This window comes from Rugosimonospora africana (assembly GCF_016862975.1).
In the GTDB taxonomy this organism is placed as follows: domain Bacteria; phylum Actinomycetota; class Actinomycetes; order Mycobacteriales; family Micromonosporaceae; genus Rugosimonospora; species Rugosimonospora africana.
This window is the reverse complement of sequence record NZ_BONZ01000015.1, coordinates 57,672-288,357: the sequence shown is the minus strand read 5'-3', so window position 1 is coordinate 288,357 and position 230,686 is coordinate 57,672. Positions and strand designations below refer to the sequence as shown.

Sequence of the window (230,686 nt, the reverse complement as noted above, 5' to 3'; positions counted from 1 at the left end):
CGAACGCCGGAGGTCAGCCGGAGCAGTTAGGTACCGGCACGGGGCTGCCGGCGCAGTTGGTGGGCCGGTTCCGCACGATGGTCGAGGCGTTGTCCACGGTCACCGGCGTGGTGGTGAAGACGCCACCGGGCGCGGTCGTCGAGACGTTGTCGGTGATCCGCGTCGAGTTCACCACGAGCGTGCCGTCGCGGTTGCCGATGCCGCCGGCCACCCCGCCCGCATCGGAGACGGTATTGCCGCTGACCTCGCTGCGGCGTATCACGGCCTGGGCGTTCGCGGTGCCGTTGTCGATCCCGCCGCCGAAGGTCGTCGCCGTGTTCCCGGTGATCCTGCTGTCTTCGACCGTCAGATCCTGCAGGTTGAAGATCCCGCCGCCCACCTGCCCCGCGGTGTTCCCGTCGACCGTGCTGTGACGCACGTAGGTCTCACCGGTGGTCGAGATCGCGCCGCCGCTTCGTGAGGCGCTGTTCCCGCTGATCGTGCTCTGGTCGATGGTCAGCGAGATCGGGCCGATCCGGGTATCGATCGCGCCACCGCCGGTCGCGTGATTCCCGGCAAGCGTGCTGTTCCTGATCGTGACCTTGCCTTCGGCGGTGAGCGCTCCTCCATTGGTGGATGAGTTGCCCTCCAGCCTGGAGCGGTCGACGGTCAGCGAGTCGGTGTTGAAGACGGCCCCACCGTCCAGCCCGCTGGCGTTGCCGCGCAGGACGCATTCGACGAGGCTGAGACTGCCCGCGTTGAAGACCGCTCCACCCTGCGACTGGGCGTTGTTCCCGGAGAACGTGACATCGGTGAACGTGCCGGCCCCGCCCTGCTCGATGCGGATCGCGCCGCCGCTCGATGCCGCGGCCGCGGCCGATCCGCCAGCCACCGTCAGGCCGCGCAGCGTGAGGTCCCCGCCGGCGCGCACGTTGAAGACGCGGAACGGTGCCGCGGTCGCCTCGCGGACGAGCCGGGCGTCGTTGCCCAGGATGTTGACCGCCTGGGTGATCGGTGGCAGGCCGTTGCCGTCCTGGTTGACCGTCAGGGTGTACGTGCATTGGCGAGCCAGCGACAGCGTGCCGCCGGAGCCCGCGTTCGCCAGCAGCAGCGCCTCGATCAGGGCGTCCGAGTCGCAGGCCACCGACCGCACGACCGGCGCACCCGCACCGGCGCCCACCGCGGGCAGCCCGGGCACGAGTGCGACCGCCCCGGCCAGCCCGGCCGCCACGGTACCGGCGAGGAGGCCCCGAACCAGCCCCGGCCGTGCCCGGACGGTCAGGTCAGGAACCGGAGACCGAGCGGCCCGCCCGGCCGTGTCCTCCGTCATCTGAGCCACCCGCCTCTCTTTTTCGACTGGTCCGGCTCGGCGCGTCAGGTGCCGCGCCCAGGACCCAGACCAGTCGTCGACCAGTCCGGCCCGGCGCGTCAGGCACCGCACCGCACCGCGCGGCGCCCCAGACCAGTCGGGGCCCGACGCCAAGCTGCTGATACGACCATAGGTTTGATGAAGGGATCTCAGGTATTAATCGCCAGAAAAGCCCCACATGGTGGAGGTGCGGACCGCTACTAATCTCGGGGACATGCCGAGCTATCGCTGGATGACGCTGACCACCGACTACGGCCTCACCGACGGGTTCGTCGCCGCCGTGCACGGAGTGATCGCCAGACGCGCGGACTGGGTACGGGTCATCGACATCACCCACCAGATCCCGCCCGGCGATGTCGCCCGGGGCTCGGCCGTGCTCGCGCAAGCGGTGACGCACATGCCGATCGCTGTGCACGTCGCGGTGGTGGACCCGGGAGTCGGCACGGCCCGCCGCCCGATCGCCATCCAGGCGCCCAACGCCATCCTGGTCGGGCCGGACAACGGCCTGCTTCCGGCCGCCGCCGACGCGCTCGGCGGCGTGGAGCTGGCGGTACACCTGGACGATCCGGGCTGGTTCCTGCCCGAGGTCTCCCGCACCTTCCACGGCCGGGATGTGTTCGCCCCGGTGGGGGCGCGGCTGGCCGGAGGGACACCGGTCAAGTCGGCCGGCACCCCGCTCGACCCGGCCACCCTGGTACGGCTGCCCGACCCGGTGGTCACCATCGGCGACGGGTACATCGAGGCCGAGGTGCTGACCGTGGACCGGTTCGGCAACGTCCAGTTGGCCGCGCCCGGTCAGGCGCTGGACGACCTCGGCGACCAGTTGATCGCCGGCGGCCTTCGCGCGGTCAAGGGCGGCACGTTCGGCGACGCGCCCCCGGGCGACCTGGTCGTCTACGTGGACTCGGCCGACCGGGTGGCGCTGGCCATCAACGGTGGGCGTGCCGTGGTCGCGCTCGCGGTGTCGGCCGGCGACGTGCTGCGCGTGGCCACGCGCTGAGCGGAGGCGAGCACGGCCCACGCCCGCTGGTGGAGCGCAGCCGGAGCCGGGTCTTGGCGGAGGCGAGCACCGCCCACGCCGGCCAGCATGTCAGCGGACCGCGTCGACCCCCGACTCCAGGCTCAGCGACCGGGGCGTGAAGCCATGCCGCCGGTAGAACGCGATCGCGCGTTCATTGGCCGCGTACGCGGTCACCGCCAGCCGTTGCGCACCCGAGTCCGCCGCCCATCGCGCGAACGCCGCCACCAGGCCGGTGCCCACACCCTGGCCTCGGTAGTCGGGCTCGACGAAGACGTTCTCCAGTTCGCCCACCTTGATCGGCCGGGTGGGGTACGGCCCGTTCACCCGCGCGACCAGGTACCCGACCGTGCGCCCGTCCAGTACCGCGACCCAGCACGCCGCGTGCTGCGTGGTGATTACCGCGCCGTAGTAGCGGCGACCCTCCCGGTTCGGCCAGTCCACGTCGAGGTATTCGTCGCGCAGCCCGCCGTCTTCGGCGAACAGCCCAGCGGACAGTGCGACCACCGCCGGAAGGTCCTCGACGGACGCCAGACGGATTTCCATCCGACAGACGGTACGCGCCGGGACGGTCCAGGAGGGGGCAACCGGGCCGGGGCCGGAGGCCGGCAGCCAGGTTGACGCGTGGCCGCCACTCGGGTCGGATCACCGGGTCAGCAGCAGGGCGCCGACCGCTCCGGCCAGCCCGACCACCGCGAGGCACGCACCGGTCCAGCTCAACCGGCCCAGCGACACGGTGACCCCCTCCGAACGGCAGCGCTCGTACCAGATCAGGGTCGCCAGCGACGCCCACGGCGTGATGATCGGTGCCACGTTCGTACCGATGAGCAGGGCCAGCACCTGGTCGTGGTGGGCGACCGACACCACCGCCTCGCCCGCCAGGTACGCCGGCAGATTGTTGAGTACGTTCGACAGCCCGGCGCCCACGCCCGCCGCCCGCAGCAGTCCCGCGGTGCCGTCCGAGGTCCCGATCAGTGTCCGGAGCACGCCGTCCAGCCCGTGCCGGCCGATCGTCTGCATCACCAGGAACAGCCCGGTGACGAACACCAGCAGCCGCACCGGGATGAGCCCCCAGCGCAGATCGCGCCGGTCGAAGGCCAGGAAGCCGGCGACCGCGATGGCCGCCGCGGCACTCGACGCCAGTGCCAGCGGTACCTCCACCAGAATGCCCACCACGAACAGCAGGCAGGCGGCGACACAGACGGCGAACAGCACCGGACGCCTCGGCCGCAGCCGATCGGGCGGCGGGTACCGGTCCGCGCCGCGCACCCCGCGCCGCCAGTAGAAGAGCCAGAGGAACAGCATCGTCGCGAGGATGGCGGCCAGTTGCGGGAGCGCCATCCGGTGCGCGAACACCACCGGCGGCAGCCCGATCCGCCCGGCGGCGAGCACATTGGTCAGGTTGGACACCGGCAACAGCAGGCTCGCGGTGTTGGCCAGCCAGACCGTGGTCATCGCCAGCGGCAGCGGGCGACCCCCGATCCTCGCCGCCAGCGCCAGCATGACCGGCGTCAGCAGGACCGCGGTCGTGTCCAGGTTGAGGGTGATGGTGGTGAATGAGGCCAGCGCGACGCAGAGCACGAACAGCGCCGGATAGCTGCCGCGGGCCGTCCGCGCGATCCAGGCCGCGATGACGTCGAACACCTCGGCCGCCGCGGTCAGCTCGGCGAGCGGGATCACCGTGAACAGGAACACCAGGATCGGCAGGACGCGCCGCATCGTGGTGTCCGTTTCGGACAGCGGCAGCAGGCCGCTGGCCACGAACCCGATCCCGGTGGCGAGTAGGGCGATCGCGACCCAGTCCAGCGTGTGGAGGCCCAACCAGCCGGCACGGGGCCGGGCCGGCTGCGCGTTCCCGTCCTCGCTCATCGGGCGGGATGCTATCCGCGTACCGGGACCGGCGCCCGGGAACAGAGCCCGCTGCGATCCCCGTCACGGGTCGTCGCCGGGTCGCGGGTACGGCAGGATGGTGGGATGCCGGAGGGGGATACCGTCTGGAACACCGCGCGGGTGTTGCATCGCGCGCTCGCGGGTCGGCGGCTGACCGCCTCGGATTTCCGGGTACCGCAGCTTGCCACCGTCGATCTGACCGGCGCGATGGTCACCGAGTCGGTCAGCCGAGGCAAGCACCTGTTCCTCCGGGTCACCCTGCCGGACGGCGACCGTCGCCTGAGCCTGCACTCGCACCTGCGCATGGACGGCGCCTGGCGCGTCTACCAGCCGGGTGCCCGCTGGGCGGCCCGCCCCGCGCACCTGATCCGGGTGGTGGTGCGCACCGCCGACCAGGTCGCGGTCGGATACCACCTGCACGATCTCGCGCTCATCCCGACCGGGCAGGAGGAGAGCCTGGTCGGGCACCTCGGGCCCGACCTGCTCGGACCGGACTGGGACCCGGACGAAGCGGTCCGGCGGCTGTCCACCCACCCGGACACCACGATCGCCGAGGCGCTGCTGGATCAGTCCAACCTCGCCGGCATCGGCAATCTCTACAAGTCCGAGCTGCTCTACCTGCGCGGCGTCTGGCCGTGGACCCCGGTCCGGGAGGTGGACGACCTCGGCGCGCTCGTCGCGCTGGCCAAGAAGCTGCTCACCGCGAACCAGGGGCGCTGGACCCAGAGCACCACCGGGTCGCTGCGGAAGGGCCAGACCACCTACGTGTACGGGCGCCACGCGGTGCCCTGCGGGCGCTGCGGGACCCTGATCGAGAAGGCGGAGCAGGGCGAGCGGGTCACCTACTGGTGCCCGTCCTGCCAACCGGGCCCGGGCTGACCCCGCTGAGGCTGATCCTGAAGGCTGGCCCGACTGGCCGGGCTCAGCCGATCGTGCGCAGCTCGGCCAGGCCGGCCGCGATTCCGCGCAGCAGGTCCGTGGCCTCCCGCAGGCGCCCGATCGAAGTCCCGTCGACGGCCATCCGGCCATCTTGCGCGACATAGCCGGCTGCCGCACCGACCAGCTTCTCGTACGCGTCGACGCCCTCGGTGAAGTGTGCGAGCAGTTCGGCGTGAGCCTGCTCCAGCTCGGTGTCGCCCGGTGTGACCGCCAGTGCCCGCTCCACCGCGGCGGTTCGCTCACCCAGGTCACGCAGGGTCCGCTCGGCCTGCGCCGCCTCCCGCGCCACCGGCTGTGCCGAACCGTCCAACCGTCCGGCCAGCCCGTCGAAGGTCTGCGAGGCGCGATCCAGCCGGGTCCAGGCCGGTACGACCGAGGATCCGCGCAGCCGCGCCCGGGTCCGTACCCGCTGCAGCTCGGCGACCGCGCTGCGACCGGCCGGCAGCCGCGAGACCAGCCCCTCGATCCGGGTCCAGTTGCGGGCACCGGCACGGGCCGGCTCCGGCTCCGGGGCCGGTTGGGCGGCCAGCTCGCGCAGGTCGCTCCACCGCCACCAGGTCAGCACCGCCGAGCCGCCGGTCAACCCGGCCCAGACCGCATCGAGCCAACCCACCCCGTGGTACGGCACCAGAACCGCGGTCGCGCCGGCGAACGTCCCGGCCAGTACGCTCCACAGGCGGGCGGAGCGGCGTAGCCGGCGGAGCTGCCGGAAATACCGTGCTCGTTGATCAGCCATTGCCGCTCCCCCCGTACCGCCGTCAGGCTCAGCCGGTGGCTTGGTCCCCACTCGCCTTGTCGCGCGCCATGCTCGCCCGGATCTCATCCAGCCGCGACACGCTCGCGTCCTTCTGCGCGTTTGCCGTCGCCGCCGGACCGGCCTCCACGGCGGGCTGCGCCGGCGCCGCGGCCAGCTGCTCGCCGGCCATGCTCGCCCGGATCTGCTCCAGCCGCGAGGCACCGGCCATGTCCAGCGTGGACTTCTGCACCTCGAGCATGCGCCCCTCGACCGAGTTCGATGCGAGCTCGGCCCGGCCCATGGCCGTCGCGTACCGGCGCTCGATCTTCTCCCGGACCTCGTCCAGCGAGGGCGTGTTGCCCGGCGCGGCGAGCGACGACATCGACTCCAGCGACCTCGCCACGGTCTCCTGCATCTTGGCCTGCTCCAGCTGGCTCATCAGCTGAGTGCGCTCGGCGAGCTTCTGCTGAAGGATCTGCGCGTTGTTCTCCACCGCCCGGCGTGCCTGGGTGGCGGCCGACAGCGCCTGGTCGTGCAGGGTCTTCAGGTCCTCCATCGACTGCTCGCTGGAGACCAGCTGGGTGGCGAAGGTCTGCGCGGTGTTCTCGTACTTGACCGCCTCGTCCTCGTTGCCCCCGGAACGGGCCTTGTCGGCGAGTACCAGGGCCTGGCGCGCGGAGGACTGAAGCTTCTGTACCTCGTCCATGGTCCGGGACAGCTTCATCTCCAGCTGGCGCTGGTTACCGATCACCGCCGCGGCCTGCTGGACAAGGGCCTGGTGCTGGCGCTGAGCGTCCTCGATCGCCTGCTGGATCTGCACCTTCGGATCGGCGTACTCGTCGATCTTGGCGCCGAACAGCGCCATCAAGTAGCGCCAGCCCTTGACGAACGGATTCGCCATATCTGTCGGTTCCTCTCTGCGGCCGTTGTGATGTGCATCGCCTGTGTCGTCTTCCCCATCGTCGCAGGAGGATGCGAACCCGTCACGCCGGCTACGGGGCAACTCAGGGTTGGTCCGGAGAATACGCTTGTCCGGGCCGGCCCCAGGTACCTAGTGTGCCCGCTTATGCCACCGCCCGGCCAGTTCGCCGGCTGTCTGGCGAACGACCCTCGCCTTGATCGAATGGCGATCTCGGCCGGTGATCGGGTGGATTCGAGCTGATCACGATGCGCCCTTGATCGACGGGCGTGGCGATCGATGGCCATGGCGGCCCGACTGGTCTGGGTCGTGGCGCAGCGCCAGACACGCCGAGCCAAACTGGTCGGCGACTGGTCTGGGTCGTGGCGCGGCGCCAGACACGCCGAGCCAGACTGGTCGACAGAGAGCCCGGTCACACTCCGGAGAGCACGTCTCGCCGGAACGTCCGGGTGCGCAGCGTGGTGGACAGTGGCGTGTCCCGCCGGATGGTCACCGACACGTGGCCGTCCATGGTCGTCGACACGCTGGTCTGGGCGACCGGCGCCACCCGCCTGTTCTTGGCGTTTCCGAGCGCGGCGGACTTCGCCGAGCCCCGCCCGCGGCTGACCGCCAGCGCGGGGCGCGCCGGTGCGGCCACGCCGGCCAGCGCGGGCTCCACCGGCCCCCGGGCCTCGGCCGCGCCCGCCATCGCCGGCTGCGCCTCGCCGCCCTCGGCCGCGCCGGCCAGCGCCGGCTCCGCCGAATCCTGACCCTTGGGATCGGTCCCGGTCGTGTCGCGCTCGCCGATCAGTGCCGCGCTGCCCTGCTCGGGCACGCCCCGCCGCTCGGACCCGCCGACCCCCACCTCGCCCCGCTCGCTGCTGGCGACCGTGGAGCTGACCTCGTGCAGAAGCTCGGAAAGCCGCGCGCCTAGCGCGTCGCAGACAGCGGCCAACAGCTCGCTGGAGGCTTCCTTCTGACCCCGCTCGATTTCGGACAGATAGCCCAAACTGACGTTCGCCGCGGTGGAAACCTCGCGCAGGGTCCGGTGCTGTGCCTGGCGGCGGGCTCGCAGTGCGTCGCCGATCACCCGACGTAACAGGATCATCGCACCCCCCTCGCGGTTTCCCGCCACGGTACCCGCTTCTGCCGACAACGACACCACTGCCCCGCCAGCCCATTGGCCGCAACACCGGCCGGCCGCGCCGGCTTCCCGGTCCCGCACGGCCCCATCGGAGTAAGCCTGGACTTATAGACGGTACGCCCGTGAGCCGGGGCGCGCGGGCAGTTGATCTTCGATCGGCCGGGCTTCCGCCCCGATCCGGAGCGAGATCTAGATCCCGACCGCGCCGGCCAGCAGGGCGAGCGCGGCCGTCACGACGTTGCGGCGGATCGCCGACCGGTCGCCGTCCAGGGCGAGGCGCCGTACCGCGTCCGCGCCGCCGGGGCCGTGGAGTCCAATGTAGACAGTGCCGGCCGCGACCCCGTCCTGCGGGCCCGGCCCGGCGACACCGGTGGTGGACAGGCCCCAGTCGGTACCGCAGCGCTCGCTCACGCCGAGCGCGAGGGCCGCGGCGACATCCGGATCGACCGGCCCGCGCTCGGCGAGCAGCGCCGCGTCCACCCCGGCCAGCGTCGCCTTCAGGTCGGTGGCGTAGACCACCAGGCCGCCCCGGAAGACGGTGCTCGCTCCGGGTACGTCGACGATCGTCGCGGCCAGCAGGCCGCCAGTCAGCGACTCGGCGACCGAGAGGGTCTGCCGCCGGCCGCGCAACGCGTCCAGTACGCGGGTGATCGAGACAGGCGCGGCGGCGCCCGGCCCGCCGCCCGAAGTACCGGATCCGCTCATGCCGCCTGCCATGCCTCGTGTGCCGCGCAGACCCGGCGCCACAGCGCTTCCCGCTCGTACGCGCCCACGTCGCTCAGGGCGAGCCCGAACACGTCGGCGAGCGCCTCGTACCACTCCGCCTGGCTGGTCAACTCGCGCTGCCCACCGGCCGGCGACCGGGACAGCACCTGGCCGCGCAGCAGGTCGGCACCAGTCGAGTCGCGTCGCTGCACGACGACCGTGCGCGCGTACGGCGACTCCGGCGCCGTGGACTTCCACTCGTGCGGCCGCTCGAAGTCGCCCTGCACGGCGGTGTCCGCCCGCATGTCGAACCCGGTGATGCTGGCAGCCGGATCGTGGTTGAACCGCCAGCCGAGGAACTCCACGCCGGACGGCTCCAGCCGGTACCGGAACGGGCCGTCGATGATCTCGCCGGTGCGCAACGGCAGCGGCTCGTACGGCCCGTCCCCGAGCCCGACGTCGACCAGCCACATGCCGTCCGGGTTGCCCCGGGTGGGCAGCCCGTGCACGGACAGCGCCAGGTGATTGCCGTTCGCGCCGACCGGCTTCGGCTCATTCCTGCTCTGTACGCCGGCGCGATGCCAGCGCACCGAGTATCCGAGCGCGGACAGCAGCAGCGAGAAGGCCCCGTTGAGGTGGTAGCAGTACCCGCCCCGGCCGGCCAGGATCCGGGCGGCCGAGTCGTACGGGTTGATCGTGGTGGGGGTACCGAGATGGATGTGCAGATTCTCGTACGGCACCCGCTCGACGTGCGCCCGCTGCAGGGCGGCGAGCCCGTCCGCGCTCGGCGGGCCGGGATCGACGATGCCGAGCCGGTTCAGGTATCCGGTGACGTCGAGCTCCAGCACGTCATGCCCTCCCCGATCGGCGCAGCCGGACGGCCCGTACCACGTAATCCACGCCGGTGATCACGGTAACCACCACCGCCGCCGCCATGATCGCTGCCCCCACCCGCTCCACGGCCGCCGAGAACGGCCACAGGTACCAGGCGATCGCGAGGATCTGGAGAGTTGTCTTGATCTTCCCGCCCCGGCTGGCCGGGATCACCCCGTGCCGGATGACCCAGAACCGCAGCCCGGTCACGCCCAGTTCCCTGGCCAGGATCACCACGGTCACCCACCAGGGCAGGTGGCCGTACCAGGACAGGAGCACCAGCGCGGTACCGGTCAGCAACTTGTCCGCGATCGGGTCGGCGACCTTGCCGAATGCGGTGATCAGATTCCAGGTACGGGCGATCCAACCGTCCACGAAGTCGGTGAGCGAGGCGACGACGAACGCAACGCAGGCCAGCATCCGCAGCCCGGAGTGGGCCATGCCGGAACCCACGGTCAGCGCGGCGAACGCCGGGACGAGCACGAGCCGCAGCGCGGTCAGGGCATTTGCCGGGTTTGCGATCGAGACGTCGCGCCGCGCCGCTCCCACCGCAGGCTCCGGCGTCTCGCTCATGCCGAATCCTCGCTCCGCTGCGGTCCGGCATGAGGCACCGACGTGCTGTAACTCTGACTCCTGATCCTCACGGGAGGAGCGGCTCCGCCGCGCTCGCCCATCCGGCGCTCGCTCATGCCGGCCCGGCCCCCGCGACGGGGGACGCGATCAAGTCGACCCCCACGCTGCCGGTGACCACCGCGGTGACCAGATCGCCGGGCCGCAGCCCGGCCACGTCGCCGACCAGCGTGGTGCTGCCGTCGATCTCCGGCGCCTGGTGCGCGCCCCGGCCCTCGACACCTTCCGCGTCGACCTGCTCGACCAGCACCTCGACCGTCGAGCCGATCCGCTCCTCGGCCCGCTGGGCGCACAGCTCGTCGACCAGTGCGGACAGCCGCTCGTACCGGCGCTTGATCGTCGCCCGGGCGACCTTGCCGGGCAGCCCGGCCGCCTCGGTGCCCTCCTCGTCGCTGTAGTCGAACACCCCGATCGCGTCCAGCCGGGCGGCGGTCAGGAACCGCTCCAGCTCGGCGACGTCGGCCCGGGTCTCGCCGGGGAAGCCCACGATCACGTTGCTGCGCGCTCCGGCCTCGGGTTCCAGCGCACGGGCCGAGTCCAGCAACTCCAGGAACCGCTCGGTCGACCCGAACCGGCGCATCCGGCGGAGCACCGGCTCGGACGAGTGCTGGAAGGACAGGTCGAAGTAGGGCGCGACGCCCGGCGTGGTGGCAATCACCTCGACCAGGCCCGGACGGGTCTCGGCGGGCTGGAGGTAGGACACCCGTACCCGGACAATGCCGTCCACCCCGGCGAGCTGCGGCAACAGCTTCTCCAGCAGCCGGGGGTCGCCGAGATCCTTGCCGTACGAGGTGGAGTTCTCGCTCACCAGCACCAGCTCACGGACCCCGTCGCGGGCCAGGAACTCGGCCTCGGCGAGCAGTTCGTCCGGGGTACGGGAGACAAACGCGCCGCGGAACGTCGGGATGGCACAGAACGCGCACCGGCGGTCACAGCCGCTGGCCAGCTTGAGCGAGGCGACCGGCCCCTTGGTCAACCGCTGGCGCAGCACGGGCCGCAGATGCGCGGGCGTGTGCCGGTCCACGGTCGCGTGGCCGGGCTGCACGACCGTGGCGGTGTGCCGCTCGACCGGAGTCAGGGGCAGCAGCGTGCGGCGGTCACGCGGGGTGTGGGACTCCACGGTCTCGCCGGCCGCGATCGCGGACAGTCGGGCCGAGATGTCCGGGTAGTGGTCGAAACCGAGGACCGCGGCGGCCTCCGGCAGGCTGTCGGCCAGCTCACGCCCGTACCGCTCGGCCATGCAGCCGGTCGCCACCACCTTGGCGCCGGTGTCCGCGGCGGCCAGCAGCGTCTCGATCGAGTCCTGCTTGGCCTTCTCCACGAAGCCACAGGTGTTCACGAGCACGACGTCGGCGGCGGACCCGTCGGTGGTCACCTGCCAACCGTCGCCGGACAGCCGGGCCGCCAGCTCCTCGGAATCGACCTCATTGCGCGCGCAGCCGAGCGTGAGCAGCGCGACGCGGCGGCCTTCGGGGGCGGGTACGGGCATCCTCCGAGGTTACCGGGCCGGTCGGAGGGGATCGCGGTCCGCCCGTGCGCAGACCGTGGGGCGACGCCGAAAGGCGGTACTGGGCCTGTCCCGCGGGGACTCACGTCAGATCCGGCGAGGCCGCCCGTGCGCCTCCACCGACAGCAGGACGGTCAGCACGGCGGTGACCGCGGCCAGCTGCCAGATGCCCAGTACCCAGCCGACCGGCACGGTGAGCAGCGCACCGGCCACGCAGGCCAGCCGGTACCAGGGCCGGCCGATCCGCATGATCCGCCGGAAGATCAGGTCGCCGGCCAGGAACACCGCGACGCCGCCTCCCAGGGTCAGGGCGGCCGGGGTGCCCAGCGGCTGGAATGTGTGCCCGATCACGCTCTTGACGCCGGCGGCCACCAGCACGATGCCCAGCAGGATCGGGTAGTGCGCGTACCCGTAGGCACGGATCGCGGTCCTGGCCCGCCGCTTGGCGTCCTCGATGCGGTCCATGGCGTGCTCCGCGCGCTCGTCATCGCCACCGAAGTACGCCCACCACAGGTAGTACGACAGGACGAGGCCGAGCACCGCTGCCAGGATCAGCCGCCAGCTCAGCGGCGTGCCACGGGCACCGGCGCCGATCGCGACCACCGACTCGCCCAGCGCGATGATGACGACCAGGCCGTGCCGCTCGACGAAGTGCGCCGCGGAGATCGTGAACCCGCCGATCGGGTGCAGGTACGGCGACACGATCTGCACCAGGAGCGCCGCACCCCAGGCCAGGTCCCGCCAGGCGCCCGGCAGGAACCCGCCGGCCAGTACCAGGCCAGCACTCGTCAGGTTCAACGGGAAGAGACCGGCCACGGCCCGTGCCGCGTTCGCGCCGGCGGAGTACCGGAACAGTCCACTGTGGACGAGGTTGACCGCGAAGTACCCGACCCCGAATGCCCAGCCGGTGCTGCCGAACGCGTGCGGGATGGCCAGCGCCATGGCGAGGAAGCCGGCCATTCCGGTGATCATCATGGCGCGGCGGTACGAGCTGACCGGCGCGACGGCATTGGTGAGCCAGGCGTAGCCGCCGTACATCCACCAGATCAGCCCGAGCAGCAGCATGACGCGAAGGACCGCGGGGACCGTCATGTCGTCGGCGAAGACGCCTGTCAGCTGCGTCACCGTGAACACGAAGACAAGGTCGAAGAAGAGCTCAAGCGTGCTTACCCGCACCGCCGGCTCGGTCGCCCTCTCCGCCTCCACCACGTCGCGAGACTACCCATGCGGCCTCGAGCCCGACCTGGACGCGTGGGTGCCGCCACAACCCGGCTCCGCCGGGAGAGCGCCTCAGCCCGCCGCCGCCCCGCGCAACTCGGCCATCACGCCGCCCAACTCATCGGGCTTGATGAGTACCTCACGGGCCTTCGACCCCTCCGACGGCCCGACGATGCCCCTGGTCTCCATCAGGTCCATCAGCCGGCCCGCCTTGGCAAAGCCCACCCGCAGCTTGCGCTGCAACATCGAGGTGGAGCCGAACTGGCTGGTCACCACGAGTTCGATCGCCTGCACCAGCAGGTCGAGGTCGTCGCCGATGTCCTCGTCGACCTTCTTCTTCTCCTGGACCGGCGTCAGCACGTCCGGCCGGAACTCCGGCTCCCGCTGGTCCTTGCAGAACCTCACCACGTCCTGGATCTCGGACTCGGTGACCCAGGCGCCCTGGATCCGGATCGGCTTCGACGCCCCCATCGGCAGGAACAGGCCGTCGCCCCGGCCGATCAGCTTCTCCGCACCGGGCTGGTCGAGGATCACCCGGGAGTCGGCCAGCGAGCTGGTGGCGAACGCGAGGCGGGAGGGCACGTTGGCCTTGATGAGGCCGGTCACCACGTCGACCGACGGCCGCTGGGTCGCCAGTACGAGGTGGATGCCCGCCGCACGGGCCAACTGTGTGATCCGAACCACCGCGTCCTCGACGTCACGCGGCGCGACCATCATCAGGTCGGCCAGCTCGTCGACGACCACCAGCAGGTACGGGTACGGGCGGATGACCCGCTCGCTGCCCGGCGGGGGCTTGATCTGCCCGGCGCGCACCTTCTTGTTGTAGTCGTCGATGTGCCGGACGCCGCTGGCCGCCAGGTCGTCGTAGCGCATGTCCATCTCGCGGACGACCCAGTCCAGCGCGTCGGCGGCCTTCTTCGGGTTCGTCACGATGGGCGTGACCAGGTGCGGTACACCTTCGTACGAGGTCAGCTCGACGCGCTTCGGGTCGACCAGCAGCAGCCGTACCTCGTCCGGGGTGGACCGGGTCAGCAGCGAGACCAGCAGCGAATTCAGGCACGAACTCTTACCGGCGCCGGTCGCGCCGGCGATCAGGATGTGCGGCATCTTGGCCAGGTTGGCCACGACGTACCCGCCCTCGATGTCCTTGCCGAGCGCGGCGACCAGCGGATGGTGGTCGCCGGTCGCGACCCGGGAACGCAGCACGTCGCCGAGCGCCACGGTCTCCCGGTCGACGTTGGGGATCTCCACTCCGACCGCGCTCTTGCCCGGAATGGGGCTGATGATGCGCACGTCCGGAGACTTCACCGCGTACGCGACGTTGCGCGACAGCTGGGTGATCCGCTCGACCTTCACACCCGGCCCGAGTTCGACCTCGTACCGAGTGACCGTCGGGCCGCGGGTGAAACCGGTGACCGCGGCGTCCACGTCGAACTGCTCGAAGACCCCCTGCAGTGCGCTGATCATCTCGTCGTTGGCCTTGCTGCGCGCCTTCGGCGTGTCGCCGACAGCGAGCAGGTGCGGCGGGGGCAGCTTGTACCCGCCTCCGTCGGTGAGGGTCAGCTGCTCCGCCCTGCTCGGTAGCGGCGAGTGCTCCGGAGGCGTCTGCGGCTTCCGGGAAACCTTCCGGGCTCGGGGCGGCGGCGCCTCCTCAGCCTCTTCGGGCTCCTCGTCGTGCGGTTCGTCGTCGGGCTCCTCGGCGAACGTCGCCTGCCGCCTGCGGGACGGCCGGCGACGGCGCACCGGTGCCGGCTCCGGCTCGACCTCCTCGTCGTCGAGCGCCTCCTCGGCCTCCTCGGCCTCCGACTCCTCGGCGGTGCGGCCGAGAGCGAGGTCGCGCAGCTGCGCCAACCGCTGCGGAATGCGGTTGATCGGTGTCGAAGTGACCACGAGCAGCCCGAACGCGGAGAGCATCAGCAGCAGCGGTACCGCCACCCAGGCGGTGACAGCGCCGGCCAGCAGTCCACCGGCGGCCCGGCCGAGGAGGCCGCCGGCGCTCTGCATGCCGTGCAGGTCGGTCGGCTCACTCGCGGCGACGTGGAGCAGTCCCGCGGTGCCCACGAACAGCGCCGTCCAGCCGACCATCCCGCGACCGGGACGCGGCTCCTCGTCCCGCGCCCGCATCAGCCGGATCGCGCTGATCAGCAGCAGAATCGGCAGCGTGACCGCGATGCTGCCGATGAGCAGCCGGGTCAGCTGGGCGATGTAGTCGCCGAACGGGCCGCCGGCCCGGAACCACACGGCGGCGGCCGTCAGCAGGGCCAGCGCGAGGACCAGCAGTCCGGCCCCGTCGCGGCGGTGCTCCGGGTCGAGCTCACGGGCATCGGCGGCGCGCCGGCCGACGGCCCGGACCAGCCAGCCGACGCCGTGCGCGACGCCCATCCAGAGCAGGACGAGGAGCCTTCCGAGGACGTCGAGAGGACCGACGCCGCGGGTACGCGCATATCCGCTCCGACGCCGTGCCGACGTACCGCGGCGCCGGCTCGCCTGAGAGGTGCGGCCCGCCATGCTGCAACGGTAGCGGCGGCGTGCCGCTATTCGTGCCAGGCTCGCCGGCCGCCCGGCCCGGTCAGCCGCTCACACCGAGCAACTGGCCGATGGTGTTCAGGATGTCGCCGTAGAACGTGCCGCTCAAGTGGCGGAACAGGCCGAATGGCTGGCCCGGGTCGCCGAAGAACGGTCGCAGCGTCCAGCCGAGCTGGGTGCCGACGAAGCCGAACAGCAGGATCCAGATGTACAGCAGCCCCATGCTCGCCTGGCGCGGCTGAGCATGCGGCGGCGGTACCGGACGCGGGAACGGCTGCTGGCCGAACGGTACGGCGGCCAGCGCCGGCGGCACCATCGGCGGCTGCGCCGGCATGGGCACCGCCGACACGACCGGAGCCGGCTGCGCCACCGCCGCGGCGACGACCTCGGGCGGGGCGTGCTCGGTGCCCACCGGCACGGCGCCGTTGACCCCGACCGGGACCGGGACCAGTGCGGGTGCGGGCGCGGCCTCGACGGGTGTCTGCTTCGTCGCCGCCGTGAAGCTCTTCATCTCCTGGTACTCGTTGAGAGCGCGCATGCCCGCGATCAGGAAGCGGAGCCCGACGATGGCGGAGAGCATCAGGATCGCGACGTTGAGCAGCTTGAAGAACGCGTAGCTCTGCGCGGTGACCAGGAAGAACAGGCTGATCGGCGCGAACGCGAGAGTGAGCACCGCGGTGACCGTGATAGCCACCAAGATCAGTGCGACCGCCTGCACCACCGACAGCCGGGCGCCGAAGACGAGATTGAACAGGTACAGCGTGGGCAGGCAGATGCACAGGGTGACGAGGAAGAGCAGCGGCAGCTTGACGAACGACGACAGCGCCTGCTGCCAGCCGTAGGACGCGCCGAGCACGGCACCGTACAGCGCGAGGCTGATACCGGAGCTGACCAGCATCTGCACGATCAGCTCGCGGAGCCCGCGCTCCTCGATGATCTGGCTCCAGATCCCGGCGCGGTCACGCAGGATCCGTTCGATGACGAGCAGGCCGCCGCCCGGCGATCGTTCCTGCATGAGGACCACCCCCAGCAAATCCATGAGATTGAGTGGGGCCACGTTACCGTCGGGCGTCCCGCCCGCGCTGCCCCCACGGGCCTACCCTGTCAGGCATGGACGGATCGCAGCAGCGGGCGTCGGACGACGACCGGCGGCAGGTCGTGCACGCGCTGGAGCGGCACACCGCGGCCGGACGGCTGAACCTCGACGAGTACGCCGAACGGGTCGACCGCACGCTCGCCGCCCGTACCCACGGTGAACTGGCCGAAGTGACCAGCGACCTGCCAGCGGATCCGCGGCCCGATCCCGAGGCGACCGCGGCGCGCTCCCGCGCCGGCCAGCTCGGCATCGCCTTCGCGCTGGCGTTCCTCGCCCTGATCGTGGTCGCCGGCCTGGCCGCGCTGCGCTGAGCGGGCGCCGCCAGACAACGCGGCCGGCGGCGCCCACGCGAGACGCCCGCGCTAGACCTCGACCACGTTCGGGAAGATCATCGGACGGCGCCGGTAGGTGTCGTTGACCCACCGCCCGACCGTGCGGCGCACGATCTGCTGGAGCTGGTGCGGATCCGTGATGCCCTCTTGCGCGGCCCGGTCCAGCGCCTCCGTCACCAGCGGAAGCATCGCCTCGAACACCGCCGGGTCGTCGGAGAAGCCCTTCGCCGAGACCGTGGGACCGCCGACGACCTTGCCGGTCACCGAGTCCACCACCACCGTCGCCGCGATGAACCCGCCGTCGCCGAGGATGCGCCGCTCGGTGAGCAGCGACTCCCCCACGTCGCCGACGGCCAGGCCGTCCACGTACACGTACCGGCTCTTCACGTGGCCGACCAGGCGGGCCTGGCCGTCGACCAGGTCGACGACGTCCCCGTCCTCGCAGAGCACCACGTGTTCCGGCGCGACTCCGGACTCCACCGCCAGCCGGGCGTGCGCCCGCAGGTGCCTCCACTCGCCGTGTACCGGCAGGAAGTTACTCGGCTTGACGAGGTTGAGCAGGTACAGCAGCTCGCCGGCCGGCGAGTGGCCGGACACGTGCACCTTGGCGACGTCCTTGTGCACCACGAACGCGCCGGCCCGGGACAGCTGGTTGATCTCACCCGGTAGACCGCGGTCTCGTTGCCGGGTACCAGCGAGGACGCCAGCACCACGGTGTCGCCGGGCGCGATGACGATGTGCCGGTGGTCGCCGGTCGCCATCCGGCCCAGCGCGCTCATCGGCTCGCCCTGCGACCCGGTCGACATCAGCACGATCTGCTCCGGCGGCAGGGTGGTCGCCTCGTCGAGCCCAACCACCAGGCCACCCGGGATGCGCAGCAGGCCCAGGTCGCGGGCGATGCCCATGTTGCGGACCATGGACCGCCCGATGAACGCCACCTTCCGGTTGTGAGCCGCGGCCGAGTCGAGTACCTGCTGGACCCGGTGTACGTGCGAGGCGAACGAGGCCACGATGATCCGGCCCTTGGCGGCGCGGAAGATGCTGTCCAGTACCGGGCCGATCTCGCGCTCGGGCGCGACGAAGCCGGGTACCTCCGCGTTGGTCGAGTCGGCGAGCAGGAGGTCCACTCCGTCCGCGCCGAGCCGGGCGAACCCGGGCAGGTCGGTGAGCCGGCCGTCCAGCGGCAACTGGTCCATCTTGAAGTCGCCGGTGTGCAGCACGACTCCGGCCGACGTGCGGATCGCGACCGCGAGCGCGTCCGGGATGGAGTGGTTGACCGCGAAGAACTCGCACCGGAACGGGCCGAGCATCTCGGTCTGGCCCTCACGGACGGTCAGCGTGTACGGCTCGATCCGCCGCTCCGCGAGCTTCGCCTCGACCAGCGCCAGGGTGAACTGGGAGCCGACCAGCGGGATGTCGGGCTTGTGCGCGAGCAGGTACGGCACCGCGCCGATGTGGTCCTCGTGCCCGTGGGTGAGCACGATCGCCTGGACGTCGTCGAGCCGGTCCAGGATGGCCGAGAAGTCCGGCAGGATCAGGTCGACACCGGGCTGGTCGACATCCGGGAACAGCACCCCGCAGTCGACGATCAGCAGCCGGCCGTCGTACTCGAAGACGGTCATGTTGCGGCCGATCGCCCCGAGGCCGCCCAGCGGGGTGACCCGCAGGGCACCGGCCGCCAGCGGAGGCGGTGGAACATCCGCGGTTTCGAAGTTCGGATTCATGACGCCACCTGTACGGTCGATCCGGCGCCGGCCCGGGTCACCATGCGGAGGTCCCCGCATCCGCCCGGGGCGACGACTCGGGCAGGACGATCCCGGCCTCGGCGGAGTCCGCACGCAGGACGTCGATCTCCGCGTCGGTCGCGTTGACCATCGGCGGCCGGACCGGCCCGCTGGGCAGACCGAGCAGCGACAACGCCGCCTTCACCAGGATCACCCCCTGGGTGCGGAAGATGCCGGTGAACAACGGCAGCAGCTCGCGGTGCAGGGCCAGCGCCCCGGCGACATCCCCCGCCTCGTGCGCCAGGATCAGCCGCTTGGCCCTGGCGCCGGTGAGGTGGGTGCTCGTGCCCACCAGTCCGACGCCACCGACCGACAGCACCGGCAGCGTCATCGCGTCGTCCCCGCTGTAGAAGGCCAGGTCGCTGCGGCTGGTCACCCAGGACGTCGCGGTCAGGTCGCCCTTGGCGTCCTTGACCGCCACGATGCGCTCGTGCTCGGCGAGCCGGACCAGCGTCTCTGTCGCGATAGCCGTGCCGGCCCGGGCCGGGATGTCGTACAGCATCAGCGGCAGCGCCGACGCGTCGGCCACGGCCGTGAAGTGCGCGATGAGGCCGGGCTGCGGCGGCTTGTTGTAGTACGGCGTGACCACGAGAACCCCATGGGCGCCGGCCTTCTCGGCGGCCCGGGTCAGCTCCACCGTGTGGTGGGTGTCGTTGGTACCGACCCCGGCCACCACACTCGCCCGGTCGCCGACCGCCTCGACCACCGCGCGCAGGAGCGCTTCCTTCTCCGCGTCGCTGGTGGTGGGCGCCTCGCCGGTGGTACCGCTGATCACGAGGCCGTCGTTGCCCTGCTCGTCCACGAGGTGGGCGGCCAGCTGGGCGGCGCCGTCGAGGTCCACCGAGCCATCCGAACGAAACGGCGTGACCATCGCGGTCAACAGCCGGCCGAAGGGCCGGCGCGGATCGGTAACCCTGCTCGTCATGCTCTCAACCTAACCGACTGAAGTGGTGTAACGGATGGCGACGGCGTCCGGCTGGGCCCGTCACCACCGGAGCTCGCCCGTCTGTCCGGGGCGCGTCGCCGGAGCCGGGCTGTGGCGGAGGCCGGCACCCCTCGTCTCGTGTGCGCCGGTCACGACTCCCACGCGTACGGGCTCGCCGCGATCTCCGTACCGTCGTCCAGCGACGAGATGACGAAGTCGGCGAATACGTTGGGCGCCACGCCCTTGAGCTGGCGCAGGCACTCCACGGCGAGTTCGCGGATCTCCACGTCGGCGTGCTCGGAGGCGCGCATCGCGATGAAATGGCGCCAGGCGCGGTAGTTGCCGGTGACGACGATCCTCGTCTCGGTCGCGTTCGGCAGCACCGAGCGGGCCGCCTGCCGGGCCTGCTTGCGGCGCAGGGTCGCGTTGGGGATGTCGGCGAACCGCTTCTCCAGCCCCTCCAGCAACTCCGTGTACGCCCGTACCGCCGCCTCCGACGCCTCGACGAACTTCTTGTGCAGTTCCGGATCCTCGGCGATCACGTCCGGCTCCACCACGGCGGCGTCGCGCTCCGGCACGTAGCGCTGAGACAGCTGGCTGTACGAGAAGTGCCGGTGGCGGATCAGCTCATGCGTGAAGGAACGGGAGACTCCGGTGAAGTAGAAGGTCACCGTGCCGTGCTCCAGTACCGACAGGTGCCCGACATCGAGGATGTGGGCCAGGTAGCCGGCGTTGGTGGCGGTGGCCGGGTTCGGCTTGTTCCACGACTGGTAGCAGGCCCGGCCGGCAAACTCGGCGAGCGCCTGACCGCCGTCCGCGTCGGTGGACCAGGGCACGTCCCCTGGCACCTCGAAGTGCGTCCAGGCGATGAGCTTGACCTGGGGCTCAACGATCTCCGGCACGGCGGCTCCTCTCCTCTGACTTCCCGAGCCTAACGGTCGACCGGGTGAGTGCGGCCGCTGGAGCGTCTGCCCGGCCCGTCACCCGACTGGTCCGGGTCGTGGCGCGGCGCCACACCCGCCGAGCCAGATTGGTCGACCGACTGGTCTGGGTCGTGGCGCGGCGCCAGACGCGCCGAGCCAGACTGGTCGACATCGCGACATCAGAGTGACGATTGACTGACGTCGCGACTGGTGTCATAGTGACGTCATGGACCTGACCCCGTACCTCGAATCCCTCCGCCGGGACCTCGCCGCCAGTGCCGCCCCCGGCGGCCCGGACGTCCGCAGCGCCGCCGACCTGCTCACTGGCTCGCTGGACGCCTCGGCCCGGCTGACCATGTTGGAGTTGCTCTCCGACGCGGCCGCCGAGATCACCGCACGGCTCGGCTCGGCCAGCATCGAGGTGCGCCTGCGCGGCCGCGACGCCGAACTCGTGGTCACCGAGGTGGCCATGGTCGACGAGACGGCACCGCCGGTGACGCCAGCGCCGGAGACCGGTGACGTCGCCCGGATCACGCTGCGCCTGCCCGAACAGATCAAGGACCAGGTGGAGCACGCCGCATCGGCCGAGGGTGTCTCGGTCAACGCCTGGCTGGTCAAGGCGGTCGCCGCCGCCCTGCGCCGGAATCCGGAACAGCCCGGTCAACCCAATCAGCCGCGCACCTTCGGCCGGCGGCTGACCGGATACGCCCAGGCGTGACCGGTGCCCGGTTCACCGCCGCCGCGCCGTTAGGCCGGAGGCCACCGGCAATCACGCGACCAGCCGAAGACGTCCTCGACAGAATCAACCACGCCCGGAAAGGACAGCCGATCATGCCTGAGTTCCCCTGCCCCACACCCGTCACCGTCGACGCCCACGTCGCCGCGGGCGGCCTGGATATCACCGCCGAGCCACGCGACACCGCGGCCGTCACCGTCACGCCGTGGGACGACAGCGACGCCTCCCAGGACACCGCCGCCCGCACCACCGTGCAGCTGGTCGGCGACCGGCTGGTCATCGAGACGCCCGACGCCAGCGGCTGGCTGCTACGCCGCCACGCGCGGGTACGCGTGGACGTCCGGGTACCGCTGGACTGCACGCTGGAGGTCAGGGTGGCCTCGGCGGACGCGCGGTGCCGCGGCCGGTTCGCCGACGCCCGGTTGAAGAGCGCGTCCGGGGACGTCGCGGTCGAGCACGTGACGGGCGACGCATCGGTGAAGACGGCCAGCGGGCACATCCTGGTCGATCGGGTCGATGGCCGCGCCGCAGCCGACGCCGCCTCCGGTGACGTCACACTGACGCTAGTCGGCGGTGACGTGACGGCACACATCACCAGTGGTGACCTGACCATCGATGAGGCGGGTGGATCGGTCCAGGGGACCGCCGCATCCGGCACGATCAACATCGGCCGCGTCCGGCGTGGCGCGGTCAAGCTGAAGACCGCCTCCGGAGGCGTGAACGTCGGCGTCGCGCAGGGCACCAGCGTCTGGCTCGACGTCATCACGGCTTCCGGCCGTACCCACAGCGACCTGGACATGTCCGGCGGCCCGGCGGGTGGCGGTCAGCCGGACCTCGCGCTCACCCTGCGCACCGCGAGCGGCGACATCGACATCCACCGGGTGGTCGTCCCGACGTCGGCGTGAGCCACCGGGCGACTCGGAGCGGGCCAGGAACTGGCCCGCTCCCGGCCGTGAGCGCTCCCTAGACGAAGAACCAGTTGAAGGGGGCCCAGGGCAGGTTGCGGGCGATGGTGAAGATCCCCCACGCGGACAGGAAGATCGAGATGGCCTTCGGGGTCAGGCGCAGCGGAGGCAGCTTCCACTTGAACGCCGTGTCGGCCAACCAGGCGACATACCAGTAGACCAGGAACGGCGCGGCGAACACGGCCAGCAGGTGCGACCGGGCGGCGGCCGGGATGTTGCCGTGCAACAGGAACCAGAACGCACGGGTGCCACCGCAGCCCGGACAGTCGAACCCGGTGGTGAGCCGGATCAGGCACGTGGGGCTGGAGAACGCGTCGGCGTCGGTCGGGTTGGTGGCCACCACATAACTGACTCCGCCGAGGAAGCACACCAGCACCGCGAGCGGAGTGGCCCACGCCGGTACCTTGGCGAAGACGCGGATGAACAGCCTGGTCACCGGGCCGGTGGGCCGCGCCGGAGCCAGCACGTAGACCTGCGGTTGGTGCGGGTGATCGTGACCGTGGTCGGACAGTATCGCCGGCTGCGGTACAACCTCGCTGCTCATGCCAGATCCTCGTTCCGACTCCATCCGACCGGGCTCCCTCAACCTACACCGGCATCGCTCGCCGGTTCCTCAGCCAGTTCGGCCCAGAGTGGCCCGGCCAGGTCGCCGCGTTCCGGCGCGGCCACCTCGCTCAACCCCAGCCAGCCGGCCAGCCGGTGCAACTCCGCGGCCAGCGCCGCGGCGGTTTCCGGCGGGGCCTTCGGCTCGGCCCAGGCCGCGGGCACCCGCAGCACGGACGCGACCCGGTCGGCCTTGAGGTCGACCCGCGCCACCAGCCGGTCACCCAGCAGGAACGGCAGCACGTAATAGCCGTAGACGCGCTGGGCGGCCGGTGTGTAGATCTCGATCCGGTATGTGAAGTCGAACAGCCTCTCGGTGCGGTCGCGCTTCCACACCACGGGGTCAAACGGACTGACCAGCGTGCTGGCCCGGATCCAACGCGGCAGGCGGGCGTCCCGGTGCAGGTAAGCCGGCACCTTCCAACCGGCCACCGAGACCGGAATCAGCTCACCCGCCTCCACCAGATCGGCGACAGCGACCCGGGCGGGCAGCAGCGGCAACCGGAAGTAGTCGCGCAGATCCGTCTCGGCCGCCACGCCCAGCGAGATCGCCGAACGCCGGACCAACTCGCGGTAGGCGTCGGCCGGCTCCGGGGTGGGCGCGTCGAGAACGGCACGCGGCAGGATCCGCTCCGGGATGTCGTAGACCCTGGCGAACGAGGTGTTGCGGCGGCTGACCAGTACCTCGCCGCGCCAGAACAGCCACTCCAGGGCGGTTTTCGCATCCGACCAGTTCCAGCCCCACTGGTCTGTGCGCCGGGGTACGTCGGCCTCGATCTCCGCCGCGGTCAGCGGCCCCCGCTCGGTCACCTCGTCACGCACCCAGTCGATCAGCCCCGGCCGGTCGCGGGCCAGCCGGGTGACCCCGCCCCAGGAGTGTTGCTCGGCCATCCGCCACCGCAGATAGGGGTGCAGGTCGACCGGGAGCAGCGAGGCTTCGTGACCCCAGTATTCGAACAACTCCCGATCGCGCTGATAGGCGGCACGGTCGAGCAGGGCCGTCGAGTAGGGCCCGAGCCGGCTGTAGAGCGGCAGGTAGTGCGCGCGCTGGAGCACGTTGACCGAGTCCATCTGCAACAGCCCGAGCCGGCCCAGCACCCGGCGCAGGTGCCGGCGATCGACCGCGCCGCCCGGCGCGGGGTCGAGGAAACCCTGCGCGGCCAGCGAAATGCGGCGCGCCTGGGCGACGGACAACGAGTCGATCACTTCCGCAGACTAGCCCGCGAGTACGACGTTTACGGCCGGTCGCGCTCGCCGCCGGCGGCTGGGCCCGCCGCGGGCCGGCAACGATCGGCAGGACAGGGCCCGGGGCGGAGCCGCTATCCTCGCCGCCATGCTGACGCTACGTGCCGCGACGCCACCCGACGCACAGGACATCGTGCGGATCAACGTGGAGTGCTGGCAGCGGGCCTATGCCGGAATCGTGCCCGATGAGGTGCTGTCGGCCATGGACGTCCCGACCCGCTCGGCCCGGTACCAGCAGCGGATGTCCGAGCCGAGCCTGCACGAGATCCTGCTCGCGGTCGACGGCGAGACCACGGTCGGGTACGTGCACTTCGGCCCCTACCGGGACGGTCAGGCACTCGACGAGACCGCCGGCGAGATCGTCGCGATCTACGTGGACCCGCCCGCCTGGGGCACCGGAGCGGGCCGATCTCTGATGACCGCCGCCCTGCGACGGCTCGCCGAGCGGGGCTGGGACGAGGTGCGGCTATGGGTACTGGAGGCGAACGCCTCCGCCCGCGGGTTCTACGCGCGTCTGGGTTTCCGCCCCGACGGTGCGACCGCCACCTACCCGATGCGGGGCGTCGGCGGCGGCGTCATCGAGCTTCCCGAGGTCCGTTACACCTACCGTGCGGGCTGACCCCGCCCGCTCCGGCTCCGGTACGTCCGACTCGGCGCGCCCCTCCGCCGCGAGGGTCGCGTCGGCGACCGCCGGTCGCGTGGTCTCCGACAGCGGCAGGCACACCAGCAGCACGACGGTGGCCAGCACGTACGCGTTGCTGAACAGCATGCCCCAGCCGGTGAAGTGGTTGTCGTACGGCCAGACCAGCTTGCTGGACAGCAGCACGTACAGAGCCAGCGTGAAGATCGACAACCGGATCCGGCGGCGGCCGGTGGCCAGCAGCGCCCGGCCGGCCAGCAACAGCATCGCCGGCAGCAGCCAGACCAGGTGATGTACCCAGGTCACCGGACTGACCAGGCAGCCCATCGCTCCGGTCAGCGCCAGCCCGGCCAGGTCGTCGCCGAGTCGCAGGGTCCGGCGCAGCTGCCACCCCCAGACCGCCAGCGCCGCCAGCACCAGCACGGCCCACACCACCGAGTTGGGGTGGGCCGGGTTCAGCCGGGCGGTGAAGCCCTTCAGCGACTGGTTGGAGATGTACGCCAGCGAGCCGACCCGGTCGGTGTCGAAGACCGCGTCGGTCCAGAAGATCCGCGAGGCGTGCGGGGCGACCAGACCGGCCGCGATCGTTGCCGCCGCCGTGGTGGCGATCGACACGGCCGCCGCCCGGAACTTGCGGGCCAGCAGCAGGTACAGGATGAACACGCCCGGAGTCAGCTTGATCGCGGTGGCCAGGCCGATGCCCACCCCACCCCAGGCACGGCTCGGGCTGCCCGGCGACGCCGCCGGCCGGTCGTAAACCAGCACGATCAGGTCCGCGACCACCAGGAACACCAGGATCATGTTGACCTGGCCGAAGTTGACCGTCTCGCGCAGCGGCTCGAAGACCGCGGCGAACACCGCCACCACGGCGACCGTGAACCACGGGGTCCACCGGTACCGGTCGATCACCGGCCGCATGAACCACTTGATGATCACCAGGGTCACCACCACGGTGGCCGCCACGCTGATCACGATCGTGGCCACCCACGGCAGTACCGCCATGGGCAGCATGGTCAGCGCGGCGAACGGCGGGTACGTGTAGCCGTACTTGCTGAGCGGCTTCAGGTAGTCGTAGATCTCACCGTGCCCGTGCGCCCAGTAGTTGGTCGCGCCGTAGTAGACCTTCAGGTCGAAGAAGCCGTGCCGGGTCGCGAAGACGGCCAGGAAGGCAAAGGCCACGGCGGCCAGACCCACGACGATGGCGACCTTGCGACCCACTCTGTCCCTCCAGATCCGCACGCCGCCAGCCCACGGCGTGCTACCTCCCCCCGAGCCGCCCGACCCCGGCCCACGGAAACCATCCGCCGGCAGCCCGGTGACCCGGCCCCGACGGCCCGGGCGATCTCCGCCCGTACGTCCCCGTAGGCTAAGCCCATGGCGCTCGGGTACGTCCGACCGGCCCGTCCCGAGGACGCCGGCGAGATCGCACGGATTCAGCTGTCGACCTGGCGCACCGCATACCGGCGGCTGCTACCCAGGCACGTTCTCGACCAGCTCGACGAGGACTGGATGGCGCAGCAGTGGCGGGAGGCCGTGGTGAGCCCGCCGTCCGACCGGCATCGCCTCCTGGTGGCCGTGGAGCAAGCTGATGAATCTTACCTGGTGGGGTTCCTGGCGGCCGGGCCACCGGACGAAGTTGCCCTGGCTCCCAGTGAGGAACCCGGCACGCTGGGCGACAATGTCGCGGCGATCACCGACCTGCTGGTGGAGCCGAGGTGGGGTCGGCGCGGGCACGGCAGCCGGCTGCTGTCCGCCGCGGTGGACCTCTGGCGCCCGGACGGCTTCGACACCGCCGTGGCCTGGGCGTACCAGCAGGACAAAGCGACCATCAACTTCCTGACCAGCGCCGGCTGGCAGCCCGACGGCGCGACCCGGTCGCTCGATGTCGAGGATCTGCTGGTACCGCAGGCGCGCCTGCACGTCTCCCTAATCGAGGAGAGCACCGAGCCCGACGGTGAGGCCGGGGCGCTGGACGGCTGACCGGATCGCCAGCAGCACACCGGGCATGAAGGACGCCCGGTCGTACGAGTCGTGCCGGATGGTCAGCGTCTCACCGACCGTACCGAACAGCACCTCCTGGTGCGCCACCAGTCCACTGGCCCGGACGGAGTGCACGTGGATCCCGTTGACCCGGGTGCCACGGGCGCCGTCCATCTCGTCCGTCGTGGCGTCCGGTACGTCGCCCAGGCCGGCCTCGACGCGGGCCGCCGCGATCACGGACGCGGTGTTCAGCGCCGTCCCGCTCGGTGCGTCCACCTTCTTCGGGTGGTGCTGCTCGATGATCTCGACGGACTCGAAGAACCGCGCGGCACGCGCCGCGAACTCCATCATGAGCACGGCGCCGACCGCGAAGTTGGGCGCGATGACGACGCCGACCTGCGGCTTGTGCGACAGCCAGGTGCGTACCCGGTCGAGCCGGTGCTCGGTGAACCCGCTGGTCCCGACGACCACGTTGATCCCCTGGTCGATGCACCAGTGCAGGTTGTCCATCACCGCATCGGGCGTGGTGAAGTCCACGACCACCTGGGCGGCGGCGTCCGACGCGCTGAACAGGCCGTCGCCCTGGTCGATCATCGCCACCAGTTCCATGTCGTCGGCCGCGTCGACGGCGCGGCAGGCTTCGGTGCCCATCCGCCCCCGGGCGCCCAGCACACCTACACGGATCGGTTCGCGCTCATCAGTCACGCGATCAACTTATCGGAATCCGCCGCAGCGGACACCGGGGCAACCGACACCGGAGCAGCGGACACCGGAGCGACCGACAGCGGAGCGCGCACACCCGCGGGGTGCCGGTGCTTCGGGCAGCCGATCTCGGTCGGCGGGTTGAGTGTGACCAGTTTGAGCAGCTCCCGGGCCTGGTCGTCGACCGGCGTGTAGACCACCATCCGCGCCTCCGGGGTGGCGGAGACCGCGAAGCTGGTGGAGACGGTCGACAGGGTCCTGCCCAGCACGTTCTGGAACGCCTTCAGCTGATTACCCGGGCCGGCGACGTCGTGGTTCGCCCACATCCGCGCGAACTCGGGGCTGGCCGCGCACAGCCGGCGAACGAACCCGGTCCACGACGGCTCCCCCAGATGCCGGGCGAACGCGGCCCGGAACGTCGCGACCAGCCGGGGCAGCTCGACCTCCCGGCGGGCCATCGCCGAGCAGCAGCCCGGCACAGTGAACATCTGCCAGAGGACGTTGCGCTCCTGGGGCGCGGCGTCGACCGCCCCCGGCAGCAGGGCGGCGTAGGTGCGGTTCCAGGCGAGCAGGTCGTACCGGCCGCTGTAGACCACGGCGGGCAGCGGCTCGAGGCTGTCGAGCACCGTCTGTACCTCGCGGCTCAGCTCCTCGTGGGTGTCCTCGGCGACGACCGCGGGAACCTCGGCGAGCCGGTACAGGTGCGCCCGCTCGGCGTAGTCGAGCCGCAGGGTACGGGCGATGGCGTCGAGAATCTGCACGCTCGCGTTGATCGGCCGGCCCTGCTCCAGCCACGTGTACCAGGTCACACCGACCCCGGCGAGCTGAGCGACCTCCTCCCGGCGCAGCCCGGGAGTGCGGCGGCGCAGTCCGGTCGGGATGCCGACGTCGTCCGGCCTGATCCGGGCCCGGCGGCTGCGCAGGAACTGCGCCAGCTCGACCCGGCGTACCCCCGCCTGTGGCATGGTCATCCCCCCATAGTCCGCACCGGCGGTACCAGTTGCCAGGTGGCGCCAGTACCAGGATCAACGGCAACTCCCACAGCACCGGGAACCTGTGGACTCTTGGTGTCATGGAACAAACGACCGTGAGATCACCTGCCCCGGCGGCAACCCACCGGCGATCCGCGGCGGTGCCGGCGCACCGTCCAGGCGCACTACTAACGATCCTGCTGGTCGGCCAGTTCATGGCCATCCTGGACGTACAGGTGACCAACGTCGCAGCCCCGACCATCCGGCATGACCTGCACGCCAGCGGCGGCGGGCTCCAGATGATCATTACCGGCTACACCATCGCCTACGCCATGCTCCTGATCACCGGCGCCCGGCTCGGCGACCGGCTGGGCCACCGGCGTCTCTTCCTCGGCGGCCTCGCCCTGTTCACGGTCGCCTCGCTGGCCTGCGGGCTGTCCGCCTCGTCCGGGATGCTGATCGCCTTCCGGCTGATCCAGGGCACCGGCGCGGCGCTCATGATCCCGCAGGTGTTCAGCCTGATCCAGCGCCAGTTCACCGGGCGCGAGCGGATGCGGGCGTTGAGCATGTACGCCGCGGTGATCGCCGCCGGTGCGATCGCCGGTCAGGTGGTCGGTGGCGTCCTGGTCAGCGCGGACCTGTGGGGCACCGGATGGCGCCCGGTCTTCCTGATCAACGTGCCGATCGGCGTGGTGCTGGTGCTCGCCGGCCTGCGTTCCCTGCCCCGCGACCACGGCGAGCCGGGCCGAGGACTCGACCTGCCCGGCCTGATCGTGCTGTCGCTGGCGGTCCTGGGCCTCGTGGTACCGCTGGTGTTCGGTCACGAAGAGGGGTGGCCGCTGTGGGGTTGGCTGTGCCTCGCCGGTTCGGCGGTGCTGCTGGCCGTGTTCGTGGCCGTCGAGCGGCGGGCCAGTTCCCCGCTGATCCCGGCCCGGGTGGTGCGCTCCCCCGGCATGGTGGTCGCGATGATCACGATCTTCGCGCTGATGAGCTCGTACGGCGGATTCCTGTTCACGCTGGCCCTGCACCTGCAGTCCGGCCTGGGCTTCAGTCCGCTGCGTGCCGGCCTGACCTTCGTACCCGGTGCCGTCTGCTTCGCGATCGCGAGCCTCAACTGGCGCCGGCTGCCCGGCCACACGTACCGGCGGATGGTCCCGGCCGGCCTGATCGTCGGTACGGCGAGCCTGGTCCTGCTGCTCCTGGCGATCCGGAACGGCGACGCCCCCGGCACGCTGTTCTACGTCTCGCAGGTGCTCTTCGGGTTCGGCTTCGGGTCGGCGTTCTCCCCGCTGCTGACGGTGGCGCTCAGCCACGTGGCGCCGGCCGACGCGGCCGACGCGAGCGGCCTGCTCACCACCGTGACCCAGCTGGGCAACGTCGTCGGGGTCGCCACGTTCGGCACCCTGTACCTGACCCAGGCGGCCACCTCGCCCTCCGGCCACTCGGAGGCGGTGACCAGCGGGATCGAGGCGCTGCTGACACTGGCGGCCGGGTGCCTCGCGCTGTTCCTGCCTCGGCCGGCCGCGCCGGCGCCGCAGGTAACCGAGGTAGGTTCACGTTCAGCCACGCTGAGTCACTAAGGGCCCGTAAAATGTAACTCTGTGTCGACTAGCAGGATTGTCGAGGAGACTCCTCCCGGGCCACCGGACGACGAGCCGCACGAGTCACCGTCACCGCCGCGCACCGCCGTACCGGGGTGGGTGCCGTTCGTCGCCGGATCGGCCGGGATGCTGGCGGTGGGCTCGTACCGGATCACCGCGGTGTCGATGGACTGGGACGAGGGCGCCACGATCTCCGCGGCCGGCCGTTCGGTGGGGCAGATCCTCGGGCTGGCCGGCCACGTGGATGGCGTGATCACCCCGTACTACCTGCTCATCCACTTCTGGACCGGGATCTTCGGCACCTCCGACCTGGCCCTGCGGGCGCCGTCGCTGATCGCCATGGCGCTCGGCGTGGGCCTGGTCGGGGAGCTGGGCCGGCGGCTGATCGGGCCGGCGACCGGACTGGTCGCGGCGCTGATCTGCGTCGCGATCCCGGCGCTTTCCTACTACAGCGCCCAGGCCCGGCCGTACGCCCTGGCGTTCGCTCTGGCCACGCTGAGCACCCTGGCGCTGTACCGCGCCGTGGACCGGCCGTCCTGGGGCCGCTGGTCGGGGTACGCGGGCTGCCTGCTGCTCACCGGCGTGGTGCACATCCTCGCCGGTACGGTCCTCGTCGCGCACCTGATCATCGTCGGGATCCGCTGGTACCCGCGGCGGGACCGGGCACTGCTGCGGATGCTGCCGGTCGCCGGGGCGGCGGTCGTCGCGCTCGGGCCGCTGGTCGTCCTCGGCAGCCGGCAGCAGCAGATCCAACTCGCCTGGGTGACGACGCCGACCTGGCGTGACGTGGCCGCCGTACCGGAGCGGATCATGCTCAGTCCCCAGGTGGCCTTCCTGCTCGGTGCCCTGGCGCTGGTGGCCGCCGCGGTGCGCCGCCGCCGTACCGCGGCCGAGCTGGCCGCCCTGGCCCTGGTACCCGTGGGGCTGATGTTGCTCGTGTCGCTCGCGGTACCGGTCTGGGTCCCCCGGTACGGCACCTTCGCGCTCGGGCCACTGGCCATCCTGGCCGCCTCGGCGGTCACCGCGCCGGCCCGGCCCCCGGTGGCCCTGCGCGCGGCGGTGGTGCTGGGACTGCTCGCCGTCGAGGCGCTGCCGGCGCAGATCGTGACGCGTCAGACCCACACGTCGCCGGACGCACGCGGCATGGCGGGCGTGATCGAGGCCCGCGCTGTCCCCGGCGACGGGCTGGTCTACGGCGATTTCGCCTGGTCCCTGCGCCCGACCATGGAGCACTACCTGGGCAGGCACGCCTGGTCACCGCCGGCCCGGGCGCCCCGTGACCTGCTGCTGACCGACGACGCCGCCCGGCTCGACTCGCTCGACGCCCGGGAGTGCGTCGACACCGCCGCCTGCCTGCGAGACACCCGGCGGATCTGGCTGGTCACACCGCTGCATCCGGGCCACCCGTTGGACAACGGGACCCCGAAGATGGTCGCGCTGCGTGCCCGGTACACGATTGCCGGCACCTGGACCAGGGACCAGGGAATGATCAGCCTGCTGGTGCGGCGCGGGTAAATCGCTGTCTGTGCTCGCCTCCGCCACAGACCGGCTCCGGCTGCGCTCAGACGGGACGAAATCAGATCGTGAAGTGGTCCCCGTCGAACGGACCCACCACCGCCAGCGACATCGGCTTGGTCAGCACGTCCGCGGCGACCTCCCGGACCTGCTCGGTGGTGACCGCGTCGACCCGGGCCAGCAGGTCGTCGACGGACAGCAGCTCGGGGTAGAGCAGTTCGCCCTTGCCCAGCCTGCTCATCCGCGACCCGGTGTCCTCCAGGCCGAGAACCAGGGAGCCCTTGACCATGCCCCGGCCACGGGCGATCTCGTTGTCGCCCAGCCCATCGGCGGCGACCTTGGCAAGCTCCGCCCGGGCCAGCGCGAGAACCTCGTCGACCTTGCCGGGAGCGCACCCGGCGTAGACCGCGAAGACTCCGGCGTCCGCATACTGCGAGGTGTACGAGTACACCGAGTACGCCAGCCCGCGCTTCTCCCGGATCTCCTGGAACAGCCGGCTGGACATCCCGCCGCCGAGCACGTTGTTCAGAACGCCGAGCGCGAAGCGCCGATCGTCGGTGCGGGCGATAGCCGGCCCGCCCAGGACCAGGTGGGCCTGTTCCGTCTCCTTGTCGCGCACCACCACCGTCGCCGGCTTCGCCGGTACGAGCTTGGGCGCCGAGCGGTACGGCGTCGGCTCGGCCGCCTCGCCGCTACCCAGCGGAGTGTTGCGCAGCATCTTCACGACTGCGGCATGGTCCAGGTTGCCGGCCGCGGCGATCACCATGTTCGCCGGCACGTACCGGCGACGGTAGAAGCTCTGGATCTGCCGCCGGGTCATCGCGCTGACCGTCTCGGCGGTACCCGAGATCAACCGGCCGAGCGGGTGGGTGCCGTAGACCGCCGAGGTGAGCAGGTCGTGCACCTCGTCGTCGGGCTCGTCGTCGTGCATGGCGATCTCTTCGAGGATCACGCCACGCTCGGTCTCCACGTCCGGCTCGGCCAGCACCGACGAGGCGACCAGGTCGCACATGACGTCGACGGCTAGCGGCAGGTCAGCGTCGAGTACCCGCGCGTAGTAGCAGGTGTACTCCTTCGTGGTGAACGCGTTAGTCTCCCCGCCGACCGCCTCGATCTGGGCGGCGATCTCCAACGCGCTGCGCTTCCCGGTGCCCTTGAACAGCAGGTGCTCCAGGAAGTGCGAGACGCCGGACAGGCCGGGCGACTCGTCCCGCGAGCCGACCGCGACCCAGATGCCGAACGAGACGCTGCGCATCGCGGGGATCGCCTCGGTCAGTACGCGCAGCCCGTTGGGCAGCACGGTACGGCGTACCGTGCCGCCCAGCGGGTCAGCGTCGAGCGTCGTGGTGACGGCCTTGCCGGACCGCGCCGCCGCGTCGCGACGTGGCACGTTCGCGGTCAGCGCTGGCGCCGACGGCGACGGCGGGCCTCATCGTCCCCGCCGGCCTCACCGGTGTCGTCGCCGGAGCCCTCCTCGCCGGCCGGCCCGCGCTCGGCGGACGGCCCGCGGTCGAGGCCCCGACCCGGCCCGCGGTCGCGCTCTCCCCGGTCCGAGCCGCGGTCGCGCGGACCACGGTCGCCCCGGTCACGGCCGGCCGGGCGGTCGCCACCGGCCTCGGCGGCCGGCGCCTCCTCGCCCTCCGGGCGCACCTTGTCCAGGTAGATCTTGCCGCGCTGGTCGATGTCGGCGATCTGAACCTCGACCTTGTCGCCGACGTTGAGGAAGTCCTCGACCCGGTCGATGCGCTTGCCGTTGCCCACCTTGGAGATGTGCAGCAGGCCGTCGCGGCCGGGCAGCAGCGAGATGAAGGCGCCGAACGCGGCCGTCTTCACCACGGTGCCGAGGAACTTGTCGCCGATCTTCGGCAGGGTCGGGTTGGCGATCGCGTTGATCCGCTCCACCGCCGCGTCGGCCGACGGGCCGTCGGTGGCGCCGACGTAGATCGTGCCGTCGTCCTCGATGGTGATGTCGGCGCCGGTCTCGTCCTGGATCGCGTTGATCATCTGGCCCTTCGGGCCGATCACCGCGCCGATCTTGTCGACCGGGATCTTGATCGTGGTGACCCGCGGCGCGAACTGCGACATGCCGGCCGGCGAGGTGATCGCGTCGGCCATCACGGCGAGGATCGTGTGCCGGGCGTCGTGCGCCTGCTGGAGGGCACCGGCGAGCACGTCGGACGGGATGCCGTCGAGCTTGGTGTCCAGCTGCAGGGCCGTGACGAACTCGCTGGTACCGGCGACCTTGAAGTCCATGTCGCCGTACGCGTCCTCGGCACCGAGGATGTCGGTCAGCGTCACGTACGCGGTCTTGCCGTCGACCTCATCGGAGATCAGGCCCATCGCGATGCCGGCCACCGGCGCCTTGAGCGGCACACCAGCGGACAGCAGCGACATCGTGCTCGCGCACACCGAGCCCATCGAGGTGGAACCGTTCGAGCCGAGGGCCTCGGACACCTGCCGGATCGCGTACGGGAACTCCTCGCGCGAGGGCAGCACCGGGATCAGGGCCCGCTCGGCCAGCGCACCGTGCCCGATCTCCCGGCGCTTCGGCGCGCCCACCCGGCCGGTCTCACCGGTCGAGTACGGCGGGAAGTTGTAGTTGTGCATGTAGCGCTTGGTCTTCTGCGGCGACAGGGTGTCCAGCGCCTGCTCCATGCGCAGCATGTTCAGCGTGGTGACGCCGAGGATCTGGGTCTCGCCGCGCTCGAACAGCGCCGACCCGTGTACCCGCGGCAGCACCTGCACCTCGGCGGTCAGCGGCCGGATGTCGCGCAGCCCGCGCCCGTCGATGCGGACCTGGTCGCGCAGGACCCGGGACCGCACCTCCTTCTTGGTCACCGACCGGAAGGCGGCGCTGATCTCCTTCTCGCGGCCCTCGAACTGCCCGTCGAGCTGCTCGTGCGCCGCGTCCTTGATCCGGTCCAGGGCGTCCTCGCGCTCCGCCTTGCCGGCGATGCGCAGCGCCTCGGCCACCTGCTCGCCGACCGCCTGCTGGACGGCGGTGAGCGCGTCGTCCTGGTAGTCCAGGAACACCGGGAACTCCACGGTCGGCTTGGCGGCCACCGCGGCCAGCGCCTCCTGGGCCCGGCACAGCTCACGGATGGTCGGCTTGGCGGCCTCCAGGCCACCGGCCACAATCTCCTCGGTGGGTGCCGTGGCGCCACCGGCGACCAGGGTCACGGTCTGCTCGGTCGCCTCGGCCTCGACCATCATGATCGCGACCTCGCCGTCGGGCAGCGCCCGGCCGGCGACGACCATGTCGAAGGTGGCCCGCTCCAACTCCTCGTGAGTCGGGAAGGACACCCACACCCCGTCGATGTGCGCCACCCGGGTCGCCCCGATCGGGCCGGAGAACGGCAGGCCGGAGAGCTTGGTGGACATCGACGCGGCGTTGATCGCCACGACGTCGTACGGGTGCTTCGGGTCGAGCGCCAGAACGGTCTCGACGACCTGGACCTCGTTGCGGAGGCCCTTGACGAAGCTGGGACGCAGCGGGCGGTCGATGAGGCGGCAGGTGAGGATCGCGTCCTCGGTGGGACGGCCCTCGCGGCGGAAGAACGAGCCGGGGATCCGGCCCGCCGCGTACATGCGCTCCTCGACGTCGACCGTCAGCGGGAAGAAGTCGAACTGGTCCTTCGGCGACTTACCGGCGGTGGTCGTGGACAGCACGACGGTGTCGCCGAGCTGGGCGATCACGGAACCGGCGGCCTGACGGGCCAGCCGGCCGGTGGAGAAGGTCACCTCGCGGGTCCCGAACGACCCGTTGTCGATGACGGCCTTGCTGTGTTGGGTGCCTAGTGTGTCTTGATCGGACATCGGTACCGAGTACTCCTTCGGTCGTGGGTACGACCTCGGGGAGCGTCCAGGCGGCCGGTCTTCGATCGAAGTCCACGGGCGAGATCTCGTCCCGAGGACCACTACCGAGGACCGGTGCACTTGGCGGCCGACCGCAGCGTATGGCGTCCGCGCCGACCTGGCTCCCGATCGTCGAGGTCGATGCCCTAGGTGGTTATGGCTCGGGGGAAGCGACAGCCGGTCGCTTCCCCCGAGAAGGTCCTATCGGCGCAAGCCGAGTCGCTCGATGAGCGAACGGTAGCGCTGAATGTCGGTCTTCTGCAGGTAGTTCAGCAGTCGGCGGCGGCGGCCGACCAGCAGCAGCAGGCCACGACGGCTGTGGTGGTCGTGCTTGTGCGTGCGCAGGTGCTCGGTCAGGTCCGAGATCCGCCTGCTCAGGACCGCGACCTGCACCTCCGGCGAACCGGTGTCGCCCTCGACGGTCGCGTACTCCTGCATGATCTTTGTCTTGAGTTCAGCGGCGAGCGCCATGATCTCCCTATCGATGGGTGTCAGCGGCCCCGCACCCACGGCGTCGAGCAGGCACGCGGAGCCACGCCGGTAACCCGGCGTCCGGTCAACATTACCAGTAGGTCTCCGGGCGTCCCAGCAGGTGTCCTGCACCTCGGCGGGTCGGCGGATCAGGATAGGACGTCCCGCGCGTCCGCTACGTCCTGTTCGATCTGGGCGATCAGCGGCGGGAGGCTGTCATAGGTGCGCTGCTCACGCAGGTGATCAACGAAGTCGATGGCCAGCCGTTCCCCGTACAGGTCGCCGTCGAAATCAAGGACGTATGCCTCAACCCGGCGTTCCTGGCCGGAGAAGGTCGGGTTGGTACCGATCGACACCGCCGTCCGGTGCCGCTGGTCCCGGCGGATCAACCAGCCCGCGTACACGCCGTCGGCCGGGACGGCGGTGCGGGGCGGGCACAGCAGGTTGGCGGTCGGGAAGCCCAGCTCGCGACCGCGCTGGTCGCCGCGCACCACGATCCCCTCGATCCGGTGCGGCCGGCCCAGTGCCGCCGCGGCGGCCCGCACGTCACCCGCGTCGACACAGGACCGGATGTACGTCGAGGAGAAGACCAGCCCGTCGACGGCGACCATCGGCGCGCCCTCGACCGCGTACCCGAACGTGCGACCCAGCTGCCGCAACTGCTCGATGTCGCCCGCGGCCCGGTGGCCGAAACGGAAGTTCTCCCCCACCACGACCAGCGCGGCGTGCAGGTGCTCGACGAGCACGTCGTGCACGAACTCCTCGGGCGAGCGGTGGGAGAAGTCCGGGGTGAACGGGATCACGCACAGCACGTCGGCCCCGAGTGCCTCGATCAGCTCGGCCTTGCGGGCCGGCTGGGTCAGCACGGCCGGGTGCGAACCGGGGCGCACGACCTCGGCCGGGTGCGGGTCGAAGCTGACCACGACGGACTGGATGCCCAGGTCACGGGCCCGCTTCACGGTGTACCCGATGATCTCCTGATGCCCGCGGTGCACACCGTCGAAGACGCCGATCGTCACCACCGAGCGGCCCCACCCGCCGGGTGCCGCCTCAAACCCCCGCCAACGCTGCACGGCTCAAGAATATCCGTCGGTGCCGACCGGCCTGGGCTCAGGCCAGGAACGCCGCGAGGCCGGCTGCCAGCCCCTCGGCCATCCGCTGGCGGTAGGTCTGGCTGGTCATCATCGCGGCGTCACCGGCGTTGCGCATGTTGCCGCACTCCACCAGCACCTTCGGTACCACCGACAGGTTCAGGCCGCCCATATCGCCGCGGGTGTTGATGCCGTCGGTACCGATGTAGTTCGCCGGCGGGATGCCGGTCCGCGCCCGGTAGTTGTCCCGGATTTTGAGCGCCAGCTGGTGGGAGGGCGCGATGATCGCGTTGGACGGCGCTCCCACCCGCTTCGGTTCCAGCACGTGGAACCCGTGATCCTTGGCCGGCGCGCCGTCGCCGTGGATCGAGATGGCGACCGCCGCGTGGTTGTCGTTGCCGATGGCCGCCCGTTCGTCGACACACGGCCCGACACCGGTGTTGTTGTTCCGGGTCATGATCACTTTTGCCCCGGCCGAGCGCAGGAGCGCGGCCAGCCGGACGGAGACGTCCCAGGTGAACGCCGCCTCCTGGTACCCGGAGTTGGTCTCGGTACCGGTGGTGTCGCATGCCTTCGTACCGGTGCCCATCGGCACCGGACTGGCCATGAGCTTGGGCTGCGTGACGTTGCCGCCGTTGTGCCCCGGGTCGATGACGATCACCTTGCCGGCGACCGAGGCCAGCGACAACCGGCCGGAGATCGGCGAGCCGGTCGGTCCGGACGCCGCCGGTCCGGCCGGGGCGGACACCTTCGCGGAACCGGGCACCGCGGAGCCGGACGCCGCCGGTGCCGCCCAGATGGCGCCCGCGGCGTGGTTGCCGCAGCCGGCGACGAATGCGGTCAGTCCGACGGCCGCGCACGCGACCGCCAGTGTCACGAGCCGAGGGCGGACCCTCATACGCTCATCCCCTCACCGGACGTGGTCCTCGGGCCGCGCCGGCTTGACTCGCCACCGGGCGCGGGCACCGGGTCATGCTACGTGCCGTCACGCCCCGGCGGGTGCGAGAACCACCTCCGGCCGCGCCCGGCCGTCCCGCTCCGCGACGATCGCCAGCACCTCGCCGTCCGCTGCGAACACGGCGTACGGGCTGGTCAGGCCGATCGGGGCCAGCGAGCCGCCGTGGCGCAGCACCCGCTCCTCGTCCGGGTTCGCCTCGCGCCTCGGGAAGAACCGCCCCGCCGCTTCGGCCAAACTCAGCGTCACCGGATCGTCCCGCTCGGCCAGATCGTCGAGGGTGGCCGCCTCGGCCAGGGTGAATCCGGCCGCGCCGGCGTGGCTGGCCGCCGCGACCAGGGTGCGACGCAGCGCGGTGAGGTGGCCGCCGACGCCGAGTGCGGCGCCGAGGTCGCGGGCGAGCGCCCGGACATAGGTACCCGACGAGCACGCCACCTCGACGTCGAGGTCGACGAGCCCGGGCAGCCGCCGCTGCGCCAGCAGGTCGAACCGCGCCACGGTGACCTCCCGTGGCTTCAGTGCCACGTCCTCACCGGCCCGTACCCGGGCGTACGAGCGCTGGCCGTTGACCTTGATGGCGCTGACCGCGCTCGGTACCTGCGAGATGCGCCCGGTCAGCGCGGCGATACCGGCCCGGATCCCCTCGTCGGTGATGTCGTCGGCGGGTACGGCCGAGACCACGTCGCCCTCGGCGTCGTCGGTGACGGTCGACTGCCCGAGCCGGATCGTCGCGCGGTACACCTTGTCCGACCCGATCACGTAGGTGAGCAGGCGGGTCGCGCGCCCGACGCCGATCACGAGCACCCCTGTGGCCATCGGGTCCAGGGTGCCGCCATGCCCGACGCGCCGCGTTCTGGCGAGTCGGCGTACCCGGGACACCACGTCATGCGAGGTCATCCCGCCGGGCTTGTCCACCACGATGAGGCCGGTCGGTTCCACCGGCACACCCTTTCATGCCCGGCCGGGCCCGCCGTGTTCGACGTGACCTGACACAATCGACGGCCGTTGACCCCCAAGTTCAGGACGGCCACTCGTGTTCCCGGATCCGAACGCATCGTCTCCACAGCCTGACCCGACGCCTGCGGTGCCGCCGCCACCGGGTGTGCCGGCGGCGCCCACGCAGCCGGGCTATCCGCCGACGCAGCCGTTGCCGCCGCAGGGCATGCCGCCCCAGGCCATGCCGCCCCAGGGTCCGCCATCCCAGCGTGTGCCGACTCAGGGCATGCCGGCTCAGGGTATGCCGGCTCAGGGCATGCCGGCCCAGGGTGTGCCGCCCCAGGGCGCGCCGACCCAGGGCACGCCGCCGGGGTGGACTCCCCCCGCGACCGGTACGCCTCAGGACACGCCGGCCTGGGGTGCCGCGCAGCAGCAGCCCGGCTGGGGAGCGCCGCAGCAGTCCGGGTGGGGCACCGCCCAGCAGCCGCCCGGCTGGGGGCAGTACGTCCCGCCGCCACCACCGCAGCCCAAGGGCCTGGCCCGGGTCGGGAAGATCATTCTCATCAGGGTCGGCGTCGCCGCAGTGGCCATCGCGGTCGTGGTGACCGTCGGCGTCATCCACGGCATGAACGACGACAACAGCGGCGGCGCGCACGCGTACGCGACGATCAGCCCGCCCCACGGCGACTCCGCCACGAGCACTGCGCACGCCAACCCGAACGCGCCGTTCGAGGGGACGCCCGCGGCCAACTACCCCGAGGGTGCCGACGGGATCACCATGCCCGCCGCCGCCGCGGTCAGCGGCTTCAGCACCGCCCAGGTCAAGGCCGCGCTGAACCAGGTGCACAACGCCCTGGTCGCGGCGCGGCTGGACTCGAAGATGGTGGTCAACCGCGACCCGTCCGCGTTCCTCGCGCTGGTCTCCGGCGGAGAGCGTGACGACCTGAGGAAGGACTTCAGCTCCGACCAGTTCAGCACGTACGCGACCCAGGTCGCGCCCGGTCACAAGCTGTCCAAGTTCTCGCCGAGGGTGCAGGGCCGGACCACGTTCCGCGCGGCCACGAACAGCAACGACGTACGCGAGATCGAGATCATCACCAACTACGTGTGGGTGTACGCGTTCGACGAGCCGGCTTCCGAGCCGGGCGACAACCTCGTGGTCATCCACGACACCGTGACCTGGGACGTGCCGAGCACGTCGGACGTCGAGAAGAGCGACCAGGGCCTGTGGGTGGACGAGTCGGAGTCGTACGGGTCCAACGTGGACTGCGACGAGTTCGACAAGGGACTGATTGCACCCGGCCAACCGCAGATGGACCTCGGTGGCGGCGGCAGCAGCACGGAGGACCCGGACTCGATGTTCGACCCGGACCGCAGCCTGGACATCTCCAACACCTGCTGAGACCGGTTGAGCCGGACCGGTACCGGCCGCGTCAGCGGACGGTACCGGTCACCAGCCAGCGCTCGGTGGTCAGCCGGTACAGCAGCAACGCCAGCCGGATCACGATGAACAGGGTCAGGCCGGCCCAGACTCCGCCCAGGCCCAACCGCAGCCCGTAGGCCAGCCAGATCATCGGCAGGAAACCGCCCAGCGCCGCGACGATGGTCAGGTTCCGCAGGTACCCGACGTCTCCCGCTCCGATGAACACACCGTCCAGCGCGAACACCACGCCGGCCAGCGGCTGCATCCCGACGAACCAGGGCCACGCGATCATCGCCTGGTGATGCACCTCGGGGTCAGAGCTGAACAGTCGCGGCAGCACCGGCGCCCCGGCCAGGATCACCAACCCGAACGCCGTGCCACAGACCAGCCCGATCGCGGCGATCCGCCGGCCCAGCCAGCGTGCCTCGGCGACCCGGCCGCCACCGAGTGCGGCGCCGACCAACGACTGGGCCGCGATGGCCACCGCGTCGAGCGCGAGCGCGCAGAAGTTCCACAGTTGCAACGCGACCTGGTGCGCGGCCACCGACGCGGCACCGAACCGGGCGGCCACCGCGGTGGCGGACAGGAAGCACGCCTGGAACGCCAACCCGCGCACGGCGAGATCCCGGCCGAAGCGCAGCTGAGCCCGGATCATCGCCGGCTGTGGCCGGAGCGGTACCCGCTCGGCCACCAGGGCACGGACGAACAGCGTGCCGGAAACGATCTGCGCGGTGGCGTTGGCGATCGCCGACCCGACGAGCCCGAACCGCAGCCCGTACACGAGGATCGGGGACAGCACGGCGGACAGCAGGTTGGCGCCGAGCACGTAGCGCAGCGGGCGCTTGGTGTCCTGGATCCCTCGCATCCAGCCGTTGCCCGCCGTGGCGACCAGCAGGCCCGGTACGCCCAGCGCGGCGACCCGTAACCAGACGGCGGCCGAGCGGGCCACCTCCGGGTTGCCGGCGAGGGTACGCGTGACCGGCCCGGCCAGCGCCTGGGCCGCGAGCAGGATGACCAGCCCGAGTGCCAGCGCCAGCCAGGAAGCCTGGACGCCCTCGGAGACCGCGGACGCGCGGGATCCTGCCCCGAACTGGCGCGCGGAGCGGCCGGTGGTGCCGTAGGCGATGACGGTGCCGAACCAGGCGGCGAACGTGAGCACCACTCCGCCGACCGCGAGAGCCGCCAGCGGTACCCGGCCGAGGTGCCCGACGACAGCGGTGTCAACCAGCAGGTACAGCGGCTCGGCCGCGAGGACGACAAGCGCCGGTATCGCCAATTGCGCGATCCGGCGCGGCGTCGAGGGGTCTGCCGTCGCCGTCACGCCGACCATGATGGCACGGCTCCGGTAAGGACCGGAAGACGCGGCAGCCGCTACAACCTCAGGTTTGGCTACTGACGGGTGTCCATGGAGGTCTGCAGGGCGCGACGAGCCTGCTCACGCTCGTCCTCGGACGGCTGCGGCTTGGTCTGCGCCTGGGACTCGGTCCGCGTCACGGTCGACGTCGGCATGATGGGTTCCTTCCGGGAAAAACGGTAACTACGCGAACGTCCGCCGCTCACAGCGGCGCTGTCCGTCGCGATCGCCCGCCACCCGGTCCGGGGTTGCCGGAGGGGGGCCGCCGGCGCTGGTGCGGGCCGGTAGACCCTGCTCGTTCTCGAAACCCAAGTTATCGTTCAGGTCCCACGCAATGCACATCGATCCCGAATTCTGGAACGCTCGTTAAGGTGACGATCCGTCGCATTGGCGATTCCCGAGTGTGATCACCTCGCGAAGAGGTGCCATCCCAGCCAGCACCAGACCGCGTACCCGGCGATCCGCCCGACCGGCAGGCCACCCGCCCGGAACCGCAGCCCGGCCCGGAACCGCAGCCCGATTCGGAGCCGCAGCAGGGACTCGCACAGCCGGCCTAGCGTGGGCAGCCTCGACCCGGTGCGGCGGGCCAGCAGCTCCAGCGCGACGACGGTGAGCGCGGCGGCGAGGTACCCGCCGATCGCCAGCTCCCGGGTCAGGCTCATCGGCGTACCAGCCACCAGAACGCCGCCAGCCAGCCGAAGTACGCCGCCGCCCGGACCGGGTAGTGGTCCAGGACGGGATCCAGAAGGTTCGACAGGGTCGGGTGCGGGTAGGTCGAGCCGAGCGCGAGATCGGTCAATTCGACGACGCCCAGCAGCAATACGGGCACCAGCCACCAGGCGGCCGCCGGTGACAGCCGGCTGGAAGCCTCCCGGGCCGCGGGGCCGGGGCCGGCCGCGACCGGGGTGGTCGGGGTGGTCGGGGTGAACATCGGGGCCTCAACGGGCACCGGCGCCTCGACAGGCAGCGGGGCCTCGACGAGAACCGGGGCGGGAGTCGTCGCCGGCAGCGGGCCGGCGAGCGCACGACGGGCCAGCCGGCCGGACAGCGCGAGCCAGGCCAGCGTGCCGCCGACCACCAGCACGTACAGGTTCGCGGCCGGCGAGAACGACGGGAACAGGGCCCCGACCAGCGCCAGTAGCGCCAGAACCAGCACCCGTACCATCGCTCAATTGTTCACCCGCGACGGCGGCTGGCGGCAGAGCCGTTCACCCGCGACGGCGGCCGGCGGCAGAGCCGTTTCACCCGCGACCGGAGCCGCCCGAAGAGCCCGCGACGGGAGCCGGCGTCAGAGCGCGGCACGCACCAGGTCGACCACCTCGGTCAACGATCCGTACCCGGTGAACCCGGCCGCCAGCCGGTGCCCGCCACCGCCCAGCCCGACCGCTACCCGGGCCACGTCCACCGCACCCTTGCTGCGCAGCGACACCGACCACTCCTGCGCGCCAACCTGCTTCAGGACGCAGGTGACGTCCGCCTCCTCGGCTACCCGTACGGCGTCGATGAGTCCCTCGAGCACGTGCCTACGCTGACCGTGGCGCTCCAGGTCGTCCAGCGTCGCGTAGGACCACACCATGCCGGCCCCACCGGCGGCCGCCGGCTCCAGGCTCGCTCGCGCCAGCACGTCGCCGTACAGCTTCATCGCGCCGAACGGCCGGCTGTCGAACAGCCGCCGGGAGATGTCCGCCGGCTTGATCCCGGTCGCCAGCAGCCGCGCGGCCAGCTCGTGCACGGACGGCGTGGTCAGGTCGAACTTGAACGATCCAGTATCGGTGGACAGCGCGACGTACAGGCACTCCGCGATCTGGGCGTCGAGCGCCACTCCGAGCCGGGTCAGCAGGGCCTCCGCGACGACCGCGGTGGCCGCCGCCGTGGGCTCCACGATCGGTACGTCGCCGAACCGCGAGTTGGACGCGTGATGGTCGAGCACGACGCTGGTGCCCGCGGTCTCCAGCCGGTCGGCCAGCTCCCCCAGCCGGCCCACACTCGCGGCGTCGAAGCAGATCAGCAGGTCGGGCGCTGCCGGCGCGTCGGCCGGGTCGATGAGCAGGTCCAGACCGGGCAGCTCGTCGAACGGCGGAACCAGCTCGTACGGGGCCGGAAACGTGGCCAGCGGAGCACGGCCGAGCCGACGCAGGCCCAGCCCGAAGCCGAGCATGCTGCCCAACGCGTCACCGTCCGGATTGACGTGGCAGACCAGCAGGATGGTGCCGTCGGCCGGCAGTCCGCGGATGGCCGCGACGGCACTCGCCCACTCGTCCTCGGTACTCGCGCGCAACGGCGCCGCGGGTGCGGCCGCGGTCACCGGGATTCCTCGTCCGGCGTGCCGGCTGCCGGCTGCGTGTCCGGGTCGGACTCCTCCGCCTCTTCCTGCTCGTCCTCCAGTCGGTACGGCTGGGGGTCCCCGGCGTAATGCGCGCCGGCCGCCTGCCGCTCCACCTCGGCGTCGGACTCGCGGGCGGCGGCGAGCAGCTCGTCGATGTGCTTGACGTGATCCTGGACGTTGTCCAGGACGAAGGTCAGGGTCGGCGAATGGCGAAGCGCCAGTGCCTTGCCGACGGTGCTGCGCAGCATGCCCTTCGCGCTCTCCAGCGCCGCCGCGGTGGCGGCTTCCTCGGCCGCGTCCCCGAGCACGGTGTAGAACACCGTGGCGTCTCGCAGGTCGGCGGTGATCCGGGCGTCGGTGATCGTGATCATGCCCAGCCGAGGATCTTTGATCTGGGTACGCACGACGGAGGCCACCAATTCCCGGACCCGCTCCGCATGCCGACGTACCCGCGCTGGATCCGTCATCTCACACCTCCGCTGGACTAGCCGCTGAACACTCAGACATTACCTAAGTCAAACTCACTCGTCGTCACCGTGCAGGCGGCGCCTGACGGACAGCAGATCGACCTCGGGACGGCCGGCGACGAGCCGCTCACACGCGTCGAGAACCTCCGTCACGTGACCCGCGTCGGGCGCGACGACGGCCACTCCGATCTCGGTTCGCCCATGCCGATCCAGTGCCCCGACTTCGGCCACGGACACCTCGAACTTCCGCAGGGCGGCGATGATCGGCCGGACATATGACCGTTTCGTCTTCAACGACCGCGAATCACCGGGCAACATGAGATCAAAAAGCGCGGTACCGGTATACACGCTGAGTGAGGCTAGCGCTTCGTCGCCCGTCGCGCTGCCTGGTATTGCTCGCCGCGCCAGGGGCCCGACCGGCTCCGGTCGCAGCGTGGCGCGCCGCGCTCAGGGATGGTTTGCGCGGCGCCAGACGCACCCAGGGAGGTCTGCACGGCGCCAGGCGCGCCGAGCCCAGGCCGGTGGCCTCAGCCGAGCGCTGCGATGATCACCGGGTCCGGCTCGCGGGGCAGTTCGGCCGCACCCGCCCCCGACCTCGGCTTCGGCCGGCGCCGGTCGGCGGTGCTGGAGCTGCCACCCCGGCCCTGGTAGATCATCAGGCCGTTCACCGGGTCCGGTACCGCGTCCAGCGCCGCCGTCACGGCCGGCAGGATCCGGAATCCGGCCCAGGCATCGGAATCCCGGAACGCGATCTCGAAAACCGTCCCCCAGGAGTGGCGCTCCCAGTTCCAGTCGACAGCGCCGCGGGTCACCGCCGCCTCGATGAGCGAGTTGCCGTGCGCGCCGCGCCACAGCTCGGCGGAGAATCCGCCGTCGAGAACCTCGATCGACCACCAGTACTCGGACATCGTCTTCCCCGATCTCCGCCTGCTCGACCGCGCTGCACGCCCCGTGATCGCGGTCCCCGGCATGGTCGCGCCGGCGACGGATCGCGTCAGATATCGATGGACGCCGAACGCATCTCACACCGTAGCTCGATCATTTCCGGGCGACCAGTACGTCCCTGATGATCGCCTGATCGACCCGGTGCTCCAGGTCGTCGTATCCGGACCCGTCCAGCACCGTCAGTCCGTTCTTGGCGAAGATGTCCGCGACGTCCTGACGGCCGGCCAGGTACGTGTTCCAGGCCAGCCCGATCGCGCCGCCCGGCCGCAGCAGTTCGGCCCAGACCGGTACGGCGGCGTGCAGCAGGTCCGCCACGCCCCGGCTGCGGCCGCTCGAACCCGGGACGTGCGCCACCCCATACGGCGCGTCCGCGACCAGCACGTCCGCGCACCCGGCCCGGAGGAACTCCCGGGCCCTCGTGGTGTCCGCGCTGAACACGGTCAGCTTCTGCGCGCCGCCGATGGTCACCTCGAACCGCCGGGCCACCAGCTTGCGATCCCGGCGCACCGGGTTGTTCTCCGCGTGATGCTTGACCCGTTTGCGCTTGAGCCAGGTACGCAGGAACGCCGAGTACGCGTCGACGTCCTTGCCGTCCACCTCGATGCCGATGCCGTGGTACCCGTACATCAGCGCCTGGTTGAGCGTGGTGCCCCGGCCGCACAACGGATCCAGCACGGTCAGCTGCCGCTCCAGCATGGCCGGGCCGGCGTCGCTACCCAGCACGGTCGCGTTGAGCAGCAGCTTGGTGAACTGCTCGTTGGTCTTGCCGGCGTACTTCGGGATGGTGATCAGGTCGTCGTCGTACCGGTCGAGAGGGCGCAGCTCGACCGGGCGCAGCAGGTCGTCGCCCGTGAGCGCGAAGAGCGCGTAGATCGAGGACAGGTTGGCCAGGTACGCCACGTCGCCATCGGTCAGCTCGGCCTCGAACCCGACGTAGCGCACCCCGCCGAGACGCAGCTCCCGGACATCGGTCGGCGGCGTGGACAGTCGGGGGGCGAAGATGGCCAACTCGGCCTGGGTGAGACGGATCGAGGCGTCCGCGTACACCCGGTTCGACGACGGCGCGATGAGCAGCGCGTACCTGGTCACAACATCCTCTCTGGGTTTCTCGACCGGTCAGAGGCGACGAAGCCCGGACCCCGTCGACGGGGTCCGGGCTTCGTTCAGGCCGGCGTCACGCGCGCGGCTTTTCCCGCATCTCGTACGTCTCGATGAGGTCGCCCACCTTGACGTCGTTGTAGTTGCCCAGAGTCAGACCGCACTCGAAGCCCTCGCGGACCTCGGTCGCGTCCTCCTTGAACCGCTTGAGCGACGAGATGGTGAGGTTCTCCGCCACCACCGAACCGTCGCGCAGCAGCCGGGCCTTGGCGTTGCGCCGGATGAGCCCGGACCGGACGATGCAACCGGAGATGTTGCCGACCTTGGACGACCGGAAGATCTCGCGGATCTCCGCCGAACCCAGCTCGGCCTCTTCGTACTCCGGCTTGAGCATGCCCTTGAGCGCCGACTCCACCTCTTCGATGGCCTGGTAGATCACGGTGTAGTACCGGATCTCCACGCCCTCGCGGTCGGCGTAGTCGCGGACCTTGCCCTCGGCGCGCACGTTGAACCCGATGATGATCGCGTCCGACGCGCTGGCCAGGTTGACGTCGTCCTGAGTGACCGAACCGACACCCCGGTGGATGATCCGGAGCTGCACCTCGTCCGAGATCTCGATCTTGACGAGTGCGTCCTCCAGGGCTTCCACCGAACCGGAGACGTCGCCCTTGAGGATCAGGTTGAGCGTGGTCTTCTCGCCCTCCTTGATCCGGTCGAGCAGGTTCTCCAGGGTCACCCGACCGCCGCGGTTGGCGATCTGGGCGGCGCGGTCGCGGGCCTGCCGCTGCTCGGCGATCTGCCGGGCGGTGCGGTCCTCGGCCACGGCCAGGAACGTGTCGCCGGCTCCCGGTACCGCGGTCAGACCGAGTACCAGCACCGGACGGGCCGGACCGGCCTCGGGGACCTGCTTGCCGTTCTCGTCGAGCATGGCCCGGACGCGACCGTGCGCGTCACCGGCCACGATCGCGTCACCGACGCGCAGCGTGCCCTTCTGCACCAGCACCGTGGCGACCGGGCCGCGACCGCGGTCCAGGTGCGCCTCGATCGCGATGCCCTGCGCCTGCCCGTCGATCGGAGCCCGCAGGTCGAGCGCCGCGTCGGCGGTGAGCAGGACCGCTTCCAGCAGGCCGTCGATGTTCAGCCGGCTCTTCGCCGAGATGTTGACGAACATCGTGTCGCCGCCATACTCCTCGGCGACCAGGCCGTACTCGGTCAGCTGCTGGCGTACCTTGTCGGGGTTCGCCTCCGGCTTGTCGATCTTGTTTACCGCCACCACGATCGGCACCTCGGCCGCCTTGGCGTGGTTGAGCGCCTCGATGGTCTGCGGCATGACACCGTCGTCCGCCGCCACCACCAGCACCACGATGTCGGTGGCCTGGGCACCACGGGCACGCATGGCGGTGAACGCCTCGTGACCCGGGGTGTCGATGAACGTGATCGCCCGGTCCCGGTCGTCGTGTTCGACGTGGACCTGGTAGGCACCGATGTGCTGGGTGATGCCGCCGGCCTCGCCCTCGACCACGTTGCTCGAGCGGATCGCGTCGAGCAGCTTGGTCTTACCGTGGTCGACGTGACCCATCACGGTCACCACCGGCGGCCGGGTGACCAGCCGGTCCTCGGCGATGTCGGCGTCGAGGTCGATGTCGAACCGGGCCAACAGCTCCCGGTCCTCCTCCTCCTTGGTGACGATCTGCACGTCGAAGCCCAGGTGCTCGCCGAGCAGCAGCAGCGTCTCGTCGGTGCACGACTGGGTCGCGGTGACCATCTCGCCCAGGTTGAACATCTCCTGGACCAGCGAACCGGGGTTGGCGTTGATCCGCTCGGCGAAGTCGGACAGCGAAGCACCGCGCGGCAACCGGACAGCCTGGCCCTGCCCCCGCGGGGCACCCGAACTCATCGTCGGGGCGGACAGGTTGTCAAACTCTTGCCTGCGCTGCTTCTTCGACTTGCGACCACGGGCCGGCTTGCCACCCGGGCGCCCGAAGGCACCCGCGGCGCCGCCGCCACGGCCACGGCCACCGGCACCCGGACGGCCAGCACCAGCGGTACCCGTGCCGGTACCGCCGCCGCCACCACCGGGACCGCCGCGGTAGCCACCGCCACCGCCGCCGCCACCGCCGGGGCCACCGCGGTAGCCACCGCCACCGCCGCCGCCACCACCGGGGCCACCGCGGTAGCCACCGCCACCGCCGCCACCACCACCGGGACCGCCGCGGAAGCCACCGCCACCGCCCGGACGACCGGCACCGGCGGGACCGCCACCCGGACGACCCGGACGCTCTCGGTCAGCCGGGCGACCGGGGCGCTGGCTGGGCATCTGCGAAGGACTCGGCCGCGGCCCACCCATCGAAGCCGGGTTGGGCCGGGGTGGCATGGAAGCCGGGTTGGGCCGGGGCATGCCGGCCGGAGTCGGCCGGGCGCCGCCGCCACTGATGCCGAACGGGTTGTTCCCGCCCGGTCGTGGAGGACGGTTGCCACCGGGACGAGGTGCCCCCGAAGCGGGAGCGCTCGGAGCGCCACCGGCCGGACCGGTCGTGCGCGGGGGTACCGCACCCGGACCGGGCTTCGGCGCGGTCGCGGTGCCGCCCTCGCCCGCCGGGCGCTGCCGGGCGGCCTGCTGTGCCTTGACGGCGGCCGCCTGCTCTGCCTTGAGTGCCGCGGCGCGAGCTTCGGCCGCCGCGACCTCGATGTCATGGGCGCTCGCCGGCTTGACGACCGGCGGCGCGCTGGGAACCGGGGTTGCCTTCTTCGCCGGCGGCGCCATCTTCCGTGGCGGAGCCGGCCTCGCCGAGATCCTGGGTTCGGCGACACCCGCCGCCGGCGCCGGGGCTGCCGCCGCAACGGGCGGCGATGGCGCGGCGGCCGGCACCACACCGGAAGCCTCCAGCGACGCGCGCAACCGACGCGCGACGGGAGCCTCCACCGTGCTCGATGCCGACTTTACGTACTCACCCATTTCCTGAAGCTTGGCCAGTACGGTCTTGCTTTCGACCCCGAGCTCCTTAGCCAGCTCGTGTACGCGGGCCTTACCTGCCACTGCACTCCTCACTCCGAGGTCGCGCGGGCAGCACCCGCGGCGACCTCACTCCCGCACTTGAAGCCTGGTCATTTCAGCGACTTCATCGTGTGCTCATGTCGGTCGTCCTACCTTGCTAGTCGGGCGGGGCGGCGCCCCGCCTTCGGAGGTTCCGAGAAGCTTCCACAACGCACCGGCGTCGGTGACCCCGGTGACGCGTAACGCGCGCCCGAAGGCGCGACGCCGTTCCGCGAGCGCGAGACAGGTCGGCTCGGGATGCAGATGAGCACCTCGACCCGGCCTCACGCGTGCCGGATCGGGTTCGAGGACAAAGACACCGTCCTCGGACTCGGTCGCGACAACTCGCAACAACTCGGAGGTCGAGGCCCGCTTCCGGCAACCTACACAGGTCCGAACCGGTCGAAAAGCCCGGTCCGGCGGATTCGCCGGACGCGCGCCACGTACCACTCGTAAAGTCTACCCCGTTGGCTGTGCGGCGGCTCCGCCCGCCTCGACGGCGTGATCGCCAGCCGGCTGGGCGGAGACCCGACTCGAGTCGAGAACCTGATCACCGGCCGGCTGCGGAGCGACCCCGCCCGCCTCCACGACCTGATCACCGCCGCTCGGCTCGGTGTCCGGGCGGATGTCGATCCGCCACCCGGTCAGCCGCGCGGCGAGCCGGGCGTTCTGTCCCTCCCGCCCGATCGCGAGCGAGAGCTGGTAGTCGGGCACGGTGACCCGGGCGGTACGGGCGGACGCGTCCACCACGTCGACCCGCAGGGCCTTGGCCGGGGACAGAGCGTTGCCGACAAACGTCGCCGGGTCGTCGGACCAGTCGATGATGTCGATCTTCTCACCGTGCAGCTCGCTCATGACCGAACGCACCCGCTGGCCCATCGGGCCGATGCAGGCGCCCTTCGCGTTCACGCCGGGCTGGGTCGAGCGTACCGCGATCTTGGTGCGGTGACCTGCCTCACGTGCGATCGCCGCGATCTCCACGGTGCCGTCGGCGATCTCCGGTACCTCGAGCGCGAACAGCTTCTTGACCAGCCCCGGGTGCGACCGGGACAGGGTGATCTGCGGCCCGCGGAAGCCCTTGGCGACGTGTACCACGACCGCCTTGATCCGCAGACCGTGCTCGTACGCCTCGCCCGGCACCTGCTCGGCGGCCGGCAGGACCGCCTCCAGCTTGCCGAGGTCGATCGTGACGATGCCCTTCTCGGCCCGTGCCTCGTGAGCCTGGATCACACCGGTGACCAGGTCGCCGTCCCGGCCGACATACTCGCCGAAGTGCACCTCGTCGGTGGCCTCCCGCAGCCGCTGGAGGATCACCTGCTTGGCGGTCATGGCGGCGATCCGGCCGAAGTCGTGCGGTGTGTCGTCGTACTCCCGGATGATCGACCCGTCGTCGGGGTCCACTTCCTGGGCGAAGACGGTGGCCGCGCCGGTACGGCGGTCGATCTCCACTCGGGCGTGCGTGTTCGCGCCGTCAGTGTGCCGGTACGCGGTCAGTAGGGCGGTCTCGATCGCCGCGAGAATCGTCTCGAACGGGATCTCCCGCTCGCGCTCCAGTGCACGGAGGGCCGCGAGGTCGATGTTCACTCCTCGTCCTCCTCTCGCTCCTCGTCAAAGTCGGCCAGCTCGTCGTTCGGGTCGTCCGGTTCGTCGTCGACACCATCGTCGCCGATGTCGTCCAGCCGGCCGAATTCGATCTGTACCCGGCCGGGCCCCAGTTCCCCGTACCCGAAGTCCTGCTTCCGGCCGTCAACGTCCACGGTGACCCGCTCGTCGTCGGCGGCGGTGACCCGGCCGGTCAACTGCCGGTCACCCGCCTTCACCGCGACCAGCCGGCCGATGTTGCGCCGCCAGTGCCTGGGCAGGGTCAGCGGCCGGTCCACCCCGGGCGAGCTGACCTCCAGCACGTACTCCCCGGCGGTGAACGCACCACCGGTCTCCTCGGCGCTGTCGAGCGCGGCGGAGATGTCCCTGGACAGGTCGGCGACCTCGTCCAGGCTCACGCCACCGTCCCCGTCCACAATGATCCGCAACAGGTGCCGCCGACCGGCCCGGGAGACGGTCAGCTCCTCCAGGTCGTACCCGGCGGACTCGACCACGGGTCCGATCACGGTCCGCAGCCGGGCCCGGTGCGCGGCCAGCTCGCTGCCGCCCGGCCGGGTGGCCGTCCGCCCAGCCGAGTCGGCCGGCCGGGATCCCCGACCGGATGCGCCCGGAAGATCGCGAGGGCTGCTCGCCTCCGCCGCAAGCCGGTTCCGGCCACGCTCCCCCGGGGCACGGCCGCCGGACCGTCCGGAGGCGCGGTTGCGCTGAACCACCCCACACCTCCTGATCCTCGCTAAACAGACACGCCAACACGCCGCCCGGCCGGGCGTACCCGGCGGCGGCTGCGCTGAGCGTAACGCGCGGTAACCCGGGATGGGCCAGCGCCGCTCCGGAACGTACCTGCCGATCCCATAGACTGCCTATTCGCGCCGATGGTGTCCGCTTACTACGATGCGGCCGGTGCGGGGGCGAAACGGTCGGCGGGGGGCGATGCGATGACCCGGAACGGTCGGACCCGCAGGGCTGTCCTGGGCACCGTGGTCGGTGGCGCGACGCTCGCCGCGGCGGCCGGATGCGGTTGGCTCGGCGGGGGCGGCGGATCGGACGCCGGGGCGCGATCGAAACCGAGCCCGCTGGCGCCGGCGCTCGCCGCCACGCTCACGTTGATCGACCTCTACACCGCCACCATGGCGGGCCAGCCTTCACTGACCGGCAAGCTCGATCCCCTGCTCGCCGACCACCGGGCACACGTCACCGCGCTGAACGCGGCGATGGCACCGGCGTCCGCGGCGCCGACCGGGCCGGCCACCGGCTCGCCCAGCGCCGGGGCCGGCGTCCCGCCGGACCCCGCCGAGGCGCTGGCCGCCGTCCGGGCCGCCGAGCAGGCCGCCCGGGACAGCGCGGTCCGCGACTGCCTGGCCGCCCAGCCGCGGTACGCGTCGCTGCTCGGCTCGATCGCCGCGTGCCGGTCGTGCCACCTGGAGGTGCTGGTATGACCAGCCTGGCCGACGCGCTGGCCGGTGAGCACGCGGCGATCTACGGGTACGGGGTGCTCGGCGCGCACCTCACCGGCCAGGCGCTCAACCAGGCCAGGCAGGCGGAGGCGGCACACCGCGGCCGGCGGGACAAACTGTTCATCGACCTGGCCGGGGGCAGCGCTCCGGCACCCGCGGCGGCACCGGCGTACGCGCTGCCGTTCCCGGTCACCGACGCGACCACGGCGGTCAAGCTGGCCACCCAGCTCGAGGAGCGCGCCGGAGCGGTCTGGCACGCGGTGCTTCCCGACGTCACCGGCGACGACCGCCGGTTCGCGCTGGACGCGCTGACCGACTGCGCGGTGCGGGCGGCCCGCTGGCGGCGGGTCGCCGGGCACGTCCCGGGCACGGTCGCGCTGCCCTGACCCCGCGTTCCTGCGCGCCGGCGGGCGCCGACCGGGGCACAATGGCGGCGTGCTGACGAACCCGCACCCGGCGAGTCCCCGCTGGGCGCTGGCCGAGCAGGTGACCGACGCGGTGCGCCGGCGGTTCTCGGCCGACGTCCTGGCGGTCGGGGTGCACGGAGCGGTGGCTCACGGCGACGACACCGAGGACAGCGACCTGGACCTGGTCGTCGTCACGGACGGGCCAAGCGGCGGGCCGCGGCCGGCCACCCGGCGGGTCAACGGGAGCATCGTCGACCTCGACGTGATCAGTGCCCGCGAGTACCTGGCACACGCCCGTACCCTGTCCACGACGTGGCCGCTGGCCGCCGACCGGTACCTGACCACGAAGACGACGTACGACCCCGGTGACTGGTACCCGACACTGCGCGACACCCACCTGGCCCGGCTGGCCGAGGCCGGTACGGGCGAGTTCACGGTGCTGGCGGTGCAGGCGTGGTACCAGGCGTGCTCGGCGGTCGGCCGGGCCCGGCAACTCGCCGGGTGGTACGAGATGGACGCCGCGCTCGTCGCGCTCTCCGACGCCCGGGTCAGCGCCGCCATCGTCGAGGGCCTACTCAGCCGCACGTACTTCCGGGACGACGCGGACGCGGTACGCCGTACCGGCATCGCCGGCCTGGGCCTGCCCGAACTCGGTGACCGGCTGGCCGCTCAGGCGGACACGCTGGCGCGGCGTGGCCGGCCGGTGGACGGTACGGTCGCGGACCTGTTCGGGTAGGTGCCTTCGGCGGGCCACGCCTCATCGATCTCGGCAGAGCTGCCAATCTCGGCAGAGTCACCGACCCTGGCCGGGCTTGCGATCTTGACGAGCCCGGGACGTCAACCGATGCCGCTGATCCCGATCGCCCGGCCGATACCGAACGTCGCCCCGGCCGCGGCCAGCCCGAGCACCAGCTGGCGCAGCCCGCTCAGGTACCACTTGCGGTTGGTGAAACGGGCGGTCAGCGCGCCCGCGACGAACAGCCCCACACCGCCCACGATCAGCGCCAGCCACAGCTGGGAGGCGCCCGCGAGGTACGGCAGCAGCGGCACCAGCGCGCCGCCCGAGAAGCACAGGAACGACGACAGCGCCGCCACCCAGGGGCTCGGCTGCTCGGCCGGATTGACCCCGAGTTCCTCCTGGGCGTGCAGGCGCAGCGCCTCGTCCGGGTTCCGGCCGACGGCGATGGCCACCTGGCGGGCCAGGTCCGCCGGCAGGCCACGCTCGATCCACATCCCGGCCAACTCCTCGGCCTCGGCCTCCGGGTTGCGCTCCAGCTCCCGCCGCTCCTTGGCCAGCTCGAAGGCGACCTGGTCGTTCTGGGTACGCACGCTGGTGTACTCGCCGAGCCCCATCGAGATCGCGCCGGCGACCAGCCCGGCGAACCCGGTCAGGATGACGTTGTGCGCGGACACCCCGCCGCCACCCACGCCGGCGATGAGAGCGATGTTGGTCACCAGGCCGTCCATCGCGCCGAACACGGCAGGGCGAAGCCAGCCACCGGAGACGTCGGCGTGATGGTGGCTGTCCTCGGCCGCCGGGGGCGCGTCGTCCGCGTGGGACAACGGTTGAAACGGGTCGGTCATGTGCGCTCTGGGAAAGTCATGGCAGGGTGAGGATGTCGGCGCCGTCCTCGGTGACCACCAGGGTGTGCTCGAACTGCGCGGTCCACTTGCGGTCCTGGGTCACCACGGTCCAGCCATCGGACCACATCTGGTACTCGTGGGTACCGAGAGTGATCATCGGTTCGATGGTGAAGGTCATGCCGACTTCCATGGTCGTGGTCAGTGCCGGATTGTCGTAGTGCGGGATGTAGAGCCCGCTGTGGAACGCCTCGCCGATCCCGTGGCCGGTGAAGTCGCGCACCACACCGTAGCCGAACCGTTTCGCGTACGCCTCGATGACCCGCCCGATCACGTTGATCGGGCGGCCCGGAGCCACCGACTTGATCGCCCGCATCATCGCCTCGCGGGTGCGTTCGACCAGCAGCCGCGCCTCCTCGCTGACCTCTCCGACACAGAACGTGGCATCGGTGTCGCCGTGGACCCCGTCGAGGTACGCCGTGACATCGACGTTGATGATGTCTCCGTCCTCGATCGCGGTCGAGTCCGGGATGCCGTGGCAGATGACCTCGTTCAGCGAGGTGCAGCAGGACTTCGGGAAGCCCTTGTAGCCCAGGGTGGACGGGTACGCGCCGTGGTCGCAGAGGAACTCGTGCACCACGCGGTCGATCTCGTCGGTCGTCACGCCCGGCTTGCAGTGCTCGCCGGCCAGCTCGGTGGCCCGCGCGGCCAGGCGCCCGGCGACCCGCATCTTCTCGATCGTCTCCGGCCGCTGCACATGTGAGCCGGTGTACGGCTTCGGCCGCTTCTTCCCGACGTACTCGGGGCGGGGAATGCTGGAAGGTACCTGCCGCCAGGGGCCGATCGTGCCGGGGGTGAGCGTAGCGCGGACGTCCATGACCCAAGCCTATCCAGCGGGCGGACCCGATCGCCCGGCGATCTGTCCGGCGGGGCCCGGATGGTCCGGGACGGCCTGGTCAGGGGCGGGAAGGCCGTCGATGCTGGCCGAGTTCTCCTTTGCCTGGTATGCCCGGATCTGGCGCGCTCGCCCGCCCGCCCCCGAACACGGCCAGAGTGCCGGCGAGACCCTCCGGCGACGCGGCCACGCGACCCGGCGACGCGGTCACCCGACCGTCCACATCGGACAGTTCCGGTGTCCGGCGTCCCGCGGTGTGAGCCGGCTCACGAACCCACCGTGCCGATCTGCACGGCGATGCGCCGACCGTGCAGCTCGCCGGCCTCCTGTCGGCGGTGCGACTCCGCCGCCTCGCTCAACGGCAGCAGGTCGACCGCCCGGGAGTGCAGCGAGCCGGCGGCGAGCAGGCGGTTGATCGCATCGGCCGCCTCGGCCAGCTCCGTCACGGTGGCCCGGGAGATCACGAAGCCGGTGACGGTCGCGTCCTTGAGATACAGGCTCGCCGCCGGCACGACCGGCCGGGTCGCCATGCCGGCGACCACCACGACCCGTCCCCGCCAGGCGAGCAGGTCGAGCGCGTCGGCCAGCTCGTTCTTGCCGGCCGAGTCGAGGTACAGGTCCACCCCGTCCGGGGCGGCGCGCCGGATCGCGCCCGTCCAGTCCGGATCGCGGTAGTCGACGAACTCGGCCGCACCCAGGCTCCGGCAGTAATCCGCGTCACGGTCGCTGGCCACGGCGATGACCCGGGCACCCGCCTCGACGGCGAACAGGATCGCCGCACCGCCCACGTTGCCGCCCGCGCCGATCACGACCACGGTCTGCCCCGCCTGCAGCCGACCGTGGGTGAACAACGCCAGGTACGCGGTCCCGGCGGGGTGGAACACCGTGACGGCGTCCTCCGCCGACACCCCGGCCGGAAGGTGGTAGAGCCGGTCGACCGGTACCACGGCCAGCTCCGCCGCCGCCCCCTGCCGGCCGGCGTGCCCCAGGCTGTTGCACCAGACCGGGTCGCCGGGCCGGAACCCGGTCACGTCGGCGCCGGTCTCCACGACGGTACCGACGAGGTCACGCGCGATGACGAACGGGAACTGGACCGGAGTGCGCCAGGCGCCGGAGCGGATGAAGGTGTCCACCGCGTTGACCGTGGTGGCCGCGACCCGCACCAGAACGTCGGCCGGTCCCGGACGCGGATCGGGGAGTTCGCCGTACCGGATCTCATCTACCGGACCGAGACGTTCGATGTAGGCGGCTCGCATTCCCCGATCTTCCCAGCGCCGTCCCGGCCGTGGCTGTGACGCTCGCCGCAGCCACGAGCGCCTCGAACAACCGAAGGTCGGGAAGCTCCTCGGGGTGCCACTGCACGCCCAGGACGAAACGCCGCGCCGGATCCTCCAGCGCCTCGATCACGCCGTCGTCGGCACGGGCAGTCACCGCCAGCGTGCCCGGATCGGCCACCGCCTGGTGATGGTAGGAGTTCACCCGTGGGGCCGGGCCGAGGATCGCATGCAGCCGGGAGCCCTCGGTGACGGTGACCGGATGCTCGCCGTACCGGCCGGGTGCGGGCTGGTGCCGCTCGTGACCGCAGTCCTCCGGGAGGTGCTGGTGCAGCGACCCGCCGGCCGCGACGGTCAGCAGCTGCATGCCCCGGCACACGCCGAGTACCGGCAGGTCGGCGCGCAGCGCCGCGTCCAGCAGGGCCAACTCCCCGGCGTCCCGGTCCGGCCGGCTGACCGTGGACGGATGCGCCGGTGCGCCGTACCGCCGCGGGTCGACGTCCGCGCCGCCGGCCAGCAGCAGCCCGTCCAGCCGCCCGAGCAGGTCGGCACCGAGGTCGTCGGGGCCCTGCCCGGCTACGTACGGCAGGAGGACCGCTTGGGCTCCGGCCGCGGTGACCTGCCGCACATAGCTGTACGGGAGCAGCGCCGCCGTGGTGTGCCACACCCCCCACGCGGCGTCCTCGACGTAGCAGGTGATGCCGATGACCGGCCGGGCGCTCGGGCTCATAGCGGCGTCACGTACGCGCCGGTGATCCCGCCGTCGACGACGAACGTGTTGGCGGTCATGAACGAGGAGTCGTCGCTGGCCAGGAACGCGACCGCCGCGGCGATCTCCTCCGGCTCGCCGAACCGGCCCATCGGCACGTGCACCAGCCGCCGCGCGGCACGCTCCGGATCCTTGGCGAACAGCTCCTTGAGCAGCGGGGTGTTGATCGGCCCGGGGCACAGCGCGTTGACCCGTACCCCCTGGCGGGCGAACTGCACGCCCAGCTCACGGGTCATCGCGAGGACCCCGCCCTTGCTGGCGGTGTACGAGATCTGCGAGGTAGCCGCGCCCATCAGCGCGACGAAGCTGGCCGTGTTGATGACCGAACCCTTGCCCTGCCTGACCATGTGCGGGATCGCGTACTTGCAGCAGAGATACACGCTGGTCAGGTTGACCCGCTGTACCCGCTCCCAGGCTTCGATCCCGGTGTCCAGGATGGAGTCGTCGTCGGGTGGCGAGATGCCCGCGTTGTTGAAGGCCACGTCCACCCTGCCGTACCGGCTGGCGACGCCGTCGAACAGCGCCTCGACCGCCGGCGCGTCGGTCACGTCGATCGCGACGCACTCGCCGCCGACCTCCTCCGCGCATGCCTGCCCGGCCTCCGCGTTCACGTCGACCGCGACGACCCGCGCGCCCTCGGCGGCGAACCGGCGCGCGGTCGCCAGACCGATACCGCTGCCGGCGCCGGTGATCACCGCGACCCGCCCGTCAAGACGACCAGCCACTCAGTCCTCCGTACTGATGAAGACGTTCTTCGTTTCGGTGAACGCGGCGGCCGCGTCCGGGCCCAGTTCCCGCCCGATGCCGGACTGCTTCACGCCGCCGAATGGAGTCCAGTAGCGCACCGAGGAGTGCGAGTTGACGCTCAACGTGCCGGTCTCGACGCCGCGCGCGACCCGGATCGCCCGGCCGACGTCCCGGGTCCACACCGAGCCGGACAGGCCGTACTCGGTGTCGTTGGCCTTCGCGATGGCGTCCGCCTCGTCGACGAATGGCAGGACGGACACGACCGGGCCGAAGATCTCCTCCCGCCAGTGCCGGTCCGCCGTGGACCTGGCCAGCAAGACCGTCGGCGGGTACCAGTACCCGTCGCCGTCCGGCGCGCTCCCCCGGAACGCGACCGCGGCTCCGTCCACATAGGACGCCACGGTCCGCCGCTGCCCTGCCGAGATCAGCGGGCCCATCTGCGCCGTCTCCAGCCGGGGATCCTCGCACCGGAACGCCTTGACCGCCGGTTCGAGCAGTTCGAGGAACCGGTCGTACACGGTGGCCTGCACGAGGATCCGGGACCGCGCGCAGCAGTCCTGCCCGGCGTTGTCGAACACGCCGGCCGGCGCGGTCGCCGCCGCCTTCTCCAGATCGGCGTCGGCGAACACGATGTTGGCGCTCTTTCCGCCCAACTCCAGCGTCACGCGCTTCACCTGTTCGGCGCAGCCGGCCATGATGCGCCGGCCGACCTCGGTGGAGCCGGTGAAGCAGATCTTCCGGACCGCCGGGTGGGCCACGAACCGCTGCCCGACCACGCTCCCCTGGCCCGGCACCACGGTGAACACGCCGTCCGGCAGGCCGGCCTCACGGCCCAACTCGGCCAGCCGCAGCGCGGTCAGCGGGGTCAGCTCCGCCGGCTTGAGCACCACCGTGTTGCCGGCCGCCAGCGCCGGGGCGAAGCCCCACCCGGCGATCGGCATCGGGAAGTTCCACGGCACGATGATGCCGACCACGCCGTACGGTTCGTGGAACGTGACGTCCAGCCCGCCCGGTACCGGGATCTGGCGCCCGGACAACCGTTCCGGCGCGCCCGCGTAGTAGTTCAAGACGTCCCGGACGTTGCCCGCCTCCCACCGGGCGTTGCCGACAGTGTGACCGGAGTTGCTCACCTCGATGGCGGCCAACTCCTCGACGTGTCCGTCCACGACGGACGCGAACCGGCGCAGCAGCGCGGCCCGCTCGCCGGGCGCGACCTTCCGCCAGGACTCGAACGCCCCCCTCGCGCGCTCGATCGCGGCATCGGTCTGCTCGACCGTGCTCGACGGTACGGTGGCGACCACATCCCCGGTCGCCGGGTTGCGCACATCCATGTCTGCGTTCCGAACCCTTCCACTCCGACCGCGCCACGACCCAGACCAGTCGTCCGACCAGTCCGGCTCGGCGCGTCTGGCGCCGCGCCGCGACCCGGACCGGTCGCCTCACAGGCGCTCGAAGCCGCGGTACAGCTCCCAGTCCGTCACCGCGGCGTCGAACGCGGCCAGTTCGACCCGGGCGTTGTTGGCGTAGTGCTCCACCACGTCGTCGCCGAACGCGGACCGGGCCAAAGCCGAGCCCTCCCACAGGACGGCCGCGTCCCGCAGGTTCGCCGGCACGTGCTCGGCGGAGGAGTCGTCGTACGCGTTGCCGCCGTAGGCGTCCTCCAGGCTCAGGTCCCGCTCGATCCCGTGGATCGCGCCGGCCACCATGCCAGCCAGGGCGAGGTACGGGTTGACGTCTCCGCCCGGAACCCGGTTCTCCACCCTCGTCGTGGCCGGAGAATGACCGACCAGGCGCAGGGCGCAGGTGCGGTTGTCCCGGCCCCAGCGCACCGCGGTCGGCGCGAACGAGCCCGGCTGGTACCGCTTGTACGAGTTGACGTTCGGCGCGTACAGCAGGGTGAACTCGCGCATGCTCGCGAGCAGCCCGGCGAGCACCCGCCGGCCGGTGCCGGACAGCCCGTGGCCGTCGCCCATCGCCACCGATCCGTCCACCGTGGAGCGCAGGGAGAAGTGGATGTGGCAGGAGTTGCCCTCCCGCGCGTTGGGCTTGGCCATGAAGGTCAGCGCCATGCCCTCCTGCGCGGCGATCTCCTTGGCGCCGTTCTTGTAGACGGTGTGCTGATCGGCACAGGCCATCGCCTCGGCATAGCGGAAGGCGATCTCGTGCTGGCCGAGATTGCACTCGCCCTTGGCGCTCTCCGGAACCAGCCCGGCGCCGGCCATCTCGGTGCGGATGCGCCGCAGCAAGGGTTCGACCCGGGCGGTGCCGAGCAGCGAGTAGTCGTTGTTGTAGAGGTTCGCGGGGACGAGGTCGCGGTATCCGTTGCGCCAGGCGTCCTCGTACGAGTCGCGGTAGACCACGAACTCCAGTTCCGTGCCGGCGTACGCGGTGAAGCCGAGCCCGGCGAGCCGGTCGAGCTGGCGGCGCAGGATCTGCCGGGGCGACGGAGCCACGTCACTGCCGTCGAACCACTTCAGGTCGGCGAGCAACATGGCCGTCCCCGGATGCCAGGGCACCCGGCGCAGCGTGCCGGTGTCCGGCACCATGGCGAAGTCGCCGTACCCGGCCGACCACGACGACATCGCGTACCCGTCGACGGTGTTCATGTCGACGTCCACGGCGAGCAGGTAGTTGCATCCCTCGGTGCCGTGGGCGAGCACCTCGTCGACGAAGTGCCGGGCGTGGAACCGTTTGCCCTGCAACCGTCCCTGCATGTCGACGATGCCCACGACGACGGTGTCGATGGCGCCGGCGTCGACCTCGACTCGCAGCGCCTCGATGGAGAGCGGCGCGGTCATGCTGTCCACCTCCCAAGGTCTACTACCAAACCATTTCGTGCGTCAATCAGCCAGACAGCCCGGGCCCGGTCGCTAACCGAGGAGTCCCCGCAGCAGTTCGGCGGTGCCGTCGCAGTGCTCCCGCATCGCCGCGCTGGCGGCGTGCGGATCGCCGCGCAGGATCGCGTCCACGATCCGGGTGTGCTGGCTGTCGGAGTGGTCGAGGTTGCGTTTGATGACCGGGATCGCGGCGAGCAGCCGGTCGAGGGTCAGCTGCACGTCGGCCACGGCCGCGGCGAGCGACGGGCAGCCGCTGGCCGTGGCGATCGCCAGGTGCAGCCGGGAATCGTTGACCCGCCGGGTGGGTCCCCGGTCGTGCGCCTCGGCCAGCCGGACGACCAGGTGCTGGCGGTCGGCGGCGGACAGGGTACGGGCGGCGGCCAGCTCGGCCGCGCCGGGTTCCAGTACCCGGCGGAAATCCAGCGCGTCGTGCAGCGCCTCGCCCATCTCCCGGGCCACCGTCGCCGGATCCTCGCCACCGGGTGCGCCCGCCCCCATCACGAGCGGACCGGCCGCCCGCCCGGCCGCGTCGCGTCCCGCCACGTCGCGCCCGGCCCCGGTACGGGACGCCCCCCGGGTACCGGCGCGGGACGGACGGCCGGCCGGTGGTGCGAGTCCGGCCGGGCGGGCGCGCACCACCGGACCGGTGCCATTGCTGTCCACCACGAACGTGCCGCCCGTGCGGCCCCGGCGAGACTCGAGGAACCCGGCCTCGCGCAGCGCCCGGATCGCTTCCCGCAACGTCACCCGGCTCACCCGGAGCTGATCGGCGAGCTCCCGTTCCGGAGGCAGCCGTTCGCCGACGCCGACCACGCCCAGCCGGATGGCCTGAGCGAGCCGGGACACCGTTATCTCGAATGCGTTGCCGCCCCGGACCGGGCGCCACACCGGCAGCCGACCCACCGTCGCGGGTACCGCCTCGACCGGTTCGCGCGCCATTCTCCCCGTACCCCCTGCCATCGATCGCGGTGACGGCGGCGCGGATGCCCGCCGCCACCGCGACATCATCGCGCCGTCAGTCCACGCCCGCGGGCGCGGGCTCGGGCTCGGGCGCTTCGTCGATCGTCCGCCGCGGTCCGGTGAACCACTTCCGCGCGGACAGCCACCACCACAGCGCGACGACGACGACCATCACGCCGACCGCGATCGGCGCGTAGTTCACCGAGGTCCAGCTGAAGTCGTCGTTGCCCGGCACACCGGAGGGGTAGATGGGCATGATGAAGTAGATCGAGATGACGATGATCTCGATCGAGGCTGCCCAGCACATCCACCGGTAGTTGCGGCCCAGCGTCCACGGCCCGGGCCGGAAACTGGCCCCGGCGCGCAACCGCAGCATGATGGGGATGAGGAAGGCCAGATAGAGACCGATCACGGCGACCGAGACCACCGCGTAGAAGGCGACCGGTACGCCGGGCACGTTCTTGTTCTCGTACAGGGCGGGCAGGGTCAGGACCAGACCGGCGATGCAGCCGGCGACGATGGCGTTGACCGGTGTGCCGTTGCGGTCCAGCCGGGTCCAGATCCGCCAACCGGGCACGGCGCCGTCGCGGCTGAACGCGAAGGTCATCCGGGACATGCTGGTCACGCAGCTCATCCCGCAGAAGAACTGGCCGACCGTGGAGATGACCAGGACCGTCTTGAAGAAGCCGGAGGACAGCGCGGTCTGGAAGATGGTCGCCGAGAAGCCGCCGGACTTGGTGATCGCGTCGGTGTCGTTCGCCGCGAACAGGAAGGCGAGCAGCAGGATCCAGCCGCCGATCGCCGAGTAGAAGATGGACCGCCACAGCCCGTTGGCCGCGTTGCGGGCGGCGCCGACCGTCTCCTCCGACACGTGCGCGCAGGCGTCGAAGCCCGTGATGGTGTACTGCGTGAGCAGGCCGCCGAGGGGCAGCACGTACAGCCAGAAGCCGGCCCCGCCGTTGTGGTTGCCGAAGAAGCCGTTGGCGTTCTGGGTGTGGGTGAAGACGAACGAGAAGCTCTGGTGCTTGTCGGGTACGAACGCCAGGATCAGCACGACCGCGGCGACACCGGCCACGTGCCACCACACCGAGATGTTCTGCAGGGTGGCGATGATCCGGGCACCGAAGATGTTGATCAGCGCGTGCAGCGCCACGATGAGGATGAACAGCAGGAATGCCTGCTTCAGGTTCCCGCTCCAGCCGCCGATCGTGTTGGCGAGGATGAGGTTGAGGAACGTCGCGCAGCCGTAGTCGACCGACGCGGTGACCGCGACCAGCCCGATCAGGTTGAACCAGCCGGTGAACCAGCCGTGTATCGGCCCGCCGAGCTTCGACGCCCACCAGTAGATGCCGCCCGCGGTGGGGAACGCGGACACCAGCTCCGACATACACAGGCCGATGATCAAGATGAACGCCGAAATGATCGGCCACCCCCAGGAGATGGCGATCGGGCCGCCGTTCATCCACGCCTGGCCGAACGTGGTGAAGCAGCCGGAGAGGATGGAGATGATGGAGAACGAGATAGCGAAGTTGGAGAAGCCGCTCCAACCGCGGTGCAGCTCCTGTTTGTAGCCGAGTTCGGCGAGCCGCTTCGAGTCGTCGTCAAACTGCCTGGACTGCGCTGGCGATGCCGTTGCCATGGCACCTCCTCGTGCGATGAGGATTATGAGGGGAGGGCGGGACGGCGCCCGCGACCGGCCACCGCGTCGATCAGAGCGCCCAGTCCGGGTGCGTTCAGATCGCGCGACGCCTGCCGCCACTTGTCTTCCGCCTCTGACTGGTAGTCAAAGGCGGGGCTGGACCTCAGCAGTCCATGGTGGACGGAGAACCACAGGGTCCAGGTCGCGTTGGAGAGCAACAGGTTCAGCCGGACCCGGGCGACCAGCGCCTCGGTGCGGTCCGGACCGAAGTACACCGCCGTGAGGGCGGCGCACTGGTCCGGCTCGAAGTCGGCCTCGGCGGCGATGTCCCCGAGGTCGAACGTCGGGTCGTTGTTGCCGGACAGTTGATAGTCGACGATCCGTACGCCGGTCGGAGGCCCGCCGGCGCCGTCCGGTCCGTCGGCGATGAAGTTCTCGGCGAGCAGATCGTTGTGGCACGGTACGGACGGCGGCGGCCAGGCGGCCAGTGCCCGGATCACCTCGTCCACAGTGGACGACGCGGCGCGGTACCCGGCCGGGACGGCGAGGCCGTGCCGCTCACAGATGCCCAGAAGCTCGGCGCGCTTGCGGCCGATGTCGAAATCGTTGCCGAATGCCGGCCCGGCGTGCAGCCTCCGGCAGGCGGAGGCGATCGGACCGATCGCGCCGGCCACGTCGCCCGGCCCCAGGGTGCGGCCGGGCAGGTACTCCAGGAGCAGGGCGGGCAGCTCCGGCAGTACCGCGAGTACCCGCGCGCCGACCCCGGACTCGGCGGCCAGACGGGTGTTGTCGAGTTCCTGCCCGGGCGGGATGCCCAGCCCGGCCTCGGACACCGCCGGTTCGAGGATCCGCAGGACGTAGCTCTCCCGGACGCCGTCATCGTCGACCGCGTCCACCCGGTACACCCGGTGACTCAGACCGCCCGGCATCCGGGACCACCGCACCGGGCGGCCGGCCAGCAGCGGCACGCCCGCGAGCGCGTCGTCCACCGTGGTCGGTCCGGTCATCGCTCCGCCTCTCATCGAGTACGGCAGCTGTGTGGTGGGCAAAGTGTGGAACCGCACGATCAAGAGCGTCAATACCCGAAGGTGCCGAAGTCGGATGGGCCGATGAGACCTTTTGGTCAGACCATATCGGTGATAGGAACCTTTCAGGCATGGCTCTCCCGTGGCGGGGCGGCGGGCGTCCGGGAAGCAGCGCTCGGGAGGGCAGCGCTCGGGAGGGCAGCGCTCGGGAGGGCAGCGATGCGGGACGAGGCGCGTGCGGTCATCATCGGCGGCGGGGTCGCCGGCACGAGCATCGCCTACCACCTGGCCCGGCTGGGTTGGACCGAGATCACGCTGGTCGAGCGGCACCGGCTCGCCGACGGTACGAGCTGGCACTCGGCCGGCTTCGTCGGCCAGCTGCGCTCCACCATCAGCCAGACCAGGATGATCATGTACTCCTCGTCGCTCTACGCCGAACTGCGCGAGCGCACGGGCATGGATCCGGGCTGGCGGGGCGTGGGCGGACTGCGCCTGGCCAGCACCCCGGACCGGGTGGACGAGTTGCGCCGGCAGGCAAGCTCGGCGCAGACCTACGGGCTGGAAATGGACCTTTTGTCGCCGGCCGAGGCTCACAATCGGCTGCCGCTGCTGGACGTCGGCGACGTACGGGCGGCCGGCTGGCTGCCCGGCGACGGGTACCTGCGGCCGGAGCCGCTGGTCCGAACGCTGGCCGCCGGGGCCACCGCACTCGGCGTCGAGATCGTCACCGGTACCGGAGTGACCGGGGTACGCACCGCCCGGGGCCGGGTCGCCGGGGTGCTCACCGATCGCGGAGAGGTCCGCACCGAGGTGGTGGTCGACGCGGCCGGAGCGGCGGCCGGCTGGGTGGCGGCACTGGCCGGCGTGGCGGTACCGGTGGTGCCGATGAAGCACCAGTACGTGGTCAGCGACCCGGTGGGCGGCGACACGGTCGAGCTACCCACGGTCCGGGACCCGGACCACATCGTCTACTTCCGCGGCGACGCGAGCGGCGGCCTGCTCGTCGGCGGGTACATCCGCGACCCGCAGGCGTGCTGGCCGGACGACGGGCCGCCACTGGCCACCGCGCGCGGCCTCTTCGCCCCCGACCTGGCCGCGTTCGCCGATTCGTGGGCGTCGGCCCGGCGCAGGCTGCCGGTGCTGCGCGAGCGCGACATCGCGTCGGTGACGCACGGTCCGGAGGCGTTCACGCCGGACGGCGAGTTCCTGCTCGGCGAGACGGCGCTGCCCGGGTTCTGGGTGGCCGCCGGGTTCTGCGTACACGGGCTGGCCGCGGCGGGTGGTGTGGGCAAGGTGATGGCCGAGTGGATCGTCGACGGCACGCCGGAGTACGACGTGTCCACAATGGACATCCGGCGGTTCGGCGGGCACGCGGCGAGCCGGTCCTGGGCGACTCGGCGAGCACTGGACGCCTACTCGACCTACTACGACATCGGGTACCCACACCAGGAACGCACCGCGGTCCGGCCGCTGCGCCGATCGGCGACCTGGCCACGGCTGGCCGAACTGGGCGCCGTGCTGGGCGAGAAGGCCGGCTGGGAGCGGGTGAACTGGTTCGCCGGCAACGAGCCGGGTGCCGAGTCGCCCGCCAGCGCCGTGCCGGCCACACCGGGCGCTGGCGCCCAGTCGCCCACACCGCCAGCCGGCGCCGCACGGGCCGCCGCCAGTGCCCGACCCCGAGGCTGGGCCGCCGCCAGCGCTCGACCCCGGGGCTGGGCCGGCCGGCACTGGAGCCCGGCGATCGCCGCCGAGTGCCGCGCGACCGCCGACGCGGCCGGGCTGTTCGACCAGTCCTCGTTCGCCAAGTTCTCGGTCGCCGGACCGGGAGCCGCCGCGTTCCTCGACCGGATGTGTGCCGGCGCCGTCGACCGGCCGCCCGGCACCGTCACGTACACCCAGCTGCTGAACGCCCGCGCCGGCATCGAGGCCGACCTGACCGTCACCCGGCTGGCGGCCGACCGGTTCCGGGTGGTCACCTCGACCGCGAGCGGGGTGCGCGACCAGGCGTGGCTGCGCCGGTACGCGCCGGCCGACGTGGTGATCGAGGACATCACCGGCGGGTACGGCTGCCTGTGCCTGTGGGGGCCGGCCGCCCGGGACATCCTCCAGCCGCTGACCGACACCTCACTGTCCAATGAGGACTTCCGGTACCTGCGCGCCCGGCAGCTGACCGTCGGCCCGGTACCGGTGCTCGCCCAACGGGTCACCTACGTCGGCGAACTGGGCTGGGAGCTGTACCCGGCGACGGAGTACACGCTCACGCTGTGGGACCTGCTGATGCGCGCCGGAGCCGGGTACGGGCTGCGGCCAGCCGGGTACCGGGCGATCGACGCGATGCGGGTGGAGAAGGGGTACCGGGTGTGGGGCTCCGACCTCACCACCGAGACCACCCCCGACGAGGCGGGGCTGGCCTTCACGGTACGGATGGACAAGCCGTTTCTCGGTCGGGACGCGTTGCTCGCCGCCCGGGCGGCCGGCGGACCGCACCGCCGCCTGCGCTGCCTGATTTTCGACGATCCGGCGGATGTGTGCCTGGGCACCGAACCGGTACGCGTGGCTGGGAAGCTGGCCGGCCGGGTCACCTCGGGCGGGTACGGGTACCGGGTGAACCGGTCGATCGCCTACGCCTACCTGCCGTCCGATGTGGAGTCGGGCTGCGTGGTGGAGGTGGGCGTCTTCGGCGGCTGGGTGTCCGCCACCGTGGTGGCGGAGTCGCCGTACGATCCGGACCACTCGCGGGTACGGGCCTGAGCCGAGGGCACCGGCGGGAGGTCTGCCGGCTTCCCCGCGCGGCCCAGCCGCTCGTACAGCATCCCGCCCTGGTGCGCGAGTGCGCCGACCACCGCCGGTACCACCGGAAGCACCCAGTCGGCCACGAAACCCTCCGCCGCGAGATTGGCGATGAGCAGCGCGGCGACCGCGCCCCCGATGCCGGACACCAACCCCCGCCAGACCGCCCGTCCGGCGTGCTCCGCGGCCGCCCGGCGGCCGGCTCTGCCGCCCAGTTCCGGGAAGTCCCTCGTCGTCCGGAAGTCCCGCCGGCCCAGGTTGAATCCGGCCAGGGCGGCGGTCAGCGAGGTACCGGTGGTCACCGCGAGCAGCGTCCGGTGCGTGCCGAGGGCGAGCGCGCCATATGCCGCGGCGCCCACGGCCAGCGCCCACGCGGCCCGGATCCACTCTTTCTTCTCCCCCGGGTACCAGACGTAGCGCGTCCTGTTCTCGGAGACCTTCTTGACGATCTGTCCCATCCGGGCTCACCTCACTGGTCACATGATGGGACTCAGAACAGGACGGTGGCGAAGGTACCCACCTGTTGGAACCCGCACCGGGCGTAAACCGCCCGAGCCGGTTCGTTGTAGTCGTTGACGTACAGACTGACCGTCGGCGCCACCCGGCGCAACGCGTCGTGAACCACCGCGGACACGCCGCGCGTGGCCAGCCCTCGGCCACGCCACTCGGGCGCGACCCACACACCCTGGATCTGCGCGGTGTGCCGGGTCACGATCGCCAGCTCCGCCTTGAACACCACCCGGCCGTCGATGATCCGGGCGTACGCCCGGCGTGCACGGACCAACTCCGCGACCCGCTCCCGGTAGCCGCGCTCTCCTCCGTCCAGCGTGGGCGAGACGCCCACCTCCTCGGTATACATCGCCACCGACGCCGGAAACAGCAGGTCAAGCTCGGCCGGGCGGACGACCCGCACCTCCGGATCCGGTGGCACCGCCGGCAGCGCGCCGGTGGCCAGCAGCGGCTGGCACGGCCGCACGTCGCGGGCCGGACCCCAGCGCAGTGCGAGCCGGGTCCACAGGTCGAGCACCGCGTCGGCGGTGCCCACGATCGACGAGCAGGTGCGGCCGTTGAGCCCGGCCAGCTCGGCGAAGGCGGCCACGGCCGGAGGCGTGGCGTGCACCGGGATCAGGTTGTTGCCCAGCCAGCACAGTGACTGGAGGTGCCGGCGGCTGCCGTAGCCGAACACCCGCGCCTCGGTCCGCCACCAGGCCAGTCCGAACGCGGCGACCTGCTCGGCGACCTGGGCGGCGGCGTAGGGGTCGCGATCGAGAAGCCGCTCCACAGCCATCCGTTCGGCGTCTCCGAGAAGCCGGGCGGGAACCGTCAGCACCCTACTAGCCTGCCAGACTCGGCAGGCCGATGCGTACCGGGGAAATGAGAGACTGGTACCCGTGCGGGTGGCGATCCTGGGACCACTGGCGGTCACGGATGACGAGGGCCGACCGGTCGATCTCAACGGTCCACGACTGCGGACTCTGGTGATCCGTCTCGCGCTTGCCGGAGGCCGGTTGGTGGACAGCGGCACCCTGATCGACGCGATCTGGGGCGACTTCCCGCCGGCCGCGGCGAACAATGCCCTTCAGACCCTGGTGTCCCGTGTCCGCCGGATACTGCCGGCTCCGGCCGCGTTGACCGGTGAGCCGACCGGGTACAGGCTGACCGGCACCCGGCTGGACGCCGAGGAGTTCGAGCGGCTGGCCGCGACCGGCCGGGCGGCGCTGCGTGCCGGTGATCCGAGCGGAGCCGTCGAGGCGTTGGGCGCGGCCCTGGCCCTGTGCCGGGGACCGGCGCTGATCGACGCGGCGCACGCCGACTTCGCCCGCACCGCCGCCACCCGCCTCACCGAGCTGCGGCTCGCCGCGACCGAGGACCGGATCGAGGCGGAGCTGGCGCTGGGTGCCGACGCCGCCCGTCCGATCGGGGAGCTGACCGAGCTGACCGCCGGATACCCGCTGCGGGAACGGCCGCACGAGCTGCTGATGCGGGCGCTGGCCGGCAGCGGGCGCGGTGCCGAGGCGGTCGCGGTGTACGCCAGGCTGCGCGCCACCCTGGCCGACGAGCTCGGCGCCGACCCGTCGCCCGAGCTGGCCGAGCTGAACCGGGCCATCCTGCGCGGCCGGTCCGGGGAGGCGGCCCGACCCGGCGCGGCCCGCCGACCCGGTGAGCCGGATGCGTCCCGGGCACGCTCGGCAGGCAACCTGCCGGTCGCGCTCACCAGCTTCGTCGGCCGCGACACCGATCTCGCCCGGCTCGACGCACTGCTCGCCGAGCACCGGCTGGTGACGCTGGTCGGCCCGGGCGGGGCTGGCAAGACGCGGCTGGCCACCGAGGCGGCTCGCGCTCACGCCGGCCGGCTGCCGGGCGGTGCGTGGCTGGTCGAGCTGGCGCCGGTACGCCTGCCCGACAAGGTTCCGCAGGCGGTCGCCGAGTCGCTGCGGCCACACGACGCCGGACTGATCGAGACGGCCGGCGTCCGGGACGTCCAGGAGCACCTGGTCGAGTTGCTGTCCGGCCGGGAGGCGCTGCTCATCCTCGACAACTGCGAGCACCTGGTGGGCGCGTGCGCCGAGCTGGCCGAGCGGATCCTGGGCGCGTGCCCGCGGGTACGCGTCCTGGCCACCAGCCGGGAGCCGCTGGCCATCACCGCCGAGGCGCTGTGCCCGGTGGGACCGCTGGCCACCCCGCCCGGACCGGTCGGCGCCGGTGAGGCGTTGGCCTTCCCGGCGGTACGGCTGCTGACCGACCGGGCCGGTGCGGTCCGGCCCGGGTTCACGGTCGGGCCCGACAACGTCGCCGACGTGGTGGAGATCTGCCGCCGGCTGGACGGCCTGCCCCTGGCGATCGAGCTGGCCGCCGCCCGGCTGCGCAACCTGCCGGCCGCCCAGGTCGCGGCGCGGCTCGGCGACCGGTTCCGGCTGCTCACCGGTGGCAGCCGCACCGCGCTGCCCCGGCACCAGACCCTGCTCGCGGTCGTCGAGTGGAGTTGGGACCTGCTCGACGAGGCCGAGCGCCGGCTCGCGCGCGGGCTCTCGGTGTTCCTCGACGGGGCCACGCTGGACGCCGTCGAGGAAGTCTGCGACGGAGACCTGACCACGCTCGGCGGCCTGGTGGACAAGTCCCTGGTCACGCTGTCCGATGAGGACGGCCGGTACCGGATGCTCGAGACCATCCGGGACTACGCCGCCGCGCGCCTGGCGGAGGCCGGCGAGGCTGACACGGTACGGCGCTCACACGCGAGTTACTTCCTCGTCCTGGCCGAGACCGCCGAGCCACGCCTGCGCACCGGCGAGCAGCTGATCTGGCTGGAACGGCTCAAGACCGAACGCGACAACCTGGTCGGCGCGCTGCGCTGGGCGATCGACTCGGGGGAAGCGGAGATCGCGCTGCGGTTGACCAGCGCACTCGGTTGGAACTGGGTACTGCGCGGCCAGCACGCCGAGGCGGTGGACTGGCTCAAGCAGGTGGTCGACCTGCCCGGCGAGGTGCCGGCGCCGGTACGCGACTGTGCCTTCCTGCACCTCGCGATGAACCTGATGGCGACGGGCGACGCGGACAGCAGCCGGGAGATGTACGCCCGCCTCAAGGACCTCGACCCCAACATCCATCCGCTGATACCGGTGGGTCAGGTGCTGTCCGCGGTGATGGAGGAGGACGAACAGCGGGTACTGGCCGCGCTGCCGGCCGCGTTGAACCATCCCGACCCGTGGGCACGCGGACTGGGTTTGGCGGTGCGCGGCTGGCTCCGCCAGCAGAAGGGCGACCCGGGCGCGGCGGAACGGGACCTGCTCCAGGCACAGGAAATCTTCGTGCCGCTGGGCGACCGGTGGGCCAACACGGTCGTGATCAGTTCCCTGGCGGAGAGCCGGAGCATGCGCGGGGACCACGTCGGCGCGATCGAGGCACACCGTTCGGCCTTCGCGCTGACGCAGGAGATGCACACCGGCGAGGACGACCGGGCGGCCACCCTCTTCCAGCTCATCTGGGAGCGGTTGCGGGCCGGCGACCTCGCCGGCGCTCGCGACGATCTGGCGCTCGCGGAGCGGCTCCTGCGGGACTCCACCGCGACCCCGCTCGCGCTGCTCGGGCTCATGCGGGGCGACGTGGCACGCGGCGGCGGCGACCTGGCCCTGGCCCGGGCCGAATACGAGCGGTGTCTGGAGGGGCTGCGCGGGATGTCCGGCATGCAGCCGGACGCGCCGTTGTTCGCGCTGTCCGGGCTGGTCTGGGTCACCGCCGCCCAGGGCGACCTGCCGGCGGCCGAGCGGTACCAGCGCGAAGTCGCGTCCCTCTGCGAGGGCTCCTCGAACCGGCCGCTGCTCGCCCGGGCGGCGGAAACGCTCGCCGGGCTCCTGGTGGCCCGGGCCGACTTCGCAGGGGCGGTCCGCGCACTGGCCAGCGCGGAGAGCCTCCGGGGCCGGCCAGACCTGGGCAGCCCGGACGTCGCCGCGGTCGCCGAGGCCGCACGGGCCGCCCTCGGTACCGAGAGATACGCAGCCGAGTACGCCGCCGGCCTCGCCGAGCCGATCGACATCATGCCGCCAGACGCGGCTCAGCCGGCCGGCACCCCCGTGCCGTCGGCCGGCTGAGCACAGCGTCCGATCAATCCGTCCGATCAGGACTTGCGGCGGTACACCGTCACCGCGATCGGCGCGAACACCACCACGATGCCCACGATCCAGGCGATCGCGTGCCAGGCCGGGGTGGCCACCGGGCCGGTGCCGAGCATCAGGCCGCGGGTGGCGTCGGTCAGCGCGGTGATCGGGTTGACCTTCACCCACGCCTGAAGCCAACCCGGCAGCGTGACGGTCTGGGTGAAGATGTTGCTGCCGAAGGTCAGCGGGAAGCCGACCACGAAACCCAGGCCCTGCAGGCTCTGCGGCGTCTTCACCAGCAGTCCGAGCAGCACCCAGACCCAGCACAGCGCGAGCGCGAACGCCATGACCAGCGCGACCGCCCCGATGACCGGCAGCACGCCGTTGTGGAACCGGAAGCCCAGCAGCGTGCCGTACGCCAGCAGGATCCCCATCGACACCACGTAGCGCACCACGTCGCCGAGGACCAGCCCGGTCAGCGGCGACGAGCGGGCGATCGGCAGGCTGCGGAACCGGTCGAAGATGCCCTTGGTGATGTCGGTGTTCAGGTTGATCCCGGAGCCCATGCTGGCGAACACCACCGTCTGCACGGTGATGCCGGGCAGTACGAACTGCAGGTACTGGTGGCGGCTCATGCCGGCGATGGCGCCGCCGAACAGGAACACGAACATGGTCAGGAAGATGATCGGCTGCAGGCTGACGTCCAGCAGCTGCTCCGGGTTGTGCCGGATCTTCACGACCGCACGCCAGGCCAGCGTGAACGAGTGCCGGAGCGCGCGCACCGGGTTGATCCGCCGGGCCGGTACCGGGTGGGCAATGGCGACCATCAGTTCTCCTCCTCCGCGCCGTGTCCGGTCAGTGCCAGGAACACCTCGTCGAGGCTGGCCAGGCGCAGGGCCAGCTCGGTCACCGCGATGCGCTCCTCACGCAGCCGGCCGACCACGACCGCGAACGCGTCGTCGTCCTCCACCGGTACCGACAGCAGCCCGCCGTCGTCGGCTCGCTGGCTGGGTACCGTACCCACGGCCTTGCCCACGATCTCGGACACCGCCGGAAGGTCGGCGGGGTCGGCCGGGCGTACGTCCAGCGTCTGCCCACCCACCTTCGCCTTCAGCTCGGACGGGGTGCCGCTGGCGATGACCCGACCGTGGTCGATGACCGCGATCTCGTTCGCCAGCCGGTCGGCCTCGTCCAGGTACTGCGTGGTGAGCAGCACCGTCACCCCGTCCGCGACGAGGTTGCGGACCATGGTCCAGACCTCGCCCCGGCTGCGCGGGTCCAGACCCGTCGTCGGCTCGTCCAGGAACAGGATCTCCGGCCGGCTGACCAGGCTCGCGGCCAAATCCAGCCGCCGGCGCATGCCCCCGGAGTACGTCTTCACGCTGCGCCGGCCGGCGTCCGACAGGTCGAACTGCTCCAGCAGCTCGCCGGCCCGCCGCTTGGCGTCCCGTCGGGGGAGCTCCAGGAGCCGGCCGATCAGCACCAGATTCTCGAATCCGGTCAGGTCCTCGTCGACGGCGGCGTACTGGCCGGTCAGCCCGATCAGCGCGCGTACCCGGTCGGCGTCGTGCCGGACGTCGAAGCCGCCCACCTGAGCCTCACCGGCGTCCGGCCGGATCAGGGTGGTCAGCACCCGGACCGCCGTCGTCTTACCGGCGCCGTTGGGTCCGAGCACGCCGAGCACGGTGCCCTGCCGGACGGCCAGGTCGACACCGTCCAGCGCCTTCGTCTTCCCGAATCGCTTCACCAGGCCCTTGGCCTCGACCGCGTAGCCGCTCATGCCGGATCCTCGCTTCGCTGCGGTCCGGCACAGGGCCGCTGGGCGCGGGCGTCCGGTCGCGGTTGCGCGACGGCCCCCCACCCGCTTCGCTCAGTCATGATCGTTCCCCTCGTGTTGTCCATGTGATGCCCATGGTGGCGAGCCGCGCTGACAGCACACGCACGCGGCGCTGACACGGCCCATTCAGAGCCGGCCGCTTGACCCGGGTCGCCCGGAAAGCCAGGGAGCCTGACGGCCGACCCCATTTCAGAACCGGCCGCTTGACCGGCCCGCCCACAAACCAGGCGAGCCTGACGGCCGACCCCATCTCGGAACCGGCCGCTTGACCGGCCCGCCCACAAACCAGGCGAGCCTGACGACCGCTGGGCCACGAACGCTTGCGCACCGAGTGTGGTCGTGTGATGCCAATCGCGCTTGCGGTTCGATAGCTTACCGATATATCGTCAACACATCAACGACAGAACGGAGGGAGTCATGAGGGACTTCCGCGACATGCACGAAGCGCGGGCGCGCGCCTTCGGGGGCTGGCGCCCGCCGTTCCCGCCGTCCGGGCACGGGCACGGCAGGGGTCGAGGCGGTCGAGGCGGCCGAGGGGGGCGCCGCGGCAACGTCCGCGCCGCGATCCTCGCGCTGCTCAACGAGCGCCCGATGCACGGCTACGAAATGATCCAGGAGCTGGACACCCGCACCGGCGGTGTCTGGCGGCCGAGCCCGGGATCGGTCTACCCGACCCTGCAGCTGCTGGAGGACGAGGGCCTGATCACCAGCGAGGAGAGCGGCGGCCGGAAGCGGTTCACGCTCACCGAGACCGGTCAGACCGAGGCCACCACCGCGGCGGCGGACCCGCCGTGGAACGAGTTCAGCGCGGAGACCGTCTCCAGCGGCCAGGACACCCGGGACGCGGTTTTCGGGATCATGAACGCGCTCCGGCAGATCGGCTTCGAGGGCGACCGCGAGCAGTGGCAGCGGGCCGTCGAGGTGCTCAACGAGACCAAGCGCAAGCTGTACGCGATCCTCGCCGAAAGCGAGTGACCCAGACACGACGGAGGGGCGGCCAGTGGCCGCCCCTCCGTCGTCAGCGCCATGCCGACGGTGCCCGCCTCCGCCACATTCCGGCTCCGGCTGCGTCCCGTCGATTCACCCGTGCCGGAATCAGCTGACCGAGACCGTCGGGCCGGTGAGGCCCTGCAGCTCCTCGGGCAGCTCGGCACCCATCTCGTCGGCCAGCCGTACGGCCTCCTCGACCAGTACCTCGACGATCTGCGACTCCGGTACCGTCTTGATCACTTCGCCCTTGACGAAGATCTGTCCCTTACCGTTGCCGGAGGCCACCCCGAGGTCGGCTTCCCGGGCCTCGCCCGGACCGTTGACCACGCAGCCCATGACCGCGACCCGCAGCGGCACCGGGAACCCGTCCAGCGCCGCGTGCACCTGCTCGGCCAGCGTGTAGACGTCGACCTGGGCCCGACCGCAGGACGGGCAGGACACGATCTCCAGGCCCCGCTCGCGCAGCCCCAGCGACTCCAGGATCTGCCCGCCGACCTTGACCTCTTCGACCGGCGGTGCGGACAGCGACACCCGGATGGTGTCGCCGATCCCCTCGGCGAGCAGCGCACCGAACGCCACGGACGACTTGATCGTGCCCTGGAACGCCGGGCCAGCCTCGGTGACGCCGAGGTGAAGCGGGTAGTCGCAGCGCTCGGCGAGCAGCCGGTACGCCTTGATCATGACGACCGGGTCGTTGTGCTTCACCGAGATCTTGATGTCCCGGAAGCCGTGCTCCTCGAACAATGAGCACTCCCACAGCGCGGACTCGACCAGCGCCTCGGGCGTGGCCTTGCCGTACTTCTGGAGCAGTCGCGGGTCCAGGGAGCCGGCGTTGACACCGATCCGGATCGGGGTACCGGCGTCCTGCGCGGCCCGGGCGATCTCAGCGACCTTGTCGTCGAACTTCTTGATGTTGCCTGGGTTGACCCGTACCGCGGCACAGCCCGCGTCGATCGCCGCGAACACGTACTTCGGCTGGAAGTGGATGTCCGCGATCACCGGGATCTGGGACTTCTTCGCGATCATCGGCAGGGCGTCCGCGTCGTCCTGCGACGGCACGGCGACCCGGACGATCTGGCAGCCGGCGGCGGTCAGTTCGGCGATCTGTTGGAGGGTGGCGTTGACGTCCGCGGTCAGCGTCGTGGTCATGGACTGGACGGAAACCGGAGCGCCACCGCCGACCGGCACGCTGCCCACCATGATCTGACGAGACTGGCGGCGCGGCGACAACGGCTCGACGGGGGCGCTGGGCATTCCAAGATTGACAGCGGTCACAGCAGGATCACTCGCTCCTATTTGCCGAAAAGAGTGACGGGATTGACGATATCGGCGGCCACTGTGAGCAAAGTGAACCCACCGAAAACAAGGATCACCGCGTAGGTGACGGGCATCAGCTTCAGGTAGTCGACCCGGCCCGGATCGCGTCGACCGATCTTGGCGTACAACCAGGACCGTACCCGTTCGAACCAGGCGACCGCGATGTGACCTCCGTCCAGCGGGAGCAGCGGCAGCAGGTTGAACACGCCGATGAAGAAGTTCAGGCTGATCAGGAAGCTCAGGAACAGCGTCCAGGCGCCGTGCTCCACGCTCTCGCCGCCCAGCCGGCTCGCGCCGACCACGCTGATCGGGCCGTTCGGGTCGCGGGGCTTGCCGGACAGCGCGTTCCACAGGTTCGGCACCTTGCTCGGGATGCTCTTGAGCGACTCGCCGATGCCCTGGAACAGCTGGCCGGTGAAGCGGAACGACTGGCCCACCGACTCGACCGGCCCGTACGTCACGTTGAGCGGCACGTTCTTCGGCAGCGCCTGGCTGACCCCGAGCGCGGCGACCTGGGTCGGCGCGCCGCTGGGGTTGTCGGCCGGGTGCCGGGGCGCGGAGATGAGGGTGATGTTGGCGGTCTTGGTCACCCCGTCGTGCACGTAGGTGAGAGTGGCCGGACCGGGCTTGGCCGCGCGGATCGTGTTGACCAGGCCGATGTACGTGCTGACCTGCGTGTCGTTGACGGCCGTGATCTTGTCGCCGTTCTGCAGGCCGGCCTGCCGGGCGGGCGACTGCGGGTCGGTCGGCAGGCAGTTGGCGCGGTCCGCGTCCAGCTGGACGCAGCTCTCGATCGAGACGGTCGGCGGCAGCGCGTTGACCTTCGCCTGGTCGGACAGCTCCGGGTTGGGCACCCCGACCAGGAACAGCGTCACCCACAACACCACGAACCCGAGGATGAAGTGCATGATCGATCCGGCGGACATCACGATCGTCCGCTTCCAGACCGGATAGCGCCACATGGCCTTCGGCTCGTCTTCCGGGGCGACGTCGTCGTCCTGCGGCGTCATCCCGACGATCTTGACGAACGCTCCGGCGGGGATCGCCTTGAGCCCGTATTCGGTCTCGCCGCGGCGGAACGAGAAGAGAGTCGGCCCGAACCCGACGAAGTACCGGGTGACTTTCATCCCGAACGCCTTGGCCGTGGCCATGTGGCCGGCCTCGTGCAGGGCGACCGAGATAAAGATGGCCAGCGCGAACAGCACGACGCCGATCAGGTACGCCATCAAGATCCTTCCCCTACGGCCGCGACCAACTCGCGGGCCCGTGCCCGCGCCCATGACTCGGAGGCGAGCACCTCCTCGACGTTACCCGGTTCGGCGAAATCGGGGGCCTCGCTCAACACGCGTTCGAGCGCGTCGACGATGCCCAGGAACGGCAGCCGCCCGGCCACAAACGCCGCTACCAGCTCCTCGTTGGCCGCGTTGTAGATCGCCGGCCGGCACCGGCCCGCCCGCCCGGCGGCCTTGGCCAGCCGTACCGCCGGAAAAGCCTCGTCGTCCAGCGGTCGCAGCTCCCAGCTGTGCGCCGCCGTCCAGTCCAGTGCCGGAGCCGCCTCCGCTACCCGCTGCGGCCAGCCCAGCGCCAGGGCGATCGGCAGCCGCATGTCGGGCGGGCTGCACTGCGCGATGGTCGACCCGTCGACGAACTCGACCATCGAATGGATCACCGACTGCGGGTGGACCATCACGTTGATGTCGTCGTATCCGATGTCGAACAGCTCGTGCGCCTCGATCACCTCGAGGCCCTTGTTGACCAGAGTGGCCGAGTTGATCGTGACGACCGGACCCATGTCCCAGGTCGGGTGGGCCAGCGCCTGCTCCGGCGTGACCTCGGTCAGGTCCTCCCGGCGCCGTCCCCGGAACGGGCCGCCGCTGGCGGTCAGCACCAGCCGGCGCACCTCGGCGCCGGTCCCCGAGCGCAGGCACTGGGCCAGCGCGGAGTGCTCCGAGTCGACCGGGGTGATCTGTCCCGGCCGGGCCGCCGCCCGGACCAGCGCGCCGCCGGCCACCAGCGACTCCTTGTTGGCCAGGGCGAGCCGCCGCCCAGCCCGCAGCGCGGCGAGCGTCGGGGCCAGCCCGAGAGAGCCGACCACCCCGTTGAGCACGGTGTCGCAGGGCCACTGGGCCAGCTCGGTCATCGCGTCCGGGCCGGCCACGATCTTCGGGATCCGGTAGCCCCCGGTCGAGTACCCGCGGCGCTGCGCCTCCGCGTAGAAGGCCAGCTGGAGGTCCTGCGCCGCCGAGGCCCTGGCCACCCCGACCACGTCCACGCCCAGCTCCAGCGCCTGCGCGGCGAGCAGCTCGACGTTCCCGCCTCCGGCACCCAGCCCGACCACCCGGAACCTGTCTGGATTGCGACGCACGATGTCGACGGCCTGAGTGCCGATGGAGCCGGTCGACCCGAGCAGGATGATCTCGCGAACAGCGCTCACCGGATCATTGTCCCCGATTCACCCGACCGGTATCGACGCAGGCCGCACCAAGCGCCCCGATCGGGTCGAGATAGCACCGGGCCAGCAGAGACACCCACTGATAGACGGCGTCCTCCCCGGCGGCGAGCGGACCGGGCCGGAAGTGCGGCGAGGCCAGCCCGCGCTGGACGGACTCGCAGGCGGCCCAGTCCTCCCGGTTGGTGATGTCCCAGAAATCGACCGCGTAGCCCGGATCGATGCTTGTCCGAGGGAAGTACCAGGCGCACTCGACCCGGGTGAGGTCGGGCGACAGCGGTTCGAGGCGGTGAGTCATCACGTAGTCCGGGTGCGCCGAGATCAGCAGATTCGGAAAGACCGCGATGTAACGGACAGTGCCCCGTGGTGCCCCGTCGATGTACTCGCCGGCCGACCGGCCATCCAGTGACATCGTCTCGGCGCCGTCCCGGAGGTCCATCGCGCCGCCCACCCAGGCACCGGGCAGCGCCCAGTTCTGCCCGGATGCCGGCGGGGACACCCGGCACAGCTCCGGATGGATCAGCGGGCAGTGGTAGCACTCCTGGTAGTTCTCGACGATGACCTTCCAGTTCGCGGCCACCTGGTACACGTGCCCGGCGCCGCGAACCAGATCCTCCGGCCGGTACGGCGCGATCAGGCCGGCCAGCTCGCCGAGGTGACTCGGGAACGGCGGCGCCGTGCCCAGCGCGTTGACGAACACCCAGCCGTGCCACACCTCGACCGGCAGCTCGACCAGTCCGTACCGGCCCGGATCGAACGGGGTCCGGGCCGCGGCACCCATCCCGGGCGCGGTGGCCAGCGAGCCGTCCAGCCGGTACGCCCAGCCGTGGTACGGGCAGACCACCGACGGCCGGCCCGCGGTACCCCCGTCGGGCAGCAGCTCGTGCCCGCGGTGCCGGCACACGTTGGCGAACCCGCGGACGGTTTCGCTGTCAGGAGCCACGGTCAGCAGCACGGCGACGTCGCCCACGGTCAGCGCCCGCTGGGTGATCCCGTCCCCGCCGAACAGGTCGTCCGCCCGCCCGGCGCAGGTCCAGGCGCCGGCGAACAGGTGCCGGCGTTCCCAGGCCAGTACCGCCTGATCGGTGTAGGCGGCAGCGGGCAGCATCCGGGACTCGCCGAACGGCCGCAGCGCGTCGGCGAGGGCCGCGGAGTCGAGGGGCGCCGCGCCGGTCACTGCCGTACGAAGGCGCGGTTGGCGAGGAAGTCCCGCAGCTCGGCCAGTTGCTCCGGGGGCACGGTGGTGATCGGAACCGGGAGCACCTGCCGCTTGCCCAGCATGAGCAGGAGCTGACCGGGAATCTCCTGGGTCTTCTCGAACGCGGCCCAGGCGTACTCCGTGGACATCAGCGGCGAGAGTATCCGCACGCCAGGGTCGCCGATCTCGATGCGCTGCGGCTGGCGCATCACCAGCGGCAGCGCGCGGATGCTCGTCCGGACGGACTTACGGGGAATGTAGATCACGTACAGCACGCCGATCACGAGAAGACCGACGCCGAACGGCCACGCGTCCGTGCCCAGGGCGAGCAGGACGACACCGAGCACGGCCAGGATGGCGCCGAGGATCCGCACCTTCCGGTACGCGTCGCGCAGGACGTACCGGAACGCGCCGGCGTACCGGTCGAGATCCGGCTCGGCGTCGATGATGATGTGCAAGTCTCCTCCTGACGGTCTGCGCGGTCGATCCTAGGGAGCAGCGCTCGACCGCGCAGACCCGTTACCCGGCGGCGCGACGCCGGGCCCGCGGACGGCTACCGTAGGCGGATGCGCCTGGCGACCTGGAACGTCAACTCGGTGACCGCCCGGCTGCCCCGGCTGCTCGACTGGCTGCCCGCGGTGGCCCCCGACATCGTGTGCCTGCAGGAGACGAAGACCTCGGAGTTCCCGGCGACCGAGGTGGCCGGGCTCGGCTACGAGGTGGCCGCGCACGGCTCCGGACGGTGGAACGGCGTCGCCGTACTCTCCCGGGTCGGGCTCGCCGACGTGAGCCTCGGGTTCCCCGGTGAGCCCGGCTTCCCCGATCCCGAGGCGCGGGCCGTCGGCGCCACCTGCGGCGGGGTGCGCGTCTGGTCGGTGTACGTGCCCAACGGGCGCACCATCGACTCGCCCCACTACCAGTACAAGCTGGCCTGGTTGACCGCCCTGGGCACGGCGCTGAAGCCGGAGATCGCCGCGCACGACCGGTTCGCGGTGTGCGGGGACTTCAATGTCGCTCCGACCGACGCCGACGTGTGGGACGCGGCCGCCTTCGCCGGGTCGACGCACGTGACCGCACCCGAGCGGGACGCCCTGACCGCGCTGCGCGGGCTCGGCCTGGAGGACGTCGTACCCCGGCCGTTGAAGGGCCCGAACCCGTTCACCTACTGGGACTACCGTGCCGGAATGTTCCACCAGGACATGGGCATGCGCATCGACCTGGTCTACGCCACCCCGGCGGTGGCCGGCGCGGTCACGGACGCGTACATCGATCGGGAGGCCCGGAAGGGCAAGGGCCCCTCGGATCACGCCCCGATCGTGATCGACTTTCCAGCCTGATCGGTCGTTAGGGTGTTCCCATGAGTGAGCGCCAGATCAGCGGGCGCGGCGAAGCCGCTCTTCCCGTGAGGATCAGGAATCAGAGTTGCAGCGTTTATGTGCCTCATGTGGTCGGCGAGCGGAGCGAGGTGGCCGCATGAGTGACATCCCTCGACGCGCCGACGTCGTGATCATTGGAGCGGGGCACAACGGCCTGGTCGCGGCGGTTCTGCTGGCGCGCGCCGGGCTCGCTGTCACGGTGCTGGAGGCGGCGCCGGTGATCGGCGGAGCCGCCCGCACCGAGCATCCGTTCCCGAAGGTGCCCGGGCTGGGTCAGTCCACCGGCTCGTACCTGCTGGGCCTGATGCCGCCGGAGCTGATCGCCAAGCTCGGCGTGGACATCCCGGTACTGCGCCGGGATCCGCACTACTTCCTGCCGACGCCGGGTGGGCCGGGCTCGCCGTACCTGCTGTTCGGGCGCGACCGCGAGGCCACCCGGGAGCAGATGACCCGGTTCTTCTCGGCCGCCGACGTGGCCGCCGACGACGCGATGCAGGCCGAACTGGCCATGCTGCGCGAGGATCTGGCGCCGGCGTGGTTGGTCGAGCCGCTGCCCGTCGAGGAGACCGCCGAGCGCTACATCCGGTCCGAGCTGCGCCAGGTCTTCGTCGAGCTGGTACGGGGGTCGGTCGTCGACTATCTCGCCCGGTTCGACTTCCGTTCCGAACTGCTGATCGCGATGTACGCGGTCACCGACGGCGTGTCCGGGCTCAACGCCGGGCCGGACGACCCGGGCACCGGTCACAACTTCCTGGCGCACAACATGTGCCGGCTCCCCGGTTCGGGCGGCACCTGGATGATCGCCCAGGGCGGCATGGGTACCGTCTCCGGCACGTTCGCCGCCGCCGCCCGGGCCGCTGGCGCCACGATCGTCGCTGGCGCGCCGGTAGCCGAGGTGCTGACCGACGCCGGGGCGGTCTCCGGCGTACGGCTGGAGGACGGTGGTACCGTCGCCGCGCCGGTGGTCCTGGGCGCCTGCGACCCGTACCAGCTGATGCGGCTCGCCCCCGGACTGCCGGTCGAGGAACGGATCAAGGCGGTACGCCGGCCCGGTACCACTCTCAAGGTCAACCTCGCCCTGCGTGACCTGCCGACGTTCTCCTGCCTGCCGGCGGGCGCGCCGAGCCCGTTCGGCTCGACGATCCACCTGCTGCCCGGCTCGGCACCCGGAGCGGAGCCGATGGCCGAGCTGCGCCGGATGTGGGAGGACGTGTCCCAGGGCCGGCTGCCGGCCGAGCCGACGATCGAGTGGTACCTGCACACGACAGTGGACCCGACGCTTCAGGACGCGGAGGGGCACCACTCCTCGGCGCTGTTCGTGCAGTCGGTCCCGTACGACATCGCCGGCTCCAACTGGGACGCCGAGCTGCCCTCGTACGTCGAGCGCCTGCTCGCGATCTGCGACAAGTACGCGCCGGGTACCAGCGACCTGGTCGTGGACACGATGCCGCTCACGCCGCCAGGCATCGAGGAGCACTTCGGGATCACCGGCGGGCATATCCACCACATCGACAACACGGTGTCCTTCACTGACCGGATGCCGTACGTGACCGGTCTGCCGGGCCTGTACGCGGGCAGCGCCGGAGCGTTCCCGGCCGGCAGCGTGATCGGGGCGGCCGGCCACAACGCGGCCCAGCGCATCCTGGCCGACCTGGGCCGCCCGGCGGCCTGAGCGGCGCCGGTTCGGGCGGTCGCTTGCGACCGCCCGAACTCAACAAAGCCGAGCCGTCAACAGCGTCGGAAATGGCACCGGACCCCGTAGCACAGGGCAGAGTACGGGGTCCGGTTTCGCGCCGTCCCGGCTCAAGGCCGGGGCGATAGAGCGTCCCAGCCTCGGGACACAACGTCACCGGGCTGGGACGGCGTCGTCTCGGCCCGGAATCCGGACCGGGACGACGTCATGGATCAGATCGGGCGAACGGCCTCCGCCTGCGGGCCCTTGGCGCCCTGGACGATCTCGAACTCCACCCGCTGGTTCTCGTCCAGCGAGCGGTAGCCGGTGGTCTGGATCGCGGAGTGGTGCACGAACACGTCGGCGCCGCCGCCGTCAACGGAGATGAAGCCGAAGCCCTTCTCGGCGTTGAACCACTTCACGGTTCCCTGCGTCATTCTTTTTTCTCCTCAGAGATCTTTCGTTGGCCCCACGCGCTGCGAGGCCGGTTGGCCGTTTTCGAGCAGCGCTAGCTAGGGCTCATCTCGTGAGGAGACAACCGTGCCGTCGCCTGTCAAGCGACGGTAAGCCAGGTACACAAAAACTTCGCAAACCACGCTACACCATTGTGCCCCGGGACCTCGCATCGGGGTGGCCCTGACACGCGCGCCTTCAGCCGCTGAACAGGCGATCTATTCGGCCTTGCCGGCCTCGGCGCCCACCTCGACGGTCGCCGGCCGGGACCGCAGCTCGTGCCCGGCGCTGGTCAGGCAGCGGCCGCTGGTCAGGTCGAACTTCCAGCCGTGCAGCTGGCAGGTCAGCGTCTCGCCCTCGATCACCCCGAACCGGGTGAGGTCCGCCTTCAGGTGCGGGCAGCGCCGCTGGACGACCCAGTCGCCCAGGGTGATGTCCTCGGCGTCGGTCGCGCGCTCGTTCTCGTCGTACCAGCCCTCCGCGTACTGCAACCGCTCCTCGGACAGGCACTTGAAGAACGAGTACACGAACTCGTTGTACTGGCCGACCCGGGCGGCGGAGAACCGGCACGACAGGAACAGGGAGTTCACCCAGTCCACCTCGCCGGAGTGCAGCAGCTGCTCGACCAGTACCCGGCCGGTACGGAACCGGTACCGGACCTTCTCGTCGGCGTACTCCCGCACCTGCTTGCCGGGAAAGTCCACCACGATCGACTCGACGACCTCGCCGTCCGGCCCGAACGAGTCGGTGAGGTCGATCCGGATCGGGCCACCGACGCCCTTCGCCAGGTAGATCGACTCCTCCAGCAGCGGTTCGATCCGCTTCTTCATGGCGCCCAGGACGTCGATCTCGGGGTGCGCCCAGGTCTTCTTCGCCGCCTCGATCACCGGGCGCTGCCGCTCCTGGTACGCCCGCAGGTGCTCTTCCTTGTGCGCGAAGAACTCGGCGACGTCGTCCACCGGGTGCGAGGTTTCGGCCGAGGACGTGGTCAGCTCGGTCGCGGAGCCGGGCAGCAGCACGATCGCGTTGGTGCCGCCGACCTTCGCGTACTCCTCGATGAACCGCTGCTGGTCCGGGAAGATGTTGCCCTCGTCGTCGAAGATGTCGTTGAACTGCCACAGCGAGTCGTCGAGGAAGCAGGGCGGTCCGGCGATCGGGAAGACGTGGTCGGCCTTGAGATCGTCGATGTACCGGAACGTCCGGTCGAACTGGCGGTCCCGCTTCTGCTTACCGAACGCCGTCTTCGCCGACTCGGGCAGCTCGTAGACCATCGGGTACCAGATCGCACCGGAGAACTGGAGCAGGTGCGCGTGCACGTGCCCCAGCTCGGCGAAGATCGACAGGTCGGAGGGCCGGGCGTCGTTCTGGTTGAGCAGCCGCACCCCGTCGTGCTCGACCCACAGCGAGGAGTCTCCGATCGGCCCGTCCATCGGCCCGGTCAGCGCCTGGATCATGATCTTCAGGCCGCCGTCGAGCTCGTGCACCTCGTTCGTCACGGTACGCAGAAAGCTGGTGAATCCCAGCTCTCGGAGTTGGTCCTCCAACTCGCTGGTCGGGTACTCCGGCAGCAGGACGGTCGCCTTCTTGCTCACGAAGCGCTTGAGCTGCTCCGCGTCGAAGTGGTCCCGGTGCAGGTGCGAGACGTACAGGTAGTCGACCTGGCCCAGCGACTCCCAGTCGAGCTGTGAGTTGTCCGGGAATGGGAACCATGACGCGAAATACGCCGGGTTCACCCAGGGGTCACATAAAATGCTCCCCGCCGCCGTGTCGATCCGCATGCTCGCGTGGCCGGTACCGGTGATGCGCACGGCGTGCCCCTTCTCCTTCGCGGTCCGTACCCCCTGACGCTACCGGAGGCGCTAACCGCCCGTGCCGGATGCTCGCCACCGGCGACCGCGGTCCCGGCAACGGGGGACGTGGTCCCCGCAACGGGGCAGGACCGGCCGGTAGCGCCTTCCGGCGGCATGCCAGACTGTCTCTGCACCCGATCGAGCGAATGATCACCAAAGGGGATCGACGTGGCCGACGAAGAGCCAGTGACCTCACCAGACCAGCACAAGCCGGGCAACGCCAAGCTGGCCCGGATCGGTGCGGTCGCGGTCATCGTGGTCCTGTTGGCCATGCTGTGCGGCAACCAGCGCGGCCACATCGAGGACATCTTCTTGATCGTTACCGCCGCGCTGCTCGCGGTCATCCTGATCGGCGACCTGCTGCTGCGCAAGAACGGCCTGCGCTGACGGCCGGCGCCAGCGGCCCGGCTTCACGGGCCACGCCGTTCACGGGCCACGCCGTTCACGGGCACGCCGTTCACGGGTCACGTGCCCTTCACAGTCCACGGGCCTTCACGAGGCACGCGCCCCTTCACCGGCCACGCCCTTTGCGGGCCACGCCAACGCCAGCGGGCCGCGCTGACCGGGTGGTCGCCGGGTCAGCGTCGCCGCAGTCGGGTCAGTGCCGCCGCATGATGTCGCGCACCTCGCGCAGTGCCTGGTCGACCTCCGCCTCGAAGTAGCCGCCCGGCACCAGGTTGAACTGCCCGGGATCCAGCTCCGCCTCGTTGATCCCGACCGACGAGCGACCGGTCATCGCGGTGAGAATGCCCTCGAACAGGCGATCCACCTGATTCGGGTCGTACCCGCTGCCGAACCGGCGCGACTGGAACGTCCGGCGCAGCTGATCGATCCGGGCCGCGTCACCGGTCAGCCCGGACCCACCCGGGCCACCGCCGAGGTCCGAGGGAACCATCCTGATCTCGGTGGTCATGTCGGTCTTGCCGTGCCGGCCGGGCTCGAACCCGTCGAACCCGCGGCCGAAGTTGCTGGTCGGCTCGTCGTAGCGGTTCGGCTCGTCAAAGCGCGCGAAGCCGCCGGTGGCGCCGCCGGCCATCGGAGCGACCGGACGAGCCTGCGTGGGCGGCATGGTCGGCCGGTCGTCACGCGCGGGCGGACCGAGCCGATCGGGCTGCGACGGCACCACGCGGTCGTCACGCGCGGGCGGACCGAACCGGTCGGGCTGCGACGGCACGATCCGGTCGTCGCGCATCGGCGGCCCGCCCCGGTCCGGCGGCGGCATCATCCGGTCGTCGCGCATCGCCGGAGCCATGCGGTCCCCTGCGCCCATCCGATCCGGCGGGCCCATGCGATCGGGCGGGCCCATCCGGTCCGGCGGACCCATCCGGTCGGGAGGCCCCATGCGGTCGGGAGGCCCCATGCGATCGGGAGGCCCCATGCGGTTCGGCGGACCCATCCGGTCGGGTGGGCCCATCCGATCCAGCGGACCGAGCCGGTCGGCCGAGCCCATGCGGTCTTCGGCCATCCGGTCGGGCGGACCGGCCGGGCGCTCCGAACCGCGGAAGCCCGCCCGCTCCTCGAGCTCGCCGAGCTGCCGCTCGACGCGGTCCAGGTGAAGGTCGACCTGCCACTCGTCGTAGCCGCCGAACCGCACCCGGAAGACCACCTCGTGGACCTCCTGGGCGGCGATCGGGGAACTCGCCTCGCCGTTGAGCGTCGCCTCGACCCGGTCGAGGAACGAGTCAACCTCGTCGACCTTGTACCCGCGACGCAGCGCACGGCGCCGGAACCGCTGACCTTGACTCACTGTGCCGCCTTTCGCTCACTGCGTGAGGCCATTTCCCCTGGTCCCCGCCCCGGCCCGGTTGGCCGCGACACCGCGGCCGCGGCCAGTTGGCCACAGGCTCCGTCGATCTCCCGGCCCCGGGTGTCCCGTACCGTCGTCGGCACCCCAGCCGCGCGCAGCCGCCGGACGAACTCGCGCTCGACCGGCTTCGGACTGGCGTCCCACCGGCTGCCCGGGGTTGGGTTGAGCGGGATCAGGTTGACATGCGCCAACCGCCCGGCCAACAGCCGCCCGAGGAGGTCCGCCCGCCACGGTTGGTCATTCACGTTCTTGATCATCGCGTATTCAATGGAGACGCGGCGTCCCGTGCCTGCCGCGTACGACCATGCGGCATCGAGCACCTCGGCCACCTTCCACCGTTGGTTGACCGGCACGAGTTCGTCGCGCAGCTCATCATCTGGCGCGTGCAACGACAGCGCAAGGGTCACCGGCAGGTCCTCGCCGGCCAACCGGTGGATAGCCGGCACGAGGCCCACGGTCGAGACCGTGACATGTCGCGCAGACAGGCCCAGACCTCCCGGCGCCGGTTCGGTGAGCCGGCGCACCGCGTCGATCACCCGGCTGTAGTTGGCCAACGGCTCGCCCATGCCCATGAACACCACCCGGGACAGCCGGTCCGGGCAGTCCGGCAGGGCGCCCGAGGCGGCCAGTCCGGCGAACGAGACCACCTGGTCGACGATCTCCGCGGTGGACAGGTTGCGAGTCAGGCCGGCCTGGCCGGTGGCGCAGAACGGGCAGGCCATGCCGCAGCCGGCCTGGCTGGACACGCAGACGGTGACCCGGTCCGGGTATCCCATCAGCACGCTCTCCACGAGCGAGCCGTCGTGCAGCCGCCAGAGCGTCTTGCGGGTGCGCCCGTCGTCGCAGGACAGCTCCCGTACCGGCGTCAGTAGCGTGGGCAGCAGCTGGGCGGTGAGCCGGCTGCGCGCGGCCGCCGGGATGTCAGTCATCCGCTCCGGGTCGCGGACCAGCCGGCCGAAGTAGTGCGTGGACAGTTGCCCGGCCCGGTACTCCTTTTCGCCCAATCCGGCGACGGCGCCCCGCCGTCCGGCCAGGTCGAGGTCGGCCAGATGGCGGGGTGGCAGCGAGGCGCGCGCTCGACGCCCGGCACTGCCCGCCGGCTGGCCGGCGCCCGACTCGTCCCCGTTCAGCGGCGTCAGGGGCACCAGCACGGGCCCGTCCGGGCTGTGCGCGGGTGCGAGGGGCTCCGCGGCCTCCGGGGTCGCGGGGAGCAGTTCCAGCCGACGGCCGGGTCCGGTAACGGGCTGTGTTGTCATAGCCGGTCCAGTCTCGCACGACTCGCCACGATCGCCCTCCCGGCGCGATGCCGACCCGGGCGCGTGGCGGGCCACCTGCGGGCCGCCGGGTACCGCCGCGCCGGCGTCACCCGCCTGTCGGCGCGAGTACCGACAGCAGCAGGAAGGCCGTCGGCGCGGCGAACAGGATGGAGTCCAGCCGGTCCATCAGGCCGCCGTGCCCGGGCAGCAGGTTGCTCATGTCCTTGACTCCGATATCCCGCTTGAGCAGGGATTCTGTGAGATCACCGAGCACCGCGGCGATGGACAGCGCGACTCCGAAGATCACCCCGTGCCACCACGGCTCGTGGAGCAGGAGGTCGATCAGCACCGCGCTGCCGATGGCCGCGGCCAGCAGCGAGCCGGCGAGCCCCTCCCAGGACTTCTTCGGGCTGATCGTCGGCGCCATCGGATGCTTGCCGAAAAAGACCCCGGCGGCGTATCCGCCAGTGTCGGAAAGCACAACCGCGGCCAGCGTTAGCACCACCCGCAGTGGGCCGTCCTGCGGCTTGACAAGCATGACCGCGAAGGAGGCGAGGAACGGAACGTAGACCGCGATCAACGCCGCGGAGGTGGCGTCACGCTGGTACCCGGCCGGACCGTCTGCCAGGCGCCAGATCAGCGCGGCCACCACGGACAGGGTGAGGCCGAGGATGAGCGGCTCGGTACCGCCCTGCCAGGCGAGCCCGGCCATCACCGGGCAGGCCAGCAGCAGCGGGACCAGCGGTGCCCGTACGCCGGTGGTGCCGACCGCGCGGACCATCTCGTACACGCCGATCCCGGCGGCCACCACGACCACGCCGAGGAACGCCGGGCGCCACACGAACAGCGACACGATCACGATCGCGCCGAGGGTGACGCCGACACCGATCGCCGCGGGCAGGTTGCGGCCGGCCCGGCTGCGGCGCGGCGGAGCGGACGGGTCGTTCGCGCGCTCCTCGCGGGAGCGGGCGGTACGGCCGCCGTCGAGGTTCAGGTCCAGATCGTCGGCGGCCTGGTTCGGGTACACCGGGATCTGGACCGTGCCGTCGTCTTCGTGCGGGTACCGGGGCTCCTGCTCCGGGTACGCCTCGGGCGCGGCCACATCGGCGTGCCGCGCCCGATGGCGTGACCGGGTTCCCTGGTTGTCCGGCGGGTCGAGATAGGAGGGCATCAGACCTCTAAGAGCTCTGATTCCTTGTGCCTGACGATCTCGTCGATGCTGGCCGTGTACTTGTGCGTGAGGTCGTCGAGCTCCTTCTCCGCCCGGCGGCCCTCATCCTCGCCCGCCTCGCCGTCCTTGACGATCCGGTCCAGCTCCTCCTTGGCCTTGCGCCGCACGTTGCGTACGGCGACCTTGGCCTCCTCGCCCTTGTGCCGGGCCACCTTGATCATGTCCCGACGCCGTTCCTCGGTCATCTGGGGCAGCACGATGCGCAACTGGGTGCCCTCGTTGTTCGGGTTCACCCCGAGGTCCGAGTCGCGGATCGCCTTCTCCATGGCATTGATCTGACCGTTGTCGTACGGCTTGATGATCGCCATCCGCGGCTCCGGTACGGCGATCGAGGCCATCTGCGGCAGCGGGGTGGGGGTGCCGTAGTAGTCGATGACGACCTTGGCGAACATCGCTGGCGTCGCTCGGCCGGTGCGGATGGTGGCGAACTCTTCCTTGGCGAACTCGATCGCCCGCTCCATCTTCTCTTCGGCCTCGAAGAGCGTCTCGTCGATCACGTGCTCCGTCGCCTCCTTCGGGCGTTTGCGTGGCAGGTCACGCAGTGGCTGGCGGGTCGTCAGGCGGTGATCAAAGTGCCGATCTTGTCGCCGCTGACCGCCTTGATGATCGTGTCCTCGCCCTCCGCGCCGAAGACGAGCATCGGAAGGCGATTGTCCTTGCACAGGCTGAAGGCCGCGGCGTCGGCCACGCTCAGGCCCTCGCGGAGCATCTCGTCAAAGGTCGTGGTATCCAGCTTGACCGCGTTCGGGTCGATCCTCGGGTCGGCAGTGTAGACGCCGTCCACTCCGTTCTTGCTCATCAGCACGGAGTCGGCGTGAATCTCCAGGGCCCGCTGGACGGAGACCGTGTCGGTGGAGAAATACGGCATTCCGGCCCCGGCGCCGAAAATCACCACGCGCCCCTTCTCCAGGTGCCGGATCGCCTTGCGCGGGATGTACGGCTCGGCCACCTGAGCCATCGTGATCGCGGTCTGTACCCGCGTGTCGATGCCCGACTTCTCCAGGAAGTCCTGCAGCGCCAGGCAGTTCATGACAGTGGCGATCATGCCCATGTAGTCGGCGCGGGAGCGGTCCATGCCGCGCTTCTCCAGCTCGACCCCGCGGAAGAAGTTGCCGCCGCCGACCACCACGGCGATCTGGGTGCCGAGCTGGACCACATGCCCGATCTGCCGGGCCAGGTCCTGCACCACGTCCGGGTCGACGCCGATCTCGCCGCCACCGAACACCTCGCCGGACAGTTTGAGAACGACCCGTCGGGCTCGGGGCGGTCCACCGCCCGCCAGCCTGCCAGCCGCCGCCGTCACGATCTCGTCGGCCACCGTGTCAGTCATCGTGCCCCTCCAGGTCTGTCATTTACCAATCTGTCATGTCCCGGCGCAACCGCGGTCACCCGCCGATCCCCGGGTATGCGACGGGGAGGCCGGCGCGTGGTCAGTGTCCACCCGCGGCCTCCCCGTCTGCCGTACTCCGCGCTTCTTCGCCCGGCCGCTTTGACCGGCCCGCCCACAAACCAGGCGGGCCTGGCGGCCGTTATGCCTGTCCGACCTCGAACCGGACGAACCGGGTGACGGTGAGTCCAGCCTCGTTCAGGATCTGCTGGACAGTCTTCTTCTGGTCCTGTACGGACGACTGCTCAACGAGGACGAAGTCCTTGAAGTAGGCGCCGACCCGACCCTCGACGATCCGCGACAGGGCCTGCTCGGGCTTGCCTTCCTCGCGGGCGGTCTCCTCGGCGATGCGGCGCTCCGTGGCGATGACGTCCTCGGGCACCTCGTCGCGGGTCAGGTACTTCGGCCGCATGGCGGCGATCTGCATGGCCACACCGCGCGCATCGGCGTCGCCCGCCTCGTCGTCCTTGCCGGCGTACTGGACCATCACGCCCACGGCCGGCGGCAGGTCCGCGCTCTTGCGGTGCAGGTACACAGCGACCTGCCCGTCGAGTACGGCGAACCGGTTGACCACCAGCCGTTCCCCGATCTTGGCGGACTGCTCGTCGACGGCCGTCGCGACCGTACGGCCGTCCGCCAGCGTGGAGCCGAGCAGCGCGTCCACGTCCGCCGGACGGGTGTTCGCTACCTGCTCCACCAGGCTCTGCGCCAGGGCGATGAAGTCGGCGTTCTTGGCCACGAAGTCGGTCTCGCAGTTGATCTCAAGCAGAGCCGTGCCGGAGTGGGCGACCAGTCCGTTCGCAGCGGTCCGGCCGGCACGCTTGCCGACGTCCTTCGCGCCCTTGACGCGCAGGATCTCCACCGCACGATCAAAGTCGCCGTCGGCCTCATCCAGCGCCTTCTTGCAGTCCATCATGCCAGCGCCGGTCAGTTCGCGGAGCTTCTTGACGTCCGCGGAAGTGAAGTTCGCCATGTCCCTCTTCTATCCGGCCGCTCGACCGCGGCACTCTGCTTTCTCGCCCGGGTACCGGACCCCGGCGGCTCGTTCCTCGGCGCCGTCGGCGCCCGGACTTCCCCTCCGACGGCGCCAGGCCGACCGGAGTCCTCCTGGACCCGCGGAGCGGTCCGGCGCCGCTGCCGCCCTTGCCGGCGTTCCGGGCCGTCCCCTGGACTCACCCGTCGCGCCGCGTCGCGAGCGGCAGGTCCTGCTATGTCTGTCTGTTGGTCTTCATGTCTCGCGCCGGCCGGCGGGGCTTCGTGCCCCCTGCCGCCGGCGCTCGGTCTGGGTCGTGGCCGGTTCGCGTGCCCGATCCGGGCTGTCTACGTCGCCGGGTTCCCGGCGGTTCGGCCCGGTGACGGACTCCGCGGTCCGGCCCGGGCGGCCTCACACCGCCCGGGCACCGCAACCGTCAGGCAGCCGGAGCGCCCGAGGTGGCCTCGGCCGCCGCGCCCGGCTCCTCCTTGCGCTGCAGCAGCTCGCGCTCCCACTCGGCCAGCGGCTCGTCCGCGGCCACCGCGCCCGGCTCGGGCTTCTCGTCGGTGGTCCGTCCGGCGCCCCGGCCGGAGCGGGCGATCAGGCCGTCCGCGACCGCGTCGGCGATCACCCGGGTGAGCAGCGCCGCCGAACGGATCGCGTCGTCGTTGCCCGGGATCGGGAAGTCGACCTCGTCCGGGTCGCAGTTGGTGTCCAGTACCGCGATCACCGGGATGCCGAGCTTGCGGGCCTCGTCGACCGCGATGTGCTCCTTCTTGGTGTCCACCACCCAGATCGCGGCCGGGGTCTTCTGCATGTCCCGCAGGCCGCCCAGCGTCCGGGTCAGCTTGTCCTTCTCGCGCGACAGCTGGAGGGTCTCCTTCTTCGTGTAACCCTGGGCCGCACCGGTCTGCTCGATCGACTCCAGCTCCTTCATGCGCTGCAGTCGCTTGTAGACCGTCTGGAAGTTGGTGAGCATGCCGCCCAGCCAGCGGTGGTTCACGTACGGCATGCCAACCCGCGACGCCTGCTCGGCCATCGCCTCCTGGGCCTGCTTCTTCGTGCCGACGAACAGGATGGCGCCGCCCTCGGCGACCGTGTTGCGGACGAAGTCGTACGCCTTCTCGATGTAGTCGAGGCTCTGGCGCAGGTCGATGATGTAGATCCCGTTGCGCTCCGTCAGGATGAAGCGCTTCATCTTCGGGTTCCAGCGCCGGGTCTGGTGTCCAAAGTGGACGCCGCTCTCCAGTAGTTGGCGCATGGTTACCACTGCCATGGCGGGGTGCTCCTCGTATCCCTGGTTGTTCCAGCGCCCCGGTTGGGCCGCCGGCCTGGCGCCTGGTCGTCGGCCGGGGTTGAGCCCGTGCGCGGAACGCATCGGGACCAGGGCGGCCGCCGCCCCACCAGCGAGGGTGAGGAGGGCGCGCGAGGTCGACCACGCGAGGTGGTCGCCGTCATCGAGTGTACGCGGTGGCCAGGCGGCAGCCTCCCCCGGCGTACATCCTGGGGGCTTTCGTCGGTTTTGGGTCTTCAGAGCCTGTTCGCAAACCGGCTGACCGGCTGCGCCGCGCCCAGGCGGCGACCGGCGGCGTTGTCGGCTCGCCCGGATACAACACCGGTATCCGGGCGAACCCCCGCCTTGCCGAACGCCGCCTGGATCCTGGCTCGCTCGACCAGAGGTCTGCCAACAGGCTCTTAACCTGCTAAATCGCGAGCGCACCGGCCAAGATCAGCACCAGCCCGACCGGCAGCAGCGCCAGCGGAGGCCGCGACCAGGCACGGGCCAGCGACGGCCCACCGGCGGATGCCGCACCCGTGATCGCGCCGTACAGGCCCATGGCGACCAGCGGAATGCCAGCCATCGTGAAGATCCCGGCCAGCACCTCTCCCGGCTGGAACGGATGCCCGAACTCGCCGGTGAACAGCATCCGGAGGGTGAGCAGCTCCGCGACGATCGCCACGATGACGAGCAGGATCGCGGCGCCGGTGTGCCGGGTGCGGTAGATCGCGCCGCCGGCATCGGGCGCCCCTCCGACGGCCGGCATCCCGCCCGGCCCCTGCGACGCCGGCTGCATCGACGGAGGCGGCCCGGCCTGCATCGGCGGCGCGACCGGTGGTGGCGCCATCGGCGGCGGCGCGATCGGCGGCGGCCCGGAGACGGGCGGTGCCAGCTGGGTCGGCGCGCCGACCGATCCGGGTGCCCGGCGCAGCGCCGCGCGGTCGATCGGCTCGGTGTGGAAGCGGGAATCCGACTGCTCGGAGTGGAACCGCGACTCGCCCGGGTCGGAGTGGAACCGGGGATCGGGCTGGTCGGCCGGGAAACGCGGCTCGGTCGCGTCGGAATGGAAGCGAGAGTCGGCCGGTTCGGCCTGCGACGGCAGCGGCGGCAGCTCAACGCCGGATCGCGGACCCATCGGGCTCGTGTTGCGCGCGGTCAGACCCGAGTCCGTGCGCGCCGCCGAAGACGAGTACGCCTCGGCTTCCGGGGAGTATCCGTCGCGGAACCGGCCGGGGTCGCCGCCGGTCTCCCCGAGGTCGGAGTAGCGCGGCTCCGGCACCCGGTACCGCTCTTCGTCGTCGAATCGGCTTTCCTGCGTCGGGTACCGCTCGGAATAGCCCGGGTACCAGCGACCCTCCGACTCGTCCTGATAGTTGCGAGGTGCGTCCACAGTCGCACCGTAGGCGACTGCCGGCCCGGCTCGCCAGCGCGTTGACCTGGATGCCTGGATTGTCGTGCGAGTGATCCCGGCATAATGACATCCGTGGAGGTACCGGACGATCTCCTCGCCGTCGCCGACGCATTGCTGCCCGGAATCGCGTGGGAGCGCGCACGGCTCGGCCGGGGCGGCTCGCACGATGTCGTGCTGCTGCCCGGCGTCGCCGCCGTGCGGATCGCCAACCACGCCAGCGCCGCGGCCCTGCTGCCCCGGCGCTGCCAGCTGCTCTCCCGGCTGGAGAAGGCGGGGCTGCCGTTCGCCGTGCCGGTACCGCTGACCGACGTCGTCGACGTGAACGGGCGGGCGGCGGTCGCGCTGTCCTGGGTATCGGGTTCACCGACGCCACGCGGGCAGGGTGAGCCCGCCGGGCTCCGGGAACTGCTGGCCGCGCTGGCCTCGGTACACCTCGGCGACCTCGACGGTTTGCTCGGCCCGGCTCACGCGTACGCCGGCGGGGCGCGGTGGCCGGAGCTGATGCGTGAGGTGGGCGGGCTGCTGCCGGAAGAGTGGCGGGCGGAAGCGGCCGAGCGGGTCGCCGCGGCGCGGGACCTGGCACCGGTACCGATCCGGCTGGTACACGGGGATCTCGCCGGCGAGAACGTGCACTGGGACCCGGCCGGCCGGCACTGTGTCGGCGTGCTGGACTGGGATTTCGCGCAGCCCTTCGACCCGGCCGTGGACGCCGCCTGCCTGGCCTGGCACGGCTGGCCGACGTTGCGCGAGGCGGTCGACCCGCAGACCTACCACCGGGCCCGCGTCTGGTATCTGACGTTCGGGCTGGACCAGGTGGCGGTCAGCCTGCTGCGCGGCGACCCGGCCCGGGTGCTGGCCGAGCAGGTCGCGCAGGCGGTCGCGTTCCTGGAACGCACCACCCTGTCGCCGCCGCCGCGCTGACCGTTCGCTGTGACCCGCGTCGCTGTGGCGCGGACGCGCCAGCCGCCAGCATGTACAGCGTGAGCGACAACGTGGTCGACCAACTGCTCGGCATGTTCCGGAGCATCCGGGAGCGCGAGTTCACCGGCTCGTCCGAGGTCTACACACGCCTGTCCGATGCCGTCGAACAGGCGCCCGGACTCGCCGAGCCGCTGCTCGCCGCGCCGCCCGAACAGCGACGCCCGCTGCTGTACTTCGCGGCGACCCAGTACCTGCTGCGCACCTCGGCGCACGGTCACCCGCTGGCCGGGTACCTGCCGACGCTGGGTGGCACCCGAGCGCCGGATCCCGGCCTGGTACCCGCGTTCGCCGCGTTCGTCCGCGCGTACGGCGGCGACCTCGCCGCCCTGTGTGCCAGCCGGAACACCCAGACCAACGAGCCGCTGCGCTCCGCCCTGCTGCGCCCGGCGTTCGCCCGCGCCGGGCGGCTGCTCGGCGACCGCCCGGTGAGCCTGGTCGAACTGGGTACCAGCGCCGGGCTGCTCCTGCTCAGCGACCGCTACGGCTACCGCTACCGGGGGCGGCGGTACGGACGGGCCGACGCGCCGGAGGCGCTGGTCATGGACTGCGAGGTCCGCGGCGGACAGCCGGCCGACCTCGACCGTGAGCCGGTCGTCGCCGACCGGGTGGGGCTGGACCTCGCGCCGGTCGACGCCGGGGATCCGGCATCGGTGGACTGGCTGCGCTCGTGCGTCTGGCCGGAGCACACCGAGCGCCTGGCCCGGCTGGACGCGGCCCTCGCCGAGGCGGTACGGGCCGCGCCGCGGCTGATCGCCGGGGACCTGGTCGCCGGGCTGCCGGCCGTACTGTCCGATGTGGACGCGGTACCGCTGGTGTTCGCGTCGCACGCGCTGATCTACCTGCCGGACGCCGCACGGGCGGAGCTGGTCGCCACGCTCGCCGAGACCGGCCGGCGGCGCGACCTCGTGGTCGTGCTCAACGAGTCCTCCGCCTGCGGGTTGGAGCTGTTCGCGAGGGTTGCGCCGCGAGCAACGGAAGGCGAGGCGTCACGGTCGAACGGCGGCCCGGGCAAGGACGGCCCGGCACCGCGGGCCGCGTGCACGCTGACGATGGTCGTCTGGCTCGACGGCCACCCCACGGTCACCGAACTGGCCACCACGGATCCGCACGCCCGCTGGCTGCACTGGCGGATCGAGGACCACCCGTACCGTCCGGTCGGCTGACGCCTCGCCTCTAGCCGAGCTGACCGAAGCGGCCGACCGCGACGGTCAGCGCGATCGCGAACAGCAACACGTTCGCGGCGACCGCCCACGGCTCACGCAGCCGGGTGTGCGAGCTGGCCGCGCCGATCATCACGACGCACAGGCCGGCGGCGGCGAGCGGGGTGAGCACCCGCGCCGTACCGGTCGCCCACGGCAGCAGCAGACCGATCACCGCCAGCAGTTCGCTCACGGCCGTCACGCGCACCACCGGCATCGGGAACAGCGCGATGCCGGTCTGCCCGCTGGCGATCAGGCGCTGGCGGCTCATCGTCGACTTGGCCAGCCCGGAGTAGGCGAACACCACTGCGAGCAGGCCCTGCAGGATCCACAGTGTGAGGTTCATGGGGAGAGGACGATCCACCGCCCGATGATGTGACGCTCGACGGGTGCGGTTTCTTCGGGGCTTTTCTCGGGGCTGCAGCGGCGCGCGGGAGACGGCGGCGCCCGGACGACGGCGGCCAGACGACGGCGGCCAGAGGACGGCGGCCAGACGACGGCGGCGCCCGGCCCGGCTAGCGGAGCACTCGGGTGCCACCGGGGTCGGTCGGGCGCCCGACGGCGCTTACCAGCACGGCCGCCCGACCTCGCTCACCAGCGCGGCTGGCCGGCGGCCCGGCCGGCCGGGGGCCCCGATGGCGGCGACTAGGCTGGCCGCATGGATCCGCTCGTGGCTCGGATGCAGCCGTTCGGCACCACCATCTTCGCCGAGATGTCCGCACTCGCCGTCCGCACCGGCTCGGTCAACCTCGGCCAGGGTTTCCCGGACACCGACGGACCGGCCGGGATGCTGGACGAAGCCGCCAAGGCACTGCACACCGGGGCGAACCAGTACCCGCCCGGGCCCGGCATCCCCGCCCTGCGCGTCGCGATAGCCGCGCACCAGAACGAGTTCTGGTCACTGGACTACGACCCGGACGGCGAGGTCCTGGTGACCGCCGGCGCCACCGAGGCGGTCACCGCCGCGATCCTGGCGCTGTGCGAGCCCGGTGACGAGGTGGTCTGCTTCGAGCCGTTCTACGACTCGTACGCCGCCTCGATCGCGCTGGCCGGCGCGGTACGGCGGCCGGTGACCCTGCGGCCGGGCGCCGACGGGCGCTTCGGGTTCGACCCCGGCGACCTGCGCGCCGCGTTCGGCCCGCGCACCCGGCTGGTGCTGTTGAACTCGCCGCACAACCCGACCGGCAAGGTGTTCACCCGCGACGAGTTGCGGCTGATCGCCGAACTGTGCGTGTCGCACGGCGTGTACGCGGTGACCGACGAGGTGTACGAGCACCTGGTCTTCGACGGCGGTGAGCACATTCCGCTGGCCACCCTGCCCGGAATGCGCGAACGCACCGTACAGATCTCGTCGGCCGGGAAGACCTTCTCGTGTACCGGCTGGAAGGTCGGCTGGGCGTGTGGGCCGCGCGATCTGGTCTCCGCCGTGCTGCGTGTCAAGCAGTTCCTGACGTTCGTCAACGCCGCTCCGCTCCAGCCGGCGGTCGCCTACGCGCTCTCGCTGCCCCGGTCGTACTACCAGGAGTTCTGCGCCGATCACCAGGCCAAGCGGGACCAGTTGGTCGGTGGCCTGACCGATGCCGGGTTCTCGGTGCTGGTACCCGAGGGCACCTACTTCGTCACCGCCGACACCTCCGGTCTGGGTGGCACCGACGGCGTCGAGTTCTGCCGCGACCTGCCGGACCGGTGCGGTGTGGTGGCGGTACCGAGCCAGGTCTTCTACGACGACGTCGAGGCGGGGCGGCGCCTGATCCGGTTCGCGTTCTGCAAGAAGCCCGAGGTGCTCGACGAGGCGGTCTCCCGGTTGCGCAGGCTCTCCGGCCACTGACCGTACGATCGCATAGCAGATCATCTCTCTGATCGCCCGGCCGTCCACACCCACCCTCGCCATGCACATGTCGATCTCCGGGCGGTAGCGGGCGCAGGGTGGGTTCGGCACCCTCACCGGCATGACGCAGGCCAAGGACGCGGTGGGTGCTTACGGCGAGCGGGTCGCCGTGCGGTATCTGGTCGATCGGGGCATGGTGCTTCTGGCCCGCAACTGGCGGTGCTCGTCCGGCGAGATCGACGCGATCCTGCGCGACCGCGACGTTCTGGTGTTCGTCGAGGTGAAGACGAGGCGCGGCGACCGCTTCGGCAGTCCGGCCTCGGCCATCGTGCCGGCGAAAGTCGCCCGGCTGCGACGACTGGCCGCGCAGTGGCTCGCGCAGGCGGGCATCCATCCGCGCGAGGTCCGGTTCGACGTGGTCGAGGTGTGGGCGCGGCGGTCCGGTGCGGCGACCGTCGAGCACCTGCGTGGGGCATTTTGAGATGTCGTACGCGAAGGTGCTCTCGGTCGGTCTCATCGGCCTCGCCGGCCACCTCGTCGAGATCGAAGCCGACCTCGCTGCCGGCCTGCCCGGCCTGACTCTCACCGGGCTGCCGGACGCGGCCCTGTCCGAGGCTCGGGACCGGGTCCGGGCGGCTCTGGTCAACTCCGGCGAGAGCTGGCCCAACCGCCGGATCACGGTAAACCTGCTGCCGGCTGACATACCCAAGCACGGCTCGGCGTTCGATCTGGCCGTCGCGGTCAGCATCCTCGCCGGTGCGGGGGTGCTGCCGCTGGCGCCCCTGCACGGCGTGGTGCTGCTCGGCGAGCTGGGCCTCGACGGTGCCGTACGGCCGGTGCGCGGGGTGCTGCCCAGCGTCCTGGCCACGGCCCGGGCCGGCATCCGCCGGGTGGTGGTCCCGCTCGCCAACGCCCGGGAGGCCGCACTGGTGCCGGGCGTGACGGTCCGGGCCACCGACTGCCTCCGCCGCGTGGTCGACTTCGTCCGGGGCGGCACCCCGCTGCTCGACCCGCCGGCCGAGCCGCCCGTCGACGGCACCGCCGAGCTGGATCTCCTCGACGTCGTCGGGCAGGAGCTGGGCCGGCGCGGGCTGGAGGTGGCCGCCGCGGGCGGTCATCACCTGTCGATGGTCGGGCCACCCGGCGCCGGCAAGACCATGCTGGCGCAACGGCTGCCGTCGATCCTGCCCCCGCTGTCCGACGCCGCCGCGCTGGAGGTGACCGCGGTCCACTCGATCGCGGGCGTGCTGCCGCCCGAGTCACCGATGATCCGCCGGCCTCCGTTCCAGGCGCCGCATCACACGGCGAGCGTGGCGGCGCTGGTGGGCGGCGGCTCCGGCCTGGCCCGCCCGGGAGCGATCTCCCTGTCGCACATGGGGATTCTGTTTCTCGACGAGGCTCCCGAATTCGGCAGCCGTGCGCTGGAGACTCTGCGCCAGCCGCTGGAGGACGGGTACGTGGTGCTGTCCCGGGCCAGAGGCGCTACCCAGTACCCGGCTCGGATCCAGCTCGTACTGGCCGCGAATCCGTGTCCGTGCGCCCGGCCGGCGGGCGACGCGCACTGCGAGTGCAGCGCGCTCGTGCGGCGCCGCTACCTGAGCCGGCTGTCCGGGCCGCTGATGGACCGGGTCGACCTCCAGGTACCGCTGACGCCGGTGACCGCGGCGCAGCTGACCGAGGAGACGGTGCTGGCCGAGTCGTCCGCGGTGGTGGCGGCACGCGTCGCGCAGGCCCGTGGCGCGGCGACCGAGCGCTGGGCCGATCGAGGCTGGTCAACCAACGCAAGGGTCCCGGGTCCGGTCCTGAGGCGGCCACCGTGGCGGTTGCCCGGCACGGCGACGGCCGGACTGCAGAAGGCACTGGACGCCGGTTCGATCTCGGCGCGCGGCTTTGACCGCGTGCTGAGGGTGGCGTGGTCGATCGCGGACCTCGACGGCCGGTCGAGTCCGGACAACGGAGACGTACAGGAGGCATTGGCGATGCGGATTGGACGGACCGGATGAGCGAGCGTCAGCTGAGTGCCATCAACGATGCCCGCACCGCCCGGGTGGCACTGGCCTGCCTGGCGGAGCCTGGCGGCCTGGCCGTCTACGACCTGGTTCGAAAGCATGGGCCGGTTCAGGCGCTGGCCCGCATCCTCGCCGGAATGGCGACGGGGGAACTCGTCGAGTCGGTACGCGCCAGGCTCGTCGGCACGACCGCGGACCGGATCGTCGACGCCGCACTCGCCCGCACCAGGCGGGTCGGCGCGCGGGTGGTGATTCCGGAGGATGAGGAGTGGCCGGCACAGTTGGCCGATCTCCGTCTGATCAGCCGCCTCGGTGGCGACCGGTTCTCACGGGACACCTACCCGCCGGTCTGCCTGTGGGTCCGCGGCGACTGGCCGCTCGCCGAGACGCTGAACCGTTCGGTCGCCGTGGTCGGTGCCCGCGCCTCCACGTCGTACGGCAACCATGTCGGCACCGAGCTGGCATATGGCCTGGCAAACCGGGGGTGGGCGGTGGTGTCCGGCGGCGCCTTCGGCATCGACGCCGCCGCGCACCGGGGCGCCCTGGCGGCCGGTGGGGTGACCGCCGCCGTACTCGCCTGCGGCGTGGACCGCCCGTACCCGTCCGCACACGCGGCCCTGTTCGAACGCCTCGCCGAGGACGGCCTGTTGATCAGCGAGTGGCCGCCGGGTGCAGACCCGCACCGCCACCGGTTCCTGATTCGCAATCGGGTCATCGCCGCACTGGCACGCGGCACGATCGTGGTGGAGGCGAATGCCCGCAGCGGTGCGCGCCAGACGTTGGGTCGTGCGGTGCTGCTCGGCCGGGCGGCCATGGCTATACCGGGTCCGGTGACGTCGGCGATGTCGGTCGGCTGCCACGAGGTGATCCGGGAAGGCGTACGGCTGGTGACCTCATACCAGGAGGTGCTGGAGGAGGTCGGGCTCATCGGGGACGACCTCGCTCCGCGGGTACGGGCACCGGAGCGGGAGCATGACCGGCTCGGGCCGCAGCTGTCTCGGGTACTCGACGCGGTGCCGCGCCGGAACGGGGCCGACGCGGGGCAGATCGCCGCGACGGCCGGCCTGCCGCTGCGCGACGTGCTCCGGGCGATGCCGGTTCTGGAGGAGCTGGGTCAGGTCGCCTCGACGGAAGACGGCCGATATGTGGCCGGACGCCGGAAGCGGTCACAGGGGCAGGAGACGACCCCGGAGGCTGAGCCGGCGCCGGCCGACGAGGTCGGTATGGCGGCAGCCGACGGGGCCGCGCTCTCCGCGGCCGACGGGGCGGGGTCCGCCGGGGCCGACGAGGCCGGGCCTGCCGGAGCCGACGAGGCCGGGCCTGACGGGGCCGACGAGGCCGGGGCTGACGGGGCCGACGAGGCCCGGCCCGACGAGGCCACGCCGGGCGGGTCCGGTGAAACCGGACGGGGCGGAGGCGGTGCCGCGGCGCCGGAGGGGGCCGAGGCACCGGCAGCCGGCGCGGCGGCTTGACGGTTCGTCCATCGGACGGGAACCGTCGGGTTGTGAACAGCACTCGTGCCGTACACGCCGCCCTCCCGTCAGCCATGCGCGAGGCCGTGGACGGGTTCGCCCGCCACCTGGCCAGCGAGCGGGGGCGCTCGGCCCACACGGTACGGGCGTACGTCGCCGACATCGTGTCGCTGCTGGATCACGCCGGGCGGATGGGCTGCCAACAGCCGGCCGACCTCGACCTCGGGATGCTGCGCAGTTGGCTGGCCAGGCTGCGTACCACCGGGGCGGCCCGCACCTCGCTGGCGCGACGGGCTGCCTCCGCACGCACGTTCACCGGATGGACGCACCGGGAGGGTCTGCTGGCCCGGGACGTCGGCGCGGCTCTGGCCAGCCCGAAGGCACAGCGGACGCTGCCTACTGTGCTCCGTGCCGATCAGGCCGCCGAGCTGATGGCCGTACCCGACTCCGCGGGGCCGGTACCCGGGCCACGACCGGAGTCGCATCCGGTACCGGACTCGGATTCCGGCCACGATCCGGTGCTCCTGCGCGACCGGGCGGTACTGGAGCTGCTGTACGCGACGGGGATCAGGGTCGGCGAGCTGTGCGGTCTCGACGTCGACGACGTGGACCGGTCCCGTCGCGTCGTGCGCGTGCTGGGTAAGGGCGCCAAGGAGCGGGCCGTTCCGTACGGTCTGCCCGCCGAGACCGCGATCGACGCATGGCTGCGGGAGGGGCGACCCGCCCTGGCCGGCCCCCGCAGCGGAGCCGCACTGCTGCTCGGTGCCCGGGGCGGCCGGCTCCAGCCGACCGTGGTGCGGCAACTGGTCGCCGCCTACACGGAGGCCGCCGGCCTGCCGCACATCTCGCCGCACGGGCTGCGGCACTCGGCGGCGACCCACCTGCTGGAAGGAGGCGCCGACCTGCGGTCGGTTCAGGAGTTGCTGGGGCATGCCTCGCTGTCCAGCACCCAGATCTACACGCATGTCTCCATCGAGCGTCTGCGCAGTGCGTACCGGCAGGCGCATCCGCGCGCCTAAGATCTCCGTACGTGAGCGATCCCGAACCACCCGAGCAGCTGCCCGGCGCCCGTCTCCTGTTTTCCCTCGACCCGGCGCACAGTCATCTCAACCACGGCAGCTTCGGCACCACCCCGATCTCGGTACAGCGCGCCCAGCAGCGCCTGCGCGACGAGATGGAAGCCGATCCGCAGAAGTTCTTCACCCGTGGACTGCACGACCGGATCGAACACAGCCGCCGCCACCTGGCCACCTTTCTCGGTGCGGACCCGGACCGGTCGGCGCTGGTGACCAACACCACGTCCGGGGTCGCCGTGGTCCTCGGCTCGCTCGGGATCGGCGCCGGTGACGAGGTGATCACGACGGATCACGGGTACGGCTCCGTGAGCCTGGCGATCGCCGCACGCGGCGCCCGCGAACGGGTCGTACCGGTCGAGTTGACGCTGCCCGACGACGAGATCGCCTCCACGATCGCCGGAGCGGTCGACCGGACGCGTACCCGACTAGTGATCGTCGATCTTGTGAGCTCGCCGACCGCACGGCGGATGCCGGTCGAGCGGATCGCCGCCGCACTGCGGCCGGCGGGCGTACCGCTGCTGGTCGACGGCGCCCACGGTCCCGGTCTCATGCCGCTCACGGTCGACTCGCTCGGCGCCGACTTCTTCGTCGGCAACCTGCACAAGTGGGCGTTCGCACCCCGCGGCACGGCCATCCTGACGGTGGCCGAGCAGTGGCGGTCCTCAATGATGCCGCGGGTCGTGTCGTGGGCACAGCCCGAGGGCTTTCCGCGGAGCGTCGAGTTCTTCGCGACCGCCGACTACACCGGCTGGCTGGCCGCCCCTGCCGGCGTGTTCATGCTGCGTACGCTTGGGCCCGAACGGGTCTGGGCGCACAACGCCGCCCTCGTCCGGTACGGGCAGCGGGTCGTGGGCTCGGCGCTGGGTCTGGATCCCGGGCAGCTACCCGAACCGGGTGCCGACTCGCCCATGCGTATGCTGCCGCTCCCTCAGCAGTCCGGCGAGAGCCGCACGATCGAGGATGCGCACGCACTACGCGACCGGATCGCCGACCGGCTGCGGGCCAGCGTTGCGATCAACCTGTGGCGCGGCCGGCTGCTGCTGCGGTTGTGCGCACAGATCTACAACCGGGCGGAGGAGTATGACCGCCTCGCCGAGGCGCTTCCCGGCCTGCTCGCGAGCTGAAAGCCTGCCGACCCGGCTGACGGGCCGGAGGCCTGCCAGCAGGCCCGGCTGACCGGCCAGAGGTCTGCCAGTAGGCACTGAGTCCTGGGCCGGGTACAGCCGGACGGGTGCGGCGTGGAGCAGGAGCAGCGGATCGAGATACTCCGGGCCCCGGCGCAGCCCCCAGTGCAGGCACGCGGCAACGGGGCAGCCGGGATGGCCACCGACCAGCGTCCCGATGGGTTGCCCGGCGACGACCGGCTCGCCCGCGGAGACCAGTGGAGCGACGGGCTCGTACGTGGTGCGCAGGCCACCAGCATGATCCACGCTGACGACGCCGGTGCCGGCTACCTCACCGGCGAACGCGACCACCCCGGGCCCGGCGGCGCGGATCAGCTCGCCTGGGATGCCCGCGAGATCCACCCCCCGATGCCCGGCCAGCCAGGGCCGGGGCGGCGGCGAGAAGTCCCGGGTCACGACGGGCTGGCCATCCACCGGCCAGCGATAGTCGCCCGGGACAGCCGGGCCGATCGGGTCGGCCGGACCAACCGGACCAGCCGGGCCGACGGCACCAGCCGGGCCACCCGGATCAGCGGGGCCGATCGGGTCAGCCGGATCAGCGGGGCCGCCCGAACCGACCGGACCAGCAGGACCAGCGGGACCAACCGGACCAGCAGGACCAACCCGACCAGCCAGGCTAGCCGGAGCAGCCGGACCAACCCGACCAGCCAGGCTAACCGGAGCAGCCGGGCCGGCCGGACCAGCGGGTTCCAGCGGCAACCGGGCCAGTGCCGAGCGGGGCAACGCTCGTGCTCGGGAGGACGACGCCGGCATCAACGCGGGCGGCGCCGACGCAGGCCGAGACGCCGCCGGCACCAGGTCGGATTGCGCCGGCACAGGCTGCGACCATGACGGCGCGGACGAGGCCGATGCCGTAGAGAATCCGGCCGGCGCCAGGAGCACCGTGACGGCGAGAAGCAACGCGCGGTACGTCATGCGGTCAGCCTGGACGAACACCTCCGGCCCGCCAATCGCGATCATGGCGAACTGTGGACAGCGAGGGTGGATGTGGACAACTCGCCGATCATGGACCGATCGCGATATGAACTCCGGTCACGATCCGGGAAATCCCCCCTGTCCGCGGCCGCTCGGCCGACGCACCATGGACCCATGGAGAACGGGCACTTTCTGCGCAACGCGGTACTGACGATCGCCGGCCTGGTGGTCGCCGGCGTGGTCGCATGGTGGCTGATCAAGGCCCTGATCGGTGTGATCTTCTACATCCTGGTCGGCGCGCTCGTGGTCGGCGGGGCGGTCTACCTCTACGGGAAGGCCAAGCGTTCGATCCGCGGTGGCGGCCGGAGGCCGATCAACCGCTGGTGAAACGGTCGGCGCGGCCACCGGGGCCGCGCCGAAGATCAGCGAGTTGAGCACGGGGGCCCGCCAGCTCAAGGGACCAACGCGCCAGGCCCGAAACAGGAGCGCGGACCAGGGGCAGGGCCGAAACAGGACGCCGGCGGGTCGGAGACGAGCCACAGCGGGGGCCGCCGGCAGGCAGCCCCCGCGGACTCGCTCAGCGATCGGGTGACGCGACCGGTCAGGCGCCGAAGGTGGAGTCGGGCAGCGAGATGTCCGGCTTCTCCAGCTCCTCGACGTTCACGTCCTTGAAGGTCATCACCCTGACGTTTTTCACGAAGCGGGCGGGACGGTACATGTCCCACACCCAGGCATCGTGCATCTCCACCTCGAAGTAGACCTCGCCGTCCGAGTTGCGCACGTGCAGGTCCACCTGGTTCGCGAGGTAGAAGCGGCGCTCCGTCTCGACCACGTAGGAGAACTGGCGCACGATGTCGCGGTACTCCCGGTAGAGCTGAAGCTCCATCTCGGTCTCGTATTTTTCGAGATCTTCGGCGCTCATCCCGCCCCGCCCTCCATGCCGCCATTCTCGCCCACTGGCGCCTGTCGCGGCACGCGCTCCGGGGACGCCACGCCGACCGTACCGCGCCCACCGGCCCGGCCGGCAACCGCCGCCACATTCGCGTACGAGAAGCGGTGCTCCCGGCACGGTCCATGCGCCAGCAGAGCGGCCGAATGCTCCGGCGTCACGTAGCCCTTGTGCTCGGCAAACCCGTAGCTGGGGTGGATCTCGTGGAGATCCTTCATGATCCGATCCCGAGTGACCTTGGCAACTACGCTGGACGCGGCCACGCACGCGGCCACCTGGTCGCCCTTCCACACGGCCAGGCCGGGAGCGCCGAGCCCATCGACCGGGAACCCGTCGGTCAGCACGTACGACGGGCGTACCGACAGGCTGGCCAGCGCGCGGCGCATCGCGGCGAGGTTGCACACGTGCAGCCCGCGCCGGTCCACCTCGTCGGGCGGAATGATCACCACGGACCAGGCCACTGCGATCTTGACCACGATCTCGTAGATGCGGTCCCGGGCCAGCGGCGTGAGCAGCTTGGAGTCGGTCAGCCCGTCGATCTCGCCGCGCCGGCCCTCGGGGAGGATGACGGCCCCGGCGACCAGCGGTCCGGCGCACGCTCCCCGGCCGGCCTCGTCCGCGCCCGCCACATGGGCGAAGCCGCGCCGTTGCAGGGCCCGCTCCAGGGCGTAGATGCCGCCGGAGCGGTGGATGACGGTACGGCCGGGTGGCAACATCACGCCTCCAGGACGCCGCGCAGCAGGCTGGGCAGGTTCTCCGGGTAGTACCGCTGGTCCGTAGCGATCAACTCGTCCAGCGACCACCACCGGTGCGCGTCGACCGAGTCGCGTTCAAGCTCCTCGAAGCCCGACGTGTCGACCTCCCACGACTTCACGCGCACTACGAAGAACTCCTGCTCCTGCCGGTACCGGAGGCCGTCGAACGGGAACTCGGTGACCTCGCTCCACACCGCCGGCCCGAGTTGCTCCGGATCGAGCTTCAGTCCGGTCTCCTCGTACAGTTCCCGGGCCGCTGCCTCCAGCATGGTCTCCCCGTCGTCCAACCCACCGCCGGGCGTGAACCAGTAGCCGTGGGTGGGCCGAGCCGGGTCGAAGCCGTGGAAGAGCAGCAACCGTTCCTGGGCGTCCAGCAACAATATCCGTCCGGCACGCCGGGCGATCGGCTCCGTCACGTCACCAACCCTAGGGCCTCGGGTTGGGCACCCCGCTGTCCGTGCCCGGTACCGACAGCCAGGAGGCCCGGTCGAACGGCCAGAAGACGACGAACGCCCGCCCGATCACGGCATCGGTGCTGATCGTTGCCTTGTCGATGTCGTGGAAGCGCAGGTACTGCTCGCGCGAGTCGCCGGAGTGGAACCGGTTGTCGCCCATCACCCACAGCCGCCCCTGAGGCACCGTGATGTCGAACGGGTCCGGGCTGGCCGCCAGGTCGGCGCCGTCGTCGGAGTCCAGGTAGGTCTCGTTGAGCGCCTTGCCGTTGACCGTGATCCGGTGCTGGGCGTCGCAGCAGACCACGCGATCGCCGCCCACCCCGATGACCCGCTTGATGAAGTCGGTCTCGCTCGGATCGCTGCGCCACTCCTCTGGCGAGTTGAACACGATGACCTCGCCGCGGTGCGGATCGCGGAAGTCGTAGACCAGCTTGTTGACGAGCACCCGGTCGTTGATGTTGAGCGTGTGCTCCATCGACTCCGACGGGATGTAGAAGGTCTGCAACACGAAGGCGCGCACCAGGATGGCGACCACGATGGCTACCCCGAGAAGGATCGGTAGCTCGCGCCAGAACGTGTTCCGCCGCTGAGTCTGCTGCTCGTCAATCACGGGCGAAGCCTACGTCGTCTACTACGTCGGAAGAGTCGGGAACGCGCAGGAAAGAGTAAAGACGCGAGTAGTGGGGTAACCAACGCGGCATCCGGCGCCTCCGGCTTCCCCTCCGGCTGCCCGATCGACCGCAGGTCGGGTGTGACCATGCGGTACGGGCTGGCGGAGGACGGTTTGGGAACGTTGCTGAACGTAGACGGAGTCCCCAGGGTGCTCCACTGGCTCTTCGGCCAGACCACGACGAACGCCTTGCCGATCACGTTGGAGATCGGTACCGGTCCCTGACATCGCGAGTCCTGGGACACCAGGCGATGGTCGCCCATCACCCACATCTCCCCGGGAGGGATGACCACCGGGGCGAACTTGCGGGGACCGCAGCGTCCTGGTGTCGGATCGATGTCCAGCGGCGAGTTGTCGGTCACGTACGGCTCGTCGAGCGGCTTGCCGTTGACGGTCACCCGGCCCTGGGCATCGCAGCACTCCACAGTGTCCCCGGGAAGGCCGATCACCCGCTTGATGAAGTCCTTCTCCCCGGGCTGGCTGACGCCGACCAGGTCACCCATGGTGCGGCCGAACTTGGCGAACAGTCCGCCATCCGGCGGGGGTGCCTCCGGTGCCCAGGCGTCGGTGCCGCGGAACACGACGATGTCGCCCCGGTGCGGCTGGCGCATGTCATAGACGACCTTGTTGACCAGCACCCGGTCGCCGATCAGCAGGGTGTTCTCCATCGAGCCCGAAGGGATGAAGAACGCCTGGAACAGGAACGTCCGGATCAGTACGGCCAGGCAGAACGCCACGATCAGCAGCAGTGGGACTTCCTGCCACAGCGGCATGTTCTTACGAGCGCGGTGAACCCGGTGGCGCCACGACGATTCCTCGTCGTCGATACTGACCTCCGTGCGACCCTGCACCCACGACTCCCCGCTTTGCGCGACAACCGCCCAGGGCGGTGCGCTCCGAGCGGTAGCGCCAATATAGCCGGCCGACCTCAAAGTTAGGTGCTCGTCTCCGGCCGCTTACGAAGCGGCCGGGAAGTCAGCTCACCGGGCGCTCGCGACGCTCCTTGATCTTCGCGGCCTTACCGCGCAGACCGCGGAGGTAGTAGAGCTTGGCCCGACGGACCGCACCGCGGGTGACGACCTCGATCCGGTCGAGCTGCGGGCTGTTCACCGGGTAGGTGCGCTCGACACCGACGCCGAAGCTGACCTTCCGGATGGTGAACGTCTCGCGCAGACCTGCACCCTGGCGGCGGATCACCACGCCCTGGAAGATCTGAATACGGGAACGGTTGCCCTCGACCACCCGGGCGTGCACCTTGAGCGTGTCGCCGGCACGGAAGTCCGGGAGATCGGTCCGCTGCGACTGGGCGTCCAGAGCGTCCAGCGTGTTCATCGCTGCTGCTTCCTTGGGCTCAAGGCGCGCCGGACCAGCGGCGCGCGGGTGGTTTCTGACGACATGAGGCCACGAGCACTCGCGGCAACCCCACTACTCTGCCACATCCGGGTACCGGATCTGAAATCCGGCCCCCTCGAGGGTGGCCCGGTCGCGCTTGTCGAGGGCTTGTGGCGGCAGCGCCGGCAGCAGATCCGGACGGCGCCCGGCGGTCCGCAGCAGGGACTGGTCGCGGCGCCAGCGGGCGATCTTGCCGTGGTCGCCGGACCGCAGAACCTCCGGTACCGGCAGGTCGCGCCACTGCGCGGGCTTGGTGTAGACCGGCGCCTCCAGCAGCCCGTCGGCGTGCGACTCCTCGACCAGCGAGTCGGCGTTGCCCAGTACCCCCGGCAGCAGCCGGACGACCGCCTCCAGGATCACCAGTACGGCGACCTCGCCACCGAAGAGCACGTAGTCGCCGAGCGAGACCTCGGTCACCGGCATGCGCTCGGCCGCGTAGTCGAGCACCCGCTGGTCGATGCCCTCGTACCGGCCGCACGCGAAGATCAGCCGGGACTCGCCGGCCAGCGCGTGCGCGAGCGGCTGGGTGAACGGCACCCCGGCTGGGGACGGCACGACGAGATGCGGGGGCTCCGAACCCGGCGATCCGTCCGGCGAGGCGACGGCGTCCAGTGCCTCACCCCACGGCTCCGGGCGCATGACCATGCCGGGACCGCCGCCGTACGGCGTGTCGTCGACGGTGCGGTGCACGTCGCTGGTCCACGTCCGCAGGTCGTGTACCGCGACGTCGAGAATGCCGGCGGCACGGGCCCTACCGATCAGGGAGAGGTCCAGCGGCGCCAGGTACTCCGGGAAGATCGTGACGACATCGACCCTCATCGAGCGCCGGTCCTCATATCTCGAACAGCCCCTCCGGCGGGGTCAACACCACCTGGCCAGCCTTCACGTCCACGGTGGGCACGATCGCCCGGACGAACGGAACCAGTACGTCGCGCCCGTCGACCAGCCGCACCACGAGCAGGTCGGCGGCCGGCCCGTGCTCGATCCGGACCACTTCGCCCAGCCGCTGGCCGGCGGTGTCGACCGCGGCCAGCCCGATGAGTTGGAAGTCGTTGAACTCGTCCGGGTCGACGGGCTCGGCGACGTCGGAAGAGTCGACCCAGAGCCGTACTCCGCGCAGGTCCTCGGCCGCGGTACGGTCCAGGATCCCCTCGAAAGCGATGATCAGCCGGTCCTGGTGCGGACGCACCGCCTCGATCGCGAGGCGGGGGACGGTCCGGGCACCGTTCGACGGGCGTTCCGGCGCACCATTGCCGGGCCGGGCCGGTGCCGTCGGGTCGGTGTCCAGCACCGACCCGACGGCGAACCGGTCCTCGGGCGCGTCCGTGGTCACTTCGACCACGACCTCGCCGCGGATGCCGTGCGGCCGGACGATCTGCCCGACGACGAGGCGCATGGGCTCAGTACGCGTCGACGATGTCGACCCGTACCCCACGACCGCCGATCGACGTGATCACCTGGCGAAGCGCCTTGGCGGTGCGCCCGCCGCGCCCGATGACCGTACCGAGGTCCTCGGGGTGCACGCGCACCTCCAGCCGCTGACCGCGACGGGAGTCGACCATCCGGACGCGCACGTCGTCCGGATGGTCCACGATGCCCTTGACCAGGTGCTCCAGCGCGGGCCGGAGCGCCCCGTCAGGCTTGCGTACCTGCGTCGGCACCGGCCGACTCCTCGGTCTGCGCGGCCGGGGTCTCGGCGGTCTCGGCGGGAGCCTCCGCGGCGGCCTTCTTGGCCGCCTTCTTGGTGGCCTTGGCCGGCTCCGCCGGGGCGGCAAGTCCGGCCGCGGCCTGCGACTCCGCCTCGTAGCGCGCCTTGCGGTCGGCCTGAGCGGCCGGCACCTTCAGCGGCTCCGGCGCGGGCAGGCCCTTGAACTTCTGCCAGTCGCCGGTCTTCTCCAGGATGCGCAGGACCGGCTCGCTCGGCTGCGCGCCGACCGACAGCCAGTACTGCGCACGCTCGGAGTTGACCTCGATCAGCGAGGGCTCCTCCTTGGGGTGGTAGACCCCGATGTACTCAATCGCCCGACCGTCACGCTTCGTGCGGGAGTCGGCGACGACGATGCGGTACTGCGGGTTGCGGATCTTGCCCATCCGTAGAAGCCGGATCTTTACGGCCACTGGTTGCTCGCTCCTGTTTGTGATCCTGACCGCCCAGCCGCCATCGTGGGGTTGATGTTGACTGGGTGCTCGTGGACTGGCTACGCGCCCGAGGTAGAGGGCGACGGACGCGTGCCGGATACCAGCCGACCATTGTGCCAGATAGTGGCGGCTCAACCGAAATCAGGTAGCCAAGATCGGGCGCGAAGTAGTCAGGTGCCGAGCAGCGGGCGCGGAGTTAGTCAAGCGCGGAGCAGTTATGCACCGGGCAGTCAGGCGCGGAGCAGTCGGGCCGGCGGCCTGTCCCAGCCCGGCGGCATCTCGGTCGGCGTGGCCCAGGCCGGGTCCGGGGCGAAATCGCACCAGGTGCCGTCGAACGGGAACCGTCCCGCCTCGATGTCCCGGATGACCCGTTCGCCCTCCGCCCGTACCGCCGCGGCGTCCGACACCCAGTAGTGGTCGGGGAAGCCCAGCCGCTCGGTGAACTCGCCCTCGTCCTTCCACCGCCAGCTGCGGTCCGGATCCACCCAGACGTCCAGATCCTGGTCGACGATGTCCACCCCGGCCAGGTCGCCTTCCTGCCAGCGCACCGCCGGTTCTTCGAGGTTCACGTACCAGCCGGAGAACCGGCCGACCTCGTCGCGGAACCACCACACCGAGTGGGCCGCACCCGGCCGTACGAGCTTGAGTACCCCGGGGCCGCTCCACGGCAGCTGAACCAGTTGGTAGCTCTGCCGGACCCAGTCCGCGAACGGCATGTCCCGCAGGGTCAGCCCGTCCTGGTCGACCTCGTGGGCGACCACGCTGCCCTGAGCCACCCACAGCAACAGGCCGCGTTCGTCGTCGCTGACCACCCGTGCCGGGCGGACCCAACCGATCCGATCGTGACGGGTGTTGCGATGCAGAATGACCTTGCCGGGCGCGAACGACATGCGCCTCAGTATGCCCGGGCGAGGTACGCCACCAGGTCGGGCTCCTCCTCGGAGTCGGGCACGCTGCCGTCGGCCCGCGTGAGGCAGCGAACGGTCACACCCTCGGCGTTGGCCTGAGCCTCGCCGTGCGCTCCGACGGCCGCCCAGGGCATCTTGGCCCAGCCGGTCGCGGCCGCCTCGATGGCCTCCTCCACGGTGGACACCTCGACGGTGCGCTCCAGGCGACTCGCCAGCGCGGCGTCGTAGAGCGACTGCTGGTCGGCCTCCAGGGCGGCGGCCACGGCCGAGGCCACCTCGCCGATCGGGGTCGGCGTCTTGCTGCCGTCGAGCCGCCGTACCAGCACCACATTGCCGGCCGCGAGATCGCGGGGGCCGATCTCCACGCGTACCGGATAGCCCTTCAGCTCCGCGTCCACGGCCCGGCGGCCGAACGCGGTGTCCACCCGGTCGTCGAGGGCGGCCCGGACGCCGGCGGCCCGCAGTTCGTCGCGCAGCTTGGCGGCGGTCGTCGCGACGCCGTCGCCCTCCTTGACCACCATCAGGTACGCCTGCACCGGCGCCACGTTGGGCGGCACCCGCAGCCCGTTGTCGTCGCCGTGGCACATGATCAACCCGCCGAGCATCCGGGTGGAGCTGCCCCAGGACGTGGTCCAGGCCATCTCCCGGCTGCCGGACGCACCGGAGAACGCGATGTCGAACGCCCGGGCGAAGTTCTGGCCCAGCTCGTGGCTGGTGCCCATCTGCAGCGCCTTGCCGTCGCCCATCATGCCTTCGAGGGTGTACGTGCTGGTGGCGCCCGCGAACCGCTCGCGCGCGGTCTTCCGGCCGACCAGTACCGGCATGGCCAGCACGCTGACCATGAAGTCCTCGTAGACCTCGTGCAGGATCCGCCGCGCGTATTCGCGGGCGTCCGCCTCGTCGACGTGCGCGGTGTGCCCCTCCTGCCAGAGGAACTCGGTGGTACGCAGCAGAACCCTCGGGCGCAGCTCCCAGCGCACCACGTTGGCCCACTGGTTGAGCAGCAGCGGCAGGTCCCGGTAGGAGTCCACCCACTTGGCCATGAACTCGCCGATCACCGTCTCGCTGGTCGGCCGGACCACGACCGGCTCGGCCAGCTGCTTGCCGCCGCCGTGGGTGACCACCGCCAGCTCCGGCGCGAAGCCCTCCACGTGCTGCGCCTCGCGCCGCAGGTAGGACTCGGGGATGAACAGCGGGAAGTAGGCATTCTGGGCGCCCGCGGTCTTGATCCGCGTGTCCATCTCGGACTGCATGCGCTCCCAGATGGCGTACCCGGCCGGCCTGATCACCATCGTGCCCCGGACCGGTCCGTTGTCGGCCAGCTCAGCCTTGGCGATCAGATCCTGGTACCACCGGGGGAAATCCTCCGCCCGGGGAGTGAGTACGCGTGCCATGAGCGCACATCTTAGCCAGCGGTCACAGCCCCCGGCGTCACTACCCGGCCGCGCAGAATGATCCGCTTCGGGTGAAGCAGTACCCGCAGGTCCTCCCGCGGGTCGCTGTCGTAGACCACCAGGTCTGCGAGGCCGCCCTCGACCAGGCCCGGGAAGCCGAGCCACTCCCGGGCGCCCCAGGAACCGGCCCGCAGGACATCGATCGGAGTCATCCCGGCCTGCTCGTGCAGCAGCAGCATCTCCTGGGCGGCCAACCCGTGGTCGATGCCGCCACCGGCGTCCGAGCCGACGTAGATCGGCACCCCGGCCTCGGCGGCCGCCCGTACCACGGCCGGGAAGCCCGCGGCCAGCGCCCGCATGTGCCGCGCGTACCCGGGGAACTTGTCGTCCGCCCGGGCCGCGATGGAGTCGAACGTCCGCACGTTGATCATCGTCGGTACGAGGGCGGTGCCCGAAGCCGCCATCAGGTCGATGAGGTCCAGGGACAGCCCGGTGCCGTGCTCCACCGAGTCGACCCCGGCGCGTACCAGCGTGGCCACCGCCTGCTCGCTGAACACGTGCGCGGCGATCCGGGCCCCGGCGTCGTGTGCCGCCCCGACCGCCGACCGCAGGGTCGCCTCGTCCCAGGCCGGGGCCAGATCCCCGGCACCCCGGTCGATCCAGTCGCCGACCAGCTTCACCCAGCCGTTGCCGGCACGGGCCTGCGCCGCGACTGCCGCGCCCACCCCCGCCGCGTCGACCTCCACGCCGACACCCCGCAGGTACCGCTGCGGTGCCGCGACGTGGCGGCCGGCCCGGGCCAGCCGCGGTACGCCGGGGTCGTCGTCCAGCTCCGGGTACGGGTACGGCGACCCGGCGTCCCGGATCGCCAGCACTCCGGCGTCCCGGTCGATGGCGGCCAGCGCCCGGGCCTCGTCGGCGCTGGCGATCGGCCGGCTGCCGGTGGCGATGCCGATGTGGCAGTGGGCGTCGACGAGGCCGGGCAGGATGAACCCGCCGGTCGAGACCGTGACGGCGTCGGGGACCGGGTCGGTGGTGACCCGGTCCCCGACCAGCCACAGGTCGCGTACCTCATCGTCGGGCAGGACCACTCCGCGTACGTGCAGCGCCATCCGCCCAGTGAACCCGATGCCGTACCGGCGTCACGACCCAGGTACCGCCACCGTCTTCACCCGGAGCACCTCGGACTTGTCGTACATCCGGTCGACCTTGTCGGGCAGGTGGGTCCAGGCGACCCGTACCTGGCCGTCGTCCAGCCACGCCATACCCTGGAAGTCGATCTCGCCGCTGTCCGCCACCGGCGGCCCCTGGTCGAGCAGCTGGTTCGTCTGCTTGCCGGTGTCCACGTTGACGAGGATGAGGCTCAACTGGTTGGCGTTGCCCATCAGCGGCCCGGCTACGGCGATCGCCAGCCAGCGTCCGTCCGGGGACAGCGCCAGATCCCAGAGGTTGCAGTCTTCGGACGGCAGCGTGCGCTGGACGGTCTGGGCACCGGACTGCCCGTCGAGCAGCCGCAGGTGGCAGGGCTCCGGTGGCGACGCGTTCGGGCCGCCCGCCAACTCGGCGAACCGCCCGCCGGCCAGTACCGCCCCGGCGTACAGGTCCGGCCAGTTCAGGATTCTCTGCTTGCGGGTGGACAGGTCCATCGCGATGACGTGCGAGTTGGCGTCGTACAGGTACACCCGCCGGTCGTCAGCGCCGATGAACCCGATCGCGTCGGTCTCGGTCATCGACCGTACCGACCCGTCCGGCCTCACCACCGCCACCCGCATCGGGCCCTGGTCCTTGGCCGGCGTGGGGCTGGCGTTCGGCCGGGACGGCGACGTGCCCTCGGGCGGGACGACGAGGCCGAGCGCCGCGAACCCGCCATCGGGCAGCGTGACTGCCTCCGCCACCTGCGGCATGCCGGGCACCACCCGGACGACCAGATGTCCGTCGGGCAGCACCTCGTCCAGGTCGTTCACGGGCTTCAGCCCGACCGGGCGTCCGTCGCTGCCCTCCCAGGACTGGGTACGGGGAACGAGAAACAACCTGGGGGCGGCGGGAGGGCCGGCCGCGACCGTCATCGGCGCCGGCCCGTTACCCGAGCCGACCAGTGCCACACCGCCGACCAGCACGGCCGCGACCAGGCCGGCGGCGACCCCGGCGGCCACGTGGCGGCGCTGTCGCGCGGTGCGTCGGCGGGCCACCGTGGCCGGGTCGGCTGGGTACCCGGGAAGCGCGGCGGCCGCGCGGTGCAGCAGTTCGATCAGCTCGACGTCGAGGTCGAGTTCGTCATCGGTGTGCATCACGCTTCCCCCTGGTCGGACAGGACGGCCCGCAGTGCGGCCAGCGCCCGGGCGAGACGGCTCTTCACCGTGCCCTCGGCGAGCCCGAGCAGCGCGGCGGTCTCGGCGGTGGACAGATCGAGCAGCACCCGGCAGACCACCACGGCGCGCTGCGGCAGCGGCAGCTCGCGCAGCGCGTCCAGGGCGACCGTGACCTGCGGATCGGGCACGGTACCGACGCCCCAGTCCGGCTCCAGGGGCCGTTCCCGGCGCAGCTTGCGCCACCACGAGGTGGCCCAGTTCAGCCCGACCCGGTATGCCCAGCCGCCCGGGTTGTCCAGGCCGCCGACGGTGTGCCAGCGGGCGCACGCGCGGGCCATCGCCTCGTCGGCCGCCTCGCGGGCGAGGTACGGATCGCCGAGCGTCAGCAGCAGCGCCCGGTACACCCGGTCGGACTGCGCACGGTAGAAGGCGTCGAACGAGTGGTCGTCGGGCCGGGGCACGCCGTCGCGCACACCGGCCCCCTGTGGAGCGGGCTGCCGCGCGACGCGGTCTGGCGCCCGGGTCATGGACACATCCATGCCAGGTACACGCCGGTGCCGGCGGTGTGGTTCCGGTCGATATCGGCGAACCGGCGCCGGGGCGTCAGTTGTCCTTCGGACGCCTGGTCAGCTTGCCGAAGTCGAGCTTCGGCGCCTTGAAGCCCGCGCCCGGGTCCAGGGCGCTCGGGTCCAGCCCCGGCGGCAGTTGGGGCATTCCGCCCGGGAACCCGCCGGGCAGGCTGCCGGACCGGGGCCGGCCGCCGCCCTTGGTGCCCTTGCGCTTGTTCTTCGGCGACTTCGTGGCCTTGCGCCGCCCCGGCAGGCCCATCATGCCGCCCATCTGCTTCATCATCTTCTGGGCCTCGGCGAACCGGTTGAGCAGCTGATTCACGTCCATCACGGTGACCCCGGAGCCGCGCGCGATGCGAGCCCGCCGGGAGCCGTTGATGACCTTCGGGTTGACCCGCTCGCCGGGAGTCATGGACCGGATGATCGCGGTGATCCGGTCGAAGTGACTGTCGTCGAGTTCGGCCAGCTGGTCCTTCACCTGGTTCATGCCGGGCACCATGCCGAGGATGTTGGCGATCGGCCCCATCCGGCGCAGCGCGGTCATCTGCTCCAGGAAGTCTTCGAGGGTGAACGCCTCGCCGCCGGTGACCTTGGCGGCCATCCGCTGCTTCTGGTCCTCGTCGAAAGCCTGCTCGGCCTGCTCGATGAGGGTCAGCACGTCGCCCATGCCGAGGATCCGGGAGGCCATCCGGTCGGGGTGGAAGACGTCGAAGTCCTCCAGCTTCTCGCCGGTGGACGCGAAGAGGATCGCCTGGCCGGTTACGTGCCGTACCGACAGCGCGGCACCACCGCGGGCGTCACCGTCCAGCTTGGACAGTACGACGCCGGTGATGCCCACCCCGTCCCGGAACGCCTCGGCGGTGGCCACCGCGTCCTGACCGACCATCGCGTCGACCACGAAGATGGTCTCGTCCGGGGTCACCGCGTCGCGGATGGCCGCGGCCTGCCCCATCATCTCGGCGTCGATGCCCAGGCGGCCGGCGGTGTCCACGATGACGATGTCGCGCATCGACCGCCGGGCGTGCTCGATCGAGTCGCTGGCCACCCGGACCGGGTCGCCCACGCCGTTGCCCGGCTCCGGCGCGTATACCTCCACCCCGGCCCGCTGGCCGAGCACCTGGAGCTGGTTGACCGCGTTCGGGCGCTGGAGGTCGGCGGCGACCAGCAGCGGCTGGTGACCCTGGCCCTTGAGCCAGCGGGCGAGCTTGCCGGCCAGCGTCGTCTTACCGGAACCCTGGAGACCGGCCAGCATGATCACGGTCGGCGGCTGCTTGGCGAACTGCAACCGGCGGGTCTCCCCGCCGAGCACGCCGACCAGCTCCTCGTGCACGATCTTGATGACCTGCTGCGCGGGGTTGAGCGCCTGGTGCACCTCGGCGCCGCGGGCCCGTTCCTTGATCGAGGCGATGAAAGCCCTCACCACCGGCAGCGCCACGTCGGCTTCGAGCAGGGCGAGCCGGATCTCCCGCGCGGTGGCGTCGATGTCGGCGTCGGACAGCCGACCCTTGCCGCGCAGCTTGGTGAAGATCCCGTTGAGCCGGTCGCTCAGCGTGTCAAACACGGTGCCTCATCCTCGATCTCGGATCCGGTGGGCGGGGCCGAGGCCCCCGACAAGGGTAACCGGCCCGCGCTGGCCGGGCTCTGCGGCGGACAGGCCCGGTTCCGGCCGGCGACAGGCCGGAGAAGCCGCGCCAATACGGACAAAGGTACCAAATCCCGTGCGCGTAGAAGGGGGCGCCGGCTCCGATCAGCCCGCGGCGGCCAGCACCGCCCCGGCCACCTCGGACCGTACCGTCGGATCGACCCACTGCCCGACCAGGTAGAACGCGTCCACGACGTCCCCGCCCAGCGTGGAGATCCGGGCCGCGCGTACGTCCGCGCCGACCTCCTCCAGCGCCCTGGCGACCCGGTACAGGAGGCCGGGCGCGTCCGCCGCGCGCAGTTCCAGGACGGCCGCGTCGGTCGCCGCGTCCCGATGCCACACCACCCGGGCAGCGGCGCCGCCGGGCCGGGACGCGCCGCGCCGGTTCAGCCGCTCCGGCAACTGCCCCAGGGCCGCCCGGCGCAGGTCCACCCGAAGCGCCTCGGCGTCCGGCAAGGCGCCGAACCGCGTCTGCACCGCGCACTGCACCAGCGCCCGCCCCTCCACCGAGGACACATCGGCGGTCACCACGTCGAGCCGGTGCAGGGTCAGGCATCCGGCCACCGCGGCGAGCAGGCCGCGCCGGTCGGTCGCCGCCACGGACACCCGGTCTCCGTTCACGTGTACCGCCGGCAGCGGGTCAGCGACCAGCGCGCGGTCGGGCACCGGGGCGGGCGGCACCTCGCCGGTGTCCAGAGTGGACCGGACACGGTCCACAAGGGACGCCACCAACCGGCCCTTCCACCGCGACCACGCGCCCGGCCCGGTCGCCGCGGCATCCGCCCTGGTCAGCGCGTACAGCAGGTCCAATGTGGTCACGTCGCCGACCGCGTCGGCGACTCGCCGGATGGTGACCGGGTCGGCCAGATCCCGCCGGGTCGCCACGTCCGGCAGCAGCAGGTGCAGCCGGACCAGTTTCTCCACCATCGCGACGTCGTCGCGCGGCAGGCCGATCTCGGCCGCGATGCGCGCCGCCACCGGCGCGCCCAGCACGCTGTGGTCGGGCGGCGTTCCGGGAGGATGCGGAGACGGCAAGCCCTTGCCGATGTCGTGCAGGAAAGCCGCCAGGACAAGGAGATCGGGCCGGGCGACCTCGCGGGTGAACGCGCTCGCCTCGGCCGCCGCCTGTACCAGGTGACGGTCCACTGTGTACAGGTGCACCGGGTTGTACTGCGGATGCCCCCGTACCCGGCTCCACTCCGGCAGCCAGCCGAGCACCAGCCCGTACCGGTCGCACGCCTCCCAGGTCGGCACCAACCCCGTACCCGACCCGAGCAGGGTGAGCAGTGCCTCGCGGGCGGCCGCCGGCCAGGGGGTGGACGGCGGCGGGCAGAACGCGGCCAGCCACTCCAGCGTCGGACGCGCGATCGGCAGCGTGGCGTTCGCCGCGGCGGCCGCGACCCGCAGTGCCAGGCTGGGATCCGGGCGCGGCGCGACCGCGGCCCGGGCGAGTACCGCCTCCCCGTCCTGCTCCACCACGTCCCGGCCGATCGGCCGCCGGGTCGGCGGGCCGGCCGGACGGCTCCACCGGTCGATGGCCCGCCAGGCGTCGTCGACCGCGTACGCGACGGCACGCGCGTCCTGAGCGATGCGGCGCAGCAACGCGTCGCCGTCCGGCAGGTCGAGCAGGCCCGCGACGGCTTCCCGGTCCTGGGCGAGGAGCCGGTCGACCCGCCGTCCGGCGGTCACGTGCAGCGCGTCGCGGACGTCGAGCAGCCGGGTGTGCGCCGCGCGCACCGCCGGCCGGGCCGCGTCCGCCACTCCGGCCATCCCCACGCCGCGCAGGATCGCCACGTCGCGCAGGCCGCCCCGGGCCTCCTTGACGTCACCCTCCAGCAGGAAGGCCAGCTCGCCGTGGGTCTGCCAGCGGGACGCGGTCACCTCGCGCAGGGCCGGAAGCGTGTGAGCGGCGCTCCGCCGCCACTGTTGCGCCGCCTCCGCGCGCAGCCGCTGCGCCAGCGCCGGGTCACCGGCGAGGTACCGCAGGTCGAGCAGGCCCAGTGCGACCTTGACGTCCTGCCGGGCCACGGCCAGCGCCTCGGGGACGGTACGCACCGAGTGGTCCAGACCGACCCGGGCGTCCCAGATCGGGTACCAGAGCGCGTCGGCGAGGCTCCGAACGTCTCCGCCACCATGCAGCAGCACCAGGTCGACGTCCCCGTACGGCGCGCACTCCCGCCGGCCCAGGCCGCCGACCGCGACCAGGGAGATGCCGCTGACGTCGGGCAGCAGATCGGCCAGCCAGGCGTCGAGCGCCGCCGCACGCTCCTCGCGTGCGGCGGCGCCCACCGTCTTGCGGTCGATCACCTGTCGCGGCTCAGAGCGCGTCGAGCCCACGTTCACCGGTCCGAACCCGGATCACCTCTTCCACCGGCGTGACCCAGACCTTCCCGTCGCCGATCTTGCCGGTACGGGCGGCGGTGACGATGGCATCGACCACCTTGTCCACGTCGATCTCGTCGGTCACAACCTCAACCCGGATCTTGGGCAGGAACTCCACCGTGTACTCCGCGCCGCGGTAGACCTCGGTGTGCCCCTTCTGCCGGCCATAGCCCTGCACCTCGCTCACGGTCAGTCCGGCCACGCCGAGGGCGTGCAGTGCCTCCTTGACCGCATCGAGCTGGTACGGCTTGATGACCGCGGTCACCAGCTTCATGCTCAGTCCCTCCATCGCCAAGACGTTAACCGGCTACCTTCTCGGACTCCGGCTCCTGGGCCGGTGCGGGGATGTCGGACTTCGGCGCACCGATCCCGGCCAGGGCGAACGCGCCGCCCCCGGTGGCCGCCGGCGAGAACTCGTACGCGCTCTCCGCGTGCTCGGCCACGTCGATGCCCTCGACCTCGACCTCGGTGCTGGTACGCAGGCCGACGGTCTTGTTGATCACGGTACCGATCAGGTATGCCACCCCGAACGAGAACACCGACACGATCGCGCTGGCCAGCGCCTGGCGCCACAGCTGGCTGACGCCCCCGCCGTAGAACAGTCCGTCGTGCTTCACGTAGCTGCTGATCGCCCCGCTCCCGAACAGACCGATCCACAGCGAGCCGACCCACCCACCGGTGAAGTGCACTCCGACCACGTCCAGCGAGTCGTCGAAGCCCAACCTGTACTTCACGCTCACCGCCATCGCGCAGATGGCGCCGGCGACGAGGCCGAGCAGGATGGCCGCGTACGGCGCGATGTAGGCACAGGCCGGGGTGATCGCGACCAGGCCGGCGACCGCGCCCGAGGAGCCGCCGACCATCGTCGGCCGGCCGTTCTTGCGTACCCACTCCACGATGATCCAGCCGAGGAACCCGGCGGCCGTCGCGACCTGGGTGTTCACGAACGCGAGCGCGGTCAGGTTGTCGGCGGTCAGCTCGGAGCCGGCGTTGAACCCGAACCAGCCGAACCACAGCAGGCCGGCGCCCAGCGCCACGAACGGGACGTTGTGCGGCTTGAAGCTCTCCTTCGGCCAGCCGACCCGCTTGCCGAGTACCAGCGCGAGGCCGAGCGCGGCCGAACCGGCGTTGATGTGCACCGCGGTACCACCGGCGAAGTCCAGCGCCCCGATCTTCGTGGCGATGAAGCCGCCGCCCCAGATCCAGTGCGCCACCGGCACGTACACGATGGTGAACCAGCCGAACGCGAACAGCAGCCACCCGCCGAACTTCGTCCGGTCGGAGATCGAGCCGCTGATCAGGGCGACCGTGATGATCGCGAACATCATCTGGAACGCGAGTACGACGTACGTCGGTATCCCGGTGGTTCCCCACAACTCGGTGGCGAACGTCTTGTTGCCGAGGTACTGAGTCCAGCTACCGATGATGTTGTTGGCACCCGTGCTGGAGTTGGTGCCGAACGCGAACGAGAAGCCGTAGACGAGCCAGAGAACGGAGACGAGCCCGATACAGGAGAAGCTCATCATCATCATGTTCAGTACGCTCTTCGAGCGGTTCAGGCCACCGTAGAAAAACGCCAGCCCCGGAGTCATGAGCAGTACAAGCGCGGACGAGGCCAACAACCAGGCGGTGTTGCCCGTGTCAAGCGTCGGTGGATCAGCGAGCAGCACGCTGCCCTCCTCGGTGTGAGTTCCCTCCCTCCGGCGGCGGCAGCGTCGCCCGATCGCCGGTTGGGCGGAACTCTCGCTCCCCGCTGTTTCGCGCACGGTCTCTGCTCGGTTACCGGGCCGTGACGTGATGTTTCGTACGTGTGAAGAAACGCTCACCGAGTGCCAACTCGGCGAGCCGCCGGGGAGCGGGGAGAACTCAGCGCAGCGCGTACTCCAGGACGTTTCGCTCGTAGTCGATCAGCCGTAGGTCGCGCATCGGGCGGCGGAGGTGTCCCTTGTGCACGATCCGGACGAAGGCCGGATCGCCGGCCGCCGCCATGCGCCGGATGCCCTCCACGTGGTCCACGATCCGCTTCCGGATGGTGCGTACCAGGCGGTGGCGATCCCGGTTCATCAGCCCGTACGCGTCGGCGAACAGCCGGAGCCGGCGCGGCCGGTCCGGGCGCCGCCAGCCCAGCGTGTACGAGTCCCGGTCGGAGAACAGCGGTACCCACGTCCAGGCCGCGTACGCCACGTCGTAGATGCGCGCGCCGGGCGAGCACAGGTCGAAGTCGATCATCGCCAGGGTGCCGTCCGGCCGCCAGATGACGTTGTGCGGCGCGGCGTCGTGATGGCAGATCACTTCCGTGTCCGGCGGGGGCGGCCCGAACGAGCGCCACACGGCGCCACGCTGCGGGCGGAAACCGTACTGCGCGTCGTGGAACATCCGCAGCATCCGGGCCACCGCCACCAGCGCCTCGTCGGTCACCCAGTCGGGGCCCAACGGGTACGAGCCGCACTCGCCTTCCAGGTAGGACAGCACCTCTCGGCCGCGCTCATCGACGCCGTACACCCGGGGTGAGCCGGTGAAGCCGACGTACTCCAGATGACGCAGCAACGCGTGCACGGCCGGGGTCCACGGACCGCAGCCACGCCGTACCGTGTCACCCACGCGCACCACCGTGCTGGTGTTACCACCCAGCAGCGGGATCTCCTGTTGCGTCAATCCCCATCCAAATCGCCGACGGCACTCATCGTCACCGGTCCCCCGAGGCTACGCGTTCGTACCAAGCAACGCGTCGACAAACGCCTCGGGCTCGAACGGCGCCAGGTCGTCCGGGCCCTCGCCGAGACCGACGAGCTTGACCGGGATGCCGAGATTTCGCTGTACCGCGATCACGATGCCACCCTTCGCCGTCCCGTCGAGCTTGGTCAACACGACCCCGGTGACGTCCACCACCTCGGTGAACACCCGGGCCTGGGTGAGCCCGTTCTGCCCGGTGGTGGCGTCCAGGACCAGCAGCGTCTCGTCGACCGGGCCGTGCCGCTCCACCACCCGCTTGACCTTGCCCAGCTCGTCCATGAGGCCCACCTTGTTCTGCAGCCGCCCGGCGGTGTCGATCAGCACCGTGTCGGTGCCCGCCTCGATCCCCCGGCGTACCGCGTCGAACGCGACCGCCGCCGGGTCACCGGCCTCCCGGCCCCGGACCACCTCGGCCCCGACCCGCCCGGCCCAGGTGGCGAGCTGGTCGGCTGCCGCCGCCCGGAACGTGTCGGCCGCGCCGAGCACGACGGTGTGACCGTCCGCGACCAGTACCCGGGCGATCTTGCCGCAGGTGGTGGTCTTGCCGGAGCCGTTCACGCCGACGACCAGCAGGACGGCGGGCCGGCCGTCGTGCGGGGTGGCCGCGAGGCTCCGGTCCAGCTTCGGGTCCAGCGCCCCGACCAGTTCCTCCTTGAGCAGCGCGCGCAGCTCGTCCGCGGTACGCGTGCCCAGCACCCGGGTCCGCTCCCGCAGCCGCTCGACGATCTCCCGGGTGGGCTCCACGCCGACGTCCGCGGTGATCAGGTTGTCCTCCAGCTCCTCCCACGCGTCGTCGTCCAGCCGGTCCCGGGAGAGTACGGCGAGAAGACTTCGGCCCAGCGCGTTCTGGGACCGGGACAGCCGGGAGCGCAGCCGCACCAGCCGCCCGGCGGTCGGCGCGGGCGCCTCGACGGTCGGTGGCGCGACGACGTCCACCTCCGGCTCCACGACCACCGGTGGCTCGATCACCACCGGCGGCGCGGCCGTGGTGGGCGGCGCCGCCTCGGTCGGGGGTGCCGGCGGCGCCGTGGTGGGGCCCCCGGGCGGTGGCGGCTGCTCCGGTGGCCGCCGGGAGAGCTGGCCGACCACGAGGCCGAGGCCGACGACCAGGACGACGGCGAGCACGATCAGGACGTAGACGTACCACTGCATGACAGAAATCCTGGCAGACATCCCGCCCGCCGGCTCGCCGGCCCACCAATCGGCTGGTCCGGGTCGTCGCGCGGCGGCCAGACGCGCCGAGCCCGACTGGTCCGGGTTGCGGCGGCCGGCGCCTCAGGCGGTCCTACGCTGAGTGTCGTACCCGGCCGGTACGGTGATGCCATGTTCGCACCTGAGGTGTCCCGCGCCGAGCCGGGTCAGGAGCTCGGCGAGCGGCAGATGCTGGAAGCCTGGCTGGACTACCACCGGGCGACTCTGATGATCAAGTGTGCCGGGCTGGACGCCGACCAGTTGTCGGCGAGGTCCTGCCCGCCGTCGCCGATGTCGCTGCTCGGCCTCGTCCGGCACCTCACCGATGTCGAAGACGGCTGGTTCTGGATCTTCTCGTCGGAGCCCCGCCGCCCGCTGTACTCGCTGCCCGACAACGAGGACGGCGACTTCAACGACCTCGACGACACCCCGATCGATGAGGTGTTCGCCGCCTACCGGGCGCAGTGCGACCGGTCCCGGGCAGCGGCGGCGCCACATTCGCTGGACTTCACGGCGAGCAGGCCCAACGGCAGGCGCTACACGCTCCGCTGGGTGTTCATGCACCTCATCGAGGAATACGCCCGGCACAACGGCCACGCCGACCTGCTCCGCGAACGCGTCGACGGCGCGACCGGCGAATAGTCAGCCCTCGTCGGTCAACTCGTCGACCTTCACCCGTGCCCACGACAAGCCGGGCGCGGCAACGACGTCTCCTGACGTGAAGACGCCCGTCTCCACGTAGCCCCTGTCCCCCAAGCGGAACGTGTGCACGACGAGCTCGGGGTCGATCTCTACCCGCCAGTAGTGCGGTATCCCCGCCCGCGCGTACTCATGCGGCTTGACCTGGCGATCCGTGGACTCGGAGCCTGGGCTCACGATCTCGACCGCGAGCTCGACGTGCTCGGGCAGCACCCGGCAGGCTCCCCGGTCCAGCCCGGCGGCGGCGACCACCAGGACATCCGGATTTCGCCGGAGGGTGTCGCCGAGCCTGATCTCCAGTTCCCCGGTGACCCTGAGATCCATCGGCTTCAGGCCCTTGAGCGCGGCACGCAACTCCTGGGCCACCTGCTGGTGCCAGTACGTGGGGGTGGCCATCACGTGGACGACTCCATCGACGAACTCCCTGAGGCTGTTCTCGGGTAGCGCGTCGTACTCCTCGGGAGTCAGGACCTGTCCGATGGGCTCCAGGGTCGGGGTCACGGTCACCGTCACCAGCCTTCTCCTCCCCCTCGTTCTGTCCCGTTCAGAGTACGGCCGCGCGTGTCATCACACAGGTATCGCGCGGCGGAAGATCCCGATTACCCGGATCGGTCACGAAACCATTAACCCACGGCGTTTTCCACCGACTCGCCGCCCGGCAGCAGCGCGCCGGTCGCCTGGGCGGCCAGTGCCGCGTTCACGAACGCCGCCACCGCTCGCGACCGGGACGCCTGCGGCCAGGCCACCGACAGCACCATCGGGCTCAGATCGCTGACCGGCACGTACGCCACGTCCGGGCGCGGGTACCGGCTCACCGACGCCGGTACGAACGCCACCGCCTGCCCGAGCGCCACCACCTCCAGCAGTGTGGACAGGTCACCCACGTGAGGCCCGTCCGGTGCCGGACCGTCGCACGTCTCCGGCCCGCCCCGCTCGCCCGCCCCGTTCGGCCAGGTCACCGCGAGCGAGGCCGGATCCCGGCCGGCCCAGTACGCCACCTCGGCCGGACCCGCGTCCGTCCACTGTGGAGTATGTTCGCCGGTCAGGTCCGCGCGCCTCAGCCGTCGCCGGCCGGCCAGCCGGTGCGTGGCCGGCAGCACGACCACGCGCGGCTCGCTGACCAGCGGTTCGCTGTCCAAGCCGGTCACGTCGTGCGGGCTGTGCACCAGCGCGACGTCCGCCGCTCCCCGCCGGAGCGCGGCCTCGGGGCCGCCCCACCCGGTCACCGAGACCTCCACCGGCGGCAGATCCTCTGGGTACCCGGCGATGATCCTGCGCAACAGGTCCGCGTCGATACCGGGCTTCACCGCCACCACCAGGCTCGGGCGCTCGGCTCCGGCCCGCCGGGTACGGCTCACCGCTGCCGTCGCCGCGTCCATCAGCCGCCGGGACTCGTCCAGCAGCACCGCACCGGCCGCGGTCAGCTCGACCCGCCGCGTGGTGCGTTCCAGCAGCCGTACCCCCAGGCGGCGCTCCAGCCCGGCGATCGCCTTGGACAGCGGCGGCTGGGCGATGCCCAGCCGCTGGGCGGCCCGCCCGAAGTTGAGCTCCTCAGCGACCGCCCGGAAGTAGCGGAGTTCACGGAACTCGACGTCATTCATATCGTCAGGATATCGATCCGTGCTCGATCGGTCTTTCCATCACGCCTGTCCGTGCTGCTGAACTTGCTCCATGACGACGACGATTGCGCTGGTCACCGGCGCCAACAAGGGAATCGGCAAGCAGACCGCCCGGCTGCTGTCCGCCGCCGGCCACACCGTCTACCTCGGGGCGCGGGACGACGAACTGGGCAGGCAGGCGGCCGAGGAGTTGTCGACCGGGCGACCGGGCGCCGACGTGCGGTACGTCGCGCTGGACGTCACCGACGACCGCTCGGTGTCCGCCGCGGCCGACCGGATCGCTGCCGAGGCCGGCAGGCTCGACCTGCTGGTGAACAACGCCGGGATCAGCCTCGACCGGGGCCGGCCGGCCTCCGCGCTGACCGCCGGCGAGGTGCGGGAGACGTTCGAGGTCAACGTATTCGGCGCGGTCCGGGTCATCCGCGCGATGCTGCCGCTACTGCGCCGGTCCCGGCCGGCCCGGGTGCTGAACGTGTCCAGCCCGCTCGGCTCGGTCCGCCTGCTGGCCGATCCGGACCGCCCGGAGATGGGTCCGGATCTTCTCGGGTACTGCGCGTCGAAGGCCGCGCTCAACGCGGTCACCGTGATGTACGCGAACGAGCTGCGCGAGGCCGGCATCACCGTCAACGCGGTCTCACCCGGCTACTGCGCCACGGACCTCAACGGGAATCGGGGCTACCTGACCGCGGCGCAGGGCGCCGAAGCGGTGGTACGGGCGGCGACCGGCGCACCGCCGGCCACCGGTACGTTCCTCACTTCGGCGGGGGCGACACCGTGGTGAGCCCGAGCGCGGCGCGCAGGTAGGGCAGGTCGGACGGGCCGGTCCACCGGAACGCGGACAGGCCAGCCGCCCGGGCACCATTGACGAACCGCTCCGAGTCGTCGACGAACAGGCACTCCCGGGGCGGTACCCCCAGCCGCGCGCACGCGGCGGCGAAGTAGCTCGCTGCCGGCTTGGCGAACCCGACGATCGAGGAGTTGATCACCTCGTCCAGCTCCCCGACGAGTCCGAGCAGAGCCAGGTCGGCGTCGAGCCGGTCGGTGGCGTTGGTGGCCAGGCCGACCCGGATTCCGGCCGCCCTGACCTCCCGGACGAACTCGAGCACCTCCGGATCAGCCTCGCCGCGGTAGGTCTCCCACTCGGTCACCGCGGCCGGCTCCCCGATCGCCTCCGCGACGCCGTTCATCCAGTCGGCGTGGCTGATCTGGCCGGTGACCGCCGGGGTGACCCTGGACGGGGCGAACGCGGTGCGCCTCAAGGTACCGACCGGTAGCCCGTACCGTTCCTCGACCGACACAGGTACGCGGGGATCCCACCGGCGCAGTACGCCGTCCATGTCGATCAGAAGGCCCGCGGCGACCGGCCTGCTCGGCCTCATCCGAGGACCGCTTCCTCGGCCGCGTCCTCGTCGCGGCCGAGACGCTGACTGATCACCTCGGTGACCCCGTTGCGCATGGTCACGCCGTACAGCGCGTCGGCGATCTCCATGGTGCGCTTCTGGTGGGTGATGATGATCAGCTGGCTGGTGTCCCGCAGTTGCCGCATCAGCGTGAGCAGCCGGCCCAGGTTGACGTCGTCGAGGGCGGCCTCGACCTCGTCCATGATGTAGAACGGGCTGGGCCGGGCCCGGAAGATCGCGCACAGCAGGGCGACCGCGGTCAGCGACCGCTCCCCGCCGGACAGCAGCGACAGACGCTTGATCTTCTTGCCCGGCGGTCGCGCCTCCACCTCGATGCCGGTGGTGAGCATGTCGTCCGGGTCGGTGAGGATCAGCCGGCCCTCGCCGCCGGGGAACAGCACCCGGAAGACCTCCTCGAACTCGCGAGCCGTGTCGTGGTACGCGAGGGTGAAGACCTCCAGGATCCGGTCGTCCACGTCCTTGACCACGGTGAGCAGGTCGCGGCGGGTGTTCTTCAGGTCCTCCAGCTGGTCGGAGAGGAACTTGTACCGCTCCTCCAGCGCCGCGAACTCCTCCAGGGCCAAGGGGTTCACCTTGCCCAGCAGGGCCAGCTCCCGCTCGGCCTTGGCGGCCCGCTTCTCCTGGGTCGGCCGGTCGAACGGTGCCGGCAGCGGAGCGGGCTTCCCGGCGGCCTCGGCGGCCAGCAGGTCGGCCGCGGTCGGCGGCACGTCGATCGCCGGCCCGTACTCGGCGAGCAGGGTCTCCACGTCGATGGCGAAGTCCTCGCCCGCCTTGGCCTCCAGCTGCTCGATGCGCAGCCGCTGCTCCGCGCGGGCCACCTCGTCGCGGTGTACCTCCGAGGTCAGCCGCTCCAGGTCACCGGCCAGCCGGCCCGCGGACCCGCGCACCTCGGACAGCTCGGCCTCGCGCGCCGACCGGGCCGCGGCGACCTGGTCGCGCTGTGCGGCCGCGGCCTCGAGCGAGCCCCCGATGCGGTCCAGCGCGATCCGGGCGCCGGCGGCGACGGCCTCGGCGATCCGGGCGCCCCGGGCCCGAGCCGCGCGCCGTGCGGCGGCCCGCTCCCGTGCGGCACGCTCGGCGGCCGCCTGGCGGGCCAGCGCGTCCGCCCGGCCGGCCAGCGCGCCGACCCGCTCCTCGGCGGTACGCACGGCCAGGCGTACTTCCATCTCGTTCTGCCTGGCCTGCGGCACCAGGGCGGCCAGCCGGTCACGCTCGGCGCTGGACGGGTCGTCCTCGATCGGCGCCGACTCGGCCAGCCTCAGCCGCTCCTCGAGTTCGGCCAGAGCGCTCAGCCCCTGCTCCCGAGCCGCCTCGGCCTTGGTCCGGGCGGCGCCGAGCCGGTCGGCCTCGGCGCGGGCCGACCTGGCCGCGGCACCCAGCTCGGCGAGCCGGCGGGCGAACGTGTTGCGCTGGCTCTCCCCCTCCCGGCGGGCCGCGGCGGCCACAGTCTCCGCGTCCTTGCGCTCGGCGACCTCGGCCCGGGCCGCCTCCAGCTGCGCACCCAGCAGTTCCAACCGGGCGTTCGCCTCGGAGCGGCGCTGCCGCGCCTCGTCGACCGCGGCCTGAACCTCGATGTAGCTCTGCGCCTTCGCCGAACCGCCGGCCGCGGCCCAGGCCCCGACGACGTCGCCGTCCGGGGTCACGCCGCGCAGCCGCGGATGAGCCGACACCAGGTCACGGGCGGCGGTCAGATCCGGTACCAGCACCACGTCGCCCAGCGCGTGCGCCAGCGCGGGGCGCAGCGGTTCGGCACAGCGCACGACGTCCAGCGCCCACACCGCGCCGTCCGGCAGCGGCGGCCGGTTCGCGACGATGGCGTCCAGCTCTCCGCTGCTGGGCGAGCCGACGAACAGGGTGGCCCGGCCGGCGTCCTGCTCCTTGAGCAGCCCGACCGCCGCGGTCACGTCGTCCACTCTGGACACCGCCACGGCGTCGGCCAACGCGCCGAGAGCCGCTGCCAGCGCCGCCTCGTGCCCGGGTTCGACCGCCAGCAGTGCCGCCACGCTGCCCAGTACCCCGGGAATCCGGTCGGTCGCGGCGAGCAGCGCACCGGCGCCGTCCTTGCGCCGCAGTCCCAGCGCGAGCGCCTCCTCGCGGGCCTTCCACTCGGATGCCTCGCGCTCCGCCTTGCGCTCGGCGTCGCTCAGCTCACGCGCCCTGGCCTGGGCCATTTCGTGTTCCTGGGTGGCCTCCGCGTGCCGGGCGACCAGGTCGGCGTCCTCGTCGGCCAGGCCGTCGGACTCCTCCTGAGCCGCCTCGAACTGCCCTTCGGCCAGCTCGGCGCGCTCCCGTGCCTCCGCCCAGGCGGTCGCGTGCCGGGACATCTCCTCCTCGGCGGCGGTGGTCCGGGTCCGGGCCGCGTCGACCTGCCCGGTCAGCTTGGCCAGCCCCTCGCGCCGGTCGGCGATCGCCTTCACGGCGGCGACCAGCGCCCGCTCGGCCTCGGCCAGCTGCCGCTCCAGCTCCTGCCGGCGCTCCACGGCCTCGGCCAGCCGGTCCTCGTCCGCTTCCAGCGCGGCGCGCAGCTCGCTCTCCTGCGCGCGCACCTTCTCCGCCTCGGCCGCGAGCTGGTCGGGGTCGCGGCCGGGGCGCTCGTCGTCCGGCGTGGCCGACAGGTGCCGCAGCCGCTCGCTGGCCAGTTGCTCCGACGAGCGGAACCGCTCCTGGAGCGCGGAGAGCTGGTACCAGGTCTCCTGAGCCCGGGCGAGAATTGGGGCATCTGCGGCGTGTTCGGTCTCCAACGCTGCCAATCGGGCCTGTACCGAGCCCAGCTCGGCCTCGACCTCCTCGCGCCGCTGGCGCAGGGCCGACTCGTCGGCGATCTCCTTCTCCAGCGTCTCGCGCAGGGTGGCCAGGTCGTCGGCGAGCAGCCGGAGCCGGGCGTCGCGCAGGTCGGACTGGATGCCGACCGCCCGCCGGGCGATCTCGGCCTGCTTACCCAGCGGCTTGAGCTGGCGGCGCAGCTCCGTGGTCAGGTCGGTGAGCCGGTTGAGGTTGGCCTGCATCGCGTCCAGCTTGCGCAGCGCCTTTTCCTTGCGCTTGCGGTGCTTGAGGACGCCGGCCGCCTCCTCGATGAACGCCCGCCGGTCCTCCGGCTTGGCGTGCAGCACCGCGTCGAGCTGACCCTGCCCGACGATGACGTGCATCTCCCGGCCGATGCCGGAGTCCGACAACAGCTCCTGAATGTCCAGCAAACGGCAGGAATCGCCGTTGATCTCGTATTCGCTCTCACCGGACCGGTACATCCGGCGGGTGATCGACACCTCGGTGTAGTCGATCGGCAACGCGTTGTCGGCGTTGTCGATGGTCAGGGTGACCTCGGCACGGCCCAGCGGTGCCCGGCCGGACGTACCGGCGAAGATCACGTCTTCCATCTTGCCGCCACGCAGCGCCTTCGCGCCCTGCTCGCCGAGCACCCAGGCGATCGCGTCGACCACGTTCGACTTGCCGGAACCGTTCGGGCCCACCACGCAGGTGATTCCCGGCTCCAGCTTCATCGCGGTGGCGGACGCGAAGGATTTGAATCCCTTGACCGTCAGGCTCTTGAGGTGCACGTGACTCCGGGTTTCTACAGGTCAGAAGTGGGTCATTCCTGGCGAGGGTACCCCGGACGGGGTCGCGGTACGCGGAGCACGGCGCGCTGGGCGACAAAGTGATGCGCGCCGAACCCTGCTGGAGGGTATCGGCGCGCCGGGTGTGCAGTTGTCCGCGAGCTGGTGGATCGACTGGTGCCGGGTTCGGGGGTCGGCACCCGGGGGTCAGGTCAGCGCTGGCTCTGACAAGCGCAGCAGTTCGTCGGCTTCGGCTGCCGCCAGCCGATCATTCTCGGCGCGCAGCCGAGTGACCTCGAACTCCAGGGTCCGAACCTTGGCACGCAGTTGGGTGACCTCGTCGAGCAAGCGCCGGTCGGGCGCGCTGCCTACGTGGCCGAAGAGGGCCTTCGCCATATCGTCTCCTTGTAATGCGCCGCCGGAAGTGGCCGGCCAACGCGCGCCCAGTTGTCACTGCCACAGCACAAGCGCACAGGCAGGGCAGGGCGCGACTGGCGACAACCCCCATACTCCGCCGTCCACGATCCGACGTCAAGTTTCACCTTGAGTCGTATGGACTCAAGGAGTAGGCATGATGGTCGATAGGCCCTATTTGTCGCTCTCGCGTTCTCCGAGGCCGCTGATTGCCCGCCCCCTGCGGCTCGCGTACCGTCGTCCCGGATGCAGCCGGAGCCGCTCTCTGGCGGAGGCGAGCACAGTCACCACCCACGGCACGGAGGACTCAAGCCGGTGACAGAGCCGAGCGAAACCCTGCTCATCGGCGGAGGCGATCCCGCTCACCCCCGCCGGACCGGCACCCACCGCGGCGGTTGGCGACGGCCGGATCCGATAATCCTGGCCGCACTGGCCGCCGGCGTGCTGGTCGTGCTGGGCATCGGGTTCGCGGTGTTCCCGCCGCTGGTCGCGCACCCGAAGGCGGACGTGTTGCCGGTGAGCAGCGGGGCCCCGGGCAAGGCCGTCCCCGTTCCCGCCGGCTCACCCAGCCCGCCGGTCACCGCGAGCCCGGTGACCTCGCTCCCGCCGGTCACCTCGACCGGGAAGCCGACCGCGAAGCCCAGCGACCTGGAGAACCAGCTGGTCTCGCTGACCAATCAGGCCCGGTCCCAGGCCGGCTGCCACCCGGTCAAGAACGACGGCCATCTGCGCTCGGCGGCGCGTTCGCACAGCAACGACATGGCCAGGAAGGGCTTTGTCGGCCACGCCGGCAGCGACGGCAGCAGCTTCGCGGACCGGATCCGCAAGGCCGGCTACCGGCATCCGCTCAGCGAGAACGTCGGCCAGGGCTACCGGACCGCCCAGCAGGCGATCACGGCCTGGCTGGCCGATCCGGCGCAGCGCGCCAACATCGTCAACTGTGGCGCCAAGGCGGTCGGCGTCGGTGTCGTGGTGGCCAAGAACGGCACCGCGTACTGGACGCAGGACTTCGGGAACTGACGGCGGCAAAGTTATCCCGCGGCTGACCGGTGCGGGCCGGCCGGGAGGCTCGTTGCCCCTCATGGGGTGAACGTAGCGTGCGGGTCGCGTTGATCAGGGAGGGCACGTCCCCGTACCGGGACGGGGCCATCGGCACGTGGTGCCAACGGCTCGCGACCGGCCTGAGCGAGTACCGGTTCCACTTGGTGACCGTGCTCGACGCGACCGCCCGGCGCCCCCGGGGCCGTTCCGAACCCCCGGCCCCGGCCGACCAGTCGACACCGGACGGCATGACGACGACCACGGTCTGGCTCGCCAGCCGGCCGCTCGTACCGGACTGGGGCCCCGCCGCACGCCGGCGTCGCCGGGCCGGCACGCACGCCGCCGTGCTGCTGTGCCGGGGGATGCTGGAGGACGGCCAGCACAGCGCCGCGATGTTCCGCTCCGGCCTGCGCGGGCTGGCCGTGATCGCCGCCGACGGTACCCACCCGCTCGGCGGGGTACCGCTGGCTCCGATCCTGCTGGACGCCTGGCGGGCCGGGGCCGGGCCGGCCACCACCGTGGCCCGGCTGACCGGCCGGTCGCCCGGCACCGGGCTGCCCTGGCCGGCGCTGCGCGACGCCCAGGTCACCGCGCGCGTGCTGGAGCGGGCGGTACGGGCGCTGTGCGTACCGGTACCCGGGGTGGACCTGTGCCACGCCGCGAACGGTGGGCTGGCCACCCTGGTCGCGCTCGCCGAGAAGTGGCGCCGGGGAGTGCCGTACGTGCTCACCGAACACGACCTGTACCTGCACGCGCCCCTGATCGGCCAGTCCGCCGGCCGGCCGGCGGTGCGGGCGCTCCTGCTGCGCTTCCTGCGCGCCCTGACCCGACTCGGGTACGCCGAGGCCGACGCGATCGCCCTGCCCACTGACCGGACCCGGCGCTGGGCGATGCGCCACGGCGCGGAACGGGAGGTGTTGCGCGTGGTACCGCCCGGCGTGGACCCGCGCGAGCACCCGCAACTGCGTGACGAACCGGCCGACCCGGCGGTGGTCTGGTTCGGGCCCGAAGACGAGCTGCCGCTGATCCTGGCGGCGTTCGGCACCCTGCGCGGGACGGTCCCGGACGCCCGGCTGATCGTCGCCGGGCCGGAACGCTCGCTGCCGCCCGGAGAACGGGTCACGTTCACCGGCTCGGTGACCGACCGCCGGGAGCTGTACCCGGCGGCACGCGTCGTGGTGATCTCGGGACGGTGCGACGGGATGCCGTACCCGCTGATCGAATCGATGCTCCGCGGCCGGGCCACGGTCTGTACCGACAACGGCGGCCTGGCCGCAATGGCCGGGATGGGTGCGCTCGTGGTACCGCCGGCGGACCCGGACCGGCTGGCGGCGGCCTGCGCCAACCTGCTCACCGACGCGCGGCTGCGCCGGGAGTACGGTACCGCCGCCCGGCACCGGGCCCGCACCCTGTTCTCGCTGGGCGCGATGCTCGACGGGTTCCGCACCGAGTACGGGCGGGTCCTGGCGCAGCGACCAACCCCGTCGGCGCCAGACGCGCCGAGCCAGACTGGTCGCCCGACTGGTCTGGGTCGCGGCGCGGCGCCAGACGCGCCGAGTCAGACCAGTCACTCGGTGGCCGCGCGGGACGGGGTCCTGGCGTGACGATGGACTCGACGCGCCGGCTCCGGCCGTGCACGCCGGGCGGACGCGTGCCGTCGCTGGCGCCCGGGTCGGCCGCGACGGCCCCCGCACCCCGGACCGGCACCCTGCGGGCCGCCTCGGCAGCCGCCGGTGACGCGCTCCCGGCCCCGGCGGCCGGCACCCGGAGCGCCACCGGAACCGGCCGGTCCGATCGGGCCGGCGGGGTCGGAGGCCGGCTCGACGAGCTGGTCGACCGGCTGCGCGCCACCGATGTGGTGGACCAGGACGAGGTGGCCGCGTTTCTGGAGGAGTCCGGGATCACCGACCAGGTGGCTCGCGGCCGGTACGGCGAGTCCGACGTGTTCGCGCTCGCCGAACGGGTGCACGCCAGGCTGTGGGTACGCCCGCACCGGCGCCGGCACGCGGCGGCGCCGGTGCGCTGGGACTGGCAGGGGTTGCGCCGGCCGTCGCTGCTGGGCATCCGGTTGGTCGCCGTCGCCATCCTGGCCGGTACCGGCTGGTGGGCGGGCGCGACCGCGCTGCTGCCCGCGTTGCTCGGCGTACCGCTGGCCGAGCTGCTGGCCGCCTGGCACCGGGGTCACGTGCGGTGGGGACTGGTCAGCTACGACAGCGCCCTGGCCTGGCGGCGGCATCTGCGCGCACTCGGCTGGGCGACACTGGCCGTCCTGGCGCCTCCGCTGGTGGCCGGGGTCGCCCTGGCCGGCACGGTGAGCCTGCCGCGACCGCTGCCGGCTCCGGCCGCCCCGGACGGACCGCTCGCGGTGGCTGTTGGGGTGCTGGTGGCCGGCGGGTACGCGGTGCTGCTGGTGCTCGCCGCGCGGCGGCGGCTGGTCGCGGGTACCGCCCTGGCCGCGGTGTGCTGCCTGTCCGTGGTGCTGGTGCATCCCGCTCCGGTACGGGTGGCCGTGGTGGCCGCCGGGTACCTCGCCGGACTGGTGATCGCCGCGTACGCGGTCTTCGACCCGGACGCCTCGCCGGGCTGAGCGGCTACGGCCCAGTGGCCACGGCGCAGAGACTGCGGCGCGAAGGCTGCGCCGCGAAAGGCTGCGCCGCGAAAGGCTGCGGCGCGACGGCTACCGCGTGGCCTGGCGGGGACGGGGCCGGGGCTGGCAGCGGGGGCAGGAGTAGGACGACCGGTTCATGAACGGTTCGCGCCGGATCGGCGTACCGCACCGGTAGCAGGGTTCGCCCTCCCGTCCGTACACGTTGAGCGCCCGGTCGAAGTAGCCGCTCTCCCCGTTCACGTTGACGTACAAGGCGTCGAAGCTGGTACCGCCCTGTTTCAGCGACTCGCCGAGCACGTCGCGGACGTGCCCGAGCAGCCGCGCCACGGCCGGCCGGGTCAGCGCGTCGGTCGGCCGGGCGCCATGCAGCTTCGCGCGCCACAGCGCCTCGTCGGCATAGATATTGCCCACTCCGGAGATCAGGGTCTGGTCCAGCAGCGCGCGCTTCACCTCGGTGTGCTTGCGCCGCAACGCCTGCGCGAACGCGTCGTCGTCGAACAGCGGATCCATCGGGTCGCGGGCGATGTGCGCGATCTCGGCGGGCAGCTCCGCACCGCCCTCCGACACGGCGAGCCCGCCGAACGTGCGCTGGTCCACGAACCTCAGCTCCGGGTCGCCGTCCGCGAAACGGAGCCGGACCCGCAGGTGTGTCTCGTCCGGCACGGCGGCCGGCTGGAACAGCAGCTGCCCGGACATGCCCAGGTGCGCCACGATGGCATCGCCCGAGTCCAGCGGGATCCACAGGTACTTGCCGCGCCGCCGGACATCGACGATGGTGCGTCCGGTCAGGACGGCCGCGAAGTGCTCGGAGCCGGGAAGGTGCCGGCGGATGGCCCGCGGGTGGTGCACCTCGACCGCGACGATCCGCCGGCCGTCGGCCCACCGGGCCAACCCCTGCCGTACCGTCTCCACCTCGGGAAGCTCGGGCATGCTGCCGCCTCGCTCAGATCGTGTACTGCCAAACGGTGATCATGTAGGCGCCGTACCAGAGCCCGAACGCGGCGTACGCGGTCAGCGCCAGGACGGCAGTCCTCGGCTTCGCCCGGGCTGCGGCGTACCCGGCCGGGATCAGGGTCAGCAGCACCGGAATCATCAGCCGGGGCTTGGAATGGTAGTACCCGGCCTGCCCGACGACGAGGGCGAACGAGAGCAGCCCGTACACGATCAGCGGCAACCAGGTCCGGCGCATCACGGCGAGCACCACCGCGACGGTCGCGGCCACCAGGATGAACGCCACGCTCATCTGCACCCAGCCGTTGCCCTGGTGGAACGCGGTGGCCAGGAAGTCCCGGGTCGAGGCGCCCCAGTCGAAGGTGGTACCCCAGCCGGCCGTCTGGATCGTGAACCAGGCGCCCAGGTCCCCCACCCGTGCCCCGACCCAGGTCAGGTACGCCGGAACGCTGGCCAGCGCCAGCGCGGACCCGGCGACGGCCCGCCAGGCGGCCGGCCCGGAGGCGCGACCGGAACGCAGGGCCATCCCGGCCGCCACCGCGATGGCCAGCGCCAGGGCCAGCCCGGTCGGGCGGCACAGCCCCGCCCCCAGGCCGAGCAGGCCGGCGATGAGGAACTTCTCCCGGTACGCGGCGTAGAGCGCGGCGATCACCAGTGCGCTGAACAGCGCCTCGCTGTACGCCATGGACAGCACCACCGACATCGGCTGCGCGCAGAACAGCACGACCAGCGCGTACCCGAGGCGCCGGTCGCGCAGGGCGGTACCGAACCGGTAGAGCAGCACGGAAGCCGCCCCGGCGGCGACCCAGGAGATCCCGATCGCGGCCCAGTCGTAACTCGGCACCACCCAGTGCACGGCATGGATCAGCGCCGGGTACAGCGGAAAGAACGCCAACCCGTTGCCGAGCATCTGACCGTTGTTGGGGTCGTACGTGTAGGTGTGCGGGTACCCCTCGGTCGCCACCCGGATGAACCAGCCGCCGTCCCAGGCGAGGAGCCGGCCCTTGATGGACGGCCCGTTCGCGGGCGCCATCCAGGCGATGAAGCCCAGCTGCGCGACCCGGGTGGCGAGATAGATCAGCAGTGCGAGCCAGGGGCCATTGATCGGGAACCCGCGTTTCGCGGGAGCGGCCGAGGTGTCGGTCCGGTCAACGGACTCGATCATCCCGGTCTGTTCTCCTTCCCGCTGCGTACCCTGCCGTTGGATCCCTTGGCCCCGCCGGCTCGGCTGTCCAGAGCCTTACCGTCGAGAGAACCGGCCTTGCCGTCCAGAGATCCGCCGGTAGTCCCTCCGGCGACCCCGGCCGCGCCCGCTCCGGCGACCTTGCCGTCGCCGGAACCGTCCGACGCCTCGGCGGACAGCTCACGCCAGGCGGTCTCGGCGGCCCGCTGCTCCGCCTCCTTCTTGCTGCGCCCCTCCGAACCGCCGTACCGGACACCGGCGACCACCGCCCACGCGGTGAACACCTTGGCGTGGTCCGGACCGGCCTCGTCCACCCGGTACTCCGGCACACCCAGCCCGCGGCTCGCGGTCAGCTCCTGGAGGCTGGTCTTCCAGTCCAGCGCGGCACCCCGGCCGGCCGCGTCGATCATCAGCGGGTCGAACAGCTTGTGGACCACGGTGGCGGCGGTGTCCAGCCCGTGCTGGAGGTAGATCGCGCCGAGCAGGGCCTCCAGCGTGTCGGCGAGGATGCTCGCCTTGTCCCGCCCGCCGGTGGTCTCCTCACCTTTGCCCAGCAGCAGGTACGGTCCCAGCCCGTACGGCCCCAGGCCCCGGGCCACCTCGGCGAGCGCCCGCATGTTGACCACGCTGGCCCGCAGCTTGGCCAACTGCCCCTCGGGCAGGTCGGGGTGGTCGTTGAAGAGCGCGGTCGTGACGATCACGCCGAGCACCGAGTCGCCGAGGAACTCGAGTCGCTCGTTGGTCGGCAGCCCGCCGTTCTCATACGCGTACGAGCGATGCGTCAACGCCCGCTCCAACAGCTCGGGATCCAGGCTCACCCCGAAGGCGGCCTCCAGGAAGGCGACCGGTGGACGGCCCTTCATCGACTCACCCTCTTCTCCAGGTCAGTGCCGCCCGGCCGTGTGCCGGGTCCGGCGGCGGGTTGTTGTCGTCTCCGGCGAGACCCAGCCGGGGCACCGGGGCGAACTCGGCTGGTGCGCGGGTCCGGTGCAGCCGGGCGGCGAAGGCGATACCGGACGCGATGTCGGCGCCGGTCGCCGCCCCGTGGCAGACCACCACCTGGCCCCGGACGCCGAGCAGCGCCGCCGCCCGGGGCGCCACGCTGTCCGGCGCCACGCCTCCGGCCAGCGCGAACGCACCTTCGATGCCCTTGAGCAGGACGTTTCCGGTGAATCCGTCGGTCACCACGACGTCGGCACGACCGCCCAGCGGCACGTCGTTGCCCTCCACGTTGCCGACGTACTCGGGTACGGCATCGCGCAGGGCATCGTCGGCGGCACGCCGCAGCCGGTCGCCCTTGCCCTGCTCGGCACCGATGGACAGCAGCCCCACCCGGGGCTCGGGCAGGCCCAGCACGGCCACCGCGTACCGGGTGCCGAGGATGGCGTGCTGCACCAGTACCCCGGCGGACGCGTCCGGCGAGGCACCGACATCGAGCAACATCAACGGGCCGGTCCGGCTCGGTACGATCGCGGCCAGCGCCGGCTTGCGCACTCCGGGTACCCGGCCCAGCCCCAGTACCGCGGCGGTCACGATGGCCCCACTGGCCCCGGCGGAAACCACGGCGTCGGCCGCCCCGGCGGCCACGGCGGACACCGAGGCGCTCACGGTCGTGTCCGGCCGCGCGGCGCGGGCGGGTGCGTCGGCCATGCCGACGGCGCCGTCGACCGGCCGTACCGTCAGCCGCCGCCGGATCCCCGGCGCGGACGCGGCAAAGACCTCGTCCGCCACATCAGGTGGCCCGACGAGGTGAAGGTGTAGATCAGGGTCGGCGTCGCATGCCTGCAGAGCGCCGTCAACCACGACGGCGGGGGCGCGATCCCCGCCGAGGAGGTCGACGGCGATCCGCGCGGTCCCTGACCGCTCGGATCGCGTCACCCCTGGTCGCCAGGATCAGACCTCAAGGACCTGGCGGCCGTTGTACGTGCCGCAGACGGTGCACGCCGCGTGCGGAAGCTTCGGCGACCGGCACTGCGGGCAGGCGACGGTGGCGACCGCGGTGGTCTTCCACTGCGCCCGGCGGGACCGGGTGTTGCTGCGCGACATCCTGCGCTTGGGAACGGCCACGGCTAGTTCTCCTCGTGATCCGGGCCGCGGGCGGCCCGAGCTTGCTCGGTCGGTGCGCTGTCAATCAGGTTGTTCAGGTTGTTCAACGCCGCCCAGCGCGGGTCGACCTGCTGGTGGCTGTGGTCAGCCGGCAGCTCGTCCCGGTGCACCCCGCATTCGGGGCACAGTCCTGGGCAGTCCGCGCGGCACAGCGGGTTCGCGGGCAACGCGAGCACCACTCCGTCGCGCAACGCCGGCTCCAGGTCGAACAGGTCGCCCTGCAACCGGCCGACCTCGTCCTCCTCGGTCGTCTCGTCCGTGGTGCTGTTCTCGTACGCGTACAGCTCCTGGATCGGGACGCTCAAGGTCTCGCTGATCGGACGCAGGCAGCGCCCGCACTCCCCACTGACCGGCGCGGTGACGGTCCCGGAGACGAGGACGCCCTCAGAGACCGACTCTAGCCTCAGGTCGAGGTCGAGGTCGGCGCCCTGTGGCACCCCGATCAGCTCCAGGCCGAGATCCGCCGGTGCGGGGACCTTCCGCTGGACGACACGCATCGCCCCCGGTCGGCGAGGCAGGTCTCTCGTGTCGAGGACCAGCGGTGCCCGGGGGTCGAGATGTTGGTTCGGCGAATGATCATGCATCGTTAGGCTCCGGCCGGTAGAGGGCCGTCGAAGAAGGTTACCCGAGTCGGCGGGGAGCGTCGAATCGGCCCTGCTACAGCGGCAGCGGTCCGGTCTCCTGATCGGGGATGAACGAGCCGATCTCGCGCAGCGCGTGCATCTTGTCCCGGCCACGCTCGATGGAGGCCAGCGAGCGGGTCAGCAGCTGCTCGAAGTTGGCCAGGGCGGTATCGACGTAGTCGTCCACCTCTTCACGCAGCCGCTGCGCCTCGGACCGGGCCTCGCTGATCAGGCGGGCCGCCTCGTGCTCGGCGGACACCGTGATCTCGTTGACCGACACCAGCCGGGAGTGTTCAGCCTCACCCTCAGCGATGATCCGCTCCGCCTCGTTCCGGCCGGCTTCGAGGATCTTGTCCCGCTCCTCCAGCAGGGCCGTGGCCCGGCGCAGCTCGCTGGGCAGCTCCTCGCGTAGCTGGTCGAGCAAGTTGATCGTCTCGGTTCGGTCGAGCATGCAGTTGCGCGACATCGGCACCGAACGCGCGTTCTCCACGAGCACCATGATCTCGTCGATGCGGTCCAGCGGGTCCACCGGCGGTCTCCTGTCAGGTCTGCGGGTACCGCACCGGTCCCGTGACCGCCGACCGGCGGGCGGGTCGGGCCGGCGGGGCGCGGTTGGGTTGCGGCCAGACTCATCATGACGGTCCGGGCAAAGACGCGCCCGCCAATCCGAGCCGGATCTATGATGCGTCCCCGCTGCCGTCGCCGGGGCCCGGATGGGGTCAGCCGTTCGGCGTACCCGGGGCGAGCCGCTCCGCCAGCCGGCGCGCGACCCCCTCGGGTACGTGCGGCGACACGTCGCCGCCCCACTTGGCCACGTCCTTGATCAGGCTCGATGACAGGAACGAATACAGCGGGTTGGTCGGCATGAACAGCGTCTCCACCCCGGCCAGCCCGGTGTTCATCTGGGCCATCTGGAGCTCGTAGTCGAAGTCGCTGACTGCCCGCAGGCCCTTCACCACGACCGCGGCGCCCTGCGCCCGGCAGAAGTCGACCAGGAGCCCGTGGAACGACTCGACGCGCACGTTCGGGTAGATCCGGGTCACCTCACGCAGCATGTCCAGCCGTTCCTCGACGGTGAACAACCCCTGCTTGGAGGTGTTGATCAAGACGGCGACGATGACTTCGTCGTACAGCCTGGACGACCTGTCGATGATGTCCAGGTGCCCGTTCGTGACCGGGTCGAAAGAGCCGGGGCTCACCGCACGCCTCACGATCCGCGACCGTACCAAAGGGTCGTGTCGCCGTACCTCCGAGAGCGCTCGCCAGTGATGCACGGCACCCATGCCGGCTCGGGCGATCGACGGGAACGCTCGACCACCACCACCGCCTCCGGCGCGAGCCACCCGTGCTCCACCAGGCCAGCCAGCATCTCGGTGACCTCCCGCTCCCCGACCGCGTACGGCGGGTCAGCGAACACCACGTCATAGGGCGCCCCCGGCGGCCCACCGGCGAGCACCTGCGCCACCCGGGCGGTGGTCAGGCTCACCTGCTTCGCGGCGCCCAGCAGGGCGACGTTCTCCCGGGCTGCCCGGGCCGCCTTCGGATCGCTCTCCACCAGCAGTACGTGCTCGGCACCCCGGGACGCCGCCTCCAGGCCGATCGCGCCGGAACCGGCGTAGAGATCGAGGAACCGGGCGCCGTCCAGTGGACCGAGCGACCCGAACAGCGCCTCGCGTACCCGGTCGGAGGTGGGGCGGGTATCCCGTCCGGGCGGCGCGGCGATGCGCCGGCCGCCGTAGACGCCCGCGACGATCCGGGTCACCCCTTCTCCAGGTATTCCGCGCGTTCCTCGTTCACCTGTGAGGCGATCCACTCGCGCAGCTCGGGCTGGCGCTCCAGCTCCGGGTCGGCCTCCAGCAGCGCGATCGCCTCGGCGCGCGCCTCGCTGATCAGGTCGCGGTCCCGCAGCAGGGACAACAGCCGCAGGTGGGAGCGGCGGCCGGACTGTGCCGCGCCCAGCACGTCGCCTTCCCGGCGCTGCTCCAGATCCAGCTCGGCGAGCTGGAACCCGTCGAGCGTGGACGCGACCGCGGTCAGCCGTTCCCGGGCCGGGCTGTCCTCGGACGCCTCGGTGACCAGCAGGCACAGGCCGGGAGCGGCCCCCCTGCCGACCCGGCCGCGCAGCTGGTGCAGCTGGGACACACCGAACCGGTCGGCGTCGAGAACGATCATGACGGTCGCGTTCGGTACGTCGACGCCGACCTCGACCACCGTCGTGGCGACCAGGACGTCCAGGTCGCCGCCGGCGAACGAGCGCATCACCGCGTCCTTCTCGTCGGCCGGCAGCCGTCCGTGCAGGATCCCGATGCGCAGCCCGTGCAGCGGCCCGTCGGCCAGCAGCGGCGCGACCTCCAGCACGGCCAGCGGCGCCCGGCGTTCGTCGCCGTCCTCGCCGGAGTCGGCCGCTTCGCCAGGGTCGGACGGATCGTCTTCGCCGATCCGGGGGCACACCACGTAAGCCTGGTGCCCAGCCTCGACCTCCTCGCGCACGCGCTGCCAGGCGCGGTCCAGGAACGCCGGCTTGTCCGCCGCCGGTACCAGGTGGGACGCGATCGGTGAGCGCCCGCGGGGCAGCTGGGTCAGCGTGGAGACCTCCAGGTCGCCGTATACCGTCATGGCGACCGTGCGCGGGATCGGGGTGGCGGTCATCACCAGCACGTGCGGCGGCTGATCGGCCTTGGCCCGCAGGGCGTCGCGCTGCTCCACGCCGAACCGGTGCTGCTCATCGACGACGACCAGACCCAGGTCGGCGAAGTCGACGCCCTCGTACAGCAGGGCGTGGGTGCCGATGACGATGCCGGCCTCGCCGGACGCGATCTCGGCCAGCGCCGCACGCCGGGCGGCGGCACTGAGCGAGCCGGTGACCAGCGAGACGCGGGTGGCCTCGGGCCCATCCGGGTCGGTTGCCCCGTCGTCGAAGTTCAGCTCGCCGGCCGCGGGCCGGTGGCCGAGGGGTCCGAGCAGGTCGGCGATGCCGCGGTAGTGCTGGGCGGCCAGCACCTCGGTCGGGGCCAGCAGCGCCGCCTGCCCGCCCGCGTCGACCACCTGGAGCATCGCGCGCAGCGCACAGACCGTCTTGCCGGACCCGACCTCGCCCTGCAGCAGCCGGTGCATCGGGTGCGGGCGGTCGAGGTCGGCCGCGATCTCGGCGCCGACCTCGCGCTGACCCTCGGTCAGCTCGTACGGCAGCCGCTCGTCGAACGCCGCCAGCAACCCGTCCTCGCGACGGTGCCGGGGGCGTGCCGGCCAGTCAAGGGCGCGCAGTTTGCGCTGGACGAGGGTGACCTGGACGGCGAACGCCTCGCCCCACTTGAGCCTCTTGCGGGCCGTCTCCAGGGCGGGGCGGCTCTCCGGGCGGTGGATCTGGCGCAGCGCGCCGCCCAGGTCCATCAGCCGGCGTTCGGCGCGCAGGGTGGCGGGCAGCGGATCGGGCGGCGGTTCGAGGGTGTCCAGCGCGACCCGGACGCAGCGGGCGATCACCCAGGTCGGTACGGCGGCCGCCGCCGGATAGACCGGGATCAGCGCCCCGGCGAACTCCTCGATCTCCTCGCCGCCCTCCCGGTCGTCCAGGAGCATGTAGTCGGGGCTGTTGAGCTGCCGCTTGCCGCGGAACTCGGTCACCTTCCCGGCGAACATGCCCCACCGGCCCGGCTTGAGATCACGCTCGCGCCACGCCTGGTTGAAGAACGTCAGGGTGAGCAGCCCGCCGCTGTCGTCGCCGACGGTCGCCTCCAGCAGCTGCCCTCGGCGGGCCCGCATCGGCCGGATGGAGGTGCGGTGCACCTGGGCCAGCACGGTGACCTGCTCGCCGATGGTCAGCGACCGGATGTCGGTGTGCTCGCCGCGCTCGTCGTACCGGCGGGGGAAGTGGTACAGCAGGTCGCCGACCGTCTCCAGCTCCAGGTGCGAGGCGAGCGCCTTGGCTGTCTTCTCCCCCACGATCTTGCGCAGCGGATCGTCGAGCTGTGTCATTCGACGCCCGCCATGAGCGGGTACAGCGGCTGGCCACCGTCGAACATCTGCACCTCCACGAACGGCCAGCGCCGGCCCAGGTGCTCGGTCAGGAGCCGGCCCAGGTCGGGTGGCGCGTCGGTCCCCGTCAACAGCGTGACCAGCTCACCGCCACCGGCCAGCAGCCGGTCGAGCAGGTCGCGACACGTGCCGTACAGATCCCGCCCGATGAGGTTGACCTCGCCCTCCACCAGGCCAAGTATGTCGCCCGGCCGGCACACTCCGGCCACGGTCACCGCTTCTTTGCTGGCCAGGCACACCTCCGCGTGCCGGCAGGCGCCGACCGCCTCGGCCATCGCGATCATGTCGTCCTCGAACCGCCGCCCCTGGTCCCGGACGGCGAGCGCGGCCAGCGCCTGGACCGGCGACCGGGTCGGCACGACACCGACCCGCATCCCCTCGATCCGCGCCTGCTCGGCGGCCAGCGCGGCGACCGACTGGGTGGCCCGGCTGCCGGGCAACACCACCACCTGCCCGGCGGCGGTGGCCCGCACCGCGGCCAGGATCTCGCTGGTCGACGGCCCCGGCCCGGGGACGATCACCGCCCCCTCGGCACGGAACAGCTCGGCCAGGCCGTCTCCCGCCGCCACCACGACGGCGCCCCGGGGGCGCGGGTCCGGCGCGCCGATCTGGTCCTCGAACCGGGTGACCGAGATGCGATATGGCCGCCCCGCCTCGACCCCGGCCTCGATCGCGGCGCCGACGTCGTTGACGTGGACGTGCACGTTCCAGGTGTCCTCGCCGTCGCCGACCACCACCAGCGAGTCGCCGAGCGTGGCCAGCCGCGACTTCAGCCTCTCCACGGCCCAGTCCGGGGCCTCGAGCAGGTATTGCACCTCATAACCGAACTCCAGCGAACCGGCCTCGCGGGCGGGACCGTGCCGGTGCTCGGCACCTGCCCGGCCGTGCGGCGCCGAGTCCGGCTCCGCGTCCGGTTGCACCCTCGGGCCCGGGACCGCGCCCGCTGCCGGCGGCTCGCCCGCCTCCGCTGGCCGTCCAGCGGGTGCCCGAACGCCGCCAAGGCCGGCCGACCCCTCCGCGGGGTCCGGCGAATCGGGCGCCCCGGTGCCGCTCACCACCTCGACCAGCGCCTCCAACAGGACCACCAGGCCACGCCCGCCGGCGTCCACCACGCCCGATCGGGCCAGCACCGAGAGCTGGCTGGGCGTGAGCGCCAGGGCTCGGCTCGCCCCGCGGGCCGCGGCCCGGGCCACCGAGATCAACTCGTCCGAGCCGTCGTCGACGGCCTCCCTGGCCGCACCGCCGGCCACCGAGAGCAGGGTGCCTTCCACCGGAGCGGTGACCGCGCCCCAGGCCGCGCCGGCCGCCCGATCGAGCGCGGCGGCCAGGGCATGCCCGCGTGCGGCCGGGGTGGTCGCCAGCGCGTCGGCGATCGCGCGGAGCATCTGAGACACGATCACGCCGGAATTGCCCCGCGCACCGAGCAGGGCGCCGCGCGCCATCCGGCGCAGCGCCCTGCCCAGCATCGTGACGTCTCCGGCGGCGTCCACCCCGCCGTCCTCCGGCTCGACGGCGAGCGCCCGCTGCGCGGAGGCGACGGTGAGCACCAGGTTGGTGCCGGTGTCACCGTCGGGAATCGGATAGACGTTGAGCTTGTCGATCTCGTCCTGGTGCCGGCGCAGCGCCGCCAGTCCCGCGGCGCACCACTGGTGCACGGCGGGGGCGTCCAAGCTGTCCAGCACGTCCCATACGTTAACGGGAGGACCGACATTTCCCGCGCGAGGATGAGCCGCTGTCCGCCGATCGTCCGGCCGGCCCGCGGCGGGGTGCCGCGGTCCGGCAAGACCGGCAGGACAGGATCTATCCGCGCATTGCCTCGGCGATCAGGCCGATCCCGTCCCGGTACGTCCGCACCGCGGGCTGCCAGCCCAGCTCACGGCGGGCCTTGTCGGTGGACACCCGCATCGACATGTTGACGAACGTGTGCGCGTACGGCATGACCCGCAGCAGGGCGTCCGGTACCCGCATGGGCTTGGGCGCCCGGTACGCGACGGCGAGCTCATCGAGGAAGTCGCCGATCCGTACCGGCTGCTCGTCCACGATGTTGTACGCCTGCCCCGCCCGGCCCTTCTCCAGTGCGGCCACCGTCGCCGAGGCGGCGTCGTCCAGGTAGATCCACGGCAGGTACCCGCCCCCGTTCCGGGGTACCGGGAAGGCTCGCCGGCGCAGCAGCTTGCCCACCGCCTCGGTACCGGCACCGGGGCCGTAGAAGCCGCCGTAGCGCAGCGCGACTCCCTCGATCCCGGGCGCCTCGAACGCCTGCTGCTCGGTGGACACCATCGCCCGTACGTGCGCGTCGAACGCGCTGCCGTCCAGCTCCCCGAACGGGTTGGCCTCGGTCAGCGGTCGGGTTCCGTGATCCCGGTAGCCGTAGCCGTACACGATCGACTGGGTCACGAACCGGGTGGCGCCGAGTTCCCGGGCGGCGGCCAGCAGGTTGGCCGTACCCGCGACGCGCAGCTTGTCGGTACCGAAGAGGTCCTTGTGCCGGGACGGCGGCCGCTTCAGCGCCGTCAGCTCATGGATCACCGCATCGGCGGACTGGCCCCGTACGGCACGCAGCAGCGCCTCCCGATCCATCGCGTCCGCGAGCAGCGGGGTGGCACCCAGCTCGCGCAGCCGCCGGCCACTCGCCTCGCTCCGGCTCAGCCCGAGCACCTCGTGTCCCGCCTCGATCAGCATCCGGGTGAGCGGGGCACCGATCGCGCCAGACGCCCCGGCCAGCAATACCTTCATCGCTCCTCCTTCAGTTGCGAGATGGACGGAGCAGGCGATGATGGTGTGACTGTGTCCACGGACACAGACCCGCGCCGGGAGATCGATCCGGATCGACGCACCCGGTCGATTGGCCCGGCATCCGGGCCATCGGTTACCCTGGACAGGTTGCCCGGCGGGTTGCCCGGCGACCAGGACAACCAATCCAGGAGATTCCCGTGGCTAGCGTGTGCGACGTATGTGGCAAGAGGCCGGGCTTCGGCCACAACGTTTCCCACTCGCACCGGCGGACCAACCGGCGCTGGAACCCCAACATCCAGACCGTGCGTACCCCGGCCGGTGGCGGCAACACCAAGCGCCTGCAGGTGTGCACGTCCTGCCTGAAGGCGGGCAAGGTCGTCCGCGGCTGACGCCGCGCTGACATCCCATCGCCGCCGGTCCTGAGGGCCGGCGGCGATTTGTGCTGCCGGCCCTGACGGGTAACCCCAGCGGGCCGGCGGCGATCTGTGGCGCCGGACCTCACGCGACAACCCAGCGGGCCGGCGGCGATTCACCTGCGGCAGGCCACGCCGCCGGGCCAGGCACTGCGAGGGCCGCGCCGCCAGGGCCGGCTCAGAGATCCCGGCCGTAGGACCGGACGTCCGGTTCGTCCTTGTAATAGCCGAAGTTGTCGATCAGCCGGTACCCGGCCCTCTCGTAGAGCGCGATCGCCTCGGGCTGCAGGCCGCCGGTCTCCAGGATGGCCCGGGTGCGGCCGGCCGCCTTGGCCGACTCCTCGACCGCGCGCAGCACCGCCATCGCGACGCCCCGGCGCCGGGCCGAGGCCAGAGTGAACATCCGCTTGATCTCGGCGGCGTCGCCGTCCAAGTGAAACGTGCGCCAGCCGCCACAGGCGACCGGCTCGCCGTCGAGCCAGGCGACGAGGAAGGCTCCCCGGGGCGGATCGAACTGCGCCGGATCGACCGGGGTGTCGTCGCCGGTGCCGCCGTACCGGTCGGAGAGGTCGGCCATGGCCGCGCTGACAAGGGTACGGGCGACGGGGTCCAGGTACCCCGTCGGAACGATCTTCAGCTCACTCACTGGCCCAAGGGTACGGGGCCCGATCAGCGGAAATGCTCCCAGCCCAGCGGACCGTCCCCGTACGGCTTACCGTCCACGGTCACCCCGCTGCCCTCGGACACGCTGCCGATGATCTGGAACAGTTCGGGCGGCTCGACACCCGGCGGAAATGTGGCCAGCAGGGCGTGATCGTCGCCACCGGTCAGGATCCAGCTGTACGGGTCGACGCCGAGCGCCGCCGCCGCGTCGCGCATCTGCTCGGGGATCGCGAAGGCGTCCCGGTCGATGTCGAGCACCACCCGGCTGGCGCTGGCCACGTGCCCAGCGTCGGCCAGCAACCCGTCCGACACGTCGATCATGCTGGTCGCGCCGAGTTCGGCCGCGGCCGGCCCGGCGGAGTACGGCACGGCCGGCCGGCGGTACGCCTCGACCAGCGCCTTCGGCGTCCGGAAGCCCCGCGACAGCACCGTGTACCCGGCCGCTGCGTACCCGATCCGGCCAGCCAGCGCGACGGTGTCGCCGGCCCGCGCGCCGGACCGCAGCACCGGCTCGCGCCCCCGCAGGTCGCCGAGCGCGGTGACCGCGACGGTGAGCACTGGACTGGCCGAGATGTCCCCGCCGACCACGGCGGCACCGGCCCGTTCGGCCTCGGCGGCGAGCCCGTCGGTCAACTCCTCGGCCCAGCGCACGTCCAGGTCCGGCGGCCCGCAGAAGGCCACCAGGAGGGCGTTGGGTACCGCGCCCATGGCCGCGATGTCAGCCAGGTTCGCCGCGGCGGCCCGGTGGCCGACGTCGAGCGCCGATGACCAGTCGCGACGGAAATGCCGGCCTTCGACCAGTACGTCGGTCGAGGCGACCACCCGGCCGTCGGGCACGGCCACGATCGCCGCGTCATCCCCCGGACCGAGAATCGTGCTGGGTTGGGCGCCCAACCGGGCAGTTATCCGGGCGATCAACCCGAATTCGCCGGACTCAGCGACGCTCATCGACGAAATTCTCCTCTCCACGTGCTCGGGCTCTTGCGGTAGTTTCACGGCAACCTGCGAGCTTGCCGTGAAGAGGGGGCGTGACGTGGTCCAGGCGTACATCCTCATCCAGACGGAGGTGGGAAGGGCACGCGACGTGGCCGCGACCATCACGGATATTGCCGGGGTCGTCCGGGTCGACGCGGTGACCGGGCCGTACGATGTCGTCGTGCTCACCGAGGCCCACACCGTCGATGAGCTGGGAAACATGATTGTGAGCAAGGTGCAGTTGGTCCCCGGGATCACCCGCACCCTCACCTGTTCGGTGGTGCGACTGTAGATGGCTGACCAGGCAACCCGCGGTGCCGCACGGCTCGCCGCGTTCGTCGCGGTGCCGATCGCCCTGGTTGTCGGCCTGGTCGCGTTCAAGGTGCTGAGCGGCCACGTCGGCTCGGCCACCCCCGGCCCCCAGGCCACAAGTCCGGTGCCGATGGCGGCGCCCGCGCTGGCCGACCAGCCTGCCACGATCTGCCGGGCGCTGATCGCCAAGCTGCCCGGCCAGATCCAGGGCAAGCAGCGCCGGCCGGTCACCGCCGGCCCGGAGCAGAACGCCGCGTACGGGGACCCGGCCATCACCCTCGGCTGCGACGCCGGCCCGCAACCGGCCGTCCCGGCGACGGCCACCGTCTATCCGCTGTCCAACGTCTGCTGGTACGCCCAGACCGGCAAGCACTCCTCGACCTGGACGACGCTGGGCCGCTCGGTACCGGTACGGATCACCGTGCCCAACGGGTACGACCAGCCGGGCCAGCTGGTCATCGAGTTCTCGAATCCGGTGGCGGCGGCCGAGCCGACCGTCACGAGCGGCCTGCCGACCGGCTGCCAGGACGTCACGGGCTGAGCCACCCCCGGCCGGACACCGGCGTCGGCGGTTGGCCGTCCCGGTCCGGACCCGTCAGTGCAGGCCGGAGCCCCGGCGCAGGGCGGTGCGGATCAGGCGGGAGACCAGCTTCGGGTACTCCAGGCCGGTGGCCGCCCACATCCTCGGGAACATCGACGTGCTGGTGAACCCGGGCATCGTGTTGATTTCGTTGAGGTAGATGTCCAGCTCGGGCGTGACGAAGAAGTCCACCCGGGCCAACCCGGCGCAGTCCAGGGCGGCGAAGGTCCGGCAGGCGTACTCCTGGACCTGGCGGCTCACTTCGGGCGGCAGGTTGGCCGGGATGTCGTACTCGCTGGACCCGTCCAGGTACTTCGCCTCGAAGTCGTAGAAGTCGTGATCGCCCTGTACCCGGATCTCGGCGAGCAGCGACGCCTCCGGGGTGCCGTCGTACTCCCCCTCGAGCACCCCGCACTCGACCTCGCGCCCGGTGATGCCCTCCTCGATGAGCACCTTCGGGTCGATCGCGCGAGCGGTGGCGACGGCCTCGTCCAGGTCGGCCCAGTCGTCGACCTTCGTGATGCCGCAGGACGAACCGGCCCGGGCCGGCTTGACGAACACCGGCAGCTTGAGCTTTTCCCGGTCGGTGGCGGACAGGGACTGACCGGCTCGCAGCACGACATACGGCCCAGTGGGGATGCCTTCGGACACCGCGAGCTTCTTGGTGAATTCCTTGTCCATCGCGGCGGCGGAGGCGAAGACGTTCGCGCCGACGTACGGGATGCCGGCCATCTCCAGCAGCCCCTGGATGGTGCCGTCCTCGCCGTAGGCACCGTGCAGCACGGGAAAGACCACGTCGACATCGCCGAGCGCACGGGTGCCGTCCGCCGCGTCCACCACCATCAGGCCGTTCGCGGTCGGGTCGCCGGGAAGTACCACGGCGGCACCGGACCCCGCGGTGATCTCGGGCAGCTCGCCACCCGAGATGGCCAGGTGCTCCCGACTACCGTCAGTGAGGACCCACTGACCCTCACGAGTGATCCCGACCGGTACCGTCTCGTACTCGTCCGGGTCCAGGGCACCGAGGATGCTTCCCGCGCTGACACAGGAGATGGCGTGCTCAGGGCTGCGACCGCCGAAGACGATGGCGACGCGGATCTTTCGTGGGCTCGTCACCCCGGTGACCCTACTCTGCGTGGCGGCATGGCGAAGGCGCATGAGCGAGCGAACGCGAACGAATCCCGTCCCGACCGCTTAGCCGGCCGCCGCGCCCCGCGCCTCGTTCAACGCGGCGTCGATGTCGAGCAACAGATCCTCGGTGTCCTCAATGCCACAGGACAGGCGGATCAAACCCTCGGGTACAGGATCGCCCCATTGCGCGCGGCGATCGGCACTGGTGTGCGTGCCGCCGAACGAGGTCGCCGCGTAGATCAGCTTCGCCGCGTTCAAGAACCGGGTGGCGTGCGCCGCGTCCGGCAGGGTGAAGGTGACCACACCCGGGATCCGGCGCATCTGCCGGCTGGCCACCTCGTGCGCCGGGTCGCCGGGCAGGCCGGGCCAGCGGACCGACAGCACCTCGGGCCGTCCGGACAGCAACCGGGCGATCGCCGCCGCGTTGGCCGACTGGCGGCCGAGCCGGAGGTCCAATGTGGACAGAGAGCGGTGAGCCAGCCACGCCTCGAACGGGCCGGGTACCCCGCCGGTGTCGTCCCGCCAGGCGCGCAACCTGCCGGCCAGCTCGGGGGCGGCGACGGCGTACCCGAGCAGGACGTCGGAGTGCCCGGTCAGCGCCTTGGTGCCGCTGGCCACCACCAGGTCAGCACCCAACTCCAGCGGCCGCTGGCCGAGTGGGGTGGCGGTGGTCGAGTCGACCGCGAGCAGCGCGCCGGCGGCGTGCGCGGCAGCCGACAGCTCGGCGATGTCGCACACGTCCAGGCCCGGGTTGGCCGGCGTCTCCAGCAGCACCATCCGTACCTCGTCGAACGGCGGGTACGGGCCGGCGGTGGGTACCTCGCGGACGGTCACCCCGGGCAGCCTGGCCGCGAGCGCGCGGGCCTTGTAGTACCCGTCGGATGGCATCACCAGCGTGTCGCCGGGGGCCAGGTGGGTCAGCAGGGCGGCCGAGATCGCCGCCATGCCCGAGGAGAAGACCACGCAGTCTCCGCCCTCCAGACCGCCGATCGCGGCCTCCAGGGCACGCCAGGTCGGGTTGTCGACCCGCCCGTAGCCGTTGGCCGCCGCCGACGGGCCGGACTCCGGGTCCAGGTGGTACGGCGCGGCGAACACAGGGCCGGGCAGGAACGGTTGGCCCGGCTGGGGCTCGGGCAGGCCGGCATGCGCCGCAGCGGTGCCGTCGCCGAAGCCGCTGCTCCGACCGGGGCCTTGGGTCGAGGTCATCCGACCATCATTCCGTGCCGTACCGGGCCGTCGAATCGCCCCGGCGGAAATGTGGGGGCGGTCGCCTCCCGGGCGTACCGGTTACTCGGACTTGGTCTCCCGGCTCATCAGCGCGGTGACCGCCACCCGCGGGTCGGCGCCTTCGTGGCAGACCAGTTCGACCTGCTCGGTAATGGGCATCTCGACGTCGTGGCGGCGGGCCAGATCCCGGATCGCCAGGCAGCTCTTCACTCCCTCGGCCGTGGACCGGGTGGCGGCCTGCGCCTGTTCCAGCGACTCGCCGCGGCCCAGGTGCTCGCCGAAGGTCCGGTTGCGCGACAGCGGCGACGCGCACGTGGCCACCAGGTCGCCGAGGCCGGCCAGGCCGGCGAAGGTGAGCGGGTCGGCACCGAGCCGGACGCCGAGCCGGGCGGTCTCGGCCAGCCCGCGGGTGATGAGCGTGGCCTTCGTGTTGTCCCCGAAGCCGAGCGCGGTGGCCATCCCGTAGGCGAGCGCGATCACGTTCTTCACCGCGCCGCCGAGCTCGCAGCCGACCACGTCGTCGTTGGTGTACGGGCGGAAGTACGGGGTCGCCACGGCCTTCTGCACGGCCGCCGCCCGGGCCGCGTCCAGGCAGGCGATGACCGAGGCGGTCGGCTGCTCGGCGGCGATCTCCGCGGCCAGGTTCGGCCCGGACAGCACCGCCACCCGGTCGGGATCGACGCCGGCGGTCTCCACGATGACCTCGGTCATCCGCTTCGTGGTGCCCAGCTCGATGCCCTTCATCAGGCTGACCAGGGTGGCGTCCGGCTCGATGAGCCCGGCCCAGCCAGCCAGGTTGGCGCGCAGGGTCTGCGACGGTACGGCGAGCACCACCAGGTCGGCGCCGGCCAACGCGAGCGCCGGGTCGCTGGTCGCGCTGACCAGGTCGGGCAGCCGGAGGTCGGGGAAGTAGTCGGGGTTGGCCCCGGTCGCGGTGATGGCCTGTGCCACCTCGGGACGGCGGGCCCACAGCGTCACCTCGGTACCCGCGTCGGCCAGCAACTTGGCGAACGGCGTGCCCCACGATCCGGCACCGAGAACGGCCGCCCGCTTCATGCCGTCTTCCCCTCGTCGGTGCGCCTCGCGGCGCTTGGCTGTTCCGGAGCCGTCTCGCCGCGGACCTCGGCCAGCATGTCCCGCAGTACCGTCATGATCTCGTCGGTGATCGCGTACAGGTTGGCCGCCGTCGGCTCGACACCCTTCCACTTCGAGAGGTCGATCGGCGGTCCGGCGATCACGGTCACCGGGGTGCGCGGGCGCAGCCGGACCTTCCGGGTCCGGGGATCCAGGATCGTCTGAGGCCCCCAGGTGATGATCGGCACCACCGGTGCCCCGGTCCGCAGGAACAGCCGGGCGACCCCGGTCTTGCCCCGCTGCGGCCACAGCTCGCCGGATTTGGGCGTCGTACCCTCCGGGTAAATGATCACTCCCTCGCCGTCCTGGAGCGCGGCGGCGGCCGCGTCCAGCGACTTCACCGCGTCCGCGGTGCCCCGGTATACCGGGATCTGCTTGACCGCGCGCAGGTAGGGGCCGAGCAGGGGGATCTTGAAGAGGCTGGACTTGGCCAGGAACTGCGGCCAACGCCCGGCATCGAAGACGAAATGGGCCAGGATCAGCGGATCGGCCTCGGACACGTGGTTGGCCGCGATGATGACGCCGCCCTGGTCGGGCATGTGCTCCAGCCCCGACCAGGTCCGTTTGGTCAGCACGAACATGGCTGGCTTGACGGTGACCATCGCCAGTCCCCGCCAGAATCCGAGCCTGCGCCGCACGGCTCCTCCTCGATCATCGGCGAAATGCCGGCCCGTCCGGCGCCGCCATCAGCGCATCATGCCTGGCGCGGGTACCGGCTGGCCAGCGCGGGTCCCCCCGACCGCCAGCGGCGCCCAGGACATCGGGCCGCCAGCGGCTCCGACGGGCATCGGACCACCGACGGCGAGGACGGGCATGGACCGCCGGCGACGACGGAGGAGGTGCCGCGGTCGAGCGGTCCGGGGCCGGTCGGCGCGGCGTCGCGGTCAAGCGGCCGGGAACGCCAGGACCGACCGTCGCAGGCCGGGAGGGACAATGCGACGGTGGGGTTGGTGTGGTCTGCGGTACTGCCGGTGAAGCGGCTCGAGTCGGCCAAGACGAGGCTGCGTGGCGCGTTGCCCGGAGTGGCGCACGACCGGCTGGTGCTCGCCCTGGTGCAGGACACCGTGGCCGCCGTGCTGGCCTGCCCCGATGTGGCGCACCTCATGGTCGTGACCAGCGCACCGGCGGTGGCCGGGGCGGTCAGCGCGCTGGGCGCGCGGGTGGTGCCCGATGCCCCGGAGGCCGGGCTGAACCCGGCGTTCGCGTACGGCGCCCGGTTGGCCGGCGACGCTCCGGTGGTGGCGCTGGCGGGCGACCTGCCCGCGCTACGGCCGGCCGAACTGAGCGCGGCGCTGTCGGCGGCCGGCGGGCGGCGCTCGTTCGTACCGGATGCCGCCGGTACCGGGACCACGCTGCTCGCCGCGCCGGACGGTTCCCTGCTGGATCCCCGGTTCGGGCCCGGATCGGCGGCCGCACACGCCGGATCGGGTGCCACCACGCTGGCCGGGCCGTGGCCCAGCCTCCGCCAGGACGTGGACACCGGAGCGGACCTGGCCGTGGCGGCCGCGATCGGGCTCGGTACCCAAACGGATGCGCTCTACCGTTCCCGACCCGGGCGCGGGTCGCGGTACCGTTCTGGCATGCAGGGCACGGTGGCCAGCTACGACCCGGACGGGCGCTCCGGCACGGTACTGCTCGACGACGGCACCGAGCTGCCGTTCCCCGCGGCCGCGTTCGACGCGTCCGGCCTGCGGCTGCTGCGGCCGGGCCAGCGGGTACGCCTGGAGCGCCGGGACGGCGAGGTGACCGCGCTCGGGCTCGTCACGATGCCCGGGAGTGCCGGCCCCCTGCGGTGACGCGTACCGCGTTCCGACGCGCTGCCCGAGTTTTCCACGAAGGCCGTTTCACGTTCACCCAGATCGGGTCATGATTGCGACGTGAGTGCCTCTCCCAATCCGCCCACGCCGCCCCGCCAGCGCCGAGCAGCCGCCCCCGACCAAGTCTCCGACCCGGCCGCACGTACCGGATCCGGAGGCGCCGACCCGGGTCGCACGCGGCGATCGGCGGCCACGGACCCGCCGCCGGCCCGGAAGCCTGCCCGGCGCACGGACTCCGCGACCACCGAGACCGGAACCGCCCCACGGCCCAGATCCACCCGCCAGGGGGCGACGGCGGCCAGCCGGGCCACTCGGGCAGGCGCCGCGACGGCGACCGACGGCGCCACGCCGGCCAGCCGGGCCACCCGGGCGGGCGCGGCGGCGGATGGCGCCACGCCGGCCCGAACCGCGGCCGGCACGGGACAAGGCACCCGGGCTCGCTCCACCGGACGGAAGGCCGCGGTCGCCGAGACGGATCGGACCGCCGAGGCCACCCCCACCACCCGGGTCGCCGGAGCGGCCGCGGCCGTCGAGGCCACCGAGACCAAGCCGACGCGGCGGGCCAGGGCTGCGACCCGGCCCGCTGTGGCCACCGGCGACGCGGAGGCGAGGCCGGCGGCACAGCGAGCAGCGGCGAAACGACCGGCGGCGAAGCAACCGGCTGTGCGGCGACCGGCGACGAAGGGGCCGGACGGTGCCGGCGAGGACAGCCCCGCCGTGGACGCTGCCGCCGTAGACAGCGCCGGCGAGGGTAGCGCCGCTCTGAACGGTGCCGGCGAGGACAGCCCCGCCGTCGACAGCGCCGCCGTCGACAGCGCCGCCGAGGACAGTGTCGCCGAGGACAGCGCCGCCGGGATGGCGGCGCCTCGTGGCGGGGTCGAGGATCCCGGGGCCGTTGAGATCCAGCGTGAACTGGTGCCGCTCCCGGAGGCGGAAAGCGTTGACCCGGACCGGTCCGGAGCGGTCGAGATCGAGGCGTCCGGACCCGAACTGGTCGTACCCGAGCACCCCGCCCCGCAGGCGTTCGAGCCCGGCATGCCGCCGCCGGATCAGGCTCCGTCACCGCTGTCCGAACCGCTGCCCGACGACCGCTACCTCAACCGCGAGCTGTCCTGGCTGGACTTCAACGCCCGGGTGCTGACCCTGGCCGAAGATCCGATGAACCGGCTGCTGGAACGGGCCAAGTTCCTCGCCATCTTCGCCAGCAACCTGGACGAGTTCTACATGGTCCGGGTCGCCGGCCTGAAGCGCAGGCTGCAGACCGGCCTGCCGATCCGCAGTGTGGACGGCCTGTCCACAAGGGAGCAACTGGAGGTGATCGCGGAGCGCAGCGCCGATCTGGTCGGCCGCCACGCTCGCTCGTTCACCAGCGACATCCAGCCGGCTCTGGCCGCCGAGGGGATCCACCTGGTCCGCTGGTCGGATCTCGATCCGGGCGAGCGGGACCGGATGCGCGACTACTTCCGCGACAAGGTGTTCCCGGTACTCACCCCGCTGGCGGTCGACCCGGCGCACCCGTTCCCGTACATCTCCGGGCTGTCGCTGAACCTCGCCGTGGTGGTCCGGGACCCGGGCGGCGGGCCGGAGCTGTTCGCCCGGGTCAAGGTGCCCAACAATGTGCCCCGACTGGTGACCGTGGAGTCCGCTCGGCGCTACCGGTTCCTGCCCGTCGAAGACCTGATCGCCGCGCACCTGGGCCAGTTGTTCCCCGGGATGCAGATCCTGGAGCACCACCTGTTCCGGGTGACCCGCAACGCGGAGCTGGAAGTGGAGGACGACCGCGACGAGGACCTGCTCCAGGCGCTGGAGCGGGAGCTGGCCAGGCGCCGGTTCGGTCCGCCGGTCCGGCTGGAGGTCGCGTCGACCGTCTCCGACCACGTCCTGGAGCTGTTGGTCCGTGAACTGGACATGGACGGTCACGACGTGCTGCGGGTACCGGGGCTGCTCGACCTGTCCGCGCTGTGGCAGGTGTACGAGGGGGTGGACCGGCCGGACCTCAAGGACCGCCCTTTCGTACCGGCGACCCACCCGCGCTTCGTTGAGGGCGAGACGCCGCGCAGCGTGTTCGCGACCCTGCGCGACGGCGACATCCTGGTACACCACCCGTACCACTCGTTCTCCACCAGCGTGCAGCGCTTCATCGAACAGGCCGCCGCCGACCCGAACGTGCTGGCCATCAAGCAGACCCTGTACCGCACCAGCGGCGACTCGCCGGTGGTCGACGCGCTGATCGACGCCGCCGAGGCCGGCAAGCAGGTGGTGGTACTGGTCGAGATCCAGGCCCGGTTCGACGAGGTGGCCAACATCGGCTGGGCGCGCAAGCTGGAACGGGCCGGCTGCCACGTGGCGTACGGCCTGGTGGGACTCAAGACACACTGCAAGACGGCGCTGGTGGTTCGTCAGGAGGGCAACCAGATCCGCCGGTACGCGCACATCGGGACCGGCAACTACCACCCGAAGACGGCCCGGCTCTACGAGGATTTCGGGCTGCTCACCGCTGATCCGGAGGTCGGTGCCGACCTGACCGACCTGTTCAACGTGCTGACTGGGTACAGCCGGCAGACCGCGTACCGGCGGCTGCTGGTGGCACCGCACGGGGTCCGGAGCGGGATCGTCGAACGGATCGAACGCGAGGCCAAGTTCGCGGCGGAGGGACGCCCGGCGCTGGTACAGATCAAGGTGAACTCGCTCGTCGACGAGGAGGTCGTCGACGCGCTGTACCGGGCCAGCCAGGCCGGTGTGCGCATCGATCTCGTGGTGCGCAGCATCTGCACGCTGCGTCCGGGGGTACCGGGCCTGTCGGAGGGCATCCGGGTGCGCTCGATCCTCGGCCGGTTCCTGGAGCACTCGCGAGTCTTCCGGTTCGGCAACGACGGCGATCCCGAGATGTGGCTCGGCTCGTCCGACCTCATGCACCGCAACCTGGAGCGCCGGGTGGAGGCGCTGGTCCGGGTCACTGACCCGGCGAGCAAGGCGGAGCTGACCGAGGTGCTGGACCTGTCGATGAGCGAGGAGATCACCGCGTTCGAGCTGGGACCGGACGGCAGCTGGTGGCTACGCAGCGGGCAGTCGCGGGACGGGAGCCGGCACTCGGAGCACCTGCAGAGTGCGTTGCTGCACCGCGTGATCGACCGCACCGACTGAGCGCAGCCGGAGCCGGGTTGTGGCGGAGGCGAGCACAGTCCACAAGGAGACCACTGAGCGCAGCCGGAGCCGGGTTGTGGCGGAGGCGAGCACAGTCCACAAGGCCACCGACTGAGCGCAGCCGGAGCCGGGTTGTGGCGGAGGCGAGCACAGTCCACGGCCGCACCGACTGAGCGCGGATCCGGGCGGATTGGGCCGGCGCGCAACCGGTCGAAAGCCGCCCGGAAGGGGCTAGGCTGCCAGGATGTTGGAGGAGGAGCGCAAGTTCGACGTCGATCCGCAGTTCGTCCTGCCGGACCTGACCGAGGCGCTCCCGGCCCGTGCCCAGGTCGTGCCGCGCCCGTCCGTCTCGCTGCGCGCGACCTACTACGACACCGATGACCTGCGGCTCGCCCGCGCCGGGGCTTCACTGCGCTTCCGGCGCGGGGACGAGAAACCGTGGACGGTGAAGTTGCCCACGGGGGTGCCGGGGATACGCCACGAGATCTCCCGTACCGGCCCGTCCGACACCATCCCGGAGGAGCTGGCCGGGCTGGTCACCGCGTACGTCCGGGGCGCGGCGCTGTCGGCGGCGGCCGTGTTGGACACCACCAGGCAGGTGTACGAGCTGCGTGACCGCGCCGGCGAACTGCTCGCCGAGCTGGACGACGACCTGGTCGCGGTGATGGAGGGCGGGTCGGTCCGCCGCAAGTTCCGGGAGATCGAGGTCGAGCGCCACGAGGGCGGGAGCAAGCTGCTCGGCCGGGTCGCCGACGTGCTCACCGCCGCCGGGGCGGTGTCCGGCCAGTTCCTGCCGAAGCACGTGCGGGCGCTGAACGCCACCGGGCCGGCCGATCTCACGCCGCCAGCCGGGACGCTGCCACCCGGCGCGGACGCCGGACAGGTGGTGACCGAGGCGATCCGGGCCGACATCGGTCGCATGCTCGCCCACGATCCCCTGGTCCGGCTCGGCACACCGCTGCCGGACGGGGACACCGCGGTACACCAGATGCGGGTCGGCTGCCGGCGGCTGCGCACCGACCTGCGTACCTTCCGGCCGTTGCTCGACCCGGACTGGGCAGACCGGCTGCGCGCCGAACTGTCCTGGATCGCCGAAGCGCTCGGCGGTGCCCGCGATGTCGAGGTGCTGCGCGCTCGGCTGCGCCGCACCGCCGCCCGGGATCCGCTGTCGCCGCTAGATCCGGACGCGGTCGCCAGGTTCGACGCGGAACTGGAAGCCCGACACTCGGCCGCGCTGGCCGCTCTCGCCGAAGCGATGAGCGGGAAACGGTACCTGGCTCTGCTGGACCGCCTCGTCGACGCGGCCGCGGCGCCCCGGCTGGCCGGCGTCGCCGCCGACACGGCCCGGGATCTGCTGCCCCGCCTTGCCGGGAAGCCGTGGCGCCGGCTGGCCGACGGGTCTGCCGGGACGGTCGCTGCCGGATCGCTCGACCCGCTGGGCCCCGACGAGGAGTGGCACGACGTCCGGATCCGGGCCAAGCGGGCCCGGTACGCGACCGAGGCCGTGGCCGCCGTACTTGGCGGTAACGCGACGAGCCTGGCCCGGAGAATCGGTGAGGTGCAGGAGTTGCTGGGCGAGCATCAGGACGCGGTCATCGCGGCCGACACGTGGTTGGCGATTGCCGAGGCGCACCCGGACGACCACCGCCTGGCGGTGGCCGCGGGGCGGCTCGTGGAGCGGGAGCGCGGCGTGGTCCGCGAGGTGCGGGCCCGGTTCCCGGAGACGTGGGCGGCGGCCAGCCGACTGGAGCCCCGCGAGTGGCTGCGGTGAGCGGGCGGCCCGAGGGCACGGTACGGGCGGCCGGCGGCGTGGTGTGGCGGGAGACCGCGCGCGGCGACGTCGAGATCGTCCTGGTGCACCGGCCACGGTACGACGACTGGACGCTGCCCAAGGGAAAGCTGGAGCCGGACGAGCACCCGGTGCTGGCCGCCGTACGGGAAGTCTGGGAAGAGACCGGGATCGAGGGCGTCCCGCAGGTACGGCTCCCCACGATCGGGTACCTGACCGGGGAACCGGGCGTGGACAAGGCGGTGGACTTCTGGTCCATGCGGGTACGCGCGGACCACGGCCGGGAACCGGATCACGAGGTGGCCGAGGTGCGCTGGGTGCCGGTGACCCGCGCCCAGTCCCTGCTGACGTACGCGCACGACCGCGGTGTGGTGGCCGCGTTCGCCGCGCTGCCCAGGGTCACCGGCGAGGTGGTGCTGGTCCGCCACGCGCATGCCGGGTCGCGGCACGCCTGGCACGGGACCGACGAGCTGCGGCCGCTGGATTCGCTCGGAGTACGGCAGACGGCCGCCCTCACTCCGCTGCTGAGGGCGTTCGAGCCGGTCCGGGTAGTCTCGGCCACCCCCCGGCGCTGTCGGGACACTGTGGACGGCCTGGGGCCGCCGGTGGCCGTGTGCCGGGCCTTCGACGAAGGGTCCGCCGAAGGCATCCCGGGTGCGGTGGAAGCGTTGCTGGCGCTGGCCCGGGAGGCGACTCCGGCCGTGGTGTGCAGTCAGGGCAAGGTGATCCCGCCCACGCTGTCCGCGCTGCGGCCCGCCAACACCACCGCGATCGAGGCATACGACACCCCGAAGGGCACCGGCTGGCTGTTGGCGTTCGCCGGCACCGACGCGGTGGCCGCGGATCCGCTGGTACCTCTGACTCCCGGCCCGTGACGCGCCGAAGGCGCCCGTCGCCGTGACGGGCGCCTTCGCTTTGGGGCTGAAGGTTGCGCGGGCTCAGCGAGCCTTGCGCGCCGGGGCCTTCTTGGCCGCGGCGGTCTTGGCCGGCGCCGTAGCCGTCTTGCGAGCGGTGGTCGACGCGGCACGCGTGGTCTTGGCGGCAGTCTTCTTAGCGGCCGCCGTCTTTGCCGGTGCCTTGGTTGCCGTCTTCGTAGCGGTGGCCCGTCCGGTGGTCGCCTTGGTGGCAGCCTTCTTCGCCGGTCCGGTGGTCTTCTTCGCCGCCGAAGCCGCCCGCGGCACCTTGCCGCTGGCCACCTGGTCCTTGAAGCTCGCACCGGCGCGGAACGCCGGTACGGAGGTCTTCTTCACCTTGACGCTCTCGCCGGTCCGCGGATTGCGAGCGGTACGCGCGGCGCGCACCCGCTTTTCGAAGACACCGAAGCCGGTGATCGCCACCTTGTCGCCCTTGGTGACCGCCGACTGGATCTCAGCGAGTACCGCGTCGAGCGCCGAGGCCGCCGACTTCTTGTCCCCCAAGCGGACCGCGAGCGCATCGATGAGCTCGGCCTTGTTCACGACATTCCCTCCCGTACACATTGTTGGCCTCAATGCGGCCATTCTGCGCGCACGGTATGCCCTTCGCGCCAAAAGCACAAACATCTGGCAGAAAAAAGCCGTTGTGTCGTAACGGAAACTCCCCCGGTCGGCTGAGCAACCGGGGGAGTTCCAGGGGTTCGCGGGCTAGGCGACGGCGGGCTTGAAGCGCAGCCTCGACGTCTCGTACTCGCCGATCGCAGCCTCGTGCCGCAGCGTCAAACCGATGTCGTCCAGCCCCTCCATCAACCGCCAACGACTGAAGTCGTCAAGGGGAAAGGAGCAGGTCAGGTCGCCTGCGCGGACTTCACGAGCACCGAGGTCGACAGTCACCGCAAGGCTCGGATCCGACTCCACCGCGTCCCACAACATTTCGATGACTGTCAATTCAAGCTCGACCGGCAGGAGCCCTTCCTTGAGCGCGTTGCCGCGGAAGATGTCGCCGAAACGCGGCGCGAGGACCGCCGCGAAGCCCCAGTCGCGCAGCGCCCACACGGCGTGTTCACGCGATGACCCCGTGCCGAACTCAGGCCCAGCAACGAGAATCGATGCCCCCGAATATCTTTGATCGTTGAGAACGAATGCCGGATCGGCGTCCCGCCACGAGCGGAAGAGCCCGTCCTCGAACCCGGTGCGGGTGACCCGCTTCAGGTACACCGCCGGAATGATCTGATCGGTGTCCACGTTGGACCGGCGCAGCGGAACGGCCGTACCTGTGTGGACGGTGAACTTTTCCATAATTCCTCCAAAGAAGCCGCCGGACGGCGCTGCCCCGGCCCGGTGGCCGGATCGGCGCGCCGCGCCCGGATCGGCGTACTCAGTTCAGGTCGGTCGGCGCGGCCAGGTGACCGAGGACCGCGGTCGCGGCGGCGACGGACGGCGAGACCAGGTGAGTGCGCCCGCCCTTGCCCTGCCGGCCCTCGAAGTTGCGGTTGGACGTGGACGCGGAACGCTGGCCGGGCTCGAGGATGTCCGGGTTCATGCCCAGGCACATCGAGCAGCCGGCGAACCGCCACTCCGCGCCGGCCTCGGTGAAGACCTCGTTCAGGCCCTCCTCCTCGGCCGCCGCCCGTACCGCCGCGGAGCCCGGTACGACCAGCATCCGGACCCCGCCGGCCACCTTGCGGCCACGCAGCACGTTGGCCGCCGCCCGCAGGTCCTCCAGCCGCCCGTTGGTGCACGAGCCGACGAACACCACGTCGATCGGCACCTCCCGCAGCGGCGTGCCCGGCGTCAGCGCCATGTAGTCCAGAGCCCGCGTCGCCGCGTTGCGCTCCGCCTCACTTCCGAAGTCGGCCGGATCCGGCACCCGGGCCGACAGCGGCGCGCCCTGTCCCGGGTTCGTGCCCCAGGTGACGAACGGCGTGATAGCGCTGGCGTCCAGCGTCACTTCGGTGTCGAAGGTGGCCCCCTCGTCGGTGGCCAGCGTCCGCCAGTACGCCACGGCCTCGTCCCACGCCTCGCCCTTCGGCGCGTACTCGCGGCCGGCGAGGTACGCGAAGGTGGTCTCGTCCGGCGCGACCATGCCGGCCCGGGCACCCCACTCGATCGACATGTTGGAGACGGTCATCCGGCCCTCCATGGAGAGCTTGCGGATCGCCTCGCCCCGGTACTCCACGATGTGTCCGCGCCCGCCGCCGGTGCCGACCTGAGTGATCAGCGCCAGGATCAGGTCCTTGGCGGTCACCCCCTCGGCCAGCTCGCCGACAACGTTGACAGCCATGGTCTTCGGCCGCGCCTGGGGCAGCGTCTGGGTCGCGAGCACGTGCTCGACCTCGCTCGTCCCGATGCCGAAGGCCAGCGCGCCGAAGGCGCCGTGGGTGGACGTGTGCGAGTCGCCGCACACGATGGTCATGCCCGGCTGGGTGAGTCCGATCTGCGGACCGAGCACGTGCACGACCCCCTGTTGGGCGTCGCCGAGCGAGTGCAGCTTGATTCCGAATTCGGCGCAGTTCTTGCGGAGCGTTTCGATCTGCGTCCGTGACACGGGATCGGCGATGGTCAGCAGGTTGTCGGTCGGCGTGTTGTGGTCTTCGGTCGCGATCGTCAGATCCGGCCTGCGGACCGGCCGGCCGGCCATCCTCAGTCCGTCGAACGCCTGCGGGCTGGTCACCTCATGGACCAGATGCAGGTCGATGTAGAGCAGGTCCGGCTCGCCCTGCGCGGACCGGACTACGTGTGCGTCCCAGACCTTTTCGGCCAGGGTCCGCGGTGTTCCGTCGGGTACTCCCACCATCTGGACATCCTAAAGTTTGGGAGGTATGTTTCGCCTTATGGGACACAGTATGAGCGGTGTCGGCGTTCTCGACAAGGCGGTCGTCATACTGGCCGCCTGCGTAGACGGCGCCAGCCTGGCCGAACTCGTCGAGCGGACCAAGCTGCCACGGGCCACCGCCCATCGCCTGGCTCAGGCACTGGAGATCCACCGTCTACTGGTGCGCGACCAGCAGGGGCGCTGGCGTCCCGGCCCGCGACTGGGCGAGCTGGCCAACGCGGCACCCGATGTCCTGTTGACCGCGGCCGAACCGATGCTCACCGCGCTGCGCGACGCGACGGGCGAAAGCGCCCAGCTCTACCTTCGCCGGGCGGACGAGCGCATCTGCGTGGCCGCGGCCGAGCGGGCCAGCGGGCTGCGCGACACGGTACCGATCGGTGCGGTGCTACCGATGACGGCGGGCTCTGCGGCCCAGGTGCTGCTGGCCTGGGAACCGCCGGAGGCGGTCATGCCGCTGCTGCCCCGGTGCAAGTTCACCGGCCGCACGCTGGCCGAGATTCGCCGGCGCGGCTGGGCCCAGAGCGTCGCCGAGCGTGAGCTGGGGGTGGCCAGCGTCTCAGCGCCGATCCGGGACCGCACCGGCCGGGTGATCGCCGCGATCAGTGTGTCCGGGCCGATCGAACGGCTGGGGCGCCGCCCCGGCGAGCGGCACGCGATGGCGGTGGTCCGCGCGGGGCAGCGGCTGTCCGGACTGTAGGACCGACGACGACCGATCGCGCCGCACGGCCGACGCACGAGCAACGACTCGTACCCGGCCGGCGGCGCGAAGTCGCCTACGGGCCGCCCGCCGGAGCCAGCCCGGCCGGTCGGCGCGTGGCCCCAACCCAAGCAGGGCCCCAAACACAAGCACGGCCACGAACAGGCGCGGCCACGAGCACCGGAACGGCCACAAACACATGCGGCCACAAACACAAATCGCCTCCCCTGCTGGGAAGGCGATTTCTGTACCAAAACTTGGTAGCCCCGACCGGATTCGAACCGGCGCTACCGCCTTGAGAGGGCGGCGTCCTGGGCCACTAGACGACGGGGCCAAGACTGTCTTGCGGGCTGGGGTACCAGGACTCGAACCTAGACTAACTGAACCAGAATCAGTTGGGCTGCCAATTACCCCATACCCCACCGGCACCGTTGTCCGGCGCCGGAAGAAGACTCTACCTGACGCTCATAGGCGAGCCAAATCGGATCCGGTCAGTCGAGTGTCGCAACCCGGTTGGCCAGCACTCCGAGCCCGCCGATCGACACCGTCACGGTGTCCCCGGCGACGATCGGGCTGACTCCGGCCGGCGTACCCGTCAAAATCACATCACCCGGGAGCAGCGTCATGATGTGCGACACATAGGACACCAGGGTGGGTACGTCGAAGATCATGTCTTTGGTCCGGCCCAGCTGGCGGACCTCCTCATTGACCTCGCAGCGCACCTCGACGTCGTCCACCGCCGCATCCGTGGTGATCCACGGGCCGATCGGGCAGAACGAGTCGAAGCCCTTCGCCCGGGTCCACTGGCCGTCCTGCCGCTGCAGGTCGCGCGCCGTGACGTCGTTGGCGCAGGTGTACCCGAAGACCGCCGCCGCGCCCCCGGCCCGGTCGACCCGCCGCGCACCGGCCGCCCCGATCACGACCGCCAGCTCCGCCTCGTGCTCGACCTGCTTGGACTGCGGAGGGAGCCGGATCACATCGTTCGCCCCGATGACCGACGTCGTCGGTTTCAGGAACAGCAATGGCTCCTTGGGGACGTCCGCCCCGTGCTCGGCCGCGTGCTCGGCGTAGTTGCGTCCGACACACACCACCTTGCTGGGCAGGATCGGCGAGAGCAGCCGGACGTCGGCGACCGCCCAGCGTTCGCCGGTGAACCGCAGCTCCCCGAAGGGGTGGCCGTCGATCTCGGCGACGGTCAGCGCCTCGGGGCCGGCGTCGGCCTCGCCCTCGACGGCACCGAATGACAGGCCCTTGGCATGCACAAAACGAGCGATCCGCACGCCCCCAATCTAGCCGGACCGCGGCGAGCCACAATGGCGGGTGTGACCAAAGGGGTACTCGAGTCCGGGCGGCACGGGCACCGCGCCGCGCACGGGCGGCCGGCGCCATGAGGACGCTGGCCGCCGCGGATTGGCAGCCGCTGGCGCGGGAGCACGCCCGGCGGGCCGACTCCCTGACCGCCGCGCACCGCGACCGGCGGGCGGCCGGCGAGCGGCACGCGATCGAGGACTTCATGTTCGACTACTACGGCACGAGGCCCGCCCGGCTGCGCCGGTGGCACCCGGGCGCCGGGGTGAGCCTCGGGCCGGCGGCGGACGGACCGGCCGAGCAGGCGGCCTGGCGCTGGTACCGGACGGACGACGGCGGCCGGGTGAGCCTCGACATCGACCAGTTCCTGGCCGACCGGGGCGAAGCGGTCCGCTTCATCCGTGACCTGCTCCGGTCGCTGGCCGCGAAGCCGGCGTTCACGGGCTGCTTCGGCATGCACGAGTGGGCGATGGTGTACCGGGAGCGGGAGCACCGCCACCCGCTGCCGCTCCGGCTGGGCCAGGCCGGCACCGATGCCGTCGTGGAAAGCACCCCGATCCGGTGCGCCCACTTCGATGCCTTCCGGTTCTTCACCCCGGAGGCGGTGCCGCTGAACCGGATCCAGCCGACCCGGGCGCGCGAGGTCGAGTTCGACCAGCCAGGCTGCCTGCACGTCGCGATGGACTGCTACAAGTGGGCGATGAAGCTGGGGCCGGCGGTTCCGGGCGACCTGCTCCTGGACTGCTTCGAGCTGGCCGCCGAGATCCGGCTGCTGGACATGCGGGCGTCGCCGTACGACGTGTCCGGGTACGGCCATCAGCCGGTGGCGATCGAGACCCCGGAGGGGAAGGCCGAGTACGTGGCCCGTCAGCGCGAGGCGGCACAGCGCACGGCTGGCCTTCGGGCCCGGCTCATCGCGGCCTGCGAGGCCCTGGCCTGACCGACCCCTGCCTGCGGGACGCTGGCCCGACCAACCCCGTCACTTGAGGATGTTCACCGCCCGGGCGACCACGAGCGCGACCGTCACCAGGGATATCAGCGACTGGAACATCATGGCCAGCTTCGCCCATCGGGACAGCGGGAGCGTGTCCGTCGGGCTGAACGCGGTCGCGTTGGTGAACGACAGGTACAGATAGTCCACGAAGCCCGGCTCCCAGTCCCGCCGTACCAGCTCCGGCACGGTCATCTGAGAGAACAGGAAGTCCGGGTGGATTTTCCGGGCGGAGGCCCGGGCCGCCGGGCCGCCCCGGTCGAGTTCCCAGTACCAGAGCGCGAACACGATCACGTTCATCAGCCAGATCCCGCCGCCGGTGAGCAGGAGGTGGACGGGATCCTTCGTGGCGGTGCCGTGCAGCAGCCGCCATACCAGCGTCATGGCCGACCACGCGACCGCGATGCTCGCGGCGGTGACCAGCAGCAGGCCGGCCGCCCGCAGCAGCGGGGACTCGCGGTTGAGCCGGACCGGGTTGCCGATCGACAGCAGGACGAGCAGCACCACCTCCAGCGCGGGCACCAGGTACTCCGGGTGGAGGCTCAGCTCTATCGCGATGGCCACCTGGAGGGCGATGACCACCAGGACCGCCGTGGCCACCGCGAAGCGGTTCTCCCCCTGGGTCTTGCGCAGCCACGCCGGCAGGTAGTGCGTCACCCGCCCGGCGTTGGTCTTCCCGAGGCCGGCCAGCAGCTCCAGCCGGGCCAGCCGGACCTTCAGCGCGGCGTGCTGCGCCTCCTCCCTGCCGTGGTCGAGCAGGTGCTCCCGCTCGTGTTCGGACTCGAACGCCTGGAGTTCCGGCTCTGCGTCGCTGTCGCGGTGTTCGTGCTCGGGCGGTTGGATCACGCCGCTCATTGTGTACCCGCCCGTCACCTGTCGCCGCTCGCTACCGTTAGCGCATGACGATCGTGGTGTGGGTACTCGTCACGCCATTCGCGCTGTGGGCCCTGGTCCGGCTGCTCGGCCTGGAACGCGGGTGGCTGATGGTCACCGGCATCGCGTTCACGCCGTACGCGGCGGTCGCGTCCGTGGTTCCGTTGGCGTTGGCGCTGGCGACCGGCTGGTGGTGGGCCGCCGGGGTCACCGCGGCGACGGCCGTCGTGCTGGCCGCCTGCGTGGTACCCAGGATGGTCGGCCGGCCGGAGCGCCGGGAGGGCGTGGCTCTGCGGGTACTGACCGCGAACGTGCTCCTCGGCCAGGCGGATCCGGACGCCCTGGTCGGCCTCGTCGGGCAGCACGGGCCCGATGCGCTCGCGATCCAGGAGTACACGCCGGAGTTCGCCCGGAAGCTGACCGCTGCCGGGCTGGACGGCCTGCTGCCGTACCGGGTCGTCGACGCGCAGCCGGGCGGGCACGGGTCGGCGCTCTACAGCCGGCATCCGTTGACGGCCACCGGATCCAGGGTCGGGGCCGGCGGGTACCGGTCGACCGTGGGCACTCTGGAGGTGCCCGGCGGGCAGGCGGTACTCGTCGAGTCGGCGCACCCACCGGCACCGTACGCGGCGCACCAGTTGGCGTACTGGCTCACCGGGCAGGCCGCCCTGGACCGGGCCACGCCCGACGGTCCGCTACGGCTCCTCGCCGGCGACTTCAACTCGACGCTGGACCACGCGGCGCTGCGCGCGCTGATCCGGTCCGGGTACCGGGACGCGGCGAGCGTGGTGGGCCGGGGCGGCACGCCGACCTGGCGCGGGTACTGGCATGGGCTGCCCAGGACGCGCATGCCCGGGGTGACGCTCGACCACGTCCTGGCCGACCGGCGCATCGGGATCCGGGCGGTGGTGGTCTGCTCGTTGCCGGGCAGCGACCACCGCCCGCTGTTCGCCGAACTCGTCCTGCCGGACCCGGCCGCGTCCAACCGTTACGCGGGCACTGGAACCAACCCGTAGGTCAGCGCGTCCACGAGCGCGTGCCAGCTCGCCTCCACCACGTTCTCGTGCACCCCGACCGTGGTCCAGTCGCGGCCGGCCGCAGCCGTCTCGACCAGCACCCGGGTCACCGCCTGCGTGCCGTGCGTGCCTTCCAGGATGCGTACCTTGTAGTCGGCCAGTTCGAAGTCGGCCAGCGCCGGGTAGTGCCGGCGCAACGCCACCCGCAGCGCCTCGTCCAGCGCGTTGACCGGGCCGTTGCCCTCGGCCGTGGCGATCACCCGCTCGCCACGTACCCGTACCTTCACCGTCGCCTCCGAGATCACCGACCCGTCCTCCCGGTGTTCCACCGTGGCCCGGTACGACTCCAGCGTGAACGGGCGGGTGACTCCCCCGGCCAGCTGCGAGCGGACCAGCAACTCGAACGAGGCGTCCGCGGCCTCGAACGACCAGCCGTGCGCCTCCAGGTCCTTGACCTGCTCGGTGACCCGGGCCAGTGCCTCCGGGTGGCCGGCCAGATCGAGCCCCAACTCACGGGACTTGAGTTCGATGCTGGCCCGGCCGGCCATCTCGGTGACCAGGATCCGCATGTCGTTACCGACCACCGACGGCTCCACGTGGTTGTAGAGCAACGGATCCACCTTGATCGCGCTCGCGTGCAGCCCCGCCTTGTGGGCGAATGCGGCGGCCCCGACGTATGCCTGGTGGGTGTCGGGGGCGATGTTGGCGATCTCTGCGATGGCGTGCGAAACGCGAACCATCTTCTCCAGGCAGCCCTCCGGTAGGACCGGCAGCCCGAGCTTGAGTTGCAGGTTGCCCAGCACGGCGAACAGGTCGGCGTTTCCGGGCCGCTCGCCGTACCCGTTGGCCGTGCACTGGAAGTGGGTGACTCCGGCCTCGACCGCCGCGACCGTGTTGGCCACCGCGCACGAGGTGTCGTTCTGGCAGTGGATGCCGAGCCGGTCGCCGTCCACGCCGAGTTCGGACATGAGACCGGTGACCGCCGCGGTGATCTGCGAGGGCAGCATCCCACCGTTGGTGTCACACATGACCACGCGCTCGGCGCCGGCATCGAGCGCGGTCCTCACGACGCTGGCGGTGTACGCCGAATCGAAGCGGTACCCGTCGAAGAAGTGCTCACAATCCACGAACACCCGCCGCCCCTGGGACACCAGGTACTCGACGCTGTCCCGGACCATCGCGAGGTTTTCCTCCGCCGTGGTGCGCAGGGCCCGCGTCACGTGCCGGATGTCGGACTTCGCGACCAGGCACAACACCGGGGTCTGCGCGTCCAGCAACGCCTGGATCTGCTTGTCCTCGCGCACCGCGACTCCGGCCTTGCGGGTAGAGCCGAACGCGACGAGTACAGCGTGTTTGAGATCGAGTTCGCTGCGCGCCCGTTCGAAGAACTCGGTGTCCTTGGGCATGGCGCCGGGCCAGCCCCCCTCGATGAAGCCCACGCCCAACTCGTCGAGCAGCCGCGCCACCGCGAGCTTGTCCACGACCGAGTAGCTGATGCCCTCGCGCTGTGCCCCGTCGCGCAGTGTCGTGTCGAACACCTGGTACGTCATCGGAGTCCTCCTGTGGGTTGACGGTCGGTTTCTGGCGGCGGCCGGTCCCGGTGGGCGACCGGGCTGAGCTGTTCGTGGCCCAACAAAAAGACCCCCCGCCGAGGTGCGGGAGGTCTGCGCGCGCAGGAGGAGTCTGCGCGCGCTAGCCGATAATCAGTACGGAATACCGCAAAGTCACGTACGGTAGCCTGCCACCGCTGTCCGTTACTTGGAAGCACTCTCCCACATGGTGGACAAATCCGTGATCGGCTTCACACCGCAGCAGCCCTGACTCGGTCCCCATGCGGCGAGCGGAATGATGTGCTCAGACCAACCCCTCGCGCGACCCGACCGGTGGCGCGAGCCGTCTCATGGCCGGCGCAGCCACCCGCTGCGTCGGCCATGTGCGGTTTGGGGGTGTATCCGGCGCGGCTCACGGGTACCTGTCATAGACGGCACACCCACATTCAGGGGAGGTAGAGCCGTGGACAGGCCCAACCCCAACGTATTCCAAACCCCCCAGCCGGCCGGATCGGTGCCGGATCTGGCGCAGCCGGTGCCGGACAGGGACATGTCCGAGACCGAACCGGCGGTCGGTTCGGACCCGGCGGACTGGAGTGCCGCGCCGATGGGCGGGGACGTCCCACCGATGACCACGCCGGCCATGGCGCAGCGCTTCGACGCCTGGAACTACCGGGAGGACGCCGGCATCGGCGACGGTTCGGACCTCATCGGGTACCGGATCGAGGCGACCGACGGCCACATCGGCAAGATCGATGAGACCAGCCCGTTGGTCGGCGAGCAGTACCTGGTCGTGGACACCGGCCCGTGGATCTTCGGCAAGAAGGTCCTGCTTCCGGCCGGTACCGTGCACCGCGTCGACCAACTCGACCAGAAGGTGTACGTCGACCGGACGAAGGCTCAGATCAAGGACTCCCCGCAGTTCAACCCGGACACGTACGGCACCCCGGAGTACCGCGAGAAGGTCGGCGGCTACTACGGGTCGACGTACCAGGACCCCCGATAGCGGGTGTACCACTCCGGGAGTGAGGGGTCGGCGTCGGCCGGCCCCTTACGTTGTTTGGCGCCCGCCCAGTACTGTCGGGTGCGTGGATCAGAGCATCGCGACATTCTCCTCGCCCTCGGTCTTCAACTTCCGCGATCTCGGCGGTCACCGCACCACCGATGGACGAACTGTCCACTATGGACGCCTGTACCGCTCCGATTCCCTGCACCGGTTGACCGAGACCGAGTGCGGGCAGCTGTGCGCCTTCGGTGTGCGGACGATCCTCGACCTGCGCCGGCCGCACGAGATCGAGCGGGACGGCCGGATCCGGGAGACTCCGGGTCTGGCATACCACAACATCCACCCGATCCATCAGGAGTGGGACGCGTCGCTCTACGTACCGGAGGCCGGCCCGGCCCGGTACCTCGCTGATCGGTACCTGGACATGGCGATCGAAGGCTCCGAGGGGTTGGGAGCGGCCCTGCGCCTGATCGCCGACCCGGCCAACGCGCCGCTCGTCCTCCACTGCTTCGCCGGTAAGGACCGCACCGGCGTGCTGTCCGCGCTCACCCTGTCCCTGCTGGGCGTCGCCGCCACGGACATCGCGGAAGACTACGCGCGCAGCGAGGCGGCGCAGGCCGGGATCAGCGCTCAGATCCGCGCCGCGTCGCCGGACGCGGTGATCGCCGACCCGCCGCCGATGCATTTCCTGGTCTGCCCGCCGGAGGCGATGCTGCTGTTCCTCACCGAGCTGGGTGAGCGGTTCGGCTCGGTGGCCGGATTCGTCGCGTACACCGGAGTGACAGATGAGCACGTCGCATCGCTCCGTGCCCATCTGCTGGACTGAGCCCCGGACGGTGGCTCGGCCGGCGGTCAACTCGGCCGGCGGTCAGCTCACCCGGTGCACCCAGCCGTGCCGGTCGGCCACCCGGCCCCGCTGAATGTCCACCAGCTCACCGCGCAGCCGCTCGGTCACCTCGCCGCCGGTCATGGTGAACTCACCGTCCGGCCAGGCGACCCGGCCGATCGGGGTGATCACCGCGGCGGTGCCGCAGGCGAACGCCTCGCGCAGCCGTCCGCTGGCCGCGTCGGCTTTCCACTCGTCGAACGAGTACGGCCGCTCCACCACGGTCAGCCCCTGATCCCTGGCCAGGGTGATGACCGAGTCGCGGGTGATGCCCGGCAGGATGGTGCCGGTCAGCGCCGGGGTGACCAGGGTGCCGTCGTCGTACACGAAGAAGACGTTCATCCCGCCCAGCTCGTCGACGTACCTGCGCTCGACCCCGTCGAGGAACACCACCTGGTCGCAGCCGTGCTCGCTGGCCTCGGCCTGGGCGCTCAGGCTGGCCGCGTAGTTGCCGCCGCACTTGGCCGCGCCGGTGCCGCCGGGCGCCGCCCGGGTGTATTCCTGCGACACCCACAGCGCGACCGGCTTCACGCCACCCTTGAAGTACGCGCCGACCGGCGAGGCGATGACCACGTACAGGTACTCCGACGACGGCTTCACGCCGAGGAACACCTCGGAGGCGTACATGAACGGGCGCAGGTACAGGCTGCCGCCCTCGTCGGTCGGGATCCACTGCCGGTCGAGGCGCACCAGGGCGTCGAGGGAGCCGAGGAACAACTCCTCGGGCAGCTGCGCCATGGCCATCCGCTCGGCGGAGCGGCGGAACCGGGCCGCGTTGGCGTCCGGCCTGAACATGGTGATCGAGCCGTCGGCCGCGTGGTATGCCTTGAGGCCCTCGAAGATCTCCTGCGCGTAGTGCAGGACGGCGCTGGCCGGGTCGATCGCGATGGGGCCGCGTGCCTCGACCCGGGCGTCGTACCACCCCTTGCCCTCGGCGTAACGCACCGTGACCATGTGGTCGGTGAACACCCGGCCGAAGCCCGGGTCGGTCAGCAATGCGGCCCGCTCGATGTCCGAAACCGGCTGCGGGTTCGGGTGGATCTCGAAGTCGATGCTCATCTGCTCAGTCCTCCGTACACATCTGGACGGGCCTGGTGAAAAAATACCCCGAACGCTCGTTCAGCGGGCGGCGGCACCCCTGCCGCGACACCCCTGGCCACGTCCACGAAGAAGGGGCGCGCGACCGGTTCGTCGCGCGCCCCCGATGGTGCTTGGGTCAGCGGGACAGTTCCGCGAGACGGTCGCCGACTTCGGCGGTACGCAGCGACTGTCCGGGTTTGCGCCCGGCCAACTCGGCCGCGACCGCCTCGGATACTCGGCGGGCCTGCTCGGGGTGCCCGAGGTGGTCAAGCAGGAGGGAGACGGAGAGTACGGCGGCGACCGGGTCGGCCACGCCCTTGCCGGCGATGTCCGGCGCCGAGCCGTGCACGGGCTCGAACATCGACGGGTACCGGCGCTCCGGGTTGATGCAGCCGCTCGCGGCGAGCCCGATGCCGCCGGTCACGGCCGCGGCGATGTCGGTGAGGATGTCGCCGAACAGGTTGTCGGTGACGATCACGTCATACCGCTGCGGCTGCGTCACCAGGAACATCGACGCCGCGTCCACATGCTGGTATTCCGTGGTGATGTCCGGGTACTCCGCGGCGACCTCGGCGAACGTCCGCGCCCACAGTCCGCCGGCGTGGGTCAGCACGTTGGTCTTGTGGACCAGGGTCACCCTGCGGCGCTCGCGGCGGCCGGCGCGCTCGAACGCGTCCCGGATCACCCGCTCGACGCCGTGCCGCGTGTTCAGGCTCTCCTCGGTGGCGATCTCGGCCGGGGTGCCCCGGTGCAGCACTCCGCCGGCACCTGCGTACAGGCCCTCGGTGCCCTCCCGGACCACGACCAGGTCGACCTCGCCGGGCTTCACACCGGCCAGCGGGCCGGCGGTGCCGGGCCACAGCCGGGACGGGCGGAGGTTGACATACTGGTCGAAATCAAACCGCAGTTTGAGCAGCAGCCCGCGCTCCAGCACGCCCGGCGGGACGCTGGGATCCCCGACCGCGCCGAGCAGGATCGCGTCGTGCTGGGCCAGCTCGTCGAGGACGCTGTCGGGCAGCACCTCTCCGGTGCGGTTGTACCGCGCGGCACCGAGGTCATACTCGGTCGCCTCGACCCCCGGCAGTACCGCGTCGAGCACCTTGCGGCCCTCGGCGACCACCTCGGTCCCGATGCCGTCGCCGGCCACCACCGCGATACGTGCCACCGCCACGTCAAGCCTCCTCGCTCCGAGCTATCTAGCGAACGTTAAGGCATCATCCTAAAAGCCGGTACGCCGCTCCCACCATTCGGGAAAGCGTTCCCTCGGACCGAGTGCCGGTACTCACAGCTAACTGCCAGCGAATCGTCAGGGCATGGTCACCTGTGACACCTACAGTCAGCATCGACGGCTCCAGCTTCAACGGGGCTGGGGCCGAGGGCTGACGAGGGGAGCCACAGTGCACACGCTGTCCGAGCGGGTCATCGCCCGACACAGTGTTCAGATAACCGGGACCACCTACGCGTTCTGCCTCGCGGCACCGCCGACGATGGCCCGGCGCACGATCGGCGAGGCGCTGGCCGCGGCCGTCGCCGAGCTGCGCGCGGTGGACGCCGCGTTCAGCCCCTTCCATCCGCGCTCACTGGTGTCCGCGGTGCGCCGCGGCGAGCTGACCGCGGACTCGTACCCTCCGCCACTGGCCGACGTGGTCCAGCGCTGCGACGCGATGCGCGCGGCAACCGACGGCTGGTTCGACGCCTGGGCGGTTCCGGGCGGTTTCGACCCCAGTGGCCTGGTCAAGGGCTGGGCGATCGACCGGGCCGCGGTGCTGCTGCGGGCCGCCGGCATTGACGACTACGCGATCACTTCGGGCGGCGACTGGCTGGTCCGGGGCAACGGCCCGCGGGGCGGCCCGTGGCGCGTCGGGGTCGCCGATCCAGACAATCCGCTGCGGGTACTCGCGACGATCCAGCTGAGCGATGGCGCGGTGGCCACCTCCGGGTACGGCGCCCTCGTGGTCAACCCGCACACCGGCGCACCGGCCCGGTCCAAGGGCCCGGCGACGGTGACCGGCCCGACCCTGGCGACCGCCGACGCGTACGCCACCGCCCTGTTCGCGGCCGATCAGGCTGGCATGCCCTGGTTCCCGAGCACCGACGGGTACGAGGCGGTTGTCGTGTCCGGCCGACCGACCGGAGAGCTGCTCACGTTACGCTGACGGCGGAAAAGGTTCGCGTCGCGCATAATTGCGTGGCGCGAAGCTTTCTCCGACCAGTACCTTGTGCCGCGTGACGATTGTCGACCGCGAGTACGACGATCGGGCGACCGGCCTGCGCGAACGAAAGAAGATCGCGACCCGGGAGGCCCTCAGCTCGGCCGCGCTCCGGCTCGCGCTGGAGCGCGGGCCGGAGAACGTCCGCGTCGACGACATCGCCGCCGAGGCAGGAGTGTCGGCCCGCACCTACAACAACTACTTCTCCAGCCGGGAAGAGGCGATCTGCGTCGCGCTGACCGCCGACCGCGCACTGCGGATCGGCGCCGCGCTGCGCGCCCAGCCGGCGGACAAGCCCCTGGCCGAGGCGATCGTCGATGCGATGGTCTCGCAGTACTGCCTGGGCGAACCCGACCAGAAGACGCTGTGTCTGCTGTTCTCCACGCCGGCCCTGCGTAACGAGTATTTCCGCACCACGACCGCGATGGAATGGCCGCTGGCCCAGGCCATCGCGGCCCGAACCGGCCTGGACGCCACCCGCGACCTGTTCCCGAGAGCGCTGGCCGGCGCGCTGTCCGGGGCGGCCAGGGTGGCGGCCGAACACTGGCTAGCCGCGGGCGCCAGCGACGCCGAGGAACGAGGCGACGCGGTCAAGCGCCCGCTTTCACATAGCCCAGCGGGCGCCAGCGACGCCGAGGAACGAGGCGACGCGGTCAAGCGCCCGCTTTCACATAGCCCAGCGGGCGACGGCACGCACCTGGCCGACGTGCTGCGCGAGGCGCTGAGCTGGGTCGCCACGGCGCTACAGGCGCCCAGCCCACTATCGACCATGGGGGAACCCGAGTGCTGATCCGACTATTGCGCACCCATCTGCGCCCGTACCGCGGGCCGATCGCGCTGATCGTCCTGCTGCAACTGCTCCAAACCCTGGCCACGCTGTACCTGCCGACGCTCAACGCCGACATCATCGACAAGGGCGTGGTCGCCGGCGACACCGGATACATCATGCGCACCGGCGGCATCATGATCGCGGTAACCGTGGTGCAGATCGTCTGCTCGGCCGGCGCGGTGTACTTCGGCGCCCGTACCGCCATGTCGCTCGGCCGGGACGTCCGCGCCGCGGTGTTCGACCGGGTCATGTCGTTCTCCGCCCGCGAGGTCGGCCGGTTCGGTACCCCGTCGCTGATCACCCGGACCACCAACGACGTCCAGCAGGTCCAGATGCTGGCCCTGCTGACCTTCACCCTGATGGTCTCGGCGCCGATCATGTGCGTCGGTGGCATCATCCTGGCACTCAACCAGGACGTGCCGCTCTCGTCGCTGCTGCTGGTCATCGTCCCGCTGCTCGCGGTGATCATGGGCCTGATCATCTCCCGGATGCGGCCGCTGTTCCGGACCATGCAGGTACGCATCGACGGGATCAACCGGGTGCTGCGCGAGCAGATCACCGGCGTACGGGTGATCCGCGCGTTCGTCCGGGATCCGCACGAGCGGCAGCGCTTCGCCAGCGCCAACGACGAGCTGTTCGTGGTGTCCCGGGGTGTCGGCCGCCTGATGGCGCTGATGTTCCCCTCGGTGATGTTGGTGATCAACCTGTCCAGCGTCGCCGTCCTGTGGTTCGGTGGGCACCGCATCAACAGCGGGCACATGCAGATCGGCGCGCTGACAGCGTTCCTGGCCTACCTCATGCAGATCCTGATGTCGGTCATGATGGCCACCTTCATGTTCATGATGGTGCCCCGGGCGGAGGTGTGCGCGGAGCGCATCGAGGAGGTACTGGACACCGAGTCCAGCGTGGTACCCCCGACGAACCCGGTCTCGTCCATCCAACGGCACGGCGAGCTGGAGCTCCGGGGTGTCGAGTTCCGCTACCCCGGCGCCGAGCAGCCGGTGCTGCGGGGCGTCGACCTCGCGGCCCGGCCCGGCGAGGTGACCGCGGTGATCGGGAGCACCGGCAGCGGCAAGACGACCTTGCTCAACCTGATACCGCGGCTGTTCGACGCCACCGCCGGCAGCGTGATCGTGGACGGCGTGGACGTCCGCGAGCTGGACCCGAAGGCGCTGGCGGCGGCGATCGGCTACGTACCGCAGAAGCCGTACTTGTTCTCCGGCACGGTCGCGTCGAATCTCCGGTACGGCAAGCCGGACGCCACCGACGAGGAGCTGTGGCACGCGCTGGAGACCGCGCAGGCCCGCGACTTCGTGTCGCAGATGCCCGACGGGCTCGATTCGCCGATCGCCCAGGGCGGCACGAACGTGTCCGGCGGCCAGCGGCAACGGCTGGCCATCGCTCGCGCGCTGGTGAGCCGCCCGGACATCTACCTGTTCGACGACTCCTTCTCGGCGCTGGACTACGCGACCGACGCGGCGCTGCGCGCGGCGTTGGCCCGGGAGACCGCGGAGGTGACGGTGGTCATCGTCGCCCAGCGGGTCTCCACGATCCGGCACGCGGACCGCATCGTCGTCCTCGACGAGGGCCGGGTGGTCGGTACCGGCACGCACGACGAACTGATGAGCACCGACGAAACGTACCGGGAGATCGTGCTCTCCCAGCTGACCGAACAGGAGGCCGCGGCATGACCGAGCGTCAGCGAGGGAACCAGAGTTACAGCCCTCTCATGTCTCATGCCGGACCGCAGCGGAGCGAGGATCTGGCATGAGCGTCCCGGGTAGGCAGGCGGGGCCTGGCGGCCGTCCGGGTCCGAACGGTCCGGGGGCGCCCGGTCCGGGGGCTAACGGTCCGGGCGCTAACGGTGCGGCCGGCGCGAACGGCGCCGGGGAGCGCGCCACCCCCAAGCGCGGGCCGGGGCCGGCCGCCGCGGTGCGCGGGCCGGCCGCGTTCATGGGCGGCAGGTCCACGGAGAAGGCGTTGGACTTCCGCGGCTCCAGCCGTCGGCTGTTCGGCACCCTGCGGCCCGAACGTGGGCTGCTGATCCTGGTGCTGCTGCTGGCCGCGGGCAGCGTCGGGCTGTCGGTGCTCGGCCCGAAGATCCTGGGCAGGGCGACTGACCTGATCTTCGCCGGCGTCATCGGACGACAGCTGCCAGCCGGGGTCAGCAAGGACCAGGCGGTGGCCGGCCTGCGCCAGCAGGGCCACGGCACGCTGGCCGACATGATCAGATCGATGCACGTCGTACCCGGCCGCGGGATCGACTTCACCAGGGTCGGCCAGGTACTCCTGCTCGTCGTCCTCATCTACGCCGTGTCGAGCCTGCTCGCACTGATCCAGGGACGGCTGACCACCGCCATCGTGCAGCGCACCGTGTTCCGGTTGCGCGAGCAGACCCAGGCGAAGCTGGCCCGGCTGCCGCTGCGGTACTTCGACCGCCAGCCGCGGGGCGAGATCCTCAGCCGGGTCACCAACGACATCGACAACCTCGCGCAGTCGATGCAGCAGACGTTCGCGCAGATCGTCACGTCGCTGCTGATGATCGTCGGCGTGCTCGCCGTGATGTTCGCGATCTCCTGGCTGCTCGCGCTGATCGCGCTGGTCACGGTACCCGTATCGGTGTTCCTCACGGCCGCGATCGGCAAGCGGGCCCAGCCGCGGTTCATCGCGCAGTGGGCGACCACCGGCCAGCTCAACGGCCACATCGAGGAGATGTACACCGGGCACTCGCTGGTCAAGACGTTCGGCCGGCAGGAGGAAGCGGCGGCGACCTTCCAGGAGCACAACGGGAAGCTGTTCGAGTCGGGTTTCCGGGCGCAGTTCATCTCCGGGCTGATCCAGCCGGCGATGATGTTCATCGGCAACGTGAACTACGTGTTCGTCGCGGTGGTCGGTGCGGTGCGGGTCGCCTCCGGCGCGATCAGCCTCGGCGACGTGCAGGCGTTCATCCAGTACTCGCGCCAGTTCAGCCAGCCGCTGACCACGGTGGCCAGCATGGCCAACCTGCTCCAGTCCGGCGTGGCGTCGGCCGAGCGGGTGTTCGCCCTGCTGGACGCCGACGAGCAGGAGCCGGACCCGGTCACGTCGGAGCGGCCGGCGGAGGTACGCGGGCGAGTCGAGTTCCAGAACGTCTCGTTCCGGTACGACCCGGAGACTCCGCTGATCGACGACCTGTCGCTGAGTGTCCAACCGGGTCAGACGGTGGCCATCGTCGGGCCGACCGGGGCGGGCAAGACCACCCTGGTCAACCTGCTGATGCGGTTCTACGAGGTGACCGGCGGGCGGATCACGCTCGACGGCGTGGACATCGCCACGATGTCCCGGGAGGAGTTGCGATCCAGGACCGGCATGGTGCTCCAGGACGCCTGGCTGTTCGGCGGCACCATCGCCGAGAACATCGCGTACGGCGCCAGTGCCGGTTCACCGGAACTGGACGGTACGACGGCAGCGGTCAGCCATGAGCGCATCGTCGAGGCGGCCCGTGCCACGCACGTGGACCGGTTCGTGCGCACCCTTCCCGACGGGTACGACACCGTACTGGACGAGGAGGGCACCGGGGTGAGCGCGGGCGAGAAGCAGTTGCTCACCATCGCCCGGGCGTTCCTCGCGGAGCCGGCGATCCTGATCCTGGACGAGGCGACCAGCTCGGTGGACACCCGCACCGAGGTGCTGATCCAGCGCGCGATGAACTCGCTGCGCCAGGGGCGCACGAGCTTCGTCATCGCGCACCGGCTCTCCACCATCCGGGACGCCGACCTGATCCTGGTGATGGAGCACGGCCAGATCGTGGAGCAGGGTACCCACCACGAACTGCTGTCCGCCGGGGGCGCGTACGCCCGGCTGTACTCGGCGCAGTTCGCTCAGGCGGTCGCCGAGCTGAACTGAGAGACGCGGCGCCGGCCGGTCGACCACACGTCGACCGGCCGGCGCAAACCGACCTCAGTCGGTGCTCTCGAGGACTGTGCTCGCCTCCGCCACAACCCGGCTCCGGCTGCGCTCAGTCAGTCAAGTCCACTGTGGACGAAGCCGTCGCCCCGATCGCCTCGGCGGTCTTGGCCAGCACGTCGGCCGGGACCGTCGAGTCGACGGTGAGCGTCATCAGTGTCTCGCCACCGGCCGAGCGCCGGGCCACCTGCATGGCGGCGATGTTCAGGCCGGCGCCGCCCAGGATCGTACCGACCGTGCCGACCACCCCGGGCCGGTCCAGGTACCGGAAGAACAGCAGCACCCCGTCGGCCGCCAGCTCCAGGTCGAAGCCGTCCACCCGGGTCAGCCGCACGCCACCGTGCACCGTGCCGGACACCTCGACGGACCTGCCGTCCGGCAGCACCCCGCGCAGCGTCACCAGCAGAGGCTGCTCCTCGCTGTCCGGCACCGGTACCAGCGTCACCCGCACCCCCCGATCGGCGGCGAGCAGCGGTGCGTTGACGTACGTCACCCGTTCCTCGACCACCGCCGCGAACAATCCCTTCGTCGCGGCAAGCCGCAGCACCGACACGTCGTAGGCCACGGCCGGCCCGCGCACGTCGACCTCCACGTTCACCGCGACTCCCCCGGCGACCGCGGTGAACACCTTGCCCAGCCGCTCGGCCAGCGGCAGCAGCGGCCGGACATCCTCGGCGACCACGCCGCCCGCCTGGATGTTCGCGGCGTCCGGCACGAACTCGCCGGCAAGCGCCAGGCGCACGCTGCGGGCCACCGCGAGCCCCGCCTTGTCCTGTGCCTCCACTGTGGACGCACCGAGGTGCGGTACCGCGACCACGTTGTCGAACGCGAACAGCGGCGAGGAGGTGCACGGCTCCGTCGCGAACACGTCGAGCCCGGCGCCGGCCACCCGCCCGTCGGCCAGCGCGTCAGCCAGCGCACGCTCGTCGATCAGGCCGCCCCGCGCGGCGTTCACGATCCGTACCGTCGGCTTGACCATCCGGAGCTCCCGCTCCCCGATCAGCCCGACGGTCTCTGGCGTCTTCGGCAGGTGGATGGAGATGAAATCCGCCTCGCGCAACAACTCCTCCAGGCCGACCAGGCGCACCCCGAGCTGTGCCGCACGAGCCGGCTGGAGGTACGGGTCGTACGCGATCAGCCGGGTACCGAACGCCGCCATCCGCTGCGCGAACAGCACACCGATGCGCCCGAAACCGATCACGCCCACGGTCTTGCCGTGCACCTCCACGCCGGTGAACCTGGCGCGCTTCCACTGGCCGGCGCGCAGCGAGGCGTTGGCCGCGGCGGTGTGCCGCGCCACCGAGAGCAGCAGCGCGATCGCCTGCTCGGCTGCGGACACGACGTTGGCGGTGGGTGCGTTGACCACCATGACGCCGCGGGCGGTGGCGGCCGGTACGTCGACGTTGTCAAGACCGACACCGGCTCGGGCGATCACCCTCAGCCTGGGTGCGGCGGCCACCGCTTCGGCGTCGAGCTGGGTGGCGCTGCGTACGATCACGGCGTCGGCGTGACCGAGCGCGGCGAGCAGAGCCGGCCGGTCGGCACCGTTCACGTGCCGGACGTCGAATTCGTCGGCGAGCACGTCGAGTGCCGCCGGAGCCAGTTCCTCGGTGATGAGCACGACAGGCGCCACGGTGTCAGGTGTCACGATGCCCTCGCAGACCTGGGAGGCGGGATGGCCGAGGGAGCGCCGCGCCGCGCCCCTACCGCGCCGATCGTACGGACTCCGACACCGAGTGCGACAGTGATAGCCATCGTTGCCCTGGTGGCGGCGCCGCCGGAACCGGAAGCAGGGCCGCCGGGAAACGAATCCGGCGGCGGGCCACCTGTTCGGTGACCCGCCGCCGGGATCGGTTGTGCCGAGCGTCAGGCGGTCTCGGTGATCGGACGGTCCACCCAGCTCATCATGCCGCGCAGCTTCCGGCCGGTCTCCTCGATCGGGTGCGCCGCGGCCTCCTCGCGCCACTTGGTGAAGTTCGGGCGTCCGGCGTCGTCCTCGGCGATCCACTCGCGGGCGAACTCGCCGCTCTGGATCTCACCGAGGATCTTGCGCATCTCCTCCTTGACCCGCGCGTCGATGATGCGCGGCCCGCGGGAGTAGTCGCCGTACTCGGCGGTGTCCGAGATGCTGTACCGCATCCGGGCGATGCCACCCTCGTACATCAGGTCGACGATGAGCTTCAGCTCGTGGAGGCACTCGAAGTACGCGATCTCCGGCGCGTACCCGGCCTCGGTCAGCACCTCGAACCCGGTCTGTACCAGCGCGGTAGCGCCGCCGCACAGCACCGCCTGCTCGCCGAACAGGTCGGTCTCGGTCTCCTCGGTGAATGTCGTCTTGATCGCGCCGGCCCGGGTGCCGCCGATGCCCCGCGCGTACGACAGCGCCAGCGCGAGCGCCTGCCCGGTCGCGTCCTGCTCGACCGCGACCAGGACCGGAACGCCCTTGCCGTCCACGAACTGCCGCCGCACCAGGTGGCCCGGCCCCTTCGGCGCGACCATGGCCACGTCGATGTCGGCCGGCGGCTCGATCAGCCCGTACCGGATGTTCAGCCCGTGCCCGAAGAACAGTGCCTTGCCCGGGGCCAGGTTCGGCGCGATGTCCTCGGCGTAGATCTTGCGCTGTGCGGTGTCCGGAGCGAGCAGCATGATCAGGTCGGCCCACGCGCTCACCTCGGCCGGGGTACCCACCTCGAGACCCTGCTCCTGCACCTTGGCCCGGCTCTTGGAGCCCTCGGGCAGGCCGATGCGCACCTCGACACCGGAGTCACGCAGCGACAGCGCGTGCGCGTGCCCCTGACTCCCGTACCCGATGACGGCGACCTTCTTGCCGGCGACGAGCGACAGGTCGGCGTCGTCGTCGTAATAGACCTCAGCGGTCACAATCGGTTTTCCTTTCGAACTAGCGTGGGCCTCGTCAGGCGGCTGCGCGGAGCGCGGGACCGCTGATCGATCGTGAGCCACGACCGATCGCGACCAGACCAGACTGCACCATTTCCTTGATCCCGTACGGTTCGAGGTCGCGCAGGAGCGCGTCCAGCTTGTCGGCGGTACCCGTGGCCTCGATAGTCAACGTATCCGGCGCAACGTCTACGACCCGGGCCCGGAACAGGTTCACTGTCTCCAGGATCTGGGTCCGCGTCGGCCGGTCGGCCCTGACCTTCACCAGCAGAAGCTCGCGGTGCACGCTCGTGGCCTGCTCCAGCTCGACGATCTTCAGGACGTTCACCAGCTTGTTGAGCTGCTTGGTCACCTGCTCCAGGGGTGAGGAGTCTGCGTTGACCACGATGGTGATGCGGGAAACCTCGGGGTGTTCGGTCTCGCCGACCGCCAGAGAGTCGATGTTGAACCCGCGCCGGGAGAACAACTGCGCGACCCGGGCGAGTACCCCCGGCTTGTTCTCCACCAGCACGGACAGAGTGTGTTTATCGCTCATCACAGGTCATCCTCGTCGAAGGCCGGGCGGACGCCGCGGGCGAACATGATCTCGTCATTGCCGGTACCGGCGGCCACCATGGGCCACACCATCGCGTCCTTGCCGACCACGAAGTCGACCACCACCGGCGCGTCGTCGATGGCCATCGCAGCCTCGATCGTCTTGTCGACGTCCGCGGCCGACTCGCAGCGCAGCCCGATGCAGCCCAGCGCCTCGGCCAGCTTCACGAAATCCGGCACCCGGTGCTTGTGGGTACCGAGGTCGGTGTTGGAGTACCGCTCGTTGTAGAACAGCGTCTGCCACTGGCGCACCATGCCCAGGTTGCCGTTGTTGATCACGGCCACCTTGATCGGGATGTTCTCCAGCGCGCAGGTGGCCAGCTCCTGGTTGGTCATCTGGAAGCAGCCGTCGCCGTCGATGGCCCACACCGTACGGTCCGGCATGCCGACCTTGGCGCCCATCGCGGCGGGCACCGCGAAGCCCATCGTGCCCAGGCCGCCGGAGTTGATCCAGGTGGCCGGGTTCTCGTACGAGATGAACTGCGAGGCCCACATCTGGTGCTGTCCCACGCCGGCCACGTAGACCGCTTCCGGTCCGGCGATCTCGCCGATCCGCTTGATGACGTACTGCGGGGCCAGCGTGCCGTCGGTCGGCTCCTCCCAGCCCAGCGGGTACCGGCCGCGCAGGTCGTTCAGCGTGCGCCACCACTCCCCCAGGTCGGCCTGGTGACCGGCGGCGTGCTCGGCGGTGACCGCGGCGATCAGCTCGTCGATGACGAACCGCGCGTCGCCCACGATCGGCACGTCCGCGACCCGGTTCTTGCTGATCTCGGCCGGGTCGATGTCCGCGTGCACCACGGCCGCGTTCGGCGCGAACGAGTCGAGCTTGCCGGTGACCCGGTCGTCGAACCGGGCGCCCAGCGCCACGATCAGGTCGGCGCGCTGGAGCGCGTACACCGCCGAGACCGACCCGTGCATGCCCGGCATGCCCAGGTGCTGCGGATGCGAGTCGGGGAACGCCCCGCGGGCCATCAGCGTGGTGACCACCGGGATCCCGGTCAGTTCGGCGAGCACGCGCAGCTGCGCGGCGGCGCCGGCGCGCAGCACCCCGCCGCCGACGTACAGCACCGGCCGGCGGCAGCCGACCATCATCCGGGCCGCCTCGCGGATCTGCTTGCCGTGCGGGTGCAGGGTCGGCCGGTACCCGGGCAGGTCCAGCGTGGGCGGCCAGGAGAACGAGGTCTGCCCCTGGAGCACGTCCTTGGGGATGTCGACCAGCACCGGGCCGGGCCGGCCGGTCGAGGCCAGGTGGAACGCCTCCGCCAGTACCCTGGGCAGCTCCTCGCCGCTCTGCACGAGGTAGTTGTGCTTGGTGATCGGCACGGTGATCCCGGCGATGTCCGCTTCCTGGAACGCGTCCGTGCCGATCGCGCTGCGCGAGACCTGACCGGTGATCGCGACCATGCCGATCGAGTCCATGTACGCGTCGGCGATCGGGGTGACCAGGTTGGTCGCGCCCGGCCCGGACGTCGCCATGCACACGCCGACCTTGCCGGTGGCGTGCGCGTACCCGCTGGCCGCATGGCCGGCCCCCTGCTCGTGCCGGACCAGGATGTGCCGGACCGAGGAATCGAACAGCGGGTCGTAGGCGGGGAGGATCGCCCCGCCCGGGATTCCGAACACGACATCGACGTCGAGCGCTTCGAGCGAGCGTACGAGCGCGCTGGCGCCGGTCATCGGCTCATTGACCAGGGCCTTTGCCCGGACTGCCGGCCGCTCGGCCGGTACCCGGGCCGCGGCGGGCGAGGCGGCGACCGGCTGCGCGGGCGCCGGAACGGCGCGACCGGCCGGCCGGTCCGCACCGGGACCCGGACCTCGGTGGGCGATCATGTCGGGTGTCGGTTTCGTCATGTCATGCCTTTGCTCGAAGTGTTCGACTCTGGCGGCACTGGACCTCTGCGGGCATTAAAAAAGCCCGCGTGCTGGACGCACGGGGCTGACGCACTCTCCTACGGGGGAGAGTGCGTCTAGGTAAGTACTCGGGCGAGCCGGGACGGCGACATGGTTCTTACTCTGACGCATCTCATCCGCTGAGTCAACCTGTCTCAACATTTGGACGAGCCGCAGGTGGCCACGCGTGCCACTCGCGTCTCGCCAAGTGGACCGGCGGAGGTTGGACTCGTCGCGCGGCGCTCGCCGGTGCCAGACTGGGCGGATGCCTGAGCTGCGGTCAAAGACCTCCACACACGGCCGGACCATGGCCGGCGCGCGCGCCCTCTGGCGGGCCACCGGAATGACCGACGCCGATTTCGGCAAGCCGATCATCGCCATCGCCAACAGCTTCACCCAGTTCGTACCGGGACACGTCCACCTCCGTAACCTTGGCGCGCTGGTGGCCGACGCGATCAGCGAGGCGGGCGGGGTCGGCCGGGAGTTCAACACGATCGCGGTGGACGACGGCATCGCCATGGGCCACGGCGGCATGCTCTACTCCCTGCCCAGTCGGGAACTGATCGCCGACTCGGTCGAGTACATGGTCAACGCGCACTGCGCCGACGCTCTGGTCTGCATCTCCAACTGCGACAAGATCACGCCGGGCATGCTGCTGGCCGCGCTCCGGCTGAACATCCCGACGGTGTTCGTCTCCGGCGGCCCGATGGAGGCCGGGAAGACGGTCGCGATCGAGGGCATCGTGCACTCCCGGATCGACCTGATCGACGCGATGATCGCCTCGTCCAACGACGCGGTGACCGACGCGCAGCTCGACGAGATCGAGCGTTCCGCGTGCCCGACCTGTGGCTCGTGCTCCGGCATGTTCACCGCGAACTCGATGAACTGCCTGACCGAGGCGATCGGTCTGGCCCTTCCCGGCAACGGCTCCACGCTGGCCACCCACGCCGCCCGCCGGGCGCTGTTCGAGCGGGCCGGCAAGCTGGTGGTCGATCTGGCCCACCGGTACTACGACAACGACGACTCCTCCGTGCTGCCCCGCTCGATCGCCAGCCCGCACGCCTTCGAGAACGCGATGGCGCTGGACGTGGCGATGGGCGGCTCCACCAACACGGTGCTGCATCTGCTGGCCGCCGCCCGCGAGGCCGGCCTGGACTTCGGCGTCACCGACATCGACGCGGTCTCCCGCCGGGTACCGTGCCTGGCCAAGGTCGCGCCGAACACGCCCAAGTACCACATGGAGGACGTGCACCGGGCCGGCGGCATCCCGGCCATCCTGGGCGAGCTGGACCGCGCCGGCCTGCTGCACCGGGACGTGGTGACCGTGCACTCGGCCGGCGTGGACGACTGGCTGTCCGCCTGGGACGTGCGCAGCGGGTCGCCGTCGCCGGAGGCGGTCGAGCTGTTCCACGCGGCGCCGGGCGGGGTGCGCACCACCGAACCGTTCTCCACCGAGAACCGCTGGGACCGGCTGGACACCGATGCCGAGGACGGCTGCATCCGCTCGATCGACCACGCCTACTCGGCCGACGGCGGCCTGGCCATCCTGTTCGGCAACATCGCGCCGGAAGGCTGCGTGGTGAAGACCGCCGGGGTGCCCGAGGAGGTCTGGAAGTTCAGCGGACCGGCCGTGGTCTTCGAGTCGCAGGAGGACGCGGTCAGCGGGATCCTCGCCGACCGGGTGAAGGCCGGCGACGTCGTGGTGATCAGGTACGAGGGTCCGCGCGGCGGCCCGGGCATGCAGGAGATGCTGTACCCGACCTCGTTCCTCAAGGGCCGGGGCCTGGGCCGGGCCTGCGCCTTGATCACCGACGGCAGGTTCAGCGGCGGCACCAGTGGCCTGTCGATCGGGCACATTTCGCCCGAGGCGGCCGGCGGCGGGCTGATCGCGCTGGTCGAGGACGGCGACCTGGTGGAGATCGACATCCCCGGCCGCCGGATCGAGCTGGCGGTTTCCGACGAGGTGCTCCAGGCCCGGCGGATCGCCCAGGAGAAGCGGGAGCGGCCGTTCTCGCCCGCCGACCGGCAGCGCCCGGTGTCGGCGGCCCTGCGCGCGTACGCCTCGATGGCCACCAGCGCGAGCGACGGCGCGTACCGCAAGGTCCCCGAGTAGGTCCCCAGGTTTGTGGGCGGGCCGGCGTCGTGCGGCGACGCACCGACTAGGATCGGTGCGTCGCCGCGACTGGCGCGTTGAGGTGGAATCGACCACCGGGGAGCGACGCAGACCACGGCACCGCGCGCCTGGGTGCCGGGGGTGATGAGCGAGGAGTAGCCATGCACACCCCACGAATCCCAGATCTGGCTGCCGCCGACCCGCGGATCGCGGAGCTGATCGAGGCGGAAGCCCAGCGCCAGCACGACAAGCTGCGCATGATCGCGTCCGAGAACTACGTCTCCACCGCGGTGCTGGAAGCCACCGGCAGCGTGCTGACGAACAAATACTCCGAGGGGTACGCGAGCAAGCGGTACTACGAGGGCCAGCAGCTCATCGACCAGATCGAGACGCTGGCGGTCGACCGGGCCAAGGCACTGTTCGGTGTCGATCACGCCAACGTCCAGCCATACTCGGGCTCGCCCGCCAACCTGGCGGTCTACCTGGCGTTCCTGCAGCCCGGCGACGCCGTGATGGGCATGTCGCTGCCGATGGGCGGCCACCTGACCCACGGCTGGTCGGTCTCGGCGACCGGCAAGTGGTTCCGCTCGGTGCGCTACGGGGTGCGGCAGGAAACCGGACGCACCGACATGGACCAGGTGCGGGAGCTGGCTCTGGCCGAGCGCCCCAAGGTCATTTTCTGCGGCGGTACGGCGATCCCGCGCACCATCGACTTCCCGGCGTTCGCGGAGATCGCCCGGGAGATCGACGCCGTACTGGTCGCCGACATCGCGCACATCGCCGGCCTGATCGCCGGCGGCGCGCACCCGTCCCCGGTCGGGCACGCGGACGTGCTCACCACGACCACGCACAAGACACTGCGCGGCCCCCGCGGTGCCATGATCATGAGTACCGCCGAGAAGGCCAGCGCGATCGACAAGGCGGTCTTCCCCGGCCTGCAGGGCGGCCCGCACAACCACACCACCGCCGGCATCGCCGTCGCGCTGCACGAGGCGTCGCAGCCGGGATTCCGGGACTACGCGCACCAGGTGGTCGCGAATGCCAAGGCGCTCGCGGCGGCCCTGGTCGAGCGCGGCTTCGACCTGATCTCCGGCGGCACCGACAACCACCTGATCCTGGTGGATCTGACCAGCAAGGGGATCGGCGGCAAGCCGGCCGCCCAAGCGCTGGACCGGGCCGGCATCGAGCTGAACTACAACACGGTGCCGTTCGACACCCGCAAGCCGTTCGACCCGTCCGGCATCCGGCTCGGCACCCCGGCGCTGACCACCCGGGGCTTGACCGAGGCGCAGATGCCGCAGGTCGCGGCGTGGATCGACGAGGCGGTCGGCGCCAGCGCGGCGGCCGACGAGGCGGCTCTGGACAAGATCTCCGGAGAGGTACGGGACCTGCTCGCCGGGTACCCGATGCCGGGCTACGCGGCCGCCTGAGCACCCGTGCGGCGCCCCGGCGCCGTCAGCCGCTCACCGTCGCCGGTGCGCCCGCCTCCGTCCGGAGGTGGGCGCCCGGCCCCGGCCGCGGTAGCACGTCTCGAGCCGATTCCAGCCGGTGTCCCGCCTCGCATCGCAGCTCCGCGCGCACTTCGGCGCCACAGTCCCGGTGCTCGTGGCGCAGCGACGGCCCCTCCGGGTCCGCCAGGTACCGGTCGCCCCACTCCCGTACGGCGACCAGGATCGGGTACAGGTCGAACCCCTTTGGAGTCAACCGGTACTCGTAGCGCGCCCGGGCGCCCGGCTCCTGGTACGGGTGGCGGCGCAGGATCCCGTGGTCGAGCAGGAGCGCCAGCCGGTTGGCGAGGACCTGGCGGGGGATGTTCGTCCGCTCCCGCATCTCCTCGAACCGGCGGAGGCCACTGAAGATCTCCCGGAGCACCACCAGGGTCCATCGCTCGCCGAGGATCTCCATGGTCCGACCGATCGTGCAGTTGTCGGTCGAGAAGTCCAGTGCCGCAGGTCTCATGTCGCCAAGGCTAGATCTCGTTGACAGACTCAACAAACGGCTGCGAGTCTGCATCCATGACGCAGACTCAGGAGGTCGGGCTGACCCGAACCCGCACGTTCTCCTGGTCCGATCCCGCGGCCCACGCCGCGATGGTCGGCCGCCGTAGTGGCCTGGAGATGCTGCGGGCGATGATCTCGGGCGAGCTGCCTCCACCGCCGTTCATGCAGACCATCGACGTCGACGGGTTCGAGGCGGACGAGGGCCGGGTGACCGTGCGGCTCACCCCCCAGGAGTTCCACTACAACCCGCTCGGGTCGGTGCACGGCGGCATCCTGTCGACCCTGCTCGACACGGCCGCCGCGTGCACCGTGCACTCGGTGCTGCCGGCCGGACAGGGCTACACGTCGATGGACCTCAACGTCAAGTTCCTCCGGCCGGTGACCACGGCATCGGGCCAGCTCCGGTGCACCGGTGCGATCCTGTCCCGTACCCGTCGCAACGCCCTCGCCGAGGCGCGGCTGACCGACGAGTCCGGCCAGCTGGTCGCGTACGCCACCTCGTCCTGCCTGATCTTCGACGTACCGCCCGGTCGCTGACCGCTGGCTATTGGCTCTCGGCACCGTCGGTCCGCGCGGCGGTGGCCGGGGCACGGGTGCGACCATGGGATGGTGAGCACCGTCAAATTCCGGCACAACGCGGCGATCGTCGTCGCCGGGCTGGTCGCCCTGTTCGGCGCCGTACCGGTGGCCACCGTCCAGTGGTACCTGACGCCGATCCTGCTGGTACCGCTGGCAGTGATGATCTGGGGCTGGCGGGCGGGTACCGACGCCAACCAGGACGGACTGTCCATCCGGGCACTGTTCGGGGCAACTCGGGTGCCCTGGGAACGGATCACCGGCTTCGTGCCGGCGCAGCGCCGGGTGGTCGCGATGCTGGACGGCGGCGGCTCGGTGACCCTGCCCGCGGTCACCCCGGCCGACCTGCCCCGGCTGGTCGCCGCGAGCGGCCAGGAGCTGGCCACGACAGAGGAGTCCGGAGAGCCGGACGACGCCGACCCGGCCGAGGCGGTCGAGGCGGTCGAGGCGGCCGGCGTTCCCGAGCCGGCCACCGCTTCCGAGCGCGACGGGAGCCCGACCGCCAGCGAGGGCTGAGCCCCTCAGTACCCGTTCTGGACTTCGTTGATCACCGGCTGGCCGGCCGCGTACCGGCGGATCTGGTCGCCCACCAGCCCGTACGCCCGGGGCAGCAGCCCCCGTACCGACCCACCCACGTGCGGCGTGAGCAGGAAGTTCGGCATCGTCCACAGTGGATGATCCTCAGGCAGCGGCTCCGGATCGGTCACGTCGACGGCCGCGCCGATACGGCCGGTGGCCAGCTCGGCGACCAGCGCCTCGGTGCGCACAACCGGACCGCGCGCCGCGTTGACCAGCAGTGCGCCCTCCGGCATGCGCCGCAGGAAGTCGGCGTCCACCAGGCCGCGGGTTTCCGGGGTCAGCGGGAGCAGCAGGATCACCACGTCGGCGTCGGGCAGCAGCCCGGGCAGCTCATCGATGCCGTGCACCCCGTCCCGCGCGGTCCGCGCGACCAGGGTCACGGTCACCTCGAACGGCGCCAACCGGGCGGCAGTCGCCTCGCCGATCGCCCCCGCACCGACGATCAACACCCGCTTGCCGGCCAGCTCGTCGGTCGGCGCGTACCGCCCGTACGACCAGGTCCGGTCCGCTTGGTCGCGGGCGAACGCCGGGAAGGACCGCAGGTAGGACAGCACGGCGGTGAGCACCCACTCGGACGTGGACGACGAGTGCACACCGCGCGCGTCGCACAGAGTCACCCCGGGCGGGACCCGGCCGACCCACGCGTCCGCGCCGGCCGACATCAGCTGGATGACCCGCAGGCCGGTCAGCTTGGCGGTGAACTCGGCCACGCGGCTGGTGGACAGGAACGGCGGCACCCAGAACTCCACCGACCCCGGATCGGACGGCATCGGCCCGTCCACCGAGGCGAAGACCTCGACCTCGACCTCCGGAGGCAGGTCACCCAGAAACGCCGCACCATCTTCTCGCCCGATCCACACCTTCACGGGTACCGACGATAACCACCCCACCTGCCGCGCAGCACCGCGCGGGTACGCCCGGTCCGGGTGCGGTTGGATTGATCAAGAAGCGACGTGGTGATCTGGGCGGCTAGGCTGGGCCCCGTGACCGCCACCCTCGTGAAGCGCACCTGGAGGCCGACCGCTGTCCTGGTGTTGGCGGTGAGTGCGCTGACCGCGTGCAGTTTCGGTGCGCCGCCGCCCGACCAGGCCGGACAGCCGCCGAAGCTGCCGTCTCCGACGGCGCTGCCGAGCAGCGGCGGCGACGACAGCGGTCAGGCGGCCGTCGATGTGGTCGCGAAGGGCCTGGAAGTGCCGTGGGGGCTCGCGTTCCTGCCGGATGGCACCGCACTGGTCACCGAGCGTGACAGTGGGCGCATTCTCAAGATCGGGTCTACCGATGGGGCCAGCGCGTCACCGGGCGCGGAGCCGTCCACGACACCCAGCCAACCGGAGGCCGTCAACCCCTCGCAGGGCTCCCCCGCGCAGGGCACCGGCGGGATGACGGTCACGCCGGTCCAGACACTGACCGGCATCGCCACCGGCGACGACGGCGGCCTGCTGGGCATCGCGGTCTCGCCGAAATACAAGACCGACCAGACCGTCTACGTCTACTACTCGACCGCCGACGACAACCGGATCGCCTCGCTCAAGCTGGGTGGGACGCCGACTCCGCTGGTCACCGGCATCCCGCACGGGACCAGCGACAACGGCGGCGGGCTCGGGTTCGGTCCGGACGGCATGCTGTACGCGACCACGGGTGACGCCGGTGACCCGACCGCCGCCACGAATCCGCAGAGCCTGGCCGGCAAGGTCCTCCGGATGAAGCCGGACGGCAAGCCGGCGGCGGGCAACCCCACCGCCAGCTCGCTGGTCTACGCGTCCGGTCTGCACGATCCTCAGGGCCTGACCTGGGACTCGGGCAAGCACCTCTACGTGACCGACCTGGGCCGCTCGTCGTGGGACGAGGTCGACCTGGTCCAGCCGGGCAAGAACTACGGCTGGCCGGCCGTCGAGGGCATCGCCGAGAACACCAAGTACGCCGACCCGATGGTCCAGCTCAAACCGAGCGAGGCGGGCTGCACCGGGCTGGCCGACAGCGGCCAGCTCCTGGTCACCAGTTGCCTCACCGGAGCCCGCCTGTACCTGATCCAGCTGACCAACGCCGGCGGCAGCCTGGGGGCACCGCAGAGCCTGCTGGAGGACACGTACGGGCGGCTGCGCAGCGCGGTCACCGCGCCGGACGGGTCGATCTGGGTGACCACCTCCAACAAGGACGGTCAGGGCACGCCAACCCCCGACGATGACCGGATCCTGCGGATCGTCCTGGCTGGCAGCGGTGTTGGGCTGAGCTGAGTGTGACTGTGACCGGTCCACACGACGACGGCTCGGCGGGCCGTCGCCGGATGCGCGGCGCTTGGCACGCGTCGCGCCGCGCTCTGGTCGCATCGCGACGGGCCGTGGCGCCGCCCCTGCGCGCGGCGGTACGGGTCGCCGACCGACCCCGGATGTGGCGGCGCCTCGGCCTGGCGCTGGCGCTCGTGGTGACCAGCCTGGTCGGGGTGACCATCGGCCTGCTGGTGGCCGGGCCGAGCCACGACGACGTGGGGCCGTTCGCCGCCCAGTTCAGCCTGACTCCGTCGCTGTCCGGCGGTACGGAGGTGCAGATCCCGCCGCTCGGCTCGCTCGAACTGGCCAGCCACGACGGGCCGGCGCACCTCACGGTACGGCTGGAGGCGCTGGACCAGAAGCGGACGCTCGCCCTGGCCACGGACCCCAACGGCATCGCCAAGGCCAGCTCGGGCGCGGTCAACGACGTGGAGCGCGGCATCACCCGGATGGTGTTCCAGGCGACCGGTGCCGGCGTGCTCGGTGCGCTGGTGCTCTCCGCGTTCGTGTTCCGCAACATGAAGCGGGTGGCGATCTGTGGCGCCCTGGCCCTGGTCACCATCCTGGGCAGCGGCGGCATCGCGGTCGCCACGTTCCGGCCCGGCTCGGTGGACGAGCCGAGGTACCACGGCCTGCTGTCCAACGCACCCGCCGTGATCGGTGACGCGAAGCAGATCGCCAACCAGTTCGGCCAGTACCGCGACGAGCTGCAACGCCTGGTCAACAACGTCAGCAAGCTGTACGGCACGCTGTCCACGCTGCCGGTCTACCAGCCCGCCCCGGGCTCGCTGCGCGTCCTGCACATCTCCGACCTGCACCTCAACCCGGCCGCCTGGTCGGTGATCTCGACCGTCGTGAAGCAGTACGACATCAACCTGGTGGTCGACACCGGCGACATCGACGACTGGGGTACCCAGGTGGAGGCGTCCTTCGTCAACTCGATCGGCGCCCTCAAGATCCCGTACGTGTTCGTCCGCGGCAACCACGACTCGGGGACCACCGCCGACGCGGTGGCCAAGCAGTCGAACGCGATCGTCCTGGAGAACCGGATCGTCACCGTGGACGGCCTGACCATCGCCGGGATCGGCGATCCGCAGTTCACTCCCGACAAGGAGCCTGGACCGAGCGGGGCGGCCGGGCACCAGGCCGCCGAGGTGCAGGAGGCGTCCGGGGAGAAGCTGGCCCAGACGATCCGGAACGCCGGCAAGCCGGTCGACGTGGCCATGGTCCACGAACCGGCCTCGGCCGGGGCGCTGGACGGTCTGGTACCGCTGGTCCTCGCCGGCCACATCCACCACCGGGACGTGAGCACCATGCCGCAGCTGACCGGGCAGCAGAAGACGGCGCTGATGGTCGAGGGCTCGACCGGTGGTGCGGGGCTGCGCGGCCTGGAGGGCGAGGCACCGACACCCCTGGAGATGTCGGTGCTCTACTTCGACCCCACGCACGCGCTGCAGGGGTATGACGACATCACGCTGGGCGGCACCGGGCAGACCGAAGTGACAATCCAGCGGCACGTGGTCAAGGCGCCACCGAGCGGGTCGCCGAGCGGCTCGCCGAACCCGTCCCGCAGCTGACCGCCGGTCAGGAACCCAGCCGGCCGAGGATCAGCTCGCGTACCGTCTTCGCGTCCGCCTGGCCCTTGGTGGCCTTCATGACCGCACCGATCAGCACACCGGCCGCCGCGACCTGGCCGCCGCGGACCTTGTCGGCCACCGCCGGGTTCGCCGCGATCGCCTCGTCGATCGCCGCCGTCAAGGCGCCGGTGTCCGAGACCACCTCGAGCCCGCGGGCGGCCATCACCTCGGCCGGGGTGCCTTCCCCGGCCACGACGCCCTCCAGCACGGTGCGGGCCAGCTTGTCGGTCAGCTTCCCCTCGTCGACCAGCCGCTGCAGCGCGGCGACCTGCTCCGGGCTGGTCAGCGAGCTCAGCTCCGTACCGGTTTCGTTGGCCCGCCGGGCCAGCTCGCCCATCCACCACTTGCGGGCCGCGTCCGGGCTCGCGCCGGCCGCGATCGTGGCCTCGATCAGCTCCACCGCGCCGGCGTTGAGCACCGACTGCATGTCGTGGTCGGACAGCCCCCACGCCTCCTGGAGCCGGCGGCGGTGCAGCCGCGGCGACTCGGGCAGGGCGGCCTTCAGCTCGGCGACCCATGCCGCGTCCGGGGCCAGCGGCACCAGGTCGGGCTCCGGGAAGTACCGGTAGTCGGTCGCGGTCTCCTTGCTGCGCCCGGGCCGGGTGTCGCCGGTGTCCTCGGAGAAGTGCCGGGTCTCCTGGACGATCCGGTCGCCGCTGTCCAGTACGGCAGCCTGGCGCATGATCTCCGAGCGGACCGCGCGCTCCACGCTGCGCAGCGAGTTGACGTTCTTGGTCTCGGTGCGGGTGCCCCACTCCTGGCCGGGCCGGTTCAGCGACACGTTGACGTCGCAGCGCAGGGAGCCCTGCTCCATGCGAACGTCCGACACGCCCAGCGTCCGGATCACGTCGCGCAGCTCGGTGACGTATGCCCGGGCGACCAGCGGGGCGCGCGACCCGGTGCCCGGTACCGGCCGGGTGACGATCTCGACCAGCGGGATGCCCGCGCGGTTGTAGTCGACCAGCGACTCGGTCGCCCCGTGGATGCGCCCGGTCGCGCCGCCCAGGTGCAGCGTCTTGCCGGTGTCCTCCTCCAGGTGCACGCGCTCGATCTCGACGCGCACCAGTTCACCCTCGACCTCGACGTCCAGCCAGCCGTCGACGCACAGCGGCTCGTCGTACTGGCTGGTCTGGAAGTCCTTCGGCATGTCCGGGTAGAAGTAGTTCTTCCGGGCGAACCGCGACCAGCTCGCGATCGTGCAGTTGAGCGCGAGCCCGATCCGGATCGTCGCCTCGATCGCCGCCCGGTTGGCCACCGGCAGGCTGCCGGGCAGGCCCAGGCAGACCGGGCAGACCTGGGTGTTGGGCTCGGCACCGAAGTCGGTCGGGCAGGCGCAGAACATCTTGGTCCGGGTGCCCAGCTCGACGTGCGTCTCGAGCCCGATGACGGGCTCATAACGCTCGATGGCTTGCTCGTACGACAGCGGCGCGATGGTGGTCACCGCAACAGCGTAGCCGCCGCCCCGCCGGCGATTCCTCCGGGTTTCGCGCTCAGACCGCTCGGGTATTCCGGAACGCAGAGTGAGAGGAGACGCACAGTGCCACTCATGTTCCGCAAGATCTACAAGGTTGGTCCGATCCACTTCAACTTCGGCCGGCACGGGTTGTCATCGTGGAGCATCAAGATCGGTAAGTGGTCCTGGAACTCACGCACTCGGGCTCAACGCGTGGACCTACCGGGTCCGCTGTCCTGGCGCAGCCGCGGTAGCGGCGCGGCCAAGTAACGGTACGCACGGCGCGGACGGCGTGGGGCCCGGCGGATGCCGGGCCCCACGCCGTGCGGTGGACTACAGAGCCGGCGGCACCAACTGCGGTACGACCGACTCCAGCGCCGCCCCGATCCGGTACATCCGGTCGTCGGCCATGGTCGGCGCCATCACCTGGAGCCCGACCGGCAGCCCGTCGGACAGCCCGCAGGGAACCGAGATCGCCGGGCCGCCGTACAGGTTCGACGGGATGGTGAACAGGTCGGCGAGGTACATCTGGTACGGGTCGCCGGTCCGCGATCCGAACGGGAACGCGACGAACGGCGTGGTCGGCGCGATCAGCACGTCGGCCTGCTCGAACGCGGCGGCGAAGTCGCGCCCGATCAGCGTGCGGACCTTCTGCGCCTGCCCGTAGTAGGCGTCGTAGTAGCCCGAGGACAGGGCGAACGTGCCGAGGATGATGCGCCGCTTGACCTCCGGGCCGAAGCCGGCGTCGCGGGTCAGCGACATCACCTCCTCCAGCGAGTGCGTGCCGTCGTCGCCGACCCGCAGGCCGTAGCGCACCCCGTCGAACCGGGCCAGGTTGGACGACGCCTCGCTGGGCGCGATCAGGTAATAGGCGGGCAGCGCGTACTCGAAGTGCGGGCAGGACACCTCGACCACCTCGGCGCCGAGCTTGACCAGCGCCTCGACCGTCTCCCGGAACACCGCCACGACACCCGGCTCGGCGCCCTCGCCGGCGAACTGGCGGACCAACCCGACGCGTACGCCGGCGAGGTCGCCCGAAGCGCCCTCCCGGGCCGCTTCGACCACCGGCGGCACCGGGGCCGGGATCGACGTCGAGTCGGCCGGGTCGTGACCGCCGATCACGGCGTGCAGCAGCGCGGCGTCCTCGATCGTCCGGGCGCACGGGCCCGGGGTGTCCAGGCTGGACGAGAAGGCGATCAACCCGTACCGGGACGTGCCGCCGTAGGTCGGCTTCGCTCCGACGGTGCCGGTGACCGCACCCGGCTGGCGGATCGAGCCGCCGGTGTCGGTGCCGATGGCCAGCGGCGCCTCGTACGCGGCCACCGCCGCGGCGCTGCCGCCACCCGAGCCACCCGGGATCCGGTCGAGGTCCCACGGGTTACGGGTCGGCCCGAACGCGGAGTATTCCGTCGATGAGCCCATCGCGAACTCGTCCATGTTGGTCTTGCCGAGGATCACCAGCCCCGCCTCGCGCAGCCGGCGCACGATCGTCGCGTCGTACGGCGGCCTCCAGCCCTCCAGGATCTTCGAGCCGGCGGTGGTCGGTACCCCCTTGGTGGTCAGCACGTCCTTCACCGCGATCGGCACGCCGGCCAGCGGCCCGAGCGTCTCACCCGCGGCCCGGCGGGCGTCCACGTCGGCCGCGGCCGCCAGCGCCCCCTCGTCGTCCACGTGGAGGAACGCGTGCACCCGCGAGTCGATCGCGCCGATCCGGTCCAGGTGCGCCCGGGTCACCTCGACCGCGGACGCCTCCCCGGAGGCGATCAGGCCGGCCAGCTCGGCCGCGGAGGACCGAACAAGATCCGTGGTCACGACTCCTCCTCGAGAATCCGCGGTACCCGGAACCGCCCGTCCTCGGCGTCCGGCGCCCCGGACAGCGCCTCTTCCCGGGTCAGCCCGGGGCGTACCACGTCCTCACGCAGCACGTTGGTCAGCGGGACCGAGTGCGACGTCGGCGGGATGTCGGCCGCGGCGACCTCCCCCACCCGGGCCACCGCCTGAAGGATCACGTCCAGTTGCCCGGCGAACGTGTCCAACTCCTCCTCGGTGACAGCCAGGCGAGCGAGATGCGCCAGATGCGCGACCTCCTCGCGGGAGATGGCGGCCAATGCTGCCCCCTGTCATCGTCGTCACGGATCCCTCGGGCGCAGCGTGGCACGCGCGCTCCGGCTCGGGAAAGTCTATTTGCCCATCCCGCCACGCCGGGCGCCCGGGGTCATCCCCGACGACGGCCAGCCGGCCAGCAGGCGCTGCGGCGGCCGGTACCGGGACAGCCAGAAGGCCAGCTGGTCGGCCGGCATCGGCCGGGCGTAGTACCAGCCCTGCGCCACGTCGCAGCCCATCCGGGCGAGCAGCCGGTAGGTCCGCTCGTCTTCCACGCCCTCGGCCACCACACGCAGGCCGAGCGCGCCGGACAGCTCGATGATCGACCGGACGATCGCCTCGTCGTCCGAGTCCTCCGCCATGCCGAGGACGAACGAACGGTCGATCTTCACCTCGGACAGCGGCAGCCGGCGCAGGTGCTGCATGGACGAGTATCCGGTGCCGAAGTCGTCCAGGGACAGCGCCACCCCGAGCCGGTCCAGCCGGCGCAGCGTGGCGAGTACCCGCCGGGGATCCGCCATCAACGCGCCCTCGGTGATCTCCAGCTGCACCTGGTCGGGGCCGATCCCGTGGTGCCGCAGCCGGTCGGCCAGGCGGTCGACGATCTCGCCGGTGTGCAGGTCGCGGACGCTCACGTTGATCGCGGCGCGCAGGCTCAGGCCGTCCGCCTCCCACTTGGCCAGCTGGGCCACCACGTCGTCGACCACCCTCAGGGTGAGCAGCCGCATCACCGCGCTCTGCTCGGCGACCCGGATCAGCTCCTCCGGATCGACCATCCCGCGCTGCGGGTGGTGCCAGCGCAGCAGCGCCTCCACGCCGATGACGTCGCCGGTGCGCAGCTCGACCTGGGGCTGGTAGTAGAAGGCGATCTCCTCGGCGCCTGGCGTCTCCAGAGCCCGGCGCAGGTCGGCGAGCAGTCCCAGCCGCTGTGGCGAGTTGTGATCGGACTCCGGCGTGTAGACGGCGACGACGTCGCCCCGGGTCTTGGCGTCGTACATGGCCACGTCGGCGTGGCGCATCAGGGTGGCGAAGTCGTCGCCGTGGCGCGGGTACACGGCCACGCCGATCGACCCGCCCACGTCGAGTGGCAGCCCGTCCAGGGCGACCGGATCGTCCAGTACGGCGGCGATCCGCTCGGCCAGGGCGCGGGCCTCACCCGCACCGGACAGGCCCGGGGCGACGATCGCGAACTCGTCTCCGCCCAGCCGGGCGACCAGGTCCTCCGGCCGTACCGTGGCGGACAGCCGCCGCCCCACATGGACGAGTAGCCGGTCGCCGACACCGTGCCCGAGGGCGTCGTTGACGTGCTTGAACCGGTCGATGTCCAGCAACAGCAGGGCGAACACCGGCGAACCGGGATCCTCGGCAGCGGCCTCGTGCGCGCCGACCTGCTCGTCGACCTCGGCCATCAGCCGTTCCCGGTTGGCCAGGCCGGTGAGCGAGTCACGGGTGGCCAGCCGGTTGTGCGCGGTGTAGAGGCGGGCCATCTGGTTCACCGCGTACAGCGGGACCAACACGAACGGGATCAGTGCCGGGCTCAGGTCGACGGCACCGACCAGCACCGGCCCGAGGAGCAGCAGGGCGCCGGTGGACAGCGTCTCGTACCCGGCGGTGTGGCTCAGCAGGCTCCAGAAGCTGCCCTCGAAACGCAGCCACACCGCCCAGCTGACCAGGGCATAGTTGACCACGAACCAGGTCACCCCGGCGGCCAGCGCGATCATCGCGGCCGTCCAGCCCGGCCGGTTGACCCGCGCCAGCGGCTCGGCTTCCGCCAGCCTGAGCACCAGCGCGGCGGCGCCGAACGCGACCGCGTACTGGCCGGCGTTGAACGCGGCGCGCCACGGCCGGTACCGCATCCGGGCCGACGCCGCCGCCACCGCGACGGTCTGCACGAGCACCGCCGGCCCGAGCCCCCAGACCAGCAGGGTGGCGAAGGTGAAGCAGATCGACGGGAAGACCGGCGAGGTCTGGCGCGGCCCCGGCGGGCGCAGCGGCGACACGTCCAGCAGCACGGCCAGCGCGCCCATCAGCCAGAACGCGGCGGGCGCGGAGCGCAGGAAGTCTGGCAGGCCCGGCACCTGCGGCGCGAAGACGGCGAGCCCGGACACGCAGACCACGGCGACGTACCCGAAGAAGACTCCCTCGCGCCGGGGAGGTGCCGTGTTGCGCAGCGCCGTCGGCTCCATCGATCCTCCCTGGGCGCTCACGTCCCCGGCGGCCGGTGCCGACTCGCCTGCCGAATGAAACGACATCACGATAAGTGGGTGACGCCGGTTTTGTGCCCATCATGGTGACTCGTGACAAAGTCGAAATAGATGGCGCAGCTCACCGTACGTCTGCCCGCCCCCGTGCGGACCGATTCCGCCCGTATCGCCGTGACCATTTCACCGGAATGGTGGAATTTCTACTCCTCGATCCGGGCCACCGCGCGGGCCGCCTCCGGCCCCTGGCCGAGCAGCACCGCGAATCCCTCCTCGTCAAGGATCGGAACCTTGAGCGCGACCGCCTTTTCGTACTTACTTCCCGGGGACTCCCCGACCACCACGAAATCGGTCTTCTTGGACACGCTCGAACTCGACCTTCCGCCGCGTTCGGCAATAGCCTCCGCCGCACCGTCACGCGAATAGTCGGCCAGGCTGCCGGTCACCACGACACTGATTCCGGCCAATGGTTTGGGCCCCTCCTCGACCCGCTCCTCGGCCAATGACACCCCGGCCGCCCGCCACTTTTCGACGACCTCCCGGTGCCAGTCGACGGTGAACCAGTCGATGACCGAATCGGCGATCGTCGGGCCGACCCCCTCGACCGCGGCCAGCTCGTCGCGCGAGGCCGCCTCGATCGCGTCCACCGAGCCGAACTCCCTCGCCAACGCCTGCGCGGCGGTCGGGCCGACGTGCCGGATGGACAGCGCGACCAGGATCCGCCACAGCGGCCGGTTCTTCGCCTCGTCGAGGTTGGCCAGCAGCTTGACCGCGTTGGACCCCAGCGAGCCGTCCTTGTTGACGAAGAACTCGCTGGTGGCGAGCTTGTCGGCGTCGATCGCGAAGAGGTCCCCCTCGTCGCCGATCACACCGTCGACCAGCAGGGCGGTCGCGGCCTTGTAGCCCAGCACCTCGATGTCCAGCCCGCCGCGCCCCCCGAGGTGGAAGATCCGCTCCCGCAGCTGCGCCGGGCAGTATCGGGTGTTCGGGCACCGGATGTCGACGTCGCCCTCCTTGGCCGGGGCAAGCGGCGTGTCGCACTCCGGGCACCGGGCCGGCATCTGGAACTCGCGCTCGGTGCCGTCACGCTGGGCGACGACCGGCCCGACGACCTCCGGGATCACGTCGCCGGCCTTGCGCAGCACGACGGTGTCGCCGATGAGCACCCCCTTGCGGGTCACCTCGCTCGCGTTGTGCAGGGTCGCGAGCGCGACCGTGGAGCCGGCGACCCGTACCGGTTCGAGCACCGCGTAAGGCGTGACCCGCCCGGTGCGCCCGACGTTGACGCGGATGTCGAGGAGCTTGGTGTTCACCTCCTCGGGCGGGTACTTGAAGGCGATCGCCCAGCGCGGCGCACGGCTGGTCGAGCCGAGCCGGCGCTGGATCGACACCTCGTCGACCTTGACCACCACGCCGTCGATCTCGTGCTCGACGTCGTGCCGGTGCTCGGCGTAATACGCGATGAACTCGCGCACCTCGTCGAGGGTGTGGACGACCTTCCAGCGTTTGCTGACCGGCAGCCCCCAGCCGGCGATCAACTCGTAGGCGTGGGACTGGCTGGTCGGCTCGAATCCCCGGCGCGCGCCCAGGCCGTGCACGACCAGGCGCAGCGGCCGGCTGGCGGTGATCCGCGGATCCTTCTGCCGCAGGCTGCCGGCGGCGGCGTTGCGCGGGTTGGCGAACGGGGCCTTGCCCTGCTCGACCAGGCCGGCATTGAGCTCGCCGAACGCCTCGACCGGGAAGAAGATCTCGCCGCGGACCTCCACCAGCTCCGGCGGCTCCTGGCCACCCTCGCCGCGCAGCCGCTCCGGGACCTCGGCGATGGTGCGCACGTTGGGCGTGACGTCCTCACCGGTGCGCCCGTCACCCCGGGTGGCGCCGCGGACGAGCCGGCCGTGCTCGTAGGTCAGGTTGATCGCCAGGCCGTCGACCTTCAGCTCGCACAGGTAGCTGACCGGCCCGCCGGCGTCGCGCTCGACCCGCTCCGCCCACGCCGCCAGCTCGTCGTCGGTGAACGCGTTGTCCAGGCTGAGCATCCGCTCGGCGTGGGTCACCGCGGTGAACATCGTCGAGTAGGTGCCGCCGACCCGCTGGGTGGGCGAGTCGGGCGTGCGCAACGCCGGGAACTCGGTCTCCAGCTGGGTGAGCTCGCGCATCATCGCGTCGTACTCGCCGTCGGAGACGCTCGGCTGGTCGAGGACGTAGTAGCGGTACTGGTTGTCGTCGATCTCAGCGGACAGCTCGGCGTGCCGCTCCCGGGCGGCGGCCGGTGGCTCCGCGCCGGCCTGCGCCTCCTGCTCCCGGGTGAGGCCGGCCGGCAGATCCCCCTCAACGTCCATACCGGCACCGTAGCCTGCCGGTACGACGATCAGGAGCGAGCCTCGTCCAGCAGCCGTTCGGCGGCCTCCCGGGAGACCTTCATGATCTCTCGCGCCCGGGCCGGAGACGCACCGGCCAGCCCGCAGGCCGACGTGATCACCACCCGGTCCGGCAAATCGGCGAGCGGGAACCCGAGCTTGTTCCACAGGTCCCGCACCCCGGCGGCGACCCGTGCCGAGGTCGGCGGGGTGGCACCGGCCGGCACCGCCCCGGCGAACAGGCCCACCCCGGCGTCGATCGCCTCGCCGATCTGGTCGAGATCGGTGGCCAGCGCGAGATCCAGCGCCACCGCCACGGCGCCGGCGGACCGGAACAGCTCGATCGGGGCGTTCGCGGCGCAGCAGTGGGCCACGACCGGCACGCCCGCCGCCCCGATCACGGTCTCCAGCGCCTCCACCACGGTCACCGGCTCCACCGGGCGCAACGTGCCGAAGCCGCTCTCAGTGGGTACCCGGCCGGCCAGCACCGCCGGCAGCGACGGCTCATCGAGCTGGAGCAGCAGCCGGGCGCCCGGTACCCGCCGGGACACCTCCGCCACGTGCGCGGCCAGGCCCTCGGCGAGCGAGGCGGTCAGCTCCCGTACCGCGCCGGGATCGCGCAGCACCGCGCCACCGATCGGCAGGTCGAGCGAGGCGGCCAGGGTCCACGGTCCGGCGCACTGGATCTTCAGCGGGCCGGCGTACCCGTCCGCCTGTTCAGTGAGCTGATCAAGGTCGCGTTCCAGCAGGTCGGCGGTGCGCCGCAGGTCGCGCCCCCGGCGGGCGGCCACCCGCCACCGGGCGGCGTACAGCTCGACCGGCAGGTCGACCAGGAATCCCGCGCTCCGGCCGATGATCTCCGCGCCCGGCCCCCGGCCCGGCAGCTCGGGCAGGTACGGCAGGTCGGGCAGCTCGCCGAGCACGGTCTTGACCGCCTCCGCGATGTCGGTGCCGGGCAGCGACCCGATCCCGGTCGCGGCGCCGGCCGGCCACGGTCGAGGCGGTTCGGCGGGCACCGCCGGGGCCAGAGCCTCCAGGCCCCGCGTCAGGTCTTCCGGGCCCCGGGCCAGCTCGCCCGGCCCCGCCTCGAACGGACCGCTCACGCGGCGGTCGCCAGACGCTCGGCGTGACTGATCGTTGCCGAGCCCAGCACGATGTCGCCGTCGGGATCGGGCTGATATGCCACCATCGCCTGGCCGGCCGCCACCCCGCGGACCGGCCGGTCCAGCGCCGCGACGAGCCCGTCCGCCGACGCCGTCACGCTGGCCGGGATCACCTCGCCGTGCGCGCGCAGCTGGATCTCCGCCCGTACCCGGGGCTCACCGGTCCACAGTGGACGTTGCCCGTACACGGTCGACACCTCCAGCGCCTCGGCCGGGCCGACCGTCACCGTGTTGCTGACCGGCGTGATCGACAGCACGTAGCGCGGCCGGCCGTCCGGTGCCGGACGGTCGATCCGCAGTCCCTTGCGCTGCCCGACGGTGAACCCGTACGCCCCGTCGTGCTGGCCGAGCACCTCGCCGGTCGCCGCGTCGACGATCTCGCCCGGCGCCGAGCCCAGCCGCTCGCGCAGCCAGCCCTGGGTGTCGCCGTCGGCGATGAAGCAGATGTCGTGCGAGTCCGGCTTGTCGGCCACGGCCAGTCCGCGCCGGGCGGCCTCCTCGCGCACCCCGGCTTTGGTGGTGTCGCCGAGCGGGAACATCGAGTGGCGCAGCTGCTCGGCGGTGAGCACGGCCAGCACGTACGACTGGTCCTTGCCGGCGTCCACGCTGCGGCGCAGCCGACCCTGCCCGTCGAGGCGGGCGTGGTGGCCGGTCACCACCGCGTCGAATCCGAGCGCCATCGCCCGGTCCAGTACGGCGGCGAACTTGATCTTCTCGTTGCAGCGCACGCAGGGATTCGGGGTGCGTCCGGCCGCGTACTCGGCGACGAAGTCGTCCACCACGTCCTCGTGGAACCGGTCGGCCAGGTCCCACACGTAAAACGGGATGCCGATCACGTCGGCGGCGCGCCGGGCGTCCCGGGCGTCCTCCAGCGTGCAGCAGCCGCGCGCCCCGGACCGGTAGGTCTGCGGGTTGCGGGCCAGCGCCAGGTGCACCCCGGTCACGTCGTATCCGGCGTCGACCGCCCGGGCGGCGGCGACCGCCGAATCGACCCCGCCAGACATGGCGGCCAGTACTCGCATGGGTCCAGGCTACCGGGCGCCCGGCCGGTTCATCCCGGCCCGGCGGGCCCGCTCGACCGCGCCCGGCAGCGCGGCGACCAGCTCGTCGATGTCGGCCTTCGTCGAGGTGTGGCCGAGCGAGAAGCGCAGCGAGGACCGGGCCCGGTCGTCGTCGGCGCACATCGCCAGCAGCACGTGCGACGGTTGCGCCACCCCGGCGGAGCAGGCCGAGCCGGTCGAACAGGCGATGCCGGCGGCGTCCAGCAGCAGGAGCAGCGCGTCTCCCTCGCAGCCGGGGAACGAGAAGTGCGCGTTGCCCGCCAGCCGCTCGGTCGGGTGGCCGTTGAAGATCGCGTCCGGTACCGCCTCCAGTACCCGGTTGACCAGGTCGTCGCGCAGGGCCCCGACCCGCAGCGCGTACTCCGGCTGCGCCTTGACGCTGGTCTCCATGGCTGTGGCGAACGCCACGATGCCGGGCACGTCGAGCGTGCCGGACCGCACGTCGCGCTCCTGGCCGCCGCCGTGCAGCAGCGGCGTGGCGGCGACATCCCGGCCGAGCAGCAGCGCACCCATGCCGACCGGGCCGCCGAGCTTGTGCCCGGTCACGGTCAGCGCGGCCACACCGCTGCCGGCGAAGTCGATCGGTACCTGGCCGACCGCCTGGATCGCGTCGGAGTGGTACGGGATGCCGTACTCGGCGGCCAGCGCGGTCAGCTCGGTGACCGGCTGCAGCGTGCCCACCTCGTTGTTCGCCCACATCACGCTGATCAGGGCCACCTCGTCGGCGTGCGCGTCCAGTTCGGCGCGTAGCGCGTCCACCCGTACCCTGCCGTCGGCGTCGACCGGCAGCCAGCTGACCGTCGCACCCTCGTGCGCCTCCAGCCACTGCACCGAGTCCAGTACGGCGTGGTGCTCGACGGAGCTGGCGATCACCCGGGTACGGGCCGGGTCGGCCGATCGTCGTGCCCAGAAGATGCCCTTCACGGCGAGGTTGTCGCTCTCCGTGCCGCCGCCGGTGAAGATCACCTCTGACGGCCGGGCGCCCAGCACCGCGGCGATCAGCTCGCGTGACTCCTCCACCTTGCGGCGGGCGCACCGCCCGGCGGCGTGCAACGACGAGGCGTTGCCCACCTCCGCGGCGGCTGACACGTAAGCCTCGACCGCCTGGGGGAGCATCGGCGTGGTCGCGGCGTGATCAAGGTAAGCCATCGCCCTCAAGCCTATCGACCGTCGCCGCGGCCTACCCTCACCGCCGCCGTCAAATGAGAGACCGCATACGGCGGCGGCCCCGGACCACCCGGTCCGGGGCCGCCGTCACGCCGTCCTACTTGCGCTTGCGGATCTCCTCGGCGGCCTGCGGTACCACCTTGAACAGGTCGCCCACCACGCCGAAGTCGGCCAGCTCGAAGATCGGCGCCTCCGGGTCCTTGTTGACCGCGACGATCGTCTTGCTGGTCTGCATGCCGGCCCGGTGCTGGATCGCGCCGGAGATGCCGACCGCGACGTACAGCTGCGGGGAGACGGTCTTGCCGGTCTGCCCGACCTGGAACTGGTGCGGGTAGAAGCCGGAGTCGGTGGCCGCGCGGGACGCGCCGACCGCGCCGCCGAGCAGGTCGGCCAGCTCCTCGACCACCTTGAAGTTGTCCGCGCTGCCCATGCCGCGGCCGCCAGAGACGACCACCGAGGCTTCGGTCAGCTCCGGCCGGGAACCCTTCTGCTCCACCACCCGGTCGACGACGGTGGTCAGCTTGTCCTTGTCGGTCAGAGCGATCTCGACCGCGGTCACCTCGGGCGTGGCCGGCGCGGGCGCCGGGGTCACCGAGTTCGGCCGTAGGGTGACCAGCGGCAGACCGCGAGTGACCTGCGACTTCACGATCGTGGAGCCGGCGAAGACCGCCTGGGTCGCGGTGCCGTCGGCGGCCAGGTCGACCACGTCGGTGAGCAGGCCATTATCCAGCTTGACCGCGAGCCGCCCGGCGATCTCCTTGCCCTCCTGCGTCGAGGGCAGCAGGACCGCGGCCGGCGACACCTGGCCGACCAGGGCCGCGAGCACGGTGGCCTTCGGCGCCACCAGGTAGCCGGTCAGGTCCGCGTGCTCCGCGGCGTAGATCTTCGCGGCGCCGTACTCGCCGAGCTTCGCCGACAGGCTTTCCGCGGTGCCCGGGTCGCCGAACACGACGGCGGCCGGCTCGCCCAGGTTTCGGGCGAGGGTGAGCAGTTCCAGGGTCACCTTCTTGGGCGCCCCGGCGGAGTGCTCCACGACAACGAGAACTTCAGCCATGATGACCCGACCTCACACGAACTTCTCGGACGCGAGGAACTCGACCAGCTTCACGCCGCCGTCGCCCTCGTCAGTGACCTTGGTGCCGCCCTGCCGCGGCGGCCGCTTGCCGGCCTCCACCACCGCGCTGCTCGCCCCGGACAGCCCCACCTCGTCGGCGGCGATTCCGAGGTCGGCCAGGCTCAGCGTCTCGACCGGCTTCTTCTTCGCGGCCATGATGCCCTTGAACGACGGGTACCGCGGCTCGTTGATGGTGTCCCAGACCGAGACGACGGCGGGCGTGGCGGCGGTGACCACCTCGTAGCCCTCGTCGGTCTGCCGCTCGACGGTCAGCGTCGCGCCGTCGACGACGAGCTTGCGCGCGCCGGTCAGCGCGGCGATGCCCAGCCGCTCCGCGATCATGTGCGGGATCACCTGAACCCGGCCGTCGGTGGACTCGGCACCGGAGATGACCAGGTCCGGAGACAGCCGCCCGATCGCCGCCGCGAGCACCTTCGAGGTGGCCAGCGCGCAGGAGCCGTGCAGCGCGTCGTCCACGACGTGCATCGCCTTGTCCGGCCCCATCGACAGCGCCTTGCGGATCGACTCGGCGGCCTGCTGCGGGCCGACGGTCAGTACCGTCACCTCGCCGCCGTGCGCCTCCTGGATCTTGAGCGCTTCCTCGATGGCGTACTCATCCATCTCGTTGATCACGTTGTTCGCCGACCCCCGGTCGACGGTCTTGTCGTCAGCGCTCAGGCCACGCTCCGATCCAGAGTCGGGCACCTGCTTGACGAGTACGACGATATTCATCGCGCTTCGATGACCTCCTGTTGAGCGAGCGGTACCTGGAGCGTTCCGCGTGCCGCCGGACGGGTCAACCTGGCTCGCTGTGCGGTTGCCCACGCCACATGTTACCCGCTAGTAGGTTGTGGCTCCTCGCCGGATCCCGTGACCGAAGTCACCTGCCGGGCGAGGTCACGCCCGGCTCGGTAGCGTCACATTCGTGCCTGCCGTAGTTCAGCTGTTGCTCGTGGCGCTCGCCGGCCTGGCGATGCTCGCCGCGATCGAGGTGCTGCACTTCGTACTCGTCCGGCTCGGCCGGCGGATCGGCCCACTCGCCGACCTGGCCCGGCGAGCGCACCGGCCGTTCCAGATCCTGCTGCTGATGCTCACCCTCGACATCGGGCTGCGGCACACCAGCCTGGACGGTGGCTGGCGCAACGGCGTCGCGCACCTGCTGGACATCCTCGCCATCGCGGCCGGCGCCTGGTTGCTGGCCACCATGCTGCTGCTCGTCGAGGACGCCGCGCTGTCCCGGTTCCGCACCGATGTGCTGGACAACCGGTCCGCGCGAACCGTGCACACGCAGATCCAGCTGCTGCGCCGGATCACTGTGGCGGCATCCGTGGTCGCGGCGATCATCATCAGCCTGTTCACGTTCCGCGAGGCCCGGCTCGTCGGCACCAGCCTGCTCGCCTCGGCCGGCGTGGTGGCCGCGGTGGTCGCGTTCGCGGCCCAGGCGCTGCTGGGCAACGTGTTCGCCGGCCTCCAGCTCGCATTCGGCGAGGCGCTGCGGCTGGAGGACGTCGTGGTGATCGACGGCCAGTGGGGGCGGGTCGAGGAGATCACGCTGACCTACGTGGTCGTGCACATCTGGGACGACCGCCGGCTGGTGCTGCCGACCTCGTACTTCACCACGACGCCGTTCGAGAACTGGACCCGTACCCAGGCGTCCCTGCTGGGTACGGTCGAGCTGGACCTCGACTGGTCGGTACCGGTCGAGCAGCTGCGCGACCACCTGCGGGTGATCCTCACCGAGAACGAGGAGCTGTGGGACGGGCGGGTCTGCGTCCTCCAGGTCACCGACGCGGTACACGCCCTGGTGCGGGTACGCGCCCTGGTCAGCGCACGGGACGCGCCGACCCTGTGGGACCTGCGCTGCCTGACACGCGAACGGCTGGTCGGCTGGCTGCGCGCGGAGTACCCGCAGTCCCTGCCCCGGCTGCGTACCGAGATGGCCGCCCCGGCCGCCCAACCGCCCGCCGAGCAACCCCCGGCCGGCGGTGGACCGGACGCGGACTCCCAGGTCTTCGGCGGTGACCCGGCCGGGCGGCGGCGGGGTAACGAGTTCACCGGCCCGGACGACCGCAGATAATGATCCGGTGATCTTTCGTACCGTCCGGCAATGGTTCGATCCGCGAGAGGTTCGGTCGGAGGGTACCCGCCCGGATTACCGGTACTCGCTGGCCAACGAGCGGACCTTCCTCGCCTGGATCCGCACCGGCCTGGCGCTGATCGGCGGGGGGCTGGCCGTGGCCGGGTTCCTGCCCCAGCTGCGGGTGACCCACCTGCGGGAGGGGATCGCGGTGGTGCTGCTCGTGCTGGGCGGTGCGATCGGGTTGCACGCCGTCGACCACTGGGCGCGTTCGGAACGCGCCATGCGACTGGACCAGCCGCTGCCGCCGTCGCGGTTCCCGGCCGTGCTGGCCATCGCGCTGGCGCTCGGCGCCCTGCTGCTGGTACTCATCCTCGCGGTCGGCGGGATGCGCGAATGACGCACACTCCCCCGCTCGACGGCGAGGGCGACGAAGATCCGGACGCGCCGCCCGGTACCGCCCGGCTGCGCACCCGGCTGTCCTGGCGGCGCACCGCCCTGTCGGCTACCGGCGTCATGCTGCTCACCCTGAAGACGGCACTGATTCAGCAGAACGTCGCGGGCCGTGCGCTGATCATCGCGGTTGCCGCGCTCGGCTGGCTCGGCCTGCTGGCCATCTGCCGGAAGCGGATCGCCGCCATGACCGGTACCCCGCCCGCGCCGGCCGGTTGGTCTCCGGCCGGGATGGCGTTGGGAATCGCCGGTTTCGCGGTACTCGGCATCGCCGCGGCCGTACTACCTTGATGCCATGGGTCGACTTCTCCCCCTGCTCGCCCTCGCCGATCTCGCGCTGATGGTGGTCGCGCTGATCGACTGCCTGTCGGCCGAGGAGTTCGAGATCCGCGCTCTGCCCCGGATCGCCTGGGTATTCATCATCCTGCTGTTCTCCCCGGTCGGCGGCATCGCCTGGTTCGTGGCCGGACGGCCGGACCGGACGGCCGCCGCGGCCGGCCCGCCCCGGGAGCGGGGCTGGCAGCCGGGCGGCGGCTTCCCGGAGCCGGAGCGTCCACCGCGCGACCTCGCTCCGGACGACGACCCGGAGTTCCTGCGCCAGCTCGACGCACGCAACCGCCAGGAGGACGCGGACCGGCTGCGCGCCTGGGAGGCGGACCTGCGCCGCCGCGAGCGGGAGCTCCGCCAGCGGCAGGAGCGTCCCGCCGAGGAGCCGCCGGCCGACCCGAAGGGGTAGCGCGGACCGGTCAGCTCTCCGCGATTCCACCGTTGCGGGCGACCGGCTTCGGCCGCCCGGGGCCTATGCGAGGTTGGAGGAGCGGGGGTACGCGTCGGCCGGATCGGTGATGACGTTCACCAGGTACGGAACCGAGGCGTCGAAGGCCCGGGTCAGCGCCGGCCCGAGGTCGTCCGCCGAGGTGACCGTCTCACCGGCACCGCCCAGCGCCCGCACCACGTCGTCGTACCGCAGCCCTGGCTGGAGGTCGGCGGCCACGTCGTACCCGTACATCGCCTGCATCGGGTGCTTCTCCAGCCCCCAGATGCCGTTGTTGCCGACCACGATCACGACGGGCAACTTGTGCCGCACCAACGACTCGACGTCCATCAGCGAGAATCCGGCGGCGCCGTCGCCCATGAGTACGCAGACCTGCCGGTCCGGGTAGCTGACCCGGGCGCCCAGCGCGTATCCCATGCCGGTGCCCAGGCACCCGTACGGCCCCGGGTCCAGCCAGCTGCCCGGTGTGGTGGGCTCCAGGTATTTGCCGGCGTACGACACGAAGTCCCCGCCGTCGCCGATGGTCACCGCGTCCTCGGCCAGTACCTTGCGCAACTCGCCGTACACCCGCGCCGGCCGGATCGGGTCGCTGTCGGCCGCCATCGCCTCGGCGTCCTTCGCCCGGGCCTTGTCCTCGGCCTGCCGCAGCGAGTCGATCCAGTCGCCGTGGTCCTCGCGGGCGCCGGTGTGCTCGGCCAGCGCGGTCAGGATCAGCCGCAGGTCGCCGGCCGGGGAGGCGGCCGGCGTCAGGTGCGTGGCCCGCTGCCCGGGGGCGTCGACGATGTGCACCACGGAGGCGTCGCCGAAGTCCCCGAAGCCGAGCCGGAAGTCCAGCGGGGTGCCGATGACCACCACCACGTCGGCGCCGCCGAGGGCGACCCGGCGCGCCTTGGCGAAGGCGAGCGGGTGCCCGCCAGGCAGCGCGCCCCGGCCCATCCCGTTGGTGAAGACCGGTACCCGCAGCGCCTCGGCCGCGGCGCGCAGCGGCTCGATCGCGTCGCCGGCGTACACGTCCGAACCGGCGATGATGACCGGCCTGGCCGCGCCGGCGATCAGCGCCGCCGCCTTCGCCACGTCCTCCGGATCGGGTTCGATGACCGGAACCGACGGTGTCGCGACCTCGCCCTCACCGGCGCCGAAGATGACCTCCAGCGGGAAGTCGAGGAACACCGGACCGCGGTGCGCGGTCAGCGCCGTGGTGACCGCGCCCTGCACCGCCGCGACGATCTCGTCGCTGTCGAAGACGGTCACCGCCTGCTTGGTCACTGGCGCGACCAGCGGGAGGTGGTCCATCTCCTGGAGGCTGCCCGAGCCCCACCGGAACGCGGGCGCCCGGCCGCCGAGCACGACCACCGGGGCGGCGTTGAAGAACGCACTGGTCAGGCCCGAGATGCCGTTGGTGACGCCGGGGCCGGCGGTGAGCACCGCGAGGCCGGGCGTGCGGCGCAGCTTGGCGACCGCCTCGGCGGCGAAGACCGCGGACTGCTCGTGGCGGACGTCGACGATGCGCACGCCGGCCTTGTGCGCCGCGTCGTACAGGGGGAAGACGTGCCCGCCGGACAGGGTGAACATCTCGGTGACCCCGTGCGCGCGCAGTGCCGCGAGGGCAAGCTCGCCGCCGTGCCCGTCGATCTTCTCAGTCATTCCCGCATCCTACCGACGAGTAACAACGGCTTCCACCCGCTCAACGACCGGTGAAGTCCGGCTTCCGCTTCTCCACGAACGCCGCCATGCCCTCACGCCGGTCCTCCGTCGCGAACAGTGCCGCGAACTGCTGCGACTCCCAGGCGAGGCCGGAGGCCAGGTCCATGGACAGGCCGCCGTCCACGGCCAGTTTCGCGGCCCGCAGAGCCTGGGCCGGACCGCCGACGTACCGGCGCACCAGCGCCACCGCCGCCGAATACACCTCGTCCGCCGCCGGTACCACGTGATCGACCAGGCCCATCGCGAGCGCCTCCGCGGCGTCCACCATCCGGCCGGACATCACCAGGTCCTTGGCCTTGGCCGGACCGACCAGCCGGGCCAGGCGCTGGGTGCCACCGGCGCCCGGGATGATGCCGAGGTTGATCTCGGGCTGGCCCAGCTTGGCGTCGGCCGCGGCCACCCGCCAGTCGCAAGCCAGCGCCAGCTCGCAGCCGCCGCCCAGCGCGTATCCGGTGATCGCGGCGACCACCGGCTTGGGGATCCGGGCGATCGCGTCGAACGCCGAGGACAGCTGGGGGGCGCGGGCCGCCATGTCCACATAGGACATGGTGGCCATCTCCTTGATGTCCGCGCCCGCGGCGAAGACCTTCTCGCCGCCGTACACGACGATGGCCGCGATCGCGTCGTCCTCGGCCGCCGAGGCCGCCGCGGCGCGCAGTTCCTCCTGTACCTGCGCGTTCAACGCGTTCATCGGGGGCCGGTCCAACCGGATGGTGCCGATCCCGTCCTCGACCGTGAGCGCAACGACCACAGTGACCTCCTCGTCAAGCTGCCTGCCGGGAGCCTACGCTCAGCCAGAGGTTTGCCAGCAGGCTCAGGGCACGTCGCGGATCTCCCGGCCGAGAGGCAGCAGCGAGACCGGGATCAGCTTGAGGTTCGCCAGGCCGAGCGGGATTCCGATGATCGAGACGAACTGGACGATCGCGGTCATGAGGTGCCCCAGCGCGAGCCACCATCCGGCGACGATCAGCCAGATCACGTTGCCGATCGCGGACGGCACCCCGGCACCCTCACGCTGCACCACCTCGCGACCGAAGGGCCACAGCGCGTAGTTGGCCATCCGGAACGAGGCGATGCCGAACGGGATGGTGACGATCAGGACGAAGCAGATCAGCCCGGCGACCGCGTACCCGAGAGCCAGCAGGAGGCCGCCGAAGATCAGCCACAACACGTTGAGGATGAAGCGCATGGGTCAATCGTCACTCACCCGTGCCACCACCGTACGTAGCGGCGTACAGCTCGTCGATCGCCTGCCGGCCGGGCAGCCCGACCGAGGCGCCGAGCCGCCGTACCGAGCCGGCACCGGCCGCGCTGGCCCACCGTACGGCGTCGACGACGTCACGCCCCTCGCCCCAGGCCACCGCGAGTGCACCGGTGAACGCGTCACCCGCCCCGGTGGTGTCGACCGCGTCCACGACCGGCGCCGGTACGTGCTCCAGGACACCGTCGCGGTCGCCGTACCAGGCTCCGTCCGCTCCCCGGGTCAGCACCGCCCGGGGTACCGACTCCAGCAACGCGTCCACCAGTACCGCACCGTCCGGCGCATCCCCGGTGTCCACGTCCACCACCGGCAGATTGGTCAGCCCGGCCGCCTCGATGTGGTTGACCACCAGCAGGTCCACCGCCGCCAGCAACTCGTCCGGCAGCTCACGCACCGGCGTCGAGTTGAGCACCACCCGGGTGCCCGCCGCCCGTGCCGCCACCGCGGCCGCGGTGACCGTCTCGACCGGTACCTCCAGCTGGCACAGCAGCACGTCGGCCGCGGCGATCGCGTCGAGTTCCGGGGCGGTGAGGTCGACCAGTGTGGCGTTCGCGCCGGGCGCCACGACGATGGAGTTCTCCCCGCCGTCGTCGACCACGATCAGCGCCACGCCCGAGGCGCCGTACCGGATGCGCAGCAGCGACGTGTCCACCCCGGCGCCGGCCAGCCGGGCGCGCAGGGTCACGCCGAACGCGTCCGATCCGATCGCCCCGATCAGCGCGGTCGAGCCGCCGGCACGGCCGGCCGCGATCGCCTGGTTCGCGCCCTTGCCGCCGGCCACCTGCGTGAAGTCGTGACCCAGCACGGTCTCTCCCGGGCGCGGCAGGACCGGCGCGGTGACGACCAGGTCGATGTTCACGCTGCCGACGACGACCACCCGGGGCACAGTCATGCCGGGAGCGTACGCGGCCCGGGTCCGGACGCGACGGAGTATGTCCGGCCGCGGGCGAGGTGCGCGACGGGTCAGCTCGCCCGCGCGGTGAACCGCCCGTCCTCGTGCTCCAACCGAAGCGGCACGTCGAACGTCTTCGACAGGTTGTCGCTGGTCATCGTGGCCTCCAGCGGGCCGGCGGCGACCACACCGCCCTCGCGCAGCAGCAGGGCGTGAGTGAAGCCCGGCGGGATCTCCTCGACGTGGTGCGTGACCAGCACCATCGCCGGCGCGTCCGGGTCCGCGGCCAGTGCGGCCAGCCGCCGTACCAGGTCTTCCCGCCCGCCGAGGTCGAGCCCGGCCGCCGGCTCGTCGAGCAGCAGAAGCTCCGGGTCGGTCATCAGCGCACGCGCGATCTGAACCCGCTTGCGCTCGCCCTCGGACAGCGTGCCGTAGAGCCGTTCGGCGAGATCGGCGATGCCGACCTGGTGCAGCAGCGCCTTCGCGCGGGTGGTGTCCATCGGGTCGTACGACTCGCGGAACCGGCCGACCACCGACCAGGCTGCGGTCACCACCACGTTGAGCACGGTCTCGTCGCCGGGGATGCGGTCGTGCACGGCGACCGAGGCCAGCCCGATCCGGGTGCGCAGCTCGAACACGTCCACCCGGCCGAGCTGCTCGCCGAGCACGTGAGCCGTGCCGCGCGTCGGGTGCAGCCGGCCGGCGACCAGGCTGAGCAGGGTGGTCTTGCCGGCGCCGTTCGGGCCGAGCAGCACCCACCGCTCATCCGGCTCGACCTGCCAGTCGATGTCGCGGATCAGATCCTTGCCGCTGCGGGTGACGGTCGCCTTGTCGATGGAGATGACCAGATCAGCATCGTTGGACACGCCGCTATCCAACCACGGCCCCCGAAGTGACCCCCGTCACCGTGGGGTGTGGCGCCCCGCCCGCTCACTCGCCGACGGTCGACCCGAACACCTCGTCCCGCGCCGATTCCAGCGCGGTCAGCAGGGCACCGAGCAGTACCGGCTCCTCCGGCCCCTCGGACACCACCACCCGCGGCGACACCGGCGCGATCGCCGCCACCTCGTGCTGTACCCGCTGGGCCAACGCCATGCCGCCGGCCTGCCCGATCTCGCCGGCCAGCACCACGACGGCCGGGTCGAGTACGACACAGGAGGCGGCCAGGCCGAGCGACAGGCGCCGGGCCAGCTCGTCGAGCACCGGCCCGCCCGTGGTGCCCGCCTCCACCGCGGCGCGTACCGCATCCCACGCGGTACCGGCCCGGAACCCGTGCTCCCGCGCCACGGCACGTACCGCCTCGCCCTGCGCCAACTCCTTGAACCCGCCCTTGGACCGGCGCGCGACGTCCCGGGGTACCGGCGCGCCGACCACCGGCGCGTACCCGATCTCCCCGGCCGCGCCGCTGACGCCCCGGTGCAGCCGGCCGTTCAGCATCACCGCCATGCCGACGCCGCGACCGAGCCAGAGCAGGATGAAGTCCTCGACGCCCCGGGCCGAGCCGAAGTGCGCCTCGGCCACCGCCGCGAGATTCACGTCGTTTTCGAACACGACCGGCCGCTTGAGGTCCTCGCGCAACGCGGCGAGCAACCCGCGCTGCCAGCGGGGCAGGTCGAACGCGAAGGACAGGTCCCCGGTCGCCGGGTCCACCAGGCCGGGCGTGCCCAGCACCACCCGGCGTACCCGGCTGATCGGAGCCTTGGCGCTGCGCGCCGCCTCGATCACGGCGTTGTGCACGACGCCCACCGGGTCGTCGGTGTCATGGGTCGACTGCTGAACCCGGCTCACCACGGTTCCGGTGACGTCCGCGCACGCGGCCACGGCGTGCTCCGGACCGATTTCCACACCGACCACGAACGCGCTGGTCGGGACGACGGCGTACAGCGCGGCGTTGGGCCCCCGGCCGCCGGCCTGCTCGCCGACCCGGGACACCAGGCCGCGCTCCTCCAGCCGTTCCACCAGTTGGGACGCGGTGACCTTGGACAGGCCGGTGAGCTCGCCGAGCTGTGCCCGGGTCAGCGGACCCCTCTCCAGCAGCAGCTCAAGGGCGGCGCGGTCGTTGATCGCCCGCAGCAGCCGGGGTGTACCCGGTAGGCGGGTTGAGCTCATCGGGACGCTACCTTTATCATTTAGGAAACTTTCCTAATATTATAGACCAGCAGGAATACAGTTCAGCGTACGGTCAAGCCGCCTCTGGCGGCGTCCCACGACCCGCTGCAAGATTCCTGCATCACAAGTGGCCGACCGCGCACCGGAGCGGCCAGAGGGCAACCAGCCGCCAGGCCCGCCTGGCTTATGGACGGGCCGGTCAAGCGGCCGGGGAGAGGGGATTCAGGGTGGCGATCGATCCAGGGCTGCGGAGGCTCATCCTGCCAACGCTGCTTCCAGCGTTTCCCGGACTGACCGCTCCACAGTGGGCGGTCGACCTCGTGGCCGAGGGCCTGGGTGGGTACGTCGTCTTCTACTACAACATCGCCGATACCGGGCAGCTCAGGGCACTCACCGGAAGCCTGCGCGAGGTCCGGCCGGACGTGCTGCTCTCGCTCGACGAGGAGGGCGGCGACGTCACCCGGCTCGGCCACCTGACCGGCAGCCCGTACCCGGGCAACGCGGCGCTCGGCGCGATCGACGACCTCGGGCTGACCGAACGGATCTACCGGGCGATCGGGGCGGACCTGCGCGCCACCGGGTTCAACCTGGACCTCGCGCCGACCGTGGACGTGAACACCGCGGACGACAACCCGATCATCGGTACCCGGTCGTTCGGCACCGACCCGGCCCGGGTGTCCGCGCACGCCGCCGCCGCCATCGCCGGCCTCCAGTCGGCCGGTGTCGCGGCGTGCGCCAAGCACTTCCCCGGCCACGGTGCCACGCACACGGACTCGCACCTGGAGATGCCGACCGTGGACGTACCGATGGGGCTGCTGCGCGAGCGCGACCTGGCGCCGTTCGCTGCCGCGATCGAGGCCGGCGCCCGTTCGATCATGACCGCGCACATCCGGGTACCGGTGCTGACCGGCGACCTGCCGGCGACGTTCAGCCGCCCGGCGCTGGTCGACCTGCTGCGCGGCGAACTGGGCTTCACCGGCGTGATCGTCAGCGACGCGCTGGACATGCGCGGGGCGGCCGGGATCGCCGGCAGCACCGCGAAGGCGGCACCCCGCGCGCTGGCCGCCGGGGTCGACCTGCTGTGCCTGGCCGGGCAGTGCGACCAGGATCTGGTCGAGGAGACGATCGCCGAGATCACTGTCGCGGTGGACGCCGGCTGGCTGCCGGTGGCGCGGATCGAGGAGGCCGCCGGCCGGGTCGCCGACCTGTCGGCGTGGAGCATCGCCGCCGCCCGGGCCGAGGACGCCGCCGACGACGGCATCGGGTACCCGGCCGCCCAGCGCGCGGTACGGGTCGAGGGCTCCCTGATCGGGCTGGACTCGCCGCTGGTCGTGCAGATGGTCGACGCCGAGCTGAACATCGCCGCCGGCCGGGTGCCCTGGGGCCTCGGCCCGCACATCAACGGCACGCAGCAGCTTCAGGTCGCCATCCAGAGCGCGTCACCGGAGCAGGTGCGCGCCTTGGCCGGTACCCGCCCGATCGTGGTGGTCGGTCGCAACCTGCACCGGCAGCCGGCCGCGGCGGCGCTCATCGAGGCGCTGGCGCCGACGAACCCGGTCGTCGCGGTGGAGATGGGCTGGCCGTCGGCCTGGCGACCGGCCGGGGTGCGGGCGTTCGTCACCACGTTCGGCGCGAGCCGGGCCAACGGCTGGGCCGCGGCGTCCGCCCTGGGGTTGACCGGCTGAGCGTCCCATCACGAACAGGCCCCGTGTCCTCCCCCTGACGGGGGCGGGGAGGACACGGGGCCGCACCACGTGTGGCGCGGGCGCTCAGGCGCCCGCGGTCCGTACCAGCGTGCGGATCTGGCGCAGCAGCACCGACAGCGCGGCCAGGTCGCCGCTCGCCTCCTGGAACTCGCTCATCGCGTTGCGGGCCCGGTTGATCGCCGCGGAGTTCGCCTGCTCCCAGGCGGTGACCCGGTCCTGCGCCGAGTGCTCCGCCTCGGTCGAGGCGAGCACCTCCGAGGTCAGCGCGGCCAGCGCGGCGTACAGGTCGTAGCGCAGCGCCATCCGGGCCAGCGTCTGCCACCGGTCGTCGCGCGGCAGCAGCGAGATCTTCGACAGCAGCTCGTCGACCTGGAACTTCTCCGACAGGACGAAGTAGATCGCGGCCACCTCGGACAGGTCCCGCCCGATGCCGTCCGCCGTCGACACGATGTCCAGCAGGCCGAACCCGTACATGACGCCGGTGATGCGCTCGGCCAGATCGGCCGGGACCTTCAGGCCGGTGAGCTTGTCCACATTGGCCCGCAGCGACGCGCGCTCCTGACCGTGGAACAGCTCGCCGAGCTGAGGCAGCAGGCGCTGGATGCCGGGGCGCAGCCGGGCGATCTCCTCCGCCACGTCCAGCGGTGCCCGGCGGTTGGTGACCAGCCAGCGCACGGCCCGGTCGGTGAGCCGGCGGATCTCCAGGTAGAGCTTGGTCTGCGTCTCGACCGGTACCCGGTTGTCCAGCGTCTCCACGGCCTGCCACAGCTCGCCCAGCCCGTACACGTCGCGGACGACCACGAACGCGCGGATCACGTCGGCCGGCGAGACACCGGTCTCCTCGACGACCCGGTACACGAACGTGATGCCGCCGTGGTTGACGGTCTGGTTCACGAGCTGGGTGGTGACGATCTCGCGGTGCAGGGCGTGGCCCGGCATCAGCGACTCGTACCGCTCCCGCAGTGGCTTCGGGAAGTAGTCCACGAGGGTCTCGTGGGTCCACTCCTCGTCCGGCAGCGACGAGGAGCCGATCTCGTCCTCCAGCGCGATCTTCACGTAGGACAGCAGGACGGCGAACTCCGGCGAGGTCAGCCCGGTGCCGGCGGTGAACCGCGCGGCCAGCTCGTCGTCGCCGGGCATGGCCTCCAGCGCCCGGTCCAGCCGCCCGTCCTTGTCCAGGTCGCTGATCAGCCGGCGGTGCACCGGCAGCAGCGAGTGGGCCTGCGCCCGGGCGTTGCCCAGCGCCGTGGCCTGGTCGTAGTTGTCCCGCAGCACCAGTTGGGCGACCTCGTCGGTCATCTCCATCAGCAGCGCGTCGCGCTCCGAGTTCGGCAGCGAGGCGTCGGCCAGCAGGATCTTGAAGTTCACCTCGTGGTCGGAGGTGTCGACGCCGGCCGAGTTGTCGATGAAGTCGGTGCAGATCCGGCCGCCGCCGATCGCGTACTCGATCCGGCCGCGCTGGGTCAGGCCGAGGTTGCCGCCCTCGCCGACCACCTTCGCGCGCAGCTGCGCGCCGTTGACCCGGATCGCGTCGTTGGCCTTGTCACCGACGTCCGCGTGCGACTCGCTGGTCGACTTGACGTAGGTGCCGATGCCGCCGTTCCACAGCAGGTCGACCGAGGCCAGCAGGATCGCCTTCATCAGGTCGCTGGGTGCCAGCGCGGTCACCGACTCCTTCAGACCGAGCGCGGCGCGGACCTGCGGGGAGATCGGGATCGACTTCGCGGTACGCGGGAACACCCCGCCGCCCTCGGAGATCAGAGACGTGTCGTAGTCGGCCCACGATGAGCGGGGCAGGTCGAACAGCCGCCGGCGCTCGGCGAACGAGGTCGCCGCGTCCGGAGTCGGGTCCAGGAAGATGTGCCGGTGGTCGAACGCGGCCAGCAGCCGGATGTGCTCGGACAGCAGCATCCCGTTGCCGAACACGTCGCCGGACATGTCACCGACCCCGACGACCGTGAAGTCCTGGCTCTGGGTGTCCACGTCCAGCTCGCGGAAGTGCCGCTTGACCGACTCCCACGCACCCCTGGCGGTGATGCCCATCTTCTTGTGGTCGTATCCGGCGGAGCCGCCGGAGGCGAACGCGTCACCGAGCCAGAACCCGTACGCCAGCGAGATCTCGTTGGCCGTGTCGGAGAACGTGGCGGTGCCCTTGTCGGCCGCGACCACCAGGTACGGGTCGTCGCCGTCGTGGCGCACCACCTCGCGCGGCGGCACGATCGCGCCGCCGACCAGGTTGTCGGTCACGTCGAGCAGGGCACTGATGAACAGCTTGTAGCAGTTGACGCCCTCGGCGAGGAATCCGTCGCGATCCGCCGGGGCCTGCTTGAGCACGAAGCCGCCCTTCGCGCCCACCGGTACGATCACCGCGTTCTTGACCATCTGCGCCTTGACCAGGCCAAGGATCTCGGTGCGGAAGTCGTCGCGCCGGTCGGACCAGCGCAGGCCGCCCCGCGCCACCGGGCCGAACCGCAGGTGCACGCCCTCGAACCGGGGCGAGTAGACCCAGATCTCGTACCGCGGCCGGGGCGCCGGCAACTCCGGGATCGCCCGCGGCTCCAGCTTGAAGGCCACGTACGACTTCGGCCGACCGTCCGCGCCCCGCTGGAAGAAGCTGGTGCGCAGGGTGGCCTGGATCAGCGTCAGGTACGAGCGCAGGATCCGGTCCTGGTCCAGGCTCGCCACCCCGTCCAACTGCCGACCGATCGCGGTCACCAGCTCCTTGGACTGCAGCGACCGATCTTCCTCGGAAAGCGCGAGGGTCGGCGAGAACCGGGTCTCGAACAGCGCCACCAGCAGCGCCGCGATGCCCGGGTTGCTAATCAGCGTGTATTCCATCGACTCCTGCGAGTAGACCGCGCCGGCCTGGCGCAGGTACTTCGCGTAGGCCCGCAGGATCACCACCTGGCGCCAGGTCAGCCCGGCCCGGACGACCAGTTCGTTGAACCCGTCGACCTCGGCCTCGCCCCGCCAGGTGGAGGAAAACGCATTCTCCATGTGCGACCGGATCTCCGGCAGCTCCCGGGCCTGTGGCGGCAGCACCAGCCCGAAGTCGTACAGGTAGATGGTGCCGTCGGCGCGCTCGACCTCGTACGGACGCTCGTCGGAGACCTTCACACCCAGCGAGTGCAGCACCGGCAGCACGGTGGACAGCATCATCGCCTCGCCGGCCCGGAACACCTTGAACCGGACGTTGCTGTCGTCCTTACGCCGCCGGAAGATGTGCGTGGCCAGCTCGCCCGGTTCGTCGAGTAGTTCCAGCTTCGCGATGTCCTGGACCGCCTCGTACGGATTGTGCTCGTCCTTGTACGCGTCCGGGAACGCCGGCGCGTAGCGCGGGAACAGCGTGCGGCACTGCTCCTCGCCGAGCTTGCGCTCCAGCAGCAGGCGGAAGTCGTCGTCCCAGTCCCGGGTCGCCTCGACCAGCAGCTCCTGAATCGCCGCGGCGTCGATGTCGACCGGCGGCGCGGCCGGGTCGGTGCGCACGATGAAGTGGATCCGGGCCAGCACCGACTCGCCCACCCGGGTGGCGTAGTCGATCCCGATGCCGTGCAGCTCACGCTGGAGGATGTTCTGGATGCGCAGCCGGTTTTCGGTGGTGAACCGGTCCCGGGGCATGAACACCAGGCAGGAGATGAACCGGCCGTACCCGTCCTGGCGGAGGAACAGCCGCAGCGCGCGCCGCCCGGCCAGGCGCAGTACGCCCATGACCGTGTCGTACAGCTCGTCGGTGCGGATCTGGAACAGCTCGTCGCGCGGGTAGTCCTCCAGGATCGCCAGCAGGTCCTTGCCCGAGTGGCTGCGCGGCGACAGGCCCGACCGGTCCAGCACGGCGGCCACCTTGCGCTTGACCACCGGCAGCTCACGAACCGAGCCGAGGTACGCGGCCGACGAGAACAGCCCGAGGAAGCGCCGTTCTCCGACAACGTTGCCCTCGGCATCGAACGTCTTGAACCCGATGTAGTCCAGGTACGAGGAGCGGTGCACGGTGGATCGCGAGTTGGCCTTGGTGATCACCAACAGGCGCTTCTCCAGCACCTTCTCCTGCGCCTCCGGCGTCATGCTGGACAGCTCGCGGGGCGCGGTCTGGTCCTGCCGGAGGATGCCCAGGCCGGTGCCGAGCACCGCCTGCAGGCGCATCCGGCCCACCGCCGGCTCCCCGGTGCCGGCCTGTTCGGCGGTCGCGCCGGCCAGCCGGTACTCGCGGTACCCGAGGAACGTGAAATGCTCGTCGACCAGCCAACGCAGCAGCTCGATCGAGTCGGTGATGTCCCGCGGCGGTACCGGCAGCGAGGTGCTGGCCAGTTCGTCGGCGATGGCCAGTGCCCGGGAGCGCATTTTGGGCCAGTCTTCGACCGCCTCGCGCACGTCGGTCAGCACCCGCTGCAACTCGCGGCGCAGTTCGGCCCGGTCGACGTCGCCGCGTACCCGGTCGATGGACAGCCGCATCCAGCTCTCCACCAGGTCGCCGGCGATCGCGTCGTCCGCCTCGACGTCGGCGCACACCTCGATCAGCTTGCCGAGCGGCTCGCGGCGCACCACCACGAGCGGGTGAACCAGCAGGTGGACCGACAGGCCCCGGATGCTCAGCGCAGAAGTGACAGTGTCGACCAAAAAGGGCATATCGTCTGCGACGATCTCCAGGATCGTCAGCTCCTGGTCGGCGCTGTCGCCCACCCGGAGCTTCAACTCGCCCGGTACCCGCTGCTCCGCCAGCTCCCGGTGCGCCCTCGCGCCGGAGAGCATCTCCGCCGCCGTCAGCCCGACCATGTCCTCGTCCGGCGCGAACCGCCAGTACCGGCGCACCAGCCGGGCACTGTCCAGATCATCGCCGGCCAGCGCCACCGCCTCGGCGACCAACCGCTCCGCGTCCGGCAGCGGCTGATCCAACTCGGTGTCCTCGCCATCGTCACCGTCCGTAGCGGCGGCTTCGATCTCCTCGACGTCCTCCACGGCGTCCGGGTCGTCGGGGTCGATTTCGATGTCGCCGGGGGCGGTGCCGCCCCGGTAGGCCCGACGCCCGCCCCGACCGGTCGCGCCGGCCCGGGTGCGTTGGACCGCTATGTCCACATCGCCGCTTTCCCCGGTCGAATCGGCATCGGCGTTCTGGCCGGCTGTGCCGCCGGCACCGGAGCGTTGGTTGGCCGCGTCGACACCGGTCGCCGCACGATCCATGGGTTGCCACTCCCCTCGCCCACAACGCTGTGGGATCACTCTCATCTCCACCCTATGACTTCCCGCGCGGCGGGCCCATCCGCCCGGCGGGGTAGCCGCGCTCGCGCCCAGAGATTGTGACGTCTGCGACACAAGCGGATCACTCGACCCACCAAAGCCCGGGCTGCGGGCGTTGTACCCGGTGGGACACAATCGCTGCCGGAGGTGCCCAGATGCGTTCTAGAGTCCGCGCGACCGCGTTGCTCGCCACCGCCGCCCTGGTCGGTGGTGGGCTTGTCGGCTGTTCCAAAGGCCCAGGGCCGGAGTCCGCGATCTCGGATTTCCTGACCGGCTGGCGGACCGGCCAGTTCGCGGCCTCGCTGCATTTGATCTCGTCGAACGGCAGCGCGCTGACCTCAGCGACCGTGGCGACCGAGATCAAGACCCTCACCGGCGACCTGGCCAGCGTCAAGCCGACGCTCAAGGCCGGGAAGGCGACCGTCGACAAGGACGACGCGACCGCGCCGATCGACGTGTCCTGGCCGATCGAGAACGGGGTCGCCTGGTCCTACCAGACGAGCCTGCGGCTGCAGCGCAACGACGGTAAGTGGGATCCCATCTTCGAACCGTCGGTGATCGCGGCCCAGCTCACCGACACCGACAAGATGACGGTCAAGACCACCAGCGCGGAGCGCGGCAGCATCCTGGACGGCAGCGGCCAGGCGCTCGTCAGCAAGCAGCCGGTGGTCAACGTGGGCATCCAGCCCAACCTGATCAAGGATCAGACTTCCCTGATCAGTACCCTGACCGCCGCCTTCAAGTCGGCCAACGTCGACGTGGACCTCTCCGACCTGCCCAACCAGATCAAGGCGGCGTCGCCGACCGCGTTCGTACCGGTCGTGACTCTGCGCCAGCCCGTCTACGACCAGATCCGGTCGCGCATCCACGACCTGGACGGCACGGTCTTCACCACCGGCACCATGGAACTCGCTCCGACCAGCACGTTCGCCCGCGCCCTGCTGGGCACCGTGGGCGACGTGACCAAGGAGCGGATGGACAAGAACCCGGGCAAGTACCAGATCGGCGACCAGGTCGGATTCGGTGGCCTGGCCGAGGCGTACGACGACCAGCTGCGCGGCAAGAGCGGCGTATCCGTGGTGGCCGTCCCGGCCAAGCCGACCGGCAACACCACCTCGGACTCGACCGGCGACGACCCCGACGCCGACCAGGGCAAGACGCTGTTCAACAGCGCACCGGTCGCCGGTAAGTCGATCAAGACAACGCTGGATCAGAAAACCCAGAGGGCCGCCGAGACCGCGCTGGCCATGACCCAGCAGCCCTCCGCACTGGTCGCCATCCGGATCTCGGACGGCTCCGTGCTCGCGGTCGCCAACGGTCCCGGTGCGCAGGGGCAGGACCTGGCGCTGGACGCCAGCGTCCCGCCCGGCTCGATGTTCAAGACAGTCACCGCGACCAACCTGCTCGAAGCCGGCAAGGTGAATGTCAACACGACGGTCAACTGCCCGCAGACGCTGACCGTGGACGGCTACACCATCCACAACTCGGAGTTCGAGCAGTTGGGCAACGTGCCGCTGCACGAGGACTTCGCCAAGTCGTGCAACACCGCGTTCGCGTCGCTGGCGCCCAAGCTCGGCCCGACAGGCCTGGCCGACACCGGCAAGCAACTGGGCGTGGGCATCCCGTGGGACCTGGGCATCGACGCGTACACCGGCAGCGTGTCGGCCAACGGCAACCCGTCGGAGCAGGCGGCCGCGGCGTTCGGGCAGGGCAAGACCACGGTGTCGCCGGTCGTGATGGCCGGCATGGCGGCGGCGGTGCAGCGAGGCCAGTGGAAGCAGCCGCACCTGGTGGTCGACCCCGCCCCGGCGCACCCGGCCGCCGACGGGACGGCGCTGAAGCCGTCCACCGTGAGCGCGCTCAAGCAGATGATGCGCGAGGTCGTCACGGACGGTACGGGGGTCAAGGACAAGTCGGTACCGGGCGCTCCTATGTACGGCAAGACGGGCACAGCGGAACACGACAACAAGCCGACGCCGACCCACTCCTGGTTCATGGGATACCGCGGTGACGTCGCGTTCTGTGTATTCGTCCAGGATGGCGGGATGAGCACCGACGCCGCGGTGCCGATCGCCGGAAAGTTCTTCACCGTCCTGGGCTAACGTGCAGGGGTGGACGCGTACGCCGACTTCATCGAGGAGGCGGGCCGGGGGTCGTTCCGGGCCCCGGCCGACGGCGGCTGGACCGCGGAGCAGATCGTCGCGCATGTGGCCAGCACCAACGAGCAGCTGATCGCCACCACCGAGGCGGTACTGGCCGGTCACGACGCCAGTTTCGACAACCGGGAGGCGACCGGCGACCGGCAGCTACGCGCCTACGTCGCGTCCTACGGCGGCCTTCGCGGGCTGGCCGATCGGGTCGCCATCACCGTCGCGGTGCTGCGCGACCTGACCGGCCAACTCGGTCCGCTCGAAGACACCCCGGTGCCGACCCGGATCCAGGAAGGCGACCGGGTGATGCTCGACGGCCCGACGCCGTGGGGCCGGGTTCTCCAGATCAACGAGGTCCAGCACACGGGCGGCCACCTGGAACAGCTGCGCGCCCTCCGCGAAGACGAACCCTAGGCGGTTTCGGCCGCGGTCTGATGCGGTACCGGCACCGGCTCGCCGCGCTGGGCCGGCATCACGATCGGTACCGGCGGGGCCTCGTCGTCCGGACGGATGAGCGGGGCGAGCGCGGTCACCAGCGAGGCGACCAGTTCGCGGGCGTAGACGCCGTCCGGGTCGTAGTCCGGATCGAACACGGTGAGCTCCATGCCCAGGCAGTCCGGCGTGTCGACCAGGTTGGAGATGAGCAGCTCCAGCTCGGCGTAGGCGATGCCGCCGTCGTCCGGCGCGTCGACCGCCGGCATCACGGCCGGGTCCAGCACGTCCACGTCGACGTGCAGCCAGTAGCCGGCACACGCGCCGAGGAGCTCGCGCGCCCACTGTGCGGTGCGGCCCGCCCCGTCGCCGCGAAGCTGCGGTACCGACCGGTGCGCCAGCCCGGCGGCGCGCAGGTCCAGCCGGTACTCGTCCTGGGCCCGGATGCCGAGCAGCACCACGTTCTCGTCCAGCAGGTACGGTCGCAGCCCGTCGATGTCGGTCAGGTCGGGCTGCCCGCGCCCGGTGGCCAGCGCGACGTCCTCGCCGGCCGCCGCCCCCACGTACGAGGCGTTGCCCGGGTGCCGGAAGTCCGAGTGGCCGTCCACATAGATGAGCCCGTACGGCAACTCGTCCCGTACCGACATCCGGCGCATCGCCAGCGCCGAGCCCAGCAGGATCGAACAGTCTCCGCCCAGGATCAGCGGGAACTCACCGTACTCGATGATCGCCTCGATCCGGCCGGCCAGCCGGCGCGAATACCAGGCGACCGACTCGGCCTGGCTGACCCCGTCGCCCGGTCGCCAGTCGCCCGGGTCGTAGCGGGGCGGCGTCAGGCAGCCGGCGTCGCGGGCACCGAGCCGGGGCAGCAGCTCCTGGTCACGGAGCGCCCCGGGCGCCTTGGCGCACCCCGGTACCGAGCTGATCGTCGGGGGCCGCAGCCCCAGGTTGCTCGGCGCGTCGAGGACCGCGATCCGGCGCGCGCCGCCTGGCAGCGGCGCTGGCACCCCGGCCGGCAGCGGCGCCGCGCTGAGCGGCGCCGCTGTCGGACGGCCGGGGTCCGAAGGCATGGCCTTCTCCTAGAACAGCGCGCTCGCGAGAGCGCGGCGGGCCGCGATGACGGCCGGGTCGTCCGGCCCGGCGATGGTGAAGAGCGACACGAGATGCTGGCGTACCGACTCCCGGTCGGCGCCGAACGTCCGCCGCACCAGGTCGACGAGCCGCTTGTACGCGGCCTCGGCCTGCCCGGAGACCACCTCGATGTCGGCGGCCAGGGTCTGCGCCGGGATGTCGTCCGGCGTCGCGGCCGCCGCGGCGAGCACCGCGGACGGGTCGACGCCCTCGATCCGGCGCAGCAGGCCGACCTGGGCGAGCCCGGCCTCGGCGATGGCGTCCGCGGGCGACTCGGCGAGGATCTTCCGGTATGCCTGCTCCGCCCCCTCCAGGTCGCCGTTCATCAGCGCGTCGTCGGCGGCCTCCAGCCGGGGATCGGCCGGCGTCTCGACCTGGACGCCGGCGGCCTGGAGCACCTCGGCGATGAACGGGCGCAACTGGGACTCCGGCACCGCGCCGGTGAAGCCCGGGGCGAGCCGGCCGCTGAGCGCGACGAACGCGGCCGGGATGCCGGGAAGCTGGAGAGCGTCGGCGAGCCGCGGGTTGGAGTCGGCGTCGACCCGCGCGAACACCCACGCGCCGTTGCCCTCGATGGCGAGCTTCTCCAACACGGTGGCGAGCTGCTTCGACGATTCCGACCGCGGCGACCAGAACTCGATGACCACCGGCGTCGTCAGCGACCGCTCCAGCACCTCGGTCTGGAACGTGGCCTCCGTCACATCCACGACCGCCCCGCCGCCACCCGGCAGCCCCGGCACCGGACCCCCGCCCGAGGGCGGGGCACCGGCCGCGTCGTCGGCGGCCGGCGACGGCGGCGGGGTGCGCAGGGCGCTCAGGTCAACCGCTCCGCGGGTGAAGATCGACGGAGTACTACGCGGATCACTCATGCCCGACCTCGCTGTGCTCGCCGATGCCATGAGACTCGAACCCTCCGAGTCCGATGATTCGCTCGCTGTGCTCGCTCATGGTTCCCTAGTCTGGCACGACACCGGAAGCATGCGGTGGTGCCAGCGCCGCGTGTGCGCCACCGGCAACCAACGAAACCGTCCCATCCTCGTGATCGACAGTGAACAGCGTGCCCGGCGGGTACATGCCGAGCACCTCGGGCGGCAGTTGGACGGTACCGTCACCGGCCACCACCGCGAAGTCCTGGCCGTCGCGGCCCTCGGCGCCGACCCGACCGTCCCGGATTGTCACCGCTCGTCCCAGCCGCGCGCCGACCTCGGCGTCGTGGGTGACCACCACGATCGTGGTACCCCGTTCGGTGTTCACCGTCTCCAGCGCGCCCAGCACCTCGTCACGGCCGTGCGTGTCCAACTGGGACGTCGGCTCGTCGACCAGCAGCAGGCCGGGACCGGCCGCGATGCCGACCGCGAGAGCGGCCCGCTGCCGGGCTCCCGGCGCCAGCTCACCGACCTTCGCGCGACCCCGCCCGCCGAGCCCGACGAGGTCCAGGATCCGGTCCGGATCGTCCAACTGGATGCCGGACGTACGGGCCGCCCGGCGCTGCGCGAGCCAGATGTTGCGGTGCAGGTCGGCGTACGGGAGCAGGTTGCGCGCCGCGCCCTGGAGCACCACCCCGATCTCGGTACCCCGCAGCCGGGAGATCTCCGAGTCGGACAGTTTGCCCATGTCGTACGTGCCGATGTTCACCCGGCCGGCGGACGGGCGCATCAGGCCGGCGAGCAGGGAGATCAGTGTCGACTTGCCGGAACCGGACGGGCCGACCAGGGCGAGCATCTCCCCCGGGCTGATCGACAGGTCCACGCCGGCCAGCGCCACGATGTCCCCGGCACCAGCCGCGCCGGCCTCCGACGCCCGGTAGATGTGCACGACCCGCCGGCAGGCAACCGCCAAACCGCTCATGACCTAGTCCCTCCCCGTCTCCAACTGCCCGTACCGCCGGACCTTCCGGCGCAGGTCGTACGCCGCCACCAGGGCGACGCCGACGAGAACGGCGACCGCGATCGCCCAGGATCCGAACACCGCACCCGGGGCGGGCCACGTCGGCGGCGGCCACGGAACGGAACGGCTGACGAACATCGGAATCTCGGTGCCGGTCACCAGCCACGCAGCCGCCGCGGCCACCAGGCCGACCAGCCCGGCCGCGAGAACCACCACCAGGTAGCCCCAGAGTCCGGCCCGACTGGTGGCCGCGCGGGACATCCCCTGCACCCGCAGAGCCCTCAGGTCGCCCGCCCGGCCGTTCCGGTCGACCGCCGCGACCAGCCAACTCCCGCCCGCCGCGAGCAGCACCGCGAGGCCGGCGGTCAGCAGGTGAAACCACAGCGCCAGGGCCGGCCCCTGGGAATCCAGCTCGGAACGCAGCTGGGCCACCCGGGAGTCCGCGGTCACCACCAGCCCCTGCGTCCGGAGCCGGCTCAGCACGTCCGGCGGTGCCGACGGCCCCAGCCACACCTGCTCCACGTCACCCGCACTCGCATCGCTGGCCGCCCGGTCGGCGTACTCCAGATCCACCAGTACCCCGTGCGAGCCCAGCCGGGGCAGGCCATCCACCCTGGCCACCTCGGTCACCGGGGCGTCGCGGCCGTCGAGCCCGACCAGCAGGGCGTTGGGTGGCAGCGCGGTGGTCGCGGCGACCGGCAGCAGGGCGGGCCGGTCGGCCGGCGTGATCCAACCCTCGGCCGCGGTGCCGCTGTTGCCGTGGTAGTAGATCTCCAGGC

General features: G+C 71.4%; 208 protein-coding genes, 2 tRNA genes, 4 pseudogenes and 1 riboswitch (1 of these 215 running past the window's edge). Of the genes and pseudogenes, 63 read left to right on the top strand and 151 right to left on the bottom strand.

The window, feature by feature from the left end:
• Positions 1-13: 13 nt before the first annotated feature.
• Positions 14-1,309: a right-handed parallel beta-helix repeat-containing protein gene (locus Raf01_RS09520; RefSeq protein ID WP_203917374.1), complete on the bottom strand. Its 1,296-nt coding sequence runs from the start codon at positions 1,307-1,309 to the stop codon at positions 14-16.
• Between the two features lie 253 nt (positions 1,310-1,562).
• Here Raf01_RS09520 and Raf01_RS09515 point away from each other — a divergent pair, with 253 nt between their 5' ends.
• Positions 1,563-2,348: an SAM hydrolase/SAM-dependent halogenase family protein gene (locus Raf01_RS09515; protein ID WP_203917373.1), complete on the top strand. Its 786-nt coding sequence runs from the start codon at positions 1,563-1,565 to the stop codon at positions 2,346-2,348.
• Positions 2,349-2,438: 90 nt separating this feature from the next.
• On the opposite strand, the gene Raf01_RS09510 is transcribed toward Raf01_RS09515, so the two are convergent.
• The gene (locus tag Raf01_RS09510; protein ID WP_203917372.1) at positions 2,439-2,912 is read right to left on the bottom strand and encodes a GNAT family N-acetyltransferase; all 474 of its coding nucleotides are present in this window, start codon (positions 2,910-2,912) and stop codon (positions 2,439-2,441) included.
• 99 nt (positions 2,913-3,011) lie between these two features.
• Entirely contained in the window at positions 3,012-4,235 is a 1,224-nt protein-coding gene (locus Raf01_RS09505) for an SLC13 family permease (protein WP_203917371.1), read from the bottom strand.
• A 105-nt stretch (positions 4,236-4,340) separates the two neighbouring features.
• On the opposite strand from Raf01_RS09505, the gene Raf01_RS09500 reads away from it, so the two are divergent.
• Complete coding sequence (locus Raf01_RS09500) at positions 4,341-5,135, top strand: Fpg/Nei family DNA glycosylase (RefSeq protein ID WP_203917370.1); 795 nt, start codon at positions 4,341-4,343, stop codon at positions 5,133-5,135.
• A gap of 43 nt (positions 5,136-5,178) precedes the next feature.
• Here the strand turns inward: Raf01_RS09500 and pspM are convergent, their stop codons facing one another.
• The 10 genes from pspM to Raf01_RS09450 all read right to left on the bottom strand — a co-directional run bounded on the left by pspM (position 5,179) and on the right by Raf01_RS09450 (position 16,471).
• Positions 5,179-5,931 (bottom strand): phage shock envelope stress response protein PspM, encoded by a 753-nt coding sequence (gene pspM, locus Raf01_RS09495; protein WP_203917369.1) that lies wholly within the window; start codon positions 5,929-5,931, stop codon positions 5,179-5,181.
• A 28-nt stretch (positions 5,932-5,959) separates the two neighbouring features.
• Positions 5,960-6,832, bottom strand: coding sequence for a PspA/IM30 family protein (locus Raf01_RS09490; protein WP_203917368.1), 873 nt, complete (start codon positions 6,830-6,832; stop codon positions 5,960-5,962).
• A 430-nt stretch (positions 6,833-7,262) separates the two neighbouring features.
• Positions 7,263-7,937, bottom strand: coding sequence for a helix-turn-helix domain-containing protein (locus tag Raf01_RS09485; protein WP_203917367.1), 675 nt, complete (start codon positions 7,935-7,937; stop codon positions 7,263-7,265).
• 225 nt (positions 7,938-8,162) lie between these two features.
• A complete protein-coding gene (locus Raf01_RS09480; protein ID WP_203917366.1) occupies positions 8,163-8,678 on the bottom strand; it encodes a CinA family protein in 516 nt (171 codons plus the stop codon).
• Positions 8,675-9,526: an arylamine N-acetyltransferase family protein gene (locus Raf01_RS09475; protein ID WP_203917365.1), complete on the bottom strand. Its 852-nt coding sequence runs from the start codon at positions 9,524-9,526 to the stop codon at positions 8,675-8,677. The genes Raf01_RS09480 and Raf01_RS09475 overlap by 4 nt, the downstream gene beginning before the upstream one ends.
• Position 9,527: 1 nt before the next feature.
• Entirely contained in the window at positions 9,528-10,124 is a 597-nt protein-coding gene (pgsA, locus tag Raf01_RS09470; RefSeq protein ID WP_203917364.1) for a CDP-diacylglycerol--glycerol-3-phosphate 3-phosphatidyltransferase, read from the bottom strand.
• Between the two features lie 112 nt (positions 10,125-10,236).
• Positions 10,237-11,670: a 30S ribosomal protein S12 methylthiotransferase RimO gene (rimO, locus tag Raf01_RS09465; protein ID WP_203917363.1), complete on the bottom strand. Its 1,434-nt coding sequence runs from the start codon at positions 11,668-11,670 to the stop codon at positions 10,237-10,239.
• A 105-nt stretch (positions 11,671-11,775) separates the two neighbouring features.
• Positions 11,776-12,897, bottom strand: a complete 1,122-nt coding sequence (locus Raf01_RS09460) for a low temperature requirement protein A (RefSeq protein ID WP_239133478.1) — start codon at positions 12,895-12,897, stop codon at positions 11,776-11,778.
• 81 nt (positions 12,898-12,978) lie between these two features.
• On the bottom strand, positions 12,979-15,414 hold the full coding sequence (locus Raf01_RS09455) for an FtsK/SpoIIIE family DNA translocase (RefSeq protein WP_203917362.1): 2,436 nt from the start codon (positions 15,412-15,414) through the stop codon (positions 12,979-12,981).
• Positions 15,415-15,475: 61 nt separating this feature from the next.
• A complete protein-coding gene (locus Raf01_RS09450) occupies positions 15,476-16,471 on the bottom strand; it encodes a hypothetical protein (protein ID WP_239133477.1) in 996 nt (331 codons plus the stop codon).
• Between the two features lie 71 nt (positions 16,472-16,542).
• On the opposite strand from Raf01_RS09450, the gene Raf01_RS09445 reads away from it, so the two are divergent.
• Positions 16,543-16,839 (top strand): DUF1707 SHOCT-like domain-containing protein, encoded by a 297-nt coding sequence (locus Raf01_RS09445; protein WP_203917361.1) that lies wholly within the window; start codon positions 16,543-16,545, stop codon positions 16,837-16,839.
• Between the two features lie 51 nt (positions 16,840-16,890).
• Here the strand turns inward: Raf01_RS09445 and Raf01_RS09440 are convergent.
• The 3 genes and pseudogenes from Raf01_RS09440 to thyX form a co-directional block, all read right to left on the bottom strand.
• A pseudogene (locus Raf01_RS09440) lies at positions 16,891-18,584 on the bottom strand (ribonuclease J).
• 37 nt (positions 18,585-18,621) lie between these two features.
• Positions 18,622-19,569, bottom strand: coding sequence for a 4-hydroxy-tetrahydrodipicolinate synthase (gene dapA / locus Raf01_RS09435; RefSeq protein WP_203917360.1), 948 nt, complete (start codon positions 19,567-19,569; stop codon positions 18,622-18,624).
• Positions 19,570-19,718: 149 nt separating this feature from the next.
• Positions 19,719-20,462, bottom strand: coding sequence for an FAD-dependent thymidylate synthase (gene thyX, locus Raf01_RS09430; protein ID WP_203917406.1), 744 nt, complete (start codon positions 20,460-20,462; stop codon positions 19,719-19,721).
• Positions 20,463-20,718: 256 nt separating this feature from the next.
• Between thyX and Raf01_RS09425 the strand changes: the two genes are divergently transcribed.
• Positions 20,719-21,210 (top strand): Arc family DNA-binding protein, encoded by a 492-nt coding sequence (locus Raf01_RS09425; protein ID WP_203917359.1) that lies wholly within the window; start codon positions 20,719-20,721, stop codon positions 21,208-21,210.
• 113 nt (positions 21,211-21,323) lie between these two features.
• Positions 21,324-22,133, top strand: coding sequence for a DUF4097 family beta strand repeat-containing protein (locus Raf01_RS09420; RefSeq protein ID WP_203917358.1), 810 nt, complete (start codon positions 21,324-21,326; stop codon positions 22,131-22,133).
• Positions 22,134-22,191: 58 nt separating this feature from the next.
• Here Raf01_RS09420 and Raf01_RS09415 read toward each other — a convergent pair whose 3' ends face one another.
• Both Raf01_RS09415 and Raf01_RS09410 read right to left on the bottom strand, forming a co-directional pair.
• Entirely contained in the window at positions 22,192-22,737 is a 546-nt protein-coding gene (locus Raf01_RS09415) for a DUF2752 domain-containing protein (RefSeq protein ID WP_203917357.1), read from the bottom strand.
• 38 nt (positions 22,738-22,775) lie between these two features.
• Complete coding sequence (locus tag Raf01_RS09410; RefSeq protein ID WP_203917356.1) at positions 22,776-24,002, bottom strand: winged helix-turn-helix domain-containing protein; 1,227 nt, start codon at positions 24,000-24,002, stop codon at positions 22,776-22,778.
• A gap of 127 nt (positions 24,003-24,129) precedes the next feature.
• On the opposite strand from Raf01_RS09410, the pseudogene Raf01_RS09405 reads away from it, so the two are divergent.
• Positions 24,130-24,519: pseudogene (locus Raf01_RS09405) on the top strand (GNAT family N-acetyltransferase); the annotation flags it as partial.
• Here the strand turns inward: Raf01_RS09405 and Raf01_RS09400 are convergent.
• On the bottom strand, positions 24,508-25,899 hold the full coding sequence (locus tag Raf01_RS09400; protein ID WP_239133476.1) for a glycosyltransferase 87 family protein: 1,392 nt from the start codon (positions 25,897-25,899) through the stop codon (positions 24,508-24,510). The pseudogene Raf01_RS09405 and the gene Raf01_RS09400 sit on opposite strands and share 12 nt — an antisense overlap.
• Positions 25,900-26,055: 156 nt before the next feature.
• Here Raf01_RS09400 and Raf01_RS09395 point away from each other — a divergent pair, with 156 nt between their 5' ends.
• On the top strand, positions 26,056-26,661 hold the full coding sequence (locus tag Raf01_RS09395; RefSeq protein WP_203917354.1) for a GNAT family N-acetyltransferase: 606 nt from the start codon (positions 26,056-26,058) through the stop codon (positions 26,659-26,661).
• Here the strand turns inward: Raf01_RS09395 and dapB are convergent.
• Together dapB and Raf01_RS09385 are read right to left on the bottom strand one after the other, a co-directional pair.
• Positions 26,608-27,366, bottom strand: coding sequence for a 4-hydroxy-tetrahydrodipicolinate reductase (gene dapB, locus Raf01_RS09390; protein WP_203917353.1), 759 nt, complete (start codon positions 27,364-27,366; stop codon positions 26,608-26,610). The two genes, Raf01_RS09395 and dapB, sit on opposite strands and share 54 nt — an antisense overlap.
• Positions 27,363-28,334: a helix-turn-helix transcriptional regulator gene (locus Raf01_RS09385; RefSeq protein WP_239133475.1), complete on the bottom strand. Its 972-nt coding sequence runs from the start codon at positions 28,332-28,334 to the stop codon at positions 27,363-27,365. Before Raf01_RS09385 ends, dapB begins: the two co-directional genes overlap by 4 nt.
• Positions 28,335-28,450: 116 nt before the next feature.
• Between Raf01_RS09385 and Raf01_RS09380 the strand changes: the two genes are divergently transcribed.
• Together Raf01_RS09380 and Raf01_RS09375 are read left to right on the top strand one after the other, a co-directional pair.
• The gene (locus Raf01_RS09380; protein WP_239133474.1) at positions 28,451-29,914 is read left to right on the top strand and encodes an MFS transporter; all 1,464 of its coding nucleotides are present in this window, start codon (positions 28,451-28,453) and stop codon (positions 29,912-29,914) included.
• A 21-nt stretch (positions 29,915-29,935) separates the two neighbouring features.
• Positions 29,936-31,450: a glycosyltransferase family 39 protein gene (locus Raf01_RS09375; RefSeq protein ID WP_203917351.1), complete on the top strand. Its 1,515-nt coding sequence runs from the start codon at positions 29,936-29,938 to the stop codon at positions 31,448-31,450.
• Between the two features lie 61 nt (positions 31,451-31,511).
• Here the strand turns inward: Raf01_RS09375 and Raf01_RS09370 are convergent, their stop codons facing one another.
• From Raf01_RS09370 to truB, 6 genes are all read right to left on the bottom strand, one after another.
• A complete protein-coding gene (locus Raf01_RS09370) occupies positions 31,512-32,840 on the bottom strand; it encodes a M16 family metallopeptidase (RefSeq protein ID WP_203917350.1) in 1,329 nt (442 codons plus the stop codon).
• Between the two features lie 8 nt (positions 32,841-32,848).
• Positions 32,849-35,266 (bottom strand): polyribonucleotide nucleotidyltransferase, encoded by a 2,418-nt coding sequence (locus Raf01_RS09365; protein ID WP_203917349.1) that lies wholly within the window; start codon positions 35,264-35,266, stop codon positions 32,849-32,851.
• 240 nt (positions 35,267-35,506) lie between these two features.
• Positions 35,507-35,776, bottom strand: a complete 270-nt coding sequence (gene rpsO / locus Raf01_RS09360; protein ID WP_203917348.1) for a 30S ribosomal protein S15 — start codon at positions 35,774-35,776, stop codon at positions 35,507-35,509.
• 149 nt (positions 35,777-35,925) lie between these two features.
• Entirely contained in the window at positions 35,926-36,849 is a 924-nt protein-coding gene (locus Raf01_RS09355; RefSeq protein ID WP_203917347.1) for a bifunctional riboflavin kinase/FAD synthetase, read from the bottom strand.
• 37 nt (positions 36,850-36,886) lie between these two features.
• Entirely contained in the window at positions 36,887-37,765 is an 879-nt protein-coding gene (locus Raf01_RS09350; RefSeq protein WP_203917346.1) for an N-acetylmuramoyl-L-alanine amidase, read from the bottom strand.
• 87 nt (positions 37,766-37,852) lie between these two features.
• Positions 37,853-38,761: a tRNA pseudouridine(55) synthase TruB gene (truB, locus tag Raf01_RS09345; RefSeq protein WP_203917345.1), complete on the bottom strand. Its 909-nt coding sequence runs from the start codon at positions 38,759-38,761 to the stop codon at positions 37,853-37,855.
• Between the two features lie 283 nt (positions 38,762-39,044).
• Between truB and Raf01_RS09340 the strand changes: the two genes are divergently transcribed.
• A complete protein-coding gene (locus Raf01_RS09340; protein ID WP_203917344.1) occupies positions 39,045-40,160 on the top strand; it encodes a hypothetical protein in 1,116 nt (371 codons plus the stop codon).
• 31 nt (positions 40,161-40,191) lie between these two features.
• On the opposite strand, the gene Raf01_RS09335 is transcribed toward Raf01_RS09340, so the two are convergent.
• From Raf01_RS09335 to rimP, 12 genes are all read right to left on the bottom strand, one after another.
• The gene (locus Raf01_RS09335; protein ID WP_203917343.1) at positions 40,192-41,511 is read right to left on the bottom strand and encodes an MATE family efflux transporter; all 1,320 of its coding nucleotides are present in this window, start codon (positions 41,509-41,511) and stop codon (positions 40,192-40,194) included.
• Between the two features lie 431 nt (positions 41,512-41,942).
• The gene (locus Raf01_RS09330) at positions 41,943-42,197 is read right to left on the bottom strand and encodes a DUF6186 family protein (protein ID WP_203917342.1); all 255 of its coding nucleotides are present in this window, start codon (positions 42,195-42,197) and stop codon (positions 41,943-41,945) included.
• Complete coding sequence (locus Raf01_RS09325; protein WP_203917341.1) at positions 42,194-42,700, bottom strand: hypothetical protein; 507 nt, start codon at positions 42,698-42,700, stop codon at positions 42,194-42,196. Before Raf01_RS09325 ends, Raf01_RS09330 begins: the two co-directional genes overlap by 4 nt.
• Before the next feature lie 123 nt (positions 42,701-42,823).
• Positions 42,824-43,840 carry a DHH family phosphoesterase gene (locus Raf01_RS09320; protein WP_203917340.1) on the bottom strand — a complete coding sequence of 339 codons (1,017 nt, stop codon included), beginning with the start codon at positions 43,838-43,840 and terminating at the stop codon, positions 42,824-42,826.
• Positions 43,837-44,328 (bottom strand): 30S ribosome-binding factor RbfA, encoded by a 492-nt coding sequence (gene rbfA / locus Raf01_RS09315; protein ID WP_203917339.1) that lies wholly within the window; start codon positions 44,326-44,328, stop codon positions 43,837-43,839. Before rbfA ends, Raf01_RS09320 begins: the two co-directional genes overlap by 4 nt.
• A gap of 54 nt (positions 44,329-44,382) precedes the next feature.
• On the bottom strand, positions 44,383-44,676 hold the full coding sequence (locus tag Raf01_RS09310; protein ID WP_203917338.1) for a DUF503 domain-containing protein: 294 nt from the start codon (positions 44,674-44,676) through the stop codon (positions 44,383-44,385).
• Between the two features lie 179 nt (positions 44,677-44,855).
• Complete coding sequence (locus Raf01_RS09305; RefSeq protein WP_203917337.1) at positions 44,856-45,236, bottom strand: hypothetical protein; 381 nt, start codon at positions 45,234-45,236, stop codon at positions 44,856-44,858.
• Positions 45,237-45,366: 130 nt separating this feature from the next.
• Positions 45,367-46,362: a TRM11 family SAM-dependent methyltransferase gene (locus Raf01_RS09300; protein WP_203917336.1), complete on the bottom strand. Its 996-nt coding sequence runs from the start codon at positions 46,360-46,362 to the stop codon at positions 45,367-45,369.
• An 85-nt stretch (positions 46,363-46,447) separates the two neighbouring features.
• Positions 46,448-49,408 carry a translation initiation factor IF-2 gene (gene infB / locus Raf01_RS09295; protein WP_203917335.1) on the bottom strand — a complete coding sequence of 987 codons (2,961 nt, stop codon included), beginning with the start codon at positions 49,406-49,408 and terminating at the stop codon, positions 46,448-46,450.
• Between the two features lie 93 nt (positions 49,409-49,501).
• Complete coding sequence (locus Raf01_RS09290; RefSeq protein WP_203917334.1) at positions 49,502-49,855, bottom strand: YlxR family protein; 354 nt, start codon at positions 49,853-49,855, stop codon at positions 49,502-49,504.
• Between the two features lie 9 nt (positions 49,856-49,864).
• Positions 49,865-50,989: a transcription termination factor NusA gene (gene nusA, locus Raf01_RS09285; protein WP_203917333.1), complete on the bottom strand. Its 1,125-nt coding sequence runs from the start codon at positions 50,987-50,989 to the stop codon at positions 49,865-49,867.
• Positions 50,986-51,720, bottom strand: coding sequence for a ribosome maturation factor RimP (gene rimP / locus Raf01_RS09280; RefSeq protein ID WP_203917332.1), 735 nt, complete (start codon positions 51,718-51,720; stop codon positions 50,986-50,988). The genes nusA and rimP overlap by 4 nt, the downstream gene beginning before the upstream one ends.
• 222 nt (positions 51,721-51,942) lie before the next feature.
• On the opposite strand from rimP, the gene Raf01_RS09275 reads away from it, so the two are divergent.
• Genes Raf01_RS09275 through Raf01_RS09265 form a run of 3 tightly spaced genes read left to right on the top strand, consistent with a single transcriptional unit; the run spans position 51,943 to position 53,604 of the window.
• Positions 51,943-52,443, top strand: coding sequence for a hypothetical protein (locus Raf01_RS09275; RefSeq protein ID WP_203917331.1), 501 nt, complete (start codon positions 51,943-51,945; stop codon positions 52,441-52,443).
• Positions 52,440-52,847 (top strand): ferritin-like domain-containing protein, encoded by a 408-nt coding sequence (locus Raf01_RS09270; protein ID WP_203917330.1) that lies wholly within the window; start codon positions 52,440-52,442, stop codon positions 52,845-52,847. Before Raf01_RS09275 ends, Raf01_RS09270 begins: the two co-directional genes overlap by 4 nt.
• 49 nt (positions 52,848-52,896) lie before the next feature.
• Positions 52,897-53,604, top strand: a complete 708-nt coding sequence (locus Raf01_RS09265; protein WP_203917329.1) for a nucleotidyltransferase domain-containing protein — start codon at positions 52,897-52,899, stop codon at positions 53,602-53,604.
• A 101-nt stretch (positions 53,605-53,705) separates the two neighbouring features.
• On the opposite strand, the gene Raf01_RS09260 is transcribed toward Raf01_RS09265, so the two are convergent.
• From Raf01_RS09260 to Raf01_RS09215, 10 genes are all read right to left on the bottom strand, one after another.
• A complete protein-coding gene (locus tag Raf01_RS09260; protein ID WP_203917328.1) occupies positions 53,706-54,452 on the bottom strand; it encodes a VIT1/CCC1 transporter family protein in 747 nt (248 codons plus the stop codon).
• A gap of 16 nt (positions 54,453-54,468) precedes the next feature.
• On the bottom strand, positions 54,469-55,326 hold the full coding sequence (map, locus tag Raf01_RS09255; protein WP_203917327.1) for a type I methionyl aminopeptidase: 858 nt from the start codon (positions 55,324-55,326) through the stop codon (positions 54,469-54,471).
• A 284-nt stretch (positions 55,327-55,610) separates the two neighbouring features.
• Complete coding sequence (locus Raf01_RS09250) at positions 55,611-56,600, bottom strand: NADPH:quinone reductase (protein WP_203917326.1); 990 nt, start codon at positions 56,598-56,600, stop codon at positions 55,611-55,613.
• Positions 56,560-57,348, bottom strand: a complete 789-nt coding sequence (locus Raf01_RS09245; protein WP_203917325.1) for a gamma-glutamyl-gamma-aminobutyrate hydrolase family protein — start codon at positions 57,346-57,348, stop codon at positions 56,560-56,562. The genes Raf01_RS09250 and Raf01_RS09245 overlap by 41 nt, the downstream gene beginning before the upstream one ends.
• Positions 57,345-58,112: a 3-oxoacyl-ACP reductase gene (locus tag Raf01_RS09240; RefSeq protein ID WP_203917324.1), complete on the bottom strand. Its 768-nt coding sequence runs from the start codon at positions 58,110-58,112 to the stop codon at positions 57,345-57,347. The genes Raf01_RS09245 and Raf01_RS09240 overlap by 4 nt, the downstream gene beginning before the upstream one ends.
• Positions 58,113-59,465, bottom strand: coding sequence for an aldehyde dehydrogenase family protein (locus Raf01_RS09235; protein WP_203917323.1), 1,353 nt, complete (start codon positions 59,463-59,465; stop codon positions 58,113-58,115).
• 108 nt (positions 59,466-59,573) lie between these two features.
• Complete coding sequence (locus Raf01_RS09230) at positions 59,574-60,932, bottom strand: glutamine synthetase family protein (RefSeq protein WP_275412970.1); 1,359 nt, start codon at positions 60,930-60,932, stop codon at positions 59,574-59,576.
• Positions 60,933-61,004: 72 nt separating this feature from the next.
• Positions 61,005-61,910, bottom strand: a complete 906-nt coding sequence (locus Raf01_RS09225) for a FadR/GntR family transcriptional regulator (RefSeq protein ID WP_203917321.1) — start codon at positions 61,908-61,910, stop codon at positions 61,005-61,007.
• A gap of 76 nt (positions 61,911-61,986) precedes the next feature.
• On the bottom strand, positions 61,987-63,570 hold the full coding sequence (locus Raf01_RS09220) for an amino acid permease (protein ID WP_203917320.1): 1,584 nt from the start codon (positions 63,568-63,570) through the stop codon (positions 61,987-61,989).
• Between the two features lie 23 nt (positions 63,571-63,593).
• Entirely contained in the window at positions 63,594-64,577 is a 984-nt protein-coding gene (locus Raf01_RS09215) for a phosphotransferase (protein ID WP_203917319.1), read from the bottom strand.
• A gap of 237 nt (positions 64,578-64,814) precedes the next feature.
• On the opposite strand from Raf01_RS09215, the gene Raf01_RS09210 reads away from it, so the two are divergent.
• Complete coding sequence (locus Raf01_RS09210; RefSeq protein WP_203917318.1) at positions 64,815-67,346, top strand: GcvT family protein; 2,532 nt, start codon at positions 64,815-64,817, stop codon at positions 67,344-67,346.
• Positions 67,347-67,875: 529 nt separating this feature from the next.
• On the opposite strand, the gene Raf01_RS09205 is transcribed toward Raf01_RS09210, so the two are convergent.
• Complete coding sequence (locus Raf01_RS09205) at positions 67,876-68,715, bottom strand: GNAT family N-acetyltransferase (protein WP_203917317.1); 840 nt, start codon at positions 68,713-68,715, stop codon at positions 67,876-67,878.
• Between the two features lie 61 nt (positions 68,716-68,776).
• On the opposite strand from Raf01_RS09205, the gene Raf01_RS09200 reads away from it, so the two are divergent.
• Positions 68,777-71,971, top strand: a complete 3,195-nt coding sequence (locus Raf01_RS09200) for an AfsR/SARP family transcriptional regulator (protein WP_203917316.1) — start codon at positions 68,777-68,779, stop codon at positions 71,969-71,971.
• Positions 71,972-71,997: 26 nt separating this feature from the next.
• On the opposite strand, the gene Raf01_RS09195 is transcribed toward Raf01_RS09200, so the two are convergent.
• Both Raf01_RS09195 and Raf01_RS09190 read right to left on the bottom strand, forming a co-directional pair.
• Positions 71,998-72,804: an ABC transporter permease gene (locus Raf01_RS09195; protein WP_203917315.1), complete on the bottom strand. Its 807-nt coding sequence runs from the start codon at positions 72,802-72,804 to the stop codon at positions 71,998-72,000.
• Positions 72,804-73,757 carry an ATP-binding cassette domain-containing protein gene (locus Raf01_RS09190; protein WP_203917314.1) on the bottom strand — a complete coding sequence of 318 codons (954 nt, stop codon included), beginning with the start codon at positions 73,755-73,757 and terminating at the stop codon, positions 72,804-72,806. Before Raf01_RS09190 ends, Raf01_RS09195 begins: the two co-directional genes overlap by 1 nt.
• 474 nt (positions 73,758-74,231) lie before the next feature.
• Here Raf01_RS09190 and Raf01_RS09185 point away from each other — a divergent pair, with 474 nt between their 5' ends.
• Complete coding sequence (locus Raf01_RS09185; protein ID WP_203917313.1) at positions 74,232-74,789, top strand: PadR family transcriptional regulator; 558 nt, start codon at positions 74,232-74,234, stop codon at positions 74,787-74,789.
• A gap of 120 nt (positions 74,790-74,909) precedes the next feature.
• Here the strand turns inward: Raf01_RS09185 and ispG are convergent, their stop codons facing one another.
• The 5 genes from ispG to Raf01_RS09160 are packed head-to-tail and all read right to left on the bottom strand — an operon-like array spanning position 74,910 to position 80,226.
• Positions 74,910-76,079, bottom strand: a complete 1,170-nt coding sequence (gene ispG / locus Raf01_RS09180) for a flavodoxin-dependent (E)-4-hydroxy-3-methylbut-2-enyl-diphosphate synthase (protein WP_203917312.1) — start codon at positions 76,077-76,079, stop codon at positions 74,910-74,912.
• A gap of 17 nt (positions 76,080-76,096) precedes the next feature.
• Entirely contained in the window at positions 76,097-77,347 is a 1,251-nt protein-coding gene (locus Raf01_RS09175) for a M50 family metallopeptidase (RefSeq protein ID WP_203917311.1), read from the bottom strand.
• Positions 77,347-78,534, bottom strand: coding sequence for a 1-deoxy-D-xylulose-5-phosphate reductoisomerase (dxr, locus tag Raf01_RS09170; protein WP_203917404.1), 1,188 nt, complete (start codon positions 78,532-78,534; stop codon positions 77,347-77,349). Before dxr ends, Raf01_RS09175 begins: the two co-directional genes overlap by 1 nt.
• A gap of 25 nt (positions 78,535-78,559) precedes the next feature.
• Entirely contained in the window at positions 78,560-79,747 is a 1,188-nt protein-coding gene (locus tag Raf01_RS09165) for an aromatic ring-hydroxylating oxygenase subunit alpha (protein ID WP_239133473.1), read from the bottom strand.
• Positions 79,744-80,226, bottom strand: a complete 483-nt coding sequence (locus Raf01_RS09160) for a YcxB family protein (RefSeq protein WP_203917310.1) — start codon at positions 80,224-80,226, stop codon at positions 79,744-79,746. Before Raf01_RS09160 ends, Raf01_RS09165 begins: the two co-directional genes overlap by 4 nt.
• 108 nt (positions 80,227-80,334) lie before the next feature.
• Between Raf01_RS09160 and Raf01_RS09155 the strand changes: the two genes are divergently transcribed.
• Both Raf01_RS09155 and Raf01_RS09150 read left to right on the top strand, forming a co-directional pair.
• Positions 80,335-81,105, top strand: coding sequence for an exodeoxyribonuclease III (locus Raf01_RS09155; RefSeq protein ID WP_203917309.1), 771 nt, complete (start codon positions 80,335-80,337; stop codon positions 81,103-81,105).
• A 136-nt stretch (positions 81,106-81,241) separates the two neighbouring features.
• On the top strand, positions 81,242-82,816 hold the full coding sequence (locus Raf01_RS09150; RefSeq protein ID WP_203917308.1) for a phytoene desaturase family protein: 1,575 nt from the start codon (positions 81,242-81,244) through the stop codon (positions 82,814-82,816).
• Positions 82,817-83,049: 233 nt separating this feature from the next.
• Here the strand turns inward: Raf01_RS09150 and Raf01_RS09145 are convergent, their stop codons facing one another.
• Positions 83,050-83,253 carry a cold-shock protein gene (locus Raf01_RS09145; RefSeq protein ID WP_203917307.1) on the bottom strand — a complete coding sequence of 68 codons (204 nt, stop codon included), beginning with the start codon at positions 83,251-83,253 and terminating at the stop codon, positions 83,050-83,052.
• 234 nt (positions 83,254-83,487) lie between these two features.
• A complete protein-coding gene (locus Raf01_RS09140) occupies positions 83,488-85,077 on the bottom strand; it encodes a Rieske 2Fe-2S domain-containing protein (protein ID WP_203917306.1) in 1,590 nt (529 codons plus the stop codon).
• Between the two features lie 210 nt (positions 85,078-85,287).
• On the opposite strand from Raf01_RS09140, the gene Raf01_RS09135 reads away from it, so the two are divergent.
• The gene (locus tag Raf01_RS09135) at positions 85,288-85,506 is read left to right on the top strand and encodes a DUF2631 domain-containing protein (RefSeq protein ID WP_203917305.1); all 219 of its coding nucleotides are present in this window, start codon (positions 85,288-85,290) and stop codon (positions 85,504-85,506) included.
• A 211-nt stretch (positions 85,507-85,717) separates the two neighbouring features.
• Here Raf01_RS09135 and Raf01_RS09130 read toward each other — a convergent pair whose 3' ends face one another.
• The 8 genes from Raf01_RS09130 to Raf01_RS09095 all read right to left on the bottom strand — a co-directional run bounded on the left by Raf01_RS09130 (position 85,718) and on the right by Raf01_RS09095 (position 94,442).
• Complete coding sequence (locus tag Raf01_RS09130) at positions 85,718-86,866, bottom strand: DivIVA domain-containing protein (RefSeq protein ID WP_203917304.1); 1,149 nt, start codon at positions 86,864-86,866, stop codon at positions 85,718-85,720.
• A complete protein-coding gene (gene rlmN / locus Raf01_RS09125) occupies positions 86,863-88,182 on the bottom strand; it encodes a dual-specificity RNA methyltransferase RlmN (RefSeq protein WP_505973662.1) in 1,320 nt (439 codons plus the stop codon). The genes Raf01_RS09130 and rlmN overlap by 4 nt, the downstream gene beginning before the upstream one ends.
• 106 nt (positions 88,183-88,288) lie before the next feature.
• On the bottom strand, positions 88,289-89,353 hold the full coding sequence (locus tag Raf01_RS09120; RefSeq protein WP_203917303.1) for a phosphatidate cytidylyltransferase: 1,065 nt from the start codon (positions 89,351-89,353) through the stop codon (positions 88,289-88,291).
• Positions 89,353-89,910 carry a ribosome recycling factor gene (frr, locus tag Raf01_RS09115; protein ID WP_203917302.1) on the bottom strand — a complete coding sequence of 186 codons (558 nt, stop codon included), beginning with the start codon at positions 89,908-89,910 and terminating at the stop codon, positions 89,353-89,355. Before frr ends, Raf01_RS09120 begins: the two co-directional genes overlap by 1 nt.
• A 59-nt stretch (positions 89,911-89,969) precedes the next feature.
• Entirely contained in the window at positions 89,970-90,743 is a 774-nt protein-coding gene (gene pyrH / locus Raf01_RS09110) for a UMP kinase (protein WP_203917301.1), read from the bottom strand.
• 199 nt (positions 90,744-90,942) lie between these two features.
• Entirely contained in the window at positions 90,943-91,773 is an 831-nt protein-coding gene (gene tsf, locus Raf01_RS09105) for a translation elongation factor Ts (RefSeq protein ID WP_203917300.1), read from the bottom strand.
• Between the two features lie 436 nt (positions 91,774-92,209).
• On the bottom strand, positions 92,210-93,049 hold the full coding sequence (gene rpsB, locus Raf01_RS09100) for a 30S ribosomal protein S2 (RefSeq protein WP_203917299.1): 840 nt from the start codon (positions 93,047-93,049) through the stop codon (positions 92,210-92,212).
• A 427-nt stretch (positions 93,050-93,476) separates the two neighbouring features.
• Entirely contained in the window at positions 93,477-94,442 is a 966-nt protein-coding gene (locus Raf01_RS09095) for a DUF308 domain-containing protein (protein ID WP_203917298.1), read from the bottom strand.
• A 93-nt stretch (positions 94,443-94,535) separates the two neighbouring features.
• Between Raf01_RS09095 and Raf01_RS09090 the strand changes: the two genes are divergently transcribed.
• Complete coding sequence (locus Raf01_RS09090) at positions 94,536-95,384, top strand: aminoglycoside phosphotransferase family protein (RefSeq protein WP_203917297.1); 849 nt, start codon at positions 94,536-94,538, stop codon at positions 95,382-95,384.
• 59 nt (positions 95,385-95,443) lie between these two features.
• The gene (locus Raf01_RS09085; protein ID WP_203917296.1) at positions 95,444-96,607 is read left to right on the top strand and encodes a DUF2332 domain-containing protein; all 1,164 of its coding nucleotides are present in this window, start codon (positions 95,444-95,446) and stop codon (positions 96,605-96,607) included.
• A gap of 10 nt (positions 96,608-96,617) precedes the next feature.
• On the opposite strand, the gene Raf01_RS09080 is transcribed toward Raf01_RS09085, so the two are convergent.
• Positions 96,618-97,007: a DoxX family protein gene (locus tag Raf01_RS09080; RefSeq protein WP_203917295.1), complete on the bottom strand. Its 390-nt coding sequence runs from the start codon at positions 97,005-97,007 to the stop codon at positions 96,618-96,620.
• Between the two features lie 294 nt (positions 97,008-97,301).
• On the opposite strand from Raf01_RS09080, the gene Raf01_RS09075 reads away from it, so the two are divergent.
• The 6 genes from Raf01_RS09075 to Raf01_RS09050 all read left to right on the top strand — a co-directional run bounded on the left by Raf01_RS09075 (position 97,302) and on the right by Raf01_RS09050 (position 104,152).
• Entirely contained in the window at positions 97,302-98,471 is a 1,170-nt protein-coding gene (locus Raf01_RS09075) for a pyridoxal phosphate-dependent aminotransferase (RefSeq protein ID WP_203917294.1), read from the top strand.
• Positions 98,472-98,592: 121 nt separating this feature from the next.
• On the top strand, positions 98,593-98,952 hold the full coding sequence (locus Raf01_RS09070) for a YraN family protein (RefSeq protein ID WP_203917293.1): 360 nt from the start codon (positions 98,593-98,595) through the stop codon (positions 98,950-98,952).
• 1 nt (position 98,953) lies between these two features.
• Positions 98,954-100,474 carry a YifB family Mg chelatase-like AAA ATPase gene (locus tag Raf01_RS09065; protein ID WP_203917292.1) on the top strand — a complete coding sequence of 507 codons (1,521 nt, stop codon included), beginning with the start codon at positions 98,954-98,956 and terminating at the stop codon, positions 100,472-100,474.
• Positions 100,471-101,952 (top strand): DNA-processing protein DprA, encoded by a 1,482-nt coding sequence (dprA, locus tag Raf01_RS09060; protein ID WP_203917291.1) that lies wholly within the window; start codon positions 100,471-100,473, stop codon positions 101,950-101,952. Before Raf01_RS09065 ends, dprA begins: the two co-directional genes overlap by 4 nt.
• A gap of 74 nt (positions 101,953-102,026) precedes the next feature.
• On the top strand, positions 102,027-102,971 hold the full coding sequence (locus tag Raf01_RS09055) for a tyrosine recombinase XerC (protein WP_203917401.1): 945 nt from the start codon (positions 102,027-102,029) through the stop codon (positions 102,969-102,971).
• A gap of 11 nt (positions 102,972-102,982) precedes the next feature.
• Complete coding sequence (locus Raf01_RS09050) at positions 102,983-104,152, top strand: aminotransferase class V-fold PLP-dependent enzyme (RefSeq protein ID WP_203917290.1); 1,170 nt, start codon at positions 102,983-102,985, stop codon at positions 104,150-104,152.
• Between the two features lie 189 nt (positions 104,153-104,341).
• Here Raf01_RS09050 and Raf01_RS50860 read toward each other — a convergent pair.
• Together Raf01_RS50860 and Raf01_RS50855 are read right to left on the bottom strand one after the other, a co-directional pair.
• Positions 104,342-104,554 (bottom strand): annotated as a pseudogene (locus tag Raf01_RS50860) (peptidoglycan DD-metalloendopeptidase family protein); the annotation flags it as partial.
• A 50-nt stretch (positions 104,555-104,604) separates the two neighbouring features.
• Positions 104,605-104,850 (bottom strand): hypothetical protein, encoded by a 246-nt coding sequence (locus tag Raf01_RS50855; protein ID WP_373319501.1) that lies wholly within the window; start codon positions 104,848-104,850, stop codon positions 104,605-104,607.
• 451 nt (positions 104,851-105,301) lie between these two features.
• Between Raf01_RS50855 and Raf01_RS09040 the strand changes: the two genes are divergently transcribed.
• Positions 105,302-105,514 (top strand): hypothetical protein, encoded by a 213-nt coding sequence (locus Raf01_RS09040; protein ID WP_203917289.1) that lies wholly within the window; start codon positions 105,302-105,304, stop codon positions 105,512-105,514.
• Between the two features lie 214 nt (positions 105,515-105,728).
• On the opposite strand, the gene Raf01_RS09035 is transcribed toward Raf01_RS09040, so the two are convergent.
• The 21 genes from Raf01_RS09035 to ftsY all read right to left on the bottom strand — a co-directional run bounded on the left by Raf01_RS09035 (position 105,729) and on the right by ftsY (position 124,576).
• Positions 105,729-106,049 carry a DUF2469 domain-containing protein gene (locus tag Raf01_RS09035; protein WP_203917288.1) on the bottom strand — a complete coding sequence of 107 codons (321 nt, stop codon included), beginning with the start codon at positions 106,047-106,049 and terminating at the stop codon, positions 105,729-105,731.
• Entirely contained in the window at positions 106,046-106,792 is a 747-nt protein-coding gene (locus Raf01_RS09030; RefSeq protein WP_203917287.1) for a ribonuclease HII, read from the bottom strand. Before Raf01_RS09030 ends, Raf01_RS09035 begins: the two co-directional genes overlap by 4 nt.
• The gene (locus Raf01_RS09025) at positions 106,792-107,247 is read right to left on the bottom strand and encodes an NUDIX hydrolase (RefSeq protein ID WP_239133472.1); all 456 of its coding nucleotides are present in this window, start codon (positions 107,245-107,247) and stop codon (positions 106,792-106,794) included. Before Raf01_RS09025 ends, Raf01_RS09030 begins: the two co-directional genes overlap by 1 nt.
• Positions 107,248-107,257: 10 nt before the next feature.
• Positions 107,258-107,896, bottom strand: a complete 639-nt coding sequence (gene lepB, locus Raf01_RS09020) for a signal peptidase I (protein WP_203917286.1) — start codon at positions 107,894-107,896, stop codon at positions 107,258-107,260.
• Positions 107,893-108,729, bottom strand: coding sequence for a signal peptidase I (gene lepB, locus Raf01_RS09015; RefSeq protein ID WP_203917399.1), 837 nt, complete (start codon positions 108,727-108,729; stop codon positions 107,893-107,895). Before lepB (Raf01_RS09015) ends, lepB (Raf01_RS09020) begins: the two co-directional genes overlap by 4 nt.
• Before the next feature lie 202 nt (positions 108,730-108,931).
• Positions 108,932-109,288, bottom strand: a complete 357-nt coding sequence (gene rplS, locus Raf01_RS09010; protein WP_203917285.1) for a 50S ribosomal protein L19 — start codon at positions 109,286-109,288, stop codon at positions 108,932-108,934.
• Between the two features lie 93 nt (positions 109,289-109,381).
• Positions 109,382-110,167: a tRNA (guanosine(37)-N1)-methyltransferase TrmD gene (trmD, locus tag Raf01_RS09005; protein WP_203917284.1), complete on the bottom strand. Its 786-nt coding sequence runs from the start codon at positions 110,165-110,167 to the stop codon at positions 109,382-109,384.
• A gap of 13 nt (positions 110,168-110,180) precedes the next feature.
• Positions 110,181-110,744: a ribosome maturation factor RimM gene (gene rimM / locus Raf01_RS09000; protein WP_203917283.1), complete on the bottom strand. Its 564-nt coding sequence runs from the start codon at positions 110,742-110,744 to the stop codon at positions 110,181-110,183.
• A 4-nt stretch (positions 110,745-110,748) separates the two neighbouring features.
• Complete coding sequence (locus Raf01_RS08995) at positions 110,749-111,009, bottom strand: RNA-binding protein (RefSeq protein WP_203917282.1); 261 nt, start codon at positions 111,007-111,009, stop codon at positions 110,749-110,751.
• Positions 110,984-111,466, bottom strand: a complete 483-nt coding sequence (gene rpsP / locus Raf01_RS08990; RefSeq protein ID WP_203917281.1) for a 30S ribosomal protein S16 — start codon at positions 111,464-111,466, stop codon at positions 110,984-110,986. Before rpsP ends, Raf01_RS08995 begins: the two co-directional genes overlap by 26 nt.
• 251 nt (positions 111,467-111,717) lie before the next feature.
• The gene (locus Raf01_RS08985) at positions 111,718-112,377 is read right to left on the bottom strand and encodes a ribonuclease FAU-1 family protein (protein WP_203917280.1); all 660 of its coding nucleotides are present in this window, start codon (positions 112,375-112,377) and stop codon (positions 111,718-111,720) included.
• A 5-nt stretch (positions 112,378-112,382) separates the two neighbouring features.
• Complete coding sequence (gene proS / locus Raf01_RS08980; protein ID WP_203917279.1) at positions 112,383-113,789, bottom strand: proline--tRNA ligase; 1,407 nt, start codon at positions 113,787-113,789, stop codon at positions 112,383-112,385.
• A gap of 11 nt (positions 113,790-113,800) precedes the next feature.
• Positions 113,801-114,901 carry an amidohydrolase family protein gene (locus tag Raf01_RS08975; protein ID WP_203917278.1) on the bottom strand — a complete coding sequence of 367 codons (1,101 nt, stop codon included), beginning with the start codon at positions 114,899-114,901 and terminating at the stop codon, positions 113,801-113,803.
• 30 nt (positions 114,902-114,931) lie between these two features.
• Entirely contained in the window at positions 114,932-116,077 is a 1,146-nt protein-coding gene (locus Raf01_RS08970; protein WP_203917277.1) for a YncE family protein, read from the bottom strand.
• Positions 116,077-116,625, bottom strand: a complete 549-nt coding sequence (locus Raf01_RS08965) for an RNA polymerase sigma factor (protein ID WP_203917276.1) — start codon at positions 116,623-116,625, stop codon at positions 116,077-116,079. Before Raf01_RS08965 ends, Raf01_RS08970 begins: the two co-directional genes overlap by 1 nt.
• A gap of 76 nt (positions 116,626-116,701) precedes the next feature.
• Positions 116,702-118,228 (bottom strand): signal recognition particle protein, encoded by a 1,527-nt coding sequence (gene ffh, locus Raf01_RS08960; RefSeq protein ID WP_203917275.1) that lies wholly within the window; start codon positions 118,226-118,228, stop codon positions 116,702-116,704.
• A 186-nt stretch (positions 118,229-118,414) separates the two neighbouring features.
• The gene (locus Raf01_RS08955) at positions 118,415-120,652 is read right to left on the bottom strand and encodes a [protein-PII] uridylyltransferase (protein ID WP_203917274.1); all 2,238 of its coding nucleotides are present in this window, start codon (positions 120,650-120,652) and stop codon (positions 118,415-118,417) included.
• The gene (locus Raf01_RS08950; RefSeq protein ID WP_203917398.1) at positions 120,627-120,965 is read right to left on the bottom strand and encodes a P-II family nitrogen regulator; all 339 of its coding nucleotides are present in this window, start codon (positions 120,963-120,965) and stop codon (positions 120,627-120,629) included. Before Raf01_RS08950 ends, Raf01_RS08955 begins: the two co-directional genes overlap by 26 nt.
• Before the next feature lie 25 nt (positions 120,966-120,990).
• Complete coding sequence (locus Raf01_RS08945; protein WP_373319508.1) at positions 120,991-122,358, bottom strand: ammonium transporter; 1,368 nt, start codon at positions 122,356-122,358, stop codon at positions 120,991-120,993.
• A gap of 199 nt (positions 122,359-122,557) precedes the next feature.
• A complete protein-coding gene (locus Raf01_RS08940; protein WP_203917273.1) occupies positions 122,558-123,346 on the bottom strand; it encodes an aminoglycoside phosphotransferase family protein in 789 nt (262 codons plus the stop codon).
• A 48-nt stretch (positions 123,347-123,394) separates the two neighbouring features.
• Positions 123,395-124,576, bottom strand: a complete 1,182-nt coding sequence (gene ftsY, locus Raf01_RS08935; RefSeq protein WP_203917272.1) for a signal recognition particle-docking protein FtsY — start codon at positions 124,574-124,576, stop codon at positions 123,395-123,397.
• Between the two features lie 171 nt (positions 124,577-124,747).
• Between ftsY and Raf01_RS08930 the strand changes: the two genes are divergently transcribed.
• Positions 124,748-125,257, top strand: a complete 510-nt coding sequence (locus Raf01_RS08930; protein WP_203917271.1) for a DinB family protein — start codon at positions 124,748-124,750, stop codon at positions 125,255-125,257.
• Here the strand turns inward: Raf01_RS08930 and Raf01_RS08925 are convergent, their stop codons facing one another.
• Positions 125,258-125,827 (bottom strand): Uma2 family endonuclease, encoded by a 570-nt coding sequence (locus Raf01_RS08925; RefSeq protein WP_203917270.1) that lies wholly within the window; start codon positions 125,825-125,827, stop codon positions 125,258-125,260. It lies immediately after the preceding gene.
• Positions 125,828-125,937: 110 nt separating this feature from the next.
• Positions 125,938-126,915 carry a LysR family transcriptional regulator gene (locus Raf01_RS08920; RefSeq protein WP_203917269.1) on the bottom strand — a complete coding sequence of 326 codons (978 nt, stop codon included), beginning with the start codon at positions 126,913-126,915 and terminating at the stop codon, positions 125,938-125,940.
• Between the two features lie 70 nt (positions 126,916-126,985).
• Here Raf01_RS08920 and Raf01_RS08915 point away from each other — a divergent pair, with 70 nt between their 5' ends.
• Positions 126,986-127,714, top strand: a complete 729-nt coding sequence (locus Raf01_RS08915; protein WP_203917268.1) for an SDR family NAD(P)-dependent oxidoreductase — start codon at positions 126,986-126,988, stop codon at positions 127,712-127,714.
• Here the strand turns inward: Raf01_RS08915 and Raf01_RS08910 are convergent.
• The 3 genes from Raf01_RS08910 to Raf01_RS08900 form a co-directional block, all read right to left on the bottom strand.
• A complete protein-coding gene (locus Raf01_RS08910) occupies positions 127,686-128,312 on the bottom strand; it encodes an HAD-IA family hydrolase (protein WP_203917267.1) in 627 nt (208 codons plus the stop codon). The genes Raf01_RS08915 and Raf01_RS08910 overlap by 29 nt on opposite strands.
• A complete protein-coding gene (gene smc, locus Raf01_RS08905) occupies positions 128,309-131,908 on the bottom strand; it encodes a chromosome segregation protein SMC (RefSeq protein ID WP_203917266.1) in 3,600 nt (1,199 codons plus the stop codon). The genes Raf01_RS08910 and smc overlap by 4 nt, the downstream gene beginning before the upstream one ends.
• A gap of 204 nt (positions 131,909-132,112) precedes the next feature.
• Positions 132,113-132,301, bottom strand: coding sequence for a hypothetical protein (locus Raf01_RS08900; protein WP_203917265.1), 189 nt, complete (start codon positions 132,299-132,301; stop codon positions 132,113-132,115).
• Between the two features lie 333 nt (positions 132,302-132,634).
• Between Raf01_RS08900 and Raf01_RS08895 the strand changes: the two genes are divergently transcribed.
• From Raf01_RS08895 to Raf01_RS08885, 3 genes are all read left to right on the top strand, one after another.
• Complete coding sequence (locus Raf01_RS08895) at positions 132,635-133,339, top strand: CAP domain-containing protein (protein ID WP_203917264.1); 705 nt, start codon at positions 132,635-132,637, stop codon at positions 133,337-133,339.
• A gap of 77 nt (positions 133,340-133,416) precedes the next feature.
• Positions 133,417-134,964 carry a DUF3492 domain-containing protein gene (locus Raf01_RS08890; RefSeq protein ID WP_203917263.1) on the top strand — a complete coding sequence of 516 codons (1,548 nt, stop codon included), beginning with the start codon at positions 133,417-133,419 and terminating at the stop codon, positions 134,962-134,964.
• Positions 134,961-135,947 (top strand): hypothetical protein, encoded by a 987-nt coding sequence (locus Raf01_RS08885; protein ID WP_203917262.1) that lies wholly within the window; start codon positions 134,961-134,963, stop codon positions 135,945-135,947. The genes Raf01_RS08890 and Raf01_RS08885 overlap by 4 nt, the downstream gene beginning before the upstream one ends.
• 90 nt (positions 135,948-136,037) lie before the next feature.
• Here Raf01_RS08885 and mutM read toward each other — a convergent pair whose 3' ends face one another.
• The 12 genes from mutM to Raf01_RS08825 all read right to left on the bottom strand — a co-directional run bounded on the left by mutM (position 136,038) and on the right by Raf01_RS08825 (position 147,599).
• Positions 136,038-136,898: a bifunctional DNA-formamidopyrimidine glycosylase/DNA-(apurinic or apyrimidinic site) lyase gene (gene mutM / locus Raf01_RS08880; protein ID WP_203917261.1), complete on the bottom strand. Its 861-nt coding sequence runs from the start codon at positions 136,896-136,898 to the stop codon at positions 136,038-136,040.
• Between the two features lie 13 nt (positions 136,899-136,911).
• The gene (locus tag Raf01_RS08875; protein WP_203917260.1) at positions 136,912-138,084 is read right to left on the bottom strand and encodes a mannosyltransferase family protein; all 1,173 of its coding nucleotides are present in this window, start codon (positions 138,082-138,084) and stop codon (positions 136,912-136,914) included.
• The gene (gene rnc, locus Raf01_RS08870; RefSeq protein ID WP_203917259.1) at positions 138,081-138,965 is read right to left on the bottom strand and encodes a ribonuclease III; all 885 of its coding nucleotides are present in this window, start codon (positions 138,963-138,965) and stop codon (positions 138,081-138,083) included. Before rnc ends, Raf01_RS08875 begins: the two co-directional genes overlap by 4 nt.
• A gap of 4 nt (positions 138,966-138,969) precedes the next feature.
• Complete coding sequence (locus Raf01_RS08865; protein WP_203917258.1) at positions 138,970-139,980, bottom strand: phosphate acyltransferase PlsX; 1,011 nt, start codon at positions 139,978-139,980, stop codon at positions 138,970-138,972.
• Positions 139,981-139,995: 15 nt separating this feature from the next.
• Positions 139,996-140,169, bottom strand: coding sequence for a 50S ribosomal protein L32 (rpmF, locus tag Raf01_RS08860; RefSeq protein ID WP_203917257.1), 174 nt, complete (start codon positions 140,167-140,169; stop codon positions 139,996-139,998).
• A 2-nt stretch (positions 140,170-140,171) separates the two neighbouring features.
• Positions 140,172-140,792 carry a YceD family protein gene (locus Raf01_RS08855; RefSeq protein WP_203917256.1) on the bottom strand — a complete coding sequence of 207 codons (621 nt, stop codon included), beginning with the start codon at positions 140,790-140,792 and terminating at the stop codon, positions 140,172-140,174.
• A gap of 73 nt (positions 140,793-140,865) precedes the next feature.
• A complete protein-coding gene (locus tag Raf01_RS08850) occupies positions 140,866-141,360 on the bottom strand; it encodes an ATP synthase subunit B family protein (protein WP_203917255.1) in 495 nt (164 codons plus the stop codon).
• A 190-nt stretch (positions 141,361-141,550) separates the two neighbouring features.
• On the bottom strand, positions 141,551-142,042 hold the full coding sequence (coaD, locus tag Raf01_RS08845; protein ID WP_203917254.1) for a pantetheine-phosphate adenylyltransferase: 492 nt from the start codon (positions 142,040-142,042) through the stop codon (positions 141,551-141,553).
• Entirely contained in the window at positions 142,039-142,593 is a 555-nt protein-coding gene (gene rsmD, locus Raf01_RS08840) for a 16S rRNA (guanine(966)-N(2))-methyltransferase RsmD (RefSeq protein ID WP_203917253.1), read from the bottom strand. Before rsmD ends, coaD begins: the two co-directional genes overlap by 4 nt.
• On the bottom strand, positions 142,590-144,803 hold the full coding sequence (gene recG, locus Raf01_RS08835; protein WP_203917252.1) for an ATP-dependent DNA helicase RecG: 2,214 nt from the start codon (positions 144,801-144,803) through the stop codon (positions 142,590-142,592). The genes rsmD and recG overlap by 4 nt, the downstream gene beginning before the upstream one ends.
• A complete protein-coding gene (gene fakA / locus Raf01_RS08830; RefSeq protein WP_203917251.1) occupies positions 144,800-146,545 on the bottom strand; it encodes a DAK2 domain-containing protein in 1,746 nt (581 codons plus the stop codon). The genes recG and fakA overlap by 4 nt, the downstream gene beginning before the upstream one ends.
• A 118-nt stretch (positions 146,546-146,663) precedes the next feature.
• Positions 146,664-147,599, bottom strand: a complete 936-nt coding sequence (locus tag Raf01_RS08825; RefSeq protein WP_203917250.1) for an NAD-dependent epimerase/dehydratase family protein — start codon at positions 147,597-147,599, stop codon at positions 146,664-146,666.
• A 197-nt stretch (positions 147,600-147,796) separates the two neighbouring features.
• Here Raf01_RS08825 and rpmB point away from each other — a divergent pair, with 197 nt between their 5' ends.
• Complete coding sequence (gene rpmB, locus Raf01_RS08820) at positions 147,797-147,988, top strand: 50S ribosomal protein L28 (protein ID WP_203917249.1); 192 nt, start codon at positions 147,797-147,799, stop codon at positions 147,986-147,988.
• Positions 147,989-148,190: 202 nt separating this feature from the next.
• On the opposite strand, the gene Raf01_RS08815 is transcribed toward rpmB, so the two are convergent.
• Positions 148,191-148,658 (bottom strand): GNAT family N-acetyltransferase, encoded by a 468-nt coding sequence (locus tag Raf01_RS08815; protein ID WP_203917248.1) that lies wholly within the window; start codon positions 148,656-148,658, stop codon positions 148,191-148,193.
• 23 nt (positions 148,659-148,681) lie between these two features.
• Complete coding sequence (locus tag Raf01_RS08810; protein WP_203917247.1) at positions 148,682-149,623, bottom strand: thiamine-phosphate kinase; 942 nt, start codon at positions 149,621-149,623, stop codon at positions 148,682-148,684.
• A gap of 85 nt (positions 149,624-149,708) precedes the next feature.
• Between Raf01_RS08810 and Raf01_RS08805 the strand changes: the two genes are divergently transcribed.
• Both Raf01_RS08805 and Raf01_RS08800 read left to right on the top strand, forming a co-directional pair.
• Positions 149,709-149,942, top strand: a complete 234-nt coding sequence (locus tag Raf01_RS08805; RefSeq protein WP_203917396.1) for an Lrp/AsnC ligand binding domain-containing protein — start codon at positions 149,709-149,711, stop codon at positions 149,940-149,942.
• Positions 149,943-150,503, top strand: a complete 561-nt coding sequence (locus tag Raf01_RS08800; protein ID WP_203917246.1) for a DUF3515 family protein — start codon at positions 149,943-149,945, stop codon at positions 150,501-150,503.
• A 54-nt stretch (positions 150,504-150,557) separates the two neighbouring features.
• Here the strand turns inward: Raf01_RS08800 and Raf01_RS08795 are convergent, their stop codons facing one another.
• From Raf01_RS08795 to Raf01_RS08780, 4 genes are all read right to left on the bottom strand, one after another.
• Positions 150,558-151,658, bottom strand: coding sequence for a D-alanine--D-alanine ligase family protein (locus tag Raf01_RS08795; protein ID WP_239133470.1), 1,101 nt, complete (start codon positions 151,656-151,658; stop codon positions 150,558-150,560).
• A gap of 78 nt (positions 151,659-151,736) precedes the next feature.
• Positions 151,737-152,879: a cystathionine gamma-lyase gene (locus tag Raf01_RS08790; RefSeq protein WP_203917244.1), complete on the bottom strand. Its 1,143-nt coding sequence runs from the start codon at positions 152,877-152,879 to the stop codon at positions 151,737-151,739.
• Between the two features lie 81 nt (positions 152,880-152,960).
• Positions 152,961-153,956, bottom strand: a complete 996-nt coding sequence (locus Raf01_RS08785) for an NAD(P)H-dependent glycerol-3-phosphate dehydrogenase (protein WP_203917243.1) — start codon at positions 153,954-153,956, stop codon at positions 152,961-152,963.
• Positions 153,953-154,636, bottom strand: a complete 684-nt coding sequence (locus tag Raf01_RS08780; protein ID WP_203917395.1) for a lysophospholipid acyltransferase family protein — start codon at positions 154,634-154,636, stop codon at positions 153,953-153,955. The genes Raf01_RS08785 and Raf01_RS08780 overlap by 4 nt, the downstream gene beginning before the upstream one ends.
• Positions 154,637-154,975: 339 nt before the next feature.
• Between Raf01_RS08780 and cofC the strand changes: the two are divergent.
• From cofC to Raf01_RS08760, 4 genes and pseudogenes are all read left to right on the top strand, one after another.
• Positions 154,976-155,572 (top strand): annotated as a pseudogene (gene cofC / locus Raf01_RS08775) (2-phospho-L-lactate guanylyltransferase); the annotation flags it as partial.
• A 1,134-nt stretch (positions 155,573-156,706) separates the two neighbouring features.
• The gene (locus Raf01_RS08770; protein WP_203917394.1) at positions 156,707-158,995 is read left to right on the top strand and encodes an RNA degradosome polyphosphate kinase; all 2,289 of its coding nucleotides are present in this window, start codon (positions 156,707-156,709) and stop codon (positions 158,993-158,995) included.
• 244 nt (positions 158,996-159,239) lie between these two features.
• Positions 159,240-160,766 carry a CYTH and CHAD domain-containing protein gene (locus Raf01_RS08765; RefSeq protein ID WP_203917241.1) on the top strand — a complete coding sequence of 509 codons (1,527 nt, stop codon included), beginning with the start codon at positions 159,240-159,242 and terminating at the stop codon, positions 160,764-160,766.
• Positions 160,754-161,659, top strand: coding sequence for an NUDIX hydrolase (locus Raf01_RS08760; RefSeq protein ID WP_239133469.1), 906 nt, complete (start codon positions 160,754-160,756; stop codon positions 161,657-161,659). The genes Raf01_RS08765 and Raf01_RS08760 overlap by 13 nt, the downstream gene beginning before the upstream one ends.
• A 63-nt stretch (positions 161,660-161,722) precedes the next feature.
• Here Raf01_RS08760 and Raf01_RS08755 read toward each other — a convergent pair whose 3' ends face one another.
• From Raf01_RS08755 to leuC, 3 genes are all read right to left on the bottom strand, one after another.
• Positions 161,723-162,241: an HU family DNA-binding protein gene (locus tag Raf01_RS08755; RefSeq protein WP_203917240.1), complete on the bottom strand. Its 519-nt coding sequence runs from the start codon at positions 162,239-162,241 to the stop codon at positions 161,723-161,725.
• Between the two features lie 165 nt (positions 162,242-162,406).
• Positions 162,407-162,997, bottom strand: a complete 591-nt coding sequence (leuD, locus tag Raf01_RS08750; protein WP_203917239.1) for a 3-isopropylmalate dehydratase small subunit — start codon at positions 162,995-162,997, stop codon at positions 162,407-162,409.
• A 79-nt stretch (positions 162,998-163,076) separates the two neighbouring features.
• Positions 163,077-164,495: a 3-isopropylmalate dehydratase large subunit gene (leuC, locus tag Raf01_RS08745; protein WP_203917238.1), complete on the bottom strand. Its 1,419-nt coding sequence runs from the start codon at positions 164,493-164,495 to the stop codon at positions 163,077-163,079.
• Between the two features lie 49 nt (positions 164,496-164,544).
• Here leuC and Raf01_RS08740 point away from each other — a divergent pair, with 49 nt between their 5' ends.
• A complete protein-coding gene (locus tag Raf01_RS08740; RefSeq protein WP_203917392.1) occupies positions 164,545-165,231 on the top strand; it encodes an IclR family transcriptional regulator in 687 nt (228 codons plus the stop codon).
• A gap of 258 nt (positions 165,232-165,489) precedes the next feature.
• Here Raf01_RS08740 and Raf01_RS08735 read toward each other — a convergent pair.
• The 3 genes from Raf01_RS08735 to Raf01_RS08725 form a co-directional block, all read right to left on the bottom strand.
• Positions 165,490-165,565, bottom strand: a tRNA-Glu gene (locus Raf01_RS08735).
• Positions 165,566-165,581: 16 nt separating this feature from the next.
• Positions 165,582-165,653 (bottom strand) — tRNA-Gln (locus Raf01_RS08730).
• Positions 165,654-165,722: 69 nt separating this feature from the next.
• Complete coding sequence (locus Raf01_RS08725; protein WP_203917237.1) at positions 165,723-166,511, bottom strand: fumarylacetoacetate hydrolase family protein; 789 nt, start codon at positions 166,509-166,511, stop codon at positions 165,723-165,725.
• A 107-nt stretch (positions 166,512-166,618) separates the two neighbouring features.
• On the opposite strand from Raf01_RS08725, the gene Raf01_RS08720 reads away from it, so the two are divergent.
• Complete coding sequence (locus Raf01_RS08720; RefSeq protein WP_203917236.1) at positions 166,619-167,479, top strand: 3-methyladenine DNA glycosylase; 861 nt, start codon at positions 166,619-166,621, stop codon at positions 167,477-167,479.
• Between the two features lie 39 nt (positions 167,480-167,518).
• Here the strand turns inward: Raf01_RS08720 and Raf01_RS08715 are convergent, their stop codons facing one another.
• Positions 167,519-168,376: a DUF1345 domain-containing protein gene (locus tag Raf01_RS08715; RefSeq protein ID WP_239133468.1), complete on the bottom strand. Its 858-nt coding sequence runs from the start codon at positions 168,374-168,376 to the stop codon at positions 167,519-167,521.
• A 53-nt stretch (positions 168,377-168,429) separates the two neighbouring features.
• Here Raf01_RS08715 and Raf01_RS08710 point away from each other — a divergent pair, with 53 nt between their 5' ends.
• Positions 168,430-169,419 carry an endonuclease/exonuclease/phosphatase family protein gene (locus Raf01_RS08710; RefSeq protein WP_203917234.1) on the top strand — a complete coding sequence of 330 codons (990 nt, stop codon included), beginning with the start codon at positions 168,430-168,432 and terminating at the stop codon, positions 169,417-169,419.
• Here Raf01_RS08710 and cimA read toward each other — a convergent pair.
• Positions 169,392-170,969, bottom strand: a complete 1,578-nt coding sequence (gene cimA, locus Raf01_RS08705) for a citramalate synthase (RefSeq protein WP_203917233.1) — start codon at positions 170,967-170,969, stop codon at positions 169,392-169,394. The two genes, Raf01_RS08710 and cimA, sit on opposite strands and share 28 nt — an antisense overlap.
• 463 nt (positions 170,970-171,432) lie before the next feature.
• On the opposite strand from cimA, the gene Raf01_RS08700 reads away from it, so the two are divergent.
• Positions 171,433-171,975 (top strand): PRC-barrel domain-containing protein, encoded by a 543-nt coding sequence (locus tag Raf01_RS08700; RefSeq protein WP_203917232.1) that lies wholly within the window; start codon positions 171,433-171,435, stop codon positions 171,973-171,975.
• Between the two features lie 82 nt (positions 171,976-172,057).
• Positions 172,058-172,801, top strand: a complete 744-nt coding sequence (locus Raf01_RS08695) for a tyrosine-protein phosphatase (RefSeq protein ID WP_239133467.1) — start codon at positions 172,058-172,060, stop codon at positions 172,799-172,801.
• 42 nt (positions 172,802-172,843) lie between these two features.
• Here the strand turns inward: Raf01_RS08695 and Raf01_RS08690 are convergent, their stop codons facing one another.
• Together Raf01_RS08690 and Raf01_RS08685 are read right to left on the bottom strand one after the other, a co-directional pair.
• A complete protein-coding gene (locus tag Raf01_RS08690; RefSeq protein ID WP_203917231.1) occupies positions 172,844-173,920 on the bottom strand; it encodes a branched-chain amino acid aminotransferase in 1,077 nt (358 codons plus the stop codon).
• Between the two features lie 157 nt (positions 173,921-174,077).
• Positions 174,078-175,106 (bottom strand): 3-isopropylmalate dehydrogenase, encoded by a 1,029-nt coding sequence (locus Raf01_RS08685; protein ID WP_203917390.1) that lies wholly within the window; start codon positions 175,104-175,106, stop codon positions 174,078-174,080.
• Between the two features lie 232 nt (positions 175,107-175,338).
• Between Raf01_RS08685 and Raf01_RS08680 the strand changes: the two genes are divergently transcribed.
• The 4 genes from Raf01_RS08680 to Raf01_RS08665 all read left to right on the top strand — a co-directional run bounded on the left by Raf01_RS08680 (position 175,339) and on the right by Raf01_RS08665 (position 180,865).
• Entirely contained in the window at positions 175,339-176,097 is a 759-nt protein-coding gene (locus tag Raf01_RS08680; RefSeq protein ID WP_239133466.1) for an FAD:protein FMN transferase, read from the top strand.
• A 70-nt stretch (positions 176,098-176,167) separates the two neighbouring features.
• Positions 176,168-176,941, top strand: coding sequence for a TetR/AcrR family transcriptional regulator (locus Raf01_RS08675; protein ID WP_203917229.1), 774 nt, complete (start codon positions 176,168-176,170; stop codon positions 176,939-176,941).
• Positions 176,935-178,671, top strand: a complete 1,737-nt coding sequence (locus Raf01_RS08670; RefSeq protein WP_203917228.1) for an ABC transporter ATP-binding protein — start codon at positions 176,935-176,937, stop codon at positions 178,669-178,671. The genes Raf01_RS08675 and Raf01_RS08670 overlap by 7 nt, the downstream gene beginning before the upstream one ends.
• A 76-nt stretch (positions 178,672-178,747) precedes the next feature.
• Positions 178,748-180,865 carry an ABC transporter ATP-binding protein gene (locus Raf01_RS08665; protein WP_203917227.1) on the top strand — a complete coding sequence of 706 codons (2,118 nt, stop codon included), beginning with the start codon at positions 178,748-178,750 and terminating at the stop codon, positions 180,863-180,865.
• 112 nt (positions 180,866-180,977) lie between these two features.
• Here the strand turns inward: Raf01_RS08665 and serA are convergent, their stop codons facing one another.
• The 4 genes from serA to Raf01_RS08645 form a co-directional block, all read right to left on the bottom strand.
• Positions 180,978-182,558, bottom strand: a complete 1,581-nt coding sequence (serA, locus tag Raf01_RS08660; protein WP_203917389.1) for a phosphoglycerate dehydrogenase — start codon at positions 182,556-182,558, stop codon at positions 180,978-180,980.
• A 233-nt stretch (positions 182,559-182,791) separates the two neighbouring features.
• Positions 182,792-183,805: a ketol-acid reductoisomerase gene (gene ilvC / locus Raf01_RS08655; RefSeq protein ID WP_203917226.1), complete on the bottom strand. Its 1,014-nt coding sequence runs from the start codon at positions 183,803-183,805 to the stop codon at positions 182,792-182,794.
• 34 nt (positions 183,806-183,839) lie between these two features.
• Positions 183,840-184,358, bottom strand: coding sequence for an acetolactate synthase small subunit (gene ilvN / locus Raf01_RS08650; RefSeq protein WP_203917225.1), 519 nt, complete (start codon positions 184,356-184,358; stop codon positions 183,840-183,842).
• Positions 184,358-186,268, bottom strand: a complete 1,911-nt coding sequence (locus Raf01_RS08645) for an acetolactate synthase large subunit (protein ID WP_203917224.1) — start codon at positions 186,266-186,268, stop codon at positions 184,358-184,360. Before Raf01_RS08645 ends, ilvN begins: the two co-directional genes overlap by 1 nt.
• Positions 186,269-186,572: 304 nt before the next feature.
• Here Raf01_RS08645 and ilvD point away from each other — a divergent pair, with 304 nt between their 5' ends.
• Positions 186,573-188,420: a dihydroxy-acid dehydratase gene (gene ilvD / locus Raf01_RS08640; RefSeq protein WP_203917223.1), complete on the top strand. Its 1,848-nt coding sequence runs from the start codon at positions 186,573-186,575 to the stop codon at positions 188,418-188,420.
• A gap of 55 nt (positions 188,421-188,475) precedes the next feature.
• A riboswitch (ZMP/ZTP riboswitch) is annotated at positions 188,476-188,561 on the top strand.
• Positions 188,562-188,581: 20 nt separating this feature from the next.
• Positions 188,582-189,850, top strand: a complete 1,269-nt coding sequence (gene glyA / locus Raf01_RS08635; protein WP_203917222.1) for a serine hydroxymethyltransferase — start codon at positions 188,582-188,584, stop codon at positions 189,848-189,850.
• Positions 189,851-189,875: 25 nt separating this feature from the next.
• Here the strand turns inward: glyA and Raf01_RS08630 are convergent, their stop codons facing one another.
• Entirely contained in the window at positions 189,876-190,379 is a 504-nt protein-coding gene (locus Raf01_RS08630) for a winged helix-turn-helix transcriptional regulator (protein WP_203917221.1), read from the bottom strand.
• Between the two features lie 56 nt (positions 190,380-190,435).
• Between Raf01_RS08630 and Raf01_RS08625 the strand changes: the two genes are divergently transcribed.
• Together Raf01_RS08625 and Raf01_RS08620 are read left to right on the top strand one after the other, a co-directional pair.
• Positions 190,436-190,957: a PaaI family thioesterase gene (locus tag Raf01_RS08625; RefSeq protein ID WP_203917220.1), complete on the top strand. Its 522-nt coding sequence runs from the start codon at positions 190,436-190,438 to the stop codon at positions 190,955-190,957.
• A gap of 72 nt (positions 190,958-191,029) precedes the next feature.
• Positions 191,030-191,512 carry a PH domain-containing protein gene (locus Raf01_RS08620; RefSeq protein WP_373319496.1) on the top strand — a complete coding sequence of 161 codons (483 nt, stop codon included), beginning with the start codon at positions 191,030-191,032 and terminating at the stop codon, positions 191,510-191,512.
• 5 nt (positions 191,513-191,517) lie between these two features.
• Here the strand turns inward: Raf01_RS08620 and Raf01_RS08615 are convergent, their stop codons facing one another.
• Complete coding sequence (locus tag Raf01_RS08615; protein WP_203917218.1) at positions 191,518-192,441, bottom strand: 2-hydroxyacid dehydrogenase; 924 nt, start codon at positions 192,439-192,441, stop codon at positions 191,518-191,520.
• Between the two features lie 117 nt (positions 192,442-192,558).
• Between Raf01_RS08615 and Raf01_RS08610 the strand changes: the two genes are divergently transcribed.
• On the top strand, positions 192,559-193,809 hold the full coding sequence (locus tag Raf01_RS08610) for a PQQ-dependent sugar dehydrogenase (protein ID WP_239133465.1): 1,251 nt from the start codon (positions 192,559-192,561) through the stop codon (positions 193,807-193,809).
• Between the two features lie 8 nt (positions 193,810-193,817).
• Complete coding sequence (locus Raf01_RS08605; protein ID WP_239133464.1) at positions 193,818-195,419, top strand: metallophosphoesterase; 1,602 nt, start codon at positions 193,818-193,820, stop codon at positions 195,417-195,419.
• A gap of 7 nt (positions 195,420-195,426) precedes the next feature.
• Here the strand turns inward: Raf01_RS08605 and gatB are convergent, their stop codons facing one another.
• A complete protein-coding gene (gatB, locus tag Raf01_RS08600) occupies positions 195,427-196,911 on the bottom strand; it encodes an Asp-tRNA(Asn)/Glu-tRNA(Gln) amidotransferase subunit GatB (RefSeq protein ID WP_373319507.1) in 1,485 nt (494 codons plus the stop codon).
• Positions 196,912-197,016: 105 nt separating this feature from the next.
• Here gatB and Raf01_RS08595 point away from each other — a divergent pair, with 105 nt between their 5' ends.
• The gene (locus Raf01_RS08595; protein ID WP_203917216.1) at positions 197,017-197,202 is read left to right on the top strand and encodes a DUF4236 domain-containing protein; all 186 of its coding nucleotides are present in this window, start codon (positions 197,017-197,019) and stop codon (positions 197,200-197,202) included.
• A 63-nt stretch (positions 197,203-197,265) separates the two neighbouring features.
• Here the strand turns inward: Raf01_RS08595 and gatA are convergent, their stop codons facing one another.
• The 9 genes from gatA to Raf01_RS08550 all read right to left on the bottom strand — a co-directional run bounded on the left by gatA (position 197,266) and on the right by Raf01_RS08550 (position 208,830).
• Complete coding sequence (gene gatA / locus Raf01_RS08590; RefSeq protein ID WP_203917215.1) at positions 197,266-198,744, bottom strand: Asp-tRNA(Asn)/Glu-tRNA(Gln) amidotransferase subunit GatA; 1,479 nt, start codon at positions 198,742-198,744, stop codon at positions 197,266-197,268.
• Complete coding sequence (gatC, locus tag Raf01_RS08585; protein WP_203917214.1) at positions 198,741-199,040, bottom strand: Asp-tRNA(Asn)/Glu-tRNA(Gln) amidotransferase subunit GatC; 300 nt, start codon at positions 199,038-199,040, stop codon at positions 198,741-198,743. The genes gatA and gatC overlap by 4 nt, the downstream gene beginning before the upstream one ends.
• A gap of 72 nt (positions 199,041-199,112) precedes the next feature.
• Positions 199,113-201,221: a putative bifunctional diguanylate cyclase/phosphodiesterase gene (locus tag Raf01_RS08580; protein WP_203917213.1), complete on the bottom strand. Its 2,109-nt coding sequence runs from the start codon at positions 201,219-201,221 to the stop codon at positions 199,113-199,115.
• A 218-nt stretch (positions 201,222-201,439) separates the two neighbouring features.
• Positions 201,440-203,575 carry an NAD-dependent DNA ligase LigA gene (gene ligA / locus Raf01_RS08575; protein WP_203917212.1) on the bottom strand — a complete coding sequence of 712 codons (2,136 nt, stop codon included), beginning with the start codon at positions 203,573-203,575 and terminating at the stop codon, positions 201,440-201,442.
• Between the two features lie 29 nt (positions 203,576-203,604).
• A complete protein-coding gene (locus tag Raf01_RS08570) occupies positions 203,605-204,609 on the bottom strand; it encodes a uroporphyrinogen decarboxylase/cobalamine-independent methonine synthase family protein (protein ID WP_203917386.1) in 1,005 nt (334 codons plus the stop codon).
• A gap of 83 nt (positions 204,610-204,692) precedes the next feature.
• Entirely contained in the window at positions 204,693-205,778 is a 1,086-nt protein-coding gene (gene mnmA / locus Raf01_RS08565) for a tRNA 2-thiouridine(34) synthase MnmA (protein WP_203917211.1), read from the bottom strand.
• Between the two features lie 9 nt (positions 205,779-205,787).
• A complete protein-coding gene (locus Raf01_RS08560; protein ID WP_203917210.1) occupies positions 205,788-206,966 on the bottom strand; it encodes a cysteine desulfurase family protein in 1,179 nt (392 codons plus the stop codon).
• A 115-nt stretch (positions 206,967-207,081) separates the two neighbouring features.
• Positions 207,082-208,038 carry an electron transfer flavoprotein subunit alpha/FixB family protein gene (locus tag Raf01_RS08555; RefSeq protein WP_203917209.1) on the bottom strand — a complete coding sequence of 319 codons (957 nt, stop codon included), beginning with the start codon at positions 208,036-208,038 and terminating at the stop codon, positions 207,082-207,084.
• Positions 208,039-208,050: 12 nt separating this feature from the next.
• The gene (locus Raf01_RS08550; RefSeq protein ID WP_203917208.1) at positions 208,051-208,830 is read right to left on the bottom strand and encodes an electron transfer flavoprotein subunit beta/FixA family protein; all 780 of its coding nucleotides are present in this window, start codon (positions 208,828-208,830) and stop codon (positions 208,051-208,053) included.
• A 241-nt stretch (positions 208,831-209,071) separates the two neighbouring features.
• Between Raf01_RS08550 and Raf01_RS08545 the strand changes: the two genes are divergently transcribed.
• Genes Raf01_RS08545 through Raf01_RS08530 form a run of 4 tightly spaced genes read left to right on the top strand, consistent with a single transcriptional unit; the run spans position 209,072 to position 211,364 of the window.
• Complete coding sequence (locus Raf01_RS08545; protein WP_373319506.1) at positions 209,072-210,175, top strand: mechanosensitive ion channel family protein; 1,104 nt, start codon at positions 209,072-209,074, stop codon at positions 210,173-210,175.
• 10 nt (positions 210,176-210,185) lie between these two features.
• On the top strand, positions 210,186-210,575 hold the full coding sequence (locus Raf01_RS08540; protein WP_203917385.1) for a YidH family protein: 390 nt from the start codon (positions 210,186-210,188) through the stop codon (positions 210,573-210,575).
• Positions 210,572-210,919: a DUF202 domain-containing protein gene (locus Raf01_RS08535; protein ID WP_203917206.1), complete on the top strand. Its 348-nt coding sequence runs from the start codon at positions 210,572-210,574 to the stop codon at positions 210,917-210,919. Before Raf01_RS08540 ends, Raf01_RS08535 begins: the two co-directional genes overlap by 4 nt.
• 4 nt (positions 210,920-210,923) lie before the next feature.
• Entirely contained in the window at positions 210,924-211,364 is a 441-nt protein-coding gene (locus Raf01_RS08530) for a PLD nuclease N-terminal domain-containing protein (protein ID WP_203917205.1), read from the top strand.
• Positions 211,365-211,427: 63 nt separating this feature from the next.
• Here Raf01_RS08530 and Raf01_RS08525 read toward each other — a convergent pair whose 3' ends face one another.
• From Raf01_RS08525 to Raf01_RS08500, 6 genes are all read right to left on the bottom strand, one after another.
• Positions 211,428-213,047: an acetolactate synthase gene (locus Raf01_RS08525; RefSeq protein ID WP_203917204.1), complete on the bottom strand. Its 1,620-nt coding sequence runs from the start codon at positions 213,045-213,047 to the stop codon at positions 211,428-211,430.
• Positions 213,048-213,087: 40 nt separating this feature from the next.
• Positions 213,088-213,858, bottom strand: coding sequence for an enoyl-CoA hydratase/isomerase family protein (locus Raf01_RS08520; RefSeq protein ID WP_203917203.1), 771 nt, complete (start codon positions 213,856-213,858; stop codon positions 213,088-213,090).
• Between the two features lie 63 nt (positions 213,859-213,921).
• Positions 213,922-214,296: a YccF domain-containing protein gene (locus Raf01_RS08515; RefSeq protein WP_203917202.1), complete on the bottom strand. Its 375-nt coding sequence runs from the start codon at positions 214,294-214,296 to the stop codon at positions 213,922-213,924.
• A 10-nt stretch (positions 214,297-214,306) separates the two neighbouring features.
• Positions 214,307-215,260: a ribokinase gene (locus Raf01_RS08510; RefSeq protein ID WP_203917201.1), complete on the bottom strand. Its 954-nt coding sequence runs from the start codon at positions 215,258-215,260 to the stop codon at positions 214,307-214,309.
• A gap of 71 nt (positions 215,261-215,331) precedes the next feature.
• On the bottom strand, positions 215,332-216,126 hold the full coding sequence (locus Raf01_RS08505) for an ABC transporter ATP-binding protein (RefSeq protein WP_239133463.1): 795 nt from the start codon (positions 216,124-216,126) through the stop codon (positions 215,332-215,334).
• 64 nt (positions 216,127-216,190) lie between these two features.
• Positions 216,191-217,369, bottom strand: a complete 1,179-nt coding sequence (locus Raf01_RS08500) for an ROK family transcriptional regulator (RefSeq protein WP_203917199.1) — start codon at positions 217,367-217,369, stop codon at positions 216,191-216,193.
• A 227-nt stretch (positions 217,370-217,596) separates the two neighbouring features.
• Between Raf01_RS08500 and Raf01_RS08495 the strand changes: the two genes are divergently transcribed.
• On the top strand, positions 217,597-219,054 hold the full coding sequence (locus tag Raf01_RS08495) for a glycoside hydrolase family 3 N-terminal domain-containing protein (protein ID WP_203917198.1): 1,458 nt from the start codon (positions 217,597-217,599) through the stop codon (positions 219,052-219,054).
• An 84-nt stretch (positions 219,055-219,138) separates the two neighbouring features.
• On the opposite strand, the gene Raf01_RS08490 is transcribed toward Raf01_RS08495, so the two are convergent.
• Entirely contained in the window at positions 219,139-224,250 is a 5,112-nt protein-coding gene (locus Raf01_RS08490; protein ID WP_203917197.1) for an NAD-glutamate dehydrogenase, read from the bottom strand.
• A gap of 212 nt (positions 224,251-224,462) precedes the next feature.
• On the opposite strand from Raf01_RS08490, the gene Raf01_RS08485 reads away from it, so the two are divergent.
• Together Raf01_RS08485 and Raf01_RS08480 are read left to right on the top strand one after the other, a co-directional pair.
• A complete protein-coding gene (locus Raf01_RS08485) occupies positions 224,463-226,409 on the top strand; it encodes a penicillin-binding transpeptidase domain-containing protein (protein ID WP_203917196.1) in 1,947 nt (648 codons plus the stop codon).
• A 9-nt stretch (positions 226,410-226,418) separates the two neighbouring features.
• Positions 226,419-226,871: a hypothetical protein gene (locus Raf01_RS08480; RefSeq protein WP_203917195.1), complete on the top strand. Its 453-nt coding sequence runs from the start codon at positions 226,419-226,421 to the stop codon at positions 226,869-226,871.
• On the opposite strand, the gene Raf01_RS08475 is transcribed toward Raf01_RS08480, so the two are convergent.
• The 4 genes from Raf01_RS08475 to Raf01_RS08460 all read right to left on the bottom strand — a co-directional run.
• A complete protein-coding gene (locus tag Raf01_RS08475; protein WP_203917194.1) occupies positions 226,868-227,959 on the bottom strand; it encodes an arginase family protein in 1,092 nt (363 codons plus the stop codon). The two genes, Raf01_RS08480 and Raf01_RS08475, sit on opposite strands and share 4 nt — an antisense overlap.
• Positions 227,960-227,968: 9 nt before the next feature.
• Complete coding sequence (locus Raf01_RS08470; protein WP_203917193.1) at positions 227,969-228,889, bottom strand: tetratricopeptide repeat protein; 921 nt, start codon at positions 228,887-228,889, stop codon at positions 227,969-227,971.
• Between the two features lie 85 nt (positions 228,890-228,974).
• A complete protein-coding gene (locus tag Raf01_RS08465) occupies positions 228,975-229,868 on the bottom strand; it encodes an ABC transporter ATP-binding protein (protein WP_203917192.1) in 894 nt (297 codons plus the stop codon).
• A gap of 3 nt (positions 229,869-229,871) precedes the next feature.
• Positions 229,872-230,686, bottom strand: the final stretch of a protein-coding gene (locus Raf01_RS08460; RefSeq protein ID WP_203917191.1) for an ABC transporter permease. 2,233 nt of this gene lie beyond the right edge of the window; the window shows 815 of its 3,048 coding nt (coding positions 2,234-3,048); the start codon falls outside the window, past its right edge — the gene reads right to left on this strand; its stop codon occupies positions 229,872-229,874.

Excerpts from the sequence above, each read along its gene's own strand:
- Raf01_RS09520 (WP_203917374.1), bottom strand. The coding sequence starts at position 1,309 with ATGACGGAGGACACGGCCGGGCGGGCCGCTCGGTCTCCGGTTCCTGAC.
- Raf01_RS09515 (WP_203917373.1), top strand. The coding sequence starts at position 1,563 with ATGCCGAGCTATCGCTGGATGACGCTGACCACCGACTACGGCCTCACC.
- Raf01_RS09510 (WP_203917372.1), bottom strand. The coding sequence starts at position 2,912 with ATGGAAATCCGTCTGGCGTCCGTCGAGGACCTTCCGGCGGTGGTCGCA.
- Raf01_RS09505 (WP_203917371.1), bottom strand. The coding sequence starts at position 4,235 with ATGAGCGAGGACGGGAACGCGCAGCCGGCCCGGCCCCGTGCCGGCTGG.
- Raf01_RS09500 (WP_203917370.1), top strand. The coding sequence starts at position 4,341 with ATGCCGGAGGGGGATACCGTCTGGAACACCGCGCGGGTGTTGCATCGC.
- pspM (WP_203917369.1), bottom strand. The coding sequence starts at position 5,931 with ATGGCTGATCAACGAGCACGGTATTTCCGGCAGCTCCGCCGGCTACGC.
- Raf01_RS09490 (WP_203917368.1), bottom strand. The coding sequence starts at position 6,832 with ATGGCGAATCCGTTCGTCAAGGGCTGGCGCTACTTGATGGCGCTGTTC.
- Raf01_RS09485 (WP_203917367.1), bottom strand. The coding sequence starts at position 7,937 with ATGATCCTGTTACGTCGGGTGATCGGCGACGCACTGCGAGCCCGCCGC.
- Raf01_RS09480 (WP_203917366.1), bottom strand. The coding sequence starts at position 8,678 with ATGAGCGGATCCGGTACTTCGGGCGGCGGGCCGGGCGCCGCCGCGCCT.
- pgsA (WP_203917364.1), bottom strand. The coding sequence starts at position 10,124 with ATGAGCGAGACGCCGGAGCCTGCGGTGGGAGCGGCGCGGCGCGACGTC.
- rimO (WP_203917363.1), bottom strand. The coding sequence starts at position 11,670 with ATGCCCGTACCCGCCCCCGAAGGCCGCCGCGTCGCGCTGCTCACGCTC.
- Raf01_RS09455 (WP_203917362.1), bottom strand. The coding sequence starts at position 15,414 with ATGGCGGGCCGCACCTCTCAGGCGAGCCGGCGCCGCGGTACGTCGGCA.
- Raf01_RS09450 (WP_239133477.1), bottom strand. The coding sequence starts at position 16,471 with ATGGATTTGCTGGGGGTGGTCCTCATGCAGGAACGATCGCCGGGCGGC.
- Raf01_RS09445 (WP_203917361.1), top strand. The coding sequence starts at position 16,543 with ATGGACGGATCGCAGCAGCGGGCGTCGGACGACGACCGGCGGCAGGTC.
- dapA (WP_203917360.1), bottom strand. The coding sequence starts at position 19,569 with ATGACGAGCAGGGTTACCGATCCGCGCCGGCCCTTCGGCCGGCTGTTG.
- Raf01_RS09425 (WP_203917359.1), top strand. The coding sequence starts at position 20,719 with ATGGACCTGACCCCGTACCTCGAATCCCTCCGCCGGGACCTCGCCGCC.
- Raf01_RS09420 (WP_203917358.1), top strand. The coding sequence starts at position 21,324 with ATGCCTGAGTTCCCCTGCCCCACACCCGTCACCGTCGACGCCCACGTC.
- Raf01_RS09415 (WP_203917357.1), bottom strand. The coding sequence starts at position 22,737 with ATGAGCAGCGAGGTTGTACCGCAGCCGGCGATACTGTCCGACCACGGT.
- Raf01_RS09395 (WP_203917354.1), top strand. The coding sequence starts at position 26,056 with ATGGCGCTCGGGTACGTCCGACCGGCCCGTCCCGAGGACGCCGGCGAG.
- Raf01_RS09385 (WP_239133475.1), bottom strand. The coding sequence starts at position 28,334 with ATGACCATGCCACAGGCGGGGGTACGCCGGGTCGAGCTGGCGCAGTTC.
- Raf01_RS09365 (WP_203917349.1), bottom strand. The coding sequence starts at position 35,266 with ATGTCCGATCAAGACACACTAGGCACCCAACACAGCAAGGCCGTCATC.
- rpsO (WP_203917348.1), bottom strand. The coding sequence starts at position 35,776 with ATGGCGCTCGCCGCTGAACTCAAGACAAAGATCATGCAGGAGTACGCG.
- Raf01_RS09350 (WP_203917346.1), bottom strand. The coding sequence starts at position 37,765 with ATGAGGGTCCGCCCTCGGCTCGTGACACTGGCGGTCGCGTGCGCGGCC.
- Raf01_RS09340 (WP_203917344.1), top strand. The coding sequence starts at position 39,045 with ATGCCGGCTCAGGGTATGCCGGCTCAGGGCATGCCGGCCCAGGGTGTG.
- Raf01_RS09335 (WP_203917343.1), bottom strand. The coding sequence starts at position 41,511 with ATGGTCGGCGTGACGGCGACGGCAGACCCCTCGACGCCGCGCCGGATC.
- Raf01_RS09330 (WP_203917342.1), bottom strand. The coding sequence starts at position 42,197 with ATGAGCCTGACCCGGGAGCTGGCGATCGGCGGGTACCTCGCCGCCGCG.
- Raf01_RS09325 (WP_203917341.1), bottom strand. The coding sequence starts at position 42,700 with ATGGTACGGGTGCTGGTTCTGGCGCTACTGGCGCTGGTCGGGGCCCTG.
- rbfA (WP_203917339.1), bottom strand. The coding sequence starts at position 44,328 with ATGACGGATCCAGCGCGGGTACGTCGGCATGCGGAGCGGGTCCGGGAA.
- Raf01_RS09305 (WP_203917337.1), bottom strand. The coding sequence starts at position 45,236 with ATGTCCGAGTACTGGTGGTCGATCGAGGTTCTCGACGGCGGATTCTCC.
- Raf01_RS09275 (WP_203917331.1), top strand. The coding sequence starts at position 51,943 with ATGACCCGGAACGGTCGGACCCGCAGGGCTGTCCTGGGCACCGTGGTC.
- Raf01_RS09270 (WP_203917330.1), top strand. The coding sequence starts at position 52,440 with ATGACCAGCCTGGCCGACGCGCTGGCCGGTGAGCACGCGGCGATCTAC.
- Raf01_RS09260 (WP_203917328.1), bottom strand. The coding sequence starts at position 54,452 with ATGACCGACCCGTTTCAACCGTTGTCCCACGCGGACGACGCGCCCCCG.
- map (WP_203917327.1), bottom strand. The coding sequence starts at position 55,326 with ATGGACGTCCGCGCTACGCTCACCCCCGGCACGATCGGCCCCTGGCGG.
- Raf01_RS09250 (WP_203917326.1), bottom strand. The coding sequence starts at position 56,600 with ATGCGAGCCGCCTACATCGAACGTCTCGGTCCGGTAGATGAGATCCGG.
- Raf01_RS09245 (WP_203917325.1), bottom strand. The coding sequence starts at position 57,348 with ATGAGCCCGAGCGCCCGGCCGGTCATCGGCATCACCTGCTACGTCGAG.
- Raf01_RS09235 (WP_203917323.1), bottom strand. The coding sequence starts at position 59,465 with ATGGATGTGCGCAACCCGGCGACCGGGGATGTGGTCGCCACCGTACCG.
- Raf01_RS09230 (WP_275412970.1), bottom strand. The coding sequence starts at position 60,932 with ATGACCGCGCCGCTCTCCATCGAGGCGCTGCGAGTCGAGGTCGACGCC.
- Raf01_RS09225 (WP_203917321.1), bottom strand. The coding sequence starts at position 61,910 with ATGGCGCGCGAACCGGTCGAGGCGGTACCCGCGACGGTGGGTCGGCTG.
- Raf01_RS09220 (WP_203917320.1), bottom strand. The coding sequence starts at position 63,570 with ATGGCAACGGCATCGCCAGCGCAGTCCAGGCAGTTTGACGACGACTCG.
- Raf01_RS09215 (WP_203917319.1), bottom strand. The coding sequence starts at position 64,577 with ATGACCGGACCGACCACGGTGGACGACGCGCTCGCGGGCGTGCCGCTG.
- Raf01_RS09210 (WP_203917318.1), top strand. The coding sequence starts at position 64,815 with ATGCGGGACGAGGCGCGTGCGGTCATCATCGGCGGCGGGGTCGCCGGC.
- Raf01_RS09195 (WP_203917315.1), bottom strand. The coding sequence starts at position 72,804 with ATGGTCGCCATTGCCCACCCGGTACCGGCCCGGCGGATCAACCCGGTG.
- Raf01_RS09190 (WP_203917314.1), bottom strand. The coding sequence starts at position 73,757 with ATGAGCGGCTACGCGGTCGAGGCCAAGGGCCTGGTGAAGCGATTCGGG.
- Raf01_RS09185 (WP_203917313.1), top strand. The coding sequence starts at position 74,232 with ATGAGGGACTTCCGCGACATGCACGAAGCGCGGGCGCGCGCCTTCGGG.
- Raf01_RS09175 (WP_203917311.1), bottom strand. The coding sequence starts at position 77,347 with ATGGCGTACCTGATCGGCGTCGTGCTGTTCGCGCTGGCCATCTTTATC.
- Raf01_RS09155 (WP_203917309.1), top strand. The coding sequence starts at position 80,335 with ATGCGCCTGGCGACCTGGAACGTCAACTCGGTGACCGCCCGGCTGCCC.
- Raf01_RS09150 (WP_203917308.1), top strand. The coding sequence starts at position 81,242 with ATGAGTGACATCCCTCGACGCGCCGACGTCGTGATCATTGGAGCGGGG.
- Raf01_RS09145 (WP_203917307.1), bottom strand. The coding sequence starts at position 83,253 with ATGACGCAGGGAACCGTGAAGTGGTTCAACGCCGAGAAGGGCTTCGGC.
- rlmN (WP_505973662.1), bottom strand. The coding sequence starts at position 88,182 with ATGACAACACAGCCCGTTACCGGACCCGGCCGTCGGCTGGAACTGCTC.
- Raf01_RS09120 (WP_203917303.1), bottom strand. The coding sequence starts at position 89,353 with ATGCCCTCCTATCTCGACCCGCCGGACAACCAGGGAACCCGGTCACGC.
- pyrH (WP_203917301.1), bottom strand. The coding sequence starts at position 90,743 with ATGACTGACACGGTGGCCGACGAGATCGTGACGGCGGCGGCTGGCAGG.
- tsf (WP_203917300.1), bottom strand. The coding sequence starts at position 91,773 with ATGGCGAACTTCACTTCCGCGGACGTCAAGAAGCTCCGCGAACTGACC.
- rpsB (WP_203917299.1), bottom strand. The coding sequence starts at position 93,049 with ATGGCAGTGGTAACCATGCGCCAACTACTGGAGAGCGGCGTCCACTTT.
- Raf01_RS09075 (WP_203917294.1), top strand. The coding sequence starts at position 97,302 with ATGGATCCGCTCGTGGCTCGGATGCAGCCGTTCGGCACCACCATCTTC.
- Raf01_RS09070 (WP_203917293.1), top strand. The coding sequence starts at position 98,593 with ATGACGCAGGCCAAGGACGCGGTGGGTGCTTACGGCGAGCGGGTCGCC.
- Raf01_RS09065 (WP_203917292.1), top strand. The coding sequence starts at position 98,954 with ATGTCGTACGCGAAGGTGCTCTCGGTCGGTCTCATCGGCCTCGCCGGC.
- dprA (WP_203917291.1), top strand. The coding sequence starts at position 100,471 with ATGAGCGAGCGTCAGCTGAGTGCCATCAACGATGCCCGCACCGCCCGG.
- Raf01_RS09055 (WP_203917401.1), top strand. The coding sequence starts at position 102,027 with ATGCGCGAGGCCGTGGACGGGTTCGCCCGCCACCTGGCCAGCGAGCGG.
- Raf01_RS09040 (WP_203917289.1), top strand. The coding sequence starts at position 105,302 with ATGGAGAACGGGCACTTTCTGCGCAACGCGGTACTGACGATCGCCGGC.
- Raf01_RS09035 (WP_203917288.1), bottom strand. The coding sequence starts at position 106,049 with ATGAGCGCCGAAGATCTCGAAAAATACGAGACCGAGATGGAGCTTCAG.
- Raf01_RS09030 (WP_203917287.1), bottom strand. The coding sequence starts at position 106,792 with ATGTTGCCACCCGGCCGTACCGTCATCCACCGCTCCGGCGGCATCTAC.
- lepB (WP_203917399.1), bottom strand. The coding sequence starts at position 108,729 with ATGCCGCTGTGGCAGGAAGTCCCACTGCTGCTGATCGTGGCGTTCTGC.
- rplS (WP_203917285.1), bottom strand. The coding sequence starts at position 109,288 with ATGAACACGCTGGACGCTCTGGACGCCCAGTCGCAGCGGACCGATCTC.
- trmD (WP_203917284.1), bottom strand. The coding sequence starts at position 110,167 with ATGAGGGTCGATGTCGTCACGATCTTCCCGGAGTACCTGGCGCCGCTG.
- rimM (WP_203917283.1), bottom strand. The coding sequence starts at position 110,744 with ATGCGCCTCGTCGTCGGGCAGATCGTCCGGCCGCACGGCATCCGCGGC.
- Raf01_RS08985 (WP_203917280.1), bottom strand. The coding sequence starts at position 112,377 with ATGTCGTTCGCGCCCGGCAAGGTCATTCTGCATCGCAACACCCGTCAC.
- proS (WP_203917279.1), bottom strand. The coding sequence starts at position 113,789 with ATGGCACGCGTACTCACTCCCCGGGCGGAGGATTTCCCCCGGTGGTAC.
- Raf01_RS08975 (WP_203917278.1), bottom strand. The coding sequence starts at position 114,901 with ATGGCGCTGCACGTACGCGGAGTGGTCCTGCCCGACGATGAGGTACGC.
- Raf01_RS08970 (WP_203917277.1), bottom strand. The coding sequence starts at position 116,077 with ATGCACACCGATGACGAACTCGACCTCGACGTCGAGCTGATCGAACTG.
- Raf01_RS08965 (WP_203917276.1), bottom strand. The coding sequence starts at position 116,625 with ATGACCCGGGCGCCAGACCGCGTCGCGCGGCAGCCCGCTCCACAGGGG.
- Raf01_RS08950 (WP_203917398.1), bottom strand. The coding sequence starts at position 120,965 with ATGAAGCTGGTGACCGCGGTCATCAAGCCGTACCAGCTCGATGCGGTC.
- ftsY (WP_203917272.1), bottom strand. The coding sequence starts at position 124,576 with ATGCAGTGGTACGTCTACGTCCTGATCGTGCTCGCCGTCGTCCTGGTC.
- Raf01_RS08930 (WP_203917271.1), top strand. The coding sequence starts at position 124,748 with ATGTTCGCACCTGAGGTGTCCCGCGCCGAGCCGGGTCAGGAGCTCGGC.
- Raf01_RS08920 (WP_203917269.1), bottom strand. The coding sequence starts at position 126,915 with ATGAATGACGTCGAGTTCCGTGAACTCCGCTACTTCCGGGCGGTCGCT.
- Raf01_RS08915 (WP_203917268.1), top strand. The coding sequence starts at position 126,986 with ATGACGACGACGATTGCGCTGGTCACCGGCGCCAACAAGGGAATCGGC.
- Raf01_RS08910 (WP_203917267.1), bottom strand. The coding sequence starts at position 128,312 with ATGAGGCCGAGCAGGCCGGTCGCCGCGGGCCTTCTGATCGACATGGAC.
- Raf01_RS08900 (WP_203917265.1), bottom strand. The coding sequence starts at position 132,301 with ATGGCGAAGGCCCTCTTCGGCCACGTAGGCAGCGCGCCCGACCGGCGC.
- mutM (WP_203917261.1), bottom strand. The coding sequence starts at position 136,898 with ATGCCCGAGCTTCCCGAGGTGGAGACGGTACGGCAGGGGTTGGCCCGG.
- Raf01_RS08875 (WP_203917260.1), bottom strand. The coding sequence starts at position 138,084 with ATGATCGAGTCCGTTGACCGGACCGACACCTCGGCCGCTCCCGCGAAA.
- rnc (WP_203917259.1), bottom strand. The coding sequence starts at position 138,965 with ATGAAGGGCCGTCCACCGGTCGCCTTCCTGGAGGCCGCCTTCGGGGTG.
- Raf01_RS08855 (WP_203917256.1), bottom strand. The coding sequence starts at position 140,792 with ATGCATGATCATTCGCCGAACCAACATCTCGACCCCCGGGCACCGCTG.
- recG (WP_203917252.1), bottom strand. The coding sequence starts at position 144,803 with ATGACACAGCTCGACGATCCGCTGCGCAAGATCGTGGGGGAGAAGACA.
- Raf01_RS08825 (WP_203917250.1), bottom strand. The coding sequence starts at position 147,599 with ATGAAGGTATTGCTGGCCGGGGCGTCTGGCGCGATCGGTGCCCCGCTC.
- Raf01_RS08810 (WP_203917247.1), bottom strand. The coding sequence starts at position 149,623 with ATGAGCGTCGCTGAGTCCGGCGAATTCGGGTTGATCGCCCGGATAACT.
- Raf01_RS08800 (WP_203917246.1), top strand. The coding sequence starts at position 149,943 with ATGGCTGACCAGGCAACCCGCGGTGCCGCACGGCTCGCCGCGTTCGTC.
- Raf01_RS08790 (WP_203917244.1), bottom strand. The coding sequence starts at position 152,879 with ATGACCTCGACCCAAGGCCCCGGTCGGAGCAGCGGCTTCGGCGACGGC.
- Raf01_RS08785 (WP_203917243.1), bottom strand. The coding sequence starts at position 153,956 with ATGAAGCGGGCGGCCGTTCTCGGTGCCGGATCGTGGGGCACGCCGTTC.
- Raf01_RS08780 (WP_203917395.1), bottom strand. The coding sequence starts at position 154,636 with ATGGTCACCGTCAAGCCAGCCATGTTCGTGCTGACCAAACGGACCTGG.
- Raf01_RS08770 (WP_203917394.1), top strand. The coding sequence starts at position 156,707 with ATGGCGGCGCCTCGTGGCGGGGTCGAGGATCCCGGGGCCGTTGAGATC.
- Raf01_RS08765 (WP_203917241.1), top strand. The coding sequence starts at position 159,240 with ATGTTGGAGGAGGAGCGCAAGTTCGACGTCGATCCGCAGTTCGTCCTG.
- leuD (WP_203917239.1), bottom strand. The coding sequence starts at position 162,997 with ATGGAAAAGTTCACCGTCCACACAGGTACGGCCGTTCCGCTGCGCCGG.
- leuC (WP_203917238.1), bottom strand. The coding sequence starts at position 164,495 with ATGGTGGGAGTACCCGACGGAACACCGCGGACCCTGGCCGAAAAGGTC.
- Raf01_RS08740 (WP_203917392.1), top strand. The coding sequence starts at position 164,545 with ATGAGCGGTGTCGGCGTTCTCGACAAGGCGGTCGTCATACTGGCCGCC.
- Raf01_RS08720 (WP_203917236.1), top strand. The coding sequence starts at position 166,619 with ATGAGGACGCTGGCCGCCGCGGATTGGCAGCCGCTGGCGCGGGAGCAC.
- Raf01_RS08710 (WP_203917234.1), top strand. The coding sequence starts at position 168,430 with ATGACGATCGTGGTGTGGGTACTCGTCACGCCATTCGCGCTGTGGGCC.
- cimA (WP_203917233.1), bottom strand. The coding sequence starts at position 170,969 with ATGACGTACCAGGTGTTCGACACGACACTGCGCGACGGGGCACAGCGC.
- Raf01_RS08690 (WP_203917231.1), bottom strand. The coding sequence starts at position 173,920 with ATGAGCATCGACTTCGAGATCCACCCGAACCCGCAGCCGGTTTCGGAC.
- Raf01_RS08665 (WP_203917227.1), top strand. The coding sequence starts at position 178,748 with ATGAGCGTCCCGGGTAGGCAGGCGGGGCCTGGCGGCCGTCCGGGTCCG.
- ilvN (WP_203917225.1), bottom strand. The coding sequence starts at position 184,358 with ATGAGCGATAAACACACTCTGTCCGTGCTGGTGGAGAACAAGCCGGGG.
- Raf01_RS08645 (WP_203917224.1), bottom strand. The coding sequence starts at position 186,268 with ATGACGAAACCGACACCCGACATGATCGCCCACCGAGGTCCGGGTCCC.
- ilvD (WP_203917223.1), top strand. The coding sequence starts at position 186,573 with ATGCCTGAGCTGCGGTCAAAGACCTCCACACACGGCCGGACCATGGCC.
- glyA (WP_203917222.1), top strand. The coding sequence starts at position 188,582 with ATGCACACCCCACGAATCCCAGATCTGGCTGCCGCCGACCCGCGGATC.
- Raf01_RS08630 (WP_203917221.1), bottom strand. The coding sequence starts at position 190,379 with ATGAGACCTGCGGCACTGGACTTCTCGACCGACAACTGCACGATCGGT.
- Raf01_RS08625 (WP_203917220.1), top strand. The coding sequence starts at position 190,436 with ATGACGCAGACTCAGGAGGTCGGGCTGACCCGAACCCGCACGTTCTCC.
- Raf01_RS08580 (WP_203917213.1), bottom strand. The coding sequence starts at position 201,221 with ATGGAGCCGACGGCGCTGCGCAACACGGCACCTCCCCGGCGCGAGGGA.
- ligA (WP_203917212.1), bottom strand. The coding sequence starts at position 203,575 with ATGGACGTTGAGGGGGATCTGCCGGCCGGCCTCACCCGGGAGCAGGAG.
- mnmA (WP_203917211.1), bottom strand. The coding sequence starts at position 205,778 with ATGCGAGTACTGGCCGCCATGTCTGGCGGGGTCGATTCGGCGGTCGCC.
- Raf01_RS08560 (WP_203917210.1), bottom strand. The coding sequence starts at position 206,966 with ATGGCTTACCTTGATCACGCCGCGACCACGCCGATGCTCCCCCAGGCG.
- Raf01_RS08555 (WP_203917209.1), bottom strand. The coding sequence starts at position 208,038 with ATGGCTGAAGTTCTCGTTGTCGTGGAGCACTCCGCCGGGGCGCCCAAG.
- Raf01_RS08550 (WP_203917208.1), bottom strand. The coding sequence starts at position 208,830 with ATGAATATCGTCGTACTCGTCAAGCAGGTGCCCGACTCTGGATCGGAG.
- Raf01_RS08545 (WP_373319506.1), top strand. The coding sequence starts at position 209,072 with ATGCTCGCCGCGATCGAGGTGCTGCACTTCGTACTCGTCCGGCTCGGC.
- Raf01_RS08535 (WP_203917206.1), top strand. The coding sequence starts at position 210,572 with ATGACGCACACTCCCCCGCTCGACGGCGAGGGCGACGAAGATCCGGAC.
- Raf01_RS08530 (WP_203917205.1), top strand. The coding sequence starts at position 210,924 with ATGGGTCGACTTCTCCCCCTGCTCGCCCTCGCCGATCTCGCGCTGATG.
- Raf01_RS08525 (WP_203917204.1), bottom strand. The coding sequence starts at position 213,047 with ATGACTGAGAAGATCGACGGGCACGGCGGCGAGCTTGCCCTCGCGGCA.
- Raf01_RS08515 (WP_203917202.1), bottom strand. The coding sequence starts at position 214,296 with ATGCGCTTCATCCTCAACGTGTTGTGGCTGATCTTCGGCGGCCTCCTG.
- Raf01_RS08510 (WP_203917201.1), bottom strand. The coding sequence starts at position 215,260 with ATGACTGTGCCCCGGGTGGTCGTCGTCGGCAGCGTGAACATCGACCTG.
- Raf01_RS08500 (WP_203917199.1), bottom strand. The coding sequence starts at position 217,369 with ATGAGCTCAACCCGCCTACCGGGTACACCCCGGCTGCTGCGGGCGATC.
- Raf01_RS08490 (WP_203917197.1), bottom strand. The coding sequence starts at position 224,250 with ATGGATCGTGCGGCGACCGGTGTCGACGCGGCCAACCAACGCTCCGGT.
- Raf01_RS08485 (WP_203917196.1), top strand. The coding sequence starts at position 224,463 with ATGCGTTCTAGAGTCCGCGCGACCGCGTTGCTCGCCACCGCCGCCCTG.
- Raf01_RS08475 (WP_203917194.1), bottom strand. The coding sequence starts at position 227,959 with ATGCCTTCGGACCCCGGCCGTCCGACAGCGGCGCCGCTCAGCGCGGCG.
- Raf01_RS08470 (WP_203917193.1), bottom strand. The coding sequence starts at position 228,889 with ATGAGTGATCCGCGTAGTACTCCGTCGATCTTCACCCGCGGAGCGGTT.
- Raf01_RS08465 (WP_203917192.1), bottom strand. The coding sequence starts at position 229,868 with ATGAGCGGTTTGGCGGTTGCCTGCCGGCGGGTCGTGCACATCTACCGG.